The organism is Nocardioides ultimimeridianus, from assembly GCF_054777895.1.
In genome coordinates this window covers 280,804-503,120 of record NZ_BAAHAB010000004.1, presented here as the reverse complement: position 1 = coordinate 503,120, position 222,317 = coordinate 280,804, and the positions used below count along the sequence as shown (strand labels likewise).

The window sequence follows — 222,317 nt, the reverse complement described above, 5'->3', positions numbered from 1 at the left end:
GTCGAGGTGCTGGGTCGTCCCCTCGACGGTGACATCCAGGTCGAGGCTCTTCGGATCGGACGGCAGCGCGACGTACACAGCCTGATCGGGAACGGCGAGGTCCGTCGCGGTCGGAAGGTCGATGCGCCTGCCGTCGGCGACCAGGACGAGCGTCGTCGGCGTCGTGCCACTGACCGCGGCGACGGTTGTGGGCAGCGCCGAGCGGTCGATCCGGTCGAGGTCGAGGCCGACGAACCGGCCGCCGCCGGAGATGCCGTCCTCGGCATCATGCTGCAGACCGATCGAGGACGCGATCGCGTGCGGGGGCAAGGACGACAGGGGCTGGGTGACCTCCACGCTGTACGCCGCGTTCGGCACCTCGACCTGCACGCGCTCGGTCGTCGTGGTCCCGAGCTCGTCGACCTCGATCACGGTCCCGGCCGCGACGCCGGAGGCGATGTGGCGCCACACGACCAGGCCGACGACCACACAGACGACGATCACGGCGGCGCCGAGCGCCCAGAGCTTCTTCACGCCGACAGCCTGCCCCGACCGCGTCCGCCTAACCGTGCTCAGCCGGCGTCGCGGTCCTCGACGATCTCGGCATCCACGACGGTCTCGCCGAAGTCGAAGGTGAGCTCGTCTCGCTCGATGTCCGCGATCGCCTCGAAGTCGCCGGCCGTCAGGGACCGCGGCGCCTCCTCGAGCTCCATCGGCACCGGGATCGTCGAGATCGGGTCGGCGGCGTTGAGCTTGCGGGCCGCCGGCAGGACGGTGCGCTCCAGCGAGCCGGTGAAGGCGTTGTAGTCCTTGACGCTGCGCTGCAGCGAGCGGCCGAGCTTGTCCACGTGCTCGGCGAGCTTGAGGATGCGGCGGTAGAGGACCTGGCCGAGCTCGAAGAGCTGCTGGGCGTCCTCGGTGAGCGCCTCCTGCTTCCAGGTGAACGCCACCGTCTTGAGCAGGCCCCACAGGTTGGTCGGGGTGGCCAGCACGATGCCCTGCTTGAAGGCGTGCTCCATCAGCGACGGGTCGACCTCGAGCGCGGCGTTGAGGAGCTGCTCGTTGGGGATGAAGGCGACGGTGAACTCGGGGCTGATGTCCAGGCCGGTCCAGTAGCCCTTCTTCGCGAGCGCGTCGACGTGCCCGCGCACCTTGCGGGCGTGGTCCTCGAGCAGCCGCTGGCGGTCCTCCGGCGCGATGCCGTCGCGGTGGGCGTCCATGAAGGCGTTGTAGGGGACCTTCGCGTCGATCGCCATCTGCTTGCCGCCGGGCAGGTTGATCACCATGTCCGGCCGCCGGTCGCCGGAGTCGGCGACCACCGAGGTCTGCAGGTCGAAGTCGACCCGGTTGAGCAGGCCGGCGGTCTCCACCAGCGTGCGGAGCTGGGTCTCGCCCCAGGCGCCGCGGACCGCGTTGTTCTTGAGGACCGATGAGAGCGTGTCGGCGGCCTTGCGTGACTCCTCGACCGAGCGCTGGGTCTGCTGGATCTGGGTGGCGAGCTCGGTGTGCTGCCGGACCCGGGCGCGCTCGAGGTCGTCGACCTTGCCCTGCATCGAGCGCAGGTGCTCGACGATGGGGGTCAGGGTCTTGAGCACCTGGGTCTGGCCGGAGTCGGACTTCTCCCGCTCGGCCTGCGCGCGGCGACCCTCCTCGACCAGCTGCCGGTGCTGGGTCTGGGCGTGCGCGAGGGCCTCGCGCAGCTCGACCAGGGAGGCCTGGGCGCTGGCGAGCTCGGCCTGCAGCGCGGTGCGGTTGGTCGCCTCCTGCTCGCGCACCCGCGCGAGCGCCGCGTCGAGCTGCGCCAGCCCGAGCTGCTCGGCGGCGGCCGCCGACTGGCGCAGCGCGACCGCGTCGGCCTGTGCCTCGAGCAGCTCGGTGCGGGTGCGGGCGAGCTCCTCGCGCACGGGCGCGACGGCCGCCTCGGCACGCTGGCGCGCCACCAGCGCACCGATGACCGCACCGACCACGAGACCCGTCAGGAGCACCACGACAACCATGCGTTCATCCAAACAGGAACGGCCGACACAATCCCTCGCCCACGCCGGGGCCGCCCCTGTGGGAACCTTCCGGCATGCGTCCCTGGACCTCCGTCCCGCCCCAGCCCGGCCGCCGGTTCGTGATCACCGGGGCGAACTCCGGCATCGGCCTGTCGACCGCGCAGATCCTCGGCTCGCGCGGCGCCTCGGTCGTGCTCGCCTGTCGCAACGTCGAGAAGGCCGAGGCGGCGGCGCGGACCGTCCCCGGCCACGACAAGGGCCGGGTGGAGGTACGCCGGATCGACGTCTCCGACCTCGACTCGGTCCGTGCCTTCGCGGCGGATCTCGACGGCCCGGTCGACGTGCTGATCAACAACGCCGGCATCCTCGGCGTGCCCCACCGCGTGACCGCGGCCGGCGTCGAGGAGCACTTCGCCGCCAACCACCTCGGGCACTACCTGCTCACCCGGCTGCTGCTGCCGCGGATCACCGACCGGGTGGTGATCACCGGATCGCGCGAGCACCGCCGCGGCGTACTCGATCTCGACGATCTGGCGTGGGAGCGGCGGCCGTACCAGGTCTTCCCGGCGTACGCCGCCAGCAAGCTCGCCTGCCTGCTCTTCCTCGCCGAGCTCGACCGTCGGCTGCGGGCCGAGGGATCACCGGTGCGCGCGGTCGGTGCCCACCCGGGCGCGACCGCCAGCGCGATCACGGGCAGCACCGGCAACCCGCTCGTGACCGCGGTCGCCGAGTGGGGCCACAACCTGGTGGGGATGCCGACCTGGCGCGGCGCCCTCAACACCGTCTACGCGGCGACGATGGACGTCCCGGGCGGCAGCTACACCGGTCCGCACGGCCGTACCGAGCTCTACGGCTGGCCCGCCCCCGCGAAGCGCTCCAGGAGTGCCGAGGACGCGCAGCTTGCGCGCGCCCTCTGGGACCGCTCCGCAGAGCTGGTCGGGCTGCCTCAGTAGGACACCCGCTCGTTGTTGTGGAAGTCCATCACGCTGCGGTGCGTGATCGTGGCGTCGGGGATCGCCACGGTGCAGCTGCCGGCCAGGTCGCAGCGGCCGACCATGCGCTGGTGCACGGCAGGGTTCACGGCGTCGAAGCGGTAGTCGAACAGGACGCTGTCGCCGGCGTCCCACCACACGTCACCCACCACGCACGGCCACGCTTGCGAGCGATCGAGGGTCCCGTCGTTGAACGTGAGGCTCTGGACGACGGTGCCGTCGCTCATCCGGGCGATCACGATGCCGTCCCCGCACTCGTCCTGGTCCGCGATGGGGCGGCCCAGCACCCCGGCGACGTACCGACCGTCGGGGGAGACCGCCTCCGGGGTCCAGTCGACGCCGGAGGACCAGGTCGGGGTGCCCGGGGAGCTGAGCCGTCGGGAGTCGACACCGACCGGGTTGGCGGTCGTGAAGGTGAACAGCCGGTCGTACGCCGGAAGCGCGACGGCGCCGTCCTCGTCGACGACCGTGTGGTCCTTGCCCGTGGCCATGCTCCAGCGGTGGATCACGCCGTCGCCCCAGCCGATCCACACGTCGTCCTCGGTGGAGCCCAGGTAGGTCAGCTTCGCCCACTTGTCGGCGCGCTTGCGGACGAGTCGCCCGTCCAGGTCGAGGACCTGCAGGTGGTCGTCCACCGCCGGCCAGATGCCACCCTGGACCGAGACGATGCGCTGGTTGTCGGAGCTGAGGAACCACTGTGTGGAGTGGTTGCGGTCAGTCGTCCGCTTCGCCACAAGGGTGCGGGCGTGGCGGGTCACCCGGTACAGCTCGCTGGTCAGCGTGGTCGACGTCCACGTGATCCGCGAGACGTACCAGCCGCGCGAGGTGCGCCCGACGAGCTGGAGCCTGCCCAGCCACGCCTTGGGCATCGCGAGGGGCGGCTGGTCACCGCCAGGATGGATGGTCCGCCCGCGCAGGTAGGAGGTCACCGGCGGCGTACCGGCGGGGAAGGTGGCTGGGTCGACGTAGGTGCTGGAGGGGTAGAGCGTCGCCGACGCGGGCGGCGCCGCGACCGCCGACGTGCCGACGACGGTCGCGGTGACCAGCGTCGCGAGGACGCCCCTCCAGCGGCTCATGCCCGAGTCCCTCCGGTAGCAGTTGCCGACAACCTACGCCGGAGGTCGCCCGGCGTCAGCCGACCTTGACCGTCTTGAACGTGATCGGCGTGTTCGGGTAGCCGCCACCGACCGAGGCGAAGGCGCCGTCGTTGCCCGACTTCGTCGCCTTCTTCAACAGCGCGAGCGATGCCGCGTCCAGGTGGCCCCACACGGTGTACGCCGGCGGGAACTGGGAGTCGCCGAAGCAGATGAAGAACTGGCCGCCGCCGGAGTTCGGCTGGCCGGTGTTGGCCATCGCGAGCGTGCCGGCCGGGTAGGTCTCCTGGCCGGTCAGCTCGTCGGGGATGGTGTAGCCCGGACCGTGGGTGCCGTCGGTCTGCGGGTTCGGGTGCTTCGGGTCGAACAACGGGTCCCCGCACTGCAGGAACTCGAAGCCGGGGTCGTTGCCCTCGCGGTGGCAGGAGCTGCCGTCGTAGTAGCCCTGCTTGACCAGGGAGGCGAAGGACTCGACGGTGCAGGGAGCGCTGTCGGCATCCAGCGTCGCCTTCATCGTGCCGAAGGACATGGTGAAGGTCGCGGTGACCTTGCCGGTGTACTCCGGCGTGCTCGGCGGGGGAGTGACGGCCTTGGCCGGCTGCGATCCGTCGGCGACGTACTGGCACGTCCCGCCGCTCGCGGTCGCCGTCGTCGTGCCGGCGGAGGTCGCCGCCGACGTCGTGGTGCCCGCGGAGTCGGACGCCGTGGTGTCGCTCCCGCACGCGGCGGTGGCGAGCAGTGGCAGCAGGACGGCAGGGACGGCGAGCGCGCGCTTCAGCATGGCCGGAATGGTACGGCGCTCAGCCGATCCGACGTGCGGCGGAGGTCCTCACGACGGTCAGGTAGCCGCTGTGCGATCCCGTGACACGCACCGTGATCCGCGTGCCACGGTCGGCCCGCACCAGCGCGTACGTCGCCCGGGTGGCGCCGGTGATCACCCGGCCGTTGCGCAGCCACTGGTAGCGCAGGGTCGCGCCCGGTGACCACGTCCCCGGCTTGGCGGTCAGCGTCCGCCCGACCCGGGCGGTCCCGACGATCGTCGGGGTGGGCGCCGTCGCGAACACGCCCTTGACGGCCGCCGTCGGCGCTGAGCCGAGCGTGGTGGTGGCGTAGCCGTCCCTCGTGCCGGTCACCTGCGCGGTGATCTGCTTGCCGGTGTCGGCGGCGACCAGCCGGTAGGTGGCCCCGGTCGCGCCGGGGATCGGGACACCGGCACGGAGCCACTGGTAGGTGAAGGAGGGCGTCGGCGACCAGGTGCCCGTGACGGCGCTCAGCGTCCTGCCGACGATCGCGGTGCCCGAGATGGTCGGCGCGGCCGCGGTGAGCTGGCCGGTCGTGACCGCCGCGGTCGGCGCCGAGGCCTTCGTCGTCGTGACGTAGCCGGAGAGGGCACCGGTCACGGCGACGGTGACGGCCTTCCCCAGGTCGGCCGAGCCCGGCGCGTAGGTGGCCGCCGTGGCACCCGGGACCGGCGTGCCGTCGACGGACCACTGGTAGCTGAAGCTCGGGGTCGGGGACCAGGCCCCGGGGTTCGCGGTGAGCGTCGAGCCGACCTTCGGCGTCCCGCTGATCGTCGGGGTGGCCGAGGTCAGGACGCCGCGCACGGCCGCGGTCGCCGCCGACGTCCTGCTGACCGGCGGGTAGCCGCCGGCCAGGGTGCCGGTGACGGTCACGGTGATCGTCTTCCCCCGGTCCGCCGCGACCGGCTGGTAGGTCGAGGTCGTCGCGCCGGCGATCGGCGTACCGGCCGCGGACCACTGGTAGGCGAGGCTCACGCCGCTCGGGCCCCAGCTGCCGGCGTCGGCCGTCAGGGTCGATCCGACGATCGCGCTGCCGGACACGGTCGGCGTCGTGCCGGTGACGCCGCCGCCGACGACGACCTGGGCGGAGGCGTAGAGCTGGTCGGTGCAGCACTCGCCGGCGGTGTTCGGCCAGCGGTACGCCGTCATGTCGAGCTCGATGGTGGCGCCGGCCATCGCCGGGGTGATCTGGAGGCTGCTGGAGTCGACGTCCGTCCCGACGCCGACCTTCTTGCCGTCGACGTACCAGGCCAGCGCCGCCGAGGTGTCGGAGGGGACGAAGGCTCCGGTGACCGCGGTCAGGGTGTTCCCTGGCATCGCGGTGCCCGAGATGGCGAGCGTTCCGGACATCGTCGGGGTGGTGCCGCCGACCCGGCCGATGCCGAATCCGGTGACGGCCGTGCGGTAGCCGGCCTTGGTGCCGGTGACCTCGACCGCGATCATGTCGCCCGTGTCGGCCGCGGTCGGCGTGTACGTCGTGCCGGTGGCGCCGGCGATCGGAGTCCGGTTGCCGGCGTTGTCGTAGGAGACCCACTGGTAGGCGAGGGCGACTCCGGACGGTCCCCACACGCCCGGACGCACGGTGAGCGTCTTGCCCACGGCCGCGGTGCCGTCGATCCAGGGGTGCCCGACCGTCAGCGACAGCCCATCGGGAGCCATGGTCACGACCGTGTTGTCGACGGGGTTGTCGACGCAGACGTCGGCGTACCGCTGGGTCCGGGTGTTGAACACGTAGTCGTCGTCGTAGAAGCAGTACCGGTAGGGCCGCGCGGTGTCGACGGGGAGGCTCATCCAGCCGTCGGCGTCGGTGAGGAGCGGGCCCGCCTGAACGCCGTGGTCCCAGGTGCCGGTCGCGTCCTGGGTGAAGACGTTCCAGCGGACGTTGTCGAGGGGCGCGCCTCCCGGAGCGGTCGCGCGCATGTGGATGGTCACGGTGGCGGCGTGGGCCGGCGAGGACAGGAACGGGAGCGCTGCGGCTCCCAGGACAGCGGCCAGTACAGCGCGCACGACGAGCTTCGACATCGGTTCCCTCGAGTAGCGGACGGGCCGCCCTGGAACGGGCGGCCTCGGCGGTGCAGTCATACCCGGCGCCCTCGTGACCAAACAGGTCATAGGTTGGGTGCATGGACCTGGGCATCCACTACGCCAACTTCACCCACCCCGACTGGCAGGCCACGCTGGCCGATCGCCTCACCGAGACCGCGACCATCGCCGACCAGGGCGGGGTCGCGCTGTTCACGGTCATGGACCACTACTTCCAGATGATCCCGTTCGGCGGGCCGTTCGAGCCGATGCTGGAGTGCTACACGACGCTGGGCTACCTGGCGGCGGCCACGAGCGACATCGACCTCGGCGTGCTGGTCACCGGGACGACGTACCGCCATCCCGGGCTGCTCGCCAAGATCGTCACCACCCTCGATGTGCTGTCCCGCGGGCGGGCGTGGTTGGGGATCGGCGCGGCCTGGTACGACCGGGAGCACGAGGGGCTCGGCGTCCCGTTCCCGTCGACGGCGGAGCGGTTCGAGCGGCTCGAGGAGACACTGCAGATCGCACGGCAGATGTGGAGCGAGGACGACGGTCCGTACGCCGGCGAGCACTACCGCCTGGCCGAGACGATCTGCCTGCCGCAGCCCGTGCGCGGCACCGTGCCGATCATGATCGGCGGCTCGGGGGAGCGCAAGACGCTCCGCCTCGTGGCCCAGTACGCCGACGCGTGCAACCTGTTCGCCAGCGACGACCCCGCCACCGTGGAGCACAAGCTGGACGTGCTGCGCGGCCACTGCGACGCGGTCGGCCGTGACTACGACACCATCCGCAAGACGCTCCTGGTGCACGAGGACCCGGCGGCCGACCCGCACGCGTTCCTGGCCGCGATGCGGCCCTACGCCGCGCTCGGCATCGACCTGGTGACCATGATGCCGCCCACCGACGACCCCGTGGCGTGGACGACCGCCGTCGTCGACAAGGTCGTGACCCCGCTGAAGGAGCTCGGATGACCACCCTGGAAGGCCGCGACGCGACGGCGCTGCTCGTCATCGACGTCCAGAAGGAGGTCATGGCCACGTCGATCAACGCCGAGCCGGTGATCGCCACCATCGCCCAGCTCGTCGAGCGCGCGCGGACCGGCGGCGTACCGGTGGTGTGGGTGCAGCACTCCGACGACGGCCTGCCGCGCGGCAGCGAGGGATGGGAGTACGTCCCGGAGCTCGTCGCCGCCCCGGGCGAGCCCTGGATCCACAAGTCCTACGGCGACTCCTTCGAGGCGACCGACCTGGAGGACGTCCTGGCCGAGCGCGGGGTCGGTCACCTGGTCGTCGCCGGCGCGCAGACCGACTTCTGCATCCGCTCCACGATCCATGGCGCCTTCACCCGCGGCTACGACGTGACCCTGGTGACCGACGCGCACACCACCGAGGACCTGCGCCAGTACGGGGACTTCCCGCCGCCGGAGCAGATGATCCGCTACCTCAACGAGCTGTGGGAGGGCCAGTCCGCCCCGGGACGGACCGCGGCGATCGCCACCGCGACCGAGGTGTCGTTCTGACCAGGTCCTTCCGTTGGACCGACTACTGGTGGGCAGCGACCTTCACGGCCTTCGGGCACTGGCTCGTGGCGATGGTGACGGTGGTGAGGCTCGGCCCGCGGTGGGAGTCGTCGCCGTACCTCAGCTCGAGCACGCGGCATGCCGGCGAGTGTGTGTTCGTCATGGTGCTGGGCGTCGGAGTGCTGTTGGTGTACCGAGCCTTCCGGCTGCGCGCCCCGGTGATCGTCGACTTCAGTCACTACCCGGCCACGGTGTCGGTCCCGGTGCCTCGGCTGAGGCGGCTGTACCGCTCCGTCGTCGTGGCGTCCACCGACGTGGTGGGGGTCGACCTCGTGCGGAGCCGCGCGAGCTGGCACGGCGGGCCGAGGTGGCGCCTGGCCGTGACCACGACGTCGACGCGCCTGCTGAGCGACGCGATCACCTCGCCGGCCTCGCGGAGACATCCCTACCCGCTCGGGCCCGCTGTGGCGCAGCTCGACGCGCTGCGTGAGGCGCTCCGGCTCGGACCGTCGCCGGTTATGTGAAAACTTTCACAAGCGCGGGTGTCGCGGACTCCCACCGCGTAGTTTCGGTGTCGTGATCACGAGCCTCACCGCCGATCCTGCAGGCCTCCTCCCGGCACGGGAGCAGATGGCGATGTCGCTGGGCTGGCACATCATCCTGGCGGCGTTCGGCGTCGCGTTCCCGGCGATGATCTTCGCGATGCACCTGCGCGGCGTACGCCGGGGCGACGAGGTCGCGCTCGGCCTGGCCAAGCGGTGGGGGAAGGTCGCGGCCGTGCTGTTCGCGATCGGCGCGGTGTCCGGCACGGTGCTCAGCTTCGAGATGGGCCTGCTGTGGCCCGGCCTGATGGGCAAGTACGGCGACGTCCTCGGCCTGCCGTTCGCGTTCGAGGGGCTCGCCTTCTTCCTGGAGGCGATCTTCCTCGGCATCTACCTCTACGGCTGGGGCCGGATCCCGCCGCGTCAGCACGTGTGGATGGTCCTGCCGATGGCAGCGATGGGCATCGTCGGTGCCTACTGCGTGCTCGCCGTCAACGCCTGGATGAACGTGCCGGTCGGGTTCCGACTGACGCCGGACGGCACCGTCACCGACGTCCATCCGTGGACGGTCCTGTTCAACAGCCACGCCTTCCTGCAGTTCGCGCACATGTGGCTGGCGGCGTATATGCTGACCGGCTTCACCGTCGCGGGGGTGTACGCCGTCGGCATGCTCCGCGGCCGGCGCGACGAGCACCACCGGCTCGGCTTCCTGGTGCCCTTCGTGTTCGCCTCGGTCGCGGCGCTGCTCCAGCCTTTCATGGGCCACATCCTCGGCATGGGGCTCGCCGACCGGCAGCCGTCCAAGCTCGCGGCGATGGAGTTGGCGACCCACGCCGAGAGCCCCTCGCCGCTGCGGCTCGGCGGGGTACTGATCCACGGCCACGTCTACGGCGCCATCGACATCCCCGGCATCGGCTCGCTGATCGCCATGAACTCGCCGACCAAGCCGGTGCCCGGTCTGGACTCGATCCCGGTCGCCGACCAGCCGCCGGTAAACATGACGCACTGGGCGTTCCAGACGATGGTCGGCATCGGCACGCTCCTGGCGCTGGTCGTGGTGCTGTTCTGGATCCAGCGGCGGCGGGGGAGGGACCTGACCGAGAGGCGCTGGTTCCTGCGCTTTGCCGCGATCGCCGGGCCGCTCGCGATCACCGCCCTCGAGGCCGGCTGGGTCGCCACCGAGGTCGGCCGGCAGCCGTGGATCGTCTACGGGATCCTGCGCACCACCGACGCCGTCGGTGACTACACCGGCAAGCTCTGGCTGCTCTTCGGTGCCAGCTTCCTGCTCTACACCGCCATGACGATCGGCGCCTACGTCGTGCTCCGCTCGATGGCGCGACGCTGGCGGGCGGGCGAGACCGAGCTGCCGAGTCCGTACGCCCCGGCGACCACGGGGGAGGCGCGATGAGCCTGGAGGTGGTGGTCGCGGCCGCCCTGTTCGTCGGCGTCATCGCGTACGCCGTGCTCGGCGGCGCCGACTTCGGCTCCGGGTTCTTCGACCTGATCGCCGGCGGCAGCCGCCGGGGAGCCGAGCTGCGCACCCTCGTCGACCACAGCATCGGCCCGGTGTGGGAGGCCAACCACGTGTGGCTGATCTACGTGCTCGTGGTGTGGTGGACCGGGTTCCCCAGCTCGTTCGCGCCCGCGATGAGCACGCTGGTGCTGCCGCTGCTGCTCGCCCTGCTCGGCATCGTGCTGCGCGGCGCCGCCTTCGCGTTCCGCAAGTACGCCGCCACGCTCAACCAGGCGCGGCTGTTCGGCGTCGTCTTCGCGACCTCGTCGGTCATCACGCCGTTCTTCCTCGGCACCGTCGCGGGCGGCATCGCGTCCGGGCGGGTGCCGGCCACCGGCCACGGCGACCTGTGGTCCTCGTGGCTGAACCCCACCTCGCTCTTCGGTGGCGTCATCGCGGTCGGCACGTGCGCGTTCCTCGCCGGGGCGTTCCTCACCGCGGACGCCGAGCGCAACCACCACGCCGCCCTCGCCGGGCGACTGCGCATCCAGACCCTCGGGGTCGGCATCGTCACCGGTGCGGTGGTCTTCGCCGCGCTCGTGCCGATCGAGCACGACGCCCCGCGGCTCAGTGACGGGCTCGAGGGCCGAGCGGCCCCGCTCGTCGTACTCTCAGCGCTCGCGGGCCTGGCGACGCTGGTGCTGCTGTGGCGCCGGCGCTACCGGGTCGCGCGCCTGACGGCCGTCACCGCGGTCGCCGCGGTGGTGTCGGGATGGGGGATGGGGCAGTACCCCTGGCTGCTGGTGGATCAGCTGACCATCCAGCAGGCCGCGGGGGCGCGGGCGACGCTGGAGGGCCTGGTCGTCGCCGTCGTGCTCGCCGCACTCCTGGTGGGGCCGGCGCTGTTCTACCTGTTCCGGCTGACCCAGTCCGAGGAGTGGAGCGAGCACTGACGGCGAGCGACCGGACCGTCTAGGCGTGCTGGACGTCGAGCGAGAACTGCAGGTTGCCGGCGTCGTCGACCGCGGCGTCGAGGATCTTGTCGTCGAGCTGCTCGGCCGCGCCGGCGTCGAGGAAGACGGTCGCACCGTCCTGCTCGACGATCTGGTCCTCGTTCTGCGGTGCGGTGGCCGTGGCCACCGCCAGGCCGTCGGTGCCTTCGGCCGCGCTGATCCGGAGCGCCTCCGCGCCGGGCTGGGCCGTGATCGACTTGACGATCGTGGTGGCGTTGTCGGTGAGGGTGAGCATTGATTCGCCTTCCGAGATGTGGGCTGGTCACCTCCACCAGAACACTTTCTGCTGCCTCGTTCAAGGCGAGCCGGGTCTCGGCGGGTCCGGCGGAGCGGTTTCCGGGGGCCGTGAAAGGCTGGCGGGGTGCGCTCTGTGGTCACGCGGGTCTCGTCGGCATCCGTGTCGGTGGCGGGGGAGGTCGTCGGCGAGCTGCCCGCCCCCGGCCTGCTCGTGCTGCTGGGCGTCGGCCACGGCGACGGGCCGTCCGAGATCGCATGGATGGCGCGCAAGATCTGGGGTCTGCGGATCCTCGCCGAGGAGCAGTCGGCCTCCGACGTCGGCGCCCCGATCCTGGTGATCTCCCAGTTCACCCTGTACGGCGATGCCCGCAAGGGCCGCCGTCCCTCCTGGACCGAGGCCGCGCCGGGCGCCGTCTCCGAGCCGCTCTACCAGGCGTTCTGCGCCGCTCTGGGCGAGCTCGGCGCCCACGTGGAGCGCGGGGTCTTCGGCGCGCAGATGGAGGTCGCGTCGGTCAACGACGGGCCGGTGACGATCCTGCTCGAGAGCCCGTGAGGCTCAGGGCCGGGTCGGGAACGCGCAGCGCCGGGCGATGCCGGGGTCGGGGTGCTGGGCGACGTCGACGTCGGCCGCGCTGATGAAGCCCCAGGAGTCCAGGGCGTCCATGCCGAGCTCGTCGTCGCCCTGGGTGTAGTACCAGACGTCGGAGCCGGCCACCGTCTCGCCGTGGGTCCAGCACACGATCCAGCTCGGGTTCGACCGGAGCACCCCGATCGGTGCCCCGGAGACCCGCGCCCACTGGTAGACCATCGCGCGGCTCGTCGGGCAGACGTACACGCTGTCCCAGTGCCGGTGCAGGCGTACGTCGCGCTGGTCGGCTCCCGCCTCGGTGCAGCCGGTCGCCGGCGTCGCGGCCGCCAGGCTGGGTGCGGGGGCCGGCGGCGCCGCGGGGGACGGCTGCGCGAGCCAGACGGTCCCGGCGACCACGGCCGCGACCGCGCTGCCGATGGCTGCGACGAGGGCGGTGCGGCGGTGGCTTCGGCGGCTGCGGGGTGGCGGAGCGACAGGCTGCTCGGCAGGCTCCGCCGGCGTCGGTGCCGCAGCCACCGACGGGCTCAGGCCGTCGTCGGCCGCCCGCAGGCGCTGCCAGGTGCCGCGCCAGGTGACCACCGCGTCGCCGATCTCGGCCGGGTCGCGGTGGGCGTGGGCCAGGCACGCCTCGACGAAGCGCAGGCTGTTGCTCTCCGAGGGGCGCTGCACCGGGTTCGCGCCGATCAGGCCGGAGATGGCGGACTTCGCCAGCCCGCTCCCGGCCGACAGCGTCCCGTACTTCGGGGCGCCGGTGCTCGCATGGAGCTCGCGCAGCACCTCGCGGTAGTCGTCCCACGTCTCGACGCGGTCCAACCGTGCCGTCATCACATCTGCTTGCATCCCGAGAACCCCGCTGCCCGATGAGGAGTGTGCGGGTGAACCTATCGGCCCGTCGCGGCGCCCACCAGACCCTGCAGGTGAAGAAATCGCCTGCGTTCAGAACGGCCCGCCGGACCTTCCCGAACCGTTCAGAACCGAACTGAACGCGGAACTCGTTGCGGCACCGGTCGAGCCGCTGGTTGCGTCCCGGCACAGCACCACCGCATCGGGCGGTGGCCGCCGACGAACAGGAGCCGACATGAACCGCACCACCCAGCACTTCCGCCCCCTGGCCAAGCTCGCCGCGCTCGCGCTCGCCCTCATCGGGGCCTTCACCGTCACCTCGGCCGTCGCTCCGGCGTACGCGGGAACGGTGAACGGCTGCCCGGCCGGCGACGTCTGCGTCTACCCGGGCGCCTCCTGGAACAACGGGGTCCCGCAGCTCGCGTGGTCGGCGTACGGCGCCCACGACCTGTCGAACATGTATGGCTCGCACCGGGTCTTCAACAACCAGACCGGGGGAGCGGTGGCCGCGACCTGCACGCAGTACGGCGGCGGTGGCTGCACCTGGCACGGCGCCGGCTGGTACGCCGACGTGGACCTGACCCCGGTCAACTCGATCGCCCTCGAGCCGGGCAACCAGTACACCGTCTTCCGCTACATGCAGTCGGCCGGCTACTCCAAGATCGCCGCGGCCGGTGTGGTCGGCAACCTGGTGCAGGAGTCCGGCGCCGAGCTCAACCCGTACGCCTCCGACGGGGTCGGCCACGGGATCGCGCAGTGGAGCGCGGGCGGCCGCTGGGACACCAACGGCAGCGACAACATGGTCTGGTACGCCGGGACGCTCGGCCAGAGTGCGTACGCGATCAGCGCCGAGGAGCGGTTCATCACCTACGAGCTCAACTACAACCCGTCGTACTTCGGCAAGTCGGCGCTGGCCAACGCGACCTCGGTGAACAACGCCACGATCGCCTTCCAGACCTACTACGAGCGCTGCGGCAACTGCCAGACCGCGACCCGCGAGTCCTACGCGGCCACCGCCTACCGGATGTTCGGCTGACATGCGCACCCTCGCCAAGGCGGCCCTGGCCGCGGCTGCTGTCGCCTCCGTGGCGACCGGCGGGCTCGGCGCCCAGCCCGCCACGGCCTCCACCTCGACGGTGCACGGCTGCGGCTCCGGCTACGTGTGCATCTACCCGCAGAACGCCGGCTGGAACGGCGACGTACCGCAGCTGAGGTACTACGACTACGGCGCGTTCAACCTCAGCAACATGTACGGCAGCCACTACGTGCTCAACAACCAGACCGGCGGGGCGTCGGTCGGCCTGTGCACGGCGTACGACGGCGGCAGCTGCACGTACCACCCGCAGGACTGGTCGGGCAGCGTCGACTTCACGCCGATCAACTCCGTCGACGTCGCCACCGCGATGCCGGGACCGTCCGCGGTCGGCGGGACGATCTCGCGCTCGGAGGTCGCCACGCGGATGCGGGACTGGTACCTGCGTGCGTTGCAGTACGACGCCAACGACGGCAGCACCCAGTGGGACCTGGGCGACACCCGCCACTACCGGCCGGACTGCTCGGGCTTCGTCGGCATGGCGCTGCACGTCAACGAGGACGAGAACACCTCGGGCATCGCGGCGGACACGACCAGGTTCATCAAGAAGTACGACCTGTCGGTGTCGTCGCAGCGCAGCGCCCTGAGCTCGTCCACGGTGCTGCGCGGCGACGTCTTCGACAACACCGTCGACGGCCATGTCTGGATGTTCGACAGCTGGAACAGCGACGGCAGCTTCAACTACTTCGACTTCGGAGGGGGAGCGAACGGCGAGCTGCCGCCGCAGCACATCACCGGCGCGCACTTCAGCAGCTCGACGCTGGGTGGGTGGCCGACCACGCACTACAAGATGTACCGCTACTACCGCATCACCGGCTGATCGCGTCGGGGCCGGCGAGCCGGCACGGGTCCTGCGCCCGTGCCGGCTCGCTACGCTCGCGTCGTGCCTCGGACGATCGGGTTGCTCGGCGACGACCGCGGCCACCGCAGCCACCAGGAGCTCAACGCGTTGGTGCCTCGGCTGGTCGCGGCGTACGGCGTGGTGGTGGAGTGGGTGCCGACGGACTCGGCGTTCGACATCGCGGCGTACGACGGCATCTGGCTGGTCCCGGGATCGCCGTACGCCGACGATCGTGCGGTCTTCGGCGCGCTGCGGGAGATCCGGGGGAGCGGCACACCGTTCCTCGGGACCTGCGGCGGCATGCAGTACGCGGTGCTGGAGTTCCTGCGGAGCGAGCTGGGCGTTGAGGCCACGCACGCGGAGTCGGACGGCTCGCGCGAGGACAACGCCGTCGTACCGCTCGCGTGCTCGCTGCAGGGCATCGAGACCACCGTGTGGCCGGTGGCGGGCACACGGTTCGCGGGTTGGGTGGAGGGGCCGTTCCGCGGCATGCACTTCTGCGGCTACGGGCCGTCGGGGGAGAGCGTCGCACTGCTGGAGGCGCGCGGTGTCGTGGTGGGCGCGACCGGCGAGGGCGTCGCGGCCGAGGTACTGGAGTTCCCCGATCAGCCGTTCTACGTGACCAGCATGTTCCAGCCCCACATCGGAGCGTCGAGCGGTGCGCCCATCCACCCGCTCATCGACGCCTTCGTCCGGGCGGTGACGTGCTGATCCGTGCGGCGGCGGCCGATGACGCCGAGGAGCTGACCGACCTCCACCTCGACGTCTGGGAGGAGGCATATGCCGACCTGATGCCCGCCACTGTGTTCACCGAGCGTCGCGCCGGGCGCGCCGAGCGGATCGCCCGCTGGCGCGAGATCCTCGGTGGTACGGCGTCCTCCTCGCTGCTCGCCGTGAGCGATGACGGGCGGTTGCTCGGGTTCGCCAGCACGGGTCCGGGGCGGGACGAGCCGCGTGCGGACCTGCCGGGGCTGGAGCTGATGGCGCTCTACGTCCGGGCCGAGGTGTACGGCGCGGGCGTCGGTCACCGGCTGCTCGTCGCCGCGATCGGGTCGGCGCCGGCGTACCTCTGGGTGCTGGAGGGCAACGAGCGTGCGATCGGGTTCTACGAGCGGCAGGGGTTCCGCCTCGACGGCGCGACCACGTCCGAGCCGTTCGGGGTCGAGCTCCGGATGGTCCGCGGGCCTGCCTCGTGATCCGTGCTCGGAGAGCACGGACGGGACCTCCCGGCGGCCGCCGTCCGGAGGACCGGCCGCCCGGGGCAGCAGGATGTACGGGACTGCTCCGATGTCGGTGCGGGTGCCTACAGTCGCACCATGGAGACGAGCACTCTTCTTGCCGAGGCGCTGGACGCCATCGAGGTGCGCACGAGGGACCACTTCGAGGCCGAGGGAGCGGCGATCCTGCAGCTGCTCGGGAGGTACGCCGCCCTCTGGCGGCACGACGTGGACCTGGAACATCGACGCAGAGAAGCTGCAGAGATCTGGGAACCCGACGGCACCTTCGCCGACTCCATGGTCGGCCCGATCGGGCCGACGGAGCTCGTCGAGCACATCAACGGCGTGTTTCTGCCTGCCTTCGCCGGCTGGCACCTACGGCCTGTCGGCACGCCCGTGATGCATGCTCGCTACGTGGCCTTCAGCTGGCAGTTGGTCGACCAGGGTGGCGCCCGCGCGCAATTCCCGGGATCCGTCGGCACCGACTTCGTCGTGCTCTCGGAGCGGGGTCGGCTCCAGTCTGTGACCGGCTTCTTCGGTCTCCGTCTCACGTTCGACTGAGGAGGCGCCTCATCGGGTGCGGCTGCTCGCAGTGCAGGTAATGGCTGAGATCGCCTCAGGCGTCGGGTGCGTTGCGGACGACGCCGTGCCCGTCGGCCGCAGCGACGCGCAGCGAGGCGATGCTCGTCGGGCGGATCGTGCGAGGAAGGCGCCGCACGTGCCGGGCGTCGCCGCCGTCGCGTCGTCAGCCATCGGCATCGGGGCGCCAGGTCTGTCTGGGGGAGTAGCCGGATCGACGAAGCCAGTGCTCGGTGTACAGGATCCGGGTCGGAGTGATGATCGTCAGGGGATCGGCCGGCGGCTCCTCGAGCGAACGGCCACGTTCGACGTGGTCGGCCTGCCACCTGACCGCCTCCCAGTACCCGTCGGCGGCCGGGTCGTCACGCTCCAGCGTCCGCGCGGTGCCGAACAGCTGCGCGCCGCGGCTGCTGGCCTGTCCCACGAGGGGCGCGAAGATGCCGGCCGACACGCGCGGGTCGCGGCGGAGGTTCCTCGACTTCACCGACTCGTTCCAGCTCGTGTAGAAGATCTCGAAGCCAAGACTGAAGTAGCGGATCGGCGTGGCCGCGGGGGATCCGTCCCGGTTCACCGTCGCGACGACCGCCATGTTCTGCGTGGACAGCAGGTTCAGGATGCGCTCCTCCAGCACGTCCCGAGGCAGCTCCGCCGTCGGCGTAGGACCGGAGAGCCAGGGGTTCGTGAGCGGCATGAGGGCGATTCTCGCAGCGTACGGTCCTGCGCTTGGGGACATGATGATCTCGGCGGGGGAGGAACGCGGAGGAAGTGATCATGCTGTGGGCATTGCTCCCGGTGGCGGGCGCCGTCGTCGGTTCTGTCGTGACGGTTGCGCTGCTGCGGCTTCGGACGACACGAGCGGCCGCTCGCGCCGACGAGCTCGTCGAGTCGGGCGACCTGCGCTGGTGGAGCCAGGTGCGCGAGCGCCGGACCGGGGGCGGATGGGGACTCAGCGGCGAGCTCCGGTTGGGGGCCGACGGCCGACTCGAGCTCGTGCCCGACCCCGCATCGCAGCGTCGGGGCGCGCAACCTGAGACGTGGTCGATCGACGCGACCGAGTTGTCCTTCGGGCCTCGCAGGCGCGACATCTCCGGCGTCTCGTACGCGACCCTCACCGTTCGTTCCAGGCAGACGGGGCGAACGCGACAGTTCGGATGCGTGAGTCAGCGCGGCCGACTTCCGATCACCGACGAGCCAGGGGAGAGGCGCTCCCCGAACTAGTGGGCAGATGCGTTTCCATCCCGGTACTGGCCATGGATCCAATGGTCCGCAGGAACGTGCGGCCGCCCCGGCACCGGCACACGCTCCTCGGTCCACCCGGACGCCCCGAATGCCCGGTCGGCGACACGACGCCAGAAGGAGGCGGCATACGGATTCTCGTGCTGGAAGGCGATCGCCCAGGGACCGGGGTGTCGGGCGAGGACGTCCAGGGCGAGGCGGATCCCGACGCCGTCCCGCCGCGCCGCTGGAGCCACCCAGAACCCGCTGACGGATCGCTCGGCCAGGCCGATCCCGTCGACGAGGGCGAAGGCGATGGGCGCGTCCTCACCGGTGTTCGGGTGGGGCCGCCATGCGAGATAGCCGACGACGTCGGGGCGGGGAAGATCGTCGACGTCCTTCGCCTGGTAGCGACCGTCGGCGTACGGAAGGCCGTGTACGACCGAGGCGAGGTCGGCGCGGAACGCCTGCCACAGCCATCGCAGGATCGGAAGCTCGTCGGCACCGATGACGCGCACGTCGAACCCATCGGCACCATTCATGGCGCAACCACGTCAGATCGCAGGTCGGCGCCGAACACGAGCGCAGGACCGCCGTTCTTGTGCACTTCGCGCTCGAGGGTGAGGCCGATGCGCATCGCGACCCGTTGGGAGGCGACATTGGACGGACGAATGATCGCGACGAGATGCTCCACGCCGCCGTCTGCGGCAGCCGTCCGCACCGCAGCGGCGGCTTCGCTGGCATATCCCTGACGTTGGAGTGCCGATCGCACGTGCCAGCCGGCCTCGACGTACCACTCGCCCTCGACCTCCTGCATCGTCAGGCCGCAGTCGCCCACGAACTCCCCGGTGTGCGTCTCGATGACCCACAGCCCGAACCCGTGGTCGTCGTAGTTGCTTCGTGTCCATTCGATCCAGCCGGACGGTCCACGCGATCCACCGATCTGCAGGGTCGCGATGTCGGAGAGGTCTGCCTCGGTCATCTCGCGAAATCGAAGTCTCGATGTCGGGTCAGGAAGCACCTGCACACGATAGGCGGAGCGTTCTGCGTCAGATCCAGCCAGTCGGGAGAGGGGCTCTCCCGACACGGACTGACATAATGTCACTTATCGGCACTTTGTCAGGCTGAGCGAGAGGGGTTTGTCAGGCGCCTTGGGCGTGTTCTGCTCGATGGCCTTGCTCGCACCGCGTTTCGACATCCTCGTACGCCGTGGCGCGCAGCTCGCCACATCGGCCCGAGACGAGCTGGAGTCGCAGCTCGCGTCCGCGCGGAGCCCAGGCCGGGCCGGACGCTCGTGCCGACGACCGTTCGAAGCCCGGGCCGCTCGTCGCGCGACCTGACATAACGTGCTCCCCTGGTGTTGAGCGCATCCGTGCACCTGGCGAGTTGTGTCAGCGGGCTTCTGAGCGCAGCTCACGTCCGAGAGCGTCAGCCAGCGCCACCGAGGCCTCGATCTCGGCGGCCCGGATCGACACGCTCTCGACGTTGATGCCGAACGGGACGTCCCGGTGGCGACAGAACGCGATGAGCTCGCGTGCCGCCGCCAGCGCCAGGTCGTACGACGCCTGCAGCGTGTCGTCCGCGTGGCGCAGGTCGTTCTCGATCCAGCGCGGGACGTCGACGCCGAGCCACTGCAGGAACTCCAGGGTCTTGGTGGAGCCGCACACCGAGAACGTGAACACGATCGGGACCGGAGCCAGGCCGCGCGCCTCGCACTCGTAGCGGTAGTCGGAGACGAGGTCCTTCGCGGCGTTGACGTCGTAGACGACCTGGGTGACGAAGAACGAGCAGCCGGCGTCCTGCTTGGCGATCAGCCGCAGGTGCTCCTCGCCCCGGCGGGTGTGCCGCTCCGGGATCGCGACGCCGCCGAGCAGCAGGTCGGGCCGGGCCTCGCCGTGCAGTTGCTGGGCCCGCGCCAGCGAGGTCGCGGAGTGCTTCTCGCGCGACGATGCGCCGACGAAGACGGTGAGCGCGCGGGCGGCGTCCTGGGCGTCGAGCCAGGACAGCAGGTCGGCCTCGTCGTACTTCCCGACCGCGCGGTAGACCACGACCGGGGTGCGCCAGCCGGCGAGGTTGCGAGCCAGGTACGCCGCCGGGTCCATCGTCGGCAGGAACGGGAACGGCCGCTCCTCGGGATTGCGGTCGCTCTCGTCGTCGATGTCGTAGAGCACCAGGCCGTCCAGGCTCAACGCCGAGAGCCGCTTCGCGGTGGCGTCGGCGATCTCCTGCGCGCGCTCCGCCGAGACCGCGACCCGCGGGGGCGTCAGCGCGAAGAGGAGGAACTCACTCCCCCGCGCGCGAATCGTCTGAGCCAGGTCCATGCCCCGACGTTAGCCAACAGCGGGCCCCGTCCGGCATAGAGCGCGCCCGGGCGCGGTTGCACCCGACGTGCCCGACCTCGACACGCTCTCCCGGTTCGCCCGGGAGCGCTTCAGCCCGACCCGGTACGACGCTCGCCACGTGGTGACCGACCGCGAGGTCGATTCCCTGCTCGACGCCGCCCGGCTGGCGCCGTCCGCCGGGAACTCCCAGCCCTGGGCGTTCGTCGTGGGGATCCGCGGCGACGAGGTGCACCGCCGGCTGGTGCGGCACCTGGCGCGCAGCTCGTCGGCGTGGGCTCCGGACGCCGGTGTGCTCATCGCCAACCTGAGCCAGCGCCGCGTCGAGGGCACCGACCTGGAGTACTCCGAGTTCGCGCACTACGACCTCGGCCAGGCCGTCGCGCACCTGACGTTCCAGGCGCACGCGCTGGGTCTCGCGGTCCACCAGTTCCGCGCGTTCGACCGGGACGGCGTCGCGGCGGAGTTCGGCGTACCTCCGCACTGGGAGGTGACCAGCATGGCCGCGGTCGGGCTGCCGCTGGGTGCGGCCGTGACGCACGCCGGCACCGGGACGAGCCGCGAGCGTCGTACCCGGACCGACGTCACCTGGTGCCGGTCCGACTGACCGCTGCTGCTCAGCCGGGATCACGCGGCCGACGGCATCACGCCCGGGACCGGGCGCGGTACACATGCGCAGTGGTCGCCGCACGGCAGGTAGCTGTGCGCGGCGTGTCCGCACAGGTCGCACGGGCGGTCGTGCGAGAGGTGGATCGTGGCGGTCTGAACGGTGTCCCACATGACGGCCTCCTGCGTCGTCTCGTTGCCTTCATGAGTACGACGAAGCGGGGAGCCCGATTTCGACAGCTCCCCCGGAGCCCGCCGGGGCTACTGCAGGATCTGGTAGCTGTAGATCACCTTGATGGTCTTGACGTCGTAGCGGCTGTGGGCCAGCGCGGCGATGCCCCACATGATGCGGCGGTCCGAGCGGAGCATCTGGCTCGCGGCGACCGCCGGGGTCGTGTGCCAGGCGCGCGCCGGACCCAGGAGCGCCGTGCCGGCGCCGATGGCGCCGACCGACCGGCTGAGCGGGACGAAGCCCACCGCGCCGCCCCGCTTGACGGCACCGCTGTAGACCGAGAAGCGCACCTTGCCGGGCCGGAAGGCGGCAGGCAGCGTCACGCCGTGGATCGTGGTGATGTCGCCGGCACCGTTGGAGGTACGCCGGCAGCGGGCCAGGCTGTAGTAGCCGAGCGATCCGGCACCGAGCATCTTCCCCGGCTTGCGGAGCGTGGAGCAGGCGCCGACCTGCTTGTCCTTCAGCGAGCCGGAGGCCGACAGCGACTTGGTCCAGGTCTTCGAGACGAGCCGCTTGGCCGAGACGGCGAACTGCCAGCCGGCGGACCCGGAGATCGGGTCGGTGCCGTTGTCGGCCATCACCCGCGGGAAGTAGTCGCCCGCGCCCGCGAGCGCCCCCGCGTCCGTCCGGCCGTTCCAGGTGTACGTCGTGGTGGCCGGATCGAGCGTCAGGGTGCGGACCGCCTGCGGGTCGAGCCCGGGCACGATCTTCATCACCTCGAGCGTCAGGCCGACCGGCTGCGGCGAGACGGTCCAGGTGAACTTGATCGTGTCCACGTAGCCGTCGGGCGCCGGGTAGACGGTGTCCACCGAGTTGTAGTCGAAGGTGACCTCGGGTGGGACGGCGTGCGCCGGTGCGGAGACCAGCACGGACAACAGGGCAGCCGCGGCGACCGCCAGCACTCGGTACCTCATCGGACCCTCCCCAGGATCGTGCCGGCCCCCACCGAGCCGGACGAGGCAGTGTAGATGGCGGAACGCCGTATCCCCCTGTCCGCGATGATGGGGCCATGCCCGAGGCCCCCACCACGCCCGTCATCGCGATCTGCGCGCCGGAGCACGCCGACATCCTCGACCGGGAGTTCTCCCGGTACGCCGGGGACTACGACATCCACTGCCACGGCTCGTCGGTCGAGATGACCGCCGATCTCGCCACCCTGGTCGCCCAGGGGCGGCCGATCGCGCTGCTCGTCACCGAGTCCGTGCTGCCCGGCACCACCTTCTATGAGGCGGTGTCCACGTGGCGCTCGATCATCCCGACCGCCCGCCGCATCGTCGCGGCCCACATCGACCACTTCCTGCGCCAGGCCGACGAGCTGCGGCCCGGCCTGGCGATGGGCAAGTACGACGCCTACCTGCTCATGCCGCGCGGAGCCCGGGACGAGGAGTTCCACACCGCGATCACCGAGCTGCTCTCCGACTGGGGCTCGACCGTGGCCGACCCGGAGGTCGCATCGGCCAAGATCATCACGGAGGGCAACGACCCGCTCGTCGTACAGATCCGTGACTTCCTGGACCGGATGGGGATGCCGTCGCACACCTACTCCCCCGACTCCGAGGTCGGCCGCCGGATCCTGGACCAGCTCGCGGCCGACGGCGCCGACATGACGCTGCCGGTCGTCTGGTCGCTCACCAAGGAGGCGGCCTCGGTCACCAGCGTGCGCGACGTCGCCGCGCGGATGTACGGCGCACCGCAGAAGGTCGCCGACCTCGGCGTGGTGGACCTGGCGGTCGTGGGCGCGGGGCCTGCCGGTCTCGCCGCCGCGGTCTACGGCTCGTCCGAGGGTCTCTCGACGGTCGCCATCGAGGCCGAGGCGATCGGCGGGCAGGCCGGCACGTCCTCGATGATCCGCAATTACCTCGGCTTCCCGCGGGGCATCTCCGGCATGCGACTGGCCCAGCGCGCCCGCGGCCAGGCGATCCGGTTCGGCACCCGCTTCTTCACCGGCTGGGACGTGACGTCACTGGTCCCCGGCGCTCCCGGGGAGCCCCATCGCCTGGTCACCGCCGGCGGCGACGTCCTCGCCCGGACGGTCGTGATCGCCAGCGGGGTCGACTACCGGCGGCTCGGGGTCGACAGCGTCGAGGCGATGGTCGGCAAGGGCGTCCAGTACGGCGCCGCCGCGAGCACCGCGCGCTCGATGACCGGCCGGGACGTGTACGTCGTCGGCGGCGGCAACTCCGCCGGGCAGGCCGCCATCCACCTGGCGCGCTTCGCCCGCTCGGTCACCGTGCTGGTCCGCCGGCGCGGGCTGGAGGAGACGATGTCGGCGTACCTGATCAAGGAGCTGTCCTACAGCCCGCGCATCAAGGTGCAGCCCTGCTCCGAGGTCGTCGGCGCGCGCGGGGACGTGGCCCTGGAGGCCATCTCGATCCGCGACGTCGAGACGGGGAACGTGCGCGACGTGGCCTGCGACGGGCTCTACCTGCTGCTCGGCGCCCAGCCCAACTGCGACTGGCTGCCCGACGCGATCTGCTTCGACGACCGGGGCTACGTGCAGACCGGCAGGGACGTGCCGACCGACCACTGGATCGACGGCAGGCCGCCGGAGAGCCTGGCGACCTGCCTGCCGGGCATCTTCTGCGTCGGCGACATCCGCGCCGGGTCGATGAAGCGGGTCGCGTCGGCGTCGGGTGAGGGCGCGTCCGTCGTACCGCTGGTGCACCAGTACCTGGCCGATCACTAGTCCAGGCAGAACTCGTTGCCCTCAGGGTCCTGCATCACGATGAAGCCCTGGTCCATCGCGCCGGCCTCGGTCCGCTGCTGACGCGTCGCCCCGAGCGCAACGAGGCGTGCGCACTCGGCCTCCAGGGCCTCCATCCGGTCCTCACCCGACAGCCCGGGCGCAGCGCGCACGTCGAGGTGGAGCCGGTTCTTGACCACCTTGTCCTCAGGCACCTGCTGGAAGAAGATCCGCGGGCCCCGGCCGGTCGGGTCCTGGATCGCCGAGCGTGCGTTCCACTCGGCGCGAGGCACGCCGACGCGCTCCAGGAAGACGTCCCACGCGGCGAGCGGGTCGTCGCCCTCGACGACCTCCATGCCCGGTGGCGCGGGGATCACGTAGCCGAGGACGGCGCACCAGAACCGCGACAGGGAGCGCGGGTCGTGGCAGTCGACGGTGACCTGGACCTGACGGAGCGGGGTGTCCATGCCGCCATCAGACCACCGCGCGCCGACAACCGGGGCCGGGGTCAGGCGACGACGTAGTCCTCCAGCGGGAAGGACCCGGCCTCGCGGAAGGCGTTGATCGTGGAGGTGGGCCGCAGCAGGGTCGCCTCACCGTGCTGGTTGAAGTAGTAGCTGCGCGACGTGGCGCAGCTGCCGAGGGTGAAGACGCTGTCGCCCAGCTTCTCGGTCATCCGGTCCAGGAAGCGGGTGTTGGCCTCCTCGGTGACCTCGAACGTCGTCGCGTCCTGCTCCCGCAGGTGGGCCAGCAGCCGCGCCATGTGCCGCATCTGGGACTCGATGGTCGTGAAGTAGGACAGGCCGCTGTAGGAGTAGGGACTGTTGAGCGAGAAGAAGTTCGGGAACCGCGGGACGGTGATGCCCTCGTAGGCCTGGAAGCGGCCCTCGCGCCACCACCTGCCGAGGTCGCGGCCGTCGCGGCCGACCACGGTGATGGCCGGGAAGTTCGCCTCCCACAGGTCGAAGCCGGTGGCGCAGACGAGGACGTCGATGTCGGTGCGCCTGCCGTCGGCGGTGACGATCCCGCCGGCGTCGATGCGCGCGATCGGCTCGGTCTCCAGCCGGGCCCTGCCCGAGGCGAAGGTCGGGTAGTAGCTGTTGGAGAACGTCGGCCGCTTGCAGCCGAAGGAGTAGTCGGGCGTGAGCCTGCGGCGCAGCTCGGGGTCCTTGACCTGGCGGTGCAGGTGGTCGCGGCAGGCCTTGGCGCCGATCCGGTGGGCGATCGGGATCGACCCGTAGTGCAGCACCCCGGCGACCATCATCACCTCGAGGATCGACGTACCGACCAGGCGTGCGGCGCGCTGGGTGAGCGGCACCTTCGCGAACAGGCCGCGTACGACGCCCGGCACCGGACCGTCCAGCTTGGGACTCACCCAGATCGGGGTCCGTTGATAGACGGTCAGCTCCCCCACCGTCTCGGCGATCGTCGGGATCAGCTGGACCGCCGTCGCTCCGGTGCCGATGACGGCGACCCGCTTGCCGGAGAGGTCGAAGTCGTCGTCCCAGTCGGCGGTGTGGATGACCTTGCCCGCGAAGTCCCCGATGCCGTCGATGTCGGGCAGCTTGGGCTGGGAGAGGAAGCCGGTGGCGGTGAGCAGGAAGCGCCCCGCCACCTGCTCGCCACCGCGCAGGGTCACCAGCCACCGCTGCGCGTCGTCGTCCCACGCGGCCGACTCGACGGTGGTGCGGAACCGCACGTGACGGCGCAGGTCGTAGGTGTCGGCCACGTGCTCGGCGTACCGCTTCAGCTCGGGACCGGGCGCGAACAGCCGGCTCCAGTAGGGGTTCGGCTCGAAGGAGTAGGAGTACGTCGCCGACGGGATGTCGACCGCCAGGCCCGGGTAGTGGTTGACGTGCCAGGTGCCGCCCAGGTCGTCCTCGCGCTCGAGGATGAGCAGGTCGTCGTACCCGGAGCGCTTGAGCTGGATCGCGGCACCCATGCCGCCGAAGCCGGCTCCGACGACGATCGCGTCGTACTGGTGCAGGTCCATGTCGTCTCCTCGTGCGTCTCCGCGCGGCGGGTGGTCCGTCTGGTCCGTCCGGACTAGGAGGCGTGGGCGTTCGGTTGCGCCCACTGTTCCCCCTGCGGTTCTACCATCGGAGGATGGCCGGAGCCGAGGAGCGATCGATGTCACGCCTGCTGCGGGCGATCCAGGAGCTGTCGCTGGCGACCACGCTGGCCGAGGTGCAGGCGATCGTCCGCGTGGCGGTGCGCGACCTGGCCGCGTGCGACGGCGCCACCTTCGTCCTGCGCGACGGCGACCAGTGCTTCTACGCCGACGAGGACGCCATCGACCCGCTGTGGAAGGGCCTCCGCTTCCCGATGGAGACCTGCATCAGCGGCTGGGCGATGCTGCACCGCGAGCACGTCGTGCTGCCCGACATCTACCTCGACGACCGGATCCCGCACGAGGCCTACCGCCCGACGTTCGTGCGCAGCCTGGTGATGATGCCGATCCGCACGCTGGCGCCGATCGGCGCGCTGGGCGCCTACTGGGCCGACGAGCACGAGGCGACCGAGGAGGAGGTCGCGCTGCTGCGAGCCCTCGCCGACGCGACCTCGCTGGCCCTGGAGAAGGTCTCGGTGCACAACGAGCTCCAGCGCGAGGTCGAGCTCGCCGTGGAGGCGTACCGGCTCGCCCAGACCGACGAGCTGACCGGCCTGCTGAACCGTCGGGGCTTCGTCGCCGAGGTGGAGCGGGTCTTCGGGCGCGGGGCCGTCGCGTTCGTCGACATCGACGGGCTCAAGTCCGTCAACGACCAGCAGGGGCACGCCGCCGGGGACGCGCTCATCACCGGCGTCGCGCGGACGCTCGCCGACGCGGTGCGGCCCGGTGACGTGGTCGGCCGGATCGGCGGTGACGAGTTCGCGGTGTTCGCGGCCGGCGTCGACGACGTACGGCTGCGGGAGCGGATCGCCCTGGCGCTCGGGTCCGCGGGCAGCGTGGGTGCTGCCGCCATCAGCACGGCCGCGGAGCTCCCGGACGCGCTCCTCGCCGCCGACGCGCAGATGTACGCCGCCAAGCGCGCCCGCGTCTTCGCGTCCTCGTTGTGATGCCTGGTCCCGCCCGGCCGTAACGTGGCCCCGTGCTGCGCATCCACGTCCTGACCACCGGCGGAACCATCGACAAGGTCTACGGGATCTCCGGCGAGCTCGAGATCGGGCCGCCCAGTGTGGAGACCCTGCTCGCGCCGGTCCTCACCGACGTCGCCTTCGAGGTGACCTCGGTGCTGCGCGTCGACAGCCTCGACATGACCGACGACGACCGCGCCACATTGTGCGCGGCGGTGGAGGCGGTCGACGGCGACCGGGTCCTGGTCACGCACGGCACCGACACGATGGCGGCCACCGCCCGCTACCTCGACGAGCACCTCTCCCCCGCTGCCCGGGGCAAGGTCGTCGTGCTCACCGGCGCGATGCAGCCGGCCGCGATGCGGGTCAGCGACGCGGCGTACAACCTCGGGACGGCCACGACGGCGGTGCAGCTGCTGCCGCCCGGGGTGCACATCGCGATGAGCGGGCGGGTGTTCGCCGCCGGAGCGGTGGTCAAGGACACGACCCGCGGAGTGTTCGTCGACTCCCCCTCCCCCGACCTGGACCGGATCCTGCGCTGGGAGACGGCCGGCGGCGAGGCGACGCTGGTCGGGGGCGGCACGGAGCTGACCGTCGCCCTGCTGCGCTGCGACGGCGGCGAGGAGGTCGACCGGTTCACGTCCTCCGAGGAGGACGTACGCCGCCACCTGGGCACCGCTCAGGACCGCGGCCGCACGCCCTCCCCGTAGCGCTCGACGCAGAACGCCGCGAGCCGATCGGCCAGACCGGCCAGCAGCGCGGCCGCGTGGTGGTGCGGGTCCCAGGCGGCGTACAGGCTCAGCCGGAGGGTGCCGCGATCGGTGCGGATGCGGAGCGGGACGAGGTCGAAGCGCGGGTCGTCGGAGACGACGGCGACCCCGCGACCGGCGGCCGCGAGGGCCTGGGCCACCTGGGCGTCGGCCACCTCGACGACCTCGTCGTAGGCCAGGTCGGCGGCGTCGGCGGCCCGGTCGAGGAGCACCCGTGGCCGGAACTCGGGAGGCTGCAGGATGAGCGGGCGGCGTACCAGCTCGGCGACGTCGATCCGGTCCCGCTCGGCCCACGGGTCGTCGGCGCGCACGTAGGCGAGCACCGGCAGCACGGCGAGCGCGCGCGAGCTCACCGAGCGCGGCGGCGGGCGGTGGACGACGGCGAGGTCGGCGCCCGCGGCGATCGCGGCCGCCGCTCCCCCGGGATCCAGGCTACGCAGGATCGGCACCGGGTCGGACGGCTCCAGCGTCGCGATGAACGGCGCCAGCACGTCGGTCAGGGTGGTGGGCAGCACGGCGAGATGCAGGCGCTGGACCTGCCCCTGGCCGAGTGCGCGGGCGGCCTGCTCGAGCCCGTCGGCGTCCCGGAGCAGCGCCCGGGCGCGCGGCAGGAACTCCTCCGCAGCGTGGGTCAGCCGCAGGCGGCGGCCGTCGCGCTCGAACAGCCGCAGTCCGAGCTGCTGCTCGAGCTGGCGCAGCTGCCGGGACAGGACCGGCTGGGTCACGTGCAGGGTGGCCGCGGCCTGCGTGGCCGAGCCGGCGTCGGCGGTCGCGACGAAGTAGCGCAGCAGGCGCAGGTCGAGTCCCATGCTCCGGATTCTGTCATGTTCCGCGAGCATGGAAAACGTGCAGAACAGGTCTTGGACGGCATGTCCACGCGCGCGAGAGGGTGGGCAGCATGACCAGTGAGCCGCTCGAGCAGTCCCGCCACCTCGCCACCACCCTCCCCGGCCCCCGCTCCGCCGAGCTGATGGCCCGCAAGCAGAGCGCCGTGAGCGTCGGCGTCGCCACCACCATGCCGGTCTTCGCCACGCGCGCGGCGGGCGGCATCGTCGAGGACGTCGACGGCAACCGGTTCATCGACCTCGGCTCCGGCATCGCCGTGACCACTGTCGGCAACAGCTCGCCGAAGGTCGTCGAGGCGGTCTCCGAGCAGGTCGCCGCGTTCACGCACACCTGCTTCATGGTCACGCCGTACGCCGGCTACGTGGAGGTCGCCGAGCAGTTGGCCCGCCTCACCCCGGGCGACCACGAGAAGCGCTCCGCCCTGTTCAACTCCGGCTCCGAGGCCGTCGAGAACGCGGTCAAGATCGCCCGCTCGTTCACCGGCAAGGACGCGGTCGTCGTCTTCGACCACGCCTACCACGGCCGCACGAACCTGACGATGGCGATGACCGCCAAGAACATGCCCTACAAGCACGGCTTCGGGCCGTTCGCGGGCGAGGTCTACCGCGCGCCGATGTCCTACCCCTACCGCGACGCCGACACCATCGACGGCAAGCTCGCCGCCAAGCGCGCGCTCGGCCAGATCGAGGCCCAGGTCGGCGCCGAGAACCTCGCCTGCATCGTGATCGAGCCGGTGCAGGGCGAGGGCGGCTTCATCGTCCCGGCCCCCGGCTTCCTCGCCGCGATCGCCGACTGGTGCAGCACCAACAACGTCGTCTTCGTCGCCGACGAGGTCCAGTCCGGCTTCGGCCGCACCGGCACCTGGTTCGCGGTCGAGCACGACCACGTCGTACCGGACCTGATCGTGAGCGCCAAGGGCATCGCGGGCGGCCTGCCGCTGTCGGCGGTCACCGGCCGCGCCGAGATCATGGACGCGGTCCACCCGGGCGGCCTGGGCGGCACGTACGGCGGCAACCCGCTGGCGTGCGCCGCGGCGCTCGCCGTCATCGAGACCATCGAGGCCGACGACCTGCTCACCCGCGCTCAGCAGATCGAGGCGCTGCTCCTGGGCCGGCTCGGCGAGCTGCAGGCCTCCGACAAGCGCATCGGCGACGTCCGCGGCCGCGGCGCGATGATCGCCGCCGAGTTCGTGGACCCGGCGACCGGCGAGCCCGACGGCGCGCTGGCCAAGGCCGTGGCGTCGTACTGCCACAGCCAGGGCGTCATCGCGCTGACCTGCGGCACGTGGGGCAACGTCATCCGCTTCCTGCCGCCGCTGAGCATCTCCGACGAGCTGCTCGCCGAGGGTCTCGACATCGTCGCTGCGGGTCTGGCGGCTGCGAAGTGACGCTCCTCGAAGCCCCCGCTGCCGCGCGGACCGTCCTGGACGACGCGCACGAGCAGCTCGCCCAGGCCGTGGAGGTCCTCGGGCTGAACCCGTCGGTGCACGCCATGCTCGCCCAGCCGCGCCGCGAGGTGTCGGTCTCGATCCCGCTGCGGCGCGACGACGGCACCGTCGAGGTGCTGCGCGGCTACCGCGTCCAGCACAACTACTCCCGCGGCCCCGGCAAGGGCGGCGTCCGCTTCGACGCGCGCGTCGACCTCGACGAGGTCCGCGCCCTGGCGATGTGGATGACCTGGAAGTGCGCCCTGCTGGACGTCCCCTACGGCGGCGCCAAGGGCGGCGTCCGGGTCGACCCGCGCAACTACTCGCGCGCCGAGCTCGAGCGCATCACCCGGCGCTACACCTCCGAGATCGCGCCGGTCATCGGGCCCGAGCACGACATCCCGGCGCCCGACATCGGCACCGACGAGCAGACCATGGCCTGGATGATGGACACCTACTCCGTCGGCAAGGGCCACACCGTCCTCGGTGTCGTGACCGGCAAGCCGCTGGCCGTCGGTGGCTCGCGCGGCCGCGCCGCCTCCACGTCGCGCGGCGTGGTCGCGATCGCCGTCGAGGCGCTGCGCCACCTCGGCATCGACCCCGCCGGGGCCTCCGCCGCGGTCCAGGGCTTCGGCAAGGTCGGCCGCGGCGCGGCCCGGATCCTGACCGAGCAGGGGGTGCGGGTGCACGCGGTCTCCGACGTGTACGGCGCCCTGGCCAACCCCGACGGCATCGACATCCCCGCCCTCGAGGCGTGGGTGGACGAGAGCGGCTCGATCATCGGGTTCCCCGGAGCGGACGCCATCGACGGCGCCGACGTGCTCACCGCGGACGTGGACCTGCTGGTCCCCGCCGCGATCGAGGGCGTCGTGCACGCCGGCAACGCCGACGCCGTACGAGCGCGGCTGGTCGTGGAGGGCGCCAACGGTCCCCTGACCGCCGATGCCGACCGGATCCTGGCCGACCGCGGGGTGCTCGTGGTCCCCGACATCCTGGCCAACGCCGGCGGCGTGGTCGTGTCCTACTTCGAGTGGGTCCAGGCCAACCAGTCGTACTGGTGGAGCGAGGACGAGGTCAACGACAAGCTCGTCGACCGGATGACCCGCTCCTGGCACGAGGTCCTCGACTACGCGCGCTCCCACCAGCTCACCCTGCGACTCGCGGCCACCTGCCTGGCCGTCGAGCGTGTCCAGCAAGCCCACGAACTGCGAGGCCTCTACCCGTGACCGACATCCAGACCTTCCCCGTCGAGAACCCCGCCACCGGCGAGGTCATCGACCACGTCGCCGACGGCACCGCAGCAGACGCCACGGCGGCGGTCGACGCAGCCGCGGCCGCCCTGCCGGCGTGGTCCGCCACGCCGCCGCGCACCCGCAGCGAGCTGCTGTCGCGCGTGCGTGAGCTGATGCTGCGCGACGCCGACGAGCTCGCCGAGCTGATCGCGGCCGAGAACGGCAAGTCGCTGACCGACGCGCGGGGCGAGGTCGTCTACGCGGCCGAGTTCTTCCGTTGGTACGCCGAGGAGGCGGTCCGCCCGCACGGCGACTTCGGCTCCTCGCCGGCCGGCGGCACCCGCACCATGGTGACCCACCGCCCGGTCGGGGTGGCCGCGCTCGTGACCCCGTGGAACTTCCCCGCCGCCATGGCGACCCGGAAGATCGCGCCGGCGCTGGCCGCCGGCTGCACGGTCGTGCTCAAGCCGGCGGCCGAGACGCCGCTGACCGCCCTTGCCGTGGGCCGGCTGATCGCCGAGGCGGGGATCCCGTCCGGTGTGGTGAACATCGTCAACGGCCGCGACGCCGCGACGATCGTCACCACATGGCTGGAGGACGCCCGGGTCCGCAAGATCTCCTTCACCGGCTCGACCGGTGTCGGCCGGGTGCTGCTGCGCCAGGCCGCCGACCGGGTGGTCAACACCTCGATGGAGCTCGGCGGCAACGCGCCCTTCGTCGTGCTGCCGTCGGCCGACGTCGCCGCTGCCGTGGACGGCGCGATGATCGCGAAGTTCCGCAACGGCGGGCAGGCCTGCACCGCGGCCAACCGGCTCTACGTGCACGCCGACGTGGCCGAGGAGTTCACCCGCCTGCTCGGCGAGCGGGTCGAGGCGCTCAAGGTCGGCCCCGCGTCCGAGGGCAGCGACATCGGCCCGCTGATCTCGTCCAAGGCCGTCGCCGGGGTCACCCGGCTGGTCGACGACGCGATCTCGCGGGGCGCGGTCATCGCCGCGCAGGCCAAGAGCGGCCCCGAGACCGGCTACTTCTACCCGCCGACCGTGCTGGTCGACGTACCCGCCGACGCGGAGCTGGTCGGCAACGAGATCTTCGGCCCGATCGCGCCGATCCAGGTGTTCTCCTCCGAGGAGGAGCTGCTGGCCAAGGTCAACGACACCGAGTTCGGGCTGGCGGCGTACGTCTACGGCGAGCTGGGCTCCGCGCTCCGGCTGGCGGAGCGGATCGAGGCCGGCATGATCGGCATCAACCGCGGCCTGGTCTCCGACCCCGCGGCGCCGTTCGGCGGCGTGAAGCAGAGCGGCATCGGCCGTGAGGGCGCCCGCGCCGGCATCGAGGAGTACCTCGAGACGCAGTACTTCAGCGTCGACTGGAGCTGACCGGGGTCAGCCGGGGAGCACCTGCTCGCCCGCCACCACAGTCCCGACGATCTCGACCCGGCCGAGCTCCTCGGGAGAGAGGGTCAGCGGGTCGTCGGCGAAGATGGTGAGGTCGGCGTCGTAGCCGGGCGCGAGTCGGCCGCGGTGGTCGGCCTCGCCGGAGGCGAGCGCGGCGTGGGTCGTGAAGCCCTCCAGGACCTCGAGCGCGGACAGCGCCTGGTGCGGCTGGATCGGCTCGGTGCCGGGGCGGTCGAAGCGGCGGCGCAGCTGCGCGTCGGCCATGATCCAGCGGGCGTCGTACGGCGCGATCGGCCAGTCCGAGCCCAGCGCGACCACGCCGCCGGCGGCCCGGATGTCGTTCCACCGGAAGCCGTTGTCGACGCGGACGTCGCCGAGCCGCTGCGACCACGAGTCGGAGCGGTCCGCCTCGTTGAAGCAGGTGCAGTGCAGCGGCTGCATGCTGGCCGCGGCCACGCCGCTGCCGAACAGCTTCACGATCTCGTCGGGGATCGTCTCGATGTGCTCGATCCGGTGCTGGGCGAGCGGGCCGAACTCCTCGCGCAGCTCGGCGAACAGCTCGATCACCTGGCGCACCCCGCGGTCGCCGATCGCGTGCACCGCGCAGTTGACCCCGGCGCGGTGCAGGGTCGTCACGGCCGCCCGGAACGCGTCGATGTCGCGCCACAGGGCGTCCAGGCCCTGGCCGTGCGTGTCGGCGTACTCCAGCCAGGCGGTGCCGTGGTCGATGGTGCCGTCGACGACGAGCTTGACGCCCTCGACCCGCCAGCGGCGACCGTGCAGCCCCTGCAGCGGGAGTACGTCGGACGGGCCGGCGTCCTCCGGCATGAGCATCGGGTTGAAGCCCATCCGCAGCGGCAGCTCGCCGTCCTGCTCCAGCAGCTGCACCAGCTCCAGCGCGGGGTCGTGGAAGTCCATCGCGTGCAGGCCGGTGTAGCCGGAGCGGGCCATCCCGCCGAGCAGCTCGCGCAGCCGCGTCGCCTTCTCGGCGATGGTGAGCGGCGGCACCACGGCCTCGACCAGCGCGCAGGCGTCGGCCTCGATCAGGTAGCCGGTCGGCACCCCCGCGTCGTCGACGTCGACCCGGGAGCTCGACGCGAACTCGACCGGGCCGGTGACCCCCGCGATGGCGAGTGCCTCGGGCGAGGCGATCGACGCGTGTCCGTCGTACAGCTGGACGTAGCCGGGGATGCTGGCGAAGGCGGGCCCCAGCGCCGCGGCCGACGCGGTGCCGGACCCGAAGACGCGCGGGTTGAGGCCCCAGCCCTTCAGCCACTCCCCCGGCGCGAGCCGGTTGCGCTGCTCGGCGAGGAGCGCGCGGACCGCGTCGAGGGTCAGCGCGTCGTTGAGATCGACGCCGTCGGTCAGGTCGATGCCGGCGACGGGGTGGCTGTGGCCGTCCACGAGGCCGGGGGTGATCACGGCGTCGCCGAGGTCGACGACCCGGTCACCTCGCAGGTCGACGGCAGCGCCGACGGCCAGCACGCGGCCATCCTCGACGAGGACGGCGTCGGCGGGCCGGCCGGTGCCGTCGAGGGTGTGCACGGTGCGTGCGCGGTAGAGGGTGCTCATCAGCGCACCCGCACGCTGAGGCAGGTGACACAGCCCTCGAGCTTCTCGAACTCGGAGATGTCGACCGTCACGACGTCCAGGCCGCGCTCGCGCAGCAGCGCCTCGGTGCGCGGTGCTCGCGAGCTCATCAGCACCCTGTCCTGGCCGAGGACCACGACGTGGGCGCCCGGCTCCTCGGGCACCTCGAGGTAGCGCTCGAAGATGCTCGGGTCGTCGACGACCGGGCCGTAGCCGATGATCGTGCCGTCGGGCAGCGCGGTGATGGCGCTCTTGAGGTGCAGCGCCTTGGTCACGGGCACAGCAACGACCTGCCAGCCGCGCGGCTCGAGGATCGCCCGCAGCTGCTCCACGGCGGCCGCGTCGGTGGTGCCGGTGAGGCCGACGTACGCCGTCCTGCCGACCTTGAGCACGTCGCCACCGTCGAGGTGGCCCTCGGTGATCGTGGCGGTCTCGATGCCGAGGTCGAGCACGACCTTCTCGGTGGCCACGGTCTCGGGGTTGCGCGCGGGCTGCTTCGGGTTGGTGACGACGGCGAGGTCGCCGAACATCACGACGGCGTCCTCGATGAAGACCGAGTCGGGCAAGGTGTCGTCGACCTCGACGTGCACGGTCGGGAAGCCGTTCGCCTCCAGTGCGGCGACGTACGCCGCCCACTGCTCGCGCGCGAGGTCGAGGTCGAGCGGGGTGGACTCGATGAAGGTCACGATGCCGTCCTGCAGCGACGCCGCCGGCGGGCGGACGAGTGCGAACGGACGCGTGGGGGTGGCCATGGGGACTTCTCCAGTCGGTATCGGTTTACAGGTGGGTGGGCAGCGCGGGCTGCTGCTGGGTGATGCAGTGGATGCCACCGCCGCGCGCGAAGAGGGCACGGGCGTCGACGGTGCGGATCGTGCGGCCGGGGTAGGCCGCGGCCAGGATGTCGGCGGCCTCGCCGTCGACCGGGTCGTCGAAGGAGCAGGCCACGACGGCACCGTTCACGACGAAGTGGTTGACGTAGCTGTAGTCGACCCACCCGTGCTCGTCACGGAGGGTGGCGGGGGCGGGCAGCCGGATCACCTCCAGCGGCCGGCCGGCGGCGTCGGTCTCGCCCGACAGCAGCTCGACGACCTCGGCGGTGACGGCGTGGTCGGGGTGGGACGGGTCCCGCTGGTCGTGCACGAGCACCCGGCCGCCGCCGATGAAGGCGGCCACGATGTCGACGTGCCCGCGGGTGCCGAACTCCTCGGAGTCGCGGGTGAGGCCGCGGCGCAGCCAGATCACCTTGCGCGCACCGAGGGTGCGGACCAGCTCGGCCTCGACCTGCTCCTTGGTCCAGCCCGGGTTGCGGAACGGGTCGAGCTGGACGGTCTCGGTGACCAGGAAGGTCCCCTCGCCGTCGGTCTGGATGCCGCCGCCCTCGTTGACCATCTCAGAGGCGATCCGGGTGGCGCCGCTCCGCGAGGTCGCGACCTCGCTGGCGGTGGCGTCGTGCTCCCAGTGCGCCCAGGACTGCTGGCCCCAGCCGTTGAAGACCCAGTTGACGGCGCCGAGCCCGTCGGGGCCGACCACGAAGGTCGGGCCGATGTCGCGGTACCAGGCGTCGTCCAGCGGCGCCTCGACGAGCGTGATCTCCGGGCTCAGCCGGCGCTCGGCCTCGGCGCGGCCCTCGGGCGTCACGAGCACCGAGAGCGGCTCGTACTCGACGACCGTGTTCGCCACGCCCGCCCAGGCGGTCCAGGCGTCGTCGGCGTCGGCGTCGGTCTCCCCCAGCGTGTACGACGCGGACGGCCAGGCCATCCACGCGCACGCGTGCGGCTCCCACTCGGCGGGCATGCGCCACGTCATCTCGGGGGTACTCACTTGTCTCCTTCGTTGTGGTCCAGCCACGGGATGATGGGGTCCAGGAACATCCGGACGACCTCCATGGCCCGGTCGTGGTCGACCGGCCGGTAGCCCACGACCACCCGGATGGTGAGGCCGTCGAGCAGCGCGGACACGCCCTCGACCAGCAGGTCGACGTCCAGCGACTCCGGCAGCTCGCCGCGCCCGATGCCGTAGGTCAGGACGTCGTGCAGCAGCTGCTGCCAGGCCGCCTCGAGCTCGGTGATCAGCTCGAGCACGTCCTTCTGGTGGACGGCGCCGGCCCAGCCCTCGAGCCAGAGCAGCAGCCCGCTGTCGTCGAGCCCGGTCGGCGCGCCGACCTCGAGCAACCAGTCCCACCGGTCGCGGGCCGACTCGAGCTCCTCGAAGCGGCTCATCACCCGGGCGCGGAGGTCCTCCTCGACCGTCGTGAGCGCGGCCATGAACAGGTCGTTCTTGCTCTCGAAGTAGTAGAGGATGTGCGCGCCGGTCATGCCCAGGCTGCGGCCGACGTCGTTGAGCCGGACGTTGCTGACGCCCTCGGCGCTCAGCGGTCCGACGGCGGCCCGGGCGATCTCGGCGCGGCGTGCCTGCCGCTTGGTGGTCATGGCCCCACCCTCCCAGGTGCCCCAGGCGGTACGACGAGCGTCGGCGCTGCCGCGATCAGCTCGGCCGTGTACGCGTTCTGGGGGGCGTTGAAGACGCGGTCGACGCTGCCCTGCTCGACGACCCGCCCGTGCCGCATGACGACGGCGTCGTCGCAGACGTAGCGGACCAGGTCGAGGTCGTGGGTGATGCAGACCAGGGTGACGCCGGTGGTGGCACGCAGCTCGGCGAGCAGGTCGAGCACGGAGGCCTGGACCACGACGTCGAGGGCGCTGGTCGCCTCGTCGGCGATGAGCAGGTCCGGCTCGAGGGCGAGCGCCCGGGCGATGCCGACGCGCTGCTTCTGGCCGCCGGAGAGCCGCTTCGGCCGGGCGTCACGGATGGAGGCGGGCAGGTGCACCAGGTCCAGCAGCTCGGTGACGCGTGCGTCGACCCGGTCGGCCGGCACCACGCGATGGACGCTGAGCAGCTCCTCCAGGGTGGAGCCGACGGTGCGGGCGGGGTTGAGGGTCGTGCCCGGGTCCTGGAAGACCATCTGGATGGCACGCCGGGTCGCCAGGTCGCGTTTGACGCCCAGCGGCGCACCGCGGAACCGGATCTCGCCCGCGGCGAGCCGGTTCAGGCCCATCACCGCGCGCATCAGCGTCGACTTGCCTGAGCCGGACTCCCCGACGATGCCCGTGGCGGTGCCTGTCGGGATGGTCACCGAGACGTCGTCGACGGCGACGACCGGCGAGCCGCCCAGCCCGAGGCGCCGGGCGAGCGGTCCCCCGCCGCCGAAGTGCACCGAGGCGTGGTCGATCTCCAGCAGGGCGGTCATCGGGCAGCTCCTTCGGCGAGGCGTCGGGCGAGGTTCGCGGCGAGCAGCTCGCGGGTGTAGTCCTCGGCCGGCGCCGCGACGACGTCGGCGAGCACGCCGTCCTCCACGACGGCGCCGTTGCGCATCACCAGCAGCCGCTCGCAGACCGTCGAGACGACAGCGAGGTCGTGGCTGACGAACACCATGGCCATCGACCGCTCGGTCACGAGGGTGCGGAGCAGCTCCAGGATCTGGGCCTGCACCCGTACGTCGAGCGCCGTGGTCGGCTCGTCGCAGAGCAGCACCTCCGGATCGGTGGCGAGCGCGGCCGCGATCATGACGCGCTGGCGCATGCCGCCGGAGAGCTCGTGCGGCCAGGCGCCGAAGCGCCTCTCGGCGTCGACGATGCCGACCTGCTCGAACAGGTCGATCGCCGCCGCCCGCGCTGCAGCGCGGCTGGTGCCGCCGTGGTGCCGGCGCCACACGTCGGCGACGAACGTCCCGACCCGCATCGTCGGGTTGAGGGCCGTGGCCGGCTCCTGGAACACCATGGCCGTCCGGGCGGTGCAGGTGACGTCGCCGGTGACCGTGATCGACTCGGCCTGGATGCCCAGGATGGAGCGCAGGGTCAGGCTCTTGCCGCTGCCCGACTCCCCCACGATGCCGAGCGTCTCGCCGCGCCCGAGCTCGAAGGACAGGTCGTGCACCAGCGGCACGCCGTCCTCGGTCTCGAGGTGCAGGTTCCTCACCGAGAGCACCATCACTTCCCCTTCCTGTCCTGCAGGCCGTCGCCGAGCAGCGCGAAGCCGAGGGCGAGGGCGGTGATGACGAGACCGGGGGCGACGGTGAGGACCGGGTGCTGGCCCATGTAGGGGTCGGCGCCGGCGATCATGTTGCCCCACTCGGCCGTGGGCTCCTGGATGCCGAAGCCCAGGAACGAGAAGGCCGCGAGCGCGGTGACCGCGAACACCAGGTCCGAGGTCAGGTAGATCAGCGTCTGGCGCAGGGTGTTCGGCAGGACATGGCGCAGGATGATGCGCGGCGCGCGGAAGCCCGCGGTCACGGCGGCCGTGACGTACTCCGCCTCCCGGATCCGCAGCACCTCGATCCGCACCAGCCGGGCGTAGACCACCCAGCCGACCAGGGTGAAGCTGATCAGCAGCGAGCGGACCCCGGGCCCGAGGCTGAAGACCAGGACGATCATCAGCACGTACATCGGGAACGCCTGCAGCAGGTCGCTGATCCGCATGACGAGTGCGTCGAACCAGCCGCCGACGTACCCGCAGATCACGCCGAGCGCCGTCCCCAGCAGGCACGGCAGGATCGTGACCAGTGCGGCCACGGGCAGGTCGATGCGAGCGGCGTACAGCAGCCGGCTGAGCTCGTCGCGCCCGACCGCGTCGGTGCCGAGCAGGTACGTCGACGACGGACCGTGCAGCAGGTCCACGATGTGCTGCTGGAGCGGGTCGTACGGCGCCAGCATGGGCGCGAGCAGCGCGGCGAGGACGTAGGCCCCCACGATCGTCGCGCCGACGGCCAGCTTGATCCGGGCGGCCCGGCCCGACCTCGTACGACGCCGGGGCGTGTCGGCAGCGGCTGCCGCCACCGGCGATGCCACCGGGGCGCTCATGCCGCGATCCTGACGCGCGGGTCGACGCTCGCGGTGATGACGTCGGCGAGCAGGTAGAGCGCGACGACCAGCGCCGCGAAGATCACGACGTACCCCTGCACCAACGGGAAGTCCTGGGTGCGGGCGGCGACCACGAGGCCCATGCCCATGCCGGGCAGCGTGAACGCGACCTCGACCACGACCGTCCCGAACAGCGCGTAGCCGGCCTGGGCGGCCGTGACGGCGACCAGTGGCGAGACGGCGTTGCGGAGCTGGAAGCGGCGCAGCAGCGATCCGCCGGAGTAGCCGAGCGTGCGGGCGGCGAGCACGAACTCCGCCTCCCGCAGCTCGATCATCGTGGCCCGCAGGCTGCGGATCATCGGCGCCATGATGCTCAGCGCCACGACCACCGACGGCAGCACGAACGCGCTGACGTGGGAGGAGAAGGTGTCGCCGAAGCCCGCGACCGGGAACCAGCCGGTCGGCAGCGCGATCAGCCGGATGGCCATGATCGCGACCCAGAAGGTCGGCAGGCCGATGCCGAAGACCGCGATCAGCCGGACCAGGTGGTCGACGGCACCGTCGGGCTTGCGGGCCGCGGCCACGGCGAGCGGGACGGTCAGCAGCAGGGCGAGCAGCACGCCGAAGCTGGCCAGGGCCAGGGTCAGCGGCAGCTGCTCGGCGATCTGGCCGGCCACCGACTGACCGGTCTTGAAGGAGGAGCCGAGGTTGCCGGACAGCACGTGGCCGACGTAGTCGAGGTAGCGGTGCCACACCGGCTGGTCGAGGCCGAGCTGGTGCGAGACCGCGTCCACCTGGGACTGCGGCGCCCGCGGGCCGGCCACCATCCGCGCCGGGTCACCCGGAGCGAGGCTGAGCAGCAGCATGGTCAGGAGCAGGACGCCCAGGGTCAGCGGGACGAGGCTGACGAACCGCCGGGCGACGAAGCCGAATCTTCCGGTCATCGCAGGGATCACCCCTTCCAGATCGTGTCGAAGTAGTAGACGCCCCACGGCGCGACGTGCTCGCCGTGGACCTTGGCTCCGACGCCTTCGAGCGCCGGGGTGTTCGCGAGGGCGATGTAGGGCACCTGCGAGGTCCACAGGTCCTGCAGCCTGGTGATCTGCGCCCGCTTCGCCGCGGGGGTGGTCGCGGCGCCGTACGCACCGAGGATCGAGAACGCCTGGTCCGTCGGGTAGCCGGTGAACATGGTGTTCGTCGCGGCGATGTACCAGGCCGGGTCCGAGGCGTCGGGTGAGATCGCGTTGTTGGAGAAGATCGCCATCTGGTACTGCCCGCTGCTCATCGCGCCGAACTCGGTGGCCGAGTCGGACTGCTTGAGGTCGACGGTGATCCCGATCTGCTTGAGGTCGTCCTGGATCACCAGCGCCATGACGCTCGAGCTGGCGTCGTTGGGGTAGATCAGCGAGAGGTGGTCGGGTCGGGTGCCGGCCTTCGCGAGATCGGCCTGGGCCGCGGCCACGTCGTGGGTGAAGTACGGCGTGCTCGGCGGCGCCCAGTTCTGCAGGTTGGTCGGCAGGGCGCCCTGCGGGGGCTGCCCGTAGCCGCGCAGTGCGCTGTTGGAGATCGCGTCGTAGTCGATGGCCGCGGCGATGGCCCGGCGTACCTCCACGTCGGCGAGCGAGCCGTCCTTCGTGTTCATCAGCAGCACCGGCGTGAGGTGCTCCGGACCGGCGTACACCTCGTTCTTGGGGAGCGTCGCCGCGGTGACGGGGAGGATCTCGTCGGCCATGTCGGCCTGTCCGGAGAGGACCTGCAGCGTCACCGAGTTCGGGTCGCTGGCGAACTGGCTGTCGATCTCGTCGACGTACGGAAGCCCCGGACGGTAGTAGTGCGGGTTGCGCTGGAGGACGACCTCGCCGTTGCCGCTCCACTTATCGACCGTGAAGGGGCCGGCGCCGATCGGGTGCTGCCAGAAGTCGGCCGCGCTCATCCCGGCGAAGTCCTTCGGCACCACGCCGGCGTTCGCCCAGGAGAGGAAGGCGATCAGCGTCGTGTCCGGACCGCTCAGGTGCAGCACCAGTGTCTTCGCATCGACGATCTGGATGGTCTTGATGTCGGCGAAGGTGGCGCCGTAGTTGGGCCCGGCCTGCCAGGTGCGGATCGAGAACTCCACGTCCTGGGCCGTGACCGGCGCGCCGTTGCTGAACATCGCGTTCGGCTGCAGGTGCAGGGTCAGCTGGTCGCCGGTCTTGTTGTAGGACCACGACCGCGCCAGCCCGGGGGCGAGCGACTTGCCGTCCTCCCCCACCCGGATCAGCGGCTCGAGCACCGCCTGGGAGATCTGGTACGTCGAGTTCAGCGTGCCCTTGTCGAGGTCGAAGCCCTCGAACGGGTTGGCCCGCAACGTGTGCAGCACGCCGCCGTGGACGGGCTTGCCGCCGGAGCTGCCGGCGGTGGCGGTGCACGCGGCGAGGCCGCTGCACAGGGTGGCGGCGAGGGCCGCGGTGGCGACCAGCCTGACGCGGGCGGTCAGTCGTCGGCGACCTGGCATCCGAGGTCCTCCAGAAGTTTGAATGGCGTTCAAAGTCTGGTTCAGACTAAACAGATGTCGGCGCGGATGTGAAGGGGGTCACGCCGAAAATCTCAGCCGCCCCCGCGAATCAAGCGCCCTGGCCCCGCGAATCAAGCGTTGTGGCCCTCCGAGATCGCGATCTCGGAGGGCCACAAGGCTTGATTCGGCGATGGGAGGCGGTCAGGCGCCCGTCCGGAGCGGTCGCGAGAGCAGGGCCAGCAGCAGCAGGGCGCGGTTCTCGGCCACGTCCAGGCCGAGGCCGGTCAGCTCCTCGACCCGTGCGATCCGCGAGCGCAGGGTGTGCCGGTGGATGTCCAGCTCCTTCGAGGCGGCCTCCCAGGAGCCGTTGTGCCGCAGGAAGGCGTCCAGTGTTGCGACCAGGTCGGCGTCACGCGCGCCGGCGCCGGCCTCGAGCGCGTCCAGCGCCGGCGCGGCCAGCGCCCAGACCCGCTCGCGGATCACCTCGTCGGCGAGTACCGGTCCCAGCCGGAGGTCCGCGAAGGCGCCGACCGGCGTACCGTCCCGGCGCGCGGCCTGAGCGGCGAGCTCGGCCGGCCCCAGCCCGGTGGAGACGGCGTCCTGGTCGAGTCCACCGCTGAGCCCGAGAGCGACCTCGCCCATCCCGGCCGCGGACAGGGCGGCGGCGATGGCCGCCACGGTCTCCTCGGCGTCCCGCTCCAGCAGCAGGATCGCCACGCCGGCATCGACCCGCGTCACCACATGCGGCCGCTTGCTGACCTCCAGGTGCGCGGCGATCTCCTCCTCCACGCGCCCGACCCGGCGCCGGCACGCGGCGACGGCGACGACGACGCGGTCGTTGGCCTCGAACCCAAAGTGGTGCAGGTGCCGCTCCAGCCCGGTGGCGCGGCCACCGGTGTCGAGGAGGAGGGCGAGCAGGGTGCCGCCGAGCGCGCGGTACGCCGCCACCAGCTCGGTGGGCCAGTCCAGCTGCAGGGTGATCAGCGCCGCGGCCTGGTTGAGCTGGAGCCGCTCGGTGTGGGTGGGCGGCGCCGGGTGCACCACCGCCAGCCATCCGCAGACCCCCGAGCGGCCCTGGATCATCTGCAGCTCGAGCGTGCCCTCGTCGGTGTCCACCGCGACCGCACCCGCCCTGCGCGACCCGGATTGGCGCTGGTACTCCCCCGCCACGGCGTCCAGCACCTCGCGCCGGCGGGTCGACGAGGCCATGACCACGCCGTACTCGTCAAGCACCACGGCGTCCCGGCGCAGCTCGCGCGAGAGCACACTGACCGCACCCCGCAGTCCGTTGCGCACCGCGGACCGCGTTAGCGAGCGCTGGTAGTCCAGCATCCGCTGCAGATCCTGGACCGACGACGTCTCCCCTGCCATGCCGAACTCCTCGTCAACTGCCGGTTTGTAGCCCGAGTCGAGCACAGATTCGACATTTCGTCCATGCCGCGTGGCAGCGCCGGTCCCTACGCTCGCAGTCATGAGCTATGACAACGACCGTCTCCAGCAGGCCGCCAAGGACCACCTCTGGATGCACTTCACCCGCCACTCCGGCAACGACGTACCGGTGATCGTGCGGGGCGAGGGCGCCTACATCTTCGACGCGCAGGGTCGCCGCTACCTCGACGCGCTGGGCGGCCTGTTCGTCAACCAGCTCGGCCACGGCCGCACCGACCTGGTGCAGGCGGCCGCCAAGCAGGGCCAGGACCTCGCCTTCTTCCCGCTGTGGTCCTACGCCCACCCGACCGCGATCGAGCTCGCGGACCGGATCGCGGCGTACGCGCCCGGCAGCCTCAACCGCGTCTTCTTCACCTCCGGTGGCGGCGAGGCCGTCGAGTCGGCGTGGAAGCTCGCGAAGAACTACTTCAAGCTCACCGGCCAGCCCACCAAGCACAAGGTGATCAGCCGCTCGATCGCCTACCACGGGACCACCCACGGCGCCCTGTCGATCACCGGCCTGCCGGGCCTCAAGGCCCAGTTCGAGCCGCTGGTGCCCTCGACCTTCCGGGTCCCGAACACCAACGTCTACCGCGCCTCCGAGATCACCGGTGGGTTCCTGGACGGCTCCGACCCCGAGGCCTTCGGCCGCTGGGCCGCAGACCAGATCGAGGTCGCGATCCTCAACGAGGGCGCCGACACCGTCGCCGCGGTCTTCCTCGAGCCCGTCCAGAACGCCGGTGGCTGCTTCCCGCCCCCGCCCGGATACTTCCAGCGGGTCCGCGAGATCTGCGACCGGTACGACGTCCTCCTGGTCTCCGACGAGGTCATCTGCGCCTACGGCCGGCTGGGCCACATGTTCGGTGCCGAGCGCTTCGGCTACGAGCCGGACATCATCACCTCGGCCAAGGGCCTGACCTCGGGCTACTCCCCGCTCGGCGCGATGATCGCCTCCGACAAGCTCTTCGAGCCGTTCGGCCGCGACAACAACATGTTCGCCCACGGCTACACCTTCGGCGGTCACCCCGTCTCGACCGCGGTGGCGCTGGCGAACCTGGACGCCTTCGAGAACGAGGGCATCCTCGAGCACGTGCGCGACACCGAGGGCGACTTCCTCGCCACGCTGTCCAAGCTCAAGGAGCTGCCGATCGTCGGCGACGTGCGCGGTGCCGGGTTCTTCTACGGCATCGAGCTGGTGAAGGACAAGAACACCAAGGAGTCCTTCTCCGACGACGAGTGCGAGCGCATCCTCTACGGCTTCCTGTCCAAGGCGCTGTTCGACGCCGGCCTGTACTGCCGCGCCGACGACCGCGGCGACCCGGTCATCCAGCTCTCGCCGCCGCTGATCTGCGACCAGTCACACTTCGACGAGATCTACCAGATCCTGGAGAAGGTGCTCACCGAAGCCGCGGGTCTCCTGTGACCGGCACCGGTACCTCTCGCGTGAAGCGGGGGATGGCGGAGATGCTCAAGGGTGGGGTGATCATGGATGTGGTCACTGCTGAGCAGGCTCGGATCGCTGAGGATGCGGGTGCGGTCGCGGTGATGGCGTTGGAGCGGGTGCCGGCCGACATCCGGGCTCAGGGTGGTGTCTCGCGGGCCTCGGATCCGGACATGATCGACTCGATCATCGAGGCGGTCTCGATTCCGGTGATGGCCAAGGCGCGGATCGGGCATTTCGTGGAGGCCCAGGTGTTGCAGTCGCTGGGTGTGGACTACATCGATGAGTCCGAGGTGTTGACGCCGGTCGACTATGCCAACCACATCGACAAGTGGGCGTTCACGGTGCCGTTCGTGTGTGGTGCGACGAATCTGGGTGAGGCGTTGCGGCGGATCACCGAGGGGGCGGCGATGATCCGTTCCAAGGGTGAGGCCGGGACGGGTGATGCCTCGAACGCGGTGGGTCACATGCGGACGTTGCGGGCTCAGATCCGTCGCCTGACCGTCCTCAGTGAGGATGAGCTGTATGTGGCGGCGAAGGAGCTGCAGGCGCCGTACGAGCTGGTCAAGGAGGTCGCGTCCACCGGCAAGCTCCCCGTCGTGCTGTTCACCGCGGGTGGCATCGCCACCCCCGCCGACGCCGCGATGATGATGCAGTTGGGTGCTGAGGGTGTGTTCGTCGGTAGTGGGATCTTCAAGTCGGGCAATCCGGCGCAGCGTGCGGAGGCGATCGTGAAGGCGACGACGTTCTTCGATGACCCGGATGTGATCGCGAAGGTGTCGCGGGGTCTGGGTGAGGCGATGGTGGGGATCAACGTCGACGAGATCCCTCAGCCCCACCGGCTCGCCGAGCGCGGCTGGTAAATCCCGCGAGGCGTCACCTCTGCACCCTCGAGACGTCAGATCTGCACCACCGAAGCGTCACATCTGCACCCCAGGTGGTGCGGATGTGACGCTTCGCGGGTGCAGATGTGACGCTTCGCGGGTGCAGATGTGACGCTTGGCAGGTGCAGTGGTGACGCTTCGCGGTCAGGGGGCGACGTACGCCGCCAAGTGCTGCCCGGTCAACGTCGACCGGCCGGCCACCAGCTCGCGCGGCGTGCCTTCGAAGACCACCCGGCCGCCGTCGTGGCCGGCACCCGGGCCGAGGTCGATGATCCGGTCGGCGTGGGCCATCACGGCCTGGTGGTGCTCGATCACGATCACCGACTTGCCGGAGTCGACGAGCCGATCGAGCAGGCCGAGCAGGTTCGCGACGTCGGCCAGGTGCAGGCCGGTGGTGGGCTCGTCGAGGATGAACACCTCGCCGGAGTCCTTCATGTTCATGGCCAGCTTCACGCGCTGACGCTCCCCGCCGGAGAGCGTGTTGAGCGGCTGCCCGAGGCGCAGGTAGCCCAGGCCGACGTCCTCGAGCCGGCTCAGGATCGCCGCCGCTGCCGGGGTCCTCGCCTCCCCCTCGGAGAAGAACGCGAGCGCCTCGGACACCGGCAGGTCGAGCACCTCGGCGATGTTCAGCCCGCCCATCCGCAGCTCGAGCACCGAGGCCTGGAAACGCTTGCCGCCGCAGTCCTCGCACGGGGTCGAGACCGAGTCCATGAAGCCGAGCTCGGTCACGATCACGCCCGCGCCGTTGCAGGTCGGGCAGGCGCCCTCCGAGTTGGCGCTGAACAGCGCCGGCTTCACCCCGCAGGCCTTCGCGAACGCCTTGCGGATCGGCTCGAGCAGTCCGGTGTACGTCGCCGGGTTGCTGCGCCGCGACCCCTTGATCGGCGTCTGGTCGACCACGACGACGCCGGGCCGCCCCGCCACCGATCGGTGGATCAGCGAGCTCTTGCCCGATCCGGCCACGCCGGTGACGACCGTCAGCACGCCGAGCGGGATGTCAACGTCGACGTCCTGCAGGTTGTGGGTGTCGGCGCCCCGGACCTCCAATACCCCGGACGGCTCGCGCACCGCGTCCTTGAGGGCGGCCCGGTAGGCCAGGGCGCGGCCGGTGTGGGTGTCGGCGGCGCGCAGCTCGTCGTACGTGCCCTGGAAGACGACCTCTCCCCCGGCCGAGCCGGCGCCCGGGCCCATGTCGACGACGTGATCGGCGATCGCGATGGTCTCCGGCTTGTGCTCGACCACGAGCACCGTGTTGCCCTTGTCGCGCAGCTCGAGCAGCAGGTTGTTCATCCGCTCGATGTCGTGCGGGTGCAGGCCGATGGTGGGCTCGTCGAAGACGTAGGTGACGTCGGTGAGCGCCGATCCGAGGTGGCGCACCATCTTGGTCCGCTGCGCCTCGCCGCCGGACAGCGAGCCGGACGGACGGTCCAGCGACAGGTAGCCCAGTCCGATCTCGGTCAGCGCGTCCAGCAGGTGCAGCAGCGATGCGACGAGCGGGGCGACCGACGGGTCATCGATCGACCGCACCCACGCCGCCAGGTCACTGACCTGCATCCGGCACACGTCGCCGATGTTGAGGCCGTCGATCGTGGGCGTGCGCGCCGACTCGTTGAGGCGGGTGCCCTCGCAGGTCGGGCACCGGCCGAAGACGGCGGCGCGCTCCACGAAGGCCTTGATGTGGGGCTGCAGCGAGTCGGGGTCCTTGCTGAACATCGACTTCCGCAGCTTCGGGATCAGGCCCTCGTAGGTGACGTTGATGCCCTTGGCCTTGATCTTCACCGGCTCCTTGTGCAGCAGGTCGGCCCGCTGCGCCTCGGTGAACTCCTTGATGGGCCGGTCGGCGGGGAAGAACCCCGACTCGGCGTACGTGCGCACCATCCAGCCGTCGGCCGTGTAGCCCGGCACCAGGATCGCGCCCTCGTCGAGCGACCGGTTCTCGTCGATGATCGCGCCGAGGTCCAGCTCGGAGACGGTGCCGCGGCCCTCGCAGGTCGGGCACATCCCGCCCAGGTAGATCTGGTTGCGCACCACGCTCTTCTTGCCGCCCTCGGTCACGGCCACCCCGCCCACCTTGGTGGTCGGGATGTTGAAGGAGAACGCGGTCGGGCCACCGATGTGCGGCTCGGCGAGCCTGCTGAACAGCGAGCGCAGCATCGCATTGGCGTCGGTGACCGTGCCGAGCGTCGAACGCGGGTTCGCGCCGATCCGCTCCTGGTCGACCAGGATCGCCGTGGTCAGGCCCTCGAGGACGTCGACGTCGGGACGCGGCCGGTTCGGCATGAAGCCCTGGACGAAGGTCGAGTAGGTCTCGTCGATCAGCCGCCGCGACTCCGCGGCGATGGTGGCGAACACCAGCGAGCTCTTGCCCGACCCGGACACCCCGGTGAAGACCGTGAGCCGGCGCTTCGGCAGCTCGACGGTGACGTCCTTGAGGTTGTTCTCGCGGGCACCCTGCACCCGGATCAGGTCGTGCCGGTCGGCGTCCATGGGTTCCCTTCGCCTGTTCGGCCGGGCCGATGCCTGGCCCGTCTGGACTATGCGGATCGGGGACGTCTGCAGGAGGTACGACGTCCGCGGCGAAACCTAGTGTGACAAGCATGTGGAGAGCAGCCGAGGTGCAGGTCCGGGTCGTCGAGGAGGGCCACCGTGTCCACCTGACCCACGACCTCCCATGCCGCCTCTGCGGTCACGCGCCGCACCACTACCTGCCCTGCGACCACGGTTGCGACTGCCGGGGCGACCGCGGCTGAGCCGGCCTGGCCAGGAGTGACCGGGCTAGACAGGTCATTTCGGGCCATATCTGTGGGCATGACCCGCGACAAGTATCAGAACCTCGGACGCAGTCCGCGTCCCCGACGAGAGGTTCGAAATCCCCCATGAAGAACAAAGCACTGCTTGTCGTCGCGCTCGCTGCCTTCGGGCTGCTCTTCGCGACCAGTCCGTACGTCGCCAACGCCGCCAGCCTGATCACCGGCGCCCAGATCAAGGACAACAGCGTCACCGGCGCCGACATCCGCGAGGGAACGCTGGCCACGGTGCCGTCCGCCGGGCGGTTGGCCAAGCTCCCCTCCGGCCACACCGAGTCCGGCGCGTTCAGCGCCGCTGGAGCCAACTCCTCCGGGACCGGCGGCTGGCTCGGCTTCGGCATCACCTATCCGCAGGTGCTGGGCGCGGCGATCTCCGACGACCACATCGTTGACACCGACATCAACCCCGACGCGACGCACTGCCCGGGCGCAGGGCGGGCGGCACGCGGATATCTGTGCCTCTACTTCTGGGACCACAGCAACGTGGCCGCCGTCTACGGCTACTCCAACGACGCGACCAGCCCGTACATCAAGTCCGCGCTGCACGGCTCGGTCGGCGTCGGCCTCTACGCGCCGGTCACCGGCAACACGCCGTACGTCGACGGCATCTGGACGGTGACGGCCCCCTGAGACACCGGGGCCGGCGGACGGGCGGTGCCGGTCAGGGCTGCAGCATGACCTTGATCGCGCGCCGCTCGTCCATCGCCCGGTAGCCCTCGGCCGCCTGGTCGAGGGGAAGGGTCAGGTCGAAGACCGGGCTCGGGTCGATGGCGCCGGCCAGGACGCGGTCGAGCAGGTCGGGCAGGTAGCGGCGTACCGGAGCGATGCCGCCGCGCAGGCCGATGTTGGTCTCGAACAGCTTGCGCACCGGCAACTCCACCCCGTGCGGTACGCCGACGAAGCCGACCCCGCCGCCGGGGCGCGTGATCGCGATCGCGGTGGCCATCGAGTCGCCGGTGCCGACGCACTCGAGCACCGCATCAGCGCCGACCCCGTCGGTGAGCTCCTGGATCCGGGCGATCCCCTCCTCGCCGCGCTCCGCGACGATGTCGGTGGCGCCGAACCGGGTGGCGACCTGCTGGCGCGACTCGTGGCGCGACATGGCGATGACCCGCTCGGCGCCCATCGCCGAGGCGGCCAGCACGCCGCACAGCCCGACCGCGCCGTCGCCCACGACGACGGCGGTGGAGCCTGGTACGACGCCGGCGCAGACGGCCGCGTGCCACCCGGTGGGCATCACGTCGGAGAGGGTCAGCAGGGCGGCGTACGACGCCGCGTCGGGCGTCCCGGGCACCTTCACCAGGCTTCCGTCGGCCTGGTTGACCCGGGCCAGCTCGCCCTGTCCGCTGGAGGTCATGCCGAGGTTGACGCAGGCGGAGTTGACGCCGTTGGCGCAGTGCGCGCAGGTGTTGTCGCAGTGGCAGAACGGCACGACCACGAAGTCGCCGGGCGCGAAGGAGGAGACCTCGCTGCCGACCTCCTCGACCACGCCGATGCACTCGTGGCCGATGGTGGCGCCGGGCCGGATCGGGTTCTCCCCGCGGTAGGGCCACAGGTCCGATCCGCAGATGCAGCCGGCCGTGACGCGCACGATCGCGTCGGTGGGCTTCTTGAGGGCCGGATCGGCGACCTCCTCGAAGCGGATGTCGCGGGGTCCGTGGATCGTGGTCGCTCGCATGGCACCATTGTGCTGGTCGTTGGGTCGGCCCCGCGATGGCGCTCTATCTCATATATGAGTTACCGTCGATGCATGACTGTCGTCAGCACCGACTACAAGAGCCGGATCGGCAACCTGATCAGGGACGCCCGCAAGCACCGCGGCCTCACCCAGGCCCAGCTCGCGGACCGGCTCGGCACCAGCCAGAGCGCGATCAACCGGATCGAGCGCGGGCACCAGAACATGTCGCTGGAGATGCTGGAGCGGATCGGCAGCGCGCTCGACTCCGAGATCGTGGCGCTCGGCGCCGGACCGACCCACCTGCGGGTGAAGGGCCCCACGACGCTCTCCGGGGAGATCGACGTCAAGACCTCCAAGAACGCCGGTGTCGCCCTGCTCTGCGCGTCCCTCCTCAACCGGGGTCGTACGACGCTGCGCAAGGTCGCTCGCATCGAGGAGGTCAACCGCCTGCTGGAGGTGCTCTCCAGCCTCGGCGTGCAGACGCGCTGGCTCAACGAGGACAACGACCTCGAGATCGTCCCGCCCAAGCACCTCGACCTCACCGACATCGACGAGGAGGCGGCCCGCCGCACCCGCTCGGTGATCATGTTCCTCGGCCCGCTGCTGCACCGTGCCGACGACTTCGACCTGCCCTACGCCGGTGGCTGCAACCTCGGCACCCGCACCGTCGAGCCGCACATGTCCGCGCTGCGGCCGTTCGGCCTGGAGGTCAAGGCGACCGACGGCTGGTACCACGCCCAGGTCAACCGGGCGATCGCCCCCGACCGCGCGATCGTGCTCACCGAGCGCGGCGACACCGTCACCGAGAACGCCCTGATGGCCGCCGCCCTCCACCCGGGCCGCACCGTCATCCGCAACGCCTCGTCCAACTACATGGTCCAGGACCTGTGCTTCTACCTGCAGGCCCTCGGCGTCCAGGTCGACGGCATCGGTACGACGACGCTGACCATCACCGGACGCGAGTCCATCGACGTCGACGTCGACTACTCCCCCAGCGAGGACCCGATCGAGGCGATGTCGCTGCTCGCCGCGGCGATCGTGACCCGCTCGGAGATCACCGTGCGGCGCGCGCCCATCGAGTTCCTCGAGATCGAGCTGGCCGTCCTCGGCGAGATGGGCTTCCGCTGCGAGCTGTCCGAGGAGTACCTCGCGGCCAACGGCCGCACCCGTCTCGTCGACATCCGCACCTTCCCCTCCGACCTGGTCGCCCCGCGCGACAAGATCCACCCGATGCCGTTCCCGGGCCTCAACATCGACAACCTGCCGTTCTTCGCGGTCATCGCGGCGACAGCCGACGGGGCGACGTACCTGCACGACTGGGTCTATGACAACCGGGCCATCTACCTCACCGACCTCAACAAGCTCGGCGGCCACGTCACGCTCCTCGACCCGCACCGGGTGATGATCGAGGGCCCGACGTCGTGGACGGGCGCCGAGCTGATGTGCCCGCCCGCCCTCCGCCCCGCGGTCGTGGTCCTGCTCGCCATGCTGGCGAGCAAGGGCACCTCGGTGCTGCGCGGCACCTACGTCATCCACCGCGGCTATGAGGACCTCGCCGAGCGGCTCAGCTCGCTCGGTGCCGACATCGAGACGTTCCGGGATATCTGATGGTCATCGCGTTCGCCCACCGTGGCGGCGCGTACCACCCTGAGATCGAGGGCCTGGAGAACACCCTGGCGGCGTTCACGCACGCCGTGGCGCTGGGCTACACCCACCTCGAGACCGATGTGCACCTGACCAGGGACGGGGTGCTGCTGGCGTTCCACGACGCCGTCCTGGACCGGGTGACCGACCGGGCCGGCGTGGTCGCGGAGCTCACCCTGGCCGAGATCAGGGAGGCGCGGATCGCCGGCCGCGAGGAGGTGCCGACGCTGGTCGACCTGCTGGACGCCTTCCCCGAGGCGAGCTTCAACATCGACCTCAAGGCATCCGGTACGCCGGCGGCGCTGGCCGCCCTGGTCGAGGAGCGCGGCCTGCACGACCGGCTGATGATCGGCTCGTTCTCCCGCGCCCGGATCCGGGAGTTCCGGCGGCTGACCGGCGGACGGGTGGCCACGTCCGCCGACCCGTTCGAGGTGGCCGCCTGGCGGGTCGCCCCGGCCGTCCGCGTGGCGCGGCTCGTCGGCGACGACTTCACCGCACTGCAGGTGCCCCACCGGCAGTCCGGGGTCACGGTCGTGACCCGCGGCTTCGTGGACCGCGCCCACGCCGCGGGCAAGCAGGTCCACGTCTGGACCATCGACGAGGCCGACGAGATGCGCGAGCTGATCGACCTCGGTGTCGACGGCATCTTCACGGATCGCACCGACGTGCTCAAGGATGTCCTCGTGGAGCGAGGCCAGTGGTGACCCAGCCGGCGCTCGGGGACTTCACCCCGCTCGCCCGGGCCGCGGAGCAGAAGGCCTGGTACTGGTACGACTGGGCGAACTCGGCGTTCTTCACCACCGTCCTGACGGTGCTGTTCGGGCCGCTGATGATCACCGTCGCCGGCCGGGCCGCGGGCTGCGGCGACAGCCCCGACGACACCTGCTCGCGAACCGTGTCGGTGCTCGGGCTGCACCTCGCAGCCGGTTCGCTGCCGTCGTACCTGACCAGCTTCGCCACGATCGCCAGCGCCTTCGTGCTGCCGGTCGTCGGCGCCATGGTCGACCGCTCGGGCCGCAAGCGGCTGCACATGGCCTGGTGCGCGTGGGCCGGCGCGTTCGTGGGGGCCCTGCTGTTCTTCATGTACGACGATCATTGGCAGCTCGGCGCGGTCGCCGTGGTCGTGTCGAGCGTCCTCGCGGGCTGCTCGCTGGTCAGCTACTACGCCATCCTGGTCGACATCTCGACCGACGCCGAGCGCGACGCGGTCTCCTCGAAGGGCTGGGCCTTCGGGTACCTCGGCGGCGGGCTGCTGCTGGTGATCAACCTGGCCATGGTCCTGGGCCACGGGGCGCTCGGCATCGACAAGGAGCTCGCCGTACGGCTCTCGCTGCTGTCCGCGGCGCTGTGGTGGGCGGGCTTCACGATCATCCCGGTGGTGCGGCTCAAGGACCACCCGGCGCAGGCGGTCGCGCCCGAGTCCGGCGGCATGCTCGCCCGCAGCTTCGGGCAGCTCTGGAGCACGCTCCGCCAGCTCCCGGCGTACCCGGTCACGATGACCTTCCTGATCGCCTACCTGTTCTACAACGACGGCATCCAGACGGTCATCTACAGCGCCTCGATCTACGGCTCCAAGCAGCTGCACCTGGGCGAGAGCGTGCTCATCGCGGCGATCCTGATGATCCAGTTCGTCGCCTTCGGCGGTGCCCTGCTGTTCGGCCGGGTCGCCGCGCGGTACGGCGCCTACCGCTGCATCGTCGGCGGCACCGTGGCCTGGATGGTGATCGTCGTGCTCGCGATGTTCCTGCCCGACCGGAACATCGCGGCGTTCCTCGCGGCCGGCGTCGCCATCGCGATCGTGATGGGCGGCACCCAGGCGCTGTCGCGCTCGTTCTTCTCGATGCTCATCCCCCGCGGCCGGGCCGGGGAGTACTTCGCGCTCTACAACGCCTGCGAGCGCGGCACCTCGTGGGTCGGCACCCTGCTGTTCGGCGTCGTGTTCCAGGTCACCGGCTCCTACCGGCCGGCCATCCTCTCCCTGATCGTGCTGTTCGTCCTGGGCCTGGTGGTGCTGCTCCGCGTGGACCCGGTCAGGGGCGTCGAGGAGGCTCGGAACGCGCCTCTTCGCGAGGTTTGACCGTTGAGATTGAAACCTTTTCCCCGCGGGTAACGTTGAACAACTGGGGACGCGCGATCCGCTCCCCGTCGATTCGCAAGCTGGAGGGGTAGCACATGGCCGAGCGCACACTGCGAGGAGCCCGCCTGGGTGGGCAGTCCTTCGAGGACGAGCGCGGCATCGAGTTCGCCGCGCGGCAGCAGGTGGGATACCGCTGCCCCCAGGGGCACGCCTTCGAGATCACCATGTCCGACGAGGCCGACGTGCCCGCGGTGTGGGAGTGCCCGCGCTGCGGCCTCGAGGCGGAGAACATCTCGGGCATCGCCCGCGAGGAGAAGAACGAGAAGCCGGTCCGCACCCACTGGGACATGCTGCTCGAGCGCCGCTCGGAGAAGGAGCTGCAGGCGATCCTCGACGAGCGCCTCGAGCTGCTGCGCGGCGGCGAGATCGGTCCCGCGCACCTGCACCGGGCCAACGCCCGCAAGAAGAAGGCGGCCGCGAGCCGCTAGTCGGGCTCAGTCGACGACGTCGCCACGCACGACGTCACCAGGAGGCACGCCGGGACCGCCCGGCGTGCCTCCTGGCCTTTGCGGACCCATCGGACCGCCCATCGGACCGCCCATCGGACCGCCCATCGGACCGCCCATCGGGGCCGCCACGTAGCCGGTGGCCCGCCCGGCGGCGTACGACAGCATCAGCCGGCGGAACAGCGGCCGGGTGACCGGCAGCACGAGCAGGATGCCGAAGACGTCGGTGACGAAGCCGGGGCTGAGCATGAGCGCCCCGCCTAGCACGACCAGCGCGCCGTCGGCGAGCTCGCGGTGCGGCATCCGGCCTGTCTCGAGCCGCTCGCGCAGCGCCTGCCACGCGCGACCGCCCTCACGCCGGATCAGCCACGTCCCCAGCAGGCTGTCGAGTACCAGCAGGGCGATTGTCGGCAGGATCCCGATCCAGCTCCCGACCTTGATGATCACGTAGAGCTCGACCAGCGGCATCACGATGAACGCGACGAATAGCCCCACGGCCACCCTGCGACGACGTCTCCCCACGCTCCCGACGATACGTGACCGCACCCCACGCGAGCGCGACGAGCGCCAGCAGCCCGATCCCCCGGCTCGGCCACGCACCCCACCGGACCGCGGGCGTGAGTGCTGAGCTGAGGCCGACGGTGGCCTCCAGGATCCCGGAGGTACGCCGCGGGAGCGTCCGCACCACCCGCCCGTCGGGAGCGATCACCCCCGACAGCCCGTTGGTGGACGCGACCACCAGCCAGCGCCCCTCCTCGATGGCGCGCATCCGGGTGATGGCGAACTGCTGGTCGACCTGCCCGGTGTAGATGAAGGTGGCGTTGCTGGTCTGCACGGCGAGCAGCTGTGCGCCGTGCCGCACCTGGTCGCGCAGCACCTCGTCGTAGGCGACGTCGAAGCAGATGGCATCCCCGAGCCGGAGCCCGGCCACCGACAGCGGCGTGCTGCGGGTGCCGCCGACCATGTCGCGCGGCACCATGGCCAGGCGTCCGAACCGCGGGTCGCCCAAGAGCCGGCGCAATGGGATGTACTCCCCGAACGGGACCGGGTGGTGCTTGGTGAAGCGGTCGCCGGGACCGGTCACCGGATCCCAGACGATGCCCTGGTTGAGCATCTCGTGGTCCCCCTGCTGGGCGACCGCGCCGACCACCACCGGCACACCGACGGTCGTGACGGCCTGGGTGATCAGCTGGTTGACCATCGCGTCGTAGAAGACGTCGACCACGCTGGAGTTCTCCGGCCACAGCACGAACGCCGGCCTCGGACGCCGTCCGGCCGCCACGTCGGCGGCGAGCTTGCGGGTGCCGCTGTTCTCGTTGCGGGTGATGCCGCGCGGGTCGGCCAGCATGTTGTCCCCGCCGGGAACGTCTCCCTGCACCGCCGCCACCGTCGTCTCGCCGTCGGCGTGGAAGGAGACCGGCACCAGCGCCGGCAGGCAGAGCAGGGCCAGGGTGGCCAGGGTCGCCCCACCCCAGTGGACACTGCGCTCCTCGACGGTGCGGGCCAGCAGGCACCCCAGCAGCGCCAGAGCGAGGCTGAGGGCGCTCATGCCCAGGTAGGCGACGGCCGGGGCGGCGGGCGTGCCGATGGCGGCGTACGCGAGGCGGCCCCAGGGCATCCCGCCGAACGGCCAGGTGCTGCGCAGGTCCTCCATCCCGGTCCACACCGCGGCCAGCCAGAGCGGCCAGCCCGGCAGCGTCCGCACCAGCGGCGTGGCGGCGCCGACGAGGGCGTAGGTCAGCGACACCGCGAGGGTCAGCCCCAGCCACGCGCCCACCCCGACGCTGCGGGCCAACCAGTCGATGTGCACCACGAAGAAGCACAGCCCGAACACCCAGCCGACCATCGCGGCCCGGCGTACCGACAGGGAGCGGAGCGCCCACACCAGACCCGCGACGGCGAACGGCAGCAGAGAGGGCACGGCGATCGGCTCGTACGCCGCCGACAGCATCGCGCCGCAGAGTGCGGCGATCAGGAGGCGGGCCGTCACGGCGGGGAATCTACCCCAGGGCTCCGGGAGGGTTCCGGGTTCCTTCGGTCCATCTCGCGGCACCGGCCGGCTGCTGGCACGGAGATGTTGTCTAGGGAGACCGGGACCCTCCCGGGTCGCTCTCGAGGGGCGAACCGGCCTCCGCGAACTGGGGGCGGGTGGAGCTGGCGCTTCTCCCCCGGCCTCAGCCACTCGGACGTCGGTTCGCTTGTCCACGACCTGCGCGAGCGAACGAATCGGTACTTTCCGTCAGTGCCGGGGGGTCTGTCAACCGCCTGCTGACCTGCACAAACGCGTAAAAGCGCAGGTCAGAGCGGGCCGTCGGAGCGGCAGATTCGCGAGAAAAAACCTGTTCTCATCGGCGTGTCGCCATGCGGCGCGCCGAGGGAGGGACTCATCCGTCGGTGACGGGCCGGTTCTCGTAGTAGGTGCGCAGCACGATGGTGGTCCGGGTGGCCACGTTCGCGACCGCGCGGATGCGGCCCAGCAGGTCCTCGAGGTCCGACGGCGAGGTCGAGCGGACCTTGATCAGGTAGGACTCGTCCCCGGCGACCGACCAGCAGCCCTCGACCTCCTTGAGGACGGTGAGCTTCTCCGGCGCGTCGTCGGGCTGGGAGGGCTCCAGCGGCCGGATCGCGATGTACGCCGTGAGCGGCAGGCCGATCTCGGCGTAGTTGACCGTGGCGCCGTAGCCCAGGATCAGGCCGCGCTGCTCGAGACGCTTGACGCGCTGGTGCACGGCGGAGGTCGACAGGCCGGTGGCCTTGCCGAGGTCGGTGAACGACATCCGGCCGTCGGCCGCCAACAGCTCGAGGATCTGGCGGTCGGTCGCTTCGACCGGTTGCGGCTTGCTCACGTCGTCACCCTATTGCACCCACTACGGTTGCGGCGTGGAGGAACGCCTGCTTCTGCTCGACACGGCCAGCATGTACTTCCGGGCCTACTTCGGCTCACCGGAGATCCTGGCGCCCGACGGCACCAACGTGAATGCGGTGCGCGGCCTGCTGGGCTACATCTCCCAGCTGGTCGAGCAGTACCGCCCCACCCACCTGGTCTGCTGCTGGGACGACGACTGGCGGCCGCAGTGGCGCGTCGACCTGATCCCGTCGTACAAGGCGCACCGGGTCGTGGCCGAGGTCGAGGACGCGCCTGTCGCCGAAGGCAGCGGGGAGCGAAGCGACCGACGCTACGTCGAGGAGGTCCCCGACCCGCTGCAGCTGCAGGTGCCGGTGATCCGCGAGGTCCTCGGCGCGTTCGGGATCGCCGTGATCGGCGCACCCGGCTACGAGGCCGACGACGTCATCGGCACGCTCGCCACGGGAGCCGGGATGCCGGTCGACATCGTGACCGGCGACCGCGACCTGTTCCAGCTGGTCTCCGACGCCGAGGGCGTGCGCGTCCTCTACATCGGCAAGGGTGTGGGCCGCCACGAGCGCGTCGACGAGGCCTGGGTGCTGGAGAAGTACGGCGTACGCGCCGACCAGTACGCCGACTTCGCGACCCTGCGGGGCGACAGCTCCGACGGGCTGCCGGGGGTGAAGGGCGTCGGGGAGAAGACCGCGGCCGCCCTGCTGACCTCCTACGGCTCCCTGGACGGGGTCGTGGCGGCCGCGGAGGACCGGGCGTCGGCGGTCGCCGGCGGCGTACGGCTCAAGATCGCGGAGGCCGCCGACTACCTCGCCGTGGCGCCGAAGGTCGTCGCCGTGGCCCGCGACATCCCGCTCGACCGATCTTCCCTCGCTCTGCCCTCGGCGCCTCACGACGGCGAACGGCTCGAGGAGCTCGCGAGCCGGTGGGGCCTGACCAGCTCGGTGAACCGGCTGCTCGGCACGATCGCCACGTAACACCGATTTCATTCCATTTGGTAATAGTTTGAAACCCGCCCTCCCTAGGTTCGTCGCAACCGGGGCACGACGAGGTGTCCCCCAGGCCGGGCGGCACGATCGCGCCACCCGAAGACCGAGAGGGTTCGATCGTCGTGTTCCACTCACGCGCCCGTCTGCTGACGGGCTCTGTTGTCGCACTCACTACCGCGCTCAGCCTGAGCGCATGCGGATCGAAGGGCGGGGACTCCGCAGGCGCGACCTGCATCGACACGTCGGGGTCGTCGGTCAAGATCGGCTTCCTCAACTCACTCTCGGGAACGATGGCCATCAGCGAGGACGTGGTCTCGCAGTCGCTGCACATGGCTGCACAGGAGATCAACGCCTCCGGCGGGATCATGGGGAAGCAGCTCGACATCGTCCAGGAGGACGGTGCCTCCGACCCCGACACCTTCGCCCAGAAGGCCGGCGAGCTGATCACCAAGGACTGCGTCGCGGCCGTCTTCGGCGGCTGGACGTCGGCGTCGCGCAAGGCGATGCTGCCTGTCTTCGAGGGTGACGACTCCATCCTCTTCTACCCCGTGCAGTACGAGGGGCTCGAGGCGTCGCACAACATCTTCTACACGGGGGCCACGACCAACCAGCAGATCATCCCTGCCCTCGACTACCTGAAGAAGAAGGGCATCAAGTCGCTGTTCCTCGTCGGGTCCGACTACGTCTTCCCGCGCACGGCGAACAAGATCATCAAGGAGTACGCCGCGGCGAACGGGATGACGATCAAGGGCGAGGAGTACATCCCCCTCGGTTCCACCGACGGCATCACGACGATCGTGAACAAGATCAAGGCCGCTGGCGCGGACGCGGTCTTCAACTCGCTCAACGGGGACCAGAACGTCGCCTTCTTCAAGGAGTACAAGAACGAGGGGCTCTCCCCCGCACAGATGCCGGTCGTATCGGTGTCCATCGGTGAGCAGGAGGTCCCCGGCGTCGGGGTCGGCAACCTCGTCGGCCAGCTCACGGCGTGGAACTACTACGAGACGCTCGACAGCCCGGAGAACGCGAAGTTCGTGAAGGACTTCAAGGACTTCGCCAAGAACCCCGCCGCGGTCACTGACGACCCGATGGAGGCCGCCTACACCTCGCTGTACCTGTACAAGGCGATGGTGGAGAAGGCGGGATCGTTCGATCCCGAGAAGGTCATCGCCGCTGCGGGCGGGGTCAGCTTCGACGCCCCGGAGGGCAAGGTCACGGTCAACGGCGAGAACCACCACATCGCCAAGACCTTCCTGATGGGCGAGGTGCAGAAGAGCGGCCTGATCGACGTCATCGGCAAGTCCGACGGCCCGATCGAGCCCGACCCGTTCCTCAAGACCTACCCGTGGTGGAAGGGCTGAGCCCTCCCCGCTTCGGCTGAGGGTGCCCCGGGTCCGCTCGCGGACCCGGGGCACCCCTCACCCTCTCGCCCCACCGACCGACGCGAAGGGACCATCGTGCAAGCGTTCCTGCTCCAAGTCTTCGCCGGGCTGTCCATCGGCTCAGTGCTCCTGCTCATCGCCATCGGGCTGTCCATGACCTTCGGGCAGATGGGCGTGATCAACATGGCCCACGGCGAGCTCATCATGGCCGGCGCCTACACGGCGTTCACGGTCCAACAGGTCCTCGCCAGCACAGGTGTCTCGCTGCTCCTCTCGATCCCGATCGGGTTCCTGGTCAGCGGGCTGATCGGGCTGCTCCTCGAGGTCGCGCTCATCCGGTGGATGTACCACCGACCGCTGGACACCCTGCTGGTGACCTTCGGGGTCTCGCTGATCCTCCAGCAGCTGGCCCGGGACGTCTTCGGCGCTCCCGCCAAGCAGGTGCTCGCACCTTCCTGGCTGTCGGGCTACGTCTCCATCGGCTCCCTGGACCTCGCCAAGGCGCGGCTGTTCATCCTCTTCGTCTCGTTGGCCGCCACCGGCGCTCTCGCCGCGGTCATCAAGCTGACCCCGCTGGGTCGCCGGCTGCGGGCCTCGGTGCAGAACCGGGACCTCGCCGAGACCCTCGGCATCTCGACGCGGCGCATCGACCAGACCGCGTTCTTCATCGGATCCGGGCTCGCCGGAGTGGCTGGCGTGTGCCTGACGCTCATCGGCTCCACCGGCCCGACCATCGGCACGACGTACATCGTGGACGCGTTCCTGGTCGTCGTGGTCGGCGGCATCGGGCAGATCAAGGGCACCGTGCTCGCGGCGTTCGTGCTCGGCATGCTGCAGTCGCTCTTCGAGTACACCACCTCGGCCTCGATCGGACGCGTCATCGTGCTCCTGCTCATCGTGGTGTTCCTGCAGGTCCGCCCGCAGGGCCTGTTCACCGTCCGCTCCCGGAGCCTGGTGTGAGGGCGCCGATCCGGGTGCCGCAGCCCCGCGTCCTGGCCCAGGTCGTCGGCTACGTGGTCCTCGCCGTGGGCCTGCTCGTCGTCGCTCCGGCGGTCTTCGGGACCTTCCAGATCAACCTGCTCGCACGCTTGGTCTGCTACGCGATCGTCGCCGTCGGCATCGGCCTCGCGTGGGGCCGTGGCGGCATGCTCACCATGGGCCAGGGCGTGTTCTTCGGCATCGGCGCCTATGCGATGGCGATGCACCTCAAGCTCGCCGACGCGGGGCCGCACGGCGTACCCGACTTCATGTCCCTGTACGGCGACGGGCACCTGCCGGGATGGTGGGAGCCGTTCCGCAGCCCGGTCCTCACCCTCGTCGCGATCGTCGCCCTGCCGGCCGTGGTCGCCACCGTGCTCGGGTTCGCGATCCTGAAGCGGCGGGTCAAGGGGGCCTACTTCGCGATCCTCTCGCAGGCCCTGGCCTATGCGTTCGCGCTGCTCCTGATCGGCAACATCCAGTCGACCGGCGGCACGAACGGGCTGAACGGCTTCCGGTCGTTCTTCGGCTACAACCTCTACCGTCCCGCGAACCAGGTGATGATCTACACCTTCGCCGCCTGCATCCTCCTCGCGTCGCTGCTGCTGGTCGCGTGGCTGTACGCGAGCCGGTACGGCGAGCTGCTCGTCGCGGTCCGCGACGCAGAGGAGCGGGTGCGCTTCCTCGGCTACGACCCCGCGAACGTTAAGATCGTCGCGTACGTCGTCTCCGCGACCCTCGCGGGCATCGCCGGTGCGATCTTCGTGCCCGTCGCGGGCATCATCTCGCCCTCCGCGGTCGGCGTCGTGCCGTCGATCGTGTTCATCACCGGGGTGGCCCTCGGCGGTCGCGCCACGCTCCTCGGGCCGGCGATGGGCGCGATCGCGGTCGGCTGGGCCCAGAACCAGCTGTCGTCGGACTTCCCGTCGGCCTGGACCTACTTCCAGGGTGCCTTGTTCGTCGTCGTGGTCGCCGTGCTCCCGGGCGGCCTCGGACAGCTGCCCCTCCTGGCCGGCCGACTCGTCGCCGGCCTGCGGGACCGGACCACCACCACGGCTGCGCGTCGGGCCGACCGTCAACCTGCGGAGGTTCCCACACCATGAGCGCCTATCTCGAGGTACGCGATCTCAGCGTGACCTTCGACGGCTTCAAGGCCGTCGACGGCATCGACCTGACGGTCGTCGACGGCGACCTCCGGTTCCTCATCGGACCCAACGGTGCGGGCAAGACGACCGTCGTCGACGCGATCACCGGGCTGGTGCGCTCGACCGGATCGATCCGGTTCGGCTCGCGCGAGCTCGCCGGGGAACGCACCCACCGGCGGATCCGAGCAGGGGTCGGACGCACGTTCCAGACGGCCAGCGTGTTCGAGCAGCTCACGGTGCTGCAGAACCTCGACATCGCCGCCGGTATCCACCGCCCCACCCGGGCGCTGCTCGCCCCGCGTCGGCGTACGCCGGACGTGGTGGCGCGCGCGCTCGAGGAGATCGGCCTCACCGCGCACGCCGATCGCCCGGCCGGGGTGCTCGCGCACGGCCAGAAGCAGTGGCTGGAGATCGGCATGCTCCTGGTCCAGGACGCGCGGCTGATGCTGCTGGACGAGCCCGTCGCCGGCATGAGCGGCGAGGAGCGGGAGCAGACCGGTGCCCTGTTGAGGAGGATCGGGGGCGATCGGGTCGTGATCGTCATCGAGCACGACATGGACTTCGTGCGGACCTTCGCCGACAGCGTCACGGTGATGCACGCCGGCAAGGTCCTGACCGAGGGCACCGTGAGCGAGATCCAGGCCGATCCGCGTGTGCAGGAGATCTACCTCGGTCGAGCCGCGGCCGCCGGGGAAGGAGTGTCATCATGACGACGCCGATGCTCGAGCTTCGCGGCGTGACGACGGGGTACGGCCGGACGAAGGTCTGCCACGACGTCGACCTCGTCGTACCTCGCGGCGGAGCGGTGGCCATCATGGGCCACAACGGTGCCGGCAAGACCACGCTCCTCCGTGCTGCCGTCGGCCTCCTCCCCGTCAGCCGCGGCGCCGTCCTCATCGATGGCGAGGACGTGACCCGGCTGCGGCCGAGCAAGCGCGTCGCACGCGGGCTGGGCTACGTGCCCCAGGGCCAGCTCAGCTTCCCCCAGCTCACCACCATGGAGAACCTGCGGCTGGTGGCGGACGGCCGCAGGAACGGCGCGCAGCTGATCGGCGAGGCGCTCGACACCTTCCCGGCGCTGACCGCGCTGGCGGACCGCAAGGCCGGGCTCCTGTCCGGCGGCCAGCGCCAGCAGCTCTCCATCGCGCGGACACTGATCACCTCGCCGCGTCTGCTGATCCTCGACGAGCCGACCGAGGGCATCCAGCCGAACGTGGTCGCCGAGATCGAGCGGGTCATCGGCTCGCTCACCGAGCGCGGCGACCTCTCCGTCCTGCTCGTCGAGCAGCACGTCGGGTTCGCGCTGCGGATCACCGACAGCTACCACGTGCTCGAGTCCGGCCGGATCACCGCGTCGGGGGCGGGTGGCGAAGAGGCACTCACGTCGGTGCGCGCGGCGATGGCGGTCTGACGTGCACCTGACTCCCTCGGACACCGAGAAGCTGCTCCTCTCGGTCGCGGGCATGGTCGCGCGCGACCGCCGCGGGCGTGGGGTGCTGCTCAACTACCCGGAGACGGTCGCGCTGCTGTCCTGCTGGGTCATCGAGGAGGCACGCGCCGGTGCCGACGTGGTGGACCTGATGGAGCGCGGCCGCGAGGTGCTCAACCGGTCCGAGGTCATGCCCGGCGTGGCGGAGATGATCCGCGACGTCCAGGTCGAGGCGACCTTCCCCGACGGCCGGAAGCTGGTCACGCTGCATCACCCGATCGCCTAGCGCCGAGAGCGCCCTCCCACCCCCGACGAGAACGGAGACGGCCGATGGCCCTCACGCAGGACGGCCCCGGGGCCATCCGCACAGCTCCCGGCACCGTGGTGCTCAATGCCGACCGCACCGCGGACGAGCGCATCAGCCTGGTCATCACCAACACCGGTGACCGGCCGATCCAGATCGGCTCCCACCTGCATCTCCCGGATGCCAACGCCGCCCTCGCGTTCGACCGCGAGGCCGCACACGGATACCGCCTCGACATCGCCTCCGGGACCTCGCGCCGGTTCGAGCCGGGCGTCTCCCAGGAGCTCGCCGCGGTGGCGCTCCGGGGTCGCAGGATCGTGCCGGGACTGCAGGTCCCGGGCGCCGGAGCGCTCGATGGTTGAGATCTCGCGGGCGTCGTACGCCGCTCTCTACGGCCCGACCGTCGGCGACCAGGTGCGTCTCGGGGACACCGATCTGTGGATCGAGGTCGAGGAGGACCTCGTCATCGGAGGCGACGAGGCGGTCTTCGGTGGCGGCAAGTCGATCCGCGAGTCCATGGCGCAGTCCACCGTCTGCGCAGCCGACGGCGCGCTCGACACCGTCATCACCAGCGCGCTCGTGCTGGACCACTGGGGCATCGTGCGAGCCGACGTCGGCATCCGCGGAGGGCGGATCGTCGCGCTCGGCCGCGCCGGCAACCCCGACGTCGCCGACGGCATCCACCCCGGCCTGGTGATCGGGCCCGGCACCGACGTGATCTCCGGCGAGGGGCGGATCCTGACGGCCGGGGCGATCGACGTGCACGTGCACCTGCTGTCCCTCTCCCAGGTCCACGAGGCGCTGGCGACCGGCATCACCACGTTGGGTGGCGGCGGCACCGGGCCGTCGGAGGGCTCGAAGGCCACGACGGTGACTCCTGGGCCGTGGCACCTGCACACGGTGCACCGAGCGCTGGACGCGGCACCGGTCAACCTGCTGCTGATGGGCAAGGGCAACACCGTGAGCGCCGCGGCGCTGGCCGAGCAGGCGATGGCCGGCGCGGCGGCGTACAAGTGCCACGAGGACTGGGGATCCACGCCGGCGGCGATCGATGCCGCGCTCCGGGCAGCCGACGAGCACGGCCTCCAGGTGGCGCTGCACTCCGACAGCCTGAACGAGGCGGGGTACGTCGAGTCGACCATCGGCGCGATCGGCGGCCGCTCGATCCATGCCTTCCACGCGGAGGGCGCGGGTGGAGGGCATGCCCCCGACATCCTCACGGTCGCGGCGCTCCCCCACGTCATCCCGGGCTCGACGAACCCGACGTTGCCTCACACGGTCAACACGGTCGCCGAGCACCTCGACATGCTGATGGTCTGCCACCACCTCAACCCGAAGGTGCCCGAGGACCTCGCCTTCGCCGAGTCGCGGATCCGCGCGACGACCATCGCGGCCGAGGACCTGCTGCACGACGTCGGAGCGCTCTCCATCACCTCGTCGGACGCACAGGCCATGGGCCGCATCGGCGAGGTGATCTGCCGGACCTGGCAGGTCGCCCACGTGATGAAGGAGAGGTTCGGTCGGCACGGTGACCTGGCGGTGGGTCCGGCGGACAACGCGCGTGCGAAGCGGTACGTCGCGAAGTACACCATCAACCCGGCGATCGCCCATGGCATCGACGACGAGGTCGGCTCGGTGGAGCCGGACAAGATGGCCGATCTCGTGCTGTGGGATCCGCGCTTCTTCGGCATCCGGCCCGAGGTGGTGATCAAGGGCGGCGCGCTGGTCTGGGCCGCGCTGGGCGACCCGAACGCGTCGATCCCGACGCCGCAGCCGGTCCTGATGCGGCCGGCCCTGGTCACCGACGGTGCCGACCACGCGGTGAGCTTCGTGTCGCCCGCCGCGCTGGCCGACGGCCTGGCCGAGCGCCTGCAGCTCCGCAGACGGCTGGCACCCCTCAAGGCCACGCGCGCGATCGGGAAGGCCGACATGGTGAACAACTCAGCCCTCCCCCGGATCGACATCGACCCTGCGACCTTCGCCATCCAGGTCGAGGGCGAGCTGGTCGTGCCCCGCCCCGCCCGCACGCTGCCGCTCGCGCAGCTGTACTCGATGTTCTGAGCCGGCCGTGCACCAGGACCTGCTGCTGATGCTGCTCGCGGACGCACGGCTGCCCGTGGCCGGCCACACCCAGTCCAATGTGCTCGAGCCCGCCGTGCACGACGGACTGACGGGGGTGGACGTCCTCGCCTTCGCCCGTTCCCGGCTGGCGAGCGTCACGCTCGTCGACGCCAGCACAGCGGTGGTGGCGCGGCACGCGTGTGGGCGGGACGGCGCCGCTGCCGAGCTCGAGGGCGTCGAGTCGGCGTGGGCGGCGAGGACGGCGAGCAGCGCCGTACGTGCGGCCTCCCGCGCCCAGGGGCGGGCACTGCTCCGCCTGGCCGGCAGGTTGTGGCCGGACGCAGGGCCTCTGCTCGCGCTCGGGAACCTCGCCGCGCCCTGCCGGCCGGTGGTCCTCGGGGCGGTCGCCTCGGCCGTCGGGCTGAGCCCGGCGGCGCTCGCCCGCCTGATCGGGTACGACGACGTCCAGACGGTCTGCGCCGCGGCCCTCAAGCTGCTCCCGCTCGACCCGGCCGCCGTCGCAGGATGGGTGCACTCCGCACTGCCGGACATCGACGCGCTCGCGTCCGCCGTCGCGGACCACCGACACCCGTCGGACATCCCGGCGCGGGCCCATCCACAGATCGAGGCGTGGGCACAGGCCCACGCCCTTCGCAGCAGGAGGTTGTTCAGTGCCTGAGCTCCACCACCACATGCACCGCAGAGCGTTGCGACTGGGGGTCTGCGGCCCGGTCGGCACCGGGAAGAGCTCACTCATCGCACTGCTGTGCCGTGAGCTCGCGGGTCGCCTCGACCTCGGCGTCATCACCAACGACATCTACACCGACGAGGACGCGCGGTTCCTGCGCTCCGCCGGCGTCCTGGACGCCGACCGGATCCGCGGCGTCGAGACCGGTGCCTGTCCGCACACGGCCATCCGTGACGACATCACCGCGAACCTCCTCGCCGTCGAGGACCTCGAGCACGACTACCCCGGGCTCGACGTCGTGCTCATCGAGTCCGGCGGCGACAACCTGACCGCGACCTTCTCCCCCGCCCTGGTCGACGTCCAGGTCTTCGTGCTGGACGTGGCCGGCGGAGGCGACGTCGCGCGCAAGGGAGGGCCGGGTATCGAACGGGCGGACCTGCTCGTCGTCAACAAGACCGACCTGGGTCCGTACGTCGGTGTCGATGTCGCCCGCATGCTCGCCGACGCGAGCGTCGCGCGCGGGGACGGGCCGGTGCTCGGCCTGTCCCGGATGGACCGCTCGAGCATCGAGGCCCTCGTCGCGTGGCTGGACGAGGTCCTCTCCTCGCACCGTGCCGGGGTGCTCGTGCCCATCGACCCGGGGCCGATGGCCGCCCACAGCCACGCACATGACCACTCCCACTGAGGGCTCTGCCCGGACCCGCGTCCGTGTCTCCCCGGGCGTGAACGGGTCCCGGGCGATCGTGCGGACGGCCGTGACGCTGTCCGACGCGTCGGCATCCGGCATCCGGCCCATCGTGGTGGACCACCACGCCTCGGGAGCGAGGATCTCGCTGCTGCCCGACGGCGCGCTCCTCCTCGCAGGTGATCGTGTCGAGATCGACATCCGCGTCGATGAGGGGGCGCGCCTCGACCTGGTCGAGCCGGGCGGGACGGTGGCGTTCCCGGCGCGTGGGGCGCGTGCGTGGTGGTCGGTGCGCATCGAGGTCGCCGCGGGAGCCACGCTCACGTGGGCGGGCGAGCCGTTCGTCGTCGCTGACGGTGCTGACGTGGAGCGGAACCTCAGCGTCCGCTGCGGGGAGGGCGCCCGGGTGCTCCTCAGGGAGGCACTGGTGCTCGGACGCTTCGGCGAGAAGCCGGGCTCGGTCCGTCAGACCACGGCGGTGTACGACGGGTGCGACCGACCGGTGCTCGTCGAGGAGCTCGACCTGGATGCCACGACGTACCTCTCGCTGGTGTCCGGACGGCGCGTCATCACCTCCGTGCTGTGCCTCGGCGGTGCGCCCGATGCGCCCGCAGGTCCCGACAGGTTCGACCTGGACGTGGCCGGAGCCGTGCTGTGGCGCTCGCTGGACGCCCATGCCCACGAGGCGTCGGCGCACAGGGCCTGGCTGGCGGCCTGTGCCCATCTCGACGCGCCCACCGGCGCACTGGTCGGCGAGTGAGCGCTAGTGGACACGCGCGATCTGGTCGGTCACCCGGAACTCGAGCCCGTCCGCGGCTGCGAGGTAGACGTCCTGGTCGACCAGGTTGCCGTCCAGCCGCATCAGGCCGCGCGGTCCGGAGTAGATGTGCCCCGAGCGGATCGCGGCCACCGCGCTCATCTCCAGCGAGCCGGCGATCCGGCCGATGCGGGCGAGGAAGTGGAGGGCCTCGTAGCACGACTCGCCGATCGCATTGAGCGCCGGCGCCCATCGACCCCAGTGCGCGTAGTACGCGGCGGCCAGCTCCGAGCCCTCAGCCGTCGACAGCCCGTCGAAGTACGCCGCCGCCACGTACAGCCCCTCGTTGGCCGCGGCACCGGCCGCGAGCAGGGTGTTCTCCTCGATGGCCGGGCTCAGTCGCGGCAGGTCGGCAGTCAGGCCCGCACGGGCGAACTGCCGGTTGAACTGGACGGCGTCCTGGCCCATGAGCAGCATGATCACGCCGTCGACCGGCTGGCGTGCGAGATCGGCCACGACACCTCGGAAGTCGGTCGTGCCGAGGGGCACGTAGGTCTCGCTCACGACCTCCGAAGGGGTGTCGTGCAGCGCCCAGCGCGCGGTCGCCCCGGTGACGCGGGGGAAGACGTAGTCGTTGCCGACGATCGCCCACCGCCCCACGCCGAGCTGCTCGCGCATCCAGTGCGCCGCCGGCAGCAACTGGTTGATCGGTCGCTCGCCCAGCATGAACACGCCCGGGGTGTCGTCGCGACCCTCGTGCATCGCCCCGTAGGCGTACACGACCCTGCCGCCCACGCGCCGGGTGATGGCGCGGCGGACGGCCGAGATGTGCCAGCCGGCGATCGCCTCGACGCGTCCCGCGTCGACGAGCCGCGCCACGTCGTCGGCGACCACCGACGGCTCGCGACCCCCGTCCACGATGACCAGCTCCACGGGCCGTCCGGCGATCCCGTCGGCGCGGTTGAGCTGGTCCGTCGCGAGCTCGGCACAGGCCAGGCACGACGGCCCGTAGATCCCGGTCGGTCCCTGGAGCGGGACGACGAGGGCGACGCGGATCACCTCGCCCGATGCGCTGCCCTGGGCCGACCGGATGTCCTCCACCGCACCTCCCCGCAGACGATCGGATGTCGGAGCCGGCGTCGTTGCGGGCGAGCGGGGCGCCCGTTCGGGCGCCTGTCCGTGGCTACGATAGTGGACGTCAGCGCGTGTGACAGAACGGCCCGGTGCCCGGTGGCTACGAGGAGCGGCAGGTGTCGACGGTGAGCAGAGGTGCATCCTCGAGCGAAGCGGTCCGGTTGCGGCAGACCGAGGCCCTCCTGCGCGCCCACCTCGCGCCGCTGCTGCGGGAGCGCGGGCTCACGATGGAGCACTGGCGGATCCTCGCGGTCGTGGACGAGGAGCCGGGCATCGGCATGAGCGCTGTCGCCACCCGGGCCGTGGTGCCGGCAGCCACGCTCACCCGGCACGCCGATCGGCTCGTGGAGTCGGGGCTCGTGCTGCGACACGTCGACCCCGACGATCGCCGTCGCGTCGTGGTGTCGCTGTCCGCGCACGGACACGGGTACGCCGAGCAGCTCCGTGCCGCCGAACGACGCGCGCTGGGGCTCGTCCCGACCGACGTCGACGCGACCGCGGGCTGAGTCCCCGCCTCCGGTCATCGGCGACGTCGCTCAGGCGTCGCTCACTCGCCCCCGACGATGCCCCTCCGGAGGGCTGTGACGAGCTCACGCGCCGTGTTGCGGACCGGGGTGCCGGCGGCGGCGTCGGCGATCTGGCCGGCGAAGTCGACCAGCTGCTTCATCTGGCGCACGAAGTCACCGGCGGTGAGGTCGGCCCGGCGCAGCACCTCGTCGAGGCGCTCGCCCTCGGCCCAGCGGTAGGCGGTCCAGGCGAAGCCGGTGTCGGGCTTGCGCAGGAAGTCGAGCCGGTGGCCCTTCTCCAGCAGCTCCAGCTCGTTCCACAGCCGCATCATCGCGTCGACCGTCACGGCCACGGCCCCGCCCGGCGTCGGAGGCGGTGCCTCCTCGGGCCGGCGGGCCTCGTAGACCAGCACCGACAGCACCGCACCGAGCTGGCTGGGCGTGAGGTCGTTCCACAGGCCGAGCCGCAGCGCCTCGGCGGCGACCAGGTCGAGCTCGGAGTAGATGCGCATCAGCCCGCGCCCGCGCGCGGTCACCTCGGGGTCCTCGCCCTCGGTGAGGTAGCCGAGTGCGACCAGCACCTCGCAGACCCGGTCGAAGGTGCGCGCGACGGTGTTCGTACGGCGCTCCACGCGCCGCGACAGGGTCTCGGTGTCGCTGCGCAGCTTGAACCAGCGCTCGGCCCACCGGGCGTGGTCCTCGCGGTCCGGGCAGCTGTCGCACGGGTGCGCCTTCAGCTCGGCACGCAGCTCGGCGACCTCGGCCGCGACCTCGGGGTCCGGGGCGGCCTTCTGCAGCCGCGGCCGGACCACCGACAGCGGTAGCGGGCGGACCGCCTCCTTGACCGCCTGGGCGACGTCCCTGCGCTGCTGCGGGTTGCGCGGGTCGAGCCTCTTGGGCAGCCGCAGGTGGGCGACGGCCTCCACCGGGACCGGGAAGTCGATCATGCCCAGCCGGCGGCCCTGCTTCTCCATGGTGATGACCAGCGGTCGGTGCCCGTTGTCGGACAGGCCCGGGTCGACGACGACCGCCGGGCCGGCGAACTTCCCCGACGGCACGACGATCACGTCGCCGGGCTTGAGCCGCTCCAGCGACGCCGAGGCCTCGGTACGCCGGTCGGCCTTCCGCTCGCGGCTCGCGTCCTTCTGGACCTCGCTGATCCGCCGGCGCAGCGCGGCGTACTCCATGAAGTCGCCGCGGTCGCACTGCGCCGCCTCGGCGTACCCCTCCAGCGCGTCCTCGGCCTTGCGCAGCTGGCGGGCGAGCCCGACGACGGCCCGGTCGGCCTGGAACTGGGCGAACGACTGCTCGAGCAGCTCGCGGGCACGGTGCTTGCCGTAGGAGTGCACCAGGTTGACGGCCATGTTGTACGACGGCCGGAAGCTGCTGCGCAGCGGATAGGTCCGTGTCGAGGCGAGGCCGGCGAGCTCGCGGGGGTTCATGCCCGGCTGCCAGAGCACGACGGCGTGGCCCTCGATGTCGAGGCCGCGGCGACCTGCTCGGCCGGTCAGCTGGGTGTACTCCCCCGGGGTGATGTCGGCGTGCGTCTCGCCGTTCCACTTGGTGAGCTTCTCCAGCACCACCGTGCGCGCCGGCATGTTGATGCCGAGCGCGAGGGTCTCGGTGGCGAACACGACCTTGATCAGCCCGCGCAGGTAGAGCTCCTCCACACAGGACTTGAACGCGGGCAGCATCCCGGCGTGGTGGGCCGCGATGCCGCGCGAGGCGGCGTCGAGGAAGTCGCCGTAGCCGAGGACCTCGAGGTCGGCGGCGGGAAGCCCGCCGAGCTCCTTCTCGACGTACGCGATGACCTGGCCGCGCTCGTCGGCCCGGTTCAGCCGCAGGTTGGCGGCCATGCACTGCTCGACGGCCGCGTCGCAGCCGGCCCGGCTGAAGATGAAGTCGATGGCGGGCAGCAGCTGCTCGCGCTCGAGCCGCTCGATCATCTCGGGGCGCGACGGGATCCAGACCCGGCGGCCGTTGCCGACCTGGCGCGGATTCTTGGAGGCTCCCGGCTTGCCGTGCCGCGGCGAGCGTCGGTCGCGCATCAGCCGGGAGCTGGCCCAGTCGTCGCGCGCGATCCGGAGCAGCTCCTCGTTGACGCGTGCACCCTCGCGCACGAACCCGGCGGCCGCGTCGACCTCGGAGGAGGCGAAGAGGTCCATCAGCCGGTTGCCGACCATCACGTGCTGGTAGAGCGGCACCGGACGGCGCTCGGCGACGATCGTGCGGGTCGTGCCGCGCACCGCCTCGAGCCACTCGCCGAACTCCTCGGCGTTCGAGACCGTGGCCGACAGCGAGATCACCGACACCGACTCGGGCAGGTGGATGATGACCTCCTCCCAGACCGCGCCGCGGGAGCGGTCGGCGAGGTAGTGCACCTCGTCCATGACGACGTAGCCCAGGCCCACCAGCGTGCGGGAGCGCGCGTAGAGCATGTTGCGCAGCACCTCGGTGGTCATCACGACCACCGGCGCCTCGCCGTTGATGGTCGTGTCGCCCGTGAGGAGGCCGACCTTCTCGGCCCCGTAGCGGTCGACGAGGTCGGCGTACTTCTGGTTGGAGAGCGCCTTGATCGGCGTCGTGTAGAAGCACTTGCGGTCGGTGGCCAGGGCCAGGTGGACGGCGTACTCCCCCACCACGGTCTTGCCGGCGCCGGTGGGCGCGGCGACCAGGACGCCGTGGCCCGCCTCGACCTCGCGGCAGGCCTCGACCTGGAACTCGTCGAGGGGGAACCGGTAGCCCGCGACGAAGTCCTCGAACGTGCCGTTCGTGTCCGTCGTCATGCGATCACCCAGGCGGCCGCGGGGACGCACTCGATCGTGAGCGGCAGCGCGCCGAAGCGCTCCCCGTCGGCGTACGCGACGACACCGGGTGCCGCCATCGTGATCCTGCGGACGCGCACGAGCTCCCACCTTCCGATCGACCTGATGATGACGACGTCCAGCAGGCCGTCGTCGATGAGCGCCCGGGGGGCGATCGGCAGTCCGCCGCCGAAGGACGGGCAGTTCGCGACCGCGACCATCGTCGCGTCCACGAGCCGCTCCTCGCCGTCCAGGGTGAGGACGTAGGGCAGCCGCCGCGTCTCGCGCAGCGACGCGAACGGGCCGAGGACCGTGGCGAACCAGCGGTCGCCGGACCGCGCGAGGTCCAGGCGCTGTGGCCGGCCGGCGACGAGCCTGCGCGCGGCCGCGGCACCGTCCCCGCGCGGCAGCCCGATGGCGCGCGCGAGGTCGTTGCACCGCCCGCCCGGCAGTACGCCGAGCGGCACGGCCGTCCCGGCGACGAGCTGGAACCCCAGGTTGACCAGGCCGTCGCCGCCGCACACCAGCAGGGCGTCCACGCCCTCGGCCAGCGCCTTGGCGGCCAGGTCCTCGGACTCGGCGCGATCGCGGCCCTCGAGGCGGCGTACGTTCCAGCCGGAGGCAGCCAGGACCGGCTGCGCCGCGTCCGCCACCCGGCGTGCCCGGCCGCGACCGGCCGTCGGGTTCGTCACCAGGGCGACGTCGCGGATCGGATGGGGCACGGGCTGAGCCTATGCCGGGGTCAGTGGCCGGCGCGGAGCCGCACGCCGTAGTGCGCCGGACTGGTGCCGACCGCGTGCGCGAACCGGCCGATCGCCTCGAGGACCAGGGCGGCGTCCTGCGCGGTTCCGGGGACGCCGAGCGTGAGCCGCCCGCCGTCGGAGAGGAGCTCGACCTGGCCGTCGCGCCAGGCCTGGTGGATCCGGGTGCGGGTGGCCTCGTCGACCAGCGGCGCCGGGCAGGCGACATCGGCGGCGATGAAGTCGCAGGCCAGCTCGTCGCTGCCGCTGTCGCTGCGCAGGACGCCAGGGACCGTGGGTCGCCCGAGGGCGCACTCGGCGGACCAGGTCACCTCATCCTCGCCGAGCCACTCGGGCAGCTCGAAGGGGTCGACCCTCTCCCACCGGCACAGGACCATCAGATCTCGCTCATCTCGTCCGGAGACAGCCCGTCGTTGAGGTCCTGACGGCCGCGGCGGCGGTCGTTGAGCCGGGCGATGACCTCGGAGATGCCGAACAGCAGGCACATCGGGACGGCCATGATGGTCATCGTGAACGGGTCGGTCGACGGCGTCGCCGCCGCCGCGAAGATGAAGGTGCCGACGATGATCCACGAGCGGTAGGCGCCGAGCTGGCTGCCCTTGACGATGCCGGCGAGGTTGAGCAGCACCACGAAGACCGGGATCTCGAAGGCGATGCCGAAGGTGAGCAGGGTGCGGCTGAAGAACGAGAGGTACTCGTTGAACTCGACCAGGTTGTGGACGTCGTGGGGGTTGAAGCCGATCAGGATCTGCAGGCCCTTGGGAAGCGTGACGTAGCCGACCACGATGCCGACCAGGAACAGCGGCCCCGCGATCAGCATGAACACGTGGGACCACTTGCGCTCGTGCGCGTGCAGGCCCGGAAGGATGAAGGCCCAGATCTGGTAGAGCCAGAACGGGCTGGTGCCGACCAGCGCCGCGAGGCCCGTCAGCTTCATGAACAGCATGAAGCCACCCGCCGCGCCGCTGGTGTAGATGTCGGTCCGGTCGTCACCGAGGATGCGCCGGGCGTCGTCGTACGGACCCGTCACCAGCTGGAGCAGCTGGTGGTAGAAGAAGATCGCGGCGACGAAGCCGAGTGCAAGGATCAGGGCGCTCTTCAGGACGCGGGCGCGCAGCTCGCGCAGGTGGTCGGACAGCGCCATCCGGCCGTCGGCCGAGACCGGGTGGACGGGCTTGCCGACGAGGAGGGAGACGACGCCGGACAGGGACACGTCAGTACTGGATCAGCGGTGCTGGATCAGTTGTCGACGATCTTGCCCTCGATGGGCTTGTCCGCCTCGGTCGCCTCGGCGGTCTTCTCGTCGTCGCCGTCGCGCAGGCCCTTGGTCTCGGCCTTGAAGATGCGCAGGGCCTGACCGGTGCCCCGGGCGAACTCGGGGAGCTTCTTGGCGCCGAAGAGCAGCACGACGACGGCGAGGATGACGATCAATTCCCATCCGCCAGGAATGTCGACAAGGGCAAGCATGTCAGTCTCTCAATCGCTCGTGGTCTCGGCGTGCGCCGTTGCTCCCATGCTACGCCCCGGCCGATGCATAGAGCGCCAGGGTCTCCCGCGCCCGCACGGTCAGGTCGTTGGCGAACTCGCTGGGCTCGAGCACCCGGGCGTGCGGCGCCAGCCGGAGCAGCAGGCGGATCAGCCAGCGCGGGTCCGCGACGACGAGATCGGCCTCGAGCGCGCCGTCGGCCTGCTCGCGGACCTCCCGCATCGGGTAGTAGTCGGTGGCCCACCGGGCCTCGGGGGCGAGCCGCAGGGTGACCACCGTGCCGCGCTCGGGCGAGTCGTCGAACGGGCCCTCGGTGAGGGCCCGAGGGGCACGCCGGGGCGCCTCGATCGGGGTGTCGAGCAACTCCGCGGAGTCGATCCGGTCCAGCCGGAACAGCCGGTCGCCCTCAGCCAGGTGGCACCACGCGTCGAGGTAGGAGAACCGTCCGCTGGTGCTGACGCCGAACGGGTCGACCACGCGCTCGGAGACCTCGTCGCGGGCCGGGACGTGGTAGCGGATCCGGACCTGCACCCCGTCGTCGGCAGCCTGCTGCAGCCGGGCGCTGAGCGCGACCTGGGCGGCCTCGCCGGGATGCGTGGCCACGACGGGACGGACGCTCGCGGCCGCCTCGAGCTTGGTGAGGACCCGGTCGACCAGGGTGCGTACGTCGGCGGGTGAGCCGTCGCGCAGCGTGTGCAGCGCGACGATGACCGCCGAGGCCTCGGTGGGGCTGAGCCGCATCGGCCGGGACAGGTAGTCGGCGTTGTCGATGCGGATGACGCCGTCGGCCAGGGCCGCGCCGGACTCCGAGGAGATCGCGTCCAGGTCCACGTCGATGAGGTCGTCGGGCATCCCGCCCGGCAGGCCGCACATGAACAGCACGCGCAGGTCCGACAGGACCGCCTCGGGGGTGCTGCCGAGCAGCTCGGCGGCCTCGGCCAGGCGGACCTGGTCGCGGGTCTGCAGGAACGGCACCAGGGTGAGGAGGCGGGCGACCTGGTCGCGGGCCCCCGGGGCGGGGCGGGAGCTCATGCCACCAGCTCCTGCAGGCGGGAGACGACCTGCTCGCGCAGCTCCGCGGGCTCGACGAGCACCACGTCGGCGCCGTGGTGGAGCACCTCCTCGACCAGGTTCCAGCCCACGCTCTCCAGGGTGATCCGGTCCCAGCCGGACCGGGTGTCCGGACCGGGCACGCCGGGCTCGATCTTCGCGGCGCGACGGCGGAAGCCGTGGCCGGTGTCGGTGCGCGCCAGGACCACCGCACCGGCGTACCGCGAGCGGGGGGCGAGCCGCGCGATCACGGCGCGCAGGTCGGTGTCGGGAGGTACGTCGTACGCATGCGCGGGGCCGACGGTGCGCACTGGGCTGCGGAAGCGGTCGAGCCGGAAGACCCGCTCGGCGCCGCGACCGGTGTCGAAGCCCACGAGGTACCACCGGCCCGAGGACCGGACGACGCCCCAGGGCTGGACGTTGCGGCGGGCGGGCTCCTGGTCGGGACGCTGGTAGTCGAACATGATCGCCTGCCGCTCGCAGACCGCCTGCCAGCACGCCGCGAACGACGGCTCCTCGGCGGTCGGGCGCGGCTGGCCGATGTCGAGGGCACTGAGGTCGACGCCGACGCCGGCCGCGGAGAGCTTGCGGACCGCGTCGGTGGTGGCCTGCGCCATCGTCGCCTCCTGCCAGACGCGGGTCGCCAGCCCGACGATCGCGGCCTCGTCGGAGGTCAGCTCGACCGGCGGCAGGGCGAACTCCTCGGCGGGGATCCGGTAGCCCTGCTCGTCGTCGAACATCGGGTCGATCTGGGCGACCTCGATCGGCACCCCGAGGCCGCGCAGCTCGTCCTTGTCGCGCTCGAACATCTTCTCGAACGCCTCCGGCCGGGAGTCCGCGTAGAGGAGCTCGCGGATGCGGTCCTTCGCGATCGGACGCCGCTGGACCAGCAGCATGATCAGCAGGTTGAGCAGTCGCTCGCTCTTGGGGACCGGCATGTGCCAGATTCTGCCCGAGAGGTCCCTATTCGTTCAACTGTTCGACTTGCCCGGCCGTGGATCAGCCGGCCGCGATCACGTCGACGACGAAGTACAGCGTCGCGTTCTTCGGGATCCCCGAGCCCGCGGGCGGGCTGGCGGCGTACCCGAGCTTGGGCGGGATCTGGATCAGGACGCGGCTGCCGACCTTGGCGCCGATCAGGCCGCGCTGCCACCCGGGGATGACGGAGGCGACCGCGACGCCCTTGCTGGGGTCGCCGTTCTGGAACGGCTGGACGCTCTTGCCGATGAGCACGTTGAGGACCGTCTGCTTGGTGTAGTCCTCGTCGAACGGCTTCGCGCCCTGGTAGGCCTGGCCGAGGTACTTGACCACGGCGGTCGAGCCGTCGGCGATCGCGGGGCCGCTGCCCTGGATCAGGGTGGTGGTCTGCAGCTTCCCGTTGGGCTTGGGCATGCCCTTGAAGCTCAGCGCGGAGGGCGCCCCGTCCTTGGCGACGACCTTGGGGGCCCACTTCGCGGGGGTGGCCGCGGGGCCGGTCGGCGCCTTCTGGCTCGCCTCGGCCGTGGTCTGCACGCCGACGACGTCGGCCACGATGACCAGGCCGTCCTCGTTGCCGATGTTCAGGTGGGCGCTGGGCAGTGCCGTGACGTACGACGGGAACGCCTGCGTCGCGCCGACCGCGATGGCGATCCGGCTGCCGACGGTGACACCGGGCTTGACGTACTTCTGCAGGAAGGTGACGAACAGGTCGCCGATCTGCTGGGGCTGGATGGCCGCGCTGGTGAGCGGCACGACGAGCGAGCCGTACTTCTGCCCGAACGTGGTCACCGGGGTCTCCTGGGTCCAGCCGTCGGCCACCGCGATGTTCACCAGGGCGTTGTCGCCGTCGGCGAGCGCGGGCCCGGTGCCGGTCACGAGGGTCTTGGTCACCGGGTCGGTGGCCTGCATCTGCTTCTTCCAGGTGATCGTCGGTGCCTGGCCGAAGCTGCCGCCGATGGTGACGGCGTCGAAGTCCTTCGCGGTGTCGCTGGTCCCGCAGGCAGCGAGCGAGAGGGCGAGGACGGGCACGACGGCGAGCGCAGCGGCGCGGCGGAGACGGGTCGACACGGCCGCAACCTTAGCCAACGGTCCGGTACGCCGGTCCGCCGCGGCTCACATGCCGTCGATCAGCCGTTGCACCCGCTCGTCGTACGCCCGGAACGGGTCCTTGCACAGGACAGTGCGCTGCGCCTGGTCGTTGAGCTTGAGATGGACCCAGTCCACGGTGAAGTCGCGCCGGCGCTCCTGCGCCTTGCGGATGAACTCGCCGCGCAGGCGGGCACGCGTGTTCTGCGGCGGGACCGACTTGGCCTCGAAGATCTTCAGGTCGGTGGTCACCCGGGCGACCGCTCCGCGCCTCTCCAGCAGGTAGTAGAGACCGCGGTTGCGGTGGATGTCGTGGTAGGCGAGGTCGAGCTGGGCGATGCGCGCGTGGCCGAGCGGCAGGCCGTGCTTGGCCCGGTAGCGCTCGATCAGCTTCCACTTGATGACCCAGTCGATCTCGCGGTCGATCAGGCTGAGGTCGTCGGACTCGACAGCCTTCAGGGCGCGCTCCCACAGGTCCAGGGTGCGCTCGATGACCGGGGTGCTGATGCCGCGGCGGTCGACGAAGTCCCGGGCCTTGCCGAGGTACTCGGCCTGGATGTCCAGGGCGCTGGCCTCGCGGCCGTTGGCGAGGCGGACCTTGCGGCTCCCGGTCATGTCGTGGGAGATCTCGCGGATCGCCCGGATCGGGTTCTCCAGGGTGAGGTCGCGCATGACCACGCCCTCCTCGATCATCCGCAGCACCAGGTCGCAGCTCGCGACCTTCAGCATCGTGGTGCTCTCGGACATGTTGGAGTCGCCGACGATGACGTGCAGCCGGCGGTACTTCTCCGCGTCGGCGTGCGGCTCGTCGCGGGTGTTGATGATCGGGCGGCTCCGCGTGGTCGCTGACGAGACGCCCTCCCAGATGTGCTCGGCGCGCTGGCTCACCGAGTACGCCGCGCCCCGCGGCGTCTGCGTGACCTTGCCGGCGCCGACCACGATCTGGCGGCTGACCAGGAACGGGATGAGCACGTCGGCGAGCTTGCTGAACTCGCCGGCACGTGACACGAGGTAGTTCTCGTGACAGCCGTAGGAGTTGCCGGCGGAGTCGGTGTTGTTCTTGAACAGGTAGATCTCGCCGGCGATGCCCTCGTCGTGCAGCCGCTGCTCGGCGTCGAGCAGCAGGCCCTCGAGCACCCGCTCCCCCGCCTTGTCGTGCGCCACCAGGTCGAGCACGTCGTCGCACTCGGGCGTGGCGTACTCCGGGTGGCTGCCGACGTCGAGGTAGAGCCGCGCGCCGTTGCGCAGGAACACGTTGGAGCTGCGGCCCCAGCTGACGACCTTGCGGAACAGGTAGCGGGCGACCTCGTCCGGGCTCAGCCGGCGCTGGCCCTTGAACGTGCACGTGACGCCGTACTCGTTCTCGATACCGAAGATCCGGCGGTCCATGCACCAACACTAGTGCGTGGCAGGTCACATCGTCCGTAGCCTGACGAACATGATCGATAGTCCTGACATGCCGTCCACCGTGGTCCGCTGGCACCAGGCGGCCGCCGCGCGCGATGCGTCCGTCCTCGACGACCTGATCGCCGAGGACGCGGTCTTCCACTCCCCCGCCGTGCACACCCCGCAGGAGGGGAAGGCGATCACGAAGCACTACCTCGCGGCGGCCTTCGACGTGCTCGGGCCGACCCTGACCTACCACCGGCAGTGGTACGCCGACGGGTCGGCCGTGCTCGAGTTCACCGCCGAGCTCGACGGGCTGTCGGTGCAGGGCGTCGACATGTTCGAGTGGGGCCCGGACGGGCGGATCACCGACTTCACGGTGATGGCGCGGCCGTTCAAGGGCCTGATGAAGCTGATGGAGCTGATGGCGGCCCGCCTGCAGCAGTGACTGGGGTGGCGCGGTCCGGGTACGGAGTCGCATGGACGCCACCCCACCGGTCTGGTTCGACCGATCACGGCCCGCGCCGCGCGCGCCCCTCGGCGAGGACGGCAGCTACGACGTCGCGGTCGTCGGCGGCGGGCTCGCCGGCCTGCTGACCGCACTGCTGCTGGCCCGCGGCGGGCGCAGCGTGTGCGTGCTGGAGGCCCGGCGGGTCGGCGACGGCACGAGCGGCCGCACGACCGGCAAGGTGAGCCTGCTGCAGGGCACCAAGCTCTCGCGCGCGAGCCGCACGAACCCCACCGACGACGTACGCGCCTATGTCGAGGCGTCCCGCGAGGGCCAGGCCTGGCTCCGCCACTTCTGCGAGCAGCACGGGGTCCCGATCGAGGTGCGTCACGCGACGACGTACGCGACGACCGAGCGCGGCCTGCGCCGGGTCCGGGCCGAGCACGCGGTGGCCGAGGCGCTGGGTCTGGACGTGACGTGGACCGAGGACACCGAGCTGCCGTTCCCGGTGCTGGGGGCGGTCCGTCTCGACGACCAGCTCCAGCTCGACCCGTTGCGGCTGCTCGACGCGGTGGTCGCCGCGCTCGAGGGCGAGGGCGGCGTGATCCACGAGAGGACCCGGGTCCGCCGGCTGCACCGCCGCGGCGCGGAGGTCGCGGTGGAGACCACCGACGGCGCCACCGTCATCGCGGGCCACGTCGTCGTCGCCACCAACCAGCCGGTGACCGACCGGGGCGCGTACTTCGCCCGGGTCCGGACCGAGCGTTCGTACGCCGCCACGCTGGTCCACCGCGACGGCGGCACGGGATGGGTGCCGGACGGGATGCACCTCTCGGCGGACCCGTCCGTGCGATCGCTGAGGTCGGTGGCCGTCGGTGGTTCCCCGATGCTGCTGGTCGGCGGGGCGGGGCATCCCACCGGCCGGGGCACGGCCTCCGAGCACCTCCAGGAGCTGCTCGGGTGGGCGCGCGAGGTCCTGCCGGGCGCGGAGGTCACGCATGCCTGGTCGGCCCAGGACCAGTCGCCGCTCGTGGGCCTCCCGTACGCCGGTCCGGCGATCCCCACCGACCGCCGCGTCCACGTCGTCACCGGCTTCGACAAGTGGGGGCTGACGACCGCGCCCGCCGCGGCGCTGCTCCTCGCCGCGGAGCTGCTCGGCGGGGACGCACCGGGCTGGGGCCGTGCGTTCCGCACCTGGGCACCCCGCGACGTCGCGGCGCTGCCCCGCACCGCCCTGCACAACGGGGAGGTCGCGGCCACCCTGATGGGCGGCCATCTCGCGCGGCTGCTTCCCGGCGAGCACCGCCCGCTCTGCACCCACCTCGGCGGTGCGCTCGTCTGGAACGACGTCGAGCAGTCCTGGGACTGCCCGCTGCACGGATCCAGGTTCGCCGCGGACGGGAGCGTCCTCGAGGGACCGGCCACCCGGCAGGCCTCGACCTGAGCCCGGCCGCGTCAGAGCATCAGAGCAGTGGCGCGCTCGGCGGCTCGTCCTCGGACACCGGGGTCTGCGAGGTGTGGGCCTGGTCGCTCGCGGCCGTGCTCGGCCCGCGGTCGCCCAGCAGCTGCTCCAGACGCTCCACCCGGATCCGCGCGAACTTGCGCGGCTGCACCCGGGTCCGGTCCAGCACCGCCACCTCGAGGTCCTCGACCGGGATCACGCGATCCTCGCTGCTGGTGTGGCCCACGGCGGCCACCGCGACCTTCAGCGCGGAGGACAGGTCGGCCCCGGCCGTGTAGTGCTCCTGGAGGTACGCCGACATCGTCTCCGCATCGCCGCCCATCACCGCGAACCCGTGCTCGTCGGCGACGCGGCCCTCGTAGGTGAGCCGGTAGATCTGGTCGGCCTCCGGCTCGTCGCCGATCTCGGCCACGAAGATCTCGACCTCGTAGGGCTTCTCGCCGCCGGAGGAGAAGATCGTGCCGAGGGTCTGCGCATAGGCGTTGGCCAGGCCGCGCCCGGTCACATCGGAGCGGTCGTAGGCGTAGCCGCGCATGTCGGCCAGCCGCACACCGGCGATCCGCAGGTTCTCGAACTCGTTGTAGCGGCCGACCGCGGCGAACGCGATCCGGTCGTAGAGCTCGGCGACCTTGTGCAGCGCCTTGGAGGGGTTCTCGGTCACGAACAGCACGCCGTCGGCGTACTGCAGGGCGAGGAGGGACCGGCCGCGCGCGATGCCCTTGCGGGCGAAGTCGGCCCGGTCCTTCATCAGCTGCTCGGGCGAGACGTAGTACGGCATGCTCATCGGCTACTCCCCTCCCTCGATCGGTGCCAACGGTCCGTCGGGACGGCGCATCCGCTCGCCGACCACCTCGTCGGCGAAGGCGCCCAGGGTGGCCTCGTCGAGGCGGGTGCCGCCGTCGGCGGTCACCACCCACACGACCGGGAAGATCCGGCGGGTGAGGTCCGGGCCACCGGTGGCGGAGTCGTCGTCGGCGGCGTCGTACAGGGCCTGCAGGCAGACCCGGACGGCGTCGTCCTGGCCGAGGTCGGAGCGCCACAGCTTCTTCAGCGCGCCGCGGGCGAACATCGAGCCGGAGCCGACGGTGAAGAACTGGCCCTCCTCGTGGCGGCCGCCGGTCACGTCGTACCCGAAGATCCGGCCCACGCCCTTGGCGAGGTCGTAGCCGGCGAACATCGGCACCACGGCCAGGCCCTGCATGGCCATGCCGAGGTTGCCGCGGATCAGCGCGGAGAGGCGGTTGGCCTTGCCGTCCAGGGACAGCGGCGCGCCCTCGATCTTCTCGTAGTGCTCGAGCTCGACCTGGAACAGGCGCACCATCTCGACCGCGAGCCCGGCGGTGCCCGCGATGCCGACGACGGAGAACTCGTCGGCCGGGAACACCTTCTGGATGTCGCGCTGGGCGATGATGTTGCCCATCGTGGCGCGGCGGTCGCCGGCCATCACCAGGCCGCCCGGGAAGGTCACGGCGACGATCGTGGTGCCGTGCGGCGCCAGGTCGCCGGCGGCTCCGGACGGGAGGCTTCCTCGGTTGGGCAGCAGCTCCGGCGCGTTGTCGACCAGGAAGTCGCTGAACGAGCTCGAGCCGGGTCGGAGGTACGCCGCAGGGATGCGGGCGTCTCCGCCGGCGTGCTGGCTCACTCGCCGCCCTTCTGGATGAACGACTTCACGAAGTCCTCGGCGTTGGACTCCAGCACGTCGTCGATCTCGTCGAGGATCGCGTCGACGTCGTCATCGAGCGCCTCCTTGCGCTCCGCGACGTCGGACTCGGGAGCGGCCTGGGTCTCCTCGACCTCGTCGTCGCTCTTGTGCGGTTGCTTCTGCTCCTGCGCCATGACTCAACCCTAGTCACTCAGCGGCTGAGAGCGCGGAGCAATTGCTCAGCGGTGTCGGAGGCATCGATCAGCGCGCCCACGTGCGCCCGGGTCCCGCGGACCGGATCCATGGTCGGCACGCGCTGCAGCGAGTCGCGTCCGGGGAGGTCGAAGATCACCGAGTCCCACGACGCGGCGGCCACCGCGTCGGCGTACTTGTCCAGGCAGCGGCCGCGGAAGTAGGCGCGCGTGTCCTCCGGCGGCATGGTCACCGCCTGCTCGACGAGGTCGTCGGTGAGCAGCCGCTGGATGCGGCCGCCGGCCAGCAGGCGGTGGTAGAGGCCCTTCTCGGGGCGGATGTCGGAGTACTGGATGTCGATGAGCTGCAGCTTCGCGTCGTCCCAGTCCAGCCCGTCGCGGTCGCGGTACTGGGTGAGCAGCTTGAGCTTGGCCACCCAGTCGAGCTGGTCGGCGAGGCTCATCGGGTCGTGCTCGAGCCGGTCCAGCACGTCCTCCCACCGGCGCAGCACGTCGGCGGTCTGCTCGTCGACGTCGGTGCCGAGCCGGTCCTCGACGTACTTCTTGGCGAGGTCGAGATACTCCAGCTGGAGCTGGATCGCGGTGAGCTTGCGGCCGTCCTGGAGCGTCATGGTGTGCCGCAGGCTCGGGTCGTGCGAGACCGCACGCAGCGCCTTGACCGGGTTGATGACCGACAGCTCGCGGGAGACGAAGCCGTCCTCGATCATCGCCAGGACCAGCGAGGTGGTGCCGACCTTGAGGTACGTCGAGATCTCGGCCAGGTTCGCGTCGCCGATGATGACGTGCAGGCGGCGGTAGCGGTCCGGGTCGGCGTGCGGCTCGTCGCGGGTGTTGATGATCGGGCGCTTCAGCGTCGTCTCGAGGCCGACCTCGACCTCGAAGAAGTCGGCGCGCTGGCTGATCTGGAAGCCGCTGTCGCGGCCGTCCTGGCCGATGCCGACGCGGCCGGCGCCGCAGAACACCTGGCGGCTCACGAAGAACGGGGTCAGGTGCTTGACGATGTCGGCGAACGGGGTCTGGCGCCGCATCAGGTAGTTCTCGTGGGTGCCGTACGAGGCGCCCTTGTTGTCGGTGTTGTTCTTGTAGAGCGCGATCGAGGGGTTGGTCGGCAGCCGGTGGGCCAGCTGCTGGGCCTCGAGCATGATCCGCTCCCCTGCCTTGTCCCACCGCACGATGTCGAGCGGGGTCAGGACCTCGGGCGTGGAGTACTCCGGGTGGGCGTGGTCGACGTAGAGGCGCGCGCCGTTGGTGAGGATGACATTGGCCAGGCCGAGGTCCTCGTCGGTGAGCTGGGACGGGTCGGCCACCTGCCGGCTCATGTCGAAGCCGCGCGCGTCGCGGAGCGGGGCCTCCTCCTCGAAGTCCCAGCGTGCCCGGCGGGCCCGGACCGAGGCGGCGGCGTACGCGTTGACGACCTGGGAGGACGCGACCATGGCGTTCGCCGACGGCTGGCCCTGGACGGCGATGCCGTACTCGACCTCGGTGCCCATCACCCGTCGTACGCTCATGTTTCCAGCGTACGCAGTCGGTGGGGTCAGTGGGCGACGACCTGCACCAGGATCGCCGCAGGCATGGCGAAGCCGCCCATGCAGCCTCGGCCGTAGTCCTGCGTGAAACCACTCGGCGGGCACATCCCGCCACCGAGGGCGACCACGTAGCGCCCCGGGCGGTGCGCGGTCCAGATGTCCGACCCGACGCCGTTGAAGCCGGACCCTGGCACTGCCCCGTCGGCGGCGACGAACGCCTCGAAGGAGTGCTCCATGCCTAGGAGGACACGGCGGCGGGGTCGATCTGTTGCACCCGGTCAGTGTCGTTGACGGAATCGATCGTCGGCGGATCGGGAGTCCAACATCGCCCGCAGGGCCGATCTTCGCTGCTTCAGCGGCCGGAATCGGCGCGAAGATCACCCGCACGGGCGATCTTGGGCATCCCGTGTCGCGGCAGCCGGCCCCGGACGTTTTCGAGCTCCCGGCCCAGGGAAGGACGCCCCCGTGCGCCGCATCGTCCTCGGCCTGATCGCCGTCCTCGCCTCCCTGACCGTCCTGGTCGCCACCATGTCCGCGGCCCAGGCCGCGCAGGTCAACGACCCGCACGACGCGCCGTGGCCCTACGACGCCCGCTCACTGGCCAAGTGGACCAACCAGAACGGGTATGTGGTCGTCGGCTTCGGCAGCCCCAGCTTCCGCGTCGGCGGGAGGTTCAACGGGCTGACCGTGCGACTGGACACCCGCGGCGACTCCTACGGCGACTACCTGGTGGACTGGTCCTTCGGCGGCGACGGGGACGGCTACAGCGCGTTCGCGCTGGTCCGCAACGGCACCACCGTGTCGTGCCCCGACCTGACCACGGCCACCAAGCACTCCAACGGCTGGATGTTCATCTACGTCGAGATCCCGCGCTACTGCATGACCATCACCAAGACCATCCGCGTGCGCGGACAGACCTGGGACTACACCTCGTACGCCGCCGACGGGCACCCCACCCGGGGCGCCACCGACAACGTCCCCAACGCCGGCCGCTGGTTCTAGCGACCGGCGGGCCCGTTCCCGAGGTCTTCCTACAGGTACTGGCCGGTGTTGGCGACGGTGTCGATGGATCGGCCCGGCTCGGTGCCCTGCTTGCCGGTGACGAGCGTGCGGATGAACACGATCCGCTCGCCCTTCTTGCCGGAGATGCGGGCCCAGTCGTCGGGGTTGGTGGTGTTCGGGAGGTCCTCGTTCTCCTTGAACTCGTCGACGCAGGCCTGGAGCAGGTGGCTGACCCGCAGGCCCTTGGCACCGCGGTCGAGGAAGTCCTTGATCGCCATCTTCTTGGCTCGGTCGACGATGTTCTGGATCATCGCGCCGGAGTTGAAGTCCTTGAAGTACAGGACCTCCTTGTCACCGTTGGCGTAGGTGACCTCCAGGAAGCGGTTCTCCTCGGTCTCGGCGTACATCCGCTCGACGGCGGCCCGGATCATCCCGGCCACGGTGGCGTTGGCGTCGCCGCCGAACTCCGCCATGTCGTCGGGGTGCAGCGGCAGCGTGGGCGTGAGGTACTTGCTGAAGATGTCGCGCGCCGACTCGGCGTCGGGGCGCTCGATCTTGATCTTCACGTCCAGCCGGCCCGGCCGCAGGATCGCCGGGTCGATCATGTCCTCGCGGTTCGAGGCGCCGATGACCAGGACGTTCTCCAGCAGCTCGACGCCGTCGATCTCGGACAGCAGCTGCGGCACGATCGTGTTCTCGACGTCGGAGGAGACGCCCGAGCCGCGGGTACGGAACAGCGAGTCCATCTCGTCGAAGAACACGATGACCGGCGTGCCCTGGCTCGCCTTCTCGCGGGCGCGCTGGAAGACCAGCCGGATGTGCCGCTCGGTCTCGCCGACGTACTTGTTGAGCAGCTCGGGGCCCTTGATGTTGAGGAAGTACGACTTCCCCTCGGCGCCGGTCTTCGCGGCGACCTTCTTGGCCAGGGAGTTCGCCACGGCCTTGGCGATCAGGGTCTTGCCGCAGCCGGGAGGACCGTAGAGCAGGATCCCCTTCGGCGGCTTGAGCTCGTGCTCGGCGAACAGCTCGGGGTAGAGGTAGGGCAGCTCGACGGCGTCGGTGATCTGCTCGATCTGGATCCCGAGCCCGCCGATCGAGTCGTAGGAGATATCGGGCACCTCCTCGAGGACGAGCTCCTCCACCTCGGACTTCGGGACCCGCTCGTAGGCGTAGCCCGAGCGGGAGTCGAGCAGCAGCGAGTCGCCCGCGCGCAGGGGCGCGCCCATCAGCGGCTCCGCGAGTCGTACGACGCGCTCCTCGTCGGCGTTCGCGATGACGAGCACCCGCTCCTGGTCGGCGAGGATCTCCTTGAGCATGACGACCTCGCCGACGGTCTCGAACTCGAAGGCCCCGACGACGTTGAGCGCCTCGTTGAGCATGACCTCCTGGCCACGTCGCAGCGAGTCGATCTCGACCGCGGGGCTCACCGCGACGCGCAGCTTGCGGCCTCCGGTGAACACGTCGACGGTGTCGTCGTCGTTGCGCTGGAGGAAGGTGCCGAAGCCGGCCGGCGGCTGGGCGAGCCGGTCGACCTCCTCCTTGAGCTTGAGGATCTGGTCGCGAGCGTCACGCAGCGTCCCTGCGAGTCGCTCGTTCTGGGCAGTCACGGCGGCGAGAGAGCGCTGGGCCTCGATCAGGCGCAGGTCTGCCGCCCGATCACCGGGATTCATGTTCGACATGGGCCACCTCCTCTTTCGACCCTACTCGTCAGGGTGGCGTGAGGAAGCCCCTTTTGGGCCGCGTCGGCGAACCGAAAGGGTCAGTCGTCCCCGACGATCGGCCCGGCGGCCGCGTCGGCGACCCCCTCGACAGCGGGAGGGATGTCGGCCGGCCGGGGGCCGGTGTAGTCGGCGCCGTACGCGCCGGGGGCGGGGCGACGGGTCTTGCGCGGGGGCCGCTCCCCCGCCGCGAGCCGGCGCGCGGTGACCAGGAACGCGGTGTGCCCGATCATCTTGTGTCCGGGGCGTACGGCGAGGCCCTCGACGTGCCAGTCCCGCACGAGGGACTCCCAGGCCTGGGGCTCGGTGAACCCGCCGTGGACCCGCAGCGTCTCGACGAACCGGGACAGCTGGGTGGTGGTGGCGACGTACCCGCACACGATGCCGCCGGGGTAGAGCGCGTCCGCGACCGCGTCGACGCACTCCCACGGCGCGAGCATGTCCAGGATCACCCGGTCGGCCCGGATCTCCCGTGCCGGGAGCTCCTCCTGGAGGTCGCCGAGCTGGAGGTCCCAGGTCGCGGGCCGGTGGCCGAAGAACTGGCCGACGTTCTTGCGGGCGACGTCGGCGAACTCCTCGCGCCGCTCGAAGGAGGTGAGGCTGCCGTAGGGACCGATCGCGCGGAGCAGGGAGCAGGTCAGGGCGCCGGACCCGACCCCCGCCTCGACCACGCGGGCGCCGGGGAAGATGTCGGCGAGCGCGACGATCTGGGCCGCGTCCTTCGGGTAGACGACGGCCGCGCCGCGGGGCATGGAGACCACGAACTCGCTGAGCAGCGGGCGGAACACGAGGTACTCCCCGCCGGTCGACGCGGTGATCGTGAAGCCCTCGTCGCGGCCGATCAGGTCCTCGTGCTCGAGGTGGCCCTTGTTGGAGAAGAACCGCTTGCCGGCGACCAGCTCGAAGTTGTGGCGGCGCCCCTTGGCGTCGGTCAGGCGCACCCACTCGCCCTCGCGGAGCGGGCCGCGGTGGACGCCGGACAGTGCCTCGGCGGGAACGTCACCGGGGGCCTGCTGCTCGCTCGTCACCGGCGCAGATTATCGAACGGCGCTGGCGCGGGGCTCAGCGGATCCGGCGGGCGAGGTCGGCCATCGCGAGGACGCCGTACACCTCACCGGACGGGGCGACCAGGACGTACTCGCTGGCCGGGGTGGCGCGCACCGCGCTGAGCAGGTCGGGGCCGGAGATGTCGGAGCGCAGCGTGAGGCCGGGCTCGAGGCGGCGGGTGACGGTCGAGGTGGCGACCCACGGCCGCCGGTCCTCCGGGGTGGCGCGCACCGCGCGCTCGTCCACGACGCCGATCGGGACGCCGTCGTGGGTGACGGTGACGATGCTGCCGGCCTCGGCCTCCTGCGCCCGCCGGATGGCCTCGCCGAGCGGCAGGTCCTCCGGTACGCCGAGGGTGCGCCGCGCGATCTCGCTGGCGCGCAGGTCGAGGAACCGGTCCTGCAGGTTCGCGACGGCGAGCGCCTGGGAGGCGCCGGTCCAGAGGAAGGCCGCCATCACGACCCAGATCACGACCGAGAAGCCCCCGCCGCCGCTGCGGGCGGCCGCGACGACCACGACCACCACGACCGCGATCGCCAGCACCCGGCCGGCCCAGCCGGCGACCTTGCCGCCGGTGGAGGCCCGGCCGCTGACGGCCCACACGGCCGACTTGAGCACGCGGCCGCCGTCCAGCGGGAGCGCGGGGACGAGGTTGAGCACGCCGATGTAGAGGTTGCTGGCCCACAGCCCGTCGACGACGAGCCGGAGCAGGCCGTCGGGCAGCGCGAGGCTCGCGCCGAGGGCCGCACCGCCGACCAGCAATGAGGTGACCGGACCGACGACGGCGATCCAGAACTCCTGGCGGGGCTGCGCCGCCTCACGGTCGATCGCGGTCGCGCCGCCGAGGAAGTGCAGGGTGATCGACTGGACCTGGAAGCCGTAGCGGCGGGCCATCAGCGCGTGCGAGGCCTCGTGCAGCAGGATCGCTCCGTAGAGGGCGACGGCGAAGGCGATGCCGACGACGTACTTCCACGGACCGAGGCCGGGCTGGGTCTGCTCCACCGTCGGCGCCATCAGGTAGGCGATGAAGCCGGCCACCAGGAACCAGGACGGGGAGACGAGCACCGGGCTCCCCGCGATCGTCCCGATCCTCAGCATCCACCGAGCCTATCGGGGGTCACCCCGGCCAGACCGGACAGCACGGTCCAGGCCGGCTTGGCGGGCACCGGCACGTGGTTCGGTACGACGACGACGCGGCACCCCGCGGCATCGGCCGACGCCGCACCGGTGGGACTGTCCTCGATCGCCACACAGTCCTCGGGGCGTACGCCGAGCGCGGCGGCGCCCGTCAGATACGGCTCGGGGTGCGGCTTGCCGTTGCTCACCTGGTCGCCGGTGATCACCGCGTCGAAGGTGTTCGGCGGGAGCTGGTCCAGGATCGGCGCGACGAAGCGCTCGTAGGACATGGTCACCAGGGCGCACGGGACGCCGGCCTCCTTCAGCGCGAGCAGCAGCTCGCGGGAGCCGGGACACCACGGCACCGCCTCCCGGACCCGCGCCACGACGCCGTCGAGCAGCATCTCGACGATCACATCCGGCTCGTAGGGCAGCGGGATCTGCTCCCTCAGCAGTCGTCCCGACGTCAGCAGGTCGTTGCCGACCAGCTGCATCGCCTGCTCGTGGGTCCAGGTGCCGCCGTGCGCCTCGGCCAGGGCGACCTCGGTCGCCATCCAGTACGGCTCGGTGTCGACGAGGGTGCCGTCCATGTCCCACAGGACGGCCGCCGGCAGGCGGGAAGTTTCGTTGCTCAGGATGGCCTCCGCTGGACTCCGCGCGCCGTCGCGCGCGCACGACGAACCCTAGGCGGGAGGCCGTCGGCCGCGGGCATCGCTGCGACCCTCGACACCGGTCGTCGCGCCGCGTAGCGTGCCCGCATCGGTCCTCTCCCGGGTAGGTGCACATGCGATCGACAACCGCGGCCCGTCGGCTTGCTCTCCTGCTCGTGACGGGGGTGATGCTCGCCCTGTGCGCGGCGCCGGCCTCGGCCGTCTCCAGCGACAAGGCCCATCCGCCGGGGGTGAACGACTGGTCGTGTACGCCGACGGCCGCGCACCCGCGTCCGGTGGTGCTCGTCCACGGCCTGACCGGGAACGGCTCCGACAACTGGGTCTACCTCGGCCCCAAGCTCGTCGCCCGCGGCTACTGCGTCTACTCGCTCACCTACGGCGTCGACCCGCTCCTGTCGCTGCTCGCGAGCAACGCGCTGGTCCCGGGCGGCACGATCCCGATCGAGCAGAGCGCGAAGGAGTTCGGCGCGTTCGTCGACAAGGTGCTCGCAGCGACGGGTGCGACCCAGGTCGACCTGGTCGGTCACTCCGAGGGCACCGTCATGCCGCAGTACTGGATGAAGTTCCTGGGCGGCGCGTCCAAGGTCGACCGCTACGTGGCGATGACGCCGATCTACCACGGCACCACGCTGCAAGGCCTGTCCAACCTCGTCGACCTCGGCTACCAGTACAACCTCGGCTCACCCCTGCTCGTGCCGCTCGCGGGTCTGCTGTGCGGGTCCTGCCCGGAGTTCCTGGCCGGCAGCGCGTTCAACCAGCACCTCAACGCGAACGGGTACGCCGTCCCCGGCGTGGAGTACACGACGATCATGACCACCCACGACGAGCTCGTCACGCCGTACACCAGCGGCTACCTGCCGGGCGCGGTCCACAACTGGGTGCTCCAGGACCTCTGCCCCGCCGACCCCTCCGAGCACGTCGCGGTGGCCTTCGACCCGGTCGCGGCCCAGCTGACGTTCAACGCACTCGACCCCGAGCACGCCCGGCCGATCAGCTGCGACCTGCCGTACCCCGTGATCGGCACACCTCCCGCGCCGTAGTCGGGGGCAGGGTTCGATCCTCAGGCTCCGTGCGAGATCGGAAGCGACAACCCCCTCGTTGGCAGCGACTCCGCGTCCTCCATCGTCAAGGTCGACCGGCTCCATGGGCATTGGGTAAAAACCTGGGCCGGACGTCGCGGGAGACATCGAAAACCCGTCCGCGGACCAAGCCGCCATGACAGGCTGAGCGCGTGTCCAAGTCGCCGCCCCAGGTGGCCCGAGCTCGAAGTGAGGTCGCGTGCGGATCGAGGTCGTGGCGGCCGCGATACTCGTGATCGCCCATGTCCAGTGGGTGCTTTCCGCCGTTCGCGCATTCGCACACGGTCCGGTGCTCGGACGGCAGACGCTCATAGCTCAGCGTCAGACGGCGGCGTCGACAGTCGGTCGGACCGCCAGCTCGTCCCAGCCCGAGAAGGCCGCCGCGGTGACGCATGGGACGGGTGCCTCGACCACCGCTCGCGCAGACGTGCGGTCGTCGGGCACGGCCACGGGCCGCAGGCGGGTCGCGGCGACGGCACTCACTGTGATGCGCCCGGGCGGGTACGTCCTGGTTGACGGGTACGCAGTCTTCGGGGTCGCCGACCATGACCTTGTTCCCGGCGACCGAGCCCACATCGAGATCGACAGGTAGGACGATGAGCGAACTGCAGCCAGACATGTTCGGTGCGATGGAGTACGACGAGTCGTCCTCGTCGGTATTCCGCAGCCAAGTGGTGATCCTTCTGGATCGGTCGAAGTCGATGAGCGCATACGACCGCATCGGCGAGCTCGAGCAAGCGGTGCGGGCCTTCCTTGCAGAGGACCTGAAGACGCTGAACTTCTACCACGAGACCGAGTTGGCGATCGGTGCCTTCAACACGACTGTCGAGTGGCTCAAGCTCGGGCCCGAACCGGTGCGGCCGCGCAGCCCGTTCTACCTCATGGACCGCACGACCACGCTGTCCGAGAGGTTGGTCGCTGGGGGAACGACTCGGTTGGTGGACGCGATCAAGGCCGCCATCCGGACGATCGACGACCGGGCTGCCGAGCTGCCGGCCGACAAGAAGGCGCGTCGGCACAAGCCGCAGCTGTTCGTGATCACCGATGGCGCCGCAGATCCCGACCAGGATGTCGACGGCATGGCGAGGATCCTTGCGGGGCGCGCATGGCACGCAGACTCGGCCAACATGCTCTTCTTCGCCCTCGGCGTGAAGGGCGCCCACTTTCCTACGCTGGAGAAGTTGGCCCCCCAATCCTCCTTCGACGCCAGCACCGCATCGCTCAGAGAGCTTCTTCACTTCGTGTCTGAGTCGGTCAACTCGTCGCAGACCCACGCGTCCGCACCACACGCGGCCACCGACGGGGCGCGGCCGTTCACCCCGGAGTACGAACGCGTCAACCAGTCGCTGGAGTCCATGTTCGCCGCTGTGCGCCGAAACCATGTCGCCCATCGCGACCTGTGACTTCACGCTGCCGGGGTCCAAGCGGCCACCGGGGCAGGTCGGGGACGACGCATCAGGTTCGTGGGTGCGTGCCGACGGCGCTTGCTTGCTGGTCGTCGCCGATGGCATCGGGTCCGGATCGACATCGGGATTCGGAGCCCGACTCGCGGTCGAGCTGACCGCGCAGGAGTTCGCCGGCTTCGAGTTGAACGATGCAGCCGGCCTGCGCGACATGCTGGATCGGGTGGCTGATGCGTGGCAGGTCGGGGTGCGAGGTGCGGGACACAGCGTCCGACAGAGCGCGACGACGCTCGGCGTCGCAGTCATCGACCGTGGTCTGATCGGACTAGCAGCCATCGGTGACTGTTTCGGGCTTGTGCACCGTGGCCCAACCCCTTCCCCGAGTGATCCCGCCGCAGCCCCCGGACTGTTCGCCGTCCTGGACCAGGGCCGCTCCGATCCGACTCGATTCGTCACCTCCACCGCCACTCTCGCGTTGGATCGTCGATCGCGGAACGCCCGGGCCGTGGTTGTCGATGATCCGCAGGTGAATGGAGTCCTCGTCTCGACCGACGGTCTCGAGGATGCGTTCTTGCGGTACGGACTCGCCGGCGGATGCCTGCATATCGCCGAGGTCGCCACGACCGCACCTCAAGCGCTGTTCGAGCTGACCCGAACCAACACGGCGATGGAGATCTCAGCGGCGTTCGCCAAGAACACGGCGCTGATGGCGAAGAAGGGAGACGATGTTGGCCTCGCGGTTGCAGTCTGGTGATGTCGTGCGAGCGGTGCTCCCTGACGGCAGGACCCGCACCACGTTGTACCTCGGCGACCAGATCGGGGACGGCCGGACCGCCTGGGTGCATCGGGCTCGAGGAATCGACGACGGGGAGTACGCAGTCAAGCTGTATAAGGACAGCGTGCCGCGAGACCTCGAGAAGAGGCTGGTCGAACTACATCGGCACTTCCTGCTCCCTGACTTCGCCGGGCTATCCCCTCACTGCCCGACCGCGGCAGTGCCGCTCGGCCACGTCGAGATCTTCGGGAGTACGGCCGGTGTCGTCATGCCCTTGCTCGAAGGCTATTTCAACCAGTCGGCGTTCGAGCAGCTGCATGCCTCGACGAACCCGTCGTTCATGCTCACCCTGGCGAAGTCGCTTGTGAACGACCTCGACAACCTGCACCGGGCAGGGTTCGTCGTTGGCGACCTGGGCGATGCGAACATCCTCATCGCCAAGAGTGGAGCTCTCGTGTGGCTCGACTGCGACGCATGGGGAACCCACTCACTGAGGTCCACGCACTTCTCGCTCGGCTACGCCTCCGCCTCCGTGGCGGACGGAGGTTCATCAGACCAAGCCTCCGATCGGTTCGCCATGGCGATACATCTGGCCCGGTTCCTGTCCTTGCGGATGCTGCACCCCTACGCCTTCGAGGCGGGCGCAGAGCCGTTCCCTGACATCCAGGTCCGCATCAACCGAGGTCAGTGCTGGCTCTTGGACCCAGCCTCGTTCCCAGGCTCTCCCGCTCCAGGCATGTCCGCCTACCCACCGCGCCTGCGCCGCCTGCTGGAACGAACCTTCCGACGTGAGGAACCCCCTGCGCTGGAGTTGTGGCGCGAGGCGCTCGGGCAGGTCGCGGTCGAGGACTGCACGGACTGCGGCAGGGCGAAGTACTCGGACGCCGTTTGCGCGCGATGCACCTCTCACGCTCAGTCGGTCGACACCGTCCGGCAGCCCGTCTCGCCGGAATCGACAGCTACTGGCGCGGCGTCCGCAGAGGTCGGGACCGTTACCCCGGGGCGCGGACGACTCTCCGGTCGAACGGTGACGAGAATGGCAGCGCTCGTGCTTCTCACCCTGCTGATCGGCATGCTGGTCGCTCTCCTTCTCTCGCTGCGAAGCGGAGCGCTCTGAACGTCCGCGAGCAGACTGGCCGAGCAGAGAGCCGGCGAGCTGGTCAGTATCGCAACGCGACCAGAGCGAACGCCAAGGTGACGAGAAGCAGCAGGCCTGCACCGAGAACGAGGCGCCGCAGTACCCGATTCTCCGTCGCTAGGGCCAAGTAGTCCTCACCCAACAGTGCAGGCATCGTCGCTCGAGCCAGGACCTTGCGATTGCGCCGCAGCCGTGCGCCGAGCTCACGGTCACTGACCAGTGGATCGGCGGCGATCGTGTCGGCCCAGAATCCGGCGTGACCCGGGAATGCGCTGATGAAGAGTCCGTCGAGCTGCGCCCCGCCGATCCGCGCCCAGATCTCTTCCGGACTCGCACCGCGGTCGGCTGCTTCGCGCAATCTGCTGACCGTAGCCCGATCGCGGACGTCATCCAGGATCGCCTCGAATCGCTCGTCGAACGCCTGTATCGGTGTCCCAACGGACGTGGCGGGTGCTGGGCGACTCGGGCTGGGAGCGAGCGCGGCTGGCTTCGATGCTTGCTGGTCGAGCCGTTGCGCGGCCGGTGGCCGGGACAGGCCGAGGACCGCACGGACGCGATCGGCTGCCTCGGAATCCTCGGCCAGGAGTGTGCCCATGGGCACGCCCTCGCTCGTGGCGATGCCGATCATCTCTGCCAGTGTGCTTTCGCCGAGGTTCGCTCGAGCAGCCGTCCGAACCAGATCGATCGCAAGCTCCGGCGACTCCGCGGCTGCGAAAGGGACGACGAGCGAGGTCACCGATGCCACCACTCGCTCGTTGCCCGCATACTCGGGGAACCGTGTCACCAGTTGCGAGACAAGCGCGTGTGCAACGTGCTCTTCGCTGTACGGCTCTGCGGCGCGCAGCAGGTCCATGATCGGGCGTGTCGACTGCGGGTCGATCAGGTCGAGGTAATCGCGGGCGAGCCTTATCCAATCGACGCCATCAGCGCGACGCCACCATTGCGCTGTGCTGCTCCATCCGCCCGCGCGCGCCCGCTCGATGAGCGCTTCGTCGTGCTTCGAGAACGACGACCTGATCGGCACCCGTGCGGGCGCCGCCCCCGTCCACAACGGCTGCCGGTTCAGCATGTCGGGCGGAAGGACCAGCGTGGCCCGGGGCAGCTCAGATGCGGCTTCGTCGAGTGTCTCGAAGGCGACAGGCACTGCCGGAGGAGCGTTCGAGGCCGGTGGCGGCCAGCTGTCCGGCAACTTGATCTCGACCGCTTCCGCGCCGTCCCGAGGCGTCCCATCGATGCGCTTGTCGAGTGTGAACGCGCCAGCGTTGAGAAGGCCGATCAGGTCGAGTGGTCCGAGCGTGCTGGTGCGATCCAGTGCGACGACGGCGATGTAGTTGCCGGGGCGCCCCGAGCCGTCGGCACCGAGGACGCGTTTGATGACCAGAAGCCGCCCGGCGGGGACGGCGACCGTGCCGCCGTAGGTGTGTCCGACGTGACGGCGTTCCTCGTCCGTCAGCGTGAGGACGAAGTCCGGAAGGTCGAGATCAGGTGGCCAGTTCGTCGAACGCTCGACGATCCCGAAACCGTTCGGCTGCCCATCGAGCACCCTCCGTGCCCACGTGTAGACGACGTAATCGATCGTGACGATCACCATGTCGACTCAGCTCCTCCGGGCACCATGACACCGAGGTTGATCAAGGCGCTGACGAACGGCCCGAGAATTCGAACCGGCGCCGGCGGTCCTGAGAAGTACCCGTCCGTGCTCGAGCCGCGCACCGTCGCGGTCATGTGGTACGACGTGTGCTGGAAGTACCCTTCGAGAGTTCCGGTGAGCCCCGCTCCCCGGTGCCCGTGCAGGAACTCCTGGATCTGCTGGGACCGCTCGATGATCTCGCCCTCGATGGCCGCGAGCCCGTTGTTGTGGTAGTCGAGGTCAACGAGGATGTCGTCCAGGTCGTCGCCGAGCTGCGCGGGATCGATGTCGTCAGCCTTGGTGATCACCAAGCTGCCCACCCGGCCCTCCCCGGTCGGGTCCACCGCACGCAGCGCGGTGACCACGTTGCTGGCGAGAACGTTCGCCATCGTGAGGGACTGGAGCGTGTGGTCGAGGCGCTGACCCATCAGGCGTACCCCGGGGAACACGTTCGGTGGAACCAGGAACAGGAACGCGTTCGTGGCCAGTACGTGCGGGTTGTACTGGCTGATCGTCTCCAGGTTCGTCAGCTGCCTCCCGTCGGCGTCGAAGATCAAGATGTTCACCTGGGAGCCGTCGGGCCGATGCATCACGAGGTACCACGGCTCCCGAGACGCTTCGCCGTCGATGTTGCGCTGCGTCTCCATGGGAACCGCGCCGCGCGAGAGGAAGTCGCTGTACTGCGCGTCGAACCGCTCGCCATTCGTCGGGTGGAGTTGGAAGGTGTATCCGTCCCCGAGAACCGCATCTGTGACCAGGGCGTCGATGAGGGTCGCGGCGTAGAGGGACTTGCCTGATGCCTGTTGGCCGAGTAGCGCGATCACGACGGTCGGGTTGGTGAGTATCCCCTCGGGCAGACGATGGCCCTTGGCACACACGGCGTGGATGCCACTCGCGTAGTACTCACGGACGCTGCCGGCGTCGCGTCGTTGGAGAGGCTGGCGGTCGCCGAACCACAAGGATTCGAGCCAGGGCCGCCACGTCCGGACCTGCCTGCCGCGCGGCGAAGGGACAGCCTCGTCCTGGTTGTTGCGCCACCGCAGGCTCGTCCTGTCCACCACGATGAGGCACCGCGGACACAGGACCGTCCTAGTTTGAAAGGGCAAGGATCGCTCCAACGATGCCACCTCCGATCGCCGCCACCACGGCGACAGCAGCGAACCACAACAGGCGCGTTCGGCCCTTGTCCGACAGGCGCGCCGTTCCACGCCGGCCGTGAGGCACAGGATTCATGTTCATCTCGGGTCCCTCTCTCAGCCGATGACGATCACTGCAGCGATCAGCCCCGCCAGGAAGGAGACGGCCGCGATGATGAGAAGCAGGCCCCGGTACACGAAGAGGCCCTGGTTGCCCACGGTCACGAGGAAACGCCGCCATTCCTCCTCGGCTCTGCTCGGGAGGGCGGACGCCGAATCTCCGAACGCCTGTAGACGTGGGATCTCGGGCTCACGGTCGAGCTCGATCGCGAGAGTCTCAATGATCCGTGAAGCGTTCGGGCGCTCGTCCGGGTCGACGCGAAGGGCCTCATTCAGCAGTCGCCGAACCGATCTCGGGATCAGGCTGTCATCGAGGTCGTGCAACCTCGCGAAGTAGTCGTAGGCCTTGCCACCGGTCTCGTGCATCTTCGGCTGCACGCGGCGTCCGGTCAGCATCTGAATGGTCACCAGTGCCCAGGACCATACGTCGTTGCCGGGATGGGCCATGGCGAACTCGTCCACCTCCGGCCCGGAGTACTCCGGCGTGTAGCTGACGGGGTGCACGAGTTCGACGTGGCTCTGACAGACGGATCCATAGTCGACCAGGCATGCGTGGCCGGTATCGGACCGGATGATGTTCGCCGGCTTGACGTCACGGTGGACCAGCCCATGGGTGGCGAACAACTGGATGCCCCTGGCCAGATCGAGCGAGACGCTCAGTGCCTCTCTGAGCTCGAGTCCCCCTCCGCCTGCAGACCGGAGCGAGGCGTCAAGGCCTTCGCCCGTGACGAGGCGTTGGGCCACGAACGCGTAACCGTCGGCCTGGTCTGCCTCGAGGACCGGAGGGAGGAATTCGGACGCTGGAAGCTCGCGGGCAAGGGCTCCGCTGGCGAGGATCGCACGCGCGTGATCCGGGTGGGTCTCGATGTGGGCAGCCTTCAGGAAGACCCCGGTCGACTGGTGCCGCGCGACGAACTTGACGGTGCCGTCGTTGCCGCCTGTGATCCCGTACTTCAGCTGGTACTTCCCGATCTGTTCGGGGTCAGCGTCCGTCAGGGGGACGTAGTTGGCCTGAGGAAGGATGATCGTCCCGCCTCCGTCGGCCGCTCGACTCTGAGCGCGTGGACCTTCGGCGCCCCTGTCTTCGAGGCGCATGGTCGGCGGCTCCAGCGCCTCGGTGGGGACGTCCTCTCCGCTCGACGCGAAAGCCTCATCGACGTACGTGGGGCTCGGTTCCGGTTGATCAGCGTCCGGCGCCGGGTCGGTGGTCGAGTCGCGTTCGAGATCGTCACGCGTCTGCTGGGCGGCAGGCAGTCTAGGTTCGAATCGTTCCCATCCGCCCCACGTCTGCCCGCCTCGCCACCGACGTGATCGGAGCTCGCCGTCGCTGTCGAGAGCGAACAGGGTTTGAGCTCCTCCCTCGCCGGCGGTGCCGACGACAGGACCGACGGGCGTGCCTGAGGCGAGGATCTCCCAGGACGTGCTGGGTTCGCGAAGCCCGTGGAGGCGTTGGAGGACAGTGCCGTCGGCCAGGGTGACGACGACGTGTTGCCTCCCGTCCGGCCCGCCCCACGCCGATATGTCCTCGGGTGCGGCATCCACGCCCCCACGACCGACCTGCCACTCGAGTGCCCAATCGGCCCAACCGCGGTCACCGCTCCAGGACCGGGACCACAGCTTCCCGTCGCCGATCAGGTGCAGCTCCGGGAAGCTCTGGCCACGACCTCCACCCCCCGAGACGCCGATGAGGCGATGCACGGAGGCCGTGGGAGTTTCCATCGCGTGCCAGCCTGACGCGTCAGCGCCGCCCACGACCCATCGGTGCATGACGCGGATGCGGTCGAGCACGATCGCTGTCTCGAGATGGTCGTCATCTCGTGACCAAACCGCGATGCCGGTCGCTCTCGTGTCAGGCTCCGGTGGCTCTGACGGATCCCAATCACCCCACGCGGGACTGCTGTGATCGTTCGAGCTGAGCAACGTGCCGTCGGACTTGAGAGCGGCCACCACTGTGGCGAAGGGCAGCCTCGCGCCCGAGATGTCGATCGTGTCCGCTGGGAGACCGAGAGGCTGCCAGGCGCGCATTCCTACAGGATCGTCAAGGCAGATTCGCTGGTAGCCAGTGGTCTGGTGCGCGAAGAGCTGCCCGGCGAAAGCAACGAGAGGCCGTTCCACCCATCCATCCCCCACTGCGCCTCCTTGGCCGTCGACCGCGTGGGCGCAAGTTTGCCGAAGTCAGGGGCCATCTGCGGTCGTTTCCGAGCAAAATTGCTTCCCGACCCATGGCCTCGCCCCGCCCGGTGCTGCCGCCGACCGCGAGCAGGATCGGGCCCCGGTCCTCCTCCGCCCTGTTCGATCCTCAGGCTCCGTGCGCCCGGACGTCGGCCATCAGGATCGCGGGCCACGCCGCGACGTCGTCGGGGGTGGAGGCGATGTGGAGTGTCGCGTGCGGAAGCACCCCGGCGAGGGCGTGCGCGGTGGAGAGGGGATGACCGGGGTCGTCGGTCCACGCCAGGATCGTCACCGAGGCCTCGATCGTGGCGATGGCCTCCAGCGTGGGCAGGTCGCTCATCGCGGCACCACGGAACAGCGACGGGAACACCTCCGCCGAGACGTCGGGAAGCGTCTCGGGCACGCCGCGCTGGGCCGGCACCGGCGGGTAGCCGGCGCCGGCGGCGACGAAGGCCTCGAGGCCGCGCTTCTCCACGAGGGCCGCGGCGCCGAGGTACTCATCGGACTTGGCGGCCCGGGTGGCCCACGCGGTCGGCGGCAGCATCAGGGTGAGGCCGTCGAACCGGTCGGGGTCGCGCATCGCGGCGTGAAGGAGGGTGGCGCAGCCCATCGACGGGCCGACGCCGTGCACCTTCTCGCCGGGGAACCACGCGTCGAGCAGCCGCAGCAGGTCCTCGGCCAGCGCCGGCCACCGGTAGTCGTCGGGGACCAGGCGTCCGGTGGAGCGGCCGTGCCCGCGAGCGTCGTACCGGAGCAGGCGGGTGCCGCTCAGGCCTACGCCGAGATCGAGGTTGAGCAGGCGGTCGCGCTGCCGGCTCGACGTCAGCCCGTGCAGCTGGACGACCGGGTGGCCGCCTTCGTCGCTGAGCTCGACGGCCAGCTCAGCACCGGGGACGGGGAACGACGTCATCCAGCCTCCTGCCGAAACAATCTGCCCTTACGTTAGCGGCCATGCGGCTCACCCACGTCAGTCACATCCGGCTCCCGTTCGGGCGGTTGTGGGGGTACGACGTCACCGTCGGCCCCTCCGGCGACGCGGTCCCCGTCTCGTTCGACCAGGAGCGCCACGTCGATGCCGGCGACCGGCCGGGCTCGTGGATGGCGCTGCTGTTCCAGCTGAGTGCGCCCGTGGACCGCGAGCTGCTCGAGGCCGCGTGGCTGGCGGTGATCGCACGGCACGGCACGCTCCGGACCCGGTTCACCACGGGTGAGGACGGCGTGACCTCGTTGCACACGATCGAGGTGGCCCCCGGCAGCTGGACCGAGCACGAGATCGAGCCGGGTGAGAGCCCGAACGAGGCGCTGCGCCGGATGCTCGACGCGACCTGCCGGCCCCTCGCGGCCCCGTCCCACCGGCTGTGCGTGATGGAGACGGCCGTCGCCCCGACGCTGGTCATCGCCGCGGACCACTCCCACGTCGACATGTGGTCGCTGCTCGTCCTCGGCCGCGACCTCCTGGCCGGGCTGGAGCAGGCCCGCGTAGGGCTGGACCCGTCTCTCCCGCCGGTGCCGGCCTTCGCCGAGCACACCCGAGCGCTGGCCGCACGCCCGTCGGCACCGGCGGACGTCCACGACACCTGGGCGCGCATCCTCGGCGCCTGCGGTGACGTGATGCCGCAGTTCCCGCTCGACCTCGGCGACGTCGCGGCGCCGCGCGCCGAGCGGGTCGAGGTCCGCGACGTGCTCGACGTCGACGACTCCGCGGCCCTCGCCGCGCAGGCGCGTGCCGACGGCGTCTCGACCCTCGCGCTCGTCGTCGCCGCCATGGCGACGGTCACCGACAGCCTCGCCCAGCAGCCGCTGCGCGCGGTCTTCCCCGTGCACAGCCGGTACGACGAGACCTGGCACGACTCGGTCGGCTGGTTCATCACCAACTCGGTCATCGAGTGCACCGACGGGACACCCGCGACCGCGGCCGCCGCGGTGAAGGAGGCGATCCGGCTCGGGTCGTGGCCGCTCGCGGAGGTCCTCGCGCCGTGGGGCGGGATGCCCGACGCCCCCGGCATGTTCGCGATCTCCTGGCTCGACCTCCGGCGGCTGCCCGTGCGCTTCGACTCGGTGGGCATGCAGGCGCACTACGTCAGCGCCGCCCTCCGCACGGACGGCGTGATGATCTGGTTCATCCTCGACGACAGTGGCCTGCACCTGCGCTGCCGCTACCCGGACACGACGGTCGCGCGGACCAACGTCGGGCGCTGGCTGGACGCCCTGGTCGACCGCCTCGGACGGCAGGCGCGGACGTCTGCCGGTGGACGCCTCGACGCCGCCGACGGACGACTGATGCTCCAGCGCGCCACGCGCGCCGACGCCCCCGCCATCGCACGACTGCTCGCCGACGACGATCTCGGCAGTCGGCGCGAGGGGGACGACCTGGCGCGGTACGAGGCGGCGTACGACGCCATCAGCCGCGACCGCGCGCACCACCTCGCGGTCGTGCGGGACGACACCGGGCAGGTCGTCGCCACGATGCAGCTGTCCCTGATCCCGGGCCTGTCGCGGCACGGTGCGACCCGGCTGCAGATCGAGGGCCTGCGCGTCGACTCCGCCTGGCGTGGTCGGGGTGTCGGTCGCGCGATGATGGCCTGGGCGCACGAGCACGGCCGGGCCCGCGGCGCGGTGCTCGCGCAGATCACCACCGACCGGGAACGGGAGGGGGCGCTGTCCTTCTACGCCGGGCTCGGCTACCAGCATTCCCAGGTCGGGCTCAAGCTGGCGCTCTGACCGACCGGTCCTTTGGTCCCGGTCACTCCCGGGACGTGGGCCCCGGCACGGCGACCCGATCTCCCGTGCCGCCGGGCCCCTCGCGCGCTGCAGAATCGTGCGACCGGAGCGGGGAGGGTCGATGGGGACGACGCGGCGAGCAGTGGTCGCCGGCGGGGCGATGGCGGCGGGCGCGGCCGCGGTGGCGCCACCGGCGGCCGCGGTCACGACGTACGCACCGCGGCCCTACCGCGCCACGGCGATCCCGTCGGCGAGCACGCTGAACCTGCTGCGCAGGTTCACCAGCGGCTACACCCCCGCCCTGAACGCCCAGGTCAACGCCGCCGGGGGCGCGGCGAAGTGGTTCGAGCGGCAGCTGAGCGACGGGTACGACGACAACTGGTACCGCGCCACGTCGGCCTGGTGGCCCTCGATCAACGCCACCCCGGACGAGATCTGGCAGCGCGACCAGGCCGGCACCGAGAGCCTGTGGTGGGCCGACACGAACTACCAGTCCTGGGCCGTGGTGCGGCGCTACGGAACCCGTCGCCAGGTGCTCGAGACGATGGCGGAGTTCTGGGAGCACCACTTCAACATCCCGGCCGACGGCGAGGTCGGGCCGTTCCGGACGGCGTACGGCAAGACGATCCGGGCGCACGCGCTCGGCCGGTTCGCCGACCTGCTGCCCGCGGCGGTGCTGCACCCGGCCATGGCGGTGTACCTGAACAACGCCAACTCGTCCAAGGACGCGCCCAACGAGAACCTCGGCCGCGAGCTGCTCGAGCTGCACACCGTCGGCGTCGGGAGCTACGGCGAGGACGACGTGAAGGACTCCGCGCGGATCCTGACCGGCTTCGTGATGGACGAGTGGGACACCTGGACCTACCGCTACGACCCGTCGCAGCACGCGACCGGGCCGGTCGCGATCATGGGCTTCCGGCACGCGAACGCCGACCCTGACGGACAGGCCGCGCTGGCGGCGTACCTCACCTACCTGGCGCGGCACCGCCGGACCGCACAGCACCTGGCGCTGAAGCTGGCGACCCGCTTCGTCTCCGACACTCCCCCGGCGTCCCTGGTGGCGCGCCTCGCGAGCGTCTACCTCGCGTCGGACACGGCGATCAAGCCGGTGCTGCGCGCGCTGGTGTCGTCGACGGAGTTCAAGGCGTCGGCCGGCCGGAAGGTGCGGACGCCGTCGGAGGACGTGATCGCCACCTGGCGCGCGCTCGGTGCCGGCATCGACGGCACGCTCGCGAGCAGCAACGAGGACGCCGCGGTCAACCAGATGGCGTGGCAGTGCCAGCAGCTCGGGATGCTGCCGTTCGGGTGGGGACAGCCCAACGGGCGGCCCGACGACGGCGTCTCGTGGTCCTCGACCGCGCGCTACCTGGGCTCGCTGGAGCTGCACTACACGATGGCCGGGAGCTGGTGGCCGACCGTCGGGGCGACGTACCGGCGACAGCTGGGGTGGCTGCCGGAGAGGCGGCTGCGCTTCGACCTGTTCGTCGACCACCTGGCACGGGTCATCCACGGCCGCGGCTCGACGCCGCTGCTGCTGCAGGTCGCGTGCGAGGCCACGGGCTGCCGGCCGGGCGACGTGATCAGCGCCCAGCACCCGCTGTTCGCGTGGCAGGACCTGCCGCGCCTGCTCACGGTCTTCCTCGACTGCCCGACCCACATGACCAGGTGACGCCATGAGTGACGACAGCAGCGACTGCGCCGAGTGCGCGGGTCCCCCGCGCCTCAGCCGGCGGGCAGTGTTCCGCGCGCCGATCGTCGGCGGCGGGGCGCTCGTGACCACGGCCGCTTTCGGCAGCGCGCACCTGCAGACGGCGTACGCCGCCACCGCGTCGGCCCCGGCCGTCGTGGTGGTGCTCTCCATGCGCGGCGCGATGGACGGGATGAGCCTGGTGGTGCCGCACGGCGACCCCGTCTACGCGCTCGCCCGGCCGAACATCGCCATCCCTACGCCCCAGCTGCTGGTGGGCGACGCGTTCTTCGGCCTGCACCCGGACCTGGCCCCGCTGCTGCCGCTGTGGCAGGCCGGCCGGATGGCGGCGGTCCACGGCACCGGCCTGCCCGCGCCGAACCGGTCCCACTTCTCGGCGATGCAGGAGCTCGAGGACGCGGCGCCGGGATCGACGACCCGCACCGGCTGGCTGAACCGGCTGATCGGCCAGGACACGGTCACGACGCCCCTGGAGGCGGTGCAGATCGGCGACGCGGTGCCGCCCACGTCGCTGATGGGTCCCGCGGCCTGCGTGGCCATCGAGAGCATCGACGCCATGCGGATGGCCGGGGCGGACCAGTGGGACACCATGGGACGGCGGCGCCGCTCGATGGCGACCATGTGGGGACATGCCGGCGGACCGCTGGGCGCCGGTGCGCGTGCGGCGATGCAGGCCCTGGACGGCTTCGCGCCGGTCAGGGCGACCGCGGAGACGCCGCTGGCCGGCGCGCTCTACCCGAAGGGCGACCTCGGCGACGCGCTGGCCGCGGCGGTGCGGGTGATCAAGGGCGACGTGGGCGCGCAGGTGATCACCCTCGACTACGGCGACTGGGACCACCACGCGGACCTCGGGACGCTCGCCAAGGGCCGGCTGCACGACATGGCGACCGAGTTCGCCCAGTCCATGGCCGCGTTCTTCGTCGACCTCGGCACGTTCGCGTCGAAGGTGACGGTCGTGGCGCTGTCGGAGTTCGGGCGGCGCACGGTCGAGAACTCGACCTTCGGGACCGACCACGGCTACGGCAACGTCATGCTCCTGTTCGGGGCCGGCGTCAACGGCGGCTACCACGGCACCTGGACCCCGCTGGCCAACGTCGAGGACGACGACCTGATGGTCACCACCGACTACCGCAGCGTGCTCTCCGAGGTGGTCACGAAGCGGCTCGGGGTGTCGACGGCGCAGGTCTTCCCGGGGTTCCAGCCGGAGACCGTCGGCGTCATGGCGTGACGTCGACGAGGAGTGACCCCGGAACCGCGTCCTCGGTGGCCTCCGGCCGTCGGCGCATCTCCCGCAGCTCGCGCAGGAGGGCGGGATCGATGATCGTGCAGAGCACGAGCCAGGCGCCGAGGTAGGCCAGCCCGCCCGCGACCAGCGACGGGAGCAACGGCCCGATGCCGCGAAGGGCGACGGCGGCGACACCGCAGGCGCCGAGCACCACGCCGAGGCGCCTTCCCAGCCCGAGGGGGCCGGTGAACCGCAGCACCGCTCCGAGCAGGATCGCCGCCTGCAGGACGAACGCGAGCGAGGTGGCGACGCCGGCGCCGACGATGCCGATGCGTGGCAGCAGCACCACGTCGAGGCCGACGTTCACGGCCAGGGCGGCGAGGCTGGCGATGACCACGAGCGGGTCAGGGCGCCGGGCCACGAGGACCGTGCCGGCGAGGTGCGCCATCCCGAAGAGCACCGGTGCGAAGGCCAGACTCGCCATCAGCCCCGGGGTCACGTAGGCATCGCCGTACAGCGCGCCGACGAGGTCGTCGCCCCGCACCGCTAGGACGGTCCCGTAGGGCAGGTACAGCGTCACGACGACCACGAGCCACCGCTGCGTCCAGGTGCCGACGTGGCGCGCGTCGGCGGGCCTGGCCGCGATGATCGGCATGAAGGCCCGCGACATGCTCCAGCTCACGAACAGCACCGTCTCGAAGATCCGGTAGCTGGCGTTGTAGACGCCGACGGCGCTCGTGCCGACCATCAGCGCGATGATCGCCGCGTCGATCCGGAACAGCCCCATCGTCGACATGGCCTCCATGCCGAGGACGGGTGCGGCTCGCAGGATGTCGCGCGCATCCGCGAGGCTGCCTCGCCATCGCGGACGGGCGCCGGCGCGGCCGGCCGCCACGAACATGCCGATGTTGCCGATGATCACGCCGATCAGGTAGCCGAGCGCCCCGCACCACAGCTTCCCCGTCGCCGCCATCGGGCCGATGCACAGCGCCAGGGTGAGGAACCGCTGGGCGACCATGACCACGGCCGGCGCCTCCTGGCGCTGCAGCGCCCCGCACGCGGAACGGCATGCGTCGTTCAGCGGATCGAGCAGGCACGCGGCCACGAGTGACAGCACGACGAGCGTCTCGGCGCTCGGCCCCGAGTTCACGAGGGTCACGACGGCAGTCAGGGCAAGGACGACACCGAACGCGATCAACCGGATGCCGACCAGAGCGCCGTAGAGGCGATCGATGCGCTCGGGGTGCAGGCTCCCCAGCTGGAGGACCCGGGCATCCAGTCCGAACGACGGGATCATCATGAGCAGCATGCCGAGGCTCAGTCCCCAGGAGAACACCCCGAACTCCGCGATCCCGAGCAGGCGGGCTGCGAAGAGGAAGACCAGGAAGGTCGCGATCTTGCCGAGGATCTCCGAGAGGCCGAGCGCGATCGCTGCGAGGGTGGTACGCCGGACGGCCGACCGGTCGTCGAGGTCACTCATCGCGCGCGGTCACCAGCCGCTCCCGGACCCTGTGCGGCAGTGCCGCCTTCACCAGACCGCGCGATCGGGAGGCCAGCCGATCGGCCCTCGCCAACGCGCGGTGCGACGTGGCGACCAGCCCGTACCGATGCAGGACGTCGTTCCCGAACTTGGCCTCCGAGCTCCCCCGGAGCCAGTCGAACGTCACGATCTCCGGCCTCACAGAGGCATCGACGGCGGCCTCGACATCGCTCACCACACCGCCCTTGTAGCGCTGGTGCTCGTGGGCGACCCGGCCGTCGAACATCCGGTGCGCATCGCCGTCCACGAGGACGATGCCGTAGCCGCCCAGCTCCGTCCCGTCGATCACGAACAGGTGCAGGATCACCCGACCCTCAGCGGCCGCTGCGCGGAGGTAGCCGCGGAGGAAGTCCTCGACGCCCGGGAGGTCCAGGTGGCTGCGGCGCCCGATGCCGTTGTCACGGCCGCGGCGAGCCACCATCACACGATCCAGCCACGCGTCGATGGCCGGCAGCTCGGTGAGGGTGAGGGTGTGTGCCGAGCGCCCGTCGGTGACCGCACGGTTGATCGCGTTGTTGACATTGCGCCGGCGGTTCCGACTGACCTGGTAGGTCGTGCCGATGCCGCTGATCCTCGGCATGGGCGGGCCCGCGGCGAGCTGCGCCTCAGGAAGCAGGGTGCGGAGCGCGGCGACCGTCGGGTCGTGCTCGGGGAGCTGCTGGAGCGAGAGGGACCACCTCCGGTGCGAGCGCACCCACGACGCGATGGCCGCTGCCAGGCCCGGCGCGTAGGTGGGGTCCTCCAGAGCGAACCCGGCGTAGTCGTTGTACTCGGAGGCGAGCATCTCGATCCGGGCTACCCCGTGCCTGGTGTGTCGGGTCAGCGCGGCGAGCGCGACGACGCGACCGGCGTCCCGGACGGAGATCACCACGTGGTCGCCGGGGAGGGTGGTCGCCGCAACGACGTACCAGGTCGATGACGTGGAGAACGCCTCGCTGGCCGCGTCGATCAGGCCGGCGGCCTCCTGGAGTGTCTGAACGGCGTCACCGCCGTGATCGATCCTGATCACGACACGCCCCACTCCCTCGACCAGAGCCGGGCCTCATTCCAACGCGCGCGACGGCGGTCGAGCTGGCCGGGGGCCAACTCGCCCCGCGGAGACGAGAGGTCACTCGCGTAGGTGCGCACCGCGAGCCAGTCGAGCAACTGCGCCACCGCGCGGCGCTCGGGGCCGGCGACCGCGTCCAGCAGGCGCTCCCACGCGTCGAGGGCGAGCGAGGGCTCGGTGATGTCGACGACCAGCTGGACCATGTCGGTGTAGCGCGGGCCGAGCGTGATGAGCTCCCAGTCGATGACGACCACGCCTCCCCCGTCGGCAGGGTGGAGGACGTTGCCGCGGTGGAAGTCGTTGTGCACCGTGACCGTGCCCTCCTGGTCGGCGACCGCCTGGCGGGCGGCCACGAAGGCGCGGGGATCGATGCCGGCGTGCACCAGTCGGGCCACCCGCAGCGGCGCGGACCACCGGGGCGCCCGCCAGGCGCCGCCGGTGTCGGCGACGAAGTCCGGTGGTGGCGCGGCGTGGATGCGCAGCGAGGCCTCGAGGGCGGCTTCGACGTACGCGGTGGACTCGCCGGGTACGTCGTCCACGCGTCTGCTCACCAGCCAGCGCGCCTCGGGGTCGGCCGCGACCACCTCGGCGGTCGGGATGCCGTTGCGGACCGCCCAGGCGCGGCCCGCGACCTCCCGGGCGATGCGCACCCGGTCCCGGGGCAGCGAGGCGACGTCGACGACCATCGCCGGGTCGGCCGCCAGGGCCTCCGGTGTGCTCAGGATGCTCACGTCTCCACCGGTCGATCAGGCCTCTGCCGGCGCCTTGCGCGCGTAGACGAACATGGCGTTCCTGGGCCCGACCCCGCGACTGACCGCACGATCGATGGCGCGCGCGGAGAGGCGCTGCCAGCCGGCGGGGCCGCCGAGGCGGCTCGCGATCTCCTGCCCGGTGCAGCCCGCGTGGACGGCCGGACGGATGTCGATGTCCACGAACCCGAGGCCGGTGAGCATGTCGCGCATGCCCGCGTCGGAGAACAGGTGCAGGTGGCCACGGGTGACCCGCTGGTCCGCGACCCGCGCGAGCCGTCCGCTCGTCATCTGGGCGGCGGCCTCGGACACGACGTCGACCGCGGAGAGCCGCGGCGTCCGGAGGAAGAGGACGCCACCGGGACGCAGCATGTCCCGGGCATGACCCAGGAAGTCGCGGGGCTGGCCGACGTGGGCGAGCACGCACCACATGGTGATGGCGTCGACGGCCCCGCGCGGCTGCTGCGCCACGTCGTCGCTGCTGAGCTCGATGCCGAAGTGCTCGGCGGCGTACTCGATGGCGGAGGCGGAGATGTCGTTGCCCCGGATCGCGTATCCGTGCCGCCGGGCCATGTCGAGGAACGCACCGGTGCCCGCGCCCACGTCGAACAGCGTCGGTGTCGGGCTCCCGGTCGCGATGCGAGCGCGCAGCTCGGTGAGCACGTCGGCGCGGAACGTGTCGGTGAGGTGCATGACGTCGGCGTACGCGTCCCAGTCGGTCTGGTTGGTGGAACTCACCTTCGCGAGGTCCTCGGCGACGACCTCCTCCGATCCGATGACCGAGATCGTGGAGCACGAGCGACACCGTCCGACCTCGACCTGCCACGCGCGGGACTCGCGGAGGGGCTCGAGGGTGTCGTTGCACGCGTAGCAGAGGTGGCGTTCGATCAGGTGGACTGACATTCCCGTTCCTTCGTGTTGAGACGGCCGGTGCCGCTGCGTCATGCCTCTAGTGCGTCCAGCCGGCCCGGTTGATCCACCCGCCGCAGGATTGACCGCGTCGATGCTCATGCCGATGCTCATGCCGTCGGCTCCGGTGTCCACTCACGCCGGTACCAGACGTCGACACCGGGGGCCAGCGGCCGGGCCTTGGCCGGAACCCCACTGGCGACGGAGTCGGACGGGATGTCGTGAGCGACCAGACCGTAGGCGCCGACGCGCACCCGGTTGCCGATCCGCACGTCGCCGACCGCGCTGGCGTGGGTGAAGAAGATGACGTCGTCGCCGACGCTCGGCCATCCCTGCTCGTCGCTGCCCATCTGTTGGCTCCACCCGAGCGTGTTCGAGCCGTACAGGGTGAGGCCGCTGCCTGCGACGACGTTCGCCCCGATCACGACTGCTGCCGGGTGCACCACCACGAACCCCGGCCCGATCGACGCCGACGGCCGGATCTCGGCGCCGGTGAGGACCTGGGCGACCAGGGCCACCAGGTGCGACAGCACTCGCTGACCGCGCTGGTGGAGCGCGTGGGCGACCCGGTACGACGCCACGACGAACAGGTTGGGGAAGGCGTGCTGCCAGACGCTGCCCGCATAGAAGACGTGGGCAGCCTTGAGATCCTGGCGGAACGTCGCACGGAGGGGTGCGGATCGGCCGATCAGTGCGTCTCTTGCCATGTCGTCTCCTCTGTCTCCAGGGTGCTCGGCCGGCTCTGACGGCCGAGCAGGTCATGGGCCATCCGGCGCAGCCGAGGTGTCGCACCCGCCGCCCGGCGCAGGTGGGGATACCAGCGGTTGAGCTTGATCGCGAACGTGCGCATCGTGTCCGTCGCGTTCACGTCCACGCGGGTGATCGCGAAGTCGCCGGACCCGTCGTGGACGGCGAAGGCAGCCTCGAACCCGGCACCCTCGGTCGCCCGGCGAGCAGCGGCGTCGTGGCCGCCGTACGGATACGCGAAGGTCCGGATGGGCTGCTGCGTCAGTCGGGAGAGCTCGGCTCGGCTGTCCACGGTGTTGCGCCGGAGCTCCGCTTCCGACCTGCCGACGAGATCGCTGTGGTCGAAGCCGTGCAGCCCGAGCGCCATCCGCCCGAGATCGAGGTCGAGCAGCTCGTCGACGGTCATGATCGCGTGCCGATGGGCCTCGTCGAGCCACTCGGAGCGGCGGCCGATGAGACCGACCGGCACGTACAGGACGCTCGGGACGTCCAGCTCGACCAGCACGGGGGTGGCGTGCTCGGCCACACTGACGTAGCCGTCGTCGAAGGTGACCAGCACGGGCTTGGCCGGCAGCGGCCCACCGCGGAGCGCGCCCAGGTACGTCGCCTCGTCGATCGGGGTGTGCCCGGTCTCGAGCAGGTGCTCCAGCTGCTGGCGGAACACATCCGGCCGGACGAACATGCCGTGCGGGTCGCGATCGGACGCGATGTCGTCGACACCGTGGTACATCAGGACCCGCACTCGTGCCGCGCTCACGTCGTACGCTGCCGGATCTTGTACAGACCCGCGGCGAGCGCCATGGCGGCCAGCGTCAGCAGGGCCGCCAGGTACAGCGCCCGCGGGGGCTTGGCGCTGATGCCGGACCGTCCGGCCTGCAGCACCGGCACCGCCTTCGGCGAGGACGCCTGACCGGAGGTGACGGCCCGCGCCGCGATGCCGTTGGCGACCTTGATGGCGAAGTCCTCATCGGTCGAGGTGACCTGGACCCGGATCGTGGCCGAGCCCGCGTCCTGGACCGCCGTGACCTCGACCGCCGGACGGGTGTCCTTGGGGTCGAGGGTGTCGGCCACGGAGTCGGCGGTCTCGTCGGCGCCGTACGTCACGAGGTAGTCGTGGGCGACCATCTCGACGACGATGTCGGTCTGGACCGCATTCGTGGGCCGCAGCGCGAAGGCGCTGGTGGCGGTGTACTTGGTCGGCATCAGCAGGATCGCCTGGATCCCGAAGGTGACGACCAGGCCGAGGCCGATCACGAGGAGGCCGGTGTAGCGCAGCCGCTCCCGGCGCAGCTGGGCCTGTCCTGCGGTGGTGATCATCTAACGTGCTCCTGCTCTCATGGGGCTGGTTCCGGGACGGGTCTGGGTGCCGACGAGCCGCGCCCAGCGCGTCTCGTTCTCGGCGGTCTGCACCTCGACGGCGGCGGCGAGCCCCAGCACGGTCCACACGAGCGCGGAGACGATCGGGTTGCGCAGGGGCATGTCGAGAGTGCAGTGCACGACGAGCGCCGTGAGGGCGCCGAACAGCGCCAATCCGCGCACCCGAAGCGGTTGGGCGCCTGCGGCCGGGAGGTCGCGCTGCTGGAGGCAGCGGCGGGCCGCGGTGATGCATCCAACGACCACGAGTGCGCTCACGGCGAGGCCGAGCACCCCGCGCTCGGTGAGGACGGTGAGCACGAGGTTGTGGGGGTGCGGGACGAGGTCGGAGGAGATCGGGCTCGAGGAGTCGGCTGCGGCGACCTCGTAGCCGCCGCTCCCCTGACCGAGCCACGGACGGGAGTTGATCTGGAGGAACGCCTCGTCCCAGATGAGGGGCCGGGCGTCGTACGGGCTGGCCGTGGGGTTGCTGATCGACTGGATGCGCGTACCGAGCAGGCCGAGGACCGGCGTGGAGGTCGGTAGGACGAAGGCGGCCGCGCACGTCGCGACGAGAACCATGCCGATCGATCGCAGGAGTCGCCGGGTGGTCGGCTCGCAGACGGCGAGCCCCGCGAGAGCGGCGACCCCGCCCATCCACGCGCCGCGCGACATGCTCAGGACCCACGCCCCGGACAGGGCGAGCGCTCCGCAGGACAGCAGAACGGTCAGCCATCGCGAGTCCGCTCCGAGGATGGTCACGATCGCGATGGGAAGCATCATCGCGCAGAAGATGCCGAGCTCGTTCGGCTGCGCGAACGGCCCCGTGAGGCGGCCGTTGATCACCGTTCCCGCGTTGGCGGCGGACATCGAGCCCGCAGACATCAGCGCCTCGACGGCGATGATCCCGCCCATCACCACGAACAGCCGCATCACGGTGCTGTCGAAGCCGGGCCAGCCGTCACGCACGGCCAGGACGATCGCGGCGGCATACCCGACGGTGATGATCGAGTGCACCGCGAACCGCAGGGAGGTGGCGGGATCGATCCCGAAGGTGTCCGACACGACACCACCGACCACGCACAACACGAGACCGGTCAGGATGTGGGTGCGGGGGGCCTCGGCACCCCCGGCGAACCGGAGCACGACGATGCCGGCCGGGATCATCATCAGGGCGTCGGTGAGGGCGAAGCCGAGGTGCGGCACCTGGTAGCTGCCGAACGGCACCATCACGATCACCAGGAGCACAGAGGCCGCCAGCGGATCGCGGCGGAGGGCGCCGATCATCGGGCGGTCCGGCTCCGGCGAGCCGCCAGCGAGCGGACCGCGCCGTAGGCCTTCGCGAGGTCGCGGGCCGCGCCGACCGGGGGCACGAGCGCCGCGGTCCGGACCGAGTCGGGACCACGCAGTGCGCGTGCCAGCGGCAGCGAGAAGTACGCCGCTCCCCCGGCCACGAGCGCCACCCGGGTCCGCGGACCGCCGGACGCGAGGCCCACGGCACCGACGGCGTACGCCGCGACGCGGGCCAGGTCGCGGCCGAGCAGCTTCGCGTCCAGCGAGTTGCCGCTGCCCTCGCCGTACCGCACGAACATGCGGAGGTTCTCCTGCAGCGTGGGCCGCTGGGCCCACGCGACCTCCGCGTCGGCGACCAGCACGGCGCGGCCGCCCGCAGCGACCACGGCGCGGCCGAAGGTGACGTCCTCGCCGGTCTGCAGGTGCTCGGGATAGCCACCGACGCGGCGCCAGGCGTCCCGTCGGAACGCGACCGAGCGCCCGGTGGGCATCGTGGCGTCGAAGCCGCGGCCTAGGAGCCGGCCGTACCAGCGCACGAACGGGGTCTCCCTGCGCAGCTCGCTGACGCGGGGATAGCCGACGGCGGCGAGCGCGCGCTCCCAGGGCACGTCCCCGGTGACGGAGTAGGTGCCGGTGAACAGGTCGACGTCGGGGTGACCGGCGACCGCGGAGCGGAGTGTGGCCAGCCACCCGGGTGACGGCACACAGCCTGCGTCGGTGCAGGCGATGACGTCGTTCTTCGCCAGCTCGATGCCGACGTTGCGGCCGCGTGAGATGCCGGCGCCGTCCTCGACGACCAGACGGATCCGGGCATCCTGCCGGGTCGCGGCCGTGACGATCTGGTGCGTGCCGTCGGTCGATCCGCCGTCGACGACGACCAGCTCGTCGTCCGGGCCCAGCTGTGGAGCGAGGGCGCCGATCAGCGCGGCCAGGGCCGGGCGGTCGTTCAGCACCGTCGTCACGACGCTCACCCCGACCTCGGCGCCCGCGAGACCCGCACCCGGGCGGTGCGCCAGCTCGGCGAGGAAGTCCACCAGGCTCCGTGCCGCGTCGACGTCGTCGGGGAAGTCCTGGGCACGGGCGGACGCCGCGGCGCTGATCCGCTCGTGCGTGTCGGGGCTGGCGAGATCACCGAGCGCGCGGGCGACCTCTGCCGGCGCTCCCGCGGACACGGCGATGCCGCCGGCCAGGACCAGCTCCTCGACCGGCGGCGCCGCGATCACGGGTACGCCGCCGGTGATGGCCTCGAGGGCAGCCATCCCGAACGCCTCGCGGAACCAGGGCACCTCCGGCGTGGGCTTGGTGAGGACGGCGACGGCGTCGAAGGCCGAGACGACCCGGCCGAAGTCCGGGACCTCGCCGATGAAGTGCACCCGGTCGCCCACGCCGAGCTCGGTCGCCAGGGAGACCAGCTCGGCCGCCTCCTCGGGCGCACTGGGATCCTCGATGCCGGCGATGACCAGGCTCCAGCGTCCCGCGGCGGGATACGCCAGGGCGCGGATCGCGTCGTCGACGCCCTTGGTGCGGGTCAGCCGGGTGCCCATCCCGACGAGCAGTTGCCCGTCGGGGACGTCGATGCCGAGCAGCGCCCGCGCGCCGTGCCGGTCCGCCGGCACGGGCCGGCGGGGCGGGGTGATGACGAGGGTGTTCGTGCCGACGGTGCCGTCGAGCAGCCAGTGGCTCGTCGCGAGCTGACCGTCGGTCATCCGGTCGACGAGCCGTCGGATCCATCCCTCGAAGGAGGGGTCGTGCCGCACCCAGGCGATCGGGATGCCCAGGGAGCGGGCTGCCGCGCCGCCGACGAGTCCGGCCTTGATGCCGTGGGCGAGTACGACGTCGGGCTGCAGCCGCGCGAGCTCGGCCCGGACACGGCGGCTGAGCCCCGCCATCCGGTGCGGCTCCCGCGGGTTCGGCAGGCTGGTGACGTCCCACCCGCGGGCGCGCCACTCGTCGGTGGCGTGTCCCTCGCCCAGGCCGAGCACCGACACCTTGAGCCGGTCGGTGACGTCGGCGAGCTGGAGCTGCCAACGCTCGGCGCCACCGAGGATCCCGGCCTGCTGGATCACGGCGACACGCAGGTGCGGTGCCGACGCGAGCTCAGGGCGGGCAACGACCGCTTGCACCATGGGGGCCTCCGATGAGGTCGTGGACGGGATGACACCCCACTAGTGCCGGCCGGACACGGGTTTGATCCGGCCCGTTCCGAGAATCCCCGGAGAAGTGCGCGACGCCCGCCACGAACCGTGGCGGGCGTCGGGGTGGTCGGGTCAGCGGGAGCGGCGCGACGAGCGAGCGCCCACGAGCACGCTGCCGAGGACCCGGACCCGGATCATGCGCAGGTGCTCGGCCGCCCGCTCGACGTACCGCGGATGCACCTTGCCCGAGGGCACGGTCAGCAGCAGCGCGCCGTGGATGGCCATGATCCGCGCGTCCTCCGAGCCGGACACCGGGGCGGCGTGCACCACGATGACGTCGTACTCGTCGGCGTCCTCGACCAGCCCGCGGAACCGCATCTCCAACAGGCTCGGGGCGGCCAGGTGCGCCTGCCCGAGCGGGAGTACGTCGACGCCGGCGACCGGTCCCTTGCGGATCACCTCGTCGAGCGAGCGGGTCCCGGCCAGCACGTCGTACAGGCCGGGCTCGCCGGCCGCCTCCAGCGCGGGGTGGACCCGGCCGTCACGCTCGGCGTTGACCACGAGCACCCGGTGCCCGACCTCGGCGAGGGCCGCGGCCACGTTCACCTCGGTCCAGCCCGGCCACCCGTCGGTGGCGCCGGCCGATGCGCAGACCAGCAGCCGGGTCGGGTCCTCGGCGCTGGCGAACTCGATGGCGATCCGGAGGGCGCGGAAGGACTGGAACTCGTCGGCGTCCACCTCGGCCGCCTGGACGCCGTCGGCGTCCGAGGGCTTGGGCAGGATCCCCAGCACGGCCGTACCGGAGACCTCGGCCATCTCGTCGGGGTCGGTGACCGTGCGGAAGACACGGTCGGCGACGAGGGCGGCAAGGAGGGCCACGACGAGCGCGATCAGGCCGCCGGCCAGCGCGGCGAGCGGGACGTTGGGCGAGCTGAACGTCTTCGGCCGGACCGCGGTCTCGGCGGTGCTGAAGCCGTAGGCGCCGTTGCTCGGGTCGTGGCTGGGGAGCTCGGCGGCGACCTTGTTGGCCACCGTCGCCGCGATCTGCGGGTCGGGGTCGTCGACCGTCACCTCGACCAGCAGCGTGCCGGGGAGGACGCGGCCGGTGACCTCGCCGACGAGCTGGTCGACGGTGCGGCCGGGGACGCTCGCCACGACCGTCTCCAGGACCGCCCGCGAGCCGGCCAGGTCGGCGATCGTGCCGAGCACGTCGTCGTAGCGGACGTTCGCCGACGTCGCCGTCGCGGTGGGGTTGATCGCGATCTCCGCCGACGCGGTGTACTGGCGCTGGGTGAGCACCAGACCCGCCGCGACGGCGTTGGCCACCACGGCGAACACCAGCAGTGCCACCCAACGGCGGCGCCAGAGCAGGGCGCCCAGGTCCCTCACGACACTTGACTTCGACATCTTCTGCTTCCTCAGTTCAGGACGAGTGCGGCGGGCACGAAGCCGTACGCCGCGGCCAGCGCCTCGCGCTGGACCTGTGCGGTGGAGTGGGACGCGAACCCCAGCGAGCGGAGCTGCTCGTGGTGCCAGCGGTCGCGGTGGTGCAGGGAGTAGACCCGGGTGGCGAGGTCGGCGACGGTGGCGGCCACCCCGGGGGCGCCGAGGCTCGCCACCGACGGGATGGCCCGCAGGGCGAGCGGCAGCCCCACGGCTGCAGCCTCCTGGATGCTGACCGGCGCGCCCTCCCAGGCGGCGGTGTGCACGTAGACCTGGGCTGCTGCCAGGCGCGCCATCACCTGCTCGCGCGGGAGCCAGTCGCTGACCCCGATGCCGTTGGCCCGCAGGGCACGGGCGCCGTCGGCGTCGCCTCCCCCGAGCCACTCCCAGTCGGCGTGCAGGTCGAAGACGTCCTCGGCGAACCGCTTGACCGCGATCAGCTGCGCCCAGTCCTTCTGCGCGCAGATCCGGCCCACGGTCACGACCCGGAACGGGGCGTCGGCGTACGCCGCCCGCCCGGCCGGCGGGTGCAGGGCGCGGTTCGGGACGACCACGACCTGCGCGTGCCCGAGCTCGACCGCGAGCTCCGCCTCGTACGGCGAGCAGGCGACCAGGCGGTCGGTCCGCGCGACCAGGCTGCGCTCGACCGCGCGGATCCCCAGCAGCGCCGTGGGGCTGAGGTCGCGGCGCTCGAAGGCGAAGCAGTGCGGGCTGTAGAACAGCCGGGTGCCACGCTCATGACCGGCGTGGGCGGCGCGCGCCAGCATCCCGGCGTACGAGGAGTGCGCGTGGACCACGTCGGGCCGCAGCACCGTGGCGGTACGCCGCAGCTGGGAGCCGGCCTGCCAGGCGCTGCCGGCCAGGGCCTCGACGCCCGCGAACGACGAGCGGTCGTCGCCGGGGTCGAGGTGCTCGCGACGGGGCCAGAGAGCCAGGTGGTGCTCGAGGTCCGGCGTGGCATCGACCATCGACAGCACCGAGGACATCACCCCGCCGAGCGACTCCACGACGTGCAGGACGCGCATCGGGTCACGCCCCCGCGCTGTCGAGGTCGCGGAAGAGCGCGCCGAGCTGGCGTCGGTGGGGGTGGCCGTAGTCGGTGGCCCCCAGGTCGTCGTCGGGCTCGTCGTCCGGCTCGTCGGTCTGCGCGTCGGGAGCCTGCACGGGCAGGTCGGTGACGTCGTCGTCGGCGAGCGCGGCACGGACCTCGGCGGAGATCGGGACCGCAGGCTCGACGGGCTCCGTCGGCTCGGCCGGCTCGAGCGGCTCGGCCGGAGCCTGGCCCTGGACCTCGCCGACCAGCACGTCGATCTGCTCGAGCCGCTCGCGGACCGAGGCGATGCTCTGCTCCAGCGCGGTGGCGATCTGGGCGAGGGCGTCCTGGACCTCGGCGCCGAGTCCGCCGGCGCGGGCCAGCAGGTCGCGGGCCTGGCCGCGGATCTCCTCGGCGTCGCGGGCACCGCGGGCGGCCGCCTCGCCGACGTACCGGCGCGCGGTCTGCTCCGCCTCGGCCATGGCCGACTGCATCGCCTCGTCGCGGTGCCGTGCGGCGTCCGCCTCGGCGTCGGCGGTGATCCTGTCGGCGGCGGCCTGCACCCGCTCGCGCTGGGCGACGGTCCAGTCCAGGGCCTCGGTACGCAGCCGCTCGGCCTCGGCGGCCGCGTCGGCGCGCACCTTCTCGGCGGCGGCGTTGGCCTCCTCCAGGATCGCCTCGGCCTGCTCGGTGGCGTCGCTGCGGGCCTGCGCCGCCAGGGTCAGCATGGCCTGCGCCTGCTGCTGGGCGTCCCGGGTCGCGCGCAGGCTGGCGGTGTGCCCGGCGACGGTGTCGAGGGCGGCCTCGGCCGGCTCGGGTGCCTCCTGCGGGTCCGGGTCGGGCTGAGCCGCGGGCTCCTCGGCCGGTGCGCCGGCCTCGAGCTCGGCGAGGACCGCGTCGATGGCGGAGGTCGCGCGGGCGGTGTCGGTGTGGCGGGTCCTGTTGAACATGGTCGCTCCTGGGAGAGGGGAAGGCGGATCGGTCGGGTCGGTGCGGCGTCAGTAGGCGCCACGCGCCCCGAGGACCGCGGGGACGGTTCGGAGCAGGATGTGGAGGTCGAGGGCGGGGCTGCGGTGGTCGACGTAGCGCAGATCGAGCCGGACGGCGTCGGCCCACGCCAGGTCGCTGCGGCCACTGACCTGGGCCAGTCCCGTCATGCCGGGGCGTACGGCGTGGCGCCGGTGCTCGTCGGCCGCGAACTGGGCGACCTCCTCCGGCAGGGCGGGTCGCGGCCCCACCAGGGACATGGAGCCACCCAGCACGTTGAACAGCTGCGGGAGCTCGTCGAGCGAGAACCGGCGCAGCACGCGGCCCGGACCGGTGACGCGCGGGTCGCGCCGCAGCTTCGTCAGCGGCCCGCTGGCCTCGTTGACGAGCGCGAAGACCTCGGCCTTGCGTCGCTCGGCGTCGACGAGCATCGTGCGGAACTTGAGCAGCTCGAAGGTCGTGCCACCGAGGCCCACCCGCTGCTGGCGAAAGAGGACAGGGCCCTCGGAGGTGACCGCCACGACGACTGCGATCGTGAGCATCAGCGGCGCGAGGACCGCGACCAGCGCGAAGGTCACGGACCACTCGACGGCACGCCGCAGCCGCGGCTCACGGCGTACGTCGACGACGGGCGCCAGCCACAGCTCGGTGCGCTGGTCGGCGGCGACGTCGGCGAGTGCCGGCGCCTCGAAGGCGGCACTCACGGCCGGCACGTCTCGCGCACGGCGGCGATCAGCTTCTCTGCCTCTTCGAGGCGGGCGTTGAGCACCGTCAGGCCGGCCGTCCGCATCGACTCGGCCTCGTCAGCGGCTGCGGCGACGATCCCGGAGGCCTTCCGCTCGGCGGCGGCGAGCTTCTCGGTGGTCAGCCGGGCGGTGTGCTCGCGCAGGCGGCGGGCCTCCTCGGTGACGAGTCGGATGAGCCGCGCCGCCTCATCGGCGGAGAGCTCCTCCCCGGACTCGAGCCGGGCCATCGCGGAGTCGATCTCACGGTGCGGGAGGTACGCCGGCCACGGATCCAGGTGGGGGCCGCCGCCCTCATCGGTTGTGCTGTTCACGTCCCACTAGTGCACGGACGTGGCCGCCGTGATCCATCCGCCGGGAAAATGATTCGCTACCGCGAGACCGTGTCGAGGCCGTCGGCGCCGAGCTGCACGGTGGCGATGACGTTCGCGCCGCGGCGCGATCCGATGCCGTCGTTGGCCAGGCGCACCGGGGCTGAGCCGTCGGTGCCGCGAAGGACCACGCCCAGCCGGTAGCTGCCCGCGGGCAGGCCGGCGATGTCGAGCGAGCCGGAGAACGCGTGCAGCGGCGGCACGCCGTCGCCTCCGGACTCGGTCGCCGCCGCGGCCGTCCAGGTCGTCCAGTCCGCGTCGCTGGTGGTGCGGGCGACGACGTGGTCGTCGCCGTCGATCAGCACCAGCCGGACCGTGCCGGGCACGTGCGGCGCGCTGAAGCCGAAGTTGCGCACCGTCAATCGCACCGGCAGCCGATCGCGCTCACCGGTGCCGAAGGTGCCCGCCACCAGCTGCAGCCGGTAGCCGAGGTGGTCGCGCAGGTAGTCGAACAGCGTGCGGCGGACCCGGTGGCCGCGCGCGTCGCGGAACCACGACCGTGACGCGGGCAGGCCCTCGTCGGCCAGCAGCCGCGGGGTGACGGGCTCCTCGCGCCACTGCCGCAGCCACACCCGGCTGCCCTGGACCGCCGAGAAGGTGGTCAGGTGCAGCGACTGGATGCGCTCGACGGCGGCGATGGGGTCGATGGTGCCGGCGTACGCCAGCGGAGGCGAGGCCTGCAGGCTGTCCCAGGGCAGGTTGCCGTCGCTCAGCGCGTCCGGCGCGGCGTCGAGTACGCCCTCCCACGCCCCGCCGGGCAGGCCCGGGGCGAGCGGGTCGCGCTCCCCGCTCTGCAGGCTCAGGTAGTCGTCGGAGAAGCCGACCCGGTCGACGAGGTGCTCGCCCGCGACCGCGGACCGCAGCGAGGCGAGCGGGACCTGGGTCTGCGCCCCGGCGGGCAGGGCGTGCACCACGCTCCCGAGGATGGCGCGTACGTCGGCGGGGTGGCTCGCCAGCCCGAAGCAGCTCGGTCCCCAGGCGCCCCACGGCCCGACGAAGCCGGCCTGGACCACCGTCACGACCCCGCTGAACCGCGCCAGGATCGGACGCAGCTGCGCGAGGTGCCGCCGGATCGTGTACGTCGTGTAGCAGCGCCGGTGCGCCTCGTCGGTGTCGTAGGCGAACCGCACGATGGCCTGCATGCCGGCGGCCCGCACGTCGCGCAGCGCCTGGCGGATGTTGTCGAGCGCCTGCCGCGAGATCGGGGTCGTGCAGCTCACCGGGAGCGGCGTGCACGACCGGTCACCGGCGAACGGCGCGAGGTAGAAGCCGATCCGGATGACACGGGCGTCGCCGTACTGCGCCCGCAGGGCGGGGATGGCGGCGCGGACCGTGCGGGGCTGCGTCTGACCCCAGGGGTTGCTCATGTCGGCCGCGTTGAAGGAGATCTCGTAGCGCAGTCCGCGACCCGGGTTGGTGATGGTCTCCCCCGCGCGGGCTCCGCGGAACACCAGGTGGCTCACCGAGGCGCCGGCCACCGCGGGTGGCGGCGGTGCGGCGGGAGGCGGGGTCGAGCGGAGCTGGACGCCCACCGCGATGAGCCCGGCGAGGGTGAGCAGCAGCACGCCCACGGCCACCGGCTTCCAGTCGCGCCGCCAGTTGCCGACGAGCTCTCCCCACCGACGGGCGGGCAGGGGGGCCGCGGTGGCGACGGGGGCTTCACGAGTGGGGAGGGGGCTCACCCTTCACAGGTGCGGCCCGGCGGCCCGATTGATCCACCGGGCCGCCGGAAAGTTCTGCGGGTCAGTCCTCCGGGTCGTAGCCGAGGTTGGCCGACAGCCACCGCTCGGCCTGCTGGACGGTCCAGCCCTTGCGCTCGGCGTAGTCCGCGACCTGGTCGCGGCCGAGGCGGCCGACCACGAAGTACTGCGACTCGGGGTGCGAGAAGTACCACCCGCTCACCGAGGCGCCCGGCCACATCGCCATCGACTCGGTGAGCTCGATGCCGGTGTTGCTGCGCACGTCGAGGAGCTCCCAGAGGGTCTCCTTCTCGGTGTGGTCCGGGCAGGCCGGGTAGCCGGGCGCCGGGCGGATGCCCTGGTAGCGCTCGGCGATGAGGTCCTCGTTGGACAGCGCCTCGTCGGGCGCGTGGCCCCACAGCTCGTTGCGCACCCGCTGGTGCATCCGCTCCGCGAACGCCTCGGCGAGCCGGTCGGCGAGCGCCTCGAGCAGGATCGCCGAGTAGTCGTCGAGGTCGGCCTTGAACTTCGCGATCCGGTCCTGGCTGCCCAGGCCGGCCGTGACCGCGAAGGCCCCGACGTGATCGGCCAGACCCGTCTCCTTGGGTGCCACGTAGTCGCCCAGCGAGCGGTTCGGGATGCCCTCGCGGTGCTCGCCCTGCTGGCGCAGGTGGTGCAGCACGGTGAGCACCTCGGTGCGGGACTCGTCGGTGTAGATCTCGGTGTCGTCGCCGACCCGGCCGGCCGGGAAGAACCCGATCACGCCGCTGGCCGTGAGCCAGCCCTCGTCGATGATCTGGTCGAGCATGACCTGCGCGTCGTCGTACAGCCTGCGGGCGGCCTCACCGGTGACCGGGCTGTTCAGGATGTCGGGGAACTTGCCCTTCATCTCCCAGGCGTTGAAGAACGGCTGCCAGTCGATGTAGTCGCGCAGCTCGGCGATGTCGTAGCCGGTGAAGGTGCGGACCCCGGTGAAGGACGGGGCCTTCGGCTCGTAGCCCTCCCACGAGATCGGGGTCGCGTTCGCGCGCGCCTGCTCCAGCGACAGCATCGGCCGGTCGTGCTTGGTCGCGTGCCGGGCGCGCAGGGCGTCGTAGTCGGCCTGGAGGTCGGCCATGAAGGCCGGGCGTCGCTCGTCGGACAGCAGGGTCGCAGCGACCGGCACCGAGCGGGAGGCGTCCTTGACCCACACGACGGGCTGCTCGTACTTCTTGTCGACCTTCACCGCGGTGTGGGCGCGCGACGTCGTCGCGCCACCGATGAGCAGCGGGATCTTGAAGCCCTGCCGCTGCATCTCGGTGGCGACGTTGACCATCTCGTCCAGGCTCGGCGTGATCAGGCCCGAGAGGCCGATGATGTCGGCGTTGTGCTCGATCGCGGCGTCCAGGATCTTCTGCGCCGGCACCATCACGCCGAGGTCGATGACCTCGTAGTTGTTGCACTGCAGCACCACGCCGACGATGTTCTTGCCGATGTCGTGGACGTCGCCCTTGACCGTGGCCATGATGACGGTGCCGTCGGTGTCCTTCTCGCCGGTCGTGCCGAGCTCGGCCTTCTCCTGCTCGATGTAGGGGATCAGGTAGGCCACGGCCTTCTTCATGACCCGGGCGCTCTTGACCACCTGCGGCAGGAACATCTTGCCCGCGCCGAACAGGTCGCCGACGACGTTCATGCCGTCCATCAGCGGGCCCTCGATGACCTCGATCGGACGGCCGCCCGCGGCCTTGATCTCGGCGCGCAGCTCCTCGGTGTCGGCCTCGACGTACGCGTCGAGACCCTTCACCAGGGCGTGGGTGATCCGCTCGCGGACCGGCAGCCCGCGCCACTCCTCGGTGGCGGCCTCGGCCTGCTCGCCGGTGCCCTTGTGCCGCTCGGCGAGCTCGAGCAGCCGCTCGGTCGCGGCCAGCGAGTCGTCGGTGCGGTTGAGGATGACGTCCTCGATCGCGTCGCGCAGCTCGGGGTCGACCTGGTCGTAGACGACGAGGGCGCCGGCGTTGACGATTCCCATGTCCAGCCCGGCGTTGATCGCGTGGTAGAGGAAGACCGCGTGGATCGCCTCGCGCACCGCGTTGTTGCCACGGAAGCTGAACGACACGTTCGAGATGCCGCCGGAGACCTTGGCGCCCGGCAGGTTCTGCTTGATCCAGCGGGTCGCCTCGATGAAGTCCACGCCGTACGTCGCGTGCTCCTCGATGCCCGTCGCGACGGCGAACACGTTCGGGTCGAAGATGATGTCCTCGGGGTCGAAGCCGACCTCGTCGACCAGGATCCGGTAGGCCCGCCCGCAGATCTCCTTGCGGCGCTCCAGGCTGTCGGCCTGGCCCTGCTCGTCGAAGGCCATCACGACCGCGGCGGCGCCGTACTTGCGGCACAGGCGCGCCTGCTCGCGGAACTTCTCCTCGCCCTCCTTCATGGAGATCGAGTTGACGATCGGCTTGCCCTGGATCGTGCGCAGGCCCGCCTCGATGACCTCCCACTTCGAGGAGTCGACCATGATCGGCACCCGGCTGATGTCGGGCTCGGAGGCGATCAGCTTGAGGAAGCGGTCCATCGCGGCGACGCCGTCGATCATGCCCTCGTCCATGTTGACGTCGATGACCTGCGCGCCGTTCTCGACCTGCTGCGCGGCGACCGACAGTGCGGTGTCGTAGTCGCCGTCCTTGATCAGGTTGCGGAACTTGGCCGAGCCGGTGATGTTCGTGCGCTCGCCGACGTTCACGAACAGGCTCGCCTCGGTGACCGTGAACGGCTCGAGACCGGACAGCCGCAGCGCCGGGTCGACATCGTGCAGCTCGCGGCCGGGCCGGCCGTGGACGCGCTCGGCGATCGCCTTGATGTGCGCGGGCGTGGTGCCGCAGCAGCCGCCGAGCAGGTTGACGAAGCCGGCCTCGGCGAACTCCGAGACGACCTCGGCGGTCTGGTCCGGGGTCTCGTCGTACTCACCGAAGGCGTTGGGCAGCCCCGCGTTCGGGTACGCCGAGACGAAGGTGTCGGCCACCCGCGCCATCTCGGCGATGTAGGGCCGCATCTCCTTCGCGCCCAGAGCGCAGTTGAGACCCACCGCCAGCGGACGGGCGTGGCGCACGGAGTCCCAGAAGGCCTCGGTGACCTGGCCGGACAGGGTCCGACCCGACGCGTCGGTGATCGTGCCCGAGATGACGACCGGCCAGCGGCGGCCGGTCTCCTCGAACAGCGTCTCCACCGCGAAGATCGCGGCCTTGGCGTTGAGGGTGTCGAAGATCGTCTCGATGAACAGCAGGTCCGCGCCGCCGTCGACCAGGCCGCGCGCGGCCACCAGGTAGGCGTCGGCGAGCTGCTCGTAGGAGACGTTGCGCGCGCCCGGGTCGTTGACGTCGGGGCTGATGCTCGCGGTCCGCGTCGTGGGGCCGAGCGCTCCGGCGACGTACCTCTTCACCCCGGTGGCGGCCTCGACCTCGTCGGCGACCTTGCGCGCCAGCCGCGCCGACTCGAGGTTGAGCTCGTAGGCGAGCTCCTCCATGCCGTAGTCGGCGAGGCTGATCGCGTTGGAGGAGAACGTGTTGGTCTCGACGATGTCGGCGCCGGCCTCGAGGTACTCCCGGTGGATGCCCGCGATGATCTCGGGCTGGGTGATCGAGAGCAGGTCGTTGTTGCCGACCAGGTCGCTGGGCCAGTCGGCGAACCGCTCGCCGCGGTAGCCGGCCTCGTCGGGGCGGTCACGCTGGATCGCCGTGCCCATGGCACCGTCGATGATCACGATCCGCTCGCGGAGCAGCGCGGTCAGCTCATCGGTCGCGTCCGGTCGCCAGCTCTGCTGGGTGGTCGCGTCGGGGGTGCTCATAGGTGCCCAATCCTTCCGTCAACGGAAGGCGTCCTTGGAGTCGTACGCCGAGCGTGGCGGATGTGCCATCCCGGCAGGACCCGTTGCAACGCCTCTCGGCACCGGCCATGCTACCGGCGCGCCGGTCGGCTCCCGCAGCGATATTGCAGAACGGTCACGTCCCTGACGGCCGGTCGTGCCGCGCCGGGCCACGGCCCAGCCGGAGGGCGGACACCAGGAAGAAGACGCCGCCCAGCGTGGCGTAGCCGGCGAGGCTGGCGAGCGACGGGTCCGGACGTGCGGCCATCGCGATGAACGCCACCCCGGCGAGGGTGGAGATCCCGCCGCTCAGGATCATCGCCCACTGGCCGCCGATCCCCCGTCGGCGGAGCCCGACGACCAGCTGGACGGCGCCGGCGCTGATCGCCCAGGCGCCCCACACCCGCAGGACATCGCCGACGCTGTCGGCCGCAGCGATCGCGACTCCGGCGGTGGCCAGGAGGCTCAGGGCCATGGTGAGGTACAGGGCGAGCGTGACCGGGCCGCGCCGGCTCCCGGGCCCGGTCGATCGGTGGTCGATCACGGCCGCAGCGACGTCGAACAGCGGGTAGAGGACCAGCAGCGTGACGCTCGGCGCCGTCAGCTCGGAGCCCGCGGCGGCCAGGAGCGCCGCCCAGACGAGGGCGAAGCCGAAGCGGACGACGTACAGCCGGCGCAGCGCGCGGGTGCCGCCGTCGCCTGTCGTGGGTGCGGCCGGGCCGGCCACCTTGATCGAGCTGGACATGGGACTCCTCCTTGGACGACGGCTCCAGGTCCGGAGCCGGTAGAGAGACCGATCGGTCTTGCCGTCAGTCTCGGACGCCGTCAGCGGTAATCAAGACCGACCGTTCTATCTGCTAATCTCGAATCCAGCTGGCGATCAACGGAGGGGATGCGGATGTCGGAAGCGCGAGCACGTCTGCTCAGCACGGCGAGTGGGCTCTTCTACGCCGAGGGGCTGCACTCGGTCGGGATCGACCGCATCATCGCCACCGCCGGCGTGACCCGGGCGACGCTCTACCGCCACTTCCCCAGCAAGGACGACCTGGTCGTCACCTACCTCACCCAGGGCGACGAGGCGATCCGCGCCCGGACGGAGGCCGCACGTGCGGCCGGCGGGTCCACCGACGACGTCGTCCGAGCCATCGGCCGGGCGATCGCCGACGACATCTCGGGTCCCGGGTTCCGCGGCTGCGCGTTCCTCAACGCCGCGGCCGAGTACCCCGACGCCGCACACCCCGTGCACCAAGCCGTCCTCCGGCACCGGGAGTGGTTCCTCGACACCATGATCGGGCTCTTCTCCGAGACCGGGAAGCCCGACCCGGAGCCCGCCGGCCGGCACTTCGTGATGCTGCGCGACGGCGCGATGACCGCCGGCTGCCTGACCGATCCCGGCCCGGTCTGCGACACCTTCCTCCGCGGGATCGAGGGCCTGCTCACCTATCGCAGCGGCATCGGCCAGGAAACCGGTGGCCCCCGCGACTAGGCTCGACCCGTGATGGAGTTCGAGAAGGTCCGCGATCTGGTCGACCCGATTGTCATCGCCGCCTTCGAGGGCTGGAACGACGGCGCCGAGGCGGCGTCCGCGGTCGTGGACCACCTGATGCGGCAGTGGGACGCGCACGTCATCGGCGCGATCGACCCCGAGGACTACTACGACTTCCAGGTCAACCGGCCCGACGTCGGCATCGACGAGAACGGGCACCGCAAGCTGACCTGGCCGAGCACCCACATCGCCGTCGCGAAGCCCGCCAACCTCGACCGCGACATCATCTTCATCCGCGGCATCGAGCCCAACATGCGCTGGCGGGCGTTCGTTGCCGAGCTGCTCGCGGTCGTCGACGACCTGGGCGCCACCCTGGTCGTGACCCTCGGCGCGCTGCTGGCCGACTCCCCGCACACCCGCCCGGTGCCGGTCAGCGGGAACACCTCCGAGCCCGACCTGGTCGACCGGCTCGACCTGGAGCCCTCGACCTACGAGGGGCCGACGGGCATCCCGGGCGTGCTGCAGGACGCCTGCGTCCGCCTCGACATCCCGACCCTCTCCTACTGGGCCGCGGTCCCCCACTACGTCGCACAGCCGCCGTGCCCGAAGGCGACGCTGGCGCTGCTGGCCAAGCTCGAGGAGCTGTTCCAGACCAGCCTGCCGCTGGGCGACCTGGTCGAGGAGGCCAAGGCCTGGGAGCGCGGCGTCGACCAGCTGATGGAGGAGGACGAGGACCTCGCCGAGTACGTCCACAGCCTCGAGGAGGCCCGCGACACCACCGACCTCCCGGAGGCGTCGGGCGAGGCGATCGCGCGGGAGTTCGAGCGCTACCTCAAGCGCCGCGGCGAAGACGGCTGACCGTGAGGTCGTGGCGGCGGCGCAGGTCGCCGCGCGTCGCGGCGCTGACCGTGGTGCGCGACGAGGCGGCGATGCTCCCGCGCTGGATCGGGTACTACGGCGCCCAGCTCGGTGTGGAGAACCTGGTCGTCGTGGACGACCGCTCGACCGACGGCTCGACCGACGACCTGCCGTGCCGGGTGATCCGCCACGGAGGATTTCCCGAGGGTCGCTTCGAGCGGGCGCGGATGCGGTTGGCCAGCCGGCTCGGCGCCGAGCTGCTCCGGACCCATGACGCCGTGATCTTCGCCGACGCCGACGAGTTCCTGCTCGCCGATCCCGACAGGTACGACGGCCTGCTGGACTTCGTGGCGTCCCGGCCCGAGCAGATGGTCGCCGCCGGGCTGGGGCTGAACGTCGTCCATCACCTCGACCACGAAGGACCTCTTCGCACCGACGCGCCGGTCCTCGGCCAGCGCCGGTTCGCCAAGTTCGTCGGCAAGATCTGCAAGCCGTCGCTCAAGCGGACCGATGCCCCGTGGGTCCGGGCATCGCACGGCATCCGGGCGCCGTACCTGCCGGACCGCGACCTGCTCATGGTGCACCTCAAGTTCGCCGACCTCGACCTGATGCGACGCACGGCGGACCTCCGGCACGCGGTCCGGGTCTCGTCCGGGCTGACCGAGCAGAGCGTGTGGGCGAAGAGCGGGGACGAGATCGCCGCCGAGTTCCGGTCGTTCCTCAACGGCGGGCCGGACGTGCCGGAGTTCGATGCCCAGGGAGTCGACCCGCGACGGCTGGTGAGCGAGGAGTACGGCGTCTGGCGCGCCACCGGCCCGCGGCAGCTGCAGGCGATGGTTCAGGCTCCGCTGGTGCGGGTGCCCGAGCGCTACCACGGCATGGTGTGACGCGCGGGCCCCTCCCAGGTCAGAGCAGTACGCCGAGGGCCGCGTCGAGCACGGTCCGGACCGCCGCCGGGGCGGAGCCGTCGGTGGCGTCACCCGCGAGCGTGGCGTCCACCCAGGCGTCGATCGCCGCCACGGCGCGGGGCGCGTCGAGGTCGTCGGCCAGCGCCGCCAGCACCTCGGTGACGACCGGCGCGGCCTCCGCACCGGCCGGCGAGGCCAGGGCGCGCTTCCAGCGGGCGATGTCGTCGACGGCGTCGAAGAGCTGGCCGTCGGTCCACTCCCAGTCGGTCCGGTAGTGGTGGCGCAGCAGCGCCAGCCGGATCGCCATCGGGTGGATCTCGGCGTTGCGCAGCGCCGACACGAAGACCAGGTTGCCCAGCGACTTGGACATCTTCTGCCCGTCGTACCCGACCATGCCGGCGTGGCTGTAGGCCCGCGCGAACGGCTCGTCGGAGACCGCCTGGGCGTGGCCCGCGCACAGCTCGTGGTGCGGGTAGATCAGGTCGCTTCCGCCGCCCTGGACGTCGAAGGCGCCGCCGAGGTGCTGCAGGGCGATCGCGGCGCACTCGATGTGCCAGCCGGGCCGGCCCTTGCCCCACGGGCTGTCCCAGGACGGCTCCCCCGGGCGCTCGCCGCGCCAGACGACGGCGTCCAGCGGGTCCCGCTTGCCGGGCCGGTCGGGGTCGCCGCCGCGCTCGCCGAAGAAGCGGGTCATCGTCTCGCGGTCGTAGTTCGACTCCTTGCCGAACGCGTCGTCGGCGGAGACGGAGTAGTAGACGTCGGTGTCGACGGTGTAGACGGCACCCGCCGCCTCGAGCCGCTGGATCAGCTCGATCACCAGCGGGATCGACTCGACCGCCCCGACGTAGTGGTCCGGCGGAAGGATCCGCAGCGCCTCCATGTCGCGCCGGAACAGGTCGGTCTCGCGCAGGGCGAGCTCCTCCCAGCCGATCTTGACCTTCTCGGCGCGCTCCAGCAGCGGGTCGTCGACGTCGGTGACGTTCTGGACGTAGCGGACCTCGTGCCCGGCCGAGCGCCACGCGCGGTTGAGCAGGTCGAAGGCGACGTAGGTGTTCGCGTGGCCGATGTGGGTGGCGTCGTACGGCGTGATCCCGCAGACGTAGAGCCGCGCGGCGCCCTCGGGCGTCACCGCCAGCCGGCCGCCGCTCGCCGTGTCGTGGACGACCACCTCCGGACCGGTGACCGGCAACGAGGGGATCTCCGGGGCAGACCAGGCGCGCATGCAGCGATGCTAGTGGGCGTCGGTCAGAAGGGTGGCCACGGTATGCTCGGCCACCCGTCGCCGGGGACGGGCAGGCGGCCCGATTCCGACAGGCGACGGACGCGTGAGCCGACGGCACGCACCTCGTGGGGCGCCACGTGCTCGGCGAGGGCCGCGCCGAGGTCGCCCGACAGGGCCTCACCGACGCGATGGAGCACCTCGCGCTCCTCATCGGTGAGCGGCGAGCCGGCCCAGCCCCACAGCACCGTGCGCAGCTTGTTCTCGTGGTGGAAGGCCACCCCGTGGTCGACCCCGAGGCGGCGGCCGTCGGGCATCGCCAGGACGTGCCCGCCCTTGCGGTCGGCGTTGTTCACGACGGCGTCGAAGAGCGCCATCCGGCGCAGCGCGGCGGTGTCCTCGTGGATGAGCACGACGGGCCGGTCGCGCTCGTCGTACCCCTCGACGACGGGGAGCCAGCCGGCGGGCACCTCGTCGCCGCGCACCAGCGACACCGCCTCGTCCTCACCGACCTGCTGCCACTCCTGCAGCATCCCCGGGCCGTGCGGGCCGTCACCGATCCAGGTGCGCGGGACGACGGCCCAGCCGGTGGCCTCGGAGACGAGGTACGCCGCGACCTCCCGGCCCGCCAGGGTGCCGTCGGGGAAGTCCCACAGCGGGCGCTCCCCCGCCACGGGCTTGTAGACGACCTCGCGGCCGTCCTCGAGCTCGGCGAGGAACGTGGCGTTGGAGGCCGGCATGATCCGGCCCTTGAGCGTCAGCACCGATCAGGGGTCGCGGCGCTTGAAGCCGTTGGCCCGGACGCAGAGGTGGCCGTCGGGGTCGATGGGCTGACCGCAGAACGGGCAGTCGGGCCGTCCGGCCCCCACGACCAGGGCCGCGCGCTGCACGAACGATCGGGCGGCGGCCGGCTCGAGGCGGACCACGAGCATCTCGGCGGCGTCGCCGTTCTCGTCCGGCTCCTGCCCGACGGGGAAGACCTCGATGACCACCCGCTCGTCGTCGGGGTCCCACGAGAGCGTCATCGTGCCGCCGCGGAACTCCTCCTCGATCGGCTGCTCCAACGGGTCGTCGTCCACCAGGGCGACCGGAGCGACCGCCGGGACGACCGTGCGTGTCGTCGTCTCGGTCATGACCTCGTCGAGGAGCTCGTCGACACGCTCTGCCAGCGCGGCCACCTGCTCCTTCTCGATGGCGACGCTGACGAGGCGGGCGCCGGCGCGGGCCTGGAGGAAGAAGCTCCGCGCGCCCGGCTCACCGACGGTGCCGGCGACGAAGCGCTCGGGCGGGTCGAAACCGTGGACGATGGGCATGCGACAAACCTAGTGGCCCGGACCAGCACCGCCACCGACCGGCGCACCGGTGTCCGGATCGCGGCCGGCGTCCGGCTTCGGGGCCAGCCAGGACAGGTCCCCGTCGTGGGTGTTGCTGGCCAGCACGTAGGGCCGGTCCGCGGTGTAGCGGATGATCGAGATCGACGCCGGGTCCACCTGGATCCGCTGGAACAGGTCCAGGTGCATGCCCAGCGCGTCGGCGAGCAGGGACTTGATGATGTCGCCGTGGCTGACCGCCACCCACACCGCGCCGGGGCCGTGCTCGGCCTCGAGGGCGGCGTCGCGACGGCGTACCGCCTCCACGGCGCGGTTCTTCATCGTCAGCATCGCCTCCCCTCCCGGGAAGGCCGCGGCCGACGGCTGGAGCTGGACGGTGCGCCACAGCGGCTCCTGGGCGAGGTCCTTGAGCTGGCGGCCCTGCCACTCGCCGTAGTCGCACTCGGCCAGCCCGCGCTCGGTGGCCACGCGCGGCCGCTCGTCGCGTCCGGCGAGCAGGAGCTTGGCGGTCTGCTTGCAGCGCTCCTGCGGGCTGCTCACCACCGCGGCGAGGGGCACCGGCGCGAGCCGCGCCCCCGCGCGCGCTGCCTGCTGCTCCCCCGTCTCGTCCAGGCGTACGCCGGGGAGCCGGCCGGCCAGCATGCCGGACGCGTTCGCTGTCGTGCGGCCGTGCCGCACCAGGATCACCGTCGCCATCGTCCTCCGAGGCTATTCCATGGCCTAGCCTCGGATCGTGATCGTCGACAGCGCCGTCTACCGGCATGGCACCCGGCTCCCCGTCGACTGCCATGTCCACGACTACGCGACCCTGCGCAAGAACGCCTCCGAGGAGGGCGACTTCGTCTGGGTCGGCCTGTACGAGCCCAGCCACATCGAGCTGGCCGACATGGCGGAGGCGTTCGGCCTGCACCCGCTGGCCATCGAGGACGCGGTGGTCGCCCACCAGCGCCCGAAGCTCGAGACCTACCAGGGCAGCCTGTTCCTGGTCCTCAAGACGCTCTGGTACGTCGACGAGGACGACGCGGTCGAGACCGGCGAGATCAACATGTTCATCGGCACCGACTTCGTCATCACGGTGCGCCACGGACGCGGGGCGCAGCTCAGCGACGCCCGGCACACGCTCGAGGCGCAGCAGTCGGTCCTCGACCACGGCCCCTCGGCCGTCGTCTACGCGGTGTGCGACGTCGTCGTCGACGGCTACACCGACGTGGTGAGCGAGCTGCAGGTCGACGTGGACGAGGTCGAGTCCTCGGTCTTCTCCGACAAGCGCACCGACGACTCCAACCGGATCTACATCCTCAAGCGCGAGCTGTCGGAGGTACGCCGGGCGGTGCTGCCGCTGCGCGAGCCGATGCGCCGCTTCGCGACCGGCGGGGTCCCGATGATCGAGGCCGGCGCGATGCCGTTCTTCCGCGACGTCACCGACCACCTCACCCAGGCCGCGGAGGAGATCGACACCCTCGACTCGCTGCTCTCCACCGCCTTCGAGGCCCACATGGCGCGGATGTCGGTGCAGCAGAACGACGACATGCGCAAGATCTCCGCCGGCGTCGCGCTGGCTGCCGTGCCCACCCTGATCGCCGGCGTCTACGGGATGAACTTCACCCACATGCCCGAGCTGTCGTGGCAGCTGGGCTATCCCTACGCCCTGGTGCTGATGCTGGTGGTCTCGGGCGGGCTCTACTGGTTCTTCAAGAAGTCCGGCTGGCTGTAGCTCAGGTCGCGGACATGACGTTCGTGGCGAGCAGCGCCAGCAGGCCGAGGCCCACCACGACCCGGTAGGGGACGAAGGCCGCGATGGAGTGGCCGGCGACGAACTTCAGCAGCCACGCGACCGAGACGTAGGCGACGACGAAGCTGATCAGGGTGCCCACGACGGTCGGGCCGACCCCGATCCCCTGCCCGACGGCGTCCTTGAGCTCGTAGAGGCCCGCCCCGGTGAGCGCGGGGATGGACAGGAAGAAGCTGAGCTTGGTGGCCGCCACCCGGTCCAGGCCGCCGATGAGCCCGGCCGAGATCGTGGCGCCCGAGCGGGAGACGCCCGGCACGAGCGCGATGCACTGCACGACGCCGACGACGATCGCGTCGCGCAGGGTGACCTTCTTGAGGTCGCGCTCCTGGCGGGCGGTGCGCTCGGCGTACACCATGACGGCGCTCCAGACGACCAGGGCGGCGCCCACGACCCACAGCGACCGCAGCGGGCCGGAGATGAAGTCCTTGGCGAGCAGCCCGACGATCCCGATCGGGATCGAGCCGAGGATGACGTACCAGCCCATCCGGTGGTCCGCGGTGCCGCGGTACTCGGGCTTGGCCAGCCCCCGCACCCAGCCCACGGCGATCTGCCAGATGTCGTGCGCGAAGAAGAGCAGGACCGCGGCGATCGCGCCCATCTGGATCACGGCGGTGTACGCCGTGACCGCGTCGTTGTCGATCTGCAGGCCGAGCAGCTTCTCGGCGATCGTCAGGTGGCCGGTGCTGGAGACGGGCAGGAACTCGGTGAGTCCCTCGACCACGCCGAGCACCACGGAGTCGAAGTAGTTGATGATCATCGCGGATGAGCGTATCGGCGAGCCGCATCCAGGCTCTGCCCCACGCCGGACTAGGTTTTCCGCATGCACCATCGGTACGTCGGCGCCAGCGGCCTCCGTGTCTCCCGGCTCGGCCTCGGCACGATGACCTGGGGCAAGGACACCGACGAGCACGAGGCACGCGACCAGCTCGTGGCCTTCGTCGAGGCGGGCGGCACCCTGATCGACACCGCCGCGGGCTACACCGACGGCCGCTCCGAGGCCCTGATCGGCTCGCTGATCGGCGACGTGGTCGGCCGCGACGAGGTCGTGCTGGCCACGAAGGCCGGGATCTGGCGCCGCGGTGGCGACCGGGCGACCGACACCTCCCGCGGCGCGCTCCTGCGCGGCCTGGACACCTCGCTCAAGCGGCTCGGCACCGACCATGTCGACCTGTGGCAGGTGCACATCTGGTCCGACGACGTGCCGCTGGAGGAGACCCTCGGCGCGCTCGACTTCGCGGTGAGCAGTGGCCGGGCGGCGTACGTCGGCATCTCGAACTACGCCGGGTGGCAGACCGCCCAGGCGGCGACCTGGCAGCGGGCCGGCTCCGGCCGTGCCCCGCTGACCTCGACGCAGATGGAGTACTCCCTGGTCAACCGGCGCATCGAGCGCGAGGTGCTGCCGGCCTGCGACGCGCTCGGGCTCGGCGTCCTGCCCTGGTCGCCGCTGGGTCGCGGCGTCCTCACCGGCAAGTACCGCACCGGCACCCCGTCGGACTCGCGCGCCGCCTCCCCGGTCTTCTCCTCGTTCGTGGAGGCCTACCTCGACGACCGCAGCCGCAGCATCGTCGAGGCGGTCTGCCGGGCGGCCGACGGGCTGGGCTGGACCCCGCTCGAGGTGGCCCTGGTCTGGGTGCGCGACCGTCCCGGCGTGACCGCGCCGATCGTCGGCGCCCGCACGGCCGCCCAGCTCAAGACCGCGCTGCTGGCCGAGGGGCGCTCGCTGCCCCCCGAGATCCGGACCGCCCTGGACGACGTCTCCGAGGGTGCCGCGTGACCAGCGCACCTGGCGCCCCGATCGAGCTGCGCACGAAGATCATGCGCGGGCTGGGCCGTGGCGTGGAGTGGGAGTTCGAGCGGGTGAGCTTCGACCGGGAGTTCTCCCGCAACCAGGTCACCAAGCTCCTCGTCGAGCGCGCCGAGCACGGCGGGTGGGAGCTGGACCGGCTCCAGATCGGCCCGGACGGCAAGCGCCGGGTCGTGCTGCGCCGCAAGATCATCCGGGCGATCCGGACGGCGTAGCGATCAGACGGAGACCGGCAGGGTCGTGAGGCCGCGCAGGTTGATCCGGCCGTTCCAGGCCACCTCGCCCGCCCGCTCCATCGCGGGGAACCGCTGCGAGACCCGCTCCAGGACGACCCGGCCCTCCAGCCGCGCCAGCGCCGCACCGAGGCAGTGGTGCACGCCGCCGCCGAAGGACAGGTGGGTGCGGGCGTCGGGACGGTCGAGACGCAGCTCGTCGGCATCGGGTCCCCAGTGCTCCGGGTCGCGGTTCGCCGCGCCGAGGCCGGCGAGCACGAAGCTGCCGGTCGGGATGGTGGTCCCGCCGACGTCGTACGGCGCCAGCGTGATGCGCCGGGTCTGCTGCACCGGGGAGTCGTAGCGCAGCAGCTCCTCGACCGCGTTGCCGGCGATCTCCGGCGTGCTCCGCAGCAGGGCCATCTGGTCCGGGTGCTCCAGGAGCGCCAGGAACCCGTTGCCGATCAGGTTGACCGTCGTCTCGTGGCCGGCGACGTAGAGCAGCTGCACCTGGGCGACCAGCTCGTCGTCGTCGAGCACGTCCCCGTCGTCCTCGGCCCGGATCAGCGCGGTCAGCAGGTCCTCGCCGGGGTTGTCGCGCTTCCAGTCGATGATCTCCGCGCACAGCTGCGTGAGCTCGGTGTCGGCGGCCATGATCTGAGCGGCCAGCCCGGGGTCGGCCACCGGCTCCAGTGAGCGCACCAGGGTGCCCGTCAGCTCACGCATCCGGGCATGGTCGGAGCTGTCCGGGATGCCCATCATCTCGGAGATGACGGCGAAGGGCAGCGGGAACGCGAGCTCCTCGATCAGGTCCACGGAGCCCGACATGGCGTCGAGGAGGTCGTCGACCAGGGCGGTGATGCCCGGCTCGAGCGCTGCGATGGAGCGCGGCGTGAACACCTTCGACACCAGCTTGCGCAGCCGGGTCTGGACCGGCGGGTCCCGGTCGAGCATGGACAGCCCGCCGGCGCGCTCCTCACGATCGCCGTACATCGCGGCGTTCAGGTCGGCGAGCGCACCGCGCACGTTGCGCTCCTCCACCGACATCGACGCCCGCAGCAGGTCGGAGACGTGCTGGTAGCGGGCGGTGACCCAGAACCCCAGCGGGTGCTCGTACGCCGGCCCGGCGGCCCGGAGCCGCTCGTACTCCGGGTACGGGTCATCGGTGTAGCCGGGGGCGAAGGGGTCGAAGACGTACGACGTTTCGGTCACCCGGCCACTCTGGCGCGAGCCGTCCCCGGTGTCATCCGACCCGGGGAGGATTTGTCCCTCAGGCCAGGTCGAGGAACCGGTCCAGCACCCGCGTGCCGAACTCGAGCGCGTCGGTCGGCACCCGCTCGTCGACCCCGTGGAACAGCGCGGTGAAGTCCAGGTCCTCGGGCAGCCGCAGCGGCGCGAAGCCGTAGGTGCGCATCCCGAGCCGGCCGAAGTGCTTGGCGTCGGTCCCCGCGCTCATCAGGTACGGCGCCACGAGCGCGCCGGGATCCTCCGCAACCAGGCTCGTGGTCATCGCGTCGACCAGCCGGCCGTCGTACGGCATCTCCCAGGGGGGCTGCTTCGACAGGTAGTCGATGGTGATGTCGTCGCCGACCAGCTCGGCCAGCGTCGCGAAGAACTCGTCCTCGTAGCCGGGGAGGAACCGCCCGTCGGCGTACGCCGTGGCCTCGGTGGGGATCACGTTCACCTTGTAGCCGGCCTCGAGCATGGTCGGGTTGACCGAGTTGCGCAGGACGGCGCCGAGCATGCGCACCGCTCCCCCGAACTCGGTGACCAGCTCGGTCGCGTTCTCCGGCGTCGCCTCCACCCCGGCCAGCTCGCCGACCGTGGCCAGCAGGGTGCGCATCGTGGGGGTGAGCCGGACCGGCCACTCGTGGGTGCCGATCCGGGCGATGGCCGAGGCGAGCCGGGTGACGGCGTTCTCGTGGTTGATCATCGAGCCGTGACCGGCGCGGCCGCGGGCGGTCAGCCTCATCCACGCCATGCCGCGCTCGGCGGCCTCGATCAGGTAGACCCGCTGCCCGCGGACCGAGGTGCTGAAGCCGCCGACCTCGCCGACGGCCTCCGTGCAGCCCTCGAACAGGTCGGCGTGCTCGCGCACCAGCACGTCCGCGCCGTGATGACCGCCGGCCTCCTCGTCCGCGGTGAAGCACAGCACCAGCGGCCGCTCCGGAACCCTGCCCTCGCGGGCGCGCGCCCGCACGACGGCGAGGGTCATCGCGTCGAAGTCCTTCATGTCGACCGCGCCGCGGCCCCACAGGTAGCCGTCGCGCACCTCGCCGCTGAACGGGTCGACCTGCCAGTCCTCCTTCGCGGCCGGTACGACGTCGAGGTGGCCGTGCACCAGGAGCGCGTCGTCGCGCTCGCCGGTCCCGCCCCAGCGCGCGATCACGTTGGAGCGACCGGGCCCGGTCTCGACGATCTGCGCCTCGATGCCGACCTCGTCGAGCAGCCCGGCGACGTACTCCGCCGCGGGCCGCTCCACCGGACGGTCGTTCCGGCCGTCGTTGGTGGTGTCGATGCGGATCAGCCGGTGGCAGATCTCGACGACCTCACTCATGGGCGGACTCATGGGCGGGCTCGCGGGCCGACGCAGACGCGGCGTCCGCCTGGTCCTGCTTGAGCGCCACCATGTCCGCCGCCGTCGGCTTGCCCTGCGGATGGTGGTGGTGGCACACGACCCACGGCGTGCCGTCGATCGGTGACTTCCCGATCCGCCAGCAGCGGTGCACGTGGCAGCGGTGCTTGCGATAGAGCCCGAAGGAGGCCCCGACGATGGCGAGCTGACCGATGTCGGCGCCGGCGCCGGACCAGAAGGAGTACCACTCCTTGCCGTCGGTTCCGAGGAGGTGACCCAGGCTCAGCGGTAGCACGCCGGCAAGTCTGCCACCCCAGCAGTGTGGGCCTGCGCGACCGCCCCACCGAGCGCGCGGGCCCACAGCTGGGTGACCGCCACTGCCCACTCCTCACGGAGCGTTGCCTGCGGGATGCGGGGCGTGGCGTTCATACCTCTTCAACGCCCCCGTTCGGTGGCCGTTATCGGGACCTTGGTCCTGATTTGCCGGCGTTCCACCCCGCGATGTGGCCGCAGAGCATGCCTGTGACGTCCGTCCCAGAATCCACGGTCGCTGAGCGGGACGTGTGACGCAGCCGGGTGGCGGGGGCCACATCGGGCGGGGTGTCGGGTTTGCGGCGGCGTACGGCGTTCCTGCTCACTGGACCGACTGCTTGCAACAGCAAGCACACCGAACGATTCGAGAGAACCATGAACTTCCGCACCAGCCTGTACCGCGCCGCGATCGCCCCGAGCCTCATCGGGCTCGCCGTCGCAGCGACCACGGTCGTGCCGAGCGACGACGCCGGCGCCAGCACCGCCGACTTCCGCCTGGCGGCTGCTGCACCCCGCGTCCTGCACCGTGCGGCGCTGCAGCCGGTGCCGGTCGGGCTCCCGGTCGTGCACTACCGGCTCACCGGTCGCTTCGGGGACGTCAGCGGCCTGTGGCGCACCGTCCACACCGGCCTGGACTTCGCCGCCCCCGAGGGCACGCCGATCCATGCGATCGCCGAGGGCGTTGTGCTCTCCACCGGCTACGACGGGTCCTACGGCAACAAGACCGTGGTGCGGCTCGACGACGGCACGGTGCTGTGGTTCTGCCACCAGTCGGCCTTCGAGGTGAAGGTCGGCCAGCGCGTGGAGCCCGGCCAGGTCATCGGCCTGATCGGTGCCACCGGCAACACCACCGGCCCGCACCTGCACCTGGAGGTGCACCCGCACGGCGGCGACGCGATCGACCCGTTCACCTGGCTGGTCCACCAGGGCCTCGAGCCCTGATCCCCGGAACCTCGACGTAGGTCCTCGCGAGCCTCCACACTGTGCGCATGGGACTCCCACTGCCGGCGCTGCGCAAGGTTCCGGAGGGCTTCGCCGGGCGCGACCCGGAGTTCATCCGGCGGATGCTGCCGCGGTTCTGGCTGGCGCTGCAGATCTACCACCGCGCCGAGGTCGACGGCTTCGAGAACGTCCCGGACGAGCCGGTGCTGTTCGTGGGCAACCACAGCGGAGGCGCCAACATCCCCGACACGTTCGCGTTCCTGCTGGCGTACTCGACGTACTTCACCGTCGAGGGGCGGCCGCTCTTCGGGCTGGCCCACGAGGTCATCACCCGGATGCCGGTGCTGGGCGACATCGCGCGCCGGATGGGCGTGGTCCAGGCAGGACCGACCACTGCGCGCGAGCTGCTCGACGAGGGCGCCAACGTGCTGGTCTACCCGGGCGGCGACGTCGAGGCGCTGCGGCCGTTCCGCGACCGCAACAAGATCGTGTTCGACGGGCGCAAGGGCTTCCTCAAGCTCGCGCACGGCGCCGGCGTGAAGATCGTCCCGGTGGTCGCGACCGGCGGCCAGGAGACGTTCTTCGTGCTCAACGACGGCCGGCGGACCGCGCAGCTGCTGCGCTTCGACAAGTACCTGCGGATCAAGTCGGTGCCGATCTCGATGAGCATCCCGTGGCTCCTCATCCCCGGCGACCTGCCGCACATCTCCCTGCCCGCGAAGATCCGGGTCCAGGTGCTCGACCCGATCGACCTGCGGGAGCGGTTCGGCGACGAGCCGGACTGGGACGCGGCGTACGACTACGTCACCTCGGTGATGCAGGTCGGGCTCTCCCGGCTCGCCGCGAAGACCGTCTTCCCGGTGCTGGGCTGATGGGCGCTCCCGTGGTCGAGTCGGTCGTCGTCCGACGGCCGTTCGACGAGGTCGCCAAGGTCGCCACCGATGCGCGGGTCGTGCTGCCGCTGGTCGGCGGGCGCATCTGCCTGATCCGCGAGTACGCCGACGGCTCGGCCGAGTGGGACCTGTTCCTCGACGTCGGGACCATCCACGTGGGCGGCAGGGTCGTCGTACGCGCCACGGACGGGACGAGCCTGTCCTGGCAGTCCATCCGTGGCACCCGCCAGAGCGCGGAGCTGGTCGTGGAGCCGGAGGGCGACGCCAGCCGGGTGACGGTGACGATGACCACCGAGTTCCAGGGACTGCTGTTCGCGGCGCTGACCAGCCGGCTGGCCCGCGGGATCGTCAGCCGTCACGTCCGGGCCGGGCTGGAGCAGCTCCGGCACCAGCTGGAGTTCGACGAGAGCTGACCTGCGCGAGCGTCTCGTCGAGGTGCTCGAGCAGGTCGCGGCAGTCGCGCAGGACCGCCGCGGCACCGGCCTCCAGCAGCTCGTCGCGCCCACTGCCCCCGGCGAGCAGGCAGATGGTCGGTACGCCGATCCGGCCGGCCGCCTGCACGTCCCAGACCGCGTCCCCGATCATCACCGCACGTCCTCCGCCGACCTTCTCCAGGGCGCGGTCGAGGATCTCCGGGCTCGGCTTGGACTCCTCCGCATCCTCGCTGGTGGTCGCGGCGTCGGCGCGCCGCTCGGCGTCGAGCAGGTCGAGGGCGTGCCGGGCGTGCTCGGGGATGCTGGAGCTCGCCAGGACCACGTCGAGGCCACGCCGCCGCAGGCCGTCCAGGAGCTCGCGCGCCCCGTCGAAGAGCCTGGTCCGGTCGATGACCTGGTCGTACTCCTGCTTCCAGCGGTCCCGGATGGCGTCGCCGTGCCGCTCCTCGGCCTCCTCGCCCGCCACCTCGGCGACCAGGCGGTCACCGCCCATCCCGATCGCGCGGTGGATCGCGAAGACCGGGACGTGCCGATCCAGCACCGCGTCGAACGCGCGGGCCCAGGTCACCGCGTGGTGATAGGTCGAGTCCAGCAGGGTGCCGTCGATGTCGAGGACGGCCGTGTCGAACGGGGTGTCGGAGTGGATGTCGGTCGAGGCCATGGCCTCCCGGTGCCCCGTCGCGCGCCGATCACGCCTCGCGTTGCAGGCGCTCCCGCCGGCGCCGCTGCCGCTGCCGCTGCTCCGCGGCCCTCTCGATCGAGGACATGAAGGCCGGGTCCTTCTTGTTGGCCCACCACACGATCGGGCCGCGGACCGCCGCCATCCGCCGGGTCGGGTAGTCGAGCGGCTTCTCGAAGACCCCGACGGTGTCGCCCCAGTAGTGCGGGTCGGTGCGGTCGGCGGGGTAGTCCCAGTAGCGCCGCTCCCCCGGCCGCGCGGGCACGTAGTCGGTGCGGGCGTGCTTGAGGTGCAGCCCGGTGAACGCGGCCATCGCCCGCACGCCGTCGTCGTAGTAGCGCCAGCAGTCGACCAGCATGTGCTTGTGGCCCCGGGAAGGCACGGTCATGATGAAGATCCCGCCCGGCTTGAGCACCCGCGCGACCTCGAACATCGCGGCCCAGAAGAACGGGATGTGCTCGAAGACCTGGCCGGACACCACCACGTCCACGCTGTTGGTCCGCACCGGGTAGCGGTACGGCTTGGCCAGGACCCGGTCGACGTTCGGCCCCTCGATGATGTCGACGCCGATGATCTCGGCGTCGTGCTCGGCGAACAGCGCGCCGTGCGTCAGGCCCTTCTCGATCCGGTCCTCGGTCGTGCCCGACCCCACGTCCAGGACCGTGATCGGGCGGTCCCTCGGGACGAACGCTTCGATGTTGCGCGCCATCGCGCGGTAGGCCGAGGAGTGCACCCGTCGATCGTACGCAGACGCGTCAGCGTCTCACCGGATGTCCTCGAGGAAGCCGGCGACGTGGGTGCGCAGGTCGGAGGAGAGCCGGGACAGCTCCAGCGAGGCGCTGGTCATCTCCGAGGCGCCGGCGCTGGTGTCCTCGGTCGCGGACCCGATCGCCGCGATGTCCTCGTTGACTCCGGCGACCGCGCTGGCCGCCTCGGTCGTCGTCCGGCTCAGCTCCGCCGCGGCCTGCCGTTGCTCACCGACGGCGCCCGCGATGGCGGCGACGTTCGCGCCCATGCCCCCGACGGCCGACGCGATCGACTCGATCGCGGTCACGGCGGCGTTGGTGGCGGCCTGGATCGAGGTGACCTGCTCCTCGATCCGGCTCGTGGCCGCGGCCGTCTCCGAGGCGAGGCTCTTGACCTCGGCCGCGACGACGGCGAAGCCCTTGCCCGACTCCCCCGCCCGGGCGGCCTCGATGGTCGCGTTCAGCGCCAGCAGCCGGGTCTGACCGGCGACCTGGGTGATCAGGCCGATCACCTCGCCGATCTCCTGGGAGGCGGCAGCCAGGCCGCGGACCGTCGCCCGGACCTGCTCGGCCTCCTCGGCGGCACGCCGGCCGGCCTGGTTGGACTGGTCGGCCTGCTCCTCGATGGCCCGCACCGTGCTGACCAGCTGCTCGACGGCGGCTGCGGCGACGGTGACGGCGTCCGAGGCGGTGCGCGAGTTGTCGGCCACGGTGGCCGCCCGTCCCGCCGTACCCTCCGCGGTCGAGGCGAGGGTCCGCGAGGACGCCTCCATCTCGGCGGAGGCGGCGGCGACCTGGTCGGAGAGGCCGAGGACGGCCGTCTCGAACCCCTCGGCGAGGGTACGCCGCCGCTCGTCCTGCGCGGCCAGCTCGTCGTGGGTCGCCGCCATGGCGCCGATCGCGCCGTTGATGGTGACCGCGCCCAGCCGGAACGAGCCGAGCATGCCGCGCACCAGGAAGCGGCGGTAGAACTTGGCCTCGGCGGCGAACTCCAGGGACGCCGACGACTCGCGGACGTAGGCGTCGGTCCGGTCCAGCAGGTTGTTGCAGGCGTCCCGCAGGGCCACCAGCTCGGGCTCGTCGCCGAGCACCGGCACCCGGGGCTCCAGGTCGCCCCGCTCGGCGGCCTGGCACACCTGGGTCACGGCCCGGACGGCCGCGCGGAGACGGGCCGCCGTGCCGTCGTCGGTGGGGGCCTCGGTCGGTCCGGCGTGCTCGTCGACCTCGTTGATCAGGGCGGTCATGCCGCCACCCCCTCGTCGGACAGTGCCCATACGTACTCGTCGTAGGTGGTGCCCGCCTCGGCGAGCTCCCGCTCCAGCATCGCGACGCCGGCCTCGGCGGCCTCACGCGCGTTCGGGTGCCGGGCCTCCTCCTCGTGCAGCCGGCGGTAGAGCTCGGCGACACGCTGGACGACGGGCCGGTCGGCGGTGCGCCGGTTGGAGTGGAAGCCCACGATGGTGCCCCTGTCGTCGAAGGTGGGGGTGACGTGCGCCAGCACCCAGTAGTGGCCGCCGTCGGCGCTCAGGTTCATCACGTAGGCGAAGATCTCCTGCCCGGCGGCGATCCGGTCCCACAGGAGCCGGAACACGCTGCGCGGCATGTCGGGATGGCGGATGACGCTGTGCGGCTGGCCGATGAGGTCCTCCTCGGCGTACCCGCTGATCTCGACGAAGAGGTGGTTCACATAGGTAAGCCGGCCCTGCGGATCGGTCTTGGACACGATGATCTGGTCCGGGCGGAAGGTCTTCTCCACCCCGGTCGGGACGATGGCTGTCTTGCGCATGGGCATCTCCTGGTCGGTTATCCGCACTGATCGGTCCCCCGTCGGGCGATCCGAGGGAGGACGGCCCGGCACAAGGCCTCGGATCGAGGGTCTTAGGTCCCTACGCCCGGCCCGGCGCGACGCCGTGCACTGGAGGGAACGCAACGAGGGAGGCGCCATGACCGCGCGCTACGAGAGCATCGTCGTCGGGATCGACACATCAGAGCTGAGCCATGCGGTGATCGACTGGGCCGTCGCCGGCGCGCGGCTGCGCAACGTGCCGGTGCGGATCGTCCACGCGCTCGACCCCGCGCCGCTGGTCCAGCCGGCCGGGCTCGCGGGTGGCTACGCCTGGCCGGCGGTGCCGCCGGAGATGTACCGCGCATCGGCGGAGGAGGCCCTGCGGCACAGCGAGGCCTACGCGCTCTCCCTGGAGCACGCGCTCGACGTCTCGACCGAGCTGCTCGACGGGCCACCGGTCCCCGCGCTGCTCGGTACGGCGGGGCAGCACGACCTGATCGCCATCGGCTCGCGCCAGCTCGGGTCGGTCCGCTCGGCCATCTTCGGATCGACCGGTCTCGGGCTGCTGCGCGCCGGGCACGCCCCGTTCGTCGTCGTACGAGGCCGGACCCGGATCCCCGCGGACGCGCCCGTCGTCGTGGGCGTCAGCCCCACCGAGGGGTACGACGACGTCCTCGCCACCGCCTTCGAGCACGCCGCCGCACACCAGCTCCCACTGCGCGCGCTCCTGTGCTGGGAGCCGTTCTTCTACGCCCCTGACGACCGCACCCGCGCGATGAAGCGGGACGCGCACGCCGACGGCGAGCGGTGGCTGGCCGAGGCGCTCGCCGGCTGGCAGGAGGCCTATCCCGATGTGAAGGTCGAGCGGTCCCTGCTCTTCGACTACCCGACGGTCGCCCTGGTCAAGGAGAGCGTCGACGCCGCGCTCGTGGTGGTCGGGGTACGGGGCACCCGGGTCTCCCGGACCTTGGGCTGCATCGCGTCCGCGGTGCTCCACCATGCCGCGTGTCCCGTCGCCGTCGTACCGCGGTGACCGCGCGGCCGGGGCCACCATGACCGCGACGGTCGCCCTCGTGCTGGTCGTCGCGCTCGCGCTGGCCTTCGACGTCACCAACGGCTTCCACGACTCCGCCAACGCGGTCGCAGCTCTGGTCGCCACCCGCGCCGCGACCCCCGCGGCGGCGGTCCTCGTCGCCTCGGCCGGTCACGTGCTGGGACCACTGCTCGCGGGGACAGCCGTGGCCGACACCGTCGGCGGCGTCGTCGCCCTGCCGGCGGACCGCACCGTCGCCGCGGTCGGGGCCGCCATCACCGCCGGCATCGCCTGGAACCTGCTGACCTGGTGGCGCGGACTGCCGTCGAGCTCGAGCCACGCCCTGGTCGGCGGGCTCGTCGGTGCGGCCGTGGCGGCCGGCGGCTGGGGCGGTGTCCGCTGGGACGGCTCGAGCCACGGGTTGCCGCGGGGTGTGCTCGGCGTACTGCTCGGGCTCGGGATCTCACCGCTGCTCGGGGCGGCGGCCGCCTGGACGGTCGCGAAGCTCGCCACGCGTGCCACCCGGCGCGCCCGGCACGGCCTGGTGCGCGGCATCCGCCGGGCCGAGTGGGGCACGGCCTTCGCGCTCGCCTACAGCCACGGCGCCAACGACGCCCAGAAGACGATGGGCATGATCACCCTGCTCCTGGTGTCCACCGGCCACCTCGCCACGTTCACCGTCCCGTTCTGGGTCAAGCTCGCGTCCGGCGCGTGCCTGGTCGTCGGCACCGCGATGGGCGGGTGGCGCATCGTGCGGACCCTCGGGCGCGGCATCTACCGCCTGCAACCCCTCGACGGCCTGGTCAGCCAGTCCTCGTCGGCCGCGGTCATCTACGCCGCCGCGGCGCTCGGAGCGCCTGTCTCCACCACCCACGTCGTCGCGTCGTCGATCGTCGGGACCGGCGCCGCCCGGCGTGCCCAGCACGTCCGGTGGTCGGTCGTCGAGGAGATGGCATCGGCCTGGATCGTCACCCTGCCGCTCGCCGCGCTCGCCGGCGCGGCCCTGTTCCCCCTCTGGAAGGTCATCGCATGAGGAAGCCCACCTCCTGGCTGCTGCCCGCCGACGAGCCGATCCTCGGCCTGCTGACCGCGCAGTGGACCACGGTCACGAGCTCGCTGGAGGCCGTCGCGGCGTGGACGCACGGCACCACGACCACGGCCGAGATCCGCGCCGTCCTCGACGTCGCGGTCGACCGGGAGCGCGACGAGCGACGCGCGCTGCACCGCCGCGTCCGGTCCGCCTTCTGGACGCCGCTGGACCCGGAGGACATCTACGAGCTCGGCGAGCGGATCGGCATGCTGCACCGCCAGCTGGAGCTGCTCGTGTCCGAGGCGGAGGCGAGCGGGACCGAGCCCGACCGGGCGCTGGGGGTCATCCTCGCCTCGGTCACCGCGGCCGCCGACCCGCTCGACGCCGTGCTGAGGACGCTGCCCGCCACCGAGACCGTGAAGCTCGCCGACGAGGCCTGCGACCGGCTCGAGGCCGCCGACGACGCCTACCGCGCCGCACTGCGCGGGCTGCGTGGCGCGGATGTACGGGACGAGACCCACCGGCGTGAGCTCTACCGGCGCGCCGAGCAGGTCACCGAGGCCGCGATCCACGTCGCGCACCGTGCCTGGTACGCCGTGTGCAAGATCGGCTGAGCTCCCGCGGCCGTCGATCCGGGACGGTCAGGGCAGGCGCCGTACGCCGGCACCGAGCCGGTCGGCCGCGAGGTGGTCCTCGACGACCGTGATCGCGGCACCGAGGAGACCCCCGAGCGCGACCTCGCCGAGCAGCACCAGCGCCTTTCGGGCCCGTGGGTGCGGTGATCGTGCGGAACCAGGGTGGGCGTTCATCGACGTACCTCCTTGTGGGTCGTGTCGGTGGGGCGGATGGTCCTCACCCGATGTCGCGGGTGCGGAAGCGTTCCAGGGCCGTCAGCAGGACCGCGCCGGCGAGCAGCGAGAGCAGCACCTCCGGGGTCCAGGCCATCGCGTCGACGGGCACCTTCGGCACGTGGTCGTACGGCGAGAGAGCGGCCACCCACGCCGGGGCGTGCAGCAGCGGGGCGACCACGCCGAGCACCCACGAGCCGAGCGGGAGTGCCCAGGCGAGCGGGGTCAGCGTCGGCCGGACGGCCAGGAGCGCGAGGGCCAGGCAGCCGAAGAGCGTGGTGGCGGGGATCCAGACCACGGCGCCCTCGAGGGCATGCTCCGGATGCGGGCCACCGCCGAGGCCGTAGCCGAGCCACATGCCGAGTCCGGCCAGGACGACCAGCCAGGCGGTGCCGCCGATCGCGAGCCCGGCGCCGGCGAGGAACCAGCGCGTCCGCGACTGGCCCGTGGCGAGGGTGAGCTCAGCACGGCCCTGGAGCTCCTCGGCGGCGGCATGGCCGGCCACGACGACGCCGAAGCAGGAGGCGACCACGGCGAGCTCGGCGAGGATGGCGACCATCAGCGAGCCGCCCAGGTCAGCGGCCAGTTGCTCGCCTCCCACCGTCCTCAGCACGTCGTCGAGCGCCGGGATGATGGCGCCGAAGAAGGCGCACAGGGCGAACACCGCGACGCTCCAGATGACCAGCATCGTGCGGTGCGTGGCGAGCTGCAGGGCGACCGGCCCGCGCAGGTGGGTCGAGCCGTGGGCCGCTCCCGGCCGGGCAGCAAGCATCCCTGCGTTCAGGTCGCGGTGTGCCCGCAGGAGCTGTGCGGCGGTGAGGAGGACGGCGGCCAGTGCCGGGTAGAGCAGGACCACCCACGCGCGCGGCGCGGACCAGGCGTGCAGCTGGGTGTTCCAGCCGAACGGCGAGAGCCAGTCCAGCCAGTGCAGGCTCGTCGCGTCGCCGACGGCCCGGACCAGGTAGCTGCCGCCGAGCACCCCGGCCGCGGCCACGCCGCAGGTCCGGGCGCTGGCCGACAGTTGGCAGCAGACCGCGGCCACCCCGGTCGCGACCAGCCCGGTGCCGACCCACGACAGGCCGAAGTAGACCGATCCACGCGCCGGAAGGCCTCCGACGACGGCGGCGAGGGCGCAGCACGACCCCAGCAGGACCGCGATCATCGCCGATTCGGCCACGGCCGCGGCGAGCGGCGCGTTCCTGCCTGTGGCGGTGCCGGCCACGAGCTCGGCACGGCCGCTCTCCTCCTCGGAGCGTGTGTGCCGTCGTACCAGCGCGACGAACATGCCGGCCGCGAACAGCGCGTACAGCACCGTCATCTTGCTCATGGCCAGCGCTCCGACGCCGGCGTGCACGTCGATCGGGCCGTAGAGCGCGAGGATGCCGCGCTGCCCGTTGATCAGGGCGATCGCCGCCAGCCGCTCGGGTGGCGAGTCGTACAGCGTCCCGGTCGCGTACGCCGAGGCGTAGGCCATCGCGACGAACACGGTCAGGCACGATCCGGCCAGCACCCGGTCGCGGCGCACCGCCTGGCGCAGCAGCAGGCCGGCTCCGGTGACGTTCATCGCGCCACCGCGGGCTCACGGTAGGCGTCCAGGAACAGCTGCTCGAGGTCCGCACCGCCGGCGCGGGTGCGGAGGTCCGCGAGGCTGCCGGTCTCCACCGTCGCGCCACGACGGATGATCGTGACGCGGTCGGCGAGCCGCTCGACCTCGCTGAGGATGTGGCTGGAGAGCAGAACGCTGCCGCCGCGATCGCGGTGCTCGGCCAGGCACTCCTTGAAGACCTGCTCCATCAGCGGGTCGAGGCCGCTGGTCGGCTCGTCCAGGACGAGCAGCTCCACGTCCGTGGCGAACGCGGCGATGAGCGCGACCTTCTGCCGGTTGCCCTTCGAGTACGCCCGTCCCCGGCGGGTGGGGTCGAACTCGAAGCGCTCCACCAGTGCGTCGCGCCGGCTGGAGCGCGGGTCGATCCCGCGCATCCGCAGCAGCAGGTCGATGGCCTGCCCGCCGCTCAGGTTGGGCCACAGGCTCACGTCGCCGGGGACGTAGGCGAGGCGACGGTGCAGCTCGACGGCGTCCTTCCACGGGTCGCGGCCGAACAGCCGCACCTCGCCACCGTTGGGCCGGACCAGCCCGAGCAGGACGCGGATCGCTGTCGACTTCCCCGCACCGTTCGGCCCGATGAAGCCGTGCACCTCCCCCGCGGCCACGCTGAGCCGCAGCCCGTCGAGGGCGCGCACGTGCCCGAAGCTCTTCACGATGTCGACACACTCGATCACGCTCGTCATACCTCTGGACGCTAGGCCCGCCGGCCCGGCCGGTGACCGGGAGAAGGTCGCTGATCGGGCAGGACCAAGGACCCTGCCCCGGCGGCGGATCCCTTCGCAGGATGGTGATCATGACGACGTACGAGGACCTCCAGCAGGCGAACATCCACGAGATCGGGCGCCCGGAGTGCCTGTCCCTGCTCGGGCTGGCCCGGGTCGGCCGGATCGTCTTCTGCGACGAGGACGGGCCGCTGGCCCTGCCGGTGAACTTCCGGATGCACGGGGAGCGGATCCTGTTCCGCATCCCTCCGGGCGGCTCGCTCGCCCGCCGGCTGGACGGGGCGACGGTCGCCTTCGAGGTCGACCGGATCGACGGGTTCCAGCAGCTCGGCTGGAGCGTCCTGGTGCGCGGCGAGGCGTCCTTCGTCGACGACGAGGCGGAGCTGCCCGAACAGCTCTCGGCCCTCCCGGTGCCCTGGGCGCGCGGCTTCCGTCCCGTCTACGTCCAGGTCCGACCGACCCGCATCACCGGCCGCCGGCTCCTGGACGACTGAGCGCCGGCCTCAGGAGCGCGGCACCGACCACAGCAGCGTCGTGCCCTGACCCGGCTCGGAGCCGATCTCCAGGCTGCCGCCGCGCTGCTCGGCGCGCGTCCGGATGTTCGCCAGGCCGCTCTCCGCGGCGGCGCCGCTGATCCCGCGCCCGTTGTCGCTGACCGAGAGCGTGATCCGCTCGCCCGCCTCGACGACCACCTCCACGTTGGTGGCCTCCGCGTGCCGGCTCGCGTTGGACAGGCCCTCGGCGAGCACCGCCAGGAGGTCCGGTACGACGGCGGGCGGGATCAGCGTGCGGACGGGCCCCTCGAAGCGCAGCGAGGGCCGGAACTTCAGCGTCGCTGCCGCCCGGTCGACGAGCCGGGTGACCTCGACCTGGACGTCGCCCTCGGTCTCGAGCGAGCTCAGCCCGAAGATGGCGCGCCGGATGTCCTTGATCGTCGCGTCGAGGTCGTCGACCGCCTGCTCGATCCGGGCGCCCACCTCGGGGCGCTCGACGAGCCGGACGGTGCCCTGCAGACCGAGCCCCACCGCGAACAGCCGCTGGATGACCAGGTCGTGCAGGTCGCGGCCGATCCGGTCGCGGTCCTCGAGGACGGCCAGCCGGCGCTGGTCCTCCCGCGCCTCGGCCAGCTGCAGCGACAGGGCGGCCTGCTCGGCGTACGTCGCGACCAGCTGGGCGTCGAGGGTGTGGAACCGATCCTCGTCCTGACGCGACCAGCCCAGGGACAGCGCTCCGCGGGAGGCCGCGGAGGCCGCGAACGGCACCGACAGGACCGGGCCGACGCCGGGCAGCCCGGGGAGGCCGCCATCGCTCGCCTCGGCCACGTCGGCGACGGCCGACAGCTCGTCCTTCTCCAGTACGACGCGGGCGGCGACGTCGCTGCCGGCCAGCCGGTCCAGGTCGTGGCCCCCGAGCGGAGGACCGGCGTAGGCCAGGACACGCGTGCCGCCGTCAGGGGACGGACCGATCACCCAGGCCGCCTCCGCGCCCGCGACGGCGCGGGCGTCCTCGGCGACCCGGGACGCCGGGTCGGTGAGCTCCGGGTCGGCCAGCACCGCGGTGAGCGCCGCCGTCCGCCGGGCCCAGGTCTCGCGGGCGCTGGTCTCCTGGTAGAGGCGGGCGTTCTCGATGGCCACACCCGCCGCGGCGGCGAGCGCGACGACGATCTCCTCGTCCTCGGCGGTGAAGTCCCCGCCGCCGACCTTCTCGGTGAGGTAGAGGTTGCCGAAGACCCGCTCCCGGATCCGCACCGGTACGCCGAGGAAGGAGCTCATCGGCGGGTGGTGGGCCGGGAAGCCGTACGACGCCGGGTCCGCGGCGATGTCGTGCAGCCGCAGCGGCTCCGGGCGGTCGATGATCAGGCCCAGCAGCCCGTGCCCGGTCGGCAGGTCGCCGATCTGCGCCGCGAGGTCGTGGGAGATGCCGTGGTGGACGAAGGTCCGCAGCCGGCGCTGGCGGCCGGCGCTGAGCACGCCGAGCGCGGCGTACCGGGCATCGACCAGCCGGCTTGCGATCGCGACGATGCGCTCCAGCACGCCGTCGAGGCTGAGGTCCGCGGAGATGGTGACGACCGCGTCCAGCAGCAGCTGCAGCCGTGCCTGCTGGTCGAGCGCGCCGTGCATGCGGTCGAGGACCGCGCGGACGAGCTCCTCGAACTCGACCTCCGCCAGCTCCGGCCGGATGTCCCTGCTGTCCTCTGCACCGCCCTCCACATCTCGCAACCTACCGAAGCCGAGGGGTACAAGGGCCCGAACCGGTGAGGACCCGGGCACCTGTCGCGGCGCCGCGCCCGCCCGCACGATGGAGCTGTCCCCATCGAGGAGAGCGAGGAGAGGTGGTCACGATGACGATGACCGGGGTCCAGCCCAGGCGGCTGGTGGCGTTGAGCGAGGACGAGTGCTGGGACCGGCTACGGTCCGGCTCGGTGGGCCGGATCGCCTGGTCGGGCGACGACGGGGTCTCCGTGGTCCCGGTGAACTTCGCCGTCGAAGGCGCGGCGGTGCTGATCCGCACCACGCCGTACTCGCTGATGGCGCGTGACTGCGGCGGCCAGGAGGTCGCCTTCGAGATCGACAACTTCGACGACGACACCCACACCGGCTGGAGCGTGCTGGTCCGGGGACGCTGCGAGCGCCTCACCCGAGCGGGTGACAGCCCGGTCCCGTGGGCCAACGGCTCCCGGGTGCTCGGACTGCGGATCGCGGCGCGGACGGTGACCGGCCGGCGACTCGTCGGTCCCGACGTCAGTCCTGCTGCGGCGCGTGCTTGACCGCGTAGATCGCGGCCTGCGTGCGGCTGGACATGCCGAGCTTGGCCAGCATCGAGGACACGTAGTTCTTGACGGTCTTCTCGGCGAGGTGCAGCTCGCGGGCGATCTGGCGGTTGGTCAGCCCCTGGCCGATCAGGTCCAGGATCCGGCCCTCCTGGTCGGTGAGCGACTCCAGGGTCTTGTTGACCGGCGGCCCGGAGCGGATCCGGTCCAGCACCTGGGCGGTGACCGACGGGTCCAGCGTCGACTGTCCCGCCGCCACGCGACGCACGATGTCCAGCAGGTCGTTGCCGCGCACCTGCTTGAGGACGTAGCCGGCCGCCCCCGCCATGATCGCGGAGAAGAGCGCGTCGTCGTCGTCGTACGACGTCAGGATGAGCGCCTTGATGCTCGGGTCCTGGGACCGTACGTCGCGGCACACGTCGATGCCGGAGCCGTCGGGCAGCCGGCCGTCGAGGATCGCGACGTCCGGGCGCAGCGCGGGGATCCGGCGCGTGGCCTCGGCCGCGGACTCCGACTCGCCGACGACCACGATGTCACCCTCGCTCTCGAGGAGGTCGCGGATGCCGCGACGGATCATCTCGTGGTCGTCGAGGAGGTAGACGCGGATCTGCGCGCTCGCTGCTTCGCTCACGGGTCCACGGTAGCCGCCATCGCGCGGACAGGGGCCGGACCGGATTGCTCGTGCGGTCGGGACCTTCGGCCCTGCTGCTCCTGCGCTCCCGCGGCGATGCTCGAAGGCCAGGACGGATCGGAAGGACCCCTGCCATGACCCACCGCGTCGAGGCTCGCACCGAGTGTGCGCCCGTCGCCGTCGTCGAGCGGCTGGTCGCCTTCGCGTGCCTGGCCCCCAGCGTGCACAACACCCAACCCTGGCGCTGGCGGTACGCCGACGGGCGGCTCGAGCTGCGCGCCGACCTCGACCGTCACCTCATCACCGAGGACCCGCTCGGCCGCGACCTCACGCTGAGCTGCGGCGCGGCGCTGCACCACGTCCAGTTCGCGGCGCGCGCCCTCGGCTGGCAGACCGCCGTGGAACGGGTCCCCCTCGGGTCCAGCGACGTCCTGGCGCGGATCGAGGTCTTCCGCACCGCGGTGGCCGGCGTCGTGCGCGAGGACCTCGACCTGCTCCGGCAGCGCTGCACCGACCGGCGACGCTTCACCGCGTGGCCGGTCCCGGCCGACCACCTCGAGCGACTCTGCCGCTCCGCGACCGCCTGGGGCGCCGAGGCCGAGGCGATCACCGGCGATGCCGCGCGGTTCCGGCTCGAGGTGCTGACCCACCGCGCCCTCGGGGTCCTGGCCGCGGACCCGGCCCGGATCCGGGAGCAGGAGCGCTGGATCGATCGCGGTGCCACCGAGGGCATCCCGCGCGAGCTGCTCCCGGACCTCCCCGCGCCGCTTCGCAGCGACACCCGATTCCCGCCCGGCCTGCTCGAGGACACCCGGATGATCATCCACGGCGGTGACCGGGTGATCGCCCTCGGCGGCAGCCAGGACCACGTCGGCGCGTGGCTGACCAGCGGCGAGGCGCTCAGCGCGCTCTGGCTGGAGGCCACGCGGGCCGGCATCTCCGTCGTACCGATGAGCCAGCCGACGGAGGTCGAGGCGGTGCGCCAGGAGATCGGGCGCTCCGTCCTCGCCGGGCGCTTCGAGACCCACCTGCTGGTGCGGGTCGGGTGGCAGGCGATCGGTCGCCGCGGGCTGCCCCGCACGCCGCGCCGGCCGCTGCGCGAGGTCCTCGACCTCGACTAGGTCGTCGGGCCGAAGGTCCCGTCCGGCGGGGTCCTCCGGCCGTGGGTGCGCGGGTGCCGCGATTCCTAGCGTGGAGGCACGGGCCGACGTACGGCCCCCAGACCCGGATCAGGAGCTCCCGTGGACCCGACCGACATCGCGCGGTGGCAGTTCGCCATCACGACCGTCTACCACTTCCTCTTCGTGCCGATCACGATCGGACTCTCGGCGATCATCGCCGGCTACGAGATCGCCTGGGTCCGCACCCACGACGAGCGCTGGCTGCGGCTGACGAAGTTCTTCGGGAAGCTGTTCCTGATCAACTTCGCCATCGGCGTCGTGACCGGCATCGTCCAGGAGTTCCAGTTCGGCATGAACTGGAGCGACTACTCGCGCTTCGTCGGCGACGTGTTCGGCGCGCCGCTGGCGGTGGAGGGTCTGCTCGCGTTCTTCCTCGAGTCGACGTTCCTCGGGCTGTGGATCTTCGGGTGGGAGCGGCTGCCCGCCAAGCTGCACGCCGCGTGCATGGTCCTGGTCCACGTCGGCACCCTGTGCTCGGCGTACTTCATCCTGGCCGCCAACTCGTGGATGCAGCACCCGGTCGGCTACGCCTACAACCCGAGGACCGGTCGCGCCGAGATGCACGACTTCGCCGCGGTCCTGCTGAACAAGGTCCAGCTGGTGACCTTCCCGCACGTGGTCCTGTCGGCGTACATGACCGGCGCCGCGTTCGTCGTCGGCATCGCGCTGTGGCACCTGCGCCGGGCGCCGTCGGAGGACCGCTCGATCTACCGGACGGCTGTCCGCACCGGCGCCGCGATCGTCCTGGCCGCCGGCATCGGCGTCGCGATCACCGGCGACATCCAGGGCAAGATCATGACCGAGGTCCAGCCGATGAAGATGGCCTCGGCGGAGGCGCTCTACAACACCGAGTCGCCCGCCTCGTTCTCCTGGCTCACCCTCGGGACGCCGGACGGGTCGAGCGAGAAGTTCTCGATCAAGACCCCGCACCTGCTGTCCTTCCTCGCCACCGGTTCGTGGGACGGCAAGGTCGAGGGCATCAACCAGCTGCGGGAGCAGTACCAGAAGACCTACGGCAAGGACCCCGGGGCGAAGTACTACTCGCCGGGCGACTACACGCCGGTGATCCCGCTGACCTACTGGACCTTCCGCTGGATGATCGGCCTCGGGCTGGCCGGCGCCGGCCTGGCGGCGTGGATCCTCTGGGCCACCCGCCGGGGACGGGTCCCCGTCGGCCGCACGACGCTCACCGCCGCGATCGCCCTGCCCTTCCTGCCGCTGCTCGCCAACTCGGCCGGCTGGATCTTCACCGAGGCCGGCCGGCAGCCCTGGGCGGTGTTCGGCCTGATGACGACCGACCAGGCCGTCTCGCCCGGCGTGAGCGCGCTGGACATGTGGATCTCGCTGATCGCCCTCACCAGCGTGTACGGCGTCCTCGCGGTCGTCGAGGTCCGGCTGATGCTCACCTGGATCCGCAAGGGCGCGGAGCAGCTGCCCGCCGACGTACCGACCGACGCCGGAGGCGACCGCCCGCTCGCCTTCGCCTACTGACCAGGAGAGAGACCACCATGGAGCTCACGACCGTCTGGTTCACCCTGATCGCCGTCCTCTGGATCGGCTACTTCACCCTGGAGGGCTTCGACTTCGGCGTCGGCATGCTGCTGCCGGTCCTCGCCCGCGACGACACCGAGCGCCGGGTCATGATCAACACGATCGGCCCGGTCTGGGACGGCAACGAGGTGTGGCTGCTCGTCGCCGGCGGCGCGACCTTCGCCGCCTTCCCCGAGTGGTACGCGACCCTGTTCAGCGGGTTCTACCTGCCGCTGCTGCTGATCCTGCTGGCCCTGATCGTCCGCGGCCTCGCGTTCGAGTACCGCGCCAAGCGACCCGACGCCCGCTGGCGGGCCCGGTGGGACCTCGCGATCGTCGTCGGCTCGGTCGTCCCGGCGGTGCTGTGGGGCGTGGCCTTCGCGAACATCCTGCGCGGGGTGCCGATCGACAGGAACCTCGAGTACGCCGGCGGCTTCTTCAACCTGCTCAACCCCTACGCCCTCCTCGGCGGGCTCACCACCCTGGCCCTGTTCGTGACGCACGGCGCGCTGTTCATCGCCCTCAAGACCGACGGCGAGATCCGGCACCGTGCCCGCGCGCTCGCAGTGCCGGCCGTCGGCGTGACCGCGGTCCTGGCGGTCGTGTTCCTGGCCTGGACCCAGCAGCAGACCGGCACGGTCTCGTCGGCGATCGCCTTCGTCGTCGCGGCACTCGCCCTCGTGGGCGCGGGCCTCGCGGCGCGGGCCGGCCGGGAGGGGTGGGCGTTCATCGGGACGTTCGCGACGATCGCGCTCGCGGTCGCCGGCCTCTTCCTGGCGCTGTTCCCCGACGTCATGCCGACCACGCTCGCGGGCGGGACGAGCCTGACGACGACCAACGCCGCGGCCACGGCGTACACGCTGCGGATCATGACGGTCACCGCGGTCATCTTCACCCCGCTGGTGCTGGCCTACCAGGGCTGGACCTACTGGGTGTTCCGGCAGCGCATCGCGACCCACCACATCCCGGCCGCGCCGGCGGACGCCGTGGCTGCGGCCCGATGAGGCCCACCGACCCACGCCTGCGCGCGATCCTGGCCCCCACCCGGACATCGCTCGCAGGCGTGGCGGCGGCGGGCGTCGCCGGAGGCCTCGTCGTCATGGCGCAGGCGTGGGTGGTGGCCGGACTCGTGGTCGCGGTCCTCCGCCACAGCCCCGTGACGGCGTGGGCGCTGGCCGCCCTCGCCGTCCTCGTGGCGCGAGCGGTCGTGCTGGCGGGCGGCGAGGTCCTCGCCGCCCGCGCGGCAGCGATCACGAGCACGGTCCTGCGGCACCGGCTGATCCGGACCTACGTCGAGCGCGCCGACGCGGGTCCCGCACCGGACGCCGTCCTGGTGACCCGCGGCGTCGCGGCCGCCGAGCCGTACGTGACCCGCTACCTGCCCGCCGTCACGGTCGCCGCGGTCCTGCCGCCGCTGACCGTGGTCGCCATCGCGACCCAGGACCTGCTCAGCGCCGCGATCGTCGTGGCCACGCTGCCGCTCGTGCCCGTGTTCGGGGCGCTCGTCGGCCTCGCCACCCGGGACCGGGCCGAGGAGCAGTGGCGCGCCCTGGCGTCGCTGTCCGGTCACTTCCTCGACGTCGTCCAGGGGCTCCCGACGCTCGTCGCCCACCGGCGCGCACGCGCCCAGTCCGCGCGCATCGCGGAGGTCACCGACCGCTACCGCCGGGCGTCGCTGCGCACCCTGCGCATCGCGTTCGCGTCCTCGGCCGTCCTCGAGCTGGTCGCGACCCTGTCGGTCGCCCTGGTCGCGGTGACCGTGGGCGTGCGGCTCGCCGCGGGCGGCCTCGGCCTGCACACGGCGCTCGTGGTCCTGCTGCTCGCCCCCGAGGCCTACTGGCCGCTGCGCCGGGTCGGCGCCGAGTTCCACGCGGCCGCCGAGGGCACCGCCACCTTCACCGCGGCGGCCGAGATCCTCGCGGCGACGTCCGCGTCCGCTGTCGACCGGCCCGCTCCGGCGTACGCGCCGCTGGTGCTGGAGGCCGTCAGCGTGCGGTGGCCGGGCCGCGCCGAGCCGGTGGTGAGGGACGTCTGCGCGATGATCCCCGCTCGCGGCATCACCGCCCTCACCGGGCCGTCCGGCTGCGGCAAGTCCACCCTGCTGGCGGGCATCGCCGGGCTGGTGCCCCTCGACTCCGGCGCACTCGCCGCGGGCGGCGAGCAGGTCGGCGGCCCGTCGTGGCAGGCCCAGGTCGCGTGGCTCCCCCAGCAGCCCTGCTTCGTCGCCGGGACGCTGCGCGACAACCTTCTGCTCGCGCGCCCCGACGCGACCGACGACCGGATCTGGGAGGCCCTGCGCGAGGTCGTCCTCGAGGAGCGCGTCCGTGCGCTGCCCGGCGGTCTCGACACGCCTCTCGGCGAGGACGGCGCGACGCTGTCCGCGGGCGAGCGTGCCCGCGTCGCGTTGGCCCGCGTCCTGCTCGCCGAGCGGCCCTGGGTGCTGCTCGACGAGCCGACCGCCCACCTCGACGACCTCACCGAGCAGGTCATCGCCGACACGCTGGTGGCGCTGGGCCGTCGCAGCGGCGTCGTGGTGGTCGCCCACCGGCCCCGCCTCGTCGAGCTCGCCGACACCCGGCTCGAGCTCCCCGCCCCGACCGTGCCCACGTCGCCCCACCGACCTGTCGCCGCGCGGCTCGCCGCGCTGGCCGCGCTCGCGCCCGTGGACGAGCCGCCGCTCGGGCCGAGCAGGCGTGGCCTGCCCGGTGCGGCGGTCGTCGGCGCGCTCGCGGGCGCGTCCGGCGTGGCGCTCACGGCCACCGCGGGCTGGCTGATCGTCCAGGCCTCCACCCGGCCGGCGGTCCTCACCCTGCTGGTCGCCGTCGTCGGCGTACGCGCCTTCGGCCTGGCCCGCCCCGTCCTGCGGTACGTCGAGCGCCTCTGGTCGCACGACGCTGCCTTGCGCCTGCTGGCGCGCCGCCGCGTCGATGTGTACGACGCCGTGGTGCCCCTGGTCCCCGCCGGGCTGGGCCGGCGGCGGGGAGACGTCCTCAGCTCGGTCGTCGACGACGTGGACAGCGTCGTCGACCACCAGCTGCGGGTCCGGATGCCGATGGTGCAGGCCTCGTTGGTCGCGGGCCTCGCCGTCGCCGTCGCCGCGTCGCTCGAGCCCGTCGCCGGAGTCGTCGTGGCGGCAACGTCTCTGTGCGGTGGGCTGGCCTTCGTGCTCGCCCGGCACGGCGCCCGCACCGCGGAGCGTCGCCTGGTCGCGTTGCGCGCCGAGCTGTCCGAGTCGGTCGTGGCGACGGTCCAGGTCGCCTCCGAGCTGCGGATGTGGCAGCGCGGCACGGCTGCCGCCGACGACATCGCGCGGACGAGTGCGCGGATCGGCACGGCTGCCGTGTCCGCGGCCCGGTGGCAGGCGGCGGCTCGGGCCGTGGTCCTGGCCGGCACGGGTGCGGGCGTCGCACTGACCGCTGTCGCGACGGCGGGTCCGGTGGCCTCGGGCGCGCTGTCCGGTCCGGTGATGGCGTTGCTGGTCCTGCTCCCCCTCGCTCTTGCCGACGTGCTGCTCCCCTGCGCGGACGCGGGCGTCCTCGCCGGACGCACGGAGGCGGCGTCGCGTCGGCTGGACGCCCTCGCGCACACGCCGCCGCCCGTCGCCGACGGTCCCGGCCGGGCATCGCCGCAGGGGCACGCCGTGGCCTTCGCGGATGTCACGAGCAGGTGGGCCGCCGACGCCCCGCTGGTCGGTCCGGTCAGCCTCGACGTCGCCCCCGGCGACCGGCTCGCCGTCGTCGGGCTGTCCGGGTCCGGCAAGTCGACGCTCGCGGCGCTGCTGCTGCGCTTCCTCGACCCCCTCGACGGCGACGCCCGGATCGGCGCCGCCTCGCTCGCCGACACCTCCCCCGACGACGTACGCCGCCGGGTCGGCCTGGTCGACGACCACCCGCACGTCTTCGCGACGACCCTCGCCGAGAACGTCCGTCTCGCCCGCCCCACCGCGAGCGACGCCGCGGTCGAGGAGGCCCTGCGCCGGGCGCACCTGGGTGCCTGGCTGGACGGCCTGCCCGACGGCCTCGACACCTGGCTCGGAGCCGGCCACGCCGGGATCTCCGGCGGCGAGCGGGCCCGGCTGGGGATCGCGCGCTCGCTGCTCGCCGACCACCCGGTGCTGGTCCTGGACGAGCCCACGGCCCACCTGGACCACGCCACCGCCGTCGAGCTGGCCGAGGAGCTGTTGACCGGGGCACGCGACCGCTCGGTCATCTGGATCACGCACGACACCGCGGGACTCGACCGGGTCGACCGCGTCGTGGGTCTCGGGCGGGACCGCGTCGCCTCATCCGTAGCCCATTGTCGGTGACCGCGAGTAGCGTCGCGAGGACCGACGGCGAAGGGATCGACGCATGGGCACGACACGGGTTCTGGTGGGGACGCGCAAGGGCGCGTTCATCCTCACCTCCGACGAGCAGCGGTCGAGCTGGGAGGTCGACGGCCCGCACTTCCCGGGCTGGGAGGTCTACCACCTCAAGGCCTCTCCGCTGAACCCCGACCGCATCTACGCATCCCAGTCCGGCGGCTGGTTCGGGCAGGTCATCCAGCGCTCCGACGACGGCGGGAGGACCTGGGAGCCGGTCGGCAACGACTTCACCTACGACGGCGTCCCCGGCGAGCACCAGTGGTACGACGGGTCCCTCCGCCCCTGGGCCTTCACCCGGGTGTGGCACCTCGAGCCGTCGCTGCACGACGCCGAGACGGTGTACGCCGGCGTCGAGGACGCGGCCCTCTTCAAGTCGACCGACGGCGGCGTGAGCTGGACCGAGCTGTCCGGGCTGCGCCGGCACGACACGGGCCCGCAGTGGCAGCCGGGCGCGGGTGGGATGTGCCTGCACACGATCCTGGAGCACCCCACCGACCCCGAGCGGCTCTATGTCGCGATCTCCGCGGCGGGTGCGTTCCGCACGACCGACGGCGGTGCCACCTGGCAGCCGATCAACAAGGGCCTGCGGTCCGGCGAGATCCCCGACCAGGACTCCGAGGTCGGCCACTGCGTGCACCACCTCGACCTGCACCCGAGCAACCCCGACGTGCTCTACATGCAGAAGCACTGGGACGTCATGCGCAGCAAGGACGGCGGGGACAGCTGGCAGGAGGTCAGCGGCGACCTGCCGACCGACTTCGGCTTCCCGATCTCGGTGCACGCCCACGAGCCCGAGACGGTCTACGTCGTCCCGATCACGAGCGACTCCCACCACTTCCCGCCTGACGGCCGGCTCCGCGTCTACCGCAGCCGTACCGGCGGCGACGACTGGGAGCCGCTGACCGAGGGCCTGCCGCAGGAGAACTGCTATGTCAACGTGCTCCGCGACGCGATGGCCGTCGACCGGCACGAGTCGTGCGGGATCTACTTCGGCACCTCCGGCGGTCAGGTCTACGCCTCACGCGACTCCGGCGACACCTGGTCGGCCATCGTGCACGACCTCCCGCCGGTGATGTCGGTCGAAGTGCAGACCCTTCCCTGAGGCCGCCATGCCCACCATCCACGTCGTCCTTCCCGCCCATCTGAAGGAGCTCGCCAAGGTGCACGGCGACGTCAGCGTCGAGGTCGACGGCGACGTCACGCAGCGCAGCGTGCTCGACGCCCTCGAGGGCGACTTCCCGATGCTGGTCGGGACGATCCGGGACCGCGGCACCGCCCGGCGGCGGTCGTTCGTCCGCTTCTTCGCCTGCGAGGAGGACCTCTCCCACGAGGACCCCGACACCCCGCTGCCGCAGCGGGTCGCCGACGGCAAGGAGCCCTTCCTCATCGTCGGCGCCATGGCCGGCGGCTGAGGGCGCGCGTCACGGCGCCGTACCCCCCATCCGAGGGATGGCCACGACGTGACCTCCGTCACAGACTGAGGCGGGAGTCTTCCCGAACGCGCCATCCCCGGCGCCTGAGGATCGGAGAGTCATGGCAATCCGTCGTTTGCGCAACCGCGTCGTCCTCTCGGCAGCGTCCGTCGTCGCCATCACCGGCAGCACGCTGATCAGCACCACCGGCGCCGGGTACGCCGATCCCTCCGTCACGATCACGCCCGTGGTCGGCGGCCTCGCCGCGCCCCGCGGCATCGCGTTCGACGGCCAGGGCAGCATGTACGTCTCCGAGTCCGGCGTCGCCGGCGACGGTCCCGCCGGCATCACCAGGACCGGCCGTGTCGACAAGTACCGCTGGGGATCGACCACCCCCGCCTGGAGCACCTCCTTCACCTCGCTCTACGCGACCGAGGACCCCTCCCAGCCGCCCGACGTGCTCGGTCCCGAGGGGATCAGCGCGTTCGGCGGCGGTTGCATGAGGAACAGCCACGGGCGCCGCAACGGCTGCCAGGTCCGGATGATCACCAGCGAGTCGACGCCGGGAGTGCTGGCCGCGACGGACGGACAGGTGAACGACCCACAGGCCGGCCACCTGTACCGCCTCGACGGAGCCACCGGAGCTGCGACGTCGCTGTCGGACGTCGGCTCGCAGATGTACCAGTGGACGGGCGACCACGCCGACCTGTTCGAGGACTTCCCCGACTCCAACCCCTACGGCGTGCTGGTCACCAAGGACCCGACGACCGACGCCATCCGGACCTTCGTCGCGGATGCCGGCGCGAACACGATCAGCGAGATCATGCCCGGAGGCACCGCCCGGGTGGTGGCCTACCTGCCCAACGAGGACTTCGGCGCCTTCAGGGACTCGACGCCGACCTGCATCGCCCAGGGACCCGACGGCGACCTGTACGTCGGCACCCTCGACTTCGTGTCGAACCTGTTCGTCCCGCCGGGCACCGGAGGCCTCTCCAGCGTGTGGCGGATCGATCCGAACGGCAGCTACCCGACCGCGCCGACGGTGTGGGCGACCGGCCTGACCACCATCACCGGCTGCACCTTCGACCGGCAGGGCAACTTCTGGGCGACCGAGATGTTCGCGGGCGGCCTGGACGCGACGCCTCCGGGTGATGTCGTGCGGATCCCGTTCGCCTCTCCGACGACGCAGACCCACGTCGGTGCCGGCCAGCTGCCCGTGCCCGGCGGCATCGCGCAGGGCCCTGACGGGGCCATGTACGTCACCGTCGGCTCCTCCGCGCCCGGCGTGAACGGAGCGGTCATGCGGGTGGCGGTCGGGAACTGACCTGTTCGACCCGGCAGCCGTGGCGCGGCTGCCGGGTCCAGCCCGCTCGCGAGGTCAGGGCAGCCAGACCTCGCGCGCGTGGCCCGCGGCGATGGCGGTACGCCGACGGGCGGCCTCCGCCCGCCGCGGCACCAGCAGGAACCAGACGGCCACGTCGGCGACCGCCAACACCGGCCAGAGCACCGGGCCGAGGCCCAGCCGCGGGCCGATGATCTGGACGGCCAGCACCCAGGCCCCGAAGGCGAGGACCTCGCCCACGGTCATCGGGGGCAGCAGGATGCTGCTCGCGATGTAGCGGGGCCGGCGGGTGACGCTCATGGGCGGAACGCTACGTGGCGGAGCCGGCGGTGTCCCGAGATCGCAGGGATCGCCCGGCCCAGGTAAAGAAATCCCCGATCCGCGCCTCCGGCGGGGCAGGCCGGGGTTACGTTCGACCAGGTCGGCACCCCGCCGACGATGCCGAAAGCTGCCGCCATGCATCGCAACCGCGCACTCTCCGCCGCCGTCCTCGGCACGTTCCTCGTCGCTGCCGCCGCCGTCGCGGCGCCGCTCCACGCCGCACCCGCGCACCTGATCACGAGCGCTCCCTCGGTGACGGCCGTGCGCCCGTCGAGCGGCCCCGTCGCCGGTGGAACCCGGGTGACCCTCTCCGGCACCGGCCTCGCGAAGGCCACGGCCGTGACCTTCGGCGGCGTGAAGGGGACCCGCCTGCACGTCACCAGCACGAGACAGGTCGAGGTGACGACCCCGCGCCACGCCGCCGGGAAGGTCGCGGTCCGCGTGATCACCGGATCAGGCGCCTCGGCCGTGACGAGCGCGTCGAGGTTCACCTTCGTCAAGCCGCCGGTGTTCAGCGCGATGTCACCGTCCAGCGGAGGAACGGCCGCCGGCACCCACGTCGTCCTGACCGGCGCCAACCTGGCGACCACCAGCTACGTCAGCTTCGGAGCGGCCCGGCTGACCCCGACCTCGGTCAGCGGCACGAGCGTCCGGGTGACGGCACCCGGTCACATCCCCGGCTCGGTCCAGGTCGCCATCGTCACGACCGGCGGACGCTCCACCTCGCGGACCTACACCTACGTCGCGCCCGCGGTGGCGGCGCTGTCCCCGGCTGAGGGCAGCGGCATCGGCCAGACGCCGGTGACCATCACCGGCAGCCACTTCACCGGCACCACGTCGGTCACGTTCGGAGGCGTGCCGGGGACCAACCTCCACGTCACCGACGGCGTCATCACGGTCGACAGTCCGCCGAACGCGGCGACGCCTCCCTTCGGCGTCGACGTCCAGGTGCACACGCCGTACGCCGCCTCCGCGACCGGCGACCAGAGCCGCTACACCTACGGCATCGTCGACTTCCACATCCTCGCCGGCACCGGCAGCGGCCCCTGGAACTCACCGAGCGATCCGGTGCGCGCCTACGTCGGCGAGACGATCCGCTTCTTCAACGACGACACGATCCCCCACCGGCTGCACTCCCCCGGTGTCCCGGGACCGCACTGGGCCAGCGACCTCGCCCCGGGCGGCACCTGGAACTGGCTGGTGACCACCGAGTGCACGTGCACGACCGACCCTCCCCAGCTCTACGACCACAACCAGGGTCTGACCGCCGGGTTCTACATCATCGTGTCGACTCGGCCGAGCTGAGCCAGCGGAGTCGTCCGAAATCGCCGAAGCCCCAGGCGGGCCTGGGGCTTCGGTGGTCTTGCGATGGTGTCCGAGGAAGACTTGAACCGGAATGATCCATGGTTAACCCTGACCATGCCTTGCTCAGCGTGGAATCGCGCCGGTTCTGCCCTGTTCCGCACGATGAGCCCCTTAATTTGCCCCCTTTGCGGCGCGCCCGTCTTCAACTCGTCGCCGTCATCTCAACTCCGGATCCTCCACGCTCGGTGAGCACAGCGGGTGTCAGTCGCATCGTCCGAGCAGATGATCGGGGACTCCCCGCGCTTGCCGCCTCATACCGAGAGTGGCAGATCCGGCTCGCTCGTTGTTCTCTGGGAATGGGCCCTCTCGATCACTATGGCCAACCGTATCCCTATTGACTCGCCGCTTGGTTGTTGTTGCCATCCCGTCTCAGTTGAGCCGTCGCAGTCTCACTGAACCGGACGCATTCGAGTATCGGTCTTACTGATGTTGGTGCATTGGGACGGCGCGTCTCATGGGATCTGACGCGGATCGATCGACTTCTCCCGATACTCTCCCGACTTCGACGGAGGCCGTGCGCATCGGCATCACCGCTTGCTCGTAGCATCGGCGCCGTTGGGCACATGGCATGACGAGATCGGCAAGGCACGTAGTCGACGGCACGAACGACGCCACCAGCAGGCCGCGAATCAAGCCATCTATAGCCCGGGCTCACAAGCCGAGAAGCCCTGCGGGACATCGCAGTTGGTGCACGCAACGAGCTTGTTCGAGGCGGCGTCAGGCCCCAGTCCGCGCACCGACTGCACGCCAGTAGGCGCGCATCAAGCACGGGCATCGGTAACGTACGTCCGCTGAAACTCTGGGTCGACGTACCCGAAGCCTTGGGTTTGCTTGGCGATCCGACGCGCCCAGATCCTTCAACCTGGAACTCGCTCGTTTGGCTCACCCCCGGCGCTCAGCTCCTGGCGACGTGGAGCCGGATCAAGACCTCGCCCCAAGATCGGCGCCAGCAGCGTTACGCGCGGTCACTCGTACTGGCGGACGACCCCGGCGTGCCGATGGCGCCAAAGGATCAGTCAATGAGCCAGTGCCTGACAGTGGCTTGGAAGTACGACGGGAGAATTGTAATCCCCCAAGGCTACGGGGAACCCGACATCAGTTTCGGACAACTTATCGCGAACTCGGTGATCAGACTGATCGGCGAATAGGCTATCGCTCCATATTTGCGGAGTCAGATGGTAAACGCACGGAGCACGACTCCTCCTCGATGGATGTAGGCGACCTTGTCGTAGAGAGTCGCGGTGCGATGCCACAGCTAGTGGTCGTTAAGCGACCGTTCGACGACGTCCGGCGCTTGTAGGCGACCCGGTGGACGTTGGACGGTCGGCCGCCAGCCGACCCACGACTCTGCAAATGGCCGATCTCGTCGGCTCGTGGTGGATCACGGCCTGGCCGGATTGCTGCGGATCAGCGCGATCCACCTCGCGCTGTGCGAGGGAGACCCGTCCGCGATCGCCTTCTTGGCGTCGAGGTCGACTCGACGCTCTCATCAACGGTGTGCTTCGGTCGACGCTAACGGGTTCGAGGCCTCGACAAGGCGCTATCCGGCTTGTTCACCGAGTTCCGCCTCCTGCCAAGACGTCGTCCGCGAAGAAGGGGGCACACGCGTGTCGAACTCCGCCCGTGAGCCGAACCAAGAGGGCTGATTTAGCGCGGGGCTTCAGCAATCTTCTGGGCGAGCGCGTTCGTGAAAGCGTCTCGAATCTCGCGTTCGGTCGCTGGGACATCTCCGCGGTTGAACACGGGCCGCGTCCATCGTTCAAATCCGACCACGGGTCGGTGGCGCGCGTCATTGCCATGGAACAGATTGCCGATCTGCCCGTTGGCGAGGACGGCGATCGACTTCCACTCTGTGTCTGCGAAGTTGCGGCTTTCCACCGGAGTGATCCGCTTCACTGGGACACCAACGCCCCAGAAGCGTTTGTGACCGCCTAGCGCGCCGCTGCGCAGGTACGACGTCGTCAACGGGATGTGCTCAGCCTTCGCAGCGGTCACGAACTCCGCGACCGCTCGCATCACGTGCTCCTCCCATTGGCCAGCCATCTCCCGCGCCTCCACCTCGAGTGCGACCTTCGGTTGATGCTGACCAGCGAGCCGTCGCGCTTCGTCCCTCATACTCACGAAGCACATACGACCACACAGAGTGAGGAGGCGTGATGGGAATGTGCCACCGAGACGGACTACCGGACATACGTCAGCGACGACTCCGCGACGCTGTCGCCGGTCGACGCAAGCCGACCAAGACGACCGATTGATCATCTAACTCATGTGCGCGAGGCGCTTCACAAAGGCCTCACGGATCTCCTCGTCCGACACAACGCCGCGCAGCAGAACGTGCAGAGGCGCTAGCGGGTAGGTGGGTTGTATCGGCGTCTTGAATACGACCCCACCACCATCGCCGCCGATCAGCACGTCGCCTTTCTTGGTGATGGTTATCCGCGCGCTTGAGGGGGCGCCGTCGTACTCGCCGAGCGGGACCCTGAGCACCCACGGCGCTCGATCACGCCTAGACGCCATTCGGCGAGCAGCGTCGCGAAACTCTGCTGCGCAAGCTTCCACCGTTGCGCACCAATGTTCCTGCGCTGGCATTGCAACATTCCCGCGCTTGTCGGCCTCGGCGTCCATCCGGGCGCGCTCTGCTCGCGCTTCATCTTCCATGCCCACGAGACTCATCCGATCACACAGAGCGAGGAAGCGTCATGGGAACCGCCTGGTCCTCTACTGGTAGAACACGAAGACACAGGACGCTGGCCGGCAGTGCGGGGTCAGTGCCGGGTCGGCGCGATCGACAGTTCGTTGTACACCTGAGCCCGGGCAGACGAAGGGACTCGCAGCCACAAGCAGCCAGGGGCTCTGCTCCGACGCCTTCGAAATCGCCGGGAGCGCGTCGGGGGTTGCGGTTCGGGGCAACCGCGTTGTCGTTGCTATCGCATGGGGTCTGTCTTCTGGCGTACAGGCGCAATCTGCGGTGAAGTGGGCGGTTGATGCAATAGCGTCCGCGGAGCGGTGGCAGCCCACTAACTGATCGGAGCCCTCATGCCGGTGGTAGACGAGTTGGGTCATCACCGCGGTGCCGGATTCGGGCAGATCGCCATCGACGCGGTGAGCAGAGCACCTCAATCCGACTGGGGTCGTCGATTCGCCGAGGTGCGGATTACTCAGTACGACGGCATCCGCCCATTCGTGTCGCGTGCGGCGCTCGTCATCGTCCTCGGCACCCTTCTTCTTCCACTTCCCGGCCATCACTTGCTCGGCCTGCTGCTCCTGGCGCCGGCAGCCGCACAGGTGAGCCTTGAACTGCTCCTCGAACCGGTGGTGCGCGCGAGATCGCTGACGCAGAGCGGGACGGAAGGTCTTCTCGGCACGTTGGCGCGGCCGTGGTTCTGGAACTATGAACGAGGTCTGACGAACATCACCGGCATCGTCGGCGCGGCTGCATGCCTCTGTCTACTGGTCGAGGTCGTATACAACACAGGGTCGGGTTCGCAGTGGCAGCGTGTTGCTGCCCTGGCGGTGGGGACCGGCTACGCGATTTCAGGGTTGAACTCGGTCGTATGTGACACCGCCGTCTACTCCCCGCGTGGCGACAGGCTACCGCAGGCCTTGCGGGCACTGATGCCGTTCGCCTGGCTGTTCGCACTCGGCTTGGTGCTTATCAACGTGATCATCGCGCAAGCTCATGCGAGGGTGTGGGGCGACGCCTTTCCCTATGCAGTCATGGCCACCCTTCTGCTTTGGTGCAATGGACAGCGATTCAGGGACCACACACGCGACTTGCAGGTCGGCGCCGTCGTTGCCGCCGACCGAGATCGAGAAACCGGGAGACGTGCCGCGACCGACCTGCACAATCTGCTTCAGGCTGCGAAAGGGCCCCTGCAGGACGCGGAAATGACCGTCCCGAACCCGCAGACGCGGGCCGCTCTGGTGCTCTTACGTCTTGACCTCGAGGCCGTGTACACCTCGGCACACGAAGGCACGCTAGATCTTGCCGGCGGCCTGGTGCCGCCCGTGACAGAGCATCTTTCGCGGCTTTGCCGCGGCGCGGTCCTCCCACTCCGCACCGACATCGCTCTAGACGACGTTCCCGATGCTGACCGTTGGTTGGCACGCCAATCGATCATGCTTCTCACCAAGAATGCGGTCGACGGGTATACGTCTGGACGGATTGACTGGGTAGAGCGCGGCATCAACGTTCAAGCCCGCTTCGACGGCCGGTTCGTCACCATTGCGGTGCGCGACGGTTTGCCCTCAATCCCGGACGCCGTCTGGCAACGAGACGACACCACGCTCTCGAAGCTCCGCGGCGACGCTCATGAACGCGGTGGCTCGCTGACACAGACGGCAGACTCAAGCGGGAAGACGATTGTGGTGACCTGGCCCGTCGCACTGGCACCCTTGCGGGACCAAGGACGGCGCTGATGTTCAGGGTGCTTCTAATCGACGACCTGGCCGACCGGGCCGCTCGCCTCCGCAGGTTGGCCCGCCTGAACCCCGATCTCGACGTCGAGAATGAGCCGTCGATCAGGACCTTGATCACTGAGTATGCGACGGAGGACCTTGCGCAGTACGACGTGATCCTCGTCGACTTCAACCTCAGTGGCCACCGACCGGAGAACCTTCCTGCCCCGCGCGCCCGCGTCGGTACCACACCACAAGGGTCGTCCGTCGAGGTCGACGTCACCACCGGTATCGGCGTCCTGCTGTACCTGAGCTCCTTGTTCGAGTCCGAAGAGTTCCGCGCAGTCAAGAGAGCTGCGCGCCGGCCCCTAACCTCTCCGCGCCTACTGACGTTCACCGACTTGAGCGAGACTGCGGGGCGTCTGTTCGCGGCGGCGGGCCTGCTCTGGTTCGGCGCGAACCACTTCCCCTCGATCCTTCCGCCTGACGCCGCCGAACGCCTCGTCGACCTGGCGGACCCATTAAGCGGCGCCACCTATCCCGACCCTCGACGCGATTCAGCCGCTGCACTGGTGCCTTCGGCCGCGCTTGGACTCGATGAGATGCTCGCTGTCGATGTCAACGGCAAGGCATCTTCGCTCGAGGCGCGACCAGACACCTTCTCGTGGCTACAGATCTACCTGCGTGGCGGAGGATGGAACGCAAACGAGCAACCACTCCTCGACGCCGCTTTCGAGGTGGCTTCAGCTCGACGGGGAGCCGTGCGCTCCCAACGCCGCTACTGGAAGGACCGGTGGAACTCGCTGTACGCGGCCTATGACCACTTCCGAATGTCGTACGAGGACGTCACCGACCCGCTCCCAACGCCTGGCGATACACGTGCTCGCAATCACGATCCCCTCTTGGCAGAACTCCGGAACGCGGCGCTCTTCTGGACGGAGCCCGACGTACGCGCCGCGTATGAGCTGCACTCGAAGGCGCGGCCCCTTCAAACTCACCAGCACCGTGGCTGACGCCGCGCCAGAACCGACGCGACGTCGCTCGTCGGATCATGTGCCGGTTGCTGTACGGGCGCTGTGTACGGCAGCCCTGATTTCCGGAGTCATGCTTCAATTCACGCAGAACACCGATCCGCGGTTTCCGCTGCTGTACTTCACGGTCGATTCGGCAGTGCTCGCCGCCACCGTCCTCGGCGCCAACCTGCTCCTCAGGATGGACCAAGCAGCGCTGCTGACGAGGTTGCGCGGCACCGCGACCTTGGGAGTCGTGATGTCAGCGGTGATCTTCGCTCTCGTCATCGCGCCAACCCCCGAAGGTGGGTGGTGGCAGCCGGGCGCCGACCTCCGGGTTCGAGCGGCCACCTTGCTGCTGCATGGCGTCGCTCCCTTGCTCATGGCCGCTGATTGGGTGCTCCACCCTCACCCGTCGTTGCGGGCTCGAGGTTGCGAGGCCGCCGTGTGGTTGTTGTGGCCAGTCGTCTACTTGATCGCGATCTCCACGCTCGTTCGCGCCCGAGTGGTGGATTCGCCCTACCCATTTCTGAACCCGGACCCGCCACCGCAGTTCGCAGCAGCAGTTTCAGGGCTCATCGTGGTGTTCCTTGGCGCGGCGCTGGTCCTTCGTCGGGTTGCTGGGTTCTATGCAGCCGACTTGCCGCGACGATCCGAGTGAGCGCCGAGAGCGAGGGACGGAGGGCCGAAGCGTCCACCGTCCCTCGCCTCCCCTTCGGCGCGTTCGGCCGCCGGGTCCTACTTGACCCGCCAGATCTTGTAGGAGCTCGGACCGAAGTAGTTCAGCAGGGACTGGAAGCTGCTGCTGTGCACCCGAAGGTCACCACTGGCGTTGTTGGACCACTTCGTCTGGGCGCTGGACTCAGAGGCGCCGCTCATGATGATCGCCGTGTGCGGTCCTCTAGCCGAGGTGTAGAACTGCACGATGTCTCCTGGGCGGACCGAGCTCCACGAGGTGATCTGCGTGGCGTAGTTAGCCCATGCGGCCTGGTAGCCGGACCCTCCACTCGTGCCGAGGTAGACCGAAGGCCCTCCCGCCGCCCGGATGATGTTCTCGACCCAAATGGCGCACTGACCTCCGTACGAGCCATCGGCGGCGGCCGCCGCGTGCTGGTAGATGCCGGCGTTGTAGCGACCTGCGCTGATCGTCGTGCTGGTGTGCGTCCACGAGCAGGCGCTGGAGCATGCGGCGGTGTAGATCGTGGTCCCGATGGTGACCTGAGCCGTGATCGCGGTGGTGCCCGGGGCGGTGACCTGCATGCTGTACGACCATCCGAGAGTGTCAGTGTCGGTGCGGGTCCACTTGTTGAGGATGGCGTCCTTGAGGCGCTTTGACACTGTCTCCCTGGCGCCCGAATATTCAATCCAGTCAGTTCCGCAGGCGCGGGAGTACTTGATCGAGGCGTGACCGCCGGGCACCGCGACGGTGCTGACGTTGTAGACGTTCGACGCGCAGCCGGTCTGGTACGGATCGGTATTCCATCGGTTGGTCGTCGCGTGCGCGGCGCCCGGAGAGAGGAGGGCCGACCCCAGGACGGCGAAGGCGAGGGAGGCGATCCTCCCGATGCGAGTTGTGTGTGACATGGCGGGTCTACTTTCGGCTGATCGAAGTTGGACGCCGTCACCTTGGCTCACCGGCAGTCCGCGATCTGCATGAAACATGCAGATCGCGGACCGGCCCTCCGGTGCAGCGCAGATCAATCCGCGTCCAACGGCTTGCGACTAGAACCAAGGGCCGGCCCCTGCCAGCGCGGCGGCCGCCAAGAAGGCTGGACCAGCCCTAGTTAGCCTCCGAGTGCGATCCTCGCCGAGAGCGGACAACTAGCGACGTCGGTCCTGCTGCTCCAGCAGATTAGCGAGCGCGGTGGTAATTGCCCGTCGCACTGACTCAGTTGATCCCAGAGCCTCCATGCCGTACGTACGATACGGCGGGCCTCCACGAGTAAGGCCACGGCGATGATCAATACAGATCAAGGAGTAGTCGGTCGGCCAGGTCGCAACCATGACGCTCCATCCACGACCTGAAGTCAGGTTGCGTGGCTTGATTCTGTTGCGCTTGGCGGCTGCATGAAACTCTGCGGCGCACTGCTGGACATCATGCCACCACCGCTCGCCGTGTGGATTGTCCTGGTTGCCAACCGTGGCCCGTTCCGCGGCAATCCGTCGCGCTTCCTCTTCCATGCCCACGAGCCCATCCGATCACACCGAGGGGGTTCTCCGTGGCGACCGGGTCCGGATCTGGCCAAGGAAGCACGTGCGCTGGACAGGCGAGAGGTCGACGATCTGGCGGACGCACTCCTCGGCCACTCCGGCGAACATCGCGGATGCCGGCGGGGCCGTGGGCGCCTCGACAACGGGCCGGACGAAGCCCATGCCCTTCACCCCAGTCAGCGGGCCAGTGCTGGCCTGCGGCGTCGACCATCTGCTTGGAGCCTTGGGCGCGAGCGAGGTTCTGGGCGTCGCTTCCGACGCTGAGTATCTCGCGCTGCCGTAGCGCGCCTCGGCCGCCGCCGAGGCCAGATCACGCCCGGCAGACAGGCGTTCGTCGCTCCGCCTGTGCTGTTCGATCCATGCCATCGGGGTGCTCCTCTGATCACGAGGTGTGATCGGCGTACCGGCGCGTGGCCCATGGCCGGAAAAGCGCTGTGGCCCCTGCTACGTCTCCGCAGTCAGGGGCCACATCGTGGCGGTGTCCGAGGGGGGACTTGAACCCCCATGCCCTATAAGGGCACTAGCACCTCAAGCTAGCGCGTCTGCCAATTCCGCCACCCGGACGAGTGCGTGGAGAACACTAGCAACAGCAGGCCCGAATGACACATCGGGGCAGGGTCTCAGTGGTGCCAGCCGGTCACCTGGGCGCGCGTGGGCTCCCACGGGTCGAAACGCAGCCGCATCCCGGCCTCCACGGGGGTCCGGTTGCCCTTGCGGTTGTTGCACCGTCCGCACGCGGCGACCGTGTTCAGCCAGGTCCAGGTCCCGCCGCGCGATCGGGGCACGACGTGGTCCACGGTGTCGGCACGATCGCCGCAGTAGGCGCACCGGTGCCGGTCGCGCTTGAGCACCGCGTCACGCCCGTACGCCGCCGGGCGGTACATCCACGAGGCGACGACGTACCGCACCAGCCGGACGACCTTCGGCCACGGATGGGGCCCGATCACACGATCGCCGTCGGCCTCATGGACGACGGCGACTCCGCGGAACAGCATCCGCACCGCATGAGGGAACGAGACGACGTCGTGCGGCTCGTAGGAGGCGTTCAGGAGCACGACCGGACCATGGCTGGGCATGGGTGGCCACCTCCTGTCGCCGTGCCGGATTCGGGCTCTCCGAACTCCAGTGTGAATACTCATCAACCGTGCAGCAACTGCGAATTGGATTCGTTCCCGGTGTCACGCCCGACAAGTGGGCGCGGGCATGGCGTGAACGCAACCCGAAGATCGCGTTGCGCCTGATCCCGCTCGAGGACGACGCCGACCCGCGCGGCCTGCTCGACGCCGGCGAGGCCGACCTGGTCCTGGCCCGTCTGCCGGTCGACCTCGACTCCCCCGAGCCCCTGCACTGCGTCCGCCTGTACGACGAGCTGCCGGTCGTCGTGGCCGCTGCGGACCACTTCGTGGCGGCCGCCGAGGAGGTCGAGCTCGCCGACCTGGCCGAGGAGCAGCTCGTCCTCCCCCACCCCTCGGGCTGGGCACCGGCCGTCGAGCAGCTCACCTTCCCTCCGATGACGGTCAAGGACGCGATCGAGGTCGCCGCGTCGGGCACCGGTGTGGTCATCGTGCCGATGTCGCTGGCACGGCTGCACCACCGCAAGGACGCGGTCCACCGCCCGGTCAGCGGGCTCGAGCCGACCACGATCGCGCTGCTGTGGCTGCGCAGCGCGGACAGCCCCGTGCACCAGGACTTCGTGGGCGTGACCCGCGGGCGCGGGGCCCGAAGCAGCCGCTAGGAGATCGCGGCGGCCGCCCAGTCGCCCAGGATCCGGGCGCACCGGTCGACCGCGGTGTTCCAGTCCATCGCCGACTCGTCGGCGGTGTCGGAGACGTACTTGACCATCCGCAGCGGCACCCCGAACTCCGCAGCGACGTACGCGATCGCGTAGCCCTCCATGTCGACCAGCTGCGCCCGCGCGGCCAACGCGTCGCGCACCAGCGGGTCGGTGACGAAGACGTCGCCAGTCGCGAGCACGGTCTCGGCGCCACCGACGAGGAGCCGCTCGCGGGCGTCGAACCCCAGCGAGCGGAGGGCATCGGCGCTGATCTCGTGATTGAGCACCGCGCCGATCTCGAAGAGCCCGGACAGGTGCGGGTGCAGGGCGCCCGCAGTACCGAGGTTGAGGAGAGACAGGTCCGCGAGCTCCTCGGCCGAGCACGCCGCCAACCGGCGGGTCAGGGCGGTCGCGGCGGCCACCTTGCCGATGCCGGTGACCAGGACCTCGGCGGTCTCCGGGAGGTAGCGGGCCTCGGCCTCGGTGGCGGCGACGAGCAGGACGGGCACGACAGGAGGCTAGGACACTCCCGTGAGACGACCGTGACGGGTGCGGCTCCCGGCTCGTTAGTGTGACACGGCGTCACTGTTCCGGCTCCCGGACGTTGACGACGCGCAAGGGGTGTCCATCTCGGGGCATCGAAGTTCGATGAAAGGAATCTCCATGCTCATCTCTCGGAACAACGCCGGCCACAGCCGACGAATCCTGTCGGTCGCCGCCCTCGGCCTCTCCGCCGCCGTCGCCCTGACCGGGTGCTCCGGCAAGGACGTGGCCGACAAGGCCAAGCAGCACGCCAGCAACCTCGCGACGAACTCGCAGGTGCAGACGCTGAAGTCGAAGGGCGCCGAGGCGGCCAAGTCCAAGATGGCCGAGCTCACCGGGTCGGCCGGCGCGGCGAGCGCGACCACGGGTGCCGTCAGCGGCGCTGCGACCGGTGCCACCGTCGACCTCGGCACGTTCTCGCGCAACCGCAAGGCGAAGATCGTCGGCGCCTACTACACCAAGAAGCGCGATGGGAAGCCCGGACCGTTCCTGGTCACGGTCACCGGCGTCAAGACCAACAAGGTCGCCGTCTGCGTCGGCGCCAAGGGCAAGCGCTCGCAGACCGTCGTCGTCGCCAAGGGCAAGGTCCAGGGCGTCCGCAAGGGCACCGCGACCTGCGCCTGACCGGAGGCGGAAGAGCGCGACGGCCGGCGACCCCGATCGGGTCGCCGGCCGTCGTACGCCGCAGGCGTCAGCTCACTTGAGCTCGGCGCTGGACAGCCCCAGGACCCGGCGCGCCACGATCAGCTGCTGGATCTGCTGGGTGCCCTCGAAGATGTCGAGGATCTTGGAGTCGCGGGCCCACTTCTCGAGCAGCTCGCCCTCGCTGTAGCCGACCGACGCGCACAGCTCGACGCAGCCCAGGGTCACGTCGGAGCCGACGCGGCCGGCCTTCGCCTTGGCCATCGAGGCCTCCAGCGAGTTCGGCTGGCGGTTGTCGGCCATCCACGCCGCCTGGAGGGTGAGCAGGCGGCCCATCTCCCAGTTGGTCTCCAGCTCGAGGAACTTGGCCGCGGCCGCCGACTGCAGCTGTGCCGGCTTGTCGTAGTCGACCTCGACGCCGGCCTGCTTGAGCAGGTCGCGGGTCAGGTCCAGCGACGCCCGGGCGCAGCCGACGGCCATCGCGGCCACCAGCGGACGGGTGTTGTCGAAGGTCGCCATCGCGCCGGCGAAGCCCTGCTTGACGTCGACCTCGGGCGAGCCGAGCAGGTTCTCCTTCGGCACCCGGACGTCGGTGAAGGTGATCACCGCGGTGTCGGAGGCCCGGATGCCGAGCTTCTCCTCCAGCCGCTCGACCTTCACGCCGGGCATGTCCTTGGTGACCAGGAACGACTTGATCGCCGCCCGGCCGAGGGACTTGTCCAGCGTCGCCCACACCACGATCGAGTCCGACCGCTCGCCGGAGGTGACGAAGATCTTCTCGCCGTTGATGACGTAGTGGTCGCCGTCGAGCACCGCGGTGGTCGAGACCTGAGCCGAGTCCGAGCCGAACGACGGCTCGGTGATCGCCATCGAGGCCCACGTGCCCTTGAACCGCTCGAGCTGCTCGTCGTTGGCCACCGACGCGATGGCCGAGTTGCCCAGGCCCTGGCGGGGCATCGAGAGCAGCAGGCCGACGTCGCCCCAGCACATCTCGGCGACCGAGGTCACCGAGGCCATGTTGGAGCCGTTCTTCACGCCCTTGTCGACATCGCTCTCGTCGCGGCGTACGCCGGTCGCACCCGCACCCTCGCTGGCACCCGACTCGGCGAGGCCGTCGATCATGGCCGCGAGCATGTCGAGCTCGGTGGGGTACTCGTGCTCGGCGACGTCGTACTTGCGCGAGATCGGCCGCAGCATGTTCATCGCGACCTGGTGGGCCTGCTCGACGAGCGCGCGGTGCTTCTTGGGGACTTCGAGGTTGATGGCCATCAGACCAGCACCGTTCCTTCCATGATCCCGATGGCACGCAGGTCGCGGTACCACCGCTCGACCGGGTGCTCCTTGACGAAGCCGTGGCCACCGAGCAGCTGGACGCCGTCGAGGCCGATCCGCATGCCGTGGTCGGCACACGCCTTGCGGGCGAGGGCGACCTGCTTGCTGAAGTCCTTGCCGGCGGCAGCGCGGGCCGCGGCGCGGTAGGTCAGCAGCCGCATGCCCTGCAGCTCGATCGCCATGTTGGCGACCATGAACGCGACCGACTGGCGGTGCGCGATGGGCTCGCCGAACGCCTCGCGCTCCTTGACGTAGGGCGTGACGTAGTCGAGCACGGCCTGCGACGTACCGACCGCGAGGGCGCACCAGGCGAGGCGGGAGAGGCGCACGCACTCGGCGTACGTCGATCCGTCGGTCTCACCGAGGACCGCCTCGGCGGGGACCTTGACGTCCTCCAGGTTGAGCGAGGTCAGCGACGCCGCGCGCACACCCATGGCGGGGTCGCCACCGACGCTGAGTCCCTCGGTGGAGGACTCGACCAGGAAGAGCACCGGCTTGCCGTCGAACTGGGCGCCGACGATGAACAGCTCCGCGCTGTCGCCGCGGGCGACCAGGCTCTTGCGCCCGCTGATGACGTAGCCGTCGGCCGTCTTGGTCGCGGTCGTGCTCGGGGACATGACGTCGAAGAGAACGGTGGGCTCGTTGAGCGCCAGCGCGGCGGCGGGCACCTCGTCGCCAGTGAACGCCGGCAGGTAGGTCTGCTGCTGCTCGTCGGTGCCCCACAGGCCGATCGCCGTGGCGACCGAGCCGGGCGCGAGCGTGGCGACGGCGAGACCCATGTCGCCCTTGGCCAGCGCCTCGGCGACGAGCGTGCCGGCCATGGCCGAGCGCTCCTCGGAGATGCCGCCGAGCGACTCGGGCAGGCCCAGGATCGGCAGGCCGATTTCGAGGCTGGACTTGAGCAGCTCGTCCGGCGCCGCGCACGCCTTGTCGGCCTCGGAGGCGGCGGGACGCACGACCTCCGCGGCGAAGTCGCTGACCACGTCGACGAGCATCTGCTCGTCCTCGGACGGCGTCAGGTCGAACGGGCCGGAGCCGGGGATGGGGGCGGGCCGTGCGCCGGGGGCGCCCTTCTTGCCCTTCTTGGAGAAGGTGCGGCTCGCGTTGGTCATCGTCTTGAACCCGGTGCGGGTGACGCTGAAGACGGCCTGCTCGGTCTGCTTGCGCAGGCCGACCTTGTCGATGAGGTCGCTCTGGGCGAGCTTGCTGAGGCCGGCGACGAGGATGCCGATGGGATCACGGCTCTCGTTGCGCGGGACCCCGTGCTTGCCACCCGGCTTGAGGTTGGGAAGGAGGGACATGCTGAAAATGTAACTCAGAGTTACACAGCGCGCTACACCTACGTCCGCAAATACCCCGTGTGTCGTGCGCGACAGGCCGCGACCTTACGATCGCGGCCATGGCCCGTGGCACCACTCCCCCTCCCGAGCCGATCACGCATGCGCCGTACGGCCCGCTCCCGCGCGGCGGCACGGTCCGCCCGATGACCCGGTGGGGAGCCCCGGTCATGCACCGCCCCCAGCAGCCCGTGACGTCGTACGACGACGAGCTGGCCGCGCTGGTCGCGGACATGGTCGCCACCATGTACGCCGCGGACGGCGTCGGCCTCGCCGCCTGCCAGATCGGTGTCGACCGGGCCGTGTTCGTCTTCGACTGCCCGGACGCCTCCGGCGAGCACTGGGTGGGCGTGGTGTGCAACCCGACGCTCGAGCTGCCCGAGGGCAAGGGCCGCCAGCTCGACGACGGCGACGAGGGCTGCCTGTCGTTCCCGGGCGCGTTCGTGCCGTGCGCGCGGCCGGACTTCGCCGCGGTCACCGGCTTCGGTCTCGACGGCGAGCCGGTCCGCTTCGAGGGCGACGGGCTGCTCGCCCGCTGCCTGCAGCACGAGACCGACCACACCGCCGGGATGGTCTTCGGCGACCGGCTGGCGAACCGCGCCCGCAAGAAGCTGCAGAAGCAGCACGACGCAGCGGTTCCGGACTATCCCGCCGACTGGCCCAGCTGACGGGCTAGGTTGCGGGGCATGCCCCTCGACCCCCAGATCGCCCCTCTCCTGGACATGATCGCCACCGGCACCCCGATCGCCGAGATGGACGTCCCGGCCGCGCGCGACTCGTTCCGCACGCTCACCGTCCACCTGCGGCCCGCGGAGACCGTCATCCCGGTCGCCTCGGTGGAGGACACCGAGGTCGCCGGCGCGGAAGGCCCGCTGCGCGCCCGTGTCTACCGCCCCGAGAAGCAGGGGCCGGTCCCCACCGTCGCCCTGTTCCACGGCGGCGGCTTCGTCATCGGCGACCTGGACACCCACGACAACATGGCGCGGGCGATCTGCGTGGGCACGGGCGCCGTCGTGGTCTCGGTCGACTATCGGCTCGCGCCGGAGCACCCGTTCCCCGCGGCACCGCTCGACGCGATCGCCGCGACCCGGGACATCGCCTCCCGGCTGGGCGAGCTCGGCGGCTCGGAGAGCCTCGGCGTCGCGGGCGACTCGGCGGGCGGCAACCTGGCCGCCGTCGTCGCGCAGCAGGTGCCGGGCATCCGCGCGCAGCTCCTCGTCTACCCCGCGACCGACGGTGGCGGGACCCACGCCTCGCACACCGAGAACGCGAAGGGCTACTTCCTCGAGGCCGACACGATCGCCTGGTTCATGGCGCACTACGTGCCCGAGGGCACCTCGGTGACCGACCCGCTCATCGCGCCGCTGCACGGCGAGCTCGAGGGCCTCGCCCCCGCGGTGATCGTGACCGCCGAGTACGACCCGCTTCGCGACGAGGGCATCGCGTACGCCGACGCGCTGGCCGCTGCCGGCGTACCGGTGCAGCAGACGACGTACCCGGGCCTCATCCACGGCTTCTTCGACCTGGACGCCTTCTCCTCGGCGTCGCAGGCCGCGATCGTCGAGACGATCGGGAGGTTCGGGGACCTGCTCTAGCTGGCGGCGCGCAGCGCCGCCACGAAGCCGTCCACGTCGGCCTCGGTGAGGTCCCAGCTGCACATCCAGCGGGCCACCGGGTTGTCGTGGTCGGACTCGTCCCACAGGTAGAACGGGTACTCCACGGCGACCTTGTCGGCGACCACGCGCGGGAGCCGGGCGAAGACGGCGTTGGCCTCGACCGGCGCAGTGACCTGGACGCCGGGGACGTCCGCGACCGCCGTGGCCAGGCGCTGGGCCATCGCGTTGGCGTTCGCCGCGCCGCGCAGCCAGAGGTCGTCGTGCAGCAGCGCCTCGAACTGGGCGGAGATGAACCGCATCTTGGAGCTCAGCTGCATGGCGTACTTGCGCACGTAGAGCGGGCCGCGGATGCGCTCGGGCGACAGCACGACCACGGCCTCACCGAAGACGAGCCCGTTCTTGGTGCCGCCGAAGGAGATGACGTCGACGCCGGCGTCGCGGGTGAACGCCTTGACCGGTACGCCGAGGGCGGCGGCCGCGTTGGCGAGGCGGGCGCCGTCCATGTGCACCGCCATCCCGTAGCCGTGCGCGATCCGGGCCAGCTCGGCGACCTCGTCGGGGCTGTAGACCGTGCCGAGCTCGGTGGTCTGGGTCAGCGACAGCACGCTGGGCCGCGCCCGGTGCTCGTCCTCGAACTCCCGCAGTGGAATCGCGAGGTCGGCCGGCGTGAGCTTGCCGTGCTCGGTCGGGACCGGCAGCAGCTTGAGCCCGCCGACGCGCTCCGGAGCACCGCACTCGTCGGTGTTGATGTGGGCGTCGGTGGTGCAGACCACGCCGTCCCAGCGCTCGGTGAGCGCGAGCAGGCTGACCACGTTGGCACCGGTGCCGTTCCAGACCGGGTAGACCTCGATGCCCTCACCGAACAGCGGCGCGAACAGCCTCGGCAGGGCCTCGGTGTAGGGGTCGGCGCCGTAGGCGCTGACGTGGCCACCGTTGGCCGCGGCGAGGGCCGCGATCACCTCCGGGTGCGCACCGGCGTAGTTGTCGCTGGCGAAGCCGACCCGGGCCGGGTCGTGGCGCTGCTCGATCATGCAGACAGTCTGCCGGTCACGCCGCGCGTGGACTCGATGACTCCCCCGAGCTTCCGGGACAGCGCCTCGTAGAACATGCTCAGCGGGAACTCGTCGGGCAGCACGTCGTCGACCAGCTGCCGCGGGGGCAGGGTGAGGTCGAGGTTGTCGCTCGCGTGCGCCCAGCGCGACGCCGGGTGCGCCGGGAGGTACGTCGACACCAGCTCGTGCCCGGCGAGCCAGTGGGTGAGCTTCGGGCGGTCGATCCCGGCGCGGTAGAACCGCTCGATCTCCTCGCCGAGGGCCGCCGTGTGCTTGCGCGCGGCCTCGAAGTCGATGTGCAGGCGGTTGTCGGTCCACCGGATCGCGTCGTGCTGGTGCAGGTAGGCGAACAGCAGCTGGCCGCCCATGCCGTCGTAGTTGCGCACGCGGTCGCCGGAGACCGGGAAGCGGAAGAGGCGGTCGAAGAGCACGGCGTACTGGACGTCGCCGGCCTGCGCGACGCCGAGCTCGAGCAGCTTCTGGGCCTCCCGGAACGCGGTCAGGTCGCAGCGCAGCTCCTCCAGCCCGTACATCCAGAAGGGCTGGCGCTGCCGGATCATGAACGGGTCGAAGGGCAGGTCGCCGTGGCTGTGGGCGCGGTCGTGGATGAGGTCCCAGAGGACGAAGGCCTCCTCGCAGCGCGCCTGGTCGCCGAGCAGGTCGCGCAGGTCGTCGCTCAGCTCGAGGCTGAGCGTCTCGGCCGCGGCAGACGTGACGGCGCGGAAGCGCGCGGCCTCCCGGTCACAGAAGATCGCACCCCACGTGTACTTCGAGGGCGTCTCGCGGACGGCGACGGTCTCGGGGAAGAGCACCGCCGAGTGGGTGTCGTAGCCGCTGGTGAAGTCGTCGAAGCGGATCGGGACGAACATCGGGTTGTCGTAGCGGGTGGCCTCGAGGTCGGCCAGCCACTGCGGCCAGACCTCGTGGATCAGCACCGCCTCGAGGTGACGGTCGGCGCTGCCGTTCTGGGTGTACATCGGGAACACCACCAGGTGGCCCCGCCCGTCGGCGCGCGCGACCGAGGGGTTGAAGGCCGTGAGCGAGTCCAGGAAGTCGGGCTTGGCGAAGCCGCCCTCCTGCCACCGGGCCAGGTCGGCGTCGAGGGCCGTCAGGTACGCCGCGTCGTGCGGGAACTCCGGCGCCAGCTCGGCGATGCTGCGGCGGATCGTCTCCATCAGCCCGGTCGGGGCGTCGGGGGCGGATCCGTCGGACTCCTGGTGGGCCTGGAACGCGGTGACCGCGTCGCGGAGCGTCGTCCAGGCGGCACGGCTGCGGATGTTTTCCGTCATAGTCGTAACCGTACCGGAGATCTTCCTGTAGATCACGTCTAGAACGCGTGGGCGAGGAGATCGGCGTACACCTCCTGCTCGTCCACGGGGAGGCCCCGCGACCGGAACCAGCCGCAGACGTTGGTGCAGTCGCGCAGCAGCAGGTCGAAGCCCGCCGGGTTGGCCACCAGATCGACGATCTGGGGCAGGTCGATGATCACCAGCCGCTCCCCGGTCGCCAGGATGTTGTACGGCGACAGGTCGCCGTGCACGATGCCCGACCGCGCCATCAGCGCCATCGCCTCGACCAGCTGGTCGAAGTAGCGCCGGAGCAGCTCCGGCTCCGGGCGGGTCTGGGCCAGCCGCGGAGCCGACTCCCCCTCGGTGTCGGTGATCCACTCCATGATCAGCTCGGTGCCGTCGATCTGCACCGGGTACGGCACGGGGGCTCCGGCCAGCCAGAGCCGGTTCAGCGCGTTCCACTCGGCGACCGCCCACTCGCCGGCGGCGACCACCTTCCCCCAGCTCGACCCGCGCTTGAGGGCTCGCTCGTCGCGCGACCTCTTCACGCTGCGGCCGTCGGTGTAGCTCGCGGAGCGGTGGAACGTCCGGTGGGCGGCGTCGCGGTAGCGCTTGGCCGCCATCACCGCCCCGCGGTCGGGCTCGTGCGGATCGGCGCGCTCGATGAGGAAGACGTCGGCCTCCTTGCCGGTCTTGAGGATGCCGAGCTCGGTGTCGATGGCGCCCTGGGACGTCACCAGCCAGTCGGGCCGGGGCTCGGGGCCGCGCGACAGCGGCTCCACGCTCAGCCAGGTCGACCAGCGCTGGCCGGCGCCGACCTCGTCGTAGGTCTGGAAGTCGAAGACGAAGGAGGGGTCAATCCCCTCGAGAGGGTGGGACAAGGTGGTTGCTCCGTGAGAGATCGACAAGGCCGGTCGTGGACAGGCCGAGGACAGTGATGGACACGTCACTTCTCCTCTCGATCACGGAGCCGGCCACACCGGCGTCTCGCCGACGATGCTGGCAGGCCGGGTCGCGGGCGGGCAACCGATTTTGTGGGCTCACCCGGCCAGGTGGCGCTCCACGACGGGCCACCAGTGGCGGACCGCGAGGTCCGGACGGGAGGCCGCGAGGCCCACCCAGGTCCCGTCACACACCGGCTCGACGGGTCCCGAAGGCTCGAACACCGGTACGTGGGCCCACGGGACCGGGTGCGGGTAGGCCGCATCGGGCGCCGGGACGACGTTGCGGATGTAGCCGATGCACCGGTGCTCGACACCTCCGGCGCCATGGGTACGCCGAGCGAGGTCGGCGAGCGCCTCCTCCCAGGAGACCGGCTCCCCCGCCGCCAAGCGCTCGGTCGGAAGGTCCGGGCCGCGCTCGGTCCGCACCGTGAAGAGCTCCGGCCCGGCGGCGCCCTGCCGTGACAGCAGCAGCCGGACGATGATCACGGCGTCCGGCACCGCGCAGTCGGCTCCGGCCCAGGCCTCGGCCGTGCTGCCGGTGGGCAGCCACGGGGCGTCGGGGACCGAGCCGATCAGGCGTACGTCGGGCACGACCCGAGTCTCACATGCCCCTCAGCGTCGGGCGGTGACGTAGCAGGCGACCGCCGAGGCCGCGGCGACGTTGAGCGAGTCGATCCCGCGGCTCATCGGGATGATCGCCCGCCGGTCGGCCGTCTCCTGCCAGCGCGGCGACAGCCCGTGGCCCTCGGAGCCGAGGACGAGCGCGACGCGGTCCACCCCGTCGACGGCCTCCTCGATCGGCACGGCGTCGTCGGCGAGGGTCAGCGCCACCGTGGTGAACCCCCGGGCGGACAGTGACGGCAGGGCGTCGTACCAGTCGGGCAGGCGGGTCCACGGCACCGAGAAGACCGCCCCCATCGCCACCTTGATGGAACGGCGGTAGAGCGGGTCGGCGCACCGCGGCGCGAGCAGCACGGCGTCGAACCCGAGCGCGGCTCCGCTGCGGAAGATCGCACCCACGTTCGTGTGGTCGACGATGTCCTCCAGCACCAGGATCGACCGCGCGCCCTCCAGCACCGCGTCCACCGACGGCAGCGACGGACGCTCCAGCGACGCCAGCGCACCGCGGTGGACGTGGAAGCCGGTCACCTGCTCGGCGAGCTGCTCGGACACGACGTAGCAGGGCGCGGACGACGCCTCCAGCACGTCGGCGAGCCCGTCGATCCAGCGAGGCGCCAGCAGGAACGACCGCGGCGAGGCGCCACCGGCCACGGCACGGCGTACGACCTTCTCGCCCTCGGCCAGGAAGAGGCCGTGGGAGGCCTCGAGCGACTTGCGGAGCTCGACGTCGCGCAGGTCGCGGTAGTCGGCCAGCCGGGGATCGGCCGGGTCGGAGATCTCGACCAGCTCGGCCATCAGCCCACCATCAGAACGCGTCGGGGTGCGCCACCCGGACGACCTCACCGATGACGATGATCGCGGGAGGCTTGACGGCCTCCTCCTCCAGCCGGGACCCCAGGGTCCCGAGCGTCGCCAGGACCGTCCGCTGGGTCGGCATGGTGCCGTCGCAGATCACGGCGACCGGCGTCTCGGCCGCACGACCACCGGACACGAGGGCCGTGGCGATGGCGGGCGCGTTCTCCACCGCCATCATCAGCACGACGGTCCCGCGCATCCGCGCCAGCGCCGCGTAGTCCACGAGCGAGTCGGGGTGCTCGGGCGGGATGTGTCCCGACACGACGCAGAACTCGTGGGTGATGCCGCGGTGCGTGACCGGGATCCCCGCGATCGCAGGAACGGCCACCGGCGAGGTGAGGCCGGGGATGACGGTCACCGGCACGCCCGCCTCGCGGCAGGCCAGGATCTCCTCGTACCCGCGACCGAAGACGAAGTTGTCGCCGCCCTTGAACCGCACGACCCGCTTGCCCTCGAGCGCCCGGTCGACGATGACCCGGTTGATCTCCTCCTGCATGGCGGACCGGCCGCGCGGCAGCTTCGCGACGTCGATCAGCTCCACGTCGGCGGGCAGGTCCCCCAGCAGCTCGCGCGGCGCGAGCCGGTCGGCGACCACGACGTCGGCCTCCATCAGCGCCTTGCGGCCGGCGATCGAGATGAGGTCGGGATGGCCGGGCCCGCCACCGACGAGCGTCACGCCCGCGACCTTCTCGCCGCCGGGACGGCCGTGCGAGGCCTGGATCCGGCCCTCGTGCAGGGCCTCGACCACATGGTCGCGCACGGCGGCGGACCGGCGCGGGTCCCGGTTGCCGAGGACGGCGACGGTGAGATCGTCGTACCGTCCGGTCGCGGGTGTCCACGCGGTCCCGAGCGTCGCGTCGTCGGAGCGGACGCAGAAGACGCGCCGCTCCTCGCACAGCGCGCTGATCCGGTCGTTGACGGCGGGGTCGTCGGTGAGCGCCATGGCGTACCAGGCGCCCTCGAGGTCGTCGTCGGCGAACGGGCGCTGGTGCCAGGAGACCTCCCCGGAGCCCACCAGGCCCTCGATCGCCGGGGTCGCGTCGGGCGACACCACGTGCACGTCGGCGCCGACCGCGATCAGCTGCGGCACCCGGCGCTGGGCGACGTGTCCACCGCCCACGACGACGACGCGTCGACCGGAGAGGCGCAGGCCCGAGAGGTACGGCGGAAAGTCGCTCACGGGCCCATTCTTCCGAACGTGGCGCTGGCCTCCTGGCACGGGCCCATGGCTCGGACTAGTTTCGTGGCATGAGTCTCGATCGCCCGGTCAGCCCGGACCCGTACCCGCTCCTGCCCGCCGCTCCCTCGTTCTCGGTCACCAGCACCGACGTCACCGGCGGCCAACCCCTCAAGCCCGACCAGGTGTACGACGCCGGCAACACCTCGCCGCAGCTGTCGTGGGAGCCCGGCCCGGAGGGGACCCAGAGCTACGTGGTGACCTGCTTCGACCCGGACGCCCCCATTCCCAGCGGGTTCTGGCACTGGGTGGCCGTCGACATCCCGGCCGACGTCACCAGCCTCGACACCGGTGCGGGGGCGAGCGACGCCACCCTGCCGGAGGGTGCGTTCCACGTCCGCAACGACTTCGGCACCCGCGCCTTCGGCGGCGCCGCGCCGCCCCAGGGCGACCAGGTGCACCGCTACTTCTTCGTCGTGCACGCCGTCACCGAGCCGAAGCTCGGCGTCGACGGTGACGCGACCCCGGCCGTGGTGGGCTTCAACCTGGCGTTCAAGACCGCCGGCAGGGCGATCCTGACCGGCACCTACGCGCACTGACCCTCGGCTGATCCTCAGCGGATCGAGTCGCCGCCGGCCTCGGCGAGCAGCTGGGCGAACGGGGTGACCTGCGCGTCCACCACCGGCGCGCTCGGGGCGGCCGGCCCGACCGGGTCGGCCGTCCCCACCGCGGAAGCCAGCTCTCCGGCCGCGCGGTCGATCCGCTTGGCCAGCTGGTCGCCGGCGAAGTCGTCGGTGGCCGCGAAGACACCGGTCGGCACGACAGCGGCCCGCAGGTAGGCGAACAGCGGCCGCAGCGCGTGGTCCAGCACCAGGCTGTGCCGGGCGGTGCCGGCGGTGGCCGCAAGGACAACCGGCTTTCCGTCCAGGGCGCCGTTCTCGATCACGTCGAAGAACGTCTTGAACAGCCCGGAGTACGACGCCGCGAACACCGGCGTCACGACGACGAGCCCGTCAGCGTGCCGGACGGCCTCGATCGCGTCGGCCAGGTCGCCGCTGGCGAACCCGGTCACCAGGTTGTCGGCCAGCGCGTGGGCGAGCGGCCGCAGCTCGACGTGCCGGACGCTGACCTCGCCCCCGCGGGCATGGATCGCGCGCTCGACGGCGCTGCCGAGCTGGTCGGCGAGCAGCTTGGTCGAGGACGGGACGGAGAGTCCCGCCGAGACGACGACGATCGTGGTGGTCATGCGTCGACCTCCTCGCGGTCGGTGGTGCCGGTCATGGTGTCCTCGGCGTGCACGGTGGAGTCGTGGGCGCCACCCGCGGCGGCGACCAGGCTCGCGTGCGTGGGCGCGTCCGGGACGTGGGCGGGCCGACCCTCGGCGAAGCCCTTGCGCATCTCCGGCAGGATCTCGCCGAGCAGGTCCAGCTGCTCCAGGACCGTCTTGAGCGGGAGTCCCGCGTGGTCGACCAGGAAGAGCTGGCGCTGGTAGTCGCCGGCGTACTCGCGGAAGGAGAGGGTGCGCTCGAGGACCTGCTGCGGCGACCCGACGGTGAGCGGCGTGTGCTCGGTGAACTCCTCCAGCGACGGCCCGTGGCCGTAGACGGGGGCGTTGTCGAAGTACGGCCGGAACTGGTTCACGGCGTCCTGGCTGTTGCGGGCCATGAAGATCTGCCCGCCCAGCCCGACGATGGCCTGGTCGGCCGTGCCGTGGCCGTAGTGCTCGAACCGCTCGCGGTAGAGCTTGATCATCTGCGCGGCGTGCGACGCCGGCCAGAAGATGTGGTTGTGGAAGTAGCCGTCACCGTAGTACGCGGCCTGCTCGGCGATCTCGGGGCTGCGGATCGAGCCGTGCCACACGAACGGCGCCACGCCGTCGAGCGGCCGCGGGGTCGAGGTGTAGCCCTGCAGCGGCGTACGGAACCGGCCCTCCCAGTTCACGACGTCCTCGCTCCACAGCTTGCGCAGCAGCGCGTAGTTCTCGATGGCGAGGTTGATCCCCTGGCGGATGTCCTTGCCGAACCACGGGTAGACCGGGCCGGTGTTGCCGCGGCCCATCATCAGGTCGACGCGGCCGTCGGTGAGGTGCTGGATCTTCGCGTAGTCCTCGGCGATCAGCACCGGGTCGGTCGTGGTGATCAGCGTCGTGGCCGTCGAGAGGATGATCCTCTCGGTCTGCGCGCCGATGTAGGCGAGCGTCGCGGTCGGGTTCGACGCGATGAACGGCGGGTTGTGGTGCTCGCCGGTGGCGAAGACGTCCAGGCCGATCTCCTCGGCCTTCTTCGCGATCGCGACGGTGGCCTTGATCCGCTCGTGCTCGGACGGGGTGTGTCCGGTCGTCGGGTCCGTGGTCACGTCGCCGACGGTGAAGATGCCGATCTGGATGCCGCTCATGGTCCGCTCCTGGGGTAGTTTCCGTCACCCGTCAGAACAGATGACGTGTCAACTATATTCCGAGGAGGGGGAACCACGCACCTCCGGGGTCCAGGGCCGGTGGCACCCGGTGGCCGTCCTTGCTCAGCGTCAGCACCGCCCCGCACACCGTGGCCGGTCCGTCGATGGTGAAGACGCCCGACGGGCTGGTGAACGTCACCCTCGCGCTCGTCACGGTCCGCATCATCGGGCAGTGGAAGATGTTCGGCACGGTCACGATGCCCGGCAGACCATTCGCCGCCGTCACCAGGCGCCCGATCCGCGCCGGGTCGGTGACGACGGTCGTGCGCACCCGGCGGCGCGCGGACGACATCATGCTGCTGGTGTCCCGCCGGATCACGACCCGGCTGACGTCGGTCGGCAGGTACGTCGTCCGCGCGTACCGGGCCGCGAGGAAGGTGTCGAGGCGGACCGCCGTCCCGCCGTCGTGCGGGACGTAGGCGAAGGTCACCACCGGCGCGGAGTACGCCGAGGTCCCGGTCCCGTCGAGCTCCGCGATGTCGACCATGGTCCCGTCCGCCGCGCTGCTGCTGCCGCCGTCCTGGACGGACATCCCCGCCGGGCGCTGCCCCTGCAGCCACGCGGCGAAGTCGGTGGGCGCCATCGGGACGGTCCACCACGCGTGCCGGGAGAGACGGCCGTCGGAGGGACCGACCCCCTCGAGCGGATCACGCAGGTCGGCCGCCGGCGACGCGTCGACCACCCGCCCTCCGGCCGGCGGGCTCAGCACCGTGAGCAGCCGCTCCGACTCGGCACGCGCGGCGGCGCGGTTGTCAGCGGTCGTCTCGGTGGCCTGCCCGCTGGGCAGCGGCACCTGCTGGTGGGTTCCGGGCGTGCCGCCGCAGCCGGCGAGCAGCGCCGCCACCACGACCAGTCCCCCGACTCTGGCGATCATGCTCCTAGGACGTTCCGGGGCCGGTCGCGGTTCCGCGGCGCCGCGGAAGCACCAGGGCCAGGGCCACGAACGCCACGAGGTTGGCGGCCACGATGACGACCTGCGCCAGCACCCGGCCCTGGTCGTAGACCGCGCCGAGCACGCCGCCGGCGACCAGGAGCCCCAGGCCGCGCACGAGCGCCAGCCAGCCGAACGCGACCGCCCGGCGGGCCGGTGGGACGAGCTCGGTGACCACGGCCTTGACCGTCGAGTCGAGGACCCCGTTGACCATCCCCCACACGGCGACCCCGGCCCACACCACCCACGCGGTCAGGCTGAACGCCCCGACCGACGCGATCGCGGCGAGCGGCACCGCCAGCAGGACGACCGGGCCGCGGGCGTCGTACACGGTGCCGACCACGAGGCCGGTGAGGCCGTCGACGGCCATGGCCACCGCGAAGAGGACGGGGATCAGGTCGGGTGCGATCAGGTGCACGTGCACCGCGTGGAACGCGAGCAGCGGGAAGGACGCGACGCCGCAGGAGAGGATCGCGACGGCGCCGACGTAGGACCAGAAGCGGGCCGGCAGCGGCTCGGTGAGGTCGGGCGTGGCCGGCCCCCGGGCCGGGCCGTCCTCGTAGGCCAGCGGGTCTGGCACCCGCCAGCGCAGCCACGCGAGCACACCGAGGACGACCACACCCGGCACGACGAGGACGCCGAACGCGAGCCGGTAGTCGCCCTCGTGCGCGGCGAGCACCGCCGCCAGCAGCAGCGGCCCCGCGATGGCGCCGGTCTGGTCCATCGCCTGGTGGACGCCGAACGCCTTGCCGCGACCGGTGGCGCTCGAGGCGTGCGAGAGCAGGGTGTCCTTGGCCGGGGAGCGCACCGCCTTGCCGAGGCGCTCCGAGCCGTAGAGGAGCAGCGCGGGCGCCATCGCTCCCGTCACCCCGATGAGCGGCACGCTCAGCACGGTCAGCGCGTAGCCGAGGATCGTCCACACCCAGTAGTGCTGGGTGCGGCTGACCGCGTAGCCGGACACCACCCGCAGCCCGTAGCCGATGAACTCCCCGGCCCCCGCGACCAGGCCGACCACCGTCGCCGATGCGCCCAGGGTGGCCAGGTACGGGCCGATGATGCTGCGCGCGCCCTCGTAGACCATGTCCGCGAGCAGGCTGACCACGCCGAAGGCGAGCACGAAGTGCCACGGGCGCAGGGCGGGACGCGACTCACTCATCGAGGACCCACTGCGGGTGGCCACGCTCGCGTGCCCAGTCGCTCCAGAGGCGTCGTACGACGACCTGCCACTGCCGCACCCGCTCCAGGCTGTCCGGGGCCGGACCGCCGTAGTACAGCTCCGTCAGGGCGGTGACCCGCTCGTCGTCGAACCCCGCACCGACCGCGAGGCCGGCCAGCTCGGCCGCGGGCTCGCCCAGCCCGGCGTACTCGAAGTCGATGAGGCGGACCTGCTCGCCGTCGTCGACCAGGTTGTCGGGGACCAGGTCGTTGTGGCACAGCACCAGTGGCTCGGGGTGCGCGATCAACGACGAGGCGATCTCGGCCGGAACGGTCGTGCGGCCGAGCAGGTCGAGCGCCGGCACGTCCACCTCGACGGCGTGCAGCCGCCGGACCGCGGCCACGACCCGTGCGAGGGTCCGGTCGTCCTTCAGCTCCTCCGCGGTGAGCGTGCGGCCGGGCAGGTGCCGCAGCGCGACGAGTCGGTCCGCGGGCTGGTGCTCGAGCACGTCAGGTCCGACCCCGACCGTCGCCGCGGCCTCCGCGGCCGCGACCTCGACGTCGTGGTCGAGCCCGTCGTCGGCCGGCCAGCGGCGCACCACCAGGTCGAGCTCCGGCACCGCGCCGTCGGTCGTGCGGACGCGACAGGCGGTGTTGTTGAGCCCGCCTGCGAGGGCTGTGGACGCCCACGAGCGCCCGGCCAGCACGGCCAGGCGCTCGAGGGGTCGGTCGTCGGTCACACGCCCGAGGCTACGGGCTCCTCCGGCAGGTCGATGGTGCGGATCGGCCCCTTGAACCAGTGCTTGACCGAGACGTGCCAGTAGATGGTCAGCGCGATCAGGGCGACGGGGACGACGATGATCGCGTAGTTCACGAACTTCATCGAGAACCCGTCCGCGCCCGGCACACCCAGGATGTAGGTCGGCAGCATGCCGACCACCGACATGATGACGATCTCGATCACGGCCAGCGGGTTCATCCACCGGTACCTCCGGCCGTTGTTCCAGCTCCCCAGCTCGAACGCTTCGGCGTGCTTCCAGCGCAGGTAGATGGGGATCGCGAAGGAGAGGTACAGGCCGATCACGCCGATCGAGACGACCGCGAAGAACGCGACCGGGACGTAGATCGGCGCGTCGGCGGTGCCCTCGTTCACCTTGACCAGCGCCGGCAGGGTCAGGACCAGCGCGACGACGGCCGAGGCGATGACGCCGTACACGGGGACCTTGTGGGCGTTCAGCTTCGACCACAGCTTGGCGCCGGGCACCGCGCCGTCGCGCGAGAACGCGAAGAACATCCGGCTCGTCGACGTCATGCACGCGCAGGTGCAGAAGAACTGACCGGCGGTCGAGATGAAGACGACGAGCGCCGCGACCTTGGACGTCAGCGCCGCGCCGATGACCGCGAAGAAGGATCCGCCGCCGGCCGAGACGCCGTCGACGCTCTGCACGGCGAAGAGCACCGCGAGCAGCAGGATCCAGCCGCCGATGGCCGAGTAGAGGATGGACTGCCAGATGCCCTTCGCCGCGGTGTCGGCGGCGCCGTGCGTCTCCTCGGACAGGTGGACCGACGCGTCGTACCCGGTGATCGTGTACTGGGTCAGCAGGGCCGACAGCGGGAGCAGGTACACGAAGACGCCCACGCCCTTGCCGCCCCCGAACAGCCCGGTGTTGTTGACCGTGGTCCCGAACACGTCGTGCAGCGAGGCGTGGTGCGCGCCGTCCTTGAGGAAGAAGAACAGGATCACGATGATCGCCGCGGCGCCGATGACGTGCCACCAGACCGAGATGTTGTTGAGCACCGCCAGCAGGTGGCTGGAGAAGATGTTGATCGCCGCGGCGAGGGCCAGGACGATGATGAAGTAGAGGAAGATCCGGTCCAGGTTGCCGGCCGTGTAGCCGCTGTCGAGGTAGCCCAGCGTCGCGTCGAAGAACGTCGCGCAGCCGTACGCGACCGATGCGTCGATCGCGAGCAGGCCGATGAGGTTGAGCCAGCCGGCGTAGAAGCCGTGGGCCGGACTGCCCAGCTTGCTGGCCCACCAGTAGATGCCGCCCGAGGTCGGGAACGCCGAGACCAGCTCCGACATGCACATCCCGATCACCAGGATCAGGAGGGACAGGACCGGCCAGCCCCAGGCGATGGCGGCAGGGCCACCGTTGTTCCAGCCGGTCGCGAAGGTCGTGAGACAGCCGGCCAGGATCGAGATGATCGAGAACGAGATCGCGAAGTTCGAGAAGCCGGACCAGGTGCGGGCGAGCTCCTGCTTGTAGCCCAGCTTGGCGAGATGGGCCTCGTCGCTGTCGTGCAGGACAAGACCCTCGTCGTGGCCTTCGGGCATGGGGACACCTCCATGGATGCGGGTTCCTCGGGACGCTAGACCCGCCCTGAACGACTTGTAAACAGATCGGTGTAAAAAAGGTATGAACTCAGACCTTTACCTAACGGCGCGGGTTTGCCAGGATGGCGCCGTGCCACCAGCCTCACCTGCGCAGCGGCCCCCGGAGCTCGACCTCCAGGGCAGCGTGCTGCGTCCGGTCCGCGGCCACCACGTGTTCGAGGCGTGCGTGGAGCAGCTGGCGACCGCGATCCGGCTCGGCGTCTACCCGCTGGGCAGCACGCTGCCGGGCGAGCGCGAGCTCGCCGAGCGGATGGGAGTCTCGCGGGCCGCGCTGCGCGAGGCGATCGCCGCCCTGCGCGAGGCCGGCCTGGTCGAGACCCGGCGCGGCCGCGGCGGCGGCACCGTGGTCACCCTCAAGCCCCGCACGCCGTCGGCCCGCAAGGCGGCCCGGCTCACCCCGGAGATGCGGGCCGAGTGGCTCGACTCGCTCGACTTCCGGCGGGTGATCGAGCCGGGGGCGGCGTACCTCGCCGCCGCGCGCAGCCGTGACCGCCTGCTGGGTGCCGACCAACTGGCCGGCCTGCAGGCGGTCCTCGACGACGTGACCGAGGCCCGCAAGCCCGCCACCCACCGGCAGGCGGACTCGCGGTTCCACCTGACGGTCGCGGCGCTGTCGGGGTCACCTCGTGTCATCGCGAGCGTGACCGATGTGCAGCGGGTGCTCAACGAGATGCTGCTCGCCATCCCGGTCCTCGACCGCAACATCGACCACTCCGACCACCAGCACGCAGCGGTGGCCAAGGCGATCCGTGACGGCCGGCCCGACCGGGCCCGGCGCGCGATGGAGCAACACTGCGACGACACGGCGGCGCTGCTGCGCGGCCTGGTCGGATAGGAGACGACGTGACCCATCCGCGCAACGACCGGCACCTCACCGTGGAGCAGCTCACCGCAGCCGTGACGGCCGGCGAGATCGACACCGTGGTCGTCGGCTTCACCGACATGCAGGGGCGGCTGCAGGGCAAGCGGCTGCACGCGGCGTACTTCCTCGAGCACGTGGTCGGCCACGGCACCGAGGGCTGCAACTACCTGCTCGGGGTCGACGTGGAGATGAACACCGTCGACGGCTACGCGATCACGTCGTGGGAGCGCGGGTACGGCGACATGGAGTTCGCCCTCGACCTCGACACCATCCGGCTCCTCCCCCACCACCCCGCGACCGCGCTCGTGCAGTGCGATCTCGCATGGCCGGACCACAGCCCGGTGGCGCAGTCGCCCCGGAGCATCCTCGCCGCCCAGCAGGCCAAGGCCGCCGCGCTCGGGTTCACCGCGGTCGCGGGGACCGAGCTGGAGTTCATCGTCTTCGAGGAGACCTACGAGCAGGCCCACGACGCCCACTACCTCGGGCTGACGCCGGCGAACCAGTACAACGTGGACTACTCGATCCTCGGCACCTCGCGGGTCGAGCCGCTGCTGCGCGCCATCCGCAATGCGACGTACGCCGCCGGCATGAACGTCGAGGGCGCCAAGGGTGAGTGCAACTTCGGCCAGCACGAGATCGGCTTCCTGTACGACGACGTGCTCACCAGCGCCGACAACCACGCCGTGTACAAGACGATGGCCAAGGAGATCGCCGCTCAGCACGGGCAGTCGCTCACCTTCATGGCGAAGTACAACGAGCGCGAGGGCAACTCGTGCCACATCCACCTCTCGCTGCGCGGCCCGAACGGCGAGACGGTGTTCTGGGACGACGGCGGCCGCACCCCGCTCTACGAGCGGTTCATCGCGGGCATCCTGGCCACGATGGCGGACTTCACCCTCATCTACGCGCCCAACATCAACTCCTACAAGCGCTTCGCCGCCGGGTCGTTCGCACCGACCACGATCGCCTGGGGCGAGGACAACCGCACGTGTGCCGTGCGGCTGGTCGGCACCGGCGCGGGCGCGCGTCTGGAGAACCGGGTGCCCGGTGGCGACGTGAACCCCTACCTCGCGATCGCGGCGATGCTGGCGGGCGGCCTGTACGGCGTCGAGAACGAGCTGGAGCTGGAGCCGCCCCTGGTCGGCAGTGCGTACGCCGCCGCGGACCGTCCGCGGATCCCGACCACGCTGCGCGACGCCCGGGACCTCTTCGGCTCCTCGGCGATCGCGCGCAAGGTGTTCGGGGACGAGGTCGTCGACCACTACGTGAACATGGCCGAGGTGGAGCTGACGGCGTACGACGCCGCGGTCACCGACTGGGAGCGCAACCGGGGGTTCGAGCGACTGTGAGCGACACCTTCACGATCCTGAACCCGGCCACCGCGGCCCCCGTCCAGGACGTCCCCCTCGCGTCACTCCCCGAGGCCGACGCCGCCATCGAGGCCACCCACGCCGCCTTCGCGTCGTGGCGCGCCGTGGCGCCGGCCGACCGCGCCCGGCTGCTGCGCCGGTTCGCAGCCGTCGTGGACGCCCACGTCGAGGAGCTCGCCGAGCTCGAGGTCCGCAATGCCGGCCACACCTGGGGCAACGCCCGCTGGGAGGCCGGCAACGTCCGCGACGTCCTCCACTACTACTCCGCCAGCCCGGAGCGGCTCTTCGGCAGGCAGATCCCGGTCCCGGGCGGCATCGACGTCACGTTCCACGAGCCGCTCGGCGTCGTCGGTGTGATCGTGCCGTGGAACTTCCCGATGCCGATCGCCGGCTGGGGCTTCGCGCCCGCGCTCGCTGCCGGGAACACCGTCGTGCTCAAGCCGGCGGAGCTGACGCCGCTCACCGCGATCCGGCTCGGCGAGCTGGCGCTGGAGGCGGGCCTGCCCGAGCACGTCCTCACCGTGATCCCCGGACGCGGCGACGTGGTCGGCGAGCGGTTCGTCACCCACCCGCTGGTGCGCAAGGTCTGCTTCACCGGATCGACGCGGGTCGGCAAGCAGATCATGGCCGGCTGCGCCGACCAGGTGAAGCGGGTGACGCTCGAGCTCGGCGGCAAGAGCAGCAACATCATCTTCGCCGACAGCGACCTTGCTGCCGCCGCTGCCGCCGCGCCGGGAGCCGTCTTCGACAACGCCGGCCAGGACTGCTGCGCCCGCTCGCGCATCCTGGTCGAGCGGTCGGCGTACGAGGAGTTCCTCTCGCTCCTCCAGCCGGCCGTCGAGGCGGTGCGGGTCGTCGACCCCGGCACCGACCAGGGCGGCGACATGGGCCCGCTGATCTCGGCCGCCCAGCGCGACCGGGTCGCCGGCTTCCTCGACGAGGCGACCACCCTGTTCGCCGGCTCGGCGCCCGACGGCAGCGGCTTCTGGGTGCCCCCGACGGTGGTCGGTGTCGAGGACCCGGCCGAACGGATCTGGCGCGAGGAGGTGTTCGGGCCCGTCGTGGCGGTGATGCCCTTCGACGACGAGGCGCACGCGATCGAGCTGGCCAACGACACCGAGTACGGCCTGTCCGGCTCGATCTTCACCAACGACCTCGGCCGCGGCCTGCGGGTCGCCCGGGCCGTCGAGGCGGGCAACCTGAGCGTCAACTCGCACTCCTCGGTCCGCTACTGGACGCCCTTCGGCGGCTACAAGGCGTCCGGCCTCGGACGCGAGCTCGGCCCGGAGGCGCCGTACGCCTTCACCGAGGAGAAGAACGTCTTCATCGCGCACTGAGTTCGCAGAGAACCGCGCACCACACGAAGGAGAGAGATGACAGGCAGGATCGAGGGCCGGGTAGCGGTCGTCACGGGCGGTTGCTCGGGGATCGGGCTGGCGACGGTCGAGCGGTTCGTCGAGGAGGGCGCCAAGGTCGTCATCGGCGACATCGACGACGCGCGGGGTGCGGAGATCGTGGAGCGGCTCGGCGGCGCGGCCGTGGCGACGTACGTCCACGTCGACGTCACGAGCAAGGAGCAGGTCGACGCGCTGTTCAAGACGGCGAAGGACACCTACGGCTCGGTCGACATCGCCTTCAACAACGCCGGCATCAGCCCGCCGGAGGACGACTCGATCCTCGACACCGAGCTCGAGGCCTGGCGCAAGGTCCAGGAGGTCAACCTGACCTCGGTCTACCTGTGCTGCAAGGCGGCGCTGCCCTACATGCTCGAGCAGGGCAAGGGCTCGATCATCAACACCGCGTCCTTCGTCGCGGTGATGGGTGCCGCCACCTCGCAGATCTCGTACTCCGCGTCCAAGGGCGGCGTGCTCTCGATGAGCCGGGAGCTCGGCGTGCAGTTCGCGCGGCAGGGCGTGCGCGTCAACGCGCTGTGCCCCGGGCCGGTGAACACGCCGCTGCTGCAGGAGCTGTTCGCCAAGGACCCCGAGCGCGCCGCGCGCCGGCTCGTGCACGTCCCGCTGGGCCGCTTCGCCGAGCCGAGCGAGATGGCGTCGGCCGTGCTGTTCCTGGCCAGCGACGACTCGTCGTTCATGACCGCCAACACCTTCCTGGTCGACGGCGGCATCAGCGGCGCCTACGTCACGCCGCTGTGAGCATCCGGTGACCCTGCCGCTGATCGGGATCACCACCTACCGGGAGGAGGCGGCCTGGGGCGTCTGGCACCAGGCCGCCGACCTCCTCCCGGCGCAGTACGCCGCCGCGGTCGAGTCCGCGGGCGGCGTACCGGTGCTGCTGCCGCCGGTGGGCGCCGACGGTGCCGCGGCCGCCGTGGTGTCGCGGCTGGACGGTCTGGTCATCGCCGGCGGCGCCGACGTCGCCCCCGCCCGGTACGCCGCCGAGCCGCACGAGCGCACCGCGGGCTGGCGCCCCGACCGGGACGCGTGGGAGCTCGCGCTGCTCACGGCGGCGTACGACGCCGGCCTGCCGGTCCTCGGGATCTGCCGGGGCATGCAGCTGATGGCCGTGCACGCGGGCGGGACGCTCGAGCAGCACGTCCCGGACCGGGTCGGCCATGCCGAGCACTCCCCCGGCGCGGACGCCTTCGGGACCATCCCCGTCACCGTCGTGTCCGGCTCGCGGCTCGCCGGCCTGGTCGGGGGCTCCGTCATCGGCGCCTGCCACCACCACCAGTCGGTCGCCACCCATCCCGGCTTCACCGCCGTCGCCACGGCGGCGGACGGCACCCTGGAGGCCATGGAGGCTCCCGGGGACGCGTTCCGGGTCGGGGTGCAGTGGCACCCGGAGACGGTCGCCGACATCGGCCTGCTGGTCGGTCTGGTCGCCGCCGCACAGCCACGCGCGGGTGGCACAATCTCCCCGTGACGATCACGACCGACGTCCTGGGCGATCCCTGGCTCGCGGAGACCATCCCGCTGGAGCCCGACTTCGAGGGTGAGGTCGTCGCGACGCTCGTCAGCCGCTCCGCCGGCACGCCCACCGACCGCGCCGTGCTGCACGTGCACGGGTTCTCCGACTACTTCTTCCAGACCGAGTACGCCGAGTGGTGGCTCGCCCATGGGCGCGACATGTACGCGCTGGACCTCCGCAAGTACGGCAGGTCGCTGCGCGAGCACCAGTCCGGCACCTACGTGGCCGACCTGGCGGCGTACTTCGAGGAGCTGGATGCCGCCTGGGAGCGGATGACCAGGCGCGACGGTCACGCCGGCGTCGTCATCGCGGCCCACTCCACCGGCGGGCTGATCGCGGCGCTGTGGGCCGACGAGCGCAGGCCGCCCGAGCTGGAGGGCCTGTTCCTCAACTCGCCGTGGCTGGACCTGCAGGGGCCGGCGCTGATGCGCTCCCGCCCGGTCACCATGCTCCTCGCGCAGGCCGGGAAGCGCGCGCCCCTGCGAGTGATGGGCCGCGAGGTCAGCGGGATCTACGGCCGCAGCCTGCACAAGGACCACGAGGGCGCCTGGGACTTCGACCTCACCTGGAAGCCGCTGTCGTCCTTCCCGGTCCGCTACGGCTGGCTGGCCGCGATCCGCGCCGGGCACGCGCGGCTGCAGGCCGGGCTCGACGTCGCGTGCCCCGTGCTGGTCCTCTCCTCGGACCGCTCCAGCGCCCCCAAGGAGCTCGACGAGCGCGCCTTCACCACCGACATCGTGCTCGACGTCCGGCAGATCCGGCGCTGGTCGACCGCCGTCGGCCGGCATGTCACCTACGCCGCGGTCCCGGGGGCCGTCCACGACGTCGTGCTCTCGCGCCCCGACGCCCGGGAGCGGGCGTACGCCGAGATCGGCCGCTGGCTCACCGCCTACGTCGACTGACCCGCCCTCGCCCCACCCACTAGGGTGCCGAGCATGGACCCTGTGACCGGCCTCTCCCTGGGACGCATCCTCATCGGCATCTGCGCCTTCGTCGCGCCGGAGCTCGCGGCGAAGGCCTTCGGCCTCGCGCCCGCCACCAACCCGCACCTGCCCTTCATGACGCGGCTGTTCGCCGCGCGTGAGATCGCCGTCGGCGGCCTCACCCTCGCCTCGTCGGGCAACACCCGTCGCACGCTGGCGATGGTGGGCGTCGCGATCGACGCCTCCGACGCCGCCACCGGCGCGCTGGAGCTGCAGGCGAACCGGATCCCGAAGACCGCCGGCATCCTGCTGATCGGCGTCGCGTCGGGCGCGGTCGTCTCCGGCGCCATCGGCGCGCTCCGCGGCTAGACCGAGCTGTAGCGCACGCCCTCCCACGAGTGGGCGAAGAAGACCACGACCACCACGAAGACCAGGATCGACAGCACCGCGGCGGTCCAGCCGATGACGATGCCCGTCACCGCGAGCGGCCCACCCTGGTCGCCACGCGTCCGGATCTGGCCCAGCGCCACGTGGCCCATGATCGCGCCCGCGATGCCGAGCAGTCCCGGCGCGCAGCACAGCAACGCACCGACCACCGCCACCAGGCTGGTCACCAACGACGCGATCGCCAGGCCGTTGGTGGGGCGCGGCGCCTGGTACAGCGGGGGGCCGCCGTACGGCTCGGAGCCGTACGGCGGACCCTGCGGTGGCTGGTAGGGCGGGTAGCTCACTCCTCGCCCTGCGGAGGCTCGGCACCCGGCGCGGGGGTGTCGGACGGACCGTCGGTCGGGATCTCGCGTCCGGGGTGCGCGGCCTCCTCGGCCTCGCGGATGGCGTCCTCGACCGCCGACCGGGTCGAGGCCTCCTCGGCGTCGGACTCGGCACTCTCGGCCGGCTCGGCCGGGCCCATGTCGACGCGCACCTTGGGGCCGTCGACCTCCTGCGGGATGCCGGGCAGGTTGCCGATCGTCGAGCCGAGGCCCTTGAGCGCCTCGTTGAACTCGCTCGGGATGATCCACATCTTGTTGGACTCGCCGTTGGCGAGCTTCGGCATCATCTGCAGGTACTGGTAGGCCAGCAGCGCCTGGTCGGGCCGCCCGTCGTGGATCGCCTGGAAGACGGTCTGGATCGCCTGGCCCTCACCCTGCGCCCGCAGGATCTGCGCCTCCCGCGACGCCTGCGCCTCGAGGATGACGGCCTCACGGGCACCCTCGGCGTTCAGGATCGCGGACTGCTTGTTGCCCTCCGCGGTGAGGATCGCGGACTGGCGCTGGCCCTCGGCGGTGAGGATGGAGGCGCGCTTGGACCGGTCGGCGCGCATCTGCTGCTCCATGGCGTCCTTGATGGAGGCCGGCGGGTCGATGCTCTTGACCTCGACCCGGTTGACCCGGATGCCCCACTTGCCGGTGGCCTCGTCGAGCACGCCGCGCAGGCCGGAGTTGACCTGGTCGCGGCTGGTCAGCGTCTGCTCGAGGTCCATGCCACCGACGATGTTGCGCAGGGTGGTCATGGTGAGCTGCTCGATCGCGGAGATGTAGTTGGCGATCTCGTACGTCGCCGCCACCGGGTCGGTCACGCGGAAGTAGATGACCGTGTCGATGTCGACCGAGAGGTTGTCCTCGGTGATGACCGGCTGGGGCGGGAACCCGACGACCTGCTCGCGCAGGTCGATGATGTAGCGGACCTTGTCGATGAACGGGACGACGAAGTTCAGGCCGGCCGGCAGGCTCTGCTTGTACTTGCCGAAGCGCTCGACGATCCCGGCGCGCGCCTGGGGGACGACCCGCACCGTCTTCGCGAGGATCACCACCACGAAGAGGAAGAGGATCGCCAGCAGGACGAGGTAGATCATCGAAGCTCCTTGTACTCGGGGAATTCGGCGCCGGGCGCCTGGACGGCCCTGACGTGGGCGGTGGCTCCGCGGATCTCGAGGACCTCGACGGCCGAGCCCTCCGGGATGTCGACGTCCGCGCTGGCGGTCCAGATCTCGCCGTCGACCGCCACCCTCCCGACGTGCAGCGGGGCGATGGGCTCACGGACCACGCCGTGCAGGCCGATGACCCGGTCGTTGCCGAGGGCGATGTCAGTGCCGTGGTGGAGGCGCCGTGCCAGCGAGGGCCGGACGACGCCCAGCATCGCGACCGCGACGATCGCGGCGACGATCCCCTGGACAGCGGCGGAGTCGCTCAGGAGAACGGTGGCCATGCCGGCGAGCGCGCCGACGGCGAGCATCCCCATGATCAGGTCGAGGGTCGCCATCTCGGCGATCATCAGGAGGACGGCGACAGCGAGCCAGGCCTCCCATTGGTGGTCCTGCAACCAGTGCATGATGTGAGCCTATCCCCGGTGGAATGGGGACAAACGGCGAACGCCGTCGCGCGCGGTCAGCTGCGGTGCTGGCGTCGCCGGGCGGCCCACCGGCCGTCCTCGTGGGACAGGGCGAGCGGCATTCCGAAGGTGGCCGACAGGGCCTCCGGCGTGAGGGTCGACTCCAGCGGTCCGGAGGCAACGATCCGACCGTCGCGCAGCATCAGAACGTGGGTGAATCCGGGCGGGATCTCCTCCACGTGGTGGGACACGACGACCGTCGCCGGCGAGGCCGGGTCGTAGGCCAGGACCGACAGCGTCGACACCAGGTCCTCGCGCCCGCCGAGGTCGAGACCCGCCGCGGGCTCGTCGAGCAGCAGCAGCTCCGGGTCCGTCATCAGCGCGCGCGCGATCTGCACCCGCTTGCGCTCCCCCTCCGAGAGGGTGCCGAAGGTGCGGTCGGCGAGCCGCTCGATGCCCACCTCGCGCATGAGGTCGCTGGCGCGGGCGTGGTCGAGGTCGTCGTACTGCTCGTTCCACCGGCCCAGCACGGCGTACGACGCCGACACGACCAGGTCGCGCACCGTCTCGTCGCGCGGGATCCGCTCGGCGATCGCCGCGCTGGCGACACCGATCCGCGGCCGCAGCTCGAAGACGTCGATGGTCCCGAGCAGCTCGCCGAGGATGCCCACGGCACCCGAGGTCGGGTAGAGCTGGGCGGCCGCGACCTGCATCAGGGTGGTCTTGCCCGCGCCGTTCGCGCCGAGCAGCACCCAGCGCTCGCCCTCGCGCACGACCCAGCTCACCCGGTCCAGCAGGGTCGCACCTCCCCGGCGGACGCTGACCTCGGCGAGCTCCAGCACGGCAGACGACATGGCAGCAACCCTACTAATGTCTGACGTCGCCATGACGACGCCACGGACCGAGTACGCCGCCCTTCCCGCTGCCGCGCGCCTCGCGTGGTGGGGAACGGCCTGGTTGCGCGGCGCGATCGGGCCCGACGAGCTGCTCGACGCGGTGCGTGCCGACGACGTCGCCCACGTGGTCATCGGGGACGAGCCGGGGCTGCTCCCGTACCTGGCGCGGCAGCGCGCGGACGGCGCGGATGCGATCGGCGCCTCCTTCCCGGCGGCGGGCGACCCGGTCGGCCTGCGCGGTCCGGCGGCGCTCACCGCAGCGGCGATCGAGGCCGGACAGGTGGCCCTCCTGCTCGGTGCCGGCACGGCGCTCGTGCCCGCGGCCGTCGGACGGGCGGTCGAGTGGACGGCGTACGCCGCCGAGCGCCGGCCGCCCCCCGACCTCGGCGAGGCCGACCGTGCCCTGCGGGCCGCCGTGCTCGAGGCGGCCGGGGCGCTGCAGCGCCTCGACGTCGCGCGCTGGCGACCCGAGGTGGCCGACGAGCTGATCGACCTGCGGGCCGCCGAGCCGCTCGGCCCGCCGCCCGGCGTACCTCCTCGGTGTGCGGGCCTGGCCGGCCGCGCCCTGCACCTGTGGCGGGTCGTCGAGCTGGCGGCCGAGGACGACGGAGCCGCCGTGAGCGCCGGCGAGATCGAGCAGCGCCGGGCCGCCCTGCGCCCGCTGGAGCACGCCGTCCGTCTCGCGCTGACCGCGGCCTTCTCCCCCGACGGCTGGCCGCCACTAACGTAAGCGCCGATGAACGACACCCTGCTGCTCACCGTCACCGGCAAGGACCGTCCCGGGGTGACGTCCGCGATCTTCGACGTCCTGGCCCAAGCGGGCGTGTCCGTCGTCGACCTCGAGCAGATCGTCGTACGCCGGCGGCTGCTCCTCGCCGTGCTCGTCACCGCCCCGCACGACTCCAAGCGGCTCGGCGCGAGCCTGGAGCAGGCCCTCGTCCGGCTCGGCATGAGCGTGGAGATCGAGCGCGGCTCCGGCGACAACCCGACCCGCGCCGGCGGCCGCTCCCACGTCACCGTCATCGGTGCGCCGCTGAAGGCGGCGGCGATGAGCGCCATCGCGGGCCGGATCGCGGATGCCGGCGGCAACATCGACCGGATCGAGCGGATGGCCCGCTACCCCGTCACCGCGATCGAGCTGGACGTCTCGGGCATCGACCCGGCCCGGCTGCGGGCCTCGCTGGCCACCGAGGGCGCCCGCCAGGGCATCGACGTCGCGGTCCAGCCCGCCTCGCTGCTGCGCCACGGCGTGCGGCTCATCGTCATGGACGTCGACTCGACGCTGATCGAGGGCGAGGTCATCGAGATGCTCGCCGAGCACGCGGGCTTCGGGCCGCAGGTCGCCGAGATCACCGAGCGCGCCATGCAGGGCGAGATCGACTTCGCCGAGTCCCTGCGCGCGCGGGTCGCCTGCCTCGAGGGCCTGGACGCCTCGGTCCTCGACGAGGTCTACGACCAGATCGTGGTGAACCCGGGCGCCCGGACCCTGGTCCGCACGCTGCGCCGGCTCGGCTACCGGTTCGCGATCGTGTCCGGCGGGTTCAGCCAGATCACCGACCGCCTCGCCGCGGACCTCGGCATCCACCGGGCGCGCGCGAACACCCTGGAGGTCGTCGACGGGCGGCTCACCGGCAAGGTGGTCGGCGAGATCGTCGACCGGGCCGGGAAGGCCCGGGCGCTGCGGGAGTTCGCCGAGGACCTCGGCGTACCGGAGCAGGCGACGATCGCGATCGGCGACGGCGCCAACGACCTCGACATGCTGGCCGCGGCCGGCCTGGGCATCGCCTACAACGCCCGCGCGGTCGTGCGCGAGGCCGCCGACACGACGCTGAACGTGCCCTACCTGGACTCGATCATGTACCTGCTCGGCATCCGCCGCGAGGAGGTCGAGGCCGCCGACGCCGCCGACGGCATCGTCACCCCGGCGCCGCCCGTCTAGCCGCGGCCGACGTGGAAGGCCCGCGGCCGGCCGGACATCGGCCCGACCTCGGCCCACGGCACCGCGACGTCGAACACCGCGACCGCGCTGGTCGGGCAGCCGATCGCCAGGCTCTCGGCCAGCTCGGCCGGCCCCTCGCCGTCGTCGAGCAGCTGGACGAGCACCTCGATGGTCGGGTTGTGCCCGATGACGACCACCGTGTCCACGGAGTCGTCGGTGATCCGCACGAGCTCGAGCACGCCGTCCTCGTCGGTGCCGTAGAGCGCACGGTCGTAGGTCGGCTCCAGCTTCCACCCCGCAGCGCCGGCGATGGCCGCCCACGTCCCGCGGGTGCGCGCGGCCGCCGAGACGTACGCCGCGCCCGGTACGACGCCCTCGGCGGCCAGCCAGCGGCCCGCCTCGGCCGCATCGGCCCGGCCCCGGTCGGTCAGCTCGCGCTCGAAGTCACTGGCGGCGTACTGCTCGGCCTTGGCGTGCCGGATGACCACGAGCGTGCGCACGGGACCTACTCGTCGTCCTCGAGACGGAAGCCGACCTTCATGCCGACCTGGAAGTGCTCGACCTGGCCGTCCTTGATCTGGCCGCGGACCTGGGTGATCTCGAACCAGTCCAGGTGCCGCAGCGTCTGGCTCGCGCGCTCGATCGCGTTGCGGACGGCCTGGTCGATGCCCTCCGGGGAGGTGCCGACGATCTCGGAGACGCGGTAGGTGCGGTTCGACATGCCGCGAGCCTACAAGGGCCACGACACGCCCGGATGACCCGTCGGGACTAAGGCATAGGATCGATGACATGGCGCGATCGGAATCCGGTGCCATCCGGATCACCACCGCGGGCTCCGGCCCGGAGGCCGACCTGGCGCGCCGGCAGCGGCGCTACCTGATCGCGATGAGCTTCCGCGCCCTCTGCTTCGTCGGCGCCGTGATCGCGGGCGTCAACGGCATCACCTGGCTGTGGCCCGCCCTGATCGGCGCCGCCCTGGTGCTGCCGTACGTCGCCGTGGTGATGGCCAACGCCAACGACTCGCGCGACGCCTCGATCGGCCTGGTCGGCGGCATGTCGCCGTTCCGCGAGCTCGGGAGCGAGGTGAGCGATGCTGACGAGGACCACCCACACGGAGCCTGACGTCTGCTCGGCCAAGGGGTGTCGCGCCCCGGCCGCGTGGCAGCTGCTGTGGAACAACCCGAAGCTGCACGACGCCGACCGCCGCAAGACGTGGCTGGCGTGCGACGCCCATCGGGAGACGCTGGAGAGCTTCCTCGCGGCGCGGGGCTTCCTCAAGGAGACCGTCCCGCACGTATTGGACGGGCCGAGCGAGTCTCCGGCGCCGCGCGCGGGTAATACAGAACCGCTCTAGGCACACCTGACGCGTCCGCGCGCGGCACCTCCCGCCTCGCTGCCGGCCATGCGGACGATCCCTCAGCCGCCGATGGCTGACATCGGACGGTCGGGCTGCAGGAAGGTCGGGTCGTCGATGCCGTGCCCGGCCGCCTTGCCCGCCATCGCCGCGATCCACCGCCGCGCCAGCTCGGCGTCGTCGGCGCCCCCGCGCATGGCCGTGCGCAGGTCGGACTCCTCGCGCGCGAACAGGCAGTTGCGGACCTGACCGTCGGCGGTCAGGCGCACCCGGTCGCAGTCGCCGCAGAACGGCCGGGTCACCGAGGCGATCACGCCCACGGTCGCCGGTCCGCCGTCGACCACGAACAGCTCGGCGGGCGCGCTGCCGCGGGGCTCGTACGCCGGCGTCAGCTCGAACTCGCGGCCCAGCGCCGCGAAGATCTCATCGGCGGTGACCATCTCGTCGCGCTTCCAGCCATGCTGGGCGTCCAGCGGCATCTGCTCGATGAAGCGCAGTTGGTAGCCACGATCCAGGCACCAGCGCAGCAGCTCGGCCGCCTGGTCGTCGTTGACACCGCGCAGCAGCACCGCGTTGACCTTGACCGGACCCAGCCCGGCCGCCTCCGCGGCCGCCAGGCCCGCGACGACATCGCGCAGCCGGTCTCGGCGGGTCAGCTCGGCGAAGGTGTCCGGCCGGACCGAGTCGAGGGAGACGTTGACCCGGTTCAGCCCCGCCTCCACCAGCGGCGCGGCGAGCTTGTCCAGGCCCAGGCCGTTGCTGGTGATCGACATCTCGACGTCGGCGTCGAAGGCACGGACCCGGCGCACGATGTCGACCAGGCCGCGGCGTACCAGCGGCTCTCCCCCGGTGAACCGCACCTCGCGCACCCCGAGGTCGCGCACCGCGACACCGATCAGCCGGACGACCTCGTCGTCGGTGAGCTGGGCGTCGGAGGGCAGCCAGTCCAGCCCCTCGGCCGGCATGCAGTAGGTGCAGCGCAGGTTGCAGCGGTCGGTCAGCGAGACGCGGAGGTCGGTGGCCGTGCGACCGAACCGATCGATGAGTGCGGGGGCCTGCATGCACCGAGTCTAGAGGCGCCGCCTACCGTTGGGGCGTGACGTCGTCCCAGCCGCAGAAGTCCTGGCGGTTCCTGCTCAGCCGGCGCTGGGTGCTCTTCTTCTTCGCCGTGGTGGTGCTGGCCTGGGGCTGCTGGTGGCTGGGCCGCTGGCAGTTCCACCGGCTGGAGCACACCAAGAGCCAGAACGCGATCATCCGCGCCAACTACCGCGAGGCTCCCGAGCCCCTGACCGACGTGCTGGCGATCGGCCGGCCGGTCCCCGACAGCGACGAGTGGCGGGTGGTCCGGGCGACCGGCACCTACGACGTCGCCGACACCGTCATCGTGCGCTACCAGACCGATGACCACGGCGAGCCGGGCGTGGACGTCGTCGTACCGCTGCGGACCGAGGGGGGCGACGTCCTGGTCAACCGTGGCTGGTTCGGCACCGACGACCCGCAGCCCCCCGTGAGCGCGCTGCCGAAGCCGCCGTCCGGCCAGGTCACCGTGGTCGGCTGGGTGCGCCAGGACGGCTCCGGCAGCAGCACCGACGTGAGCGACCACTCCGTCCGTGCCATCTCCAGCAGCGCGATCGGGCAGGCCATCGGCGCCCCGACGTACGGCGGCTTCCTGCAGATGCAGTCCGAGACCCCGCCGGCGTCGAAGGCGCTCGGCACGGAGGACCAGCCCGACCTCAGCAACGGCCCGCACTTCTTCTACGGCCTGCAGTGGTGGTTCTTCGGGGTCCTGGGTGCCGGCGGGTTCCTCTACCTGGCCTGGGACGAGCGGAACAACGGAGACCGGGGCGCGCGACGTCGTGCCGCGGCCCAGGCGGCCGACGCCGAGACCGAGCGCGGCCGGGAGGCCGGCCGCCGCTGATCCGGTCCGGGTCGGCCGGCTCAGTGCGAGGAGCCGCTGCCGCCGGCGTACTGGACCAGGGAGCCGGTGCCCGGGTCGGCGGTGCCGTCCAGCCTGACCGTCAGCTGTGCCATGTCGGTCGGCTCGATGCCGACGTAGTCCTTGTTGCCACCGGAGTTGTGCGACCAGCCGCTGCAGTACGCCGGACGCTCCTCGGCGGGCAGCTCGTTCTCGGTGATCGAGCAGCCGCCGTTCCACAGGTACTGCGGGGTGCTCTTGTGGTCGTCGACGTACCAGCCCCACAGCCCCATCGCGAGCCGGTCGTGGAAGACCTGGACGTCGAGGAAGGTCGTCTCCCCTGCCGGGATCGGCGAGCCGGTGGTGATCTGGGTGATGCCGTCCTGGGTGTAGCGCGAGGTCGTGTGGACCTCGCCGGCGATGTAGAGGTTGACCCGGTACTTCACCATCAGCTTCCACAGCGGCGAGTCCGTGCCGCCGTTGATGTGCAGTCCGGAGCTGTGCCACACCGCCGACGGCAGGATCGGGACGTGGCCCTGGAGCACGATCCACCGCACCCCCGTGTGCCGAGCGTGGGCCAGCACGCCCTCGAGCCAGGTCAGCTGACCGCCGGTGACCGTGACCGAGACCCCGTGGTCGCGCTGGTTGAACTCGTCCAGGGTGACCACCAGCAGGTCCGGGTTCACCATGGTGGCGTACGCCGTCTTCTCCCACTGCGTGCCGACCGGCCGGGTGAACCCCTTCGCGCCGCCGCCGCTCTTCACCAGGTAGTTGTCGTGGAACGAGTCGCGCCACAGGTCGAGGTGGTGCAGCTTGAAGGCGCCGTAGGCGCTGGAGTCGTACCACCAGTTGTCGCCGATGTCGTGGTCGCCCACGGCGGGGAGCGTCCTGTCGTAGAGCCCCGCGTCCTTGAGCCGCTGGGCGTTCGCGCCGTTGTACAGCGCCGCCTGCTGCTGGACCATCGCGACCTGCTGGTCCTCGGTGATCGGCCAACCGCCCTCGGTGGACGAGCCGAACAGGCCGGAGTGGTTGTCGGGCAGGCCCCAGCGACCCTCCACGAGGTCGCCGGAGATCAGGAAGGCGCTGGGGTTGCGGGCCGCGATCTCGTCGTAGACCCAGTCCACCGAGTCGGCGGTCCACTGGTTCCAGGAGTTGCCGTACGCCGGGTCGTAGCCGGGCAGCCCGCTCAGGTCGGCGATGTCCTCGTTGGTGACGTCGGGTGAGGCGATGAACGAGTCGTCGACGGTCGGGTCGGCGGCCGGCTGGGCCACCCGGAAGGCGGTGCCGGCGACCGAGGTCGCGCCGAGCACCTTCGCGCTCCCGCTGTAGCGGACGTGCCAGACGTAGCTGCCGGGCAGCAGTCCGGGCGGCGGGTCGGCCGACACGACACCCCAGCCGGTCGGCTTGAGCGTCACCTTGGCCGACTCGCGGTAGCCGTCGGCGGCGACGAGCCAGATCGTGCCGCGGGCCGGCGCTCCCGTGACCGCGTCGAGCACGCGGACAGCGGCGGTCACCCTCTGTGTCGTCGCCGGATCCACCACCGCCGCCGTGTGATCGGTGTACGCCGCGAAGCGCGCGGCGTGCTGCGTGGTCGCCGATCCCGGCGGGCCGGTCATGACCGTCGCGGCCAGTCCGGCCAGCATCCCGACGGCAAGCACCGCCCCCATCTGCCTGCGCATCCCGAGTCCCCTTCGTCACCCTACGACCGATCCTCGAGATCGGCGGGACCCAGGCTAAGTTGAGATCTCCAACAGCGCAGCGAATCCGGCAGAATCGGTGCTCCTTCCGCTCACAGCGAGCGGGACATGCCCCCGTCGACCGGCAGCATCACGCCGGACACGAAGGACGCCGCGGGCGAGAGCAGGAAGGCGGCTGCGCGGCCGAACTCGGCGGGGGCGCCGTACCTGCGCAGCGGGATCGCGGCCTCGGTGCGGGCACGCGTGGCGGCCGGGTCGGGGGTCCCGGCGTCCAGCTGGGCGACCCGGTCGGTCGCGATCCGGCCGGGGAGCAGCCCGTTGACGCGGACGCCGCGCGGGCCGAGCTCGTCGGCGAGGGTCTTGGCGACCATGCCCAGGCCGGGGCGCAGGCCGTTGGAGATCGCGAGGTCGGGGATCGGCTGCTTGGTACTCGTGGAGAGCACGAATGCCAGCGAGCCGCCCTCGCCGAGCGCCGCCCCGATCTCGCGGCCGAGCCGCACCGCGCCGAGGAATACCGACCCGAAGGCCTGGCTCCACTCCTCGTCGGTGGCCTGCATCAGGGAGCCGGCGGCGGGGCCGCCCACGCTGATCAGCGCGCCGTCCAGCCGCCCCCACTTGTGGTGCGCGGCATCGATCAGCGTCGCCGGCGTGGCCGGGTCGGCGTTGTCGGCAGGTACGCCGATCGCGATGTCCTCACCGGTGCTGTCGATCAGCGCGATGACCGTGTCGGCCACGGACTCCGGGTCGCGGCCGGTGACGACGACCCGCGCACCGTCCGCGACGAGCGCCTCCGCCGTGGCCCTGCCCAGGCCGCGGGTGCCGCCGGTGACGATGTAGACGCGGTCGCGGAGGTCGAGATCCATGCCTCGACCCTACGAGACCTCGGAGCTGGCCGCGTGGGTGACCGGCACGACGTCGGGGGCGCCCTTGCGCGCTGCGTCGGCGGTGAGGTCGTCGGGCTGGCGCTGACTCTCCCGCTCGGCCTCGACGCGCTTGAGGTAGTGTTGCAGCTCGCGCGTGTGCTGGGCGGAGTCCCAGCCGAGGTGGCCGCGGACCAGGTCGGCGACGTACGGCGCCGCGGCGGCTCCGCGGTCGAAGGTCTCGATCGAGACCCGCAGCCGCCGGGTCAGGATGTCGTCGAGGTGCCGCGCGCCCTCGTGCGTCACGGCGTAGACCGCCTCGGCCTGGAGGTAGTCCTCGGCGCCCGGCAGCGGCTCGCGCAGGTCGGGCTCGGCCGCGATCAGGTCGAGGATCTCCAGCACCATCGAGCCGTAGCGCTCCAGCAGGTGCTCCACCCGGTTGATCGCCAGCCCGGAGCTGGCCGCGAGCGAGCGGCGCTGGTTCCACAGCGCGTGGTAGCCGTCGGCGCCCACCAGCGGGATGTCCTCGGTGACGCACGCGCCGACCGTGCGGCCCTGCACCGACTCCAGCCCGTGCACGGCCTCGTCGACGGCGTCCTTCGCCATCACCCGGTACGTCGTGTACTTGCCGCCCGCCACGACGACCAGCCCGGGCACCGCATGGGCGACCGCGTGCTCGCGGGAGAGCTTGGACGTGGCGGCGTCCTCGCCCGCGAGGAGCGGGCGGAGGCCGGCGTACACGCCCTCGACGTCGGCGCGGGTCAGCGGGACCTCCAGCACCTGGTTGACGTGCTCGAGCAGGTAGTCGATGTCCTTCGAGCTCGCCGCCGGGTGGTCCTTGGACAGCTCCCAGTCGGTGTCGGTGGTGCCGATGATCCAGTGCCGCTTCCACGGGATGACGAACAGCACCGAGGTCTCGGTGCGCAGGATCAGCCCGGTCTCGCCGCGGATCCGGTCGCGCGGCACGACCAGGTGGATGCCCTTGGAGGCGCGGACCTTGAACTGGCCGCGCTCGCGCGCCATCGCCTGCGTCTCGTCGGTCCACACGCCGGTGGCGTTGATGACCTGCGAGGCGCGGATCTCGAACTCACGGCCGGTCTCGAGGTCCACCACCCGCGCCCCGACGACGCGCTCGCTCTCCTTGAGCAGCCCGACCACACGGGTGCGGGAGGCGACGGCGGCGCCGTAGGTGGCGGCGGTGCGGGCCAGGAACATCGTGTGCCGGGCGTCGTCGACCTGGGCGTCGTAGTAGCGGATCGCGCCCACCAGGGCGTCCTTGCGCAGCGACGGGAACGCCTTGCGCGCGCCGTGCCGGGTGAGGTGCTTGTGCGTCGGCGTCGTCTGGCCGTAGCCGCTCGCCTTCGACAGGGCGTCGTAGAGGGCGACCCCGGTGCCGGCGTACCAACGCTCCCAGCCGCGCCCGGTGAGCGGGTAGAGGAACGGCACCGGGCGCACCAGGTGCGGCGCGAGCCGCTGCATCAGCAGGCCGCGCTCCTTCAGCGCCTCCGCGACGAGCCGGAAGTCGAGCATCTCCAGGTACCGCAGGCCGCCGTGGATCAGCTTGGAGCTGCGCGAGGAGGTGCCGGAGGCGAAGTCGCGCGCCTCGACGAGGCCCACGTTGAGACCGCGCGTGGCGGCGTCGAGCGCGCAGCCGCTGCCGACCACGCCACCCCCGATCACCAGCAGGTCGAGGCGCTGGCCCTCCAGCCGGCGCAGGGCGGCGGTGCGGGCGCGGGGTGACAGTGCGGCGGCGTCCATCTCAGACCTCGATCCAGTCGAAGGTTCGCTGCACCGCTCTGTGCCATTGCGCGTAGCCGGTCTCCCGGCGCTTCTCGTCCCATTGTGGCGTCCAGCGGGCGCCTTCGCGCCAGTTCCGGCGCAGCTCGTCGGTCGACTCCCAGAAGCCGACCGACAGCCCGGCGGCGTACGCCGCCCCCAGTGCCGTGGTCTCCGACACCACCGGCCGGCTCACCGGTACGCCGAGCACGTCGGCCTGGATCTGCATGCACAGCTCGTTCGCCGTGACGCCGCCGTCCACCTTGAGCGTCTCCAGGCGCACGCCGGAGTCCTCGGTCATCGCGTCGACGACGTCGCGGGACTGGTAGCAGATCGCCTCCAGCGTCGCCCGCGCCACGTGCGCGTTGGTGTTGAACCGCGACAGCCCGACGATCGCGCCGCGCGCGTCCGAGCGCCACCACGGCGCGAACAGGCCCGAGAACGCGGGCACGAAGTAGACGCCGCCGTTGTCCTCGACCTGGCGCGCCAGCGTCTCGGACTCCCCCGCGCCGCTGATGATCCCCAGCTGGTCGCGCAGCCACTGGATCGCCGAGCCGGTGACGGCGATCGAGCCCTCGAGGGCGTAGACGCACGGCTCGTTCCCCAGCTTGTACGCCGGCGTGGTCAGCAGTCCGGCCCTGGACCGCACGATCTCGGTACCGGTGTTGAGCAGCAGGAAGTTGCCGGTGCCGTAGGTGTTCTTGGCCTCGCCGGGCGCGAAGCAGACCTGGCCGACGGTCGCGGCCTGCTGGTCGCCGAGGATGCCGGTGATCGGCACCTCGCCGCCGAGCGGCCCGTCGCTGCGGGTCATGCCGAAGGGCTCCACCGCCGACGACTCGCGGATCTGCGGCAGCATCGCCCGCGGGACGCCGAAGATGGCGAGCAGCTCGTCGTCCCAGTCGAGGGTCTCCAGGTCCATCAGCATCGTGCGGCTGGCGTTGGTGACGTCGGTGAGGTGGACTCCCCCGTCGACGCCGCCGGTCAGGTTCCACAGCACCCAGCTGTCCGGCGTACCGAACAGGGCGTCGCCGCGCTCTCCCGCCTCTCGCAGGCCGGGGATGCTCTCCAGCAGCCACTGCAGCTTCCCGCCGGAGAAGTACGGCGCCGGCGGCAGACCGGCACGGTGCCGGATCAGGGCGCCACGCTCGTCCTTGTCCAGCGCGGCGGTGATGGTATCGGAGCGCGTGTCCTGCCAGACGATCGCGGTGTGCAGCGGGCGCCCGGTGTGGCGATCCCACACGATGGTGGTCTCGCGCTGGTTGGTGATGCCGATCGCGGCGAGGTCGGAGGCCTGCAGGTGGGCCTTCGCCAGCGCCGTGCGGATCACCGACCCGGTGCGCTCCCAGATCTCGATCGGGTTGTGCTCGACCCAGCCGGCCCGCGGCAGGATCTGCTCGTGCTCGAACTGGTGGCGCACGACCTCGGCGCCGGCATGGTCGAACACCATGAAGCGGGTGCTCGTGGTGCCCTGGTCGATCGCTCCGACGTACCGCGCGTCGCGGGAGGTGGCCATGGCGCACAGCCTGCCATGGCGGGAGGCCCGTCCCGGGCAGCGTTCAGGCGACGGTTCAGGCCAGGGCGATCAGGTCGGCGTAGTCCGCACTCCAGAGGTCCTCGACCCCGTCGGGCAGGATGAGCACCCGGTCCGGCTCGAGGGCGTGTACTGCACCCTCGTCGTGGGTGACGAGGATGATCGCGCCCTCGTAGCGGCGGATCGCGTTGAGGACCTCCTCGCGGGAGGCCGGGTCCAGGTTGTTCGTGGGCTCGTCGAGCAGCAGCACGTTGGCCTGCGAGACGACGAGTGACGCCAGCGCGAGACGGGTCTTCTCGCCACCGGACAGCACCCCCGCCGACTTGTGCGCGTCGTCGCCGCTGAACAGGAAGGAGCCGAGCACCGAGCGAGCCTCGGTGTCGGTGAGGTTCGGCGCCGCGGACTGCATGTTCTCCAGCACGGTGCGGTTGACGTCGAGGGTCTCGTGCTCCTGGGCGTAGTAGCCGACCTTCAGCCCGTAGCCGGGGACGACCTCGCCCGTGTCCGGCTCGTCGACGCCGGCGAGGATGCGCAGCATCGTGGTCTTGCCGGCACCGTTGAGGCCGAGGATGACGACGCGGGAGCCCTTGTCGATGGCCAGGTCCACGGCGGTGAAGACCTCGAGCGCGCCGTACGAGCGCGACAGGTCGTGGGCGGTGAGGGGAGTCTTGCCGCAGGGTGCCGGGGTCGGGAACTTGATCGCCGCGACCTTGTCGGACTGGCGCTCGCCCTCGATGCCGACCATCAGCCGCTCGGCGCGCTTGAGCATCGACTGGGCCGCGGATGCGCCCGACGCACGAGCCTTCATCTTGTTGGCCTGGTCGGTGAGCGTCTTGGCCTTGTTCTGCGCGTTCATCATCTCGCGCTTGCGCCGCGCCTCGTCGGTCTCGCGCTGGGTCAGGTAGTGCTTCCAGCCCATGTTGTAGATGTCGACGACGGCGCGGTTGGCGTCGAGGTGGAAGACCTTGTTGACGGTCTCCTCGAGCAGCGCGTTGTCGTGGGAGATCACGATGAAGCCGCCGCTGTAGGTCTTCATCCACTCGCGCAGCCACAGGATCGAGTCGGCGTCGAGGTGGTTGGTGGGCTCGTCGAGGATCAGCACCTCGGCCTGCGAGAACAGGATCCGGACCAGCTCGACCCGGCGTCGCTGACCACCCGAGAGGGTCTTCAGCTGCTGCTCCCAGAGCCGCTCGGGAAGACCCAGCGCGTTCGCGATCTGCTTCGCCTCGGCCTCGGCCGCGTAGCCACCGCCGGCCTCGAAGTCGTCCAGCGCCCGCGCGAAGCGGCGCATGCCCTTGTCGTGGACCTTCGGCTCGGGCGAGGCCATCTGCTCCTCGGCCTGGCGCATCCGACGTACGGCGTCGTCGAGGCCGCGCGCCGACAGGATGCGGTCGCGTACGGCGACCTCGGGGTCGCCCACGCGCGGGTCCTGGGGCAGGTAGCCGAGCTCGCCGGTGCTCGTGACCGAGCCCCCGGCCGGCTCGTGGTCGCCCGCGAGGACCTTCGTGAGGGTGGTCTTCCCGGCGCCGTTGCGCCCGACGAGACCGACCTTGTCGCCCGCGGCGACGCGGAAGCTGACGTTCTCCATGAGGAGGCGGGCACCGACCCGGACCTCGAGCTGGTGCACCGTGATCATGACGCGCCCATCGTCCCACGTCGGGTCGGTGCGAGACACATCCTCGTGCCCTACAGTGCCGTGCATGGTGCGGTTCAACCCGAAGGCTCGGCTCGACACGTCCCGCATGACCGAGGCCGGCGGAGGCGGCGGTGGCGGTGGCCGCATGGGCGGGGGCGGCGGTCTCGGCGGTGGCGGGATCGGTCTGCCGCACATCGGTGGCGGCCTCGGCGTGATCGTCGCGATCGTCTGGATCCTGATCCAGGTCCTCGGCAACAGTGGCGGCGGCGGGATCACCAACACCTCGCTCTCCTCCCACGGCACGACCGTGAAGGCGGCCGGCGGCTACTCGGCGGACTACGCGCAGTGCAAGACCGGCGCCGACGCCAACAACTCGATCCCGTGCGCGCTCGTCGCCATCGAGAACTCGCTGTACGACTACTGGTCCAAGCAGCCCTCTCTCGCGCAGAGGCTCTCGGCGGCCGGCAAGAAGTTCCAGCCCGAGAACGCGCTGGTGACGTTCGAGGGATCGGTCAGCACCGGCGGCTGCGGCACCGCGACGACCGACGTGGGTCCCTTCTACTGCTCCGGCGACGGCAACATCTACCTCGACGAGGACTTCTACACGACCGTCGGCCAGCAGCTCGGCATCGACCCGACCGGCTTCGTCCGGGCCTATGTGGTCGCGCACGAGTACGGCCACCACATCCAGGACCTGCTCGGCACCATCAGCCAGGTCCGCACCCAGAAGGGCCCCGACAGCGACTCGGTCCGCCTCGAGCTGCAGGCCGACTGCTACGCCGGCATGTGGTCCAACGCGGCCTCCTCGACCAAGGACTCCGCCGGGGCGAACATCTTCGAGGAGATCAGCCAGCAGGACATCTCCGACGCCATCAAGGCGGCCGGCGAGGTCGGCGACGACTACATCCAGAAGCGGGTCGGCAACGGCGTGGACCAGAGCCAGTTCACCCACGGCAGCTCCGCGCAGCGCGAGGCGTGGTTCCAGGCCGGCTACAACGACAGCTCCGGCGACCTCGGCGCCTGCGACACCTTCGGCGCCAGCAACCTGGACGACCCCGGCACCGCCCACTGACCCCTCCGCGATTCCGGCCTTCTGGTCCCGCGAATCCGGCCTTCTGGTCCCGCGAATCCGGAGTTGTGGTCGACCGAGACCAGCGTTTCGGTCGACCACAAGGCCGAATTCGCGCTGGGGAGGGTCAGACGGTGAGGAGGGCCTCCATCATCGGGAAGGTCCGCTGCAGGGTGCGCAGGTGTGGGGCGACCGCGGGATGGCGGTACTTCGAGGCCAGCGCGCCTTCGCCGTGCGCCACCCGGGCGAGCGCCCACTCGGCCCGGCTGAGCGCGGTGTAGACGGCCACCACCCGCGCGCCCAGGACGACGTCGTCCCGGTCGGCGAGGCCCGGCGGCAGGCCGAGCAGGTAGGCGTCCAGCAGCGGCTCGAACTCCTCGCGCGAGGACAGCGCGAGGAAGCCCACGTCGCCGCCGACGGGTCCGGTGCCCAGCGTCCCCCAATCGATGGCGACGGCGTCGTCCCCGTCGCGTCCGGGGAGGTTCGCGGCCGTCGGGTCGCCGTGCTGGGGCACCTGCGGCAGTCCCTCGACCAGGTCGAGCATCCGCTCACGCTGGCGCCACAGGTGGTCAGCGACGTCGGCCACGGTCGTCCGCGCGAGCGTGGGCCAGCCGCCGGCGCGCGCGACCCGGGCGAGGCGGTCGCGCAGCAGGTGACGGGCGAAGAACCTCGGGCGCGGCAGGTCGGCTCCGGCGAACCGGCCGATGGCCAGGGCCAGGAACAGGCCGCTGGTCGCGCCGTCCTCCACCCAGTCGCGCACGATCGTGATGCCCTCGGCGTCCTCCTCGACCGAGGCGGGCCCCGAGCGCAGGCCCGGCGTCGTCGCGGTGAGGCCGGTCAGCAGTACGTCGGCCTCGCGCCGCCAGTAGCCGATCTGGTCGGGCTCGCCCAGTTCGATCGGGTCGCCCGGGACCGGCGCCGCGAGTCGCTTGATGACGACCGGACGGTCCCCGAGCGCGGCCCGCCAGACGCCGACGGTGGACGTGCCGGCGCCACCCGGAAGCGCCACCCACTCGGGCTCGGGCTGCCACATGCTCGGAAACTAGCGCACCCGGGGCCGGATCCGGCGCCCATCACGCGCAAGACTTGCCTCGTGAATCGCCCGGTGGACCCCGCCCCGACCCTGGTCGTCGCCGTCGACGACCCGCTGCGCCCCGACGTACGGGCCCTGCTGGAGGAGCACCTCGCCGACATGTACGCCACGTCGCCGCCGGAGAGCGTGCACGCGCTCGACCCGGACTCGCTCCGTGGTCCGGGCATGAGGTTCTGGACCGCGCGGCGCGCCGGGGTGCTGCTCGGCTGCGTGGCCCTGAAGTCCCATCCGGACGGGCTCGTCGAGCTCAAGTCGATGCGGACCTCCTCGGCCGCGCGCCGGCAGGGCGTCGCCGTGGCGATGCTCGAGCACGTCCTCGCCGAGGCGGTACGCCGGGGCGCGGGCCGGATCAGCCTCGAGACCGGCGCCGAGGACTACTTCGCCCCCGCCCGCGCCCTGTACGCCGCCCACGGGTTCTCCCCGTGCCCGCCGTTCGCCGACTACGTGGAGGACCCGAACAGCGTCTTCCTCACCCGCACCCTGGGCTGATCGCTCAGAACCGGGCCAGCCCGTCGCGCGCGGCGACGTCCGGGGACGCGGCACGGTGCTCGAGCGCGAAGCCGGGCACATCCAGGCAGATGGTCAGCAGGGTCCCCCACTGCTCGTGGTCGGGCAGCGCCACGTCGGGCCGCATGCAGACCAGCGCGTCCGCACCCGCGGGCCCGCAGAACGCGGCCGCCCGCTCGCCGGTCCCGAGACCTCCCATGCCGGCGCGCAGCCCGGCGACGTGGGCGTAGCGCTCCTCGGACAGCGCCTCGGGATCGCCGGCCTCCCCCTCGGCGAGCACCGGATCCAGGAAGTGGTTGGTGTGGACCAACCAGCCGTCCGCACCCGGCCGCACGACCGCGGTCCCGGCGGGCGACATCTCGATCGACGCGGCATCGGCCACCCCGTCGGCGTACGTCACGACGGTGAGGACGGTGGAGGCCGAGACCGTTGCCGAAGCGGCGATCTCGGCGGCCTCGGCCACTGTGGTCGCCTCCTCGAGGACGCGCCGCGCGATGGCATGCACGGGTACGCCGCCACCGGCGTGGTCACTCGCGTGCCGCAGGATGTTGAAGTGCAGGCCCAGGCCTGCGTCGTTGACCCCGATCTTCGCCGCCGTGCCGAACTCGGTGAAGAGCTTGACCCGGCGGCCCGCGGACGTGGTGAGGCCGAGCAGCAGGCCGTCGGGACACAGCCCGTCGTGCCAGTCCCAGGTCTGGATGGTCTCCGGGGCACCGCCCGCCGGCGGGACGAGCACGGCCGTCGTGCACTCGCCGGGCCCGGGCGCGGCGACCAGCACCTCCGTGCGCGCCGCCACCGCCGCGACGCGCCATGGCTCGACCCCGGCGCCCTCCGCCATGGCGACCGTCTCCTCGACCAGCCGTGGGCACCAGGCGCCCAGGGCATCGGTGCTGGCGGCCGTCGTCGCGCGCACCTGCGCCTCGTCGATGCCCAGCGCAGCGAAGTGGTCGAGGTAGCGGTCGGCCGTGGCGCGCACCTGATCGGCGAAGGTCGTGCCGATCTCGCGGCCGCGGACGGCCGGGTCGGTCGTGCTGATGGTCAGCTCGTGCAGCTTCATGGGACCTTCAGCCTACCCAACTAGAACCTGTTCTATCCTGGCCCGGTGACCACCCTGCACCCGTGCGAGAAGGTCGGCGTCGAGTACGTCGACACGGCCCCGCACCGCTACAGCAACTCCGTGGAGCTCGCCATCACGCCCGAGCAGCTCTTCGAGGTGTTCGCCGACGCCGACGCCTGGCCGCGCTGGGCCAAGGTCATCACCGGCGTCACCTGGACCAGCCCGATGCCGCCCACGGTCGGCACCACCCGCGACGTCACGATGCGCGGCGGCCTGGTCGGCTCCGAGGAGTTCCTGGTGTGGAACCCCGGCACGCAGATGGCCTTCCGCTTCAACGAGGCGTCCGAGCGGTCGATCCGCGCCTTCGCCGAGCGGTACGACGTCGTCCCGACCGCGTCGGGCTGCCGGCTCACCTGGACCCTCGCCCTCGACGTGACCGGTCCCGGGCGGCTCTTCATGCCGATCAGCGGGCTCGCCTCGAACCTCGCGTTCCGCTGGTTCCTGCGCAACCTGCGTCGCTACACCGACACCCGGTTCGCCGTGCGGGCAGGCTGAATCGCCGGCTGAATCCCTTTACCTGTCGCGGTTCTCCTGCATCCGGCGCAGACGTTGCCTACGCTCGGTGGGGAAAGGGAGGCTCCCCATGCACGCGCATCGTCGGATACTGGCCGCCTGGGCGGTCGTCATCGCCGGGCTGCTGATCCCGAGCGCCGCGACGGCCGCCACGCCGTCGTACACCTGGAGCCGCAGGCCGTCCCCGATCGTGCTGCAGCCGCCGGCCTCGAACATGTACTTCCAGCCGGCGATGTTCTGCTGGACCGCACCGTCGGACGACCCGAACACCTCGAGCATGGTCTGCGGCGACGGCTATCCGCCCGCCGATGCCGACCTGCGGACCGCGCGCACCCGAGGCGCGCTGCGCATGTGGTTCGGCATGCCGGGCTGGAGGTTCACGGCGACGTTGACCCGGCTGGGCACAGCCCATGCGCGGCCGTTCACGCTCCGCGCGGCTGCCGTCGCCGACCAGCGCTTCCGGCTCTCCGCCCCGCGACCGGGCCGGTACCGGGTGACGCTCCAGGGCCGGGGGCCCCAGGGCGACGAGCTGATCTGGTTCCGCTGGCGGGTCCTGTAGGTCCTAGACGTTGAAGCCGAGGGCGCGCAATTGCTCGCGGCCGTCGTCGGTGATCTTGTCCGGGCCCCACGGCGGCATCCAGACCCAGTTGATCGCGACGTCGTTGACCATGCCCTCGAGCGCGGCCTCGGTCTGGTCGGTGATCACGTCGGTGAGCGGGCACGCTGCCGAGGTGAGCGTCATGTCGAGCACGACGTTCGACGCCTCGTCCAGGTGCACGCCGTAGACCAGGCCGAGATCGACGACGTTGATCCCCAGCTCGGGGTCAACGACGTCCTTCATCGCCTCGGTGACGTCCTCGACGGTGGTGGTGCTCATGCTTCCTCCTGGTCCACGCGGCTGACCGCGTCCTTCATGGCCATCCACGACAGCAGTGCGCACTTCACGCGCGCCGGGAACTTCGCGACGCCGGCGAAGGCGATGCCGTCCTCCAGCACGTCCTCGTCGGGCTCGAGCTGGCCCTTGCCCTGCATGAGCTCCTGGAACTTCGCCTGGATCTCCATGGCCTCATCGACGCTCTTGCCGACCACGAGGTCGTAGAGCACCGACGCGGAGGCCTGGGAGATCGAGCAGCCGAGGGCGTCGTAGGAGATGTCCGCGACCTTGCCGTCCGCGACGTGCGCGCGCAGCGTGATCTCGTCACCGCAGGTGGGGTTCACGTGGTGCACCTCGGACTCGTACTCCTCGCGGAGTCCCTTGCCGTGCGGGTGCTTGTAGTGGTCGAGGATGATCTCCTGATAGAGGGCATCCAGATCCGGGGTGGCGGTCATAGGTCAGTCCAACTTGAAGTACGAGCGGGTGTATTCCAGGCCCTCGACGAGAGCATCGATCTCCGCCGGGGTCGTGTAGAGGTACGACGACATCCGCGTGGATGCCTGTACCCCGAACCGGGCGTGGGCCGGCTTGGCGCAGTGGTGCCCGGCGCGTACGGCGATGCCGCGGCTGTCCAGCACCTGGGCGATGTCGTGCGGGTGCACGCCGTCGAGCTCGAAGGAGATCGCTCCCCCGCGCAGCGCCGGGTCCAGCGGGCCCAGGACGCTCAGGCCCTTCACCGACTGCAGGCCCTGCAGGGCGTAGCCGGTGATGGCCTGCTCGTGGGCGTGCACGGCGTCGAGCCCCACGTGGCCGAGGTACTCGACCGCGGCACCGAGACCCACGGCCTCGACGATCGGCGGGGTGCCGGCCTCGAACTTGTGCGGGATGCCGGCGTACGTCGACCGTTCCATCGTGACCGTGGCGATCATCTCGCCACCACCCAGGAAGGGCGGGAGCGACTCGAGCACCGCACGCGAGCCCCACAGCACCCCGATCCCGGTCGGGCCGACGACCTTGTGGCCGGTGAAGGCCAGCAGGTCGGGGCGCTCGTCCGGGGCCATCGCGGCCAGGTCGATCGGCAACTGCGGTGCGGCCTGCGAGGCGTCGACCACGACGATCGCGCCGACCGCGTGGGCCTTCTTCGCGATCTCGGCGATCGGGTTGATCGTGCCGAGCATGTTGGACACCCAGGTCAGCGCGACGACCTTGGTGCGCTCGTCGATCAGCTCGTCGATGTTCGACAGGTCCAGCAGGCCCTCGTCGGTGACGCCGAACCAGCGCAGCTCCGCACCCGACCGCTGGGTCGCCAGCTGCCACGGCACGATGTTGGAGTGGTGCTCCATCTCGGTGATGACGACGCGGTCGCCCTCCCGCAACGGGATCGTCTGCGCGGCGAGGTTGAGCGCCTCGGAGGCGTTCTTGGTGAAGATGATCTCGTCGCGCTCCGGCGCGCCGATGAACGCCGCGACCTTGTCGCGGGCGCCCTCGAACGCCTCGGTCGCCTCTGCTCCGAGCTGGTGCATCGCGCGGGCGATGTTCGCGTTGTGCCGCTCGAGGTGGTCGACCATGGTGTCGATCACGATCTGCGGCTTCTGCGAGGTGTTCGCGCTGTCCAGGTAGACCAGCGGGACGTCGCCCGCCAGCCGCCGCTCGAGGATCGGGAAGTCCTTCCTGATGACCTCGAGCTCGGGGAGGAGACCGGGGAGGGTCATGTCAGACCCCCGCTCCGACGTACTTCTCGTAGCCGTTGGCCTCCAGCTCGTCGGCGAGCTCGGGGCCGCCGGACTCGGCGATCCGGCCGTCGACGAACACGTGCACGAAGTCCGGCTTCACGTAGCGCAGGATCCGCGTGTAGTGCGTGATCAGCAGCAGGCCCTTGTCGTCGCGGCCGGCGAAGTCGTTGATGCCATCGGAGACGACCTTCAGCGCGTCGATGTCGAGACCGGAGTCGATCTCGTCGAGGATCGCGAACTTCGGGTCGAGCAGGTCGAGCTGGGCGATCTCGGCACGCTTCTTCTCACCGCCGGAGAAGCCCTCGTTGACCGAGCGGCCGGAGAAGGCGGGGTCGAGCTTCATCTTCTCCAGCGCGCCGTTGACGTCCTTGACCCAGGTGCGCAGCTTCGGGGCCTCGCCGTCGAGCGCGGTCTTCGCGGTGCGCAGGAAGTTCGCCATCGAGACGCCCGGGACCTCGACGGGGTACTGCATGGCCAGGAACAGCCCGGCCCGCGCCCGCTCGTCGACGGTCATCTCGAGCACGTTCTCGCCGTCGAGGAGGACCTCGCCGCCGGTGATCGTGTACTTCGGGTGGCCGGCGATGGAGTACGCCGTGGTCGACTTGCCGGACCCGTTCGGGCCCATGATCGCGTGGGTCTCGCCGTCCTTGATGGTCAGCGTGACGCCCTTGAGGATCTCCTTGGCACCATCCTCGGTCTCGACGCTGACGTGCAGGTCCTTGATCTCCAGGGTGCTCATGCGGGGGTGACTCCGTTCAGGGTGGTGGTGACGTCGACGTACACGTCGCCGTCCCGGATCTCGGTGGGGAAGGTGGCGACCGGCTCGGTCGCGGGCAGGCCGGTCGGCTTGCCGGTGCGCAGGTCGAACCTCGAACCGTGCAGCCAGCACTCGACCGTGCAGTCGTCGACCTCGCCCTCGGAGAGCGCGACGTTGGCGTGCGAGCAGAGGTCCTGCAGCGCGAAGACCTCGTCCTCGTGGCGGGCCAGCGCCACGTCGTACCGGTCGACGACGACCTTGATCGCCTCGTCCTCGGGAATGTCGCTCAGCGAAGCGACGCGCTCGAAGGTCATGCCAGACCTGCCAGCACGTTCTTGGCGAGCTCCGCCTCCACGGTCGCCGCCAGCTGCTCCTCGAGCTCCGGTACGCCGACCTGGCGGATCAGGTCGTTGAAGAAGCCGTGCACGACGAGTCGCTGCGCCTCCTTCTCCGAGATGCCGCGCGAGCGCAGGTAGAACAGCTGGTTGTCGTCGAACCGCGCGGTCGCCGACGCGTGGCCCGCGCCCTCGATCTCGCCGGTCTCGATCTCCAGGTTCGGGACCGAGTCGGCCTGGCAGCCGTCGGAGAGGACCAGGTTGCGGTTCTCCTCGTAGGTCTCGATGCCCTCGGCGACCTTGCGGATCAGGACGTTGCCGATCCACACGGTGTGCGCCTTCTCGCCCTGCAGCGCGCCCTTGTAGACCACGTGGCTCTTGGTCCGGGGGGCGTTGTGGTCGACGAAGAGCCGGTGCTCGATGTGCTGGCCGGCGTCGGCGAAGTACAGGCCGAGCATCTCCACCGAGCCGCCCGGTCCGGCGTACTCGGCGGTGGTGTCGTTGCGGACCACGTCGCCGCCGAAGGTGATGTCGACGTGCTTGAACTGCGCGTCGCGACCCACGTTGATGTGGCGGTGACCCACGTGCACGGCGTCGTCGGCCCAGTCGTCGATGGAGACGATGGTCAGCTGCGCGCCGTCCTCGACCACGATCTCGACGTTGTCGGCCAGCGTCATCGAGCCCTCGAAGCGCAGCACGACGGTCGCCCTGCTGAACTTCTCGGCCCGGATGACGGCGTGCGTGGCGGTCGCCTCGTCGGTGCCGGTGCCCTTGAGGGTCACGTACACCGGGCGGTCCAGCTCGGTCTCCTGCGGGATGGTGACGGCCAGCGTCTCCTTCGCCTCGGCGAACGCGCGGGCCGAGATGCGGTCCCACGGCACGAGACCGGAGACGCCCTTGAGGCTGCCGTCCGCGATCCGCTCGATGCGGACGCCCTCGGGGGCGTCGAAGGCGGGGCTGTACGACGTCCCGCCGAGCGGCGCGTCGGCCTGGATGCCGCGCAGCCGCTTGAGCGGGGTGAAGCGCCAGATCTCCTCGCGACCCGTCGGGACCTCGTGGGCCTCGACGTCGAAGGAGCCCTCCGGGTGCAGGTGGGACTCGACCCTGTCCATCTCCAGGGCCTCAGCGACTGCCGACATCAGCCGACTGCTCCTTCCATCTGCAGCTCGATGAGCCGGTTGAGCTCCAGGGCGTACTCCATCGGCAGCTCCTTGGCGATCGGCTCCACGAAGCCGCGGACGATCATGGCCATGGCCTCGTCCTGCTCCATGCCGCGACTCATCAGGTAGAAGAGCTGGTCGTCGGAGACCTTCGAGACGCTCGCCTCGTGGCCCATGGACACGTCGTCCTCGCGGATGTCGACGTAGGGGTAGGTGTCGCTGCGGCTGATCTGGTCGACCAGCAGCGCGTCGCAGAGCACGTTGGACTTCGAGCCGTGGGCACCCTCGTTGACCTGGATCAGCCCGCGGTACGACGTACGGCCCCCGCCGCGCGCCACCGACTTGCTGAGGATGCTCGAGGAGGTGTTCGGCGCCGCGTGCACCATCTTGGCGCCGGCGTCCTGGTGCTGGCCCTCGCCCGCGAAGGCGATGGACAGCGTCTCGCCCTTGGCGTGCTCGCCCATCAGGTAGACGGCCGGGTACTTCATCGTGACCTTGGAGCCGATGTTGCCGTCGACCCACTCCATCGTCGCGCCGGCCTCGCAGACCGCGCGCTTGGTGACGAGGTTGTAGACGTTGTTCGACCAGTTCTGGATGGTCGTGTAGCGGCAGCGGCCGCCCTTCTTCACGATGATCTCCACGACCGCGGAGTGCAGCGAGTCGCTGGAGTAGATCGGCGCGGTGCAGCCCTCGACGTAGTGCACGTAGGCGTCCTCGTCGACGATGATCAGCGTGCGCTCGAACTGGCCCATGTTCTCGGTGTTGATCCGGAAGTAGGCCTGCAGCGGGATGTCCACGTGGACGCCCTTGGGCACGTAGATGAACGAGCCGCCGGACCACACCGAGGTGTTCAGCGCGGCGAACTTGTTGTCGCCGACCGGGATCACCGTGCCGAAGTACTCCTGGAACAGCTCCGGCTGCTCGCGCAGCGCGGTGTCGGTGTCCAGGAACAGCAC

The 222,317-nt window shown here is 71.2% G+C and carries 226 protein-coding genes, 1 tRNA gene and 1 pseudogene (2 of these 228 only partly in view); 96 read left to right on the top strand and 132 right to left on the bottom strand.

Going from position 1 to position 222,317, the window contains the following annotated elements:
* Both ACYU8V_RS04855 and ACYU8V_RS04850 read right to left on the bottom strand, forming a co-directional pair.
* On the bottom strand, positions 1–513 hold the beginning of the coding sequence (locus tag ACYU8V_RS04855; protein WP_460845578.1) for a hypothetical protein. It extends 582 nt beyond the left edge of the window; the window shows 513 of its 1,095 coding nt (coding positions 1–513); its start codon is at positions 511–513; its stop codon lies off the left edge, out of view.
* A 38-nt stretch (positions 514–551) separates the two neighbouring features.
* The gene (locus ACYU8V_RS04850) at positions 552–1,976 is read right to left on the bottom strand and encodes a DNA recombination protein RmuC (RefSeq protein WP_460845577.1); all 1,425 of its coding nucleotides are present in this window, start codon (positions 1,974–1,976) and stop codon (positions 552–554) included.
* A gap of 74 nt (positions 1,977–2,050) precedes the next feature.
* Here ACYU8V_RS04850 and ACYU8V_RS04845 point away from each other — a divergent pair, with 74 nt between their 5' ends.
* Positions 2,051–2,929: an SDR family NAD(P)-dependent oxidoreductase gene (locus tag ACYU8V_RS04845; RefSeq protein ID WP_460845576.1), complete on the top strand. Its 879-nt coding sequence runs from the start codon at positions 2,051–2,053 to the stop codon at positions 2,927–2,929.
* On the opposite strand, the gene ACYU8V_RS04840 is transcribed toward ACYU8V_RS04845, so the two are convergent.
* Genes ACYU8V_RS04840 through ACYU8V_RS04830 form a run of 3 tightly spaced genes read right to left on the bottom strand, consistent with a single transcriptional unit; the run spans position 2,923 to position 6,884 of the window.
* Positions 2,923–4,044, bottom strand: a complete 1,122-nt coding sequence (locus tag ACYU8V_RS04840) for a hypothetical protein (protein WP_460845574.1) — start codon at positions 4,042–4,044, stop codon at positions 2,923–2,925. The genes ACYU8V_RS04845 and ACYU8V_RS04840 overlap by 7 nt on opposite strands.
* A 55-nt stretch (positions 4,045–4,099) precedes the next feature.
* Complete coding sequence (locus tag ACYU8V_RS04835) at positions 4,100–4,843, bottom strand: peptidylprolyl isomerase (protein ID WP_460845573.1); 744 nt, start codon at positions 4,841–4,843, stop codon at positions 4,100–4,102.
* Positions 4,844–4,862: 19 nt separating this feature from the next.
* Positions 4,863–6,884, bottom strand: coding sequence for a hypothetical protein (locus ACYU8V_RS04830; protein ID WP_460845572.1), 2,022 nt, complete (start codon positions 6,882–6,884; stop codon positions 4,863–4,865).
* 101 nt (positions 6,885–6,985) lie between these two features.
* On the opposite strand from ACYU8V_RS04830, the gene ACYU8V_RS04825 reads away from it, so the two are divergent.
* Entirely contained in the window at positions 6,986–7,858 is an 873-nt protein-coding gene (locus ACYU8V_RS04825; protein WP_460845571.1) for an LLM class F420-dependent oxidoreductase, read from the top strand.
* Complete coding sequence (locus ACYU8V_RS04820) at positions 7,855–8,406, top strand: cysteine hydrolase family protein (RefSeq protein ID WP_460845570.1); 552 nt, start codon at positions 7,855–7,857, stop codon at positions 8,404–8,406. Before ACYU8V_RS04825 ends, ACYU8V_RS04820 begins: the two co-directional genes overlap by 4 nt.
* 22 nt (positions 8,407–8,428) lie before the next feature.
* Here the strand turns inward: ACYU8V_RS04820 and ACYU8V_RS04815 are convergent, their stop codons facing one another.
* Entirely contained in the window at positions 8,429–8,569 is a 141-nt protein-coding gene (locus ACYU8V_RS04815; RefSeq protein WP_460845568.1) for a hypothetical protein, read from the bottom strand.
* Here ACYU8V_RS04815 and ACYU8V_RS04810 point away from each other — a divergent pair.
* From ACYU8V_RS04810 to ACYU8V_RS04800, 3 genes are read left to right on the top strand one after another with little or no spacing between them, the layout of a single operon-like run.
* Positions 8,568–8,930, top strand: coding sequence for a hypothetical protein (locus tag ACYU8V_RS04810; RefSeq protein ID WP_460845567.1), 363 nt, complete (start codon positions 8,568–8,570; stop codon positions 8,928–8,930). The two genes, ACYU8V_RS04815 and ACYU8V_RS04810, sit on opposite strands and share 2 nt — an antisense overlap.
* Before the next feature lie 52 nt (positions 8,931–8,982).
* Positions 8,983–10,356 carry a cytochrome ubiquinol oxidase subunit I gene (locus ACYU8V_RS04805; RefSeq protein WP_460845566.1) on the top strand — a complete coding sequence of 458 codons (1,374 nt, stop codon included), beginning with the start codon at positions 8,983–8,985 and terminating at the stop codon, positions 10,354–10,356.
* Positions 10,353–11,354, top strand: a complete 1,002-nt coding sequence (locus tag ACYU8V_RS04800; protein WP_460845565.1) for a cytochrome d ubiquinol oxidase subunit II — start codon at positions 10,353–10,355, stop codon at positions 11,352–11,354. The genes ACYU8V_RS04805 and ACYU8V_RS04800 overlap by 4 nt, the downstream gene beginning before the upstream one ends.
* Before the next feature lie 19 nt (positions 11,355–11,373).
* On the opposite strand, the gene ACYU8V_RS04795 is transcribed toward ACYU8V_RS04800, so the two are convergent.
* Complete coding sequence (locus ACYU8V_RS04795; RefSeq protein WP_460845564.1) at positions 11,374–11,649, bottom strand: Fe-S cluster assembly protein HesB; 276 nt, start codon at positions 11,647–11,649, stop codon at positions 11,374–11,376.
* Between the two features lie 126 nt (positions 11,650–11,775).
* Here ACYU8V_RS04795 and dtd point away from each other — a divergent pair, with 126 nt between their 5' ends.
* The gene (gene dtd, locus ACYU8V_RS04790) at positions 11,776–12,204 is read left to right on the top strand and encodes a D-aminoacyl-tRNA deacylase (protein WP_460845563.1); all 429 of its coding nucleotides are present in this window, start codon (positions 11,776–11,778) and stop codon (positions 12,202–12,204) included.
* A 3-nt stretch (positions 12,205–12,207) separates the two neighbouring features.
* Here dtd and ACYU8V_RS04785 read toward each other — a convergent pair whose 3' ends face one another.
* Positions 12,208–13,065 (bottom strand): hypothetical protein, encoded by an 858-nt coding sequence (locus tag ACYU8V_RS04785; RefSeq protein WP_460845562.1) that lies wholly within the window; start codon positions 13,063–13,065, stop codon positions 12,208–12,210.
* Between the two features lie 253 nt (positions 13,066–13,318).
* Between ACYU8V_RS04785 and ACYU8V_RS04780 the strand changes: the two genes are divergently transcribed.
* The 5 genes from ACYU8V_RS04780 to ACYU8V_RS04760 all read left to right on the top strand — a co-directional run bounded on the left by ACYU8V_RS04780 (position 13,319) and on the right by ACYU8V_RS04760 (position 16,795).
* A complete protein-coding gene (locus ACYU8V_RS04780; protein WP_460845560.1) occupies positions 13,319–14,119 on the top strand; it encodes a phage tail tip lysozyme in 801 nt (266 codons plus the stop codon).
* Position 14,120: 1 nt separating this feature from the next.
* The gene (locus ACYU8V_RS04775; RefSeq protein ID WP_460845558.1) at positions 14,121–14,996 is read left to right on the top strand and encodes a hypothetical protein; all 876 of its coding nucleotides are present in this window, start codon (positions 14,121–14,123) and stop codon (positions 14,994–14,996) included.
* A 63-nt stretch (positions 14,997–15,059) separates the two neighbouring features.
* Entirely contained in the window at positions 15,060–15,728 is a 669-nt protein-coding gene (locus ACYU8V_RS04770) for a glutamine amidotransferase-related protein (RefSeq protein ID WP_460845557.1), read from the top strand.
* The gene (locus ACYU8V_RS04765) at positions 15,722–16,213 is read left to right on the top strand and encodes a GNAT family N-acetyltransferase (protein WP_460845556.1); all 492 of its coding nucleotides are present in this window, start codon (positions 15,722–15,724) and stop codon (positions 16,211–16,213) included. Before ACYU8V_RS04770 ends, ACYU8V_RS04765 begins: the two co-directional genes overlap by 7 nt.
* Before the next feature lie 120 nt (positions 16,214–16,333).
* The gene (locus tag ACYU8V_RS04760) at positions 16,334–16,795 is read left to right on the top strand and encodes a hypothetical protein (protein WP_460845555.1); all 462 of its coding nucleotides are present in this window, start codon (positions 16,334–16,336) and stop codon (positions 16,793–16,795) included.
* Positions 16,796–16,979: 184 nt separating this feature from the next.
* Here ACYU8V_RS04760 and ACYU8V_RS04755 read toward each other — a convergent pair whose 3' ends face one another.
* The 4 genes from ACYU8V_RS04755 to ACYU8V_RS04740 form a co-directional block, all read right to left on the bottom strand.
* Entirely contained in the window at positions 16,980–17,504 is a 525-nt protein-coding gene (locus ACYU8V_RS04755) for a pyridoxamine 5'-phosphate oxidase family protein (protein WP_460845554.1), read from the bottom strand.
* A 523-nt stretch (positions 17,505–18,027) separates the two neighbouring features.
* The gene (locus ACYU8V_RS04750) at positions 18,028–18,570 is read right to left on the bottom strand and encodes a GNAT family N-acetyltransferase (protein WP_460845553.1); all 543 of its coding nucleotides are present in this window, start codon (positions 18,568–18,570) and stop codon (positions 18,028–18,030) included.
* Positions 18,567–19,049, bottom strand: coding sequence for a GNAT family N-acetyltransferase (locus tag ACYU8V_RS04745; RefSeq protein WP_460845551.1), 483 nt, complete (start codon positions 19,047–19,049; stop codon positions 18,567–18,569). Before ACYU8V_RS04745 ends, ACYU8V_RS04750 begins: the two co-directional genes overlap by 4 nt.
* 370 nt (positions 19,050–19,419) lie before the next feature.
* Positions 19,420–20,349 carry a methylenetetrahydrofolate reductase gene (locus ACYU8V_RS04740; RefSeq protein ID WP_460845550.1) on the bottom strand — a complete coding sequence of 310 codons (930 nt, stop codon included), beginning with the start codon at positions 20,347–20,349 and terminating at the stop codon, positions 19,420–19,422.
* A 67-nt stretch (positions 20,350–20,416) separates the two neighbouring features.
* On the opposite strand from ACYU8V_RS04740, the gene ACYU8V_RS04735 reads away from it, so the two are divergent.
* A complete protein-coding gene (locus tag ACYU8V_RS04735; protein ID WP_460845549.1) occupies positions 20,417–20,974 on the top strand; it encodes a nitroreductase family protein in 558 nt (185 codons plus the stop codon).
* A 20-nt stretch (positions 20,975–20,994) separates the two neighbouring features.
* Here the strand turns inward: ACYU8V_RS04735 and ACYU8V_RS04730 are convergent, their stop codons facing one another.
* Positions 20,995–21,147, bottom strand: a complete 153-nt coding sequence (locus tag ACYU8V_RS04730; protein ID WP_460845548.1) for a hypothetical protein — start codon at positions 21,145–21,147, stop codon at positions 20,995–20,997.
* Positions 21,148–21,234: 87 nt separating this feature from the next.
* The gene (locus tag ACYU8V_RS04725; RefSeq protein ID WP_460845547.1) at positions 21,235–22,119 is read right to left on the bottom strand and encodes a hypothetical protein; all 885 of its coding nucleotides are present in this window, start codon (positions 22,117–22,119) and stop codon (positions 21,235–21,237) included.
* 95 nt (positions 22,120–22,214) lie between these two features.
* Here ACYU8V_RS04725 and ACYU8V_RS04720 point away from each other — a divergent pair, with 95 nt between their 5' ends.
* Positions 22,215–23,891, top strand: a complete 1,677-nt coding sequence (locus tag ACYU8V_RS04720) for an NAD(P)/FAD-dependent oxidoreductase (RefSeq protein WP_460845545.1) — start codon at positions 22,215–22,217, stop codon at positions 23,889–23,891.
* Here the strand turns inward: ACYU8V_RS04720 and ACYU8V_RS04715 are convergent.
* A complete protein-coding gene (locus tag ACYU8V_RS04715; RefSeq protein ID WP_460845544.1) occupies positions 23,888–24,355 on the bottom strand; it encodes a VOC family protein in 468 nt (155 codons plus the stop codon). The two genes, ACYU8V_RS04720 and ACYU8V_RS04715, sit on opposite strands and share 4 nt — an antisense overlap.
* Positions 24,356–24,396: 41 nt before the next feature.
* Complete coding sequence (locus ACYU8V_RS04710) at positions 24,397–25,881, bottom strand: flavin-containing monooxygenase (RefSeq protein ID WP_460845542.1); 1,485 nt, start codon at positions 25,879–25,881, stop codon at positions 24,397–24,399.
* 137 nt (positions 25,882–26,018) lie between these two features.
* Here ACYU8V_RS04710 and ACYU8V_RS04705 point away from each other — a divergent pair, with 137 nt between their 5' ends.
* Both ACYU8V_RS04705 and ACYU8V_RS04700 read left to right on the top strand, forming a co-directional pair.
* A complete protein-coding gene (locus ACYU8V_RS04705) occupies positions 26,019–26,945 on the top strand; it encodes a GGDEF domain-containing protein (protein WP_460845541.1) in 927 nt (308 codons plus the stop codon).
* Positions 26,946–26,977: 32 nt separating this feature from the next.
* Positions 26,978–27,673 carry an asparaginase domain-containing protein gene (locus ACYU8V_RS04700; RefSeq protein WP_460845540.1) on the top strand — a complete coding sequence of 232 codons (696 nt, stop codon included), beginning with the start codon at positions 26,978–26,980 and terminating at the stop codon, positions 27,671–27,673.
* On the opposite strand, the gene ACYU8V_RS04695 is transcribed toward ACYU8V_RS04700, so the two are convergent.
* Positions 27,643–28,542, bottom strand: coding sequence for a LysR family transcriptional regulator (locus tag ACYU8V_RS04695; protein WP_460845539.1), 900 nt, complete (start codon positions 28,540–28,542; stop codon positions 27,643–27,645). The two genes, ACYU8V_RS04700 and ACYU8V_RS04695, sit on opposite strands and share 31 nt — an antisense overlap.
* Before the next feature lie 89 nt (positions 28,543–28,631).
* Between ACYU8V_RS04695 and gabT the strand changes: the two genes are divergently transcribed.
* From gabT to ACYU8V_RS04680, 3 genes are read left to right on the top strand one after another with little or no spacing between them, the layout of a single operon-like run.
* Positions 28,632–29,966: a 4-aminobutyrate--2-oxoglutarate transaminase gene (gabT, locus tag ACYU8V_RS04690; protein WP_460845538.1), complete on the top strand. Its 1,335-nt coding sequence runs from the start codon at positions 28,632–28,634 to the stop codon at positions 29,964–29,966.
* On the top strand, positions 29,963–31,231 hold the full coding sequence (locus ACYU8V_RS04685; protein ID WP_460845537.1) for a Glu/Leu/Phe/Val family dehydrogenase: 1,269 nt from the start codon (positions 29,963–29,965) through the stop codon (positions 31,229–31,231). Before gabT ends, ACYU8V_RS04685 begins: the two co-directional genes overlap by 4 nt.
* Complete coding sequence (locus tag ACYU8V_RS04680) at positions 31,228–32,613, top strand: NAD-dependent succinate-semialdehyde dehydrogenase (RefSeq protein ID WP_460845535.1); 1,386 nt, start codon at positions 31,228–31,230, stop codon at positions 32,611–32,613. The genes ACYU8V_RS04685 and ACYU8V_RS04680 overlap by 4 nt, the downstream gene beginning before the upstream one ends.
* A gap of 6 nt (positions 32,614–32,619) precedes the next feature.
* On the opposite strand, the gene ACYU8V_RS04675 is transcribed toward ACYU8V_RS04680, so the two are convergent.
* The 10 genes from ACYU8V_RS04675 to ACYU8V_RS04630 all read right to left on the bottom strand — a co-directional run bounded on the left by ACYU8V_RS04675 (position 32,620) and on the right by ACYU8V_RS04630 (position 42,942).
* Positions 32,620–34,203, bottom strand: a complete 1,584-nt coding sequence (locus ACYU8V_RS04675) for an amidohydrolase (protein ID WP_460845533.1) — start codon at positions 34,201–34,203, stop codon at positions 32,620–32,622.
* Positions 34,203–34,973, bottom strand: a complete 771-nt coding sequence (ddaH, locus tag ACYU8V_RS04670) for a dimethylargininase (protein ID WP_460845532.1) — start codon at positions 34,971–34,973, stop codon at positions 34,203–34,205. Before ddaH ends, ACYU8V_RS04675 begins: the two co-directional genes overlap by 1 nt.
* Before the next feature lie 25 nt (positions 34,974–34,998).
* On the bottom strand, positions 34,999–36,042 hold the full coding sequence (locus tag ACYU8V_RS04665) for an agmatine deiminase family protein (protein WP_460845530.1): 1,044 nt from the start codon (positions 36,040–36,042) through the stop codon (positions 34,999–35,001).
* Entirely contained in the window at positions 36,039–36,650 is a 612-nt protein-coding gene (locus ACYU8V_RS04660) for a TetR/AcrR family transcriptional regulator (RefSeq protein ID WP_460845529.1), read from the bottom strand. The genes ACYU8V_RS04665 and ACYU8V_RS04660 overlap by 4 nt, the downstream gene beginning before the upstream one ends.
* A complete protein-coding gene (locus ACYU8V_RS04655) occupies positions 36,647–37,468 on the bottom strand; it encodes an ABC transporter ATP-binding protein (RefSeq protein WP_460845528.1) in 822 nt (273 codons plus the stop codon). Before ACYU8V_RS04655 ends, ACYU8V_RS04660 begins: the two co-directional genes overlap by 4 nt.
* Positions 37,465–38,196 (bottom strand): ABC transporter ATP-binding protein, encoded by a 732-nt coding sequence (locus ACYU8V_RS04650; RefSeq protein ID WP_460845527.1) that lies wholly within the window; start codon positions 38,194–38,196, stop codon positions 37,465–37,467. The genes ACYU8V_RS04655 and ACYU8V_RS04650 overlap by 4 nt, the downstream gene beginning before the upstream one ends.
* 11 nt (positions 38,197–38,207) lie before the next feature.
* Positions 38,208–39,077: an ABC transporter permease gene (locus tag ACYU8V_RS04645; RefSeq protein WP_460845525.1), complete on the bottom strand. Its 870-nt coding sequence runs from the start codon at positions 39,075–39,077 to the stop codon at positions 38,208–38,210.
* The gene (locus ACYU8V_RS04640) at positions 39,074–40,021 is read right to left on the bottom strand and encodes an ABC transporter permease (protein WP_460845524.1); all 948 of its coding nucleotides are present in this window, start codon (positions 40,019–40,021) and stop codon (positions 39,074–39,076) included. The genes ACYU8V_RS04645 and ACYU8V_RS04640 overlap by 4 nt, the downstream gene beginning before the upstream one ends.
* An 8-nt stretch (positions 40,022–40,029) precedes the next feature.
* Entirely contained in the window at positions 40,030–41,571 is a 1,542-nt protein-coding gene (locus tag ACYU8V_RS04635) for an ABC transporter substrate-binding protein (protein WP_460845522.1), read from the bottom strand.
* Between the two features lie 201 nt (positions 41,572–41,772).
* Complete coding sequence (locus ACYU8V_RS04630) at positions 41,773–42,942, bottom strand: PucR family transcriptional regulator (protein WP_460845521.1); 1,170 nt, start codon at positions 42,940–42,942, stop codon at positions 41,773–41,775.
* Positions 42,943–43,042: 100 nt separating this feature from the next.
* Here ACYU8V_RS04630 and ACYU8V_RS04625 point away from each other — a divergent pair, with 100 nt between their 5' ends.
* Both ACYU8V_RS04625 and pdxS read left to right on the top strand, forming a co-directional pair.
* Positions 43,043–44,422 (top strand): aspartate aminotransferase family protein, encoded by a 1,380-nt coding sequence (locus ACYU8V_RS04625; RefSeq protein ID WP_460845519.1) that lies wholly within the window; start codon positions 43,043–43,045, stop codon positions 44,420–44,422.
* Positions 44,419–45,303: a pyridoxal 5'-phosphate synthase lyase subunit PdxS gene (gene pdxS, locus ACYU8V_RS04620; protein ID WP_460845517.1), complete on the top strand. Its 885-nt coding sequence runs from the start codon at positions 44,419–44,421 to the stop codon at positions 45,301–45,303. The genes ACYU8V_RS04625 and pdxS overlap by 4 nt, the downstream gene beginning before the upstream one ends.
* A gap of 165 nt (positions 45,304–45,468) precedes the next feature.
* On the opposite strand, the gene ACYU8V_RS04615 is transcribed toward pdxS, so the two are convergent.
* Positions 45,469–47,811: an ATP-binding cassette domain-containing protein gene (locus tag ACYU8V_RS04615; RefSeq protein ID WP_460845515.1), complete on the bottom strand. Its 2,343-nt coding sequence runs from the start codon at positions 47,809–47,811 to the stop codon at positions 45,469–45,471.
* A 110-nt stretch (positions 47,812–47,921) separates the two neighbouring features.
* Here ACYU8V_RS04615 and ACYU8V_RS04610 point away from each other — a divergent pair, with 110 nt between their 5' ends.
* Both ACYU8V_RS04610 and ACYU8V_RS04605 read left to right on the top strand, forming a co-directional pair.
* Positions 47,922–48,074, top strand: a complete 153-nt coding sequence (locus ACYU8V_RS04610) for a hypothetical protein (protein WP_460845513.1) — start codon at positions 47,922–47,924, stop codon at positions 48,072–48,074.
* Between the two features lie 126 nt (positions 48,075–48,200).
* On the top strand, positions 48,201–48,761 hold the full coding sequence (locus tag ACYU8V_RS04605; RefSeq protein WP_460845512.1) for a hypothetical protein: 561 nt from the start codon (positions 48,201–48,203) through the stop codon (positions 48,759–48,761).
* A 31-nt stretch (positions 48,762–48,792) separates the two neighbouring features.
* Here ACYU8V_RS04605 and ACYU8V_RS04600 read toward each other — a convergent pair whose 3' ends face one another.
* A complete protein-coding gene (locus ACYU8V_RS04600; protein WP_460845511.1) occupies positions 48,793–49,809 on the bottom strand; it encodes a zinc-dependent alcohol dehydrogenase family protein in 1,017 nt (338 codons plus the stop codon).
* 72 nt (positions 49,810–49,881) lie between these two features.
* Here ACYU8V_RS04600 and ACYU8V_RS04595 point away from each other — a divergent pair, with 72 nt between their 5' ends.
* From ACYU8V_RS04595 to ACYU8V_RS04580, 4 genes are all read left to right on the top strand, one after another.
* Positions 49,882–51,417: a helix-turn-helix domain-containing protein gene (locus ACYU8V_RS04595; protein WP_460845509.1), complete on the top strand. Its 1,536-nt coding sequence runs from the start codon at positions 49,882–49,884 to the stop codon at positions 51,415–51,417.
* Positions 51,417–52,157 carry a glycerophosphodiester phosphodiesterase gene (locus ACYU8V_RS04590; protein WP_460845508.1) on the top strand — a complete coding sequence of 247 codons (741 nt, stop codon included), beginning with the start codon at positions 51,417–51,419 and terminating at the stop codon, positions 52,155–52,157. The genes ACYU8V_RS04595 and ACYU8V_RS04590 overlap by 1 nt, the downstream gene beginning before the upstream one ends.
* Positions 52,154–53,530 carry an MFS transporter gene (locus ACYU8V_RS04585; RefSeq protein WP_460845506.1) on the top strand — a complete coding sequence of 459 codons (1,377 nt, stop codon included), beginning with the start codon at positions 52,154–52,156 and terminating at the stop codon, positions 53,528–53,530. The genes ACYU8V_RS04590 and ACYU8V_RS04585 overlap by 4 nt, the downstream gene beginning before the upstream one ends.
* Before the next feature lie 95 nt (positions 53,531–53,625).
* Positions 53,626–54,018 (top strand): RNA polymerase-binding protein RbpA, encoded by a 393-nt coding sequence (locus ACYU8V_RS04580; RefSeq protein ID WP_460845505.1) that lies wholly within the window; start codon positions 53,626–53,628, stop codon positions 54,016–54,018.
* Positions 54,019–54,024: 6 nt separating this feature from the next.
* Here the strand turns inward: ACYU8V_RS04580 and ACYU8V_RS04575 are convergent, their stop codons facing one another.
* The 3 genes from ACYU8V_RS04575 to ACYU8V_RS04565 all read right to left on the bottom strand — a co-directional run bounded on the left by ACYU8V_RS04575 (position 54,025) and on the right by ACYU8V_RS04565 (position 56,882).
* On the bottom strand, positions 54,025–54,483 hold the full coding sequence (locus ACYU8V_RS04575) for an FxsA family protein (RefSeq protein ID WP_460845503.1): 459 nt from the start codon (positions 54,481–54,483) through the stop codon (positions 54,025–54,027).
* Positions 54,389–56,026, bottom strand: a complete 1,638-nt coding sequence (lnt, locus tag ACYU8V_RS04570) for an apolipoprotein N-acyltransferase (RefSeq protein ID WP_460845501.1) — start codon at positions 56,024–56,026, stop codon at positions 54,389–54,391. The genes ACYU8V_RS04575 and lnt overlap by 95 nt, the downstream gene beginning before the upstream one ends.
* A gap of 394 nt (positions 56,027–56,420) precedes the next feature.
* On the bottom strand, positions 56,421–56,882 hold the full coding sequence (locus tag ACYU8V_RS04565) for an Lrp/AsnC family transcriptional regulator (protein WP_460845499.1): 462 nt from the start codon (positions 56,880–56,882) through the stop codon (positions 56,421–56,423).
* Between the two features lie 34 nt (positions 56,883–56,916).
* Between ACYU8V_RS04565 and ACYU8V_RS04560 the strand changes: the two genes are divergently transcribed.
* From ACYU8V_RS04560 to ACYU8V_RS04505, 12 genes are all read left to right on the top strand, one after another.
* Entirely contained in the window at positions 56,917–57,870 is a 954-nt protein-coding gene (locus ACYU8V_RS04560; protein ID WP_460845498.1) for a 5'-3' exonuclease, read from the top strand.
* A 134-nt stretch (positions 57,871–58,004) separates the two neighbouring features.
* On the top strand, positions 58,005–59,243 hold the full coding sequence (urtA, locus tag ACYU8V_RS04555) for an urea ABC transporter substrate-binding protein (RefSeq protein ID WP_460845496.1): 1,239 nt from the start codon (positions 58,005–58,007) through the stop codon (positions 59,241–59,243).
* 96 nt (positions 59,244–59,339) lie between these two features.
* Positions 59,340–60,224, top strand: a complete 885-nt coding sequence (urtB, locus tag ACYU8V_RS04550; protein WP_460845494.1) for an urea ABC transporter permease subunit UrtB — start codon at positions 59,340–59,342, stop codon at positions 60,222–60,224.
* A complete protein-coding gene (gene urtC, locus ACYU8V_RS04545) occupies positions 60,221–61,345 on the top strand; it encodes an urea ABC transporter permease subunit UrtC (protein WP_460845493.1) in 1,125 nt (374 codons plus the stop codon). The genes urtB and urtC overlap by 4 nt, the downstream gene beginning before the upstream one ends.
* Positions 61,342–62,097: an urea ABC transporter ATP-binding protein UrtD gene (gene urtD, locus ACYU8V_RS04540; protein ID WP_460845492.1), complete on the top strand. Its 756-nt coding sequence runs from the start codon at positions 61,342–61,344 to the stop codon at positions 62,095–62,097. Before urtC ends, urtD begins: the two co-directional genes overlap by 4 nt.
* Positions 62,094–62,798 (top strand): ATP-binding cassette domain-containing protein, encoded by a 705-nt coding sequence (locus tag ACYU8V_RS04535; protein WP_460845491.1) that lies wholly within the window; start codon positions 62,094–62,096, stop codon positions 62,796–62,798. The genes urtD and ACYU8V_RS04535 overlap by 4 nt, the downstream gene beginning before the upstream one ends.
* A gap of 1 nt (position 62,799) precedes the next feature.
* Positions 62,800–63,102, top strand: a complete 303-nt coding sequence (locus ACYU8V_RS04530; protein WP_460845489.1) for an urease subunit gamma — start codon at positions 62,800–62,802, stop codon at positions 63,100–63,102.
* Positions 63,103–63,146: 44 nt separating this feature from the next.
* Positions 63,147–63,482 carry an urease subunit beta gene (ureB, locus tag ACYU8V_RS04525; RefSeq protein ID WP_460845487.1) on the top strand — a complete coding sequence of 112 codons (336 nt, stop codon included), beginning with the start codon at positions 63,147–63,149 and terminating at the stop codon, positions 63,480–63,482.
* Positions 63,475–65,181, top strand: coding sequence for an urease subunit alpha (locus tag ACYU8V_RS04520; RefSeq protein ID WP_460845486.1), 1,707 nt, complete (start codon positions 63,475–63,477; stop codon positions 65,179–65,181). Before ureB ends, ACYU8V_RS04520 begins: the two co-directional genes overlap by 8 nt.
* Positions 65,182–65,188: 7 nt before the next feature.
* Complete coding sequence (locus tag ACYU8V_RS04515; protein ID WP_460845485.1) at positions 65,189–65,860, top strand: urease accessory protein UreF; 672 nt, start codon at positions 65,189–65,191, stop codon at positions 65,858–65,860.
* Positions 65,853–66,554: an urease accessory protein UreG gene (ureG, locus tag ACYU8V_RS04510; RefSeq protein ID WP_460845483.1), complete on the top strand. Its 702-nt coding sequence runs from the start codon at positions 65,853–65,855 to the stop codon at positions 66,552–66,554. The genes ACYU8V_RS04515 and ureG overlap by 8 nt, the downstream gene beginning before the upstream one ends.
* Positions 66,538–67,314, top strand: a complete 777-nt coding sequence (locus ACYU8V_RS04505) for an urease accessory protein UreD (protein ID WP_460845481.1) — start codon at positions 66,538–66,540, stop codon at positions 67,312–67,314. The genes ureG and ACYU8V_RS04505 overlap by 17 nt, the downstream gene beginning before the upstream one ends.
* A gap of 3 nt (positions 67,315–67,317) precedes the next feature.
* Here the strand turns inward: ACYU8V_RS04505 and ACYU8V_RS04500 are convergent, their stop codons facing one another.
* Positions 67,318–68,412 (bottom strand): substrate-binding domain-containing protein, encoded by a 1,095-nt coding sequence (locus ACYU8V_RS04500; RefSeq protein WP_460845479.1) that lies wholly within the window; start codon positions 68,410–68,412, stop codon positions 67,318–67,320.
* A 158-nt stretch (positions 68,413–68,570) separates the two neighbouring features.
* Here ACYU8V_RS04500 and ACYU8V_RS04495 point away from each other — a divergent pair, with 158 nt between their 5' ends.
* Positions 68,571–68,951 carry a MarR family winged helix-turn-helix transcriptional regulator gene (locus ACYU8V_RS04495; RefSeq protein WP_460845477.1) on the top strand — a complete coding sequence of 127 codons (381 nt, stop codon included), beginning with the start codon at positions 68,571–68,573 and terminating at the stop codon, positions 68,949–68,951.
* Positions 68,952–68,992: 41 nt separating this feature from the next.
* On the opposite strand, the gene ACYU8V_RS04490 is transcribed toward ACYU8V_RS04495, so the two are convergent.
* From ACYU8V_RS04490 to pafA, 9 genes are all read right to left on the bottom strand, one after another.
* On the bottom strand, positions 68,993–71,737 hold the full coding sequence (locus ACYU8V_RS04490; RefSeq protein ID WP_460845476.1) for a DEAD/DEAH box helicase: 2,745 nt from the start codon (positions 71,735–71,737) through the stop codon (positions 68,993–68,995).
* Entirely contained in the window at positions 71,734–72,477 is a 744-nt protein-coding gene (locus ACYU8V_RS04485; RefSeq protein ID WP_460845475.1) for a diacylglycerol/lipid kinase family protein, read from the bottom strand. Before ACYU8V_RS04485 ends, ACYU8V_RS04490 begins: the two co-directional genes overlap by 4 nt.
* Positions 72,478–72,497: 20 nt before the next feature.
* Complete coding sequence (locus tag ACYU8V_RS04480; RefSeq protein ID WP_460845474.1) at positions 72,498–72,893, bottom strand: hypothetical protein; 396 nt, start codon at positions 72,891–72,893, stop codon at positions 72,498–72,500.
* Positions 72,893–73,729, bottom strand: a complete 837-nt coding sequence (gene tatC, locus ACYU8V_RS04475) for a twin-arginine translocase subunit TatC (protein WP_460845472.1) — start codon at positions 73,727–73,729, stop codon at positions 72,893–72,895. Before tatC ends, ACYU8V_RS04480 begins: the two co-directional genes overlap by 1 nt.
* 26 nt (positions 73,730–73,755) lie before the next feature.
* Positions 73,756–73,947 (bottom strand): twin-arginine translocase TatA/TatE family subunit, encoded by a 192-nt coding sequence (gene tatA / locus ACYU8V_RS04470; RefSeq protein WP_460845471.1) that lies wholly within the window; start codon positions 73,945–73,947, stop codon positions 73,756–73,758.
* Positions 73,948–74,032: 85 nt separating this feature from the next.
* Complete coding sequence (locus ACYU8V_RS04465; protein WP_460845469.1) at positions 74,033–75,034, bottom strand: helix-turn-helix transcriptional regulator; 1,002 nt, start codon at positions 75,032–75,034, stop codon at positions 74,033–74,035.
* A complete protein-coding gene (locus tag ACYU8V_RS04460; protein WP_460845468.1) occupies positions 75,031–75,990 on the bottom strand; it encodes a helix-turn-helix transcriptional regulator in 960 nt (319 codons plus the stop codon). The genes ACYU8V_RS04465 and ACYU8V_RS04460 overlap by 4 nt, the downstream gene beginning before the upstream one ends.
* A gap of 61 nt (positions 75,991–76,051) precedes the next feature.
* Entirely contained in the window at positions 76,052–77,098 is a 1,047-nt protein-coding gene (locus ACYU8V_RS04455; RefSeq protein WP_460845467.1) for an FKBP-type peptidyl-prolyl cis-trans isomerase, read from the bottom strand.
* Positions 77,099–77,143: 45 nt separating this feature from the next.
* Positions 77,144–78,505: a Pup--protein ligase gene (gene pafA / locus ACYU8V_RS04450; RefSeq protein ID WP_460845466.1), complete on the bottom strand. Its 1,362-nt coding sequence runs from the start codon at positions 78,503–78,505 to the stop codon at positions 77,144–77,146.
* 49 nt (positions 78,506–78,554) lie between these two features.
* Here pafA and ACYU8V_RS04445 point away from each other — a divergent pair, with 49 nt between their 5' ends.
* Together ACYU8V_RS04445 and ACYU8V_RS04440 are read left to right on the top strand one after the other, a co-directional pair.
* Entirely contained in the window at positions 78,555–78,950 is a 396-nt protein-coding gene (locus ACYU8V_RS04445; RefSeq protein ID WP_460845465.1) for a nuclear transport factor 2 family protein, read from the top strand.
* Positions 78,951–78,981: 31 nt separating this feature from the next.
* A complete protein-coding gene (locus tag ACYU8V_RS04440; RefSeq protein ID WP_460845464.1) occupies positions 78,982–80,394 on the top strand; it encodes an FAD-dependent oxidoreductase in 1,413 nt (470 codons plus the stop codon).
* A gap of 19 nt (positions 80,395–80,413) precedes the next feature.
* Here the strand turns inward: ACYU8V_RS04440 and prcA are convergent, their stop codons facing one another.
* Genes prcA through ACYU8V_RS04415 form a run of 5 tightly spaced genes read right to left on the bottom strand, consistent with a single transcriptional unit; the run spans position 80,414 to position 84,028 of the window.
* A complete protein-coding gene (prcA, locus tag ACYU8V_RS04435; RefSeq protein ID WP_460845463.1) occupies positions 80,414–81,196 on the bottom strand; it encodes a proteasome subunit alpha in 783 nt (260 codons plus the stop codon).
* Between the two features lie 3 nt (positions 81,197–81,199).
* Positions 81,200–82,054, bottom strand: coding sequence for a proteasome subunit beta (gene prcB, locus ACYU8V_RS04430; protein WP_460845462.1), 855 nt, complete (start codon positions 82,052–82,054; stop codon positions 81,200–81,202).
* Positions 82,051–82,248 carry a ubiquitin-like protein Pup gene (locus ACYU8V_RS04425; protein WP_460845460.1) on the bottom strand — a complete coding sequence of 66 codons (198 nt, stop codon included), beginning with the start codon at positions 82,246–82,248 and terminating at the stop codon, positions 82,051–82,053. Before ACYU8V_RS04425 ends, prcB begins: the two co-directional genes overlap by 4 nt.
* A 17-nt stretch (positions 82,249–82,265) precedes the next feature.
* Entirely contained in the window at positions 82,266–83,774 is a 1,509-nt protein-coding gene (dop, locus tag ACYU8V_RS04420; RefSeq protein WP_460845458.1) for a depupylase/deamidase Dop, read from the bottom strand.
* Positions 83,775–83,800: 26 nt separating this feature from the next.
* Positions 83,801–84,028, bottom strand: coding sequence for a hypothetical protein (locus ACYU8V_RS04415; protein WP_460845456.1), 228 nt, complete (start codon positions 84,026–84,028; stop codon positions 83,801–83,803).
* A 229-nt stretch (positions 84,029–84,257) separates the two neighbouring features.
* Between ACYU8V_RS04415 and ACYU8V_RS04410 the strand changes: the two genes are divergently transcribed.
* Positions 84,258–84,794, top strand: a complete 537-nt coding sequence (locus tag ACYU8V_RS04410; protein WP_460845454.1) for a hypothetical protein — start codon at positions 84,258–84,260, stop codon at positions 84,792–84,794.
* A gap of 29 nt (positions 84,795–84,823) precedes the next feature.
* Here the strand turns inward: ACYU8V_RS04410 and arc are convergent, their stop codons facing one another.
* From arc to ACYU8V_RS04390, 4 genes are all read right to left on the bottom strand, one after another.
* Positions 84,824–86,473, bottom strand: a complete 1,650-nt coding sequence (arc, locus tag ACYU8V_RS04405) for a proteasome ATPase (protein ID WP_460845452.1) — start codon at positions 86,471–86,473, stop codon at positions 84,824–84,826.
* 80 nt (positions 86,474–86,553) lie between these two features.
* Positions 86,554–87,540 (bottom strand): tRNA (adenine-N1)-methyltransferase, encoded by a 987-nt coding sequence (locus ACYU8V_RS04400; RefSeq protein ID WP_460845450.1) that lies wholly within the window; start codon positions 87,538–87,540, stop codon positions 86,554–86,556.
* Positions 87,541–87,574: 34 nt separating this feature from the next.
* Complete coding sequence (locus ACYU8V_RS04395) at positions 87,575–88,657, bottom strand: M50 family metallopeptidase (RefSeq protein ID WP_460845448.1); 1,083 nt, start codon at positions 88,655–88,657, stop codon at positions 87,575–87,577.
* Positions 88,651–89,289, bottom strand: a complete 639-nt coding sequence (locus ACYU8V_RS04390) for an HAD family hydrolase (protein ID WP_460845675.1) — start codon at positions 89,287–89,289, stop codon at positions 88,651–88,653. The genes ACYU8V_RS04395 and ACYU8V_RS04390 overlap by 7 nt, the downstream gene beginning before the upstream one ends.
* A gap of 212 nt (positions 89,290–89,501) precedes the next feature.
* Here ACYU8V_RS04390 and ACYU8V_RS04385 point away from each other — a divergent pair, with 212 nt between their 5' ends.
* From ACYU8V_RS04385 to ACYU8V_RS04370, 4 genes are all read left to right on the top strand, one after another.
* Complete coding sequence (locus tag ACYU8V_RS04385) at positions 89,502–90,386, top strand: esterase/lipase family protein (RefSeq protein ID WP_460845446.1); 885 nt, start codon at positions 89,502–89,504, stop codon at positions 90,384–90,386.
* A gap of 635 nt (positions 90,387–91,021) precedes the next feature.
* Positions 91,022–91,828, top strand: coding sequence for a vWA domain-containing protein (locus ACYU8V_RS04380; protein ID WP_460845445.1), 807 nt, complete (start codon positions 91,022–91,024; stop codon positions 91,826–91,828).
* The gene (locus tag ACYU8V_RS04375; RefSeq protein ID WP_460845444.1) at positions 91,806–92,582 is read left to right on the top strand and encodes a protein phosphatase 2C domain-containing protein; all 777 of its coding nucleotides are present in this window, start codon (positions 91,806–91,808) and stop codon (positions 92,580–92,582) included. The genes ACYU8V_RS04380 and ACYU8V_RS04375 overlap by 23 nt, the downstream gene beginning before the upstream one ends.
* Positions 92,554–93,720: a hypothetical protein gene (locus ACYU8V_RS04370; RefSeq protein WP_460845442.1), complete on the top strand. Its 1,167-nt coding sequence runs from the start codon at positions 92,554–92,556 to the stop codon at positions 93,718–93,720. Before ACYU8V_RS04375 ends, ACYU8V_RS04370 begins: the two co-directional genes overlap by 29 nt.
* Positions 93,721–93,763: 43 nt before the next feature.
* On the opposite strand, the gene ACYU8V_RS04365 is transcribed toward ACYU8V_RS04370, so the two are convergent.
* The 4 genes from ACYU8V_RS04365 to ACYU8V_RS04350 form a co-directional block, all read right to left on the bottom strand.
* Entirely contained in the window at positions 93,764–95,332 is a 1,569-nt protein-coding gene (locus tag ACYU8V_RS04365) for a hypothetical protein (RefSeq protein WP_460845441.1), read from the bottom strand.
* The gene (locus ACYU8V_RS04360; RefSeq protein WP_460845439.1) at positions 95,326–96,432 is read right to left on the bottom strand and encodes a hypothetical protein; all 1,107 of its coding nucleotides are present in this window, start codon (positions 96,430–96,432) and stop codon (positions 95,326–95,328) included. Before ACYU8V_RS04360 ends, ACYU8V_RS04365 begins: the two co-directional genes overlap by 7 nt.
* A 192-nt stretch (positions 96,433–96,624) precedes the next feature.
* Entirely contained in the window at positions 96,625–98,652 is a 2,028-nt protein-coding gene (locus ACYU8V_RS04355; protein ID WP_460845437.1) for a protein kinase domain-containing protein, read from the bottom strand.
* Between the two features lie 274 nt (positions 98,653–98,926).
* Positions 98,927–99,709, bottom strand: coding sequence for an alpha/beta fold hydrolase (locus ACYU8V_RS04350; protein ID WP_460845435.1), 783 nt, complete (start codon positions 99,707–99,709; stop codon positions 98,927–98,929).
* A 41-nt stretch (positions 99,710–99,750) separates the two neighbouring features.
* On the opposite strand from ACYU8V_RS04350, the gene ACYU8V_RS04345 reads away from it, so the two are divergent.
* From ACYU8V_RS04345 to ACYU8V_RS04335, 3 genes are all read left to right on the top strand, one after another.
* The gene (locus tag ACYU8V_RS04345) at positions 99,751–101,520 is read left to right on the top strand and encodes a GNAT family N-acetyltransferase (RefSeq protein WP_460845433.1); all 1,770 of its coding nucleotides are present in this window, start codon (positions 99,751–99,753) and stop codon (positions 101,518–101,520) included.
* Positions 101,521–101,641: 121 nt separating this feature from the next.
* A complete protein-coding gene (locus ACYU8V_RS04340; RefSeq protein WP_460845431.1) occupies positions 101,642–103,189 on the top strand; it encodes a DUF1800 domain-containing protein in 1,548 nt (515 codons plus the stop codon).
* A 4-nt stretch (positions 103,190–103,193) separates the two neighbouring features.
* Positions 103,194–104,456 carry a DUF1501 domain-containing protein gene (locus tag ACYU8V_RS04335; protein WP_460845430.1) on the top strand — a complete coding sequence of 421 codons (1,263 nt, stop codon included), beginning with the start codon at positions 103,194–103,196 and terminating at the stop codon, positions 104,454–104,456.
* On the opposite strand, the gene ACYU8V_RS04330 is transcribed toward ACYU8V_RS04335, so the two are convergent.
* The 17 genes from ACYU8V_RS04330 to ACYU8V_RS04250 all read right to left on the bottom strand — a co-directional run bounded on the left by ACYU8V_RS04330 (position 104,446) and on the right by ACYU8V_RS04250 (position 125,066).
* Positions 104,446–105,933, bottom strand: coding sequence for an oligosaccharide flippase family protein (locus ACYU8V_RS04330; RefSeq protein ID WP_460845429.1), 1,488 nt, complete (start codon positions 105,931–105,933; stop codon positions 104,446–104,448). The two genes, ACYU8V_RS04335 and ACYU8V_RS04330, sit on opposite strands and share 11 nt — an antisense overlap.
* Positions 105,926–107,002, bottom strand: coding sequence for a GNAT family N-acetyltransferase (locus ACYU8V_RS04325; RefSeq protein ID WP_460845427.1), 1,077 nt, complete (start codon positions 107,000–107,002; stop codon positions 105,926–105,928). The genes ACYU8V_RS04330 and ACYU8V_RS04325 overlap by 8 nt, the downstream gene beginning before the upstream one ends.
* On the bottom strand, positions 106,999–107,772 hold the full coding sequence (locus tag ACYU8V_RS04320; RefSeq protein ID WP_460845425.1) for a phosphotransferase family protein: 774 nt from the start codon (positions 107,770–107,772) through the stop codon (positions 106,999–107,001). The genes ACYU8V_RS04325 and ACYU8V_RS04320 overlap by 4 nt, the downstream gene beginning before the upstream one ends.
* A 15-nt stretch (positions 107,773–107,787) precedes the next feature.
* Positions 107,788–108,693 (bottom strand): class I SAM-dependent methyltransferase, encoded by a 906-nt coding sequence (locus ACYU8V_RS04315; RefSeq protein WP_460845424.1) that lies wholly within the window; start codon positions 108,691–108,693, stop codon positions 107,788–107,790.
* 116 nt (positions 108,694–108,809) lie between these two features.
* Positions 108,810–109,406, bottom strand: coding sequence for a serine O-acetyltransferase (locus ACYU8V_RS04310; RefSeq protein ID WP_460845421.1), 597 nt, complete (start codon positions 109,404–109,406; stop codon positions 108,810–108,812).
* Positions 109,388–110,203 (bottom strand): polysaccharide deacetylase family protein, encoded by an 816-nt coding sequence (locus ACYU8V_RS04305; RefSeq protein WP_460845420.1) that lies wholly within the window; start codon positions 110,201–110,203, stop codon positions 109,388–109,390. Before ACYU8V_RS04305 ends, ACYU8V_RS04310 begins: the two co-directional genes overlap by 19 nt.
* Complete coding sequence (locus ACYU8V_RS04300) at positions 110,200–110,763, bottom strand: hypothetical protein (RefSeq protein ID WP_460845418.1); 564 nt, start codon at positions 110,761–110,763, stop codon at positions 110,200–110,202. The genes ACYU8V_RS04305 and ACYU8V_RS04300 overlap by 4 nt, the downstream gene beginning before the upstream one ends.
* On the bottom strand, positions 110,764–112,086 hold the full coding sequence (locus ACYU8V_RS04295) for an O-antigen ligase family protein (protein ID WP_460845417.1): 1,323 nt from the start codon (positions 112,084–112,086) through the stop codon (positions 110,764–110,766). It abuts the gene before it with no gap.
* A complete protein-coding gene (locus tag ACYU8V_RS04290) occupies positions 112,083–114,218 on the bottom strand; it encodes a glycosyltransferase (protein ID WP_460845416.1) in 2,136 nt (711 codons plus the stop codon). The genes ACYU8V_RS04295 and ACYU8V_RS04290 overlap by 4 nt, the downstream gene beginning before the upstream one ends.
* Before the next feature lie 141 nt (positions 114,219–114,359).
* Entirely contained in the window at positions 114,360–115,634 is a 1,275-nt protein-coding gene (locus ACYU8V_RS04285; RefSeq protein ID WP_460845414.1) for a tyrosine-protein kinase domain-containing protein, read from the bottom strand.
* 11 nt (positions 115,635–115,645) lie between these two features.
* Positions 115,646–116,695, bottom strand: a complete 1,050-nt coding sequence (locus tag ACYU8V_RS04280) for a glycosyltransferase (RefSeq protein WP_460845413.1) — start codon at positions 116,693–116,695, stop codon at positions 115,646–115,648.
* Positions 116,696–116,699: 4 nt separating this feature from the next.
* Positions 116,700–117,653, bottom strand: coding sequence for a hypothetical protein (locus ACYU8V_RS04275; protein ID WP_460845412.1), 954 nt, complete (start codon positions 117,651–117,653; stop codon positions 116,700–116,702).
* A 48-nt stretch (positions 117,654–117,701) separates the two neighbouring features.
* Positions 117,702–118,394 carry a sugar transferase gene (locus ACYU8V_RS04270; protein WP_460845411.1) on the bottom strand — a complete coding sequence of 231 codons (693 nt, stop codon included), beginning with the start codon at positions 118,392–118,394 and terminating at the stop codon, positions 117,702–117,704.
* Positions 118,391–118,747, bottom strand: coding sequence for a hypothetical protein (locus ACYU8V_RS04265; RefSeq protein ID WP_460845409.1), 357 nt, complete (start codon positions 118,745–118,747; stop codon positions 118,391–118,393). Before ACYU8V_RS04265 ends, ACYU8V_RS04270 begins: the two co-directional genes overlap by 4 nt.
* 56 nt (positions 118,748–118,803) lie before the next feature.
* On the bottom strand, positions 118,804–120,486 hold the full coding sequence (locus ACYU8V_RS04260; protein ID WP_460845408.1) for a DUF4874 domain-containing protein: 1,683 nt from the start codon (positions 120,484–120,486) through the stop codon (positions 118,804–118,806).
* 61 nt (positions 120,487–120,547) lie between these two features.
* Positions 120,548–124,303, bottom strand: a complete 3,756-nt coding sequence (gene metH, locus ACYU8V_RS04255; protein WP_460845406.1) for a methionine synthase — start codon at positions 124,301–124,303, stop codon at positions 120,548–120,550.
* A 154-nt stretch (positions 124,304–124,457) separates the two neighbouring features.
* Positions 124,458–125,066 carry a hypothetical protein gene (locus ACYU8V_RS04250; protein ID WP_460845405.1) on the bottom strand — a complete coding sequence of 203 codons (609 nt, stop codon included), beginning with the start codon at positions 125,064–125,066 and terminating at the stop codon, positions 124,458–124,460.
* Positions 125,067–125,219: 153 nt separating this feature from the next.
* Here ACYU8V_RS04250 and ACYU8V_RS04245 point away from each other — a divergent pair, with 153 nt between their 5' ends.
* From ACYU8V_RS04245 to ACYU8V_RS04235, 3 genes are read left to right on the top strand one after another with little or no spacing between them, the layout of a single operon-like run.
* Complete coding sequence (locus ACYU8V_RS04245; protein ID WP_460845404.1) at positions 125,220–125,807, top strand: TetR/AcrR family transcriptional regulator; 588 nt, start codon at positions 125,220–125,222, stop codon at positions 125,805–125,807.
* Between the two features lie 12 nt (positions 125,808–125,819).
* Positions 125,820–126,665, top strand: a complete 846-nt coding sequence (locus ACYU8V_RS04240) for a PAC2 family protein (protein ID WP_460845674.1) — start codon at positions 125,820–125,822, stop codon at positions 126,663–126,665.
* A 2-nt stretch (positions 126,666–126,667) separates the two neighbouring features.
* Complete coding sequence (locus tag ACYU8V_RS04235) at positions 126,668–127,552, top strand: glycosyltransferase family 2 protein (RefSeq protein WP_460845403.1); 885 nt, start codon at positions 126,668–126,670, stop codon at positions 127,550–127,552.
* A gap of 19 nt (positions 127,553–127,571) precedes the next feature.
* On the opposite strand, the gene mshC is transcribed toward ACYU8V_RS04235, so the two are convergent.
* From mshC to ACYU8V_RS04215, 4 genes are read right to left on the bottom strand one after another with little or no spacing between them, the layout of a single operon-like run.
* Positions 127,572–128,795 (bottom strand): cysteine--1-D-myo-inosityl 2-amino-2-deoxy-alpha-D-glucopyranoside ligase, encoded by a 1,224-nt coding sequence (mshC, locus tag ACYU8V_RS04230; protein WP_460845402.1) that lies wholly within the window; start codon positions 128,793–128,795, stop codon positions 127,572–127,574.
* A 23-nt stretch (positions 128,796–128,818) separates the two neighbouring features.
* The gene (locus ACYU8V_RS04225) at positions 128,819–129,556 is read right to left on the bottom strand and encodes an SCO1664 family protein (protein WP_460845401.1); all 738 of its coding nucleotides are present in this window, start codon (positions 129,554–129,556) and stop codon (positions 128,819–128,821) included.
* Between the two features lie 3 nt (positions 129,557–129,559).
* Positions 129,560–130,105, bottom strand: coding sequence for a DUF3090 domain-containing protein (locus ACYU8V_RS04220; RefSeq protein WP_460845399.1), 546 nt, complete (start codon positions 130,103–130,105; stop codon positions 129,560–129,562).
* 9 nt (positions 130,106–130,114) lie between these two features.
* Entirely contained in the window at positions 130,115–130,819 is a 705-nt protein-coding gene (locus ACYU8V_RS04215; RefSeq protein ID WP_460845398.1) for a histidine phosphatase family protein, read from the bottom strand.
* A gap of 37 nt (positions 130,820–130,856) precedes the next feature.
* Here ACYU8V_RS04215 and corA point away from each other — a divergent pair, with 37 nt between their 5' ends.
* Complete coding sequence (gene corA, locus ACYU8V_RS04210; RefSeq protein ID WP_460845396.1) at positions 130,857–131,837, top strand: magnesium/cobalt transporter CorA; 981 nt, start codon at positions 130,857–130,859, stop codon at positions 131,835–131,837.
* A gap of 1 nt (position 131,838) precedes the next feature.
* On the opposite strand, the gene ACYU8V_RS04205 is transcribed toward corA, so the two are convergent.
* Positions 131,839–132,666 (bottom strand): undecaprenyl-diphosphate phosphatase, encoded by an 828-nt coding sequence (locus ACYU8V_RS04205; RefSeq protein WP_460845673.1) that lies wholly within the window; start codon positions 132,664–132,666, stop codon positions 131,839–131,841.
* 69 nt (positions 132,667–132,735) lie between these two features.
* Between ACYU8V_RS04205 and ACYU8V_RS04200 the strand changes: the two genes are divergently transcribed.
* The gene (locus ACYU8V_RS04200) at positions 132,736–133,689 is read left to right on the top strand and encodes an aldo/keto reductase (RefSeq protein ID WP_460845395.1); all 954 of its coding nucleotides are present in this window, start codon (positions 132,736–132,738) and stop codon (positions 133,687–133,689) included.
* On the top strand, positions 133,686–133,934 hold the full coding sequence (locus ACYU8V_RS04195; RefSeq protein WP_460845393.1) for a DUF5703 family protein: 249 nt from the start codon (positions 133,686–133,688) through the stop codon (positions 133,932–133,934). The genes ACYU8V_RS04200 and ACYU8V_RS04195 overlap by 4 nt, the downstream gene beginning before the upstream one ends.
* 3 nt (positions 133,935–133,937) lie before the next feature.
* Here the strand turns inward: ACYU8V_RS04195 and ACYU8V_RS04190 are convergent, their stop codons facing one another.
* From ACYU8V_RS04190 to ACYU8V_RS04180, 3 genes are read right to left on the bottom strand one after another with little or no spacing between them, the layout of a single operon-like run.
* A complete protein-coding gene (locus ACYU8V_RS04190; RefSeq protein WP_460845391.1) occupies positions 133,938–135,143 on the bottom strand; it encodes a cytochrome P450 in 1,206 nt (401 codons plus the stop codon).
* 58 nt (positions 135,144–135,201) lie between these two features.
* The gene (locus ACYU8V_RS04185; RefSeq protein ID WP_460845389.1) at positions 135,202–136,488 is read right to left on the bottom strand and encodes a M20/M25/M40 family metallo-hydrolase; all 1,287 of its coding nucleotides are present in this window, start codon (positions 136,486–136,488) and stop codon (positions 135,202–135,204) included.
* Positions 136,481–136,801 carry a hypothetical protein gene (locus tag ACYU8V_RS04180; protein ID WP_460845388.1) on the bottom strand — a complete coding sequence of 107 codons (321 nt, stop codon included), beginning with the start codon at positions 136,799–136,801 and terminating at the stop codon, positions 136,481–136,483. The genes ACYU8V_RS04185 and ACYU8V_RS04180 overlap by 8 nt, the downstream gene beginning before the upstream one ends.
* 392 nt (positions 136,802–137,193) lie before the next feature.
* Between ACYU8V_RS04180 and ACYU8V_RS04175 the strand changes: the two genes are divergently transcribed.
* The 3 genes from ACYU8V_RS04175 to ACYU8V_RS04165 are packed head-to-tail and all read left to right on the top strand — an operon-like array spanning position 137,194 to position 139,066.
* Entirely contained in the window at positions 137,194–137,760 is a 567-nt protein-coding gene (locus ACYU8V_RS04175) for a M23 family metallopeptidase (protein WP_460845386.1), read from the top strand.
* A gap of 47 nt (positions 137,761–137,807) precedes the next feature.
* A complete protein-coding gene (locus tag ACYU8V_RS04170; RefSeq protein WP_460845385.1) occupies positions 137,808–138,632 on the top strand; it encodes a lysophospholipid acyltransferase family protein in 825 nt (274 codons plus the stop codon).
* The gene (locus ACYU8V_RS04165) at positions 138,632–139,066 is read left to right on the top strand and encodes an SRPBCC family protein (RefSeq protein ID WP_460845384.1); all 435 of its coding nucleotides are present in this window, start codon (positions 138,632–138,634) and stop codon (positions 139,064–139,066) included. Before ACYU8V_RS04170 ends, ACYU8V_RS04165 begins: the two co-directional genes overlap by 1 nt.
* Here ACYU8V_RS04165 and ACYU8V_RS04160 read toward each other — a convergent pair.
* Genes ACYU8V_RS04160 through ACYU8V_RS04145 form a run of 4 tightly spaced genes read right to left on the bottom strand, consistent with a single transcriptional unit; the run spans position 139,002 to position 142,298 of the window.
* Positions 139,002–139,748, bottom strand: coding sequence for an HAD family hydrolase (locus ACYU8V_RS04160; protein ID WP_460845383.1), 747 nt, complete (start codon positions 139,746–139,748; stop codon positions 139,002–139,004). The two genes, ACYU8V_RS04165 and ACYU8V_RS04160, sit on opposite strands and share 65 nt — an antisense overlap.
* A 28-nt stretch (positions 139,749–139,776) precedes the next feature.
* Entirely contained in the window at positions 139,777–140,499 is a 723-nt protein-coding gene (locus tag ACYU8V_RS04155; RefSeq protein ID WP_460845381.1) for a class I SAM-dependent methyltransferase, read from the bottom strand.
* Positions 140,500–140,529: 30 nt separating this feature from the next.
* Positions 140,530–141,756, bottom strand: coding sequence for a methyl-accepting chemotaxis protein (locus tag ACYU8V_RS04150; protein ID WP_460845380.1), 1,227 nt, complete (start codon positions 141,754–141,756; stop codon positions 140,530–140,532).
* Positions 141,753–142,298 (bottom strand): PAS domain-containing protein, encoded by a 546-nt coding sequence (locus ACYU8V_RS04145; protein ID WP_460845379.1) that lies wholly within the window; start codon positions 142,296–142,298, stop codon positions 141,753–141,755. Before ACYU8V_RS04145 ends, ACYU8V_RS04150 begins: the two co-directional genes overlap by 4 nt.
* Before the next feature lie 157 nt (positions 142,299–142,455).
* On the opposite strand from ACYU8V_RS04145, the gene ACYU8V_RS04140 reads away from it, so the two are divergent.
* The 3 genes from ACYU8V_RS04140 to ACYU8V_RS04130 are packed head-to-tail and all read left to right on the top strand — an operon-like array spanning position 142,456 to position 144,975.
* The gene (locus ACYU8V_RS04140) at positions 142,456–143,331 is read left to right on the top strand and encodes a universal stress protein (RefSeq protein ID WP_460845378.1); all 876 of its coding nucleotides are present in this window, start codon (positions 142,456–142,458) and stop codon (positions 143,329–143,331) included.
* Positions 143,297–144,364 (top strand): inorganic phosphate transporter, encoded by a 1,068-nt coding sequence (locus ACYU8V_RS04135; RefSeq protein ID WP_460845377.1) that lies wholly within the window; start codon positions 143,297–143,299, stop codon positions 144,362–144,364. The genes ACYU8V_RS04140 and ACYU8V_RS04135 overlap by 35 nt, the downstream gene beginning before the upstream one ends.
* Positions 144,361–144,975: a hypothetical protein gene (locus tag ACYU8V_RS04130; RefSeq protein ID WP_460845375.1), complete on the top strand. Its 615-nt coding sequence runs from the start codon at positions 144,361–144,363 to the stop codon at positions 144,973–144,975. The genes ACYU8V_RS04135 and ACYU8V_RS04130 overlap by 4 nt, the downstream gene beginning before the upstream one ends.
* Before the next feature lie 27 nt (positions 144,976–145,002).
* On the opposite strand, the gene ACYU8V_RS04125 is transcribed toward ACYU8V_RS04130, so the two are convergent.
* The 3 genes and pseudogenes from ACYU8V_RS04125 to ACYU8V_RS04115 all read right to left on the bottom strand — a co-directional run.
* Positions 145,003–145,170 carry a hypothetical protein gene (locus ACYU8V_RS04125; RefSeq protein ID WP_460845373.1) on the bottom strand — a complete coding sequence of 56 codons (168 nt, stop codon included), beginning with the start codon at positions 145,168–145,170 and terminating at the stop codon, positions 145,003–145,005.
* Positions 145,171–145,213: 43 nt separating this feature from the next.
* Entirely contained in the window at positions 145,214–146,773 is a 1,560-nt protein-coding gene (locus ACYU8V_RS04120; RefSeq protein WP_460845371.1) for an ABC transporter permease, read from the bottom strand.
* A 68-nt stretch (positions 146,774–146,841) separates the two neighbouring features.
* Positions 146,842–147,498 (bottom strand): annotated as a pseudogene (locus tag ACYU8V_RS04115) (ABC transporter ATP-binding protein); the annotation flags it as partial.
* 110 nt (positions 147,499–147,608) lie between these two features.
* Between ACYU8V_RS04115 and ACYU8V_RS04110 the strand changes: the two are divergent.
* Positions 147,609–148,031, top strand: a complete 423-nt coding sequence (locus tag ACYU8V_RS04110; protein ID WP_460845370.1) for a pyridoxamine 5'-phosphate oxidase family protein — start codon at positions 147,609–147,611, stop codon at positions 148,029–148,031.
* Between the two features lie 9 nt (positions 148,032–148,040).
* Here ACYU8V_RS04110 and ACYU8V_RS04105 read toward each other — a convergent pair whose 3' ends face one another.
* On the bottom strand, positions 148,041–149,747 hold the full coding sequence (locus tag ACYU8V_RS04105; RefSeq protein WP_460845368.1) for a GAF domain-containing sensor histidine kinase: 1,707 nt from the start codon (positions 149,745–149,747) through the stop codon (positions 148,041–148,043).
* 131 nt (positions 149,748–149,878) lie between these two features.
* On the opposite strand from ACYU8V_RS04105, the gene ACYU8V_RS04100 reads away from it, so the two are divergent.
* Positions 149,879–150,304: a pyridoxamine 5'-phosphate oxidase family protein gene (locus tag ACYU8V_RS04100; protein WP_460845367.1), complete on the top strand. Its 426-nt coding sequence runs from the start codon at positions 149,879–149,881 to the stop codon at positions 150,302–150,304.
* Here the strand turns inward: ACYU8V_RS04100 and ACYU8V_RS04095 are convergent.
* Complete coding sequence (locus ACYU8V_RS04095) at positions 150,279–150,938, bottom strand: response regulator (protein ID WP_460845365.1); 660 nt, start codon at positions 150,936–150,938, stop codon at positions 150,279–150,281. The genes ACYU8V_RS04100 and ACYU8V_RS04095 overlap by 26 nt on opposite strands.
* A 134-nt stretch (positions 150,939–151,072) precedes the next feature.
* On the opposite strand from ACYU8V_RS04095, the gene ACYU8V_RS04090 reads away from it, so the two are divergent.
* The 7 genes from ACYU8V_RS04090 (at position 151,073) to ACYU8V_RS04060 (ending at position 160,748) form a co-directional block, all read left to right on the top strand.
* A complete protein-coding gene (locus ACYU8V_RS04090; protein WP_460845363.1) occupies positions 151,073–152,059 on the top strand; it encodes an Acg family FMN-binding oxidoreductase in 987 nt (328 codons plus the stop codon).
* 120 nt (positions 152,060–152,179) lie between these two features.
* A complete protein-coding gene (locus ACYU8V_RS04085; RefSeq protein WP_460845362.1) occupies positions 152,180–153,610 on the top strand; it encodes a cytochrome ubiquinol oxidase subunit I in 1,431 nt (476 codons plus the stop codon).
* Between the two features lie 17 nt (positions 153,611–153,627).
* The gene (gene cydB, locus ACYU8V_RS04080; RefSeq protein ID WP_460845361.1) at positions 153,628–154,653 is read left to right on the top strand and encodes a cytochrome d ubiquinol oxidase subunit II; all 1,026 of its coding nucleotides are present in this window, start codon (positions 153,628–153,630) and stop codon (positions 154,651–154,653) included.
* Complete coding sequence (gene cydD, locus ACYU8V_RS04075) at positions 154,650–157,955, top strand: thiol reductant ABC exporter subunit CydD (protein WP_460845358.1); 3,306 nt, start codon at positions 154,650–154,652, stop codon at positions 157,953–157,955. Before cydB ends, cydD begins: the two co-directional genes overlap by 4 nt.
* Before the next feature lie 43 nt (positions 157,956–157,998).
* On the top strand, positions 157,999–159,114 hold the full coding sequence (locus ACYU8V_RS04070; RefSeq protein WP_460845356.1) for a WD40/YVTN/BNR-like repeat-containing protein: 1,116 nt from the start codon (positions 157,999–158,001) through the stop codon (positions 159,112–159,114).
* Positions 159,115–159,121: 7 nt separating this feature from the next.
* Positions 159,122–159,424 carry a MoaD/ThiS family protein gene (locus tag ACYU8V_RS04065; RefSeq protein ID WP_460845353.1) on the top strand — a complete coding sequence of 101 codons (303 nt, stop codon included), beginning with the start codon at positions 159,122–159,124 and terminating at the stop codon, positions 159,422–159,424.
* Positions 159,425–159,545: 121 nt separating this feature from the next.
* Positions 159,546–160,748, top strand: coding sequence for a ScyD/ScyE family protein (locus tag ACYU8V_RS04060; RefSeq protein ID WP_460845351.1), 1,203 nt, complete (start codon positions 159,546–159,548; stop codon positions 160,746–160,748).
* A 54-nt stretch (positions 160,749–160,802) separates the two neighbouring features.
* On the opposite strand, the gene ACYU8V_RS04055 is transcribed toward ACYU8V_RS04060, so the two are convergent.
* Complete coding sequence (locus ACYU8V_RS04055) at positions 160,803–161,066, bottom strand: hypothetical protein (protein ID WP_460845350.1); 264 nt, start codon at positions 161,064–161,066, stop codon at positions 160,803–160,805.
* Between the two features lie 156 nt (positions 161,067–161,222).
* On the opposite strand from ACYU8V_RS04055, the gene ACYU8V_RS04050 reads away from it, so the two are divergent.
* The gene (locus tag ACYU8V_RS04050; protein ID WP_460845349.1) at positions 161,223–162,392 is read left to right on the top strand and encodes an IPT/TIG domain-containing protein; all 1,170 of its coding nucleotides are present in this window, start codon (positions 161,223–161,225) and stop codon (positions 162,390–162,392) included.
* A gap of 1,707 nt (positions 162,393–164,099) precedes the next feature.
* Here ACYU8V_RS04050 and ACYU8V_RS04045 read toward each other — a convergent pair.
* Both ACYU8V_RS04045 and ACYU8V_RS04040 read right to left on the bottom strand, forming a co-directional pair.
* Positions 164,100–164,495 carry a hypothetical protein gene (locus ACYU8V_RS04045; protein WP_460845348.1) on the bottom strand — a complete coding sequence of 132 codons (396 nt, stop codon included), beginning with the start codon at positions 164,493–164,495 and terminating at the stop codon, positions 164,100–164,102.
* Between the two features lie 216 nt (positions 164,496–164,711).
* Entirely contained in the window at positions 164,712–165,110 is a 399-nt protein-coding gene (locus ACYU8V_RS04040) for a hypothetical protein (protein ID WP_460845347.1), read from the bottom strand.
* A 378-nt stretch (positions 165,111–165,488) separates the two neighbouring features.
* Here ACYU8V_RS04040 and ACYU8V_RS04035 point away from each other — a divergent pair, with 378 nt between their 5' ends.
* From ACYU8V_RS04035 to ACYU8V_RS04025, 3 genes are read left to right on the top strand one after another with little or no spacing between them, the layout of a single operon-like run.
* Positions 165,489–166,871 carry an ATP-binding protein gene (locus tag ACYU8V_RS04035; RefSeq protein ID WP_460845345.1) on the top strand — a complete coding sequence of 461 codons (1,383 nt, stop codon included), beginning with the start codon at positions 165,489–165,491 and terminating at the stop codon, positions 166,869–166,871.
* A complete protein-coding gene (locus ACYU8V_RS04030) occupies positions 166,871–167,863 on the top strand; it encodes a hypothetical protein (protein ID WP_460845344.1) in 993 nt (330 codons plus the stop codon). Before ACYU8V_RS04035 ends, ACYU8V_RS04030 begins: the two co-directional genes overlap by 1 nt.
* Positions 167,856–168,521 carry a Pr6Pr family membrane protein gene (locus tag ACYU8V_RS04025; protein WP_460845343.1) on the top strand — a complete coding sequence of 222 codons (666 nt, stop codon included), beginning with the start codon at positions 167,856–167,858 and terminating at the stop codon, positions 168,519–168,521. Before ACYU8V_RS04030 ends, ACYU8V_RS04025 begins: the two co-directional genes overlap by 8 nt.
* A 77-nt stretch (positions 168,522–168,598) precedes the next feature.
* On the opposite strand, the gene ACYU8V_RS04020 is transcribed toward ACYU8V_RS04025, so the two are convergent.
* The 4 genes from ACYU8V_RS04020 to ACYU8V_RS04005 form a co-directional block, all read right to left on the bottom strand.
* Positions 168,599–169,444 carry a hypothetical protein gene (locus tag ACYU8V_RS04020; protein WP_460845341.1) on the bottom strand — a complete coding sequence of 282 codons (846 nt, stop codon included), beginning with the start codon at positions 169,442–169,444 and terminating at the stop codon, positions 168,599–168,601.
* A 615-nt stretch (positions 169,445–170,059) separates the two neighbouring features.
* Positions 170,060–170,437 (bottom strand): hypothetical protein, encoded by a 378-nt coding sequence (locus ACYU8V_RS04015; RefSeq protein ID WP_460845340.1) that lies wholly within the window; start codon positions 170,435–170,437, stop codon positions 170,060–170,062.
* A 113-nt stretch (positions 170,438–170,550) separates the two neighbouring features.
* Positions 170,551–170,635, bottom strand: a tRNA-Leu gene (locus tag ACYU8V_RS04010).
* Positions 170,636–170,691: 56 nt separating this feature from the next.
* On the bottom strand, positions 170,692–171,147 hold the full coding sequence (locus ACYU8V_RS04005; RefSeq protein WP_460845339.1) for an HNH endonuclease: 456 nt from the start codon (positions 171,145–171,147) through the stop codon (positions 170,692–170,694).
* Between the two features lie 68 nt (positions 171,148–171,215).
* Between ACYU8V_RS04005 and ACYU8V_RS04000 the strand changes: the two genes are divergently transcribed.
* On the top strand, positions 171,216–171,806 hold the full coding sequence (locus ACYU8V_RS04000) for a LysR substrate-binding domain-containing protein (protein WP_460845338.1): 591 nt from the start codon (positions 171,216–171,218) through the stop codon (positions 171,804–171,806).
* On the opposite strand, the gene ACYU8V_RS03995 is transcribed toward ACYU8V_RS04000, so the two are convergent.
* Positions 171,803–172,354, bottom strand: a complete 552-nt coding sequence (locus tag ACYU8V_RS03995; protein WP_460845337.1) for a nucleosidase — start codon at positions 172,352–172,354, stop codon at positions 171,803–171,805. The genes ACYU8V_RS04000 and ACYU8V_RS03995 overlap by 4 nt on opposite strands.
* Positions 172,355–172,508: 154 nt before the next feature.
* Between ACYU8V_RS03995 and ACYU8V_RS03990 the strand changes: the two genes are divergently transcribed.
* A complete protein-coding gene (locus tag ACYU8V_RS03990; protein ID WP_460845335.1) occupies positions 172,509–173,012 on the top strand; it encodes a hypothetical protein in 504 nt (167 codons plus the stop codon).
* 72 nt (positions 173,013–173,084) lie between these two features.
* Here the strand turns inward: ACYU8V_RS03990 and ACYU8V_RS03985 are convergent, their stop codons facing one another.
* Both ACYU8V_RS03985 and ACYU8V_RS03980 read right to left on the bottom strand, forming a co-directional pair.
* Positions 173,085–174,299 carry an acyl-CoA dehydrogenase family protein gene (locus ACYU8V_RS03985; protein ID WP_460845334.1) on the bottom strand — a complete coding sequence of 405 codons (1,215 nt, stop codon included), beginning with the start codon at positions 174,297–174,299 and terminating at the stop codon, positions 173,085–173,087.
* A complete protein-coding gene (locus ACYU8V_RS03980) occupies positions 174,299–175,663 on the bottom strand; it encodes an acyl-CoA dehydrogenase family protein (protein WP_460845332.1) in 1,365 nt (454 codons plus the stop codon). Before ACYU8V_RS03980 ends, ACYU8V_RS03985 begins: the two co-directional genes overlap by 1 nt.
* Before the next feature lie 98 nt (positions 175,664–175,761).
* On the opposite strand from ACYU8V_RS03980, the gene def reads away from it, so the two are divergent.
* Entirely contained in the window at positions 175,762–176,367 is a 606-nt protein-coding gene (gene def, locus ACYU8V_RS03975; protein ID WP_460845329.1) for a peptide deformylase, read from the top strand.
* 18 nt (positions 176,368–176,385) lie between these two features.
* The gene (locus ACYU8V_RS03970) at positions 176,386–177,294 is read left to right on the top strand and encodes an alpha/beta hydrolase (RefSeq protein WP_460845327.1); all 909 of its coding nucleotides are present in this window, start codon (positions 176,386–176,388) and stop codon (positions 177,292–177,294) included.
* Here ACYU8V_RS03970 and ACYU8V_RS03965 read toward each other — a convergent pair.
* The 6 genes from ACYU8V_RS03965 to cobA all read right to left on the bottom strand — a co-directional run bounded on the left by ACYU8V_RS03965 (position 177,291) and on the right by cobA (position 183,256).
* A complete protein-coding gene (locus ACYU8V_RS03965) occupies positions 177,291–178,346 on the bottom strand; it encodes a threonine aldolase family protein (RefSeq protein WP_460845326.1) in 1,056 nt (351 codons plus the stop codon). The two genes, ACYU8V_RS03970 and ACYU8V_RS03965, sit on opposite strands and share 4 nt — an antisense overlap.
* Entirely contained in the window at positions 178,343–179,656 is a 1,314-nt protein-coding gene (locus ACYU8V_RS03960; protein WP_460845325.1) for a DUF6421 family protein, read from the bottom strand. The genes ACYU8V_RS03965 and ACYU8V_RS03960 overlap by 4 nt, the downstream gene beginning before the upstream one ends.
* 38 nt (positions 179,657–179,694) lie before the next feature.
* Positions 179,695–180,537, bottom strand: coding sequence for a serine protein kinase RIO (locus tag ACYU8V_RS03955; protein WP_460845324.1), 843 nt, complete (start codon positions 180,535–180,537; stop codon positions 179,695–179,697).
* A gap of 159 nt (positions 180,538–180,696) precedes the next feature.
* Positions 180,697–181,191 carry a hypothetical protein gene (locus ACYU8V_RS03950; protein ID WP_460845323.1) on the bottom strand — a complete coding sequence of 165 codons (495 nt, stop codon included), beginning with the start codon at positions 181,189–181,191 and terminating at the stop codon, positions 180,697–180,699.
* Between the two features lie 21 nt (positions 181,192–181,212).
* Positions 181,213–182,016 carry a TrmH family RNA methyltransferase gene (locus ACYU8V_RS03945; RefSeq protein ID WP_460845322.1) on the bottom strand — a complete coding sequence of 268 codons (804 nt, stop codon included), beginning with the start codon at positions 182,014–182,016 and terminating at the stop codon, positions 181,213–181,215.
* Positions 182,017–182,026: 10 nt separating this feature from the next.
* On the bottom strand, positions 182,027–183,256 hold the full coding sequence (gene cobA, locus ACYU8V_RS03940; RefSeq protein ID WP_460845321.1) for a uroporphyrinogen-III C-methyltransferase: 1,230 nt from the start codon (positions 183,254–183,256) through the stop codon (positions 182,027–182,029).
* Positions 183,257–183,324: 68 nt separating this feature from the next.
* Between cobA and ACYU8V_RS03935 the strand changes: the two genes are divergently transcribed.
* Entirely contained in the window at positions 183,325–183,852 is a 528-nt protein-coding gene (locus ACYU8V_RS03935) for a YbhB/YbcL family Raf kinase inhibitor-like protein (RefSeq protein ID WP_460845319.1), read from the top strand.
* A 14-nt stretch (positions 183,853–183,866) separates the two neighbouring features.
* Here the strand turns inward: ACYU8V_RS03935 and ACYU8V_RS03930 are convergent, their stop codons facing one another.
* The 6 genes from ACYU8V_RS03930 to ACYU8V_RS03905 all read right to left on the bottom strand — a co-directional run bounded on the left by ACYU8V_RS03930 (position 183,867) and on the right by ACYU8V_RS03905 (position 190,128).
* Positions 183,867–184,499 (bottom strand): FMN reductase, encoded by a 633-nt coding sequence (locus tag ACYU8V_RS03930; RefSeq protein ID WP_460845317.1) that lies wholly within the window; start codon positions 184,497–184,499, stop codon positions 183,867–183,869.
* Positions 184,496–185,638, bottom strand: a complete 1,143-nt coding sequence (locus ACYU8V_RS03925) for an LLM class flavin-dependent oxidoreductase (RefSeq protein ID WP_460845672.1) — start codon at positions 185,636–185,638, stop codon at positions 184,496–184,498. The genes ACYU8V_RS03930 and ACYU8V_RS03925 overlap by 4 nt, the downstream gene beginning before the upstream one ends.
* Positions 185,639–185,699: 61 nt before the next feature.
* Positions 185,700–186,581, bottom strand: a complete 882-nt coding sequence (locus ACYU8V_RS03920) for a hypothetical protein (protein ID WP_460845316.1) — start codon at positions 186,579–186,581, stop codon at positions 185,700–185,702.
* Between the two features lie 4 nt (positions 186,582–186,585).
* On the bottom strand, positions 186,586–187,794 hold the full coding sequence (locus tag ACYU8V_RS03915; RefSeq protein ID WP_460845315.1) for an MFS transporter: 1,209 nt from the start codon (positions 187,792–187,794) through the stop codon (positions 186,586–186,588).
* The gene (locus ACYU8V_RS03910; protein WP_460845312.1) at positions 187,787–188,533 is read right to left on the bottom strand and encodes a phosphotransferase; all 747 of its coding nucleotides are present in this window, start codon (positions 188,531–188,533) and stop codon (positions 187,787–187,789) included. Before ACYU8V_RS03910 ends, ACYU8V_RS03915 begins: the two co-directional genes overlap by 8 nt.
* The gene (locus ACYU8V_RS03905) at positions 188,530–190,128 is read right to left on the bottom strand and encodes an amino acid permease (RefSeq protein ID WP_460845310.1); all 1,599 of its coding nucleotides are present in this window, start codon (positions 190,126–190,128) and stop codon (positions 188,530–188,532) included. The genes ACYU8V_RS03910 and ACYU8V_RS03905 overlap by 4 nt, the downstream gene beginning before the upstream one ends.
* Positions 190,129–190,258: 130 nt before the next feature.
* Between ACYU8V_RS03905 and ACYU8V_RS03900 the strand changes: the two genes are divergently transcribed.
* From ACYU8V_RS03900 to ACYU8V_RS03870, 7 genes are read left to right on the top strand one after another with little or no spacing between them, the layout of a single operon-like run.
* Positions 190,259–191,023, top strand: a complete 765-nt coding sequence (locus tag ACYU8V_RS03900) for a FadR/GntR family transcriptional regulator (protein WP_460845309.1) — start codon at positions 190,259–190,261, stop codon at positions 191,021–191,023.
* A gap of 8 nt (positions 191,024–191,031) precedes the next feature.
* Positions 191,032–192,399, top strand: coding sequence for a glutamine synthetase family protein (locus ACYU8V_RS03895; RefSeq protein WP_460845307.1), 1,368 nt, complete (start codon positions 191,032–191,034; stop codon positions 192,397–192,399).
* Positions 192,396–193,757, top strand: a complete 1,362-nt coding sequence (locus ACYU8V_RS03890; protein ID WP_460845306.1) for an aldehyde dehydrogenase family protein — start codon at positions 192,396–192,398, stop codon at positions 193,755–193,757. Before ACYU8V_RS03895 ends, ACYU8V_RS03890 begins: the two co-directional genes overlap by 4 nt.
* A gap of 36 nt (positions 193,758–193,793) precedes the next feature.
* On the top strand, positions 193,794–194,573 hold the full coding sequence (locus tag ACYU8V_RS03885) for a 3-oxoacyl-ACP reductase (protein WP_460845305.1): 780 nt from the start codon (positions 193,794–193,796) through the stop codon (positions 194,571–194,573).
* 7 nt (positions 194,574–194,580) lie between these two features.
* Positions 194,581–195,303 (top strand): gamma-glutamyl-gamma-aminobutyrate hydrolase family protein, encoded by a 723-nt coding sequence (locus ACYU8V_RS03880; RefSeq protein WP_460845302.1) that lies wholly within the window; start codon positions 194,581–194,583, stop codon positions 195,301–195,303.
* Positions 195,300–196,250, top strand: coding sequence for an alpha/beta hydrolase (locus ACYU8V_RS03875; RefSeq protein ID WP_460845301.1), 951 nt, complete (start codon positions 195,300–195,302; stop codon positions 196,248–196,250). The genes ACYU8V_RS03880 and ACYU8V_RS03875 overlap by 4 nt, the downstream gene beginning before the upstream one ends.
* Positions 196,251–196,283: 33 nt before the next feature.
* A complete protein-coding gene (locus ACYU8V_RS03870; RefSeq protein ID WP_460845299.1) occupies positions 196,284–196,640 on the top strand; it encodes a DUF4267 domain-containing protein in 357 nt (118 codons plus the stop codon).
* Here the strand turns inward: ACYU8V_RS03870 and ACYU8V_RS03865 are convergent.
* From ACYU8V_RS03865 to ACYU8V_RS03850, 4 genes are read right to left on the bottom strand one after another with little or no spacing between them, the layout of a single operon-like run.
* Positions 196,637–197,002 carry a DUF4190 domain-containing protein gene (locus tag ACYU8V_RS03865; protein ID WP_460845296.1) on the bottom strand — a complete coding sequence of 122 codons (366 nt, stop codon included), beginning with the start codon at positions 197,000–197,002 and terminating at the stop codon, positions 196,637–196,639. The genes ACYU8V_RS03870 and ACYU8V_RS03865 overlap by 4 nt on opposite strands.
* Positions 196,999–198,123: an SPFH domain-containing protein gene (locus tag ACYU8V_RS03860; RefSeq protein WP_460845294.1), complete on the bottom strand. Its 1,125-nt coding sequence runs from the start codon at positions 198,121–198,123 to the stop codon at positions 196,999–197,001. Before ACYU8V_RS03860 ends, ACYU8V_RS03865 begins: the two co-directional genes overlap by 4 nt.
* Positions 198,120–198,599: an NfeD family protein gene (locus tag ACYU8V_RS03855; RefSeq protein ID WP_460845292.1), complete on the bottom strand. Its 480-nt coding sequence runs from the start codon at positions 198,597–198,599 to the stop codon at positions 198,120–198,122. Before ACYU8V_RS03855 ends, ACYU8V_RS03860 begins: the two co-directional genes overlap by 4 nt.
* A gap of 56 nt (positions 198,600–198,655) precedes the next feature.
* Positions 198,656–199,453, bottom strand: a complete 798-nt coding sequence (locus ACYU8V_RS03850) for an ABC transporter ATP-binding protein (RefSeq protein WP_460845290.1) — start codon at positions 199,451–199,453, stop codon at positions 198,656–198,658.
* A gap of 16 nt (positions 199,454–199,469) precedes the next feature.
* On the opposite strand from ACYU8V_RS03850, the gene ACYU8V_RS03845 reads away from it, so the two are divergent.
* Positions 199,470–200,225, top strand: coding sequence for a hypothetical protein (locus tag ACYU8V_RS03845; RefSeq protein ID WP_460845289.1), 756 nt, complete (start codon positions 199,470–199,472; stop codon positions 200,223–200,225).
* 6 nt (positions 200,226–200,231) lie between these two features.
* Positions 200,232–201,434, top strand: a complete 1,203-nt coding sequence (gene serB / locus ACYU8V_RS03840) for a phosphoserine phosphatase SerB (RefSeq protein WP_460845287.1) — start codon at positions 200,232–200,234, stop codon at positions 201,432–201,434.
* Here the strand turns inward: serB and ACYU8V_RS03835 are convergent.
* Together ACYU8V_RS03835 and ACYU8V_RS03830 are read right to left on the bottom strand one after the other, a co-directional pair.
* Positions 201,431–201,934, bottom strand: coding sequence for a SixA phosphatase family protein (locus ACYU8V_RS03835; protein WP_460845285.1), 504 nt, complete (start codon positions 201,932–201,934; stop codon positions 201,431–201,433). The two genes, serB and ACYU8V_RS03835, sit on opposite strands and share 4 nt — an antisense overlap.
* A 5-nt stretch (positions 201,935–201,939) precedes the next feature.
* The gene (locus tag ACYU8V_RS03830) at positions 201,940–202,155 is read right to left on the bottom strand and encodes a dodecin (RefSeq protein ID WP_460792666.1); all 216 of its coding nucleotides are present in this window, start codon (positions 202,153–202,155) and stop codon (positions 201,940–201,942) included.
* A gap of 68 nt (positions 202,156–202,223) precedes the next feature.
* Between ACYU8V_RS03830 and ACYU8V_RS03825 the strand changes: the two genes are divergently transcribed.
* Together ACYU8V_RS03825 and ACYU8V_RS03820 are read left to right on the top strand one after the other, a co-directional pair.
* Positions 202,224–202,556: a DUF3099 domain-containing protein gene (locus ACYU8V_RS03825; protein ID WP_460845283.1), complete on the top strand. Its 333-nt coding sequence runs from the start codon at positions 202,224–202,226 to the stop codon at positions 202,554–202,556.
* Entirely contained in the window at positions 202,525–202,788 is a 264-nt protein-coding gene (locus ACYU8V_RS03820) for a hypothetical protein (protein ID WP_460845282.1), read from the top strand. Before ACYU8V_RS03825 ends, ACYU8V_RS03820 begins: the two co-directional genes overlap by 32 nt.
* A 62-nt stretch (positions 202,789–202,850) precedes the next feature.
* Here ACYU8V_RS03820 and moaA read toward each other — a convergent pair whose 3' ends face one another.
* Complete coding sequence (gene moaA, locus ACYU8V_RS03815) at positions 202,851–203,849, bottom strand: GTP 3',8-cyclase MoaA (protein WP_460845280.1); 999 nt, start codon at positions 203,847–203,849, stop codon at positions 202,851–202,853.
* Between the two features lie 35 nt (positions 203,850–203,884).
* Here moaA and ACYU8V_RS03810 point away from each other — a divergent pair, with 35 nt between their 5' ends.
* Positions 203,885–204,706, top strand: coding sequence for an SURF1 family cytochrome oxidase biogenesis protein (locus ACYU8V_RS03810; protein WP_460845278.1), 822 nt, complete (start codon positions 203,885–203,887; stop codon positions 204,704–204,706).
* A 20-nt stretch (positions 204,707–204,726) separates the two neighbouring features.
* Here the strand turns inward: ACYU8V_RS03810 and ACYU8V_RS03805 are convergent, their stop codons facing one another.
* From ACYU8V_RS03805 to ACYU8V_RS03785, 5 genes are all read right to left on the bottom strand, one after another.
* A complete protein-coding gene (locus tag ACYU8V_RS03805; RefSeq protein ID WP_460845276.1) occupies positions 204,727–206,382 on the bottom strand; it encodes a metallophosphoesterase family protein in 1,656 nt (551 codons plus the stop codon).
* A 110-nt stretch (positions 206,383–206,492) separates the two neighbouring features.
* The gene (locus ACYU8V_RS03800; RefSeq protein ID WP_460845274.1) at positions 206,493–207,263 is read right to left on the bottom strand and encodes an SDR family oxidoreductase; all 771 of its coding nucleotides are present in this window, start codon (positions 207,261–207,263) and stop codon (positions 206,493–206,495) included.
* Positions 207,264–207,272: 9 nt separating this feature from the next.
* A complete protein-coding gene (locus ACYU8V_RS03795; protein WP_460845272.1) occupies positions 207,273–209,018 on the bottom strand; it encodes a glycerol-3-phosphate dehydrogenase/oxidase in 1,746 nt (581 codons plus the stop codon).
* Position 209,019: 1 nt separating this feature from the next.
* A complete protein-coding gene (gene glpK / locus ACYU8V_RS03790) occupies positions 209,020–210,549 on the bottom strand; it encodes a glycerol kinase GlpK (RefSeq protein WP_460845271.1) in 1,530 nt (509 codons plus the stop codon).
* 55 nt (positions 210,550–210,604) lie between these two features.
* A complete protein-coding gene (locus ACYU8V_RS03785; RefSeq protein ID WP_460845269.1) occupies positions 210,605–212,203 on the bottom strand; it encodes an ABC-F family ATP-binding cassette domain-containing protein in 1,599 nt (532 codons plus the stop codon).
* 64 nt (positions 212,204–212,267) lie between these two features.
* Here ACYU8V_RS03785 and ACYU8V_RS03780 point away from each other — a divergent pair, with 64 nt between their 5' ends.
* Complete coding sequence (locus ACYU8V_RS03780; RefSeq protein ID WP_460845267.1) at positions 212,268–213,275, top strand: neutral zinc metallopeptidase; 1,008 nt, start codon at positions 212,268–212,270, stop codon at positions 213,273–213,275.
* A gap of 124 nt (positions 213,276–213,399) precedes the next feature.
* Here ACYU8V_RS03780 and ACYU8V_RS03775 read toward each other — a convergent pair whose 3' ends face one another.
* Positions 213,400–214,305 (bottom strand): phosphotransferase, encoded by a 906-nt coding sequence (locus tag ACYU8V_RS03775; RefSeq protein WP_460845266.1) that lies wholly within the window; start codon positions 214,303–214,305, stop codon positions 213,400–213,402.
* Between the two features lie 60 nt (positions 214,306–214,365).
* On the opposite strand from ACYU8V_RS03775, the gene ACYU8V_RS03770 reads away from it, so the two are divergent.
* The gene (locus ACYU8V_RS03770) at positions 214,366–214,854 is read left to right on the top strand and encodes a GNAT family N-acetyltransferase (RefSeq protein WP_460845264.1); all 489 of its coding nucleotides are present in this window, start codon (positions 214,366–214,368) and stop codon (positions 214,852–214,854) included.
* 4 nt (positions 214,855–214,858) lie between these two features.
* Here the strand turns inward: ACYU8V_RS03770 and ACYU8V_RS03765 are convergent, their stop codons facing one another.
* Positions 214,859–215,929: a C45 family autoproteolytic acyltransferase/hydolase gene (locus ACYU8V_RS03765; RefSeq protein ID WP_460845263.1), complete on the bottom strand. Its 1,071-nt coding sequence runs from the start codon at positions 215,927–215,929 to the stop codon at positions 214,859–214,861.
* Between the two features lie 45 nt (positions 215,930–215,974).
* Here ACYU8V_RS03765 and ACYU8V_RS03760 point away from each other — a divergent pair, with 45 nt between their 5' ends.
* Together ACYU8V_RS03760 and ACYU8V_RS03755 are read left to right on the top strand one after the other, a co-directional pair.
* Positions 215,975–216,484, top strand: a complete 510-nt coding sequence (locus tag ACYU8V_RS03760) for an SRPBCC family protein (protein WP_460845261.1) — start codon at positions 215,975–215,977, stop codon at positions 216,482–216,484.
* An 88-nt stretch (positions 216,485–216,572) separates the two neighbouring features.
* Positions 216,573–217,061 (top strand): hypothetical protein, encoded by a 489-nt coding sequence (locus tag ACYU8V_RS03755; protein ID WP_460845260.1) that lies wholly within the window; start codon positions 216,573–216,575, stop codon positions 217,059–217,061.
* A 3-nt stretch (positions 217,062–217,064) separates the two neighbouring features.
* On the opposite strand, the gene ACYU8V_RS03750 is transcribed toward ACYU8V_RS03755, so the two are convergent.
* The 7 genes in view from ACYU8V_RS03750 to sufB are tightly spaced (at most 3 nt apart) and all read right to left on the bottom strand, a layout consistent with a single transcriptional unit that may run on beyond the window.
* Complete coding sequence (locus tag ACYU8V_RS03750; protein ID WP_460845259.1) at positions 217,065–217,379, bottom strand: metal-sulfur cluster assembly factor; 315 nt, start codon at positions 217,377–217,379, stop codon at positions 217,065–217,067.
* Positions 217,376–217,831: a Fe-S cluster assembly sulfur transfer protein SufU gene (sufU, locus tag ACYU8V_RS03745; protein ID WP_460845257.1), complete on the bottom strand. Its 456-nt coding sequence runs from the start codon at positions 217,829–217,831 to the stop codon at positions 217,376–217,378. Before sufU ends, ACYU8V_RS03750 begins: the two co-directional genes overlap by 4 nt.
* A gap of 3 nt (positions 217,832–217,834) precedes the next feature.
* Positions 217,835–219,088, bottom strand: a complete 1,254-nt coding sequence (locus ACYU8V_RS03740) for an aminotransferase class V-fold PLP-dependent enzyme (protein ID WP_460845255.1) — start codon at positions 219,086–219,088, stop codon at positions 217,835–217,837.
* Position 219,089: 1 nt separating this feature from the next.
* Complete coding sequence (gene sufC, locus ACYU8V_RS03735) at positions 219,090–219,848, bottom strand: Fe-S cluster assembly ATPase SufC (protein ID WP_460845254.1); 759 nt, start codon at positions 219,846–219,848, stop codon at positions 219,090–219,092.
* Complete coding sequence (locus ACYU8V_RS03730; protein WP_460845252.1) at positions 219,845–220,180, bottom strand: non-heme iron oxygenase ferredoxin subunit; 336 nt, start codon at positions 220,178–220,180, stop codon at positions 219,845–219,847. Before ACYU8V_RS03730 ends, sufC begins: the two co-directional genes overlap by 4 nt.
* On the bottom strand, positions 220,177–221,340 hold the full coding sequence (sufD, locus tag ACYU8V_RS03725) for a Fe-S cluster assembly protein SufD (RefSeq protein ID WP_460845251.1): 1,164 nt from the start codon (positions 221,338–221,340) through the stop codon (positions 220,177–220,179). Before sufD ends, ACYU8V_RS03730 begins: the two co-directional genes overlap by 4 nt.
* A protein-coding gene (gene sufB, locus ACYU8V_RS03720) for a Fe-S cluster assembly protein SufB (RefSeq protein WP_460845249.1) crosses the window boundary here: on the bottom strand, positions 221,340–222,317 show its 3' portion. The gene runs 441 nt beyond the window's last position; 978 of the gene's 1,419 nt are visible here — the last part of the coding sequence; its start codon lies off the right edge, out of view; it ends in the stop codon at positions 221,340–221,342. The genes sufD and sufB overlap by 1 nt, the downstream gene beginning before the upstream one ends.

Excerpts from the sequence above, each read along its gene's own strand:
- ACYU8V_RS04850 (WP_460845577.1), bottom strand. The coding sequence starts at position 1,976 with ATGGTTGTCGTGGTGCTCCTGACGGGTCTCGTGGTCGGTGCGGTCATC.
- ACYU8V_RS04845 (WP_460845576.1), top strand. The coding sequence starts at position 2,051 with ATGCGTCCCTGGACCTCCGTCCCGCCCCAGCCCGGCCGCCGGTTCGTG.
- ACYU8V_RS04840 (WP_460845574.1), bottom strand. The coding sequence starts at position 4,044 with ATGAGCCGCTGGAGGGGCGTCCTCGCGACGCTGGTCACCGCGACCGTC.
- ACYU8V_RS04835 (WP_460845573.1), bottom strand. The coding sequence starts at position 4,843 with ATGCTGAAGCGCGCGCTCGCCGTCCCTGCCGTCCTGCTGCCACTGCTC.
- ACYU8V_RS04830 (WP_460845572.1), bottom strand. The coding sequence starts at position 6,884 with ATGTCGAAGCTCGTCGTGCGCGCTGTACTGGCCGCTGTCCTGGGAGCC.
- ACYU8V_RS04825 (WP_460845571.1), top strand. The coding sequence starts at position 6,986 with ATGGACCTGGGCATCCACTACGCCAACTTCACCCACCCCGACTGGCAG.
- ACYU8V_RS04820 (WP_460845570.1), top strand. The coding sequence starts at position 7,855 with ATGACCACCCTGGAAGGCCGCGACGCGACGGCGCTGCTCGTCATCGAC.
- ACYU8V_RS04810 (WP_460845567.1), top strand. The coding sequence starts at position 8,568 with ATGGTGCTGGGCGTCGGAGTGCTGTTGGTGTACCGAGCCTTCCGGCTG.
- ACYU8V_RS04815 (WP_460845568.1), bottom strand. The coding sequence starts at position 8,569 with ATGACGAACACACACTCGCCGGCATGCCGCGTGCTCGAGCTGAGGTAC.
- ACYU8V_RS04800 (WP_460845565.1), top strand. The coding sequence starts at position 10,353 with ATGAGCCTGGAGGTGGTGGTCGCGGCCGCCCTGTTCGTCGGCGTCATC.
- ACYU8V_RS04795 (WP_460845564.1), bottom strand. The coding sequence starts at position 11,649 with ATGCTCACCCTCACCGACAACGCCACCACGATCGTCAAGTCGATCACG.
- ACYU8V_RS04785 (WP_460845562.1), bottom strand. The coding sequence starts at position 13,065 with ATGACGGCACGGTTGGACCGCGTCGAGACGTGGGACGACTACCGCGAG.
- ACYU8V_RS04780 (WP_460845560.1), top strand. The coding sequence starts at position 13,319 with ATGAACCGCACCACCCAGCACTTCCGCCCCCTGGCCAAGCTCGCCGCG.
- ACYU8V_RS04775 (WP_460845558.1), top strand. The coding sequence starts at position 14,121 with ATGCGCACCCTCGCCAAGGCGGCCCTGGCCGCGGCTGCTGTCGCCTCC.
- ACYU8V_RS04760 (WP_460845555.1), top strand. The coding sequence starts at position 16,334 with ATGGAGACGAGCACTCTTCTTGCCGAGGCGCTGGACGCCATCGAGGTG.
- ACYU8V_RS04755 (WP_460845554.1), bottom strand. The coding sequence starts at position 17,504 with ATGCCGCTCACGAACCCCTGGCTCTCCGGTCCTACGCCGACGGCGGAG.
- ACYU8V_RS04750 (WP_460845553.1), bottom strand. The coding sequence starts at position 18,570 with ATGAATGGTGCCGATGGGTTCGACGTGCGCGTCATCGGTGCCGACGAG.
- ACYU8V_RS04740 (WP_460845550.1), bottom strand. The coding sequence starts at position 20,349 with ATGGACCTGGCTCAGACGATTCGCGCGCGGGGGAGTGAGTTCCTCCTC.
- ACYU8V_RS04730 (WP_460845548.1), bottom strand. The coding sequence starts at position 21,147 with ATGTGGGACACCGTTCAGACCGCCACGATCCACCTCTCGCACGACCGC.
- ACYU8V_RS04725 (WP_460845547.1), bottom strand. The coding sequence starts at position 22,119 with ATGAGGTACCGAGTGCTGGCGGTCGCCGCGGCTGCCCTGTTGTCCGTG.
- ACYU8V_RS04720 (WP_460845545.1), top strand. The coding sequence starts at position 22,215 with ATGCCCGAGGCCCCCACCACGCCCGTCATCGCGATCTGCGCGCCGGAG.
- ACYU8V_RS04715 (WP_460845544.1), bottom strand. The coding sequence starts at position 24,355 with ATGGACACCCCGCTCCGTCAGGTCCAGGTCACCGTCGACTGCCACGAC.
- ACYU8V_RS04710 (WP_460845542.1), bottom strand. The coding sequence starts at position 25,881 with ATGGACCTGCACCAGTACGACGCGATCGTCGTCGGAGCCGGCTTCGGC.
- ACYU8V_RS04705 (WP_460845541.1), top strand. The coding sequence starts at position 26,019 with ATGTCACGCCTGCTGCGGGCGATCCAGGAGCTGTCGCTGGCGACCACG.
- ACYU8V_RS04695 (WP_460845539.1), bottom strand. The coding sequence starts at position 28,542 with ATGGGACTCGACCTGCGCCTGCTGCGCTACTTCGTCGCGACCGCCGAC.
- gabT (WP_460845538.1), top strand. The coding sequence starts at position 28,632 with ATGACCAGTGAGCCGCTCGAGCAGTCCCGCCACCTCGCCACCACCCTC.
- ACYU8V_RS04675 (WP_460845533.1), bottom strand. The coding sequence starts at position 34,203 with ATGAGCACCCTCTACCGCGCACGCACCGTGCACACCCTCGACGGCACC.
- ddaH (WP_460845532.1), bottom strand. The coding sequence starts at position 34,973 with ATGGCCACCCCCACGCGTCCGTTCGCACTCGTCCGCCCGCCGGCGGCG.
- ACYU8V_RS04660 (WP_460845529.1), bottom strand. The coding sequence starts at position 36,650 with ATGACCACCAAGCGGCAGGCACGCCGCGCCGAGATCGCCCGGGCCGCC.
- ACYU8V_RS04655 (WP_460845528.1), bottom strand. The coding sequence starts at position 37,468 with ATGACCGCCCTGCTGGAGATCGACCACGCCTCGGTGCACTTCGGCGGC.
- ACYU8V_RS04645 (WP_460845525.1), bottom strand. The coding sequence starts at position 39,077 with ATGAGCGCCCCGGTGGCATCGCCGGTGGCGGCAGCCGCTGCCGACACG.
- ACYU8V_RS04640 (WP_460845524.1), bottom strand. The coding sequence starts at position 40,021 with ATGACCGGAAGATTCGGCTTCGTCGCCCGGCGGTTCGTCAGCCTCGTC.
- ACYU8V_RS04635 (WP_460845522.1), bottom strand. The coding sequence starts at position 41,571 with ATGCCAGGTCGCCGACGACTGACCGCCCGCGTCAGGCTGGTCGCCACC.
- ACYU8V_RS04630 (WP_460845521.1), bottom strand. The coding sequence starts at position 42,942 with ATGGCAGGGGAGACGTCGTCGGTCCAGGATCTGCAGCGGATGCTGGAC.
- ACYU8V_RS04625 (WP_460845519.1), top strand. The coding sequence starts at position 43,043 with ATGAGCTATGACAACGACCGTCTCCAGCAGGCCGCCAAGGACCACCTC.
- ACYU8V_RS04615 (WP_460845515.1), bottom strand. The coding sequence starts at position 47,811 with ATGGACGCCGACCGGCACGACCTGATCCGGGTGCAGGGTGCCCGCGAG.
- ACYU8V_RS04610 (WP_460845513.1), top strand. The coding sequence starts at position 47,922 with ATGTGGAGAGCAGCCGAGGTGCAGGTCCGGGTCGTCGAGGAGGGCCAC.
- ACYU8V_RS04605 (WP_460845512.1), top strand. The coding sequence starts at position 48,201 with ATGAAGAACAAAGCACTGCTTGTCGTCGCGCTCGCTGCCTTCGGGCTG.
- ACYU8V_RS04600 (WP_460845511.1), bottom strand. The coding sequence starts at position 49,809 with ATGCGAGCGACCACGATCCACGGACCCCGCGACATCCGCTTCGAGGAG.
- ACYU8V_RS04595 (WP_460845509.1), top strand. The coding sequence starts at position 49,882 with ATGACTGTCGTCAGCACCGACTACAAGAGCCGGATCGGCAACCTGATC.
- ACYU8V_RS04590 (WP_460845508.1), top strand. The coding sequence starts at position 51,417 with ATGGTCATCGCGTTCGCCCACCGTGGCGGCGCGTACCACCCTGAGATC.
- ACYU8V_RS04580 (WP_460845505.1), top strand. The coding sequence starts at position 53,626 with ATGGCCGAGCGCACACTGCGAGGAGCCCGCCTGGGTGGGCAGTCCTTC.
- urtD (WP_460845492.1), top strand. The coding sequence starts at position 61,342 with ATGAGCGCCTATCTCGAGGTACGCGATCTCAGCGTGACCTTCGACGGC.
- ACYU8V_RS04535 (WP_460845491.1), top strand. The coding sequence starts at position 62,094 with ATGACGACGCCGATGCTCGAGCTTCGCGGCGTGACGACGGGGTACGGC.
- ureB (WP_460845487.1), top strand. The coding sequence starts at position 63,147 with ATGGCCCTCACGCAGGACGGCCCCGGGGCCATCCGCACAGCTCCCGGC.
- ACYU8V_RS04520 (WP_460845486.1), top strand. The coding sequence starts at position 63,475 with ATGGTTGAGATCTCGCGGGCGTCGTACGCCGCTCTCTACGGCCCGACC.
- ACYU8V_RS04505 (WP_460845481.1), top strand. The coding sequence starts at position 66,538 with ATGACCACTCCCACTGAGGGCTCTGCCCGGACCCGCGTCCGTGTCTCC.
- ACYU8V_RS04490 (WP_460845476.1), bottom strand. The coding sequence starts at position 71,737 with ATGACGACGGACACGAACGGCACGTTCGAGGACTTCGTCGCGGGCTAC.
- ACYU8V_RS04480 (WP_460845474.1), bottom strand. The coding sequence starts at position 72,893 with ATGGTCCTGTGCCGGTGGGAGAGGGTCGACCCCTTCGAGCTGCCCGAG.
- ACYU8V_RS04465 (WP_460845469.1), bottom strand. The coding sequence starts at position 75,034 with ATGAGCTCCCGCCCCGCCCCGGGGGCCCGCGACCAGGTCGCCCGCCTC.
- ACYU8V_RS04460 (WP_460845468.1), bottom strand. The coding sequence starts at position 75,990 with ATGCCGGTCCCCAAGAGCGAGCGACTGCTCAACCTGCTGATCATGCTG.
- pafA (WP_460845466.1), bottom strand. The coding sequence starts at position 78,505 with ATGGACCGCCGGATCTTCGGTATCGAGAACGAGTACGGCGTCACGTGC.
- ACYU8V_RS04445 (WP_460845465.1), top strand. The coding sequence starts at position 78,555 with ATGATCGATAGTCCTGACATGCCGTCCACCGTGGTCCGCTGGCACCAG.
- ACYU8V_RS04440 (WP_460845464.1), top strand. The coding sequence starts at position 78,982 with ATGGACGCCACCCCACCGGTCTGGTTCGACCGATCACGGCCCGCGCCG.
- prcA (WP_460845463.1), bottom strand. The coding sequence starts at position 81,196 with ATGAGCATGCCGTACTACGTCTCGCCCGAGCAGCTGATGAAGGACCGG.
- ACYU8V_RS04425 (WP_460845460.1), bottom strand. The coding sequence starts at position 82,248 with ATGGCGCAGGAGCAGAAGCAACCGCACAAGAGCGACGACGAGGTCGAG.
- dop (WP_460845458.1), bottom strand. The coding sequence starts at position 83,774 with ATGAGCGTACGACGGGTGATGGGCACCGAGGTCGAGTACGGCATCGCC.
- ACYU8V_RS04415 (WP_460845456.1), bottom strand. The coding sequence starts at position 84,028 with ATGGAGCACTCCTTCGAGGCGTTCGTCGCCGCCGACGGGGCAGTGCCA.
- arc (WP_460845452.1), bottom strand. The coding sequence starts at position 86,473 with ATGTCGAACATGAATCCCGGTGATCGGGCGGCAGACCTGCGCCTGATC.
- ACYU8V_RS04395 (WP_460845448.1), bottom strand. The coding sequence starts at position 88,657 with ATGCTGAGGATCGGGACGATCGCGGGGAGCCCGGTGCTCGTCTCCCCG.
- ACYU8V_RS04380 (WP_460845445.1), top strand. The coding sequence starts at position 91,022 with ATGAGCGAACTGCAGCCAGACATGTTCGGTGCGATGGAGTACGACGAG.
- ACYU8V_RS04375 (WP_460845444.1), top strand. The coding sequence starts at position 91,806 with ATGTCGCCCATCGCGACCTGTGACTTCACGCTGCCGGGGTCCAAGCGG.
- ACYU8V_RS04370 (WP_460845442.1), top strand. The coding sequence starts at position 92,554 with ATGTTGGCCTCGCGGTTGCAGTCTGGTGATGTCGTGCGAGCGGTGCTC.
- ACYU8V_RS04365 (WP_460845441.1), bottom strand. The coding sequence starts at position 95,332 with ATGGTGATCGTCACGATCGATTACGTCGTCTACACGTGGGCACGGAGG.
- ACYU8V_RS04355 (WP_460845437.1), bottom strand. The coding sequence starts at position 98,652 with ATGCGCGCCTGGCAGCCTCTCGGTCTCCCAGCGGACACGATCGACATC.
- ACYU8V_RS04350 (WP_460845435.1), bottom strand. The coding sequence starts at position 99,709 with ATGACGTCGTTCCCCGTCCCCGGTGCTGAGCTGGCCGTCGAGCTCAGC.
- ACYU8V_RS04345 (WP_460845433.1), top strand. The coding sequence starts at position 99,751 with ATGCGGCTCACCCACGTCAGTCACATCCGGCTCCCGTTCGGGCGGTTG.
- ACYU8V_RS04340 (WP_460845431.1), top strand. The coding sequence starts at position 101,642 with ATGGGGACGACGCGGCGAGCAGTGGTCGCCGGCGGGGCGATGGCGGCG.
- ACYU8V_RS04335 (WP_460845430.1), top strand. The coding sequence starts at position 103,194 with ATGAGTGACGACAGCAGCGACTGCGCCGAGTGCGCGGGTCCCCCGCGC.
- ACYU8V_RS04330 (WP_460845429.1), bottom strand. The coding sequence starts at position 105,933 with ATGAGTGACCTCGACGACCGGTCGGCCGTCCGGCGTACCACCCTCGCA.
- ACYU8V_RS04315 (WP_460845424.1), bottom strand. The coding sequence starts at position 108,693 with ATGTCAGTCCACCTGATCGAACGCCACCTCTGCTACGCGTGCAACGAC.
- ACYU8V_RS04310 (WP_460845421.1), bottom strand. The coding sequence starts at position 109,406 with ATGGCAAGAGACGCACTGATCGGCCGATCCGCACCCCTCCGTGCGACG.
- ACYU8V_RS04300 (WP_460845418.1), bottom strand. The coding sequence starts at position 110,763 with ATGATCACCACCGCAGGACAGGCCCAGCTGCGCCGGGAGCGGCTGCGC.
- ACYU8V_RS04295 (WP_460845417.1), bottom strand. The coding sequence starts at position 112,086 with ATGATCGGCGCCCTCCGCCGCGATCCGCTGGCGGCCTCTGTGCTCCTG.
- ACYU8V_RS04290 (WP_460845416.1), bottom strand. The coding sequence starts at position 114,218 with ATGGTGCAAGCGGTCGTTGCCCGCCCTGAGCTCGCGTCGGCACCGCAC.
- ACYU8V_RS04285 (WP_460845414.1), bottom strand. The coding sequence starts at position 115,634 with ATGTCGAAGTCAAGTGTCGTGAGGGACCTGGGCGCCCTGCTCTGGCGC.
- ACYU8V_RS04280 (WP_460845413.1), bottom strand. The coding sequence starts at position 116,695 with ATGCGCGTCCTGCACGTCGTGGAGTCGCTCGGCGGGGTGATGTCCTCG.
- ACYU8V_RS04275 (WP_460845412.1), bottom strand. The coding sequence starts at position 117,653 with ATGTTCAACAGGACCCGCCACACCGACACCGCCCGCGCGACCTCCGCC.
- metH (WP_460845406.1), bottom strand. The coding sequence starts at position 124,303 with ATGAGCACCCCCGACGCGACCACCCAGCAGAGCTGGCGACCGGACGCG.
- ACYU8V_RS04250 (WP_460845405.1), bottom strand. The coding sequence starts at position 125,066 with ATGTCCAGCTCGATCAAGGTGGCCGGCCCGGCCGCACCCACGACAGGC.
- ACYU8V_RS04245 (WP_460845404.1), top strand. The coding sequence starts at position 125,220 with ATGTCGGAAGCGCGAGCACGTCTGCTCAGCACGGCGAGTGGGCTCTTC.
- ACYU8V_RS04240 (WP_460845674.1), top strand. The coding sequence starts at position 125,820 with ATGGAGTTCGAGAAGGTCCGCGATCTGGTCGACCCGATTGTCATCGCC.
- mshC (WP_460845402.1), bottom strand. The coding sequence starts at position 128,795 with ATGCGCGCCTGGTCTGCCCCGGAGATCCCCTCGTTGCCGGTCACCGGT.
- ACYU8V_RS04220 (WP_460845399.1), bottom strand. The coding sequence starts at position 130,105 with ATGCCCATCGTCCACGGTTTCGACCCGCCCGAGCGCTTCGTCGCCGGC.
- ACYU8V_RS04215 (WP_460845398.1), bottom strand. The coding sequence starts at position 130,819 with ATGGCGACGGTGATCCTGGTGCGGCACGGCCGCACGACAGCGAACGCG.
- ACYU8V_RS04200 (WP_460845395.1), top strand. The coding sequence starts at position 132,736 with ATGCACCATCGGTACGTCGGCGCCAGCGGCCTCCGTGTCTCCCGGCTC.
- ACYU8V_RS04185 (WP_460845389.1), bottom strand. The coding sequence starts at position 136,488 with ATGAGTGAGGTCGTCGAGATCTGCCACCGGCTGATCCGCATCGACACC.
- ACYU8V_RS04175 (WP_460845386.1), top strand. The coding sequence starts at position 137,194 with ATGAACTTCCGCACCAGCCTGTACCGCGCCGCGATCGCCCCGAGCCTC.
- ACYU8V_RS04170 (WP_460845385.1), top strand. The coding sequence starts at position 137,808 with ATGGGACTCCCACTGCCGGCGCTGCGCAAGGTTCCGGAGGGCTTCGCC.
- ACYU8V_RS04165 (WP_460845384.1), top strand. The coding sequence starts at position 138,632 with ATGGGCGCTCCCGTGGTCGAGTCGGTCGTCGTCCGACGGCCGTTCGAC.
- ACYU8V_RS04160 (WP_460845383.1), bottom strand. The coding sequence starts at position 139,748 with ATGGCCTCGACCGACATCCACTCCGACACCCCGTTCGACACGGCCGTC.
- ACYU8V_RS04150 (WP_460845380.1), bottom strand. The coding sequence starts at position 141,756 with ATGACCGCCCTGATCAACGAGGTCGACGAGCACGCCGGACCGACCGAG.
- ACYU8V_RS04145 (WP_460845379.1), bottom strand. The coding sequence starts at position 142,298 with ATGCGCAAGACAGCCATCGTCCCGACCGGGGTGGAGAAGACCTTCCGC.
- ACYU8V_RS04140 (WP_460845378.1), top strand. The coding sequence starts at position 142,456 with ATGACCGCGCGCTACGAGAGCATCGTCGTCGGGATCGACACATCAGAG.
- ACYU8V_RS04135 (WP_460845377.1), top strand. The coding sequence starts at position 143,297 with ATGCCGCGTGTCCCGTCGCCGTCGTACCGCGGTGACCGCGCGGCCGGG.
- ACYU8V_RS04130 (WP_460845375.1), top strand. The coding sequence starts at position 144,361 with ATGAGGAAGCCCACCTCCTGGCTGCTGCCCGCCGACGAGCCGATCCTC.
- ACYU8V_RS04125 (WP_460845373.1), bottom strand. The coding sequence starts at position 145,170 with ATGAACGCCCACCCTGGTTCCGCACGATCACCGCACCCACGGGCCCGA.
- ACYU8V_RS04120 (WP_460845371.1), bottom strand. The coding sequence starts at position 146,773 with ATGAACGTCACCGGAGCCGGCCTGCTGCTGCGCCAGGCGGTGCGCCGC.
- ACYU8V_RS04110 (WP_460845370.1), top strand. The coding sequence starts at position 147,609 with ATGACGACGTACGAGGACCTCCAGCAGGCGAACATCCACGAGATCGGG.
- ACYU8V_RS04100 (WP_460845367.1), top strand. The coding sequence starts at position 149,879 with ATGACGATGACCGGGGTCCAGCCCAGGCGGCTGGTGGCGTTGAGCGAG.
- ACYU8V_RS04090 (WP_460845363.1), top strand. The coding sequence starts at position 151,073 with ATGACCCACCGCGTCGAGGCTCGCACCGAGTGTGCGCCCGTCGCCGTC.
- cydB (WP_460845361.1), top strand. The coding sequence starts at position 153,628 with ATGGAGCTCACGACCGTCTGGTTCACCCTGATCGCCGTCCTCTGGATC.
- cydD (WP_460845358.1), top strand. The coding sequence starts at position 154,650 with ATGAGGCCCACCGACCCACGCCTGCGCGCGATCCTGGCCCCCACCCGG.
- ACYU8V_RS04070 (WP_460845356.1), top strand. The coding sequence starts at position 157,999 with ATGGGCACGACACGGGTTCTGGTGGGGACGCGCAAGGGCGCGTTCATC.
- ACYU8V_RS04065 (WP_460845353.1), top strand. The coding sequence starts at position 159,122 with ATGCCCACCATCCACGTCGTCCTTCCCGCCCATCTGAAGGAGCTCGCC.
- ACYU8V_RS04060 (WP_460845351.1), top strand. The coding sequence starts at position 159,546 with ATGGCAATCCGTCGTTTGCGCAACCGCGTCGTCCTCTCGGCAGCGTCC.
- ACYU8V_RS04055 (WP_460845350.1), bottom strand. The coding sequence starts at position 161,066 with ATGAGCGTCACCCGCCGGCCCCGCTACATCGCGAGCAGCATCCTGCTG.
- ACYU8V_RS04050 (WP_460845349.1), top strand. The coding sequence starts at position 161,223 with ATGCATCGCAACCGCGCACTCTCCGCCGCCGTCCTCGGCACGTTCCTC.
- ACYU8V_RS04045 (WP_460845348.1), bottom strand. The coding sequence starts at position 164,495 with ATGGCTGGCCAATGGGAGGAGCACGTGATGCGAGCGGTCGCGGAGTTC.
- ACYU8V_RS04040 (WP_460845347.1), bottom strand. The coding sequence starts at position 165,110 with ATGGAAGATGAAGCGCGAGCAGAGCGCGCCCGGATGGACGCCGAGGCC.
- ACYU8V_RS04035 (WP_460845345.1), top strand. The coding sequence starts at position 165,489 with ATGCCGGTGGTAGACGAGTTGGGTCATCACCGCGGTGCCGGATTCGGG.
- ACYU8V_RS04030 (WP_460845344.1), top strand. The coding sequence starts at position 166,871 with ATGTTCAGGGTGCTTCTAATCGACGACCTGGCCGACCGGGCCGCTCGC.
- ACYU8V_RS04020 (WP_460845341.1), bottom strand. The coding sequence starts at position 169,444 with ATGTCACACACAACTCGCATCGGGAGGATCGCCTCCCTCGCCTTCGCC.
- ACYU8V_RS04015 (WP_460845340.1), bottom strand. The coding sequence starts at position 170,437 with ATGGCATGGATCGAACAGCACAGGCGGAGCGACGAACGCCTGTCTGCC.
- ACYU8V_RS04005 (WP_460845339.1), bottom strand. The coding sequence starts at position 171,147 with ATGCCCAGCCATGGTCCGGTCGTGCTCCTGAACGCCTCCTACGAGCCG.
- ACYU8V_RS03990 (WP_460845335.1), top strand. The coding sequence starts at position 172,509 with ATGCTCATCTCTCGGAACAACGCCGGCCACAGCCGACGAATCCTGTCG.
- ACYU8V_RS03985 (WP_460845334.1), bottom strand. The coding sequence starts at position 174,299 with ATGGCCATCAACCTCGAAGTCCCCAAGAAGCACCGCGCGCTCGTCGAG.
- ACYU8V_RS03980 (WP_460845332.1), bottom strand. The coding sequence starts at position 175,663 with ATGTCCCTCCTTCCCAACCTCAAGCCGGGTGGCAAGCACGGGGTCCCG.
- def (WP_460845329.1), top strand. The coding sequence starts at position 175,762 with ATGGCCCGTGGCACCACTCCCCCTCCCGAGCCGATCACGCATGCGCCG.
- ACYU8V_RS03970 (WP_460845327.1), top strand. The coding sequence starts at position 176,386 with ATGCCCCTCGACCCCCAGATCGCCCCTCTCCTGGACATGATCGCCACC.
- ACYU8V_RS03965 (WP_460845326.1), bottom strand. The coding sequence starts at position 178,346 with ATGATCGAGCAGCGCCACGACCCGGCCCGGGTCGGCTTCGCCAGCGAC.
- ACYU8V_RS03960 (WP_460845325.1), bottom strand. The coding sequence starts at position 179,656 with ATGACGGAAAACATCCGCAGCCGTGCCGCCTGGACGACGCTCCGCGAC.
- ACYU8V_RS03945 (WP_460845322.1), bottom strand. The coding sequence starts at position 182,016 with ATGGCCGAGCTGGTCGAGATCTCCGACCCGGCCGATCCCCGGCTGGCC.
- ACYU8V_RS03935 (WP_460845319.1), top strand. The coding sequence starts at position 183,325 with ATGAGTCTCGATCGCCCGGTCAGCCCGGACCCGTACCCGCTCCTGCCC.
- ACYU8V_RS03930 (WP_460845317.1), bottom strand. The coding sequence starts at position 184,499 with ATGACCACCACGATCGTCGTCGTCTCGGCGGGACTCTCCGTCCCGTCC.
- ACYU8V_RS03920 (WP_460845316.1), bottom strand. The coding sequence starts at position 186,581 with ATGATCGCCAGAGTCGGGGGACTGGTCGTGGTGGCGGCGCTGCTCGCC.
- ACYU8V_RS03915 (WP_460845315.1), bottom strand. The coding sequence starts at position 187,794 with ATGAGTGAGTCGCGTCCCGCCCTGCGCCCGTGGCACTTCGTGCTCGCC.
- ACYU8V_RS03905 (WP_460845310.1), bottom strand. The coding sequence starts at position 190,128 with ATGCCCGAAGGCCACGACGAGGGTCTTGTCCTGCACGACAGCGACGAG.
- ACYU8V_RS03885 (WP_460845305.1), top strand. The coding sequence starts at position 193,794 with ATGACAGGCAGGATCGAGGGCCGGGTAGCGGTCGTCACGGGCGGTTGC.
- ACYU8V_RS03870 (WP_460845299.1), top strand. The coding sequence starts at position 196,284 with ATGGACCCTGTGACCGGCCTCTCCCTGGGACGCATCCTCATCGGCATC.
- ACYU8V_RS03860 (WP_460845294.1), bottom strand. The coding sequence starts at position 198,123 with ATGATCTACCTCGTCCTGCTGGCGATCCTCTTCCTCTTCGTGGTGGTG.
- ACYU8V_RS03855 (WP_460845292.1), bottom strand. The coding sequence starts at position 198,599 with ATGCACTGGTTGCAGGACCACCAATGGGAGGCCTGGCTCGCTGTCGCC.
- ACYU8V_RS03850 (WP_460845290.1), bottom strand. The coding sequence starts at position 199,453 with ATGTCGTCTGCCGTGCTGGAGCTCGCCGAGGTCAGCGTCCGCCGGGGA.
- ACYU8V_RS03845 (WP_460845289.1), top strand. The coding sequence starts at position 199,470 with ATGTCTGACGTCGCCATGACGACGCCACGGACCGAGTACGCCGCCCTT.
- serB (WP_460845287.1), top strand. The coding sequence starts at position 200,232 with ATGAACGACACCCTGCTGCTCACCGTCACCGGCAAGGACCGTCCCGGG.
- ACYU8V_RS03830 (WP_460792666.1), bottom strand. The coding sequence starts at position 202,155 with ATGTCGAACCGCACCTACCGCGTCTCCGAGATCGTCGGCACCTCCCCG.
- ACYU8V_RS03825 (WP_460845283.1), top strand. The coding sequence starts at position 202,224 with ATGGCGCGATCGGAATCCGGTGCCATCCGGATCACCACCGCGGGCTCC.
- ACYU8V_RS03820 (WP_460845282.1), top strand. The coding sequence starts at position 202,525 with ATGCTGACGAGGACCACCCACACGGAGCCTGACGTCTGCTCGGCCAAG.
- moaA (WP_460845280.1), bottom strand. The coding sequence starts at position 203,849 with ATGCAGGCCCCCGCACTCATCGATCGGTTCGGTCGCACGGCCACCGAC.
- ACYU8V_RS03805 (WP_460845276.1), bottom strand. The coding sequence starts at position 206,382 with ATGCGCAGGCAGATGGGGGCGGTGCTTGCCGTCGGGATGCTGGCCGGA.
- ACYU8V_RS03800 (WP_460845274.1), bottom strand. The coding sequence starts at position 207,263 with ATGGATCTCGACCTCCGCGACCGCGTCTACATCGTCACCGGCGGCACC.
- ACYU8V_RS03795 (WP_460845272.1), bottom strand. The coding sequence starts at position 209,018 with ATGGACGCCGCCGCACTGTCACCCCGCGCCCGCACCGCCGCCCTGCGC.
- glpK (WP_460845271.1), bottom strand. The coding sequence starts at position 210,549 with ATGGCCACCTCCCGCGACGCGCGGTACGTCGGAGCGATCGACCAGGGC.
- ACYU8V_RS03785 (WP_460845269.1), bottom strand. The coding sequence starts at position 212,203 with ATGATCACGGTGCACCAGCTCGAGGTCCGGGTCGGTGCCCGCCTCCTC.
- ACYU8V_RS03780 (WP_460845267.1), top strand. The coding sequence starts at position 212,268 with ATGGTGCGGTTCAACCCGAAGGCTCGGCTCGACACGTCCCGCATGACC.
- ACYU8V_RS03775 (WP_460845266.1), bottom strand. The coding sequence starts at position 214,305 with ATGTGGCAGCCCGAGCCCGAGTGGGTGGCGCTTCCGGGTGGCGCCGGC.
- ACYU8V_RS03765 (WP_460845263.1), bottom strand. The coding sequence starts at position 215,929 with ATGAAGCTGCACGAGCTGACCATCAGCACGACCGACCCGGCCGTCCGC.
- ACYU8V_RS03755 (WP_460845260.1), top strand. The coding sequence starts at position 216,573 with ATGCACGCGCATCGTCGGATACTGGCCGCCTGGGCGGTCGTCATCGCC.
- ACYU8V_RS03750 (WP_460845259.1), bottom strand. The coding sequence starts at position 217,379 with ATGAGCACCACCACCGTCGAGGACGTCACCGAGGCGATGAAGGACGTC.
- sufU (WP_460845257.1), bottom strand. The coding sequence starts at position 217,831 with ATGACCGCCACCCCGGATCTGGATGCCCTCTATCAGGAGATCATCCTC.
- ACYU8V_RS03740 (WP_460845255.1), bottom strand. The coding sequence starts at position 219,088 with ATGACCCTCCCCGGTCTCCTCCCCGAGCTCGAGGTCATCAGGAAGGAC.
- sufC (WP_460845254.1), bottom strand. The coding sequence starts at position 219,848 with ATGAGCACCCTGGAGATCAAGGACCTGCACGTCAGCGTCGAGACCGAG.
- ACYU8V_RS03730 (WP_460845252.1), bottom strand. The coding sequence starts at position 220,180 with ATGACCTTCGAGCGCGTCGCTTCGCTGAGCGACATTCCCGAGGACGAG.
- sufD (WP_460845251.1), bottom strand. The coding sequence starts at position 221,340 with ATGTCGGCAGTCGCTGAGGCCCTGGAGATGGACAGGGTCGAGTCCCAC.